General features: G+C 37.5%; 233 protein-coding genes, 1 tRNA gene, 1 other RNA gene and 1 other annotated feature (2 of these 236 cut by a window edge). Of the genes, 162 read left to right on the top strand and 73 right to left on the bottom strand.

From position 1 onward, the window contains the following. From QBK89_RS03475 to QBK89_RS03445, 7 genes are all read left to right on the top strand, one after another. Window positions 1-430, top strand: partial view of a solute symporter family protein gene (locus QBK89_RS03475; RefSeq protein WP_284139611.1) — the 3' end only. Its footprint begins 1,115 nt before the window's first position; 430 of the gene's 1,545 nt are visible here — the last part of the coding sequence; the start codon falls outside the window, past its left edge; the stop codon is at window positions 428-430. Next, window positions 427-2,181 (top strand): LytS/YhcK type 5TM receptor domain-containing protein, encoded by a 1,755-nt coding sequence (locus tag QBK89_RS03470; RefSeq protein ID WP_284139610.1) that lies wholly within the window; start codon window positions 427-429, stop codon window positions 2,179-2,181. Before QBK89_RS03475 ends, QBK89_RS03470 begins: the two co-directional genes overlap by 4 nt. Further along, on the top strand, window positions 2,178-2,948 hold the full coding sequence (locus tag QBK89_RS03465; RefSeq protein ID WP_284139609.1) for a LytR/AlgR family response regulator transcription factor: 771 nt from the start codon (window positions 2,178-2,180) through the stop codon (window positions 2,946-2,948). Before QBK89_RS03470 ends, QBK89_RS03465 begins: the two co-directional genes overlap by 4 nt. A gap of 169 nt (window positions 2,949-3,117) precedes the next feature. Next, window positions 3,118-3,477 carry a DUF485 domain-containing protein gene (locus QBK89_RS03460; RefSeq protein WP_443089787.1) on the top strand — a complete coding sequence of 120 codons (360 nt, stop codon included), beginning with the start codon at window positions 3,118-3,120 and terminating at the stop codon, window positions 3,475-3,477. Between the two features lie 2 nt (window positions 3,478-3,479). After that, window positions 3,480-5,012: a solute symporter family protein gene (locus QBK89_RS03455; protein WP_284139652.1), complete on the top strand. Its 1,533-nt coding sequence runs from the start codon at window positions 3,480-3,482 to the stop codon at window positions 5,010-5,012. 101 nt (window positions 5,013-5,113) lie between these two features. Then, on the top strand, window positions 5,114-6,838 hold the full coding sequence (gene acsA, locus QBK89_RS03450) for an acetate--CoA ligase (protein WP_284139608.1): 1,725 nt from the start codon (window positions 5,114-5,116) through the stop codon (window positions 6,836-6,838). A gap of 106 nt (window positions 6,839-6,944) precedes the next feature. Continuing rightward, entirely contained in the window at window positions 6,945-8,300 is a 1,356-nt protein-coding gene (locus tag QBK89_RS03445) for a dihydrolipoyl dehydrogenase family protein (protein ID WP_284139607.1), read from the top strand. Window positions 8,301-8,413: 113 nt separating this feature from the next. Here the strand turns inward: QBK89_RS03445 and QBK89_RS03440 are convergent, their stop codons facing one another. After that, complete coding sequence (locus QBK89_RS03440; RefSeq protein WP_284139606.1) at window positions 8,414-10,144, bottom strand: SulP family inorganic anion transporter; 1,731 nt, start codon at window positions 10,142-10,144, stop codon at window positions 8,414-8,416. 200 nt (window positions 10,145-10,344) lie between these two features. On the opposite strand from QBK89_RS03440, the gene QBK89_RS03435 reads away from it, so the two are divergent. Together QBK89_RS03435 and mscL are read left to right on the top strand one after the other, a co-directional pair. After that, window positions 10,345-10,497 (top strand): small acid-soluble spore protein P, encoded by a 153-nt coding sequence (locus QBK89_RS03435; protein WP_284139605.1) that lies wholly within the window; start codon window positions 10,345-10,347, stop codon window positions 10,495-10,497. A 104-nt stretch (window positions 10,498-10,601) separates the two neighbouring features. Then, on the top strand, window positions 10,602-11,024 hold the full coding sequence (gene mscL / locus QBK89_RS03430; protein ID WP_284139604.1) for a large conductance mechanosensitive channel protein MscL: 423 nt from the start codon (window positions 10,602-10,604) through the stop codon (window positions 11,022-11,024). A 33-nt stretch (window positions 11,025-11,057) separates the two neighbouring features. On the opposite strand, the gene yidC is transcribed toward mscL, so the two are convergent. Beyond that, the gene (gene yidC / locus QBK89_RS03425; RefSeq protein WP_284139603.1) at window positions 11,058-11,867 is read right to left on the bottom strand and encodes a membrane protein insertase YidC; all 810 of its coding nucleotides are present in this window, start codon (window positions 11,865-11,867) and stop codon (window positions 11,058-11,060) included. Further along, the gene (locus tag QBK89_RS03420) at window positions 11,819-12,199 is read right to left on the bottom strand and encodes a hypothetical protein (RefSeq protein WP_284139602.1); all 381 of its coding nucleotides are present in this window, start codon (window positions 12,197-12,199) and stop codon (window positions 11,819-11,821) included. Before QBK89_RS03420 ends, yidC begins: the two co-directional genes overlap by 49 nt. A 290-nt stretch (window positions 12,200-12,489) precedes the next feature. Between QBK89_RS03420 and QBK89_RS03415 the strand changes: the two genes are divergently transcribed. From QBK89_RS03415 to QBK89_RS03380, 8 genes are all read left to right on the top strand, one after another. Then, a complete protein-coding gene (locus QBK89_RS03415; protein ID WP_284139651.1) occupies window positions 12,490-13,473 on the top strand; it encodes an ABC transporter ATP-binding protein in 984 nt (327 codons plus the stop codon). Beyond that, a complete protein-coding gene (locus tag QBK89_RS03410) occupies window positions 13,451-14,224 on the top strand; it encodes an ABC transporter permease (RefSeq protein WP_284139601.1) in 774 nt (257 codons plus the stop codon). The genes QBK89_RS03415 and QBK89_RS03410 overlap by 23 nt, the downstream gene beginning before the upstream one ends. A 178-nt stretch (window positions 14,225-14,402) precedes the next feature. Then, window positions 14,403-14,798 (top strand): hypothetical protein, encoded by a 396-nt coding sequence (locus QBK89_RS03405; protein ID WP_284139600.1) that lies wholly within the window; start codon window positions 14,403-14,405, stop codon window positions 14,796-14,798. A gap of 141 nt (window positions 14,799-14,939) precedes the next feature. Then, complete coding sequence (locus QBK89_RS03400; protein ID WP_284139599.1) at window positions 14,940-15,815, top strand: hypothetical protein; 876 nt, start codon at window positions 14,940-14,942, stop codon at window positions 15,813-15,815. A gap of 637 nt (window positions 15,816-16,452) precedes the next feature. Then, window positions 16,453-17,133 (top strand): hypothetical protein, encoded by a 681-nt coding sequence (locus QBK89_RS03395; protein WP_284139598.1) that lies wholly within the window; start codon window positions 16,453-16,455, stop codon window positions 17,131-17,133. Continuing rightward, a complete protein-coding gene (locus QBK89_RS03390) occupies window positions 17,130-17,741 on the top strand; it encodes an ATP-binding cassette domain-containing protein (RefSeq protein WP_284139597.1) in 612 nt (203 codons plus the stop codon). Before QBK89_RS03395 ends, QBK89_RS03390 begins: the two co-directional genes overlap by 4 nt. A gap of 666 nt (window positions 17,742-18,407) precedes the next feature. Next, entirely contained in the window at window positions 18,408-18,827 is a 420-nt protein-coding gene (locus QBK89_RS03385) for a CotD family spore coat protein (protein WP_284139596.1), read from the top strand. Window positions 18,828-18,897: 70 nt separating this feature from the next. Then, window positions 18,898-19,479 (top strand): SLOG family protein, encoded by a 582-nt coding sequence (locus QBK89_RS03380; protein ID WP_330949614.1) that lies wholly within the window; start codon window positions 18,898-18,900, stop codon window positions 19,477-19,479. Between the two features lie 17 nt (window positions 19,480-19,496). On the opposite strand, the gene QBK89_RS03375 is transcribed toward QBK89_RS03380, so the two are convergent. After that, complete coding sequence (locus QBK89_RS03375; RefSeq protein ID WP_284139595.1) at window positions 19,497-19,766, bottom strand: hypothetical protein; 270 nt, start codon at window positions 19,764-19,766, stop codon at window positions 19,497-19,499. A gap of 191 nt (window positions 19,767-19,957) precedes the next feature. Between QBK89_RS03375 and QBK89_RS15095 the strand changes: the two genes are divergently transcribed. The 9 genes from QBK89_RS15095 to QBK89_RS03325 all read left to right on the top strand — a co-directional run bounded on the left by QBK89_RS15095 (window position 19,958) and on the right by QBK89_RS03325 (window position 25,372). Then, the gene (locus QBK89_RS15095) at window positions 19,958-20,857 is read left to right on the top strand and encodes a GNAT family N-acetyltransferase (protein ID WP_349774618.1); all 900 of its coding nucleotides are present in this window, start codon (window positions 19,958-19,960) and stop codon (window positions 20,855-20,857) included. A 136-nt stretch (window positions 20,858-20,993) separates the two neighbouring features. Continuing rightward, window positions 20,994-21,638, top strand: a complete 645-nt coding sequence (locus tag QBK89_RS03360) for an SIMPL domain-containing protein (RefSeq protein ID WP_284139594.1) — start codon at window positions 20,994-20,996, stop codon at window positions 21,636-21,638. 23 nt (window positions 21,639-21,661) lie between these two features. After that, window positions 21,662-22,057 (top strand): VOC family protein, encoded by a 396-nt coding sequence (locus QBK89_RS03355; RefSeq protein ID WP_284139593.1) that lies wholly within the window; start codon window positions 21,662-21,664, stop codon window positions 22,055-22,057. A 53-nt stretch (window positions 22,058-22,110) separates the two neighbouring features. Next, on the top strand, window positions 22,111-22,593 hold the full coding sequence (locus tag QBK89_RS03350; protein ID WP_284139592.1) for a GNAT family N-acetyltransferase: 483 nt from the start codon (window positions 22,111-22,113) through the stop codon (window positions 22,591-22,593). A gap of 27 nt (window positions 22,594-22,620) precedes the next feature. Next, entirely contained in the window at window positions 22,621-22,974 is a 354-nt protein-coding gene (locus QBK89_RS03345; RefSeq protein ID WP_284139591.1) for a cupin domain-containing protein, read from the top strand. Between the two features lie 54 nt (window positions 22,975-23,028). Beyond that, window positions 23,029-23,463 (top strand): NUDIX hydrolase, encoded by a 435-nt coding sequence (locus tag QBK89_RS03340; RefSeq protein WP_284139590.1) that lies wholly within the window; start codon window positions 23,029-23,031, stop codon window positions 23,461-23,463. A 63-nt stretch (window positions 23,464-23,526) separates the two neighbouring features. After that, on the top strand, window positions 23,527-23,991 hold the full coding sequence (locus tag QBK89_RS03335) for a DinB family protein (RefSeq protein ID WP_284139589.1): 465 nt from the start codon (window positions 23,527-23,529) through the stop codon (window positions 23,989-23,991). A 48-nt stretch (window positions 23,992-24,039) separates the two neighbouring features. After that, window positions 24,040-25,056, top strand: a complete 1,017-nt coding sequence (locus QBK89_RS03330; RefSeq protein ID WP_284139588.1) for an HD domain-containing protein — start codon at window positions 24,040-24,042, stop codon at window positions 25,054-25,056. Further along, window positions 25,031-25,372 (top strand): ASCH domain-containing protein, encoded by a 342-nt coding sequence (locus QBK89_RS03325; protein ID WP_284139587.1) that lies wholly within the window; start codon window positions 25,031-25,033, stop codon window positions 25,370-25,372. Before QBK89_RS03330 ends, QBK89_RS03325 begins: the two co-directional genes overlap by 26 nt. Before the next feature lie 153 nt (window positions 25,373-25,525). On the opposite strand, the gene QBK89_RS03320 is transcribed toward QBK89_RS03325, so the two are convergent. Further along, on the bottom strand, window positions 25,526-27,073 hold the full coding sequence (locus QBK89_RS03320; protein ID WP_284139586.1) for a DHA2 family efflux MFS transporter permease subunit: 1,548 nt from the start codon (window positions 27,071-27,073) through the stop codon (window positions 25,526-25,528). A 166-nt stretch (window positions 27,074-27,239) separates the two neighbouring features. Here QBK89_RS03320 and QBK89_RS03315 point away from each other — a divergent pair, with 166 nt between their 5' ends. The 4 genes from QBK89_RS03315 to QBK89_RS03300 all read left to right on the top strand — a co-directional run bounded on the left by QBK89_RS03315 (window position 27,240) and on the right by QBK89_RS03300 (window position 29,737). Beyond that, window positions 27,240-28,133 (top strand): TetR/AcrR family transcriptional regulator, encoded by an 894-nt coding sequence (locus QBK89_RS03315; RefSeq protein ID WP_284139585.1) that lies wholly within the window; start codon window positions 27,240-27,242, stop codon window positions 28,131-28,133. Between the two features lie 2 nt (window positions 28,134-28,135). After that, window positions 28,136-28,606 (top strand): tetratricopeptide repeat protein, encoded by a 471-nt coding sequence (locus QBK89_RS03310; RefSeq protein ID WP_284139584.1) that lies wholly within the window; start codon window positions 28,136-28,138, stop codon window positions 28,604-28,606. A gap of 295 nt (window positions 28,607-28,901) precedes the next feature. Then, a complete protein-coding gene (gene fosB, locus QBK89_RS03305) occupies window positions 28,902-29,336 on the top strand; it encodes a metallothiol transferase FosB (protein ID WP_284139583.1) in 435 nt (144 codons plus the stop codon). A gap of 2 nt (window positions 29,337-29,338) precedes the next feature. Continuing rightward, a complete protein-coding gene (locus QBK89_RS03300; RefSeq protein WP_284139582.1) occupies window positions 29,339-29,737 on the top strand; it encodes a VOC family protein in 399 nt (132 codons plus the stop codon). Between the two features lie 54 nt (window positions 29,738-29,791). Here QBK89_RS03300 and QBK89_RS03295 read toward each other — a convergent pair whose 3' ends face one another. Continuing rightward, window positions 29,792-31,450, bottom strand: coding sequence for a CoA-disulfide reductase (locus QBK89_RS03295; protein WP_284139581.1), 1,659 nt, complete (start codon window positions 31,448-31,450; stop codon window positions 29,792-29,794). Between the two features lie 413 nt (window positions 31,451-31,863). Between QBK89_RS03295 and QBK89_RS03290 the strand changes: the two genes are divergently transcribed. Continuing rightward, entirely contained in the window at window positions 31,864-33,093 is a 1,230-nt protein-coding gene (locus QBK89_RS03290) for a dicarboxylate/amino acid:cation symporter (protein ID WP_284139580.1), read from the top strand. 264 nt (window positions 33,094-33,357) lie between these two features. On the opposite strand, the gene QBK89_RS03285 is transcribed toward QBK89_RS03290, so the two are convergent. The 3 genes from QBK89_RS03285 to QBK89_RS03275 form a co-directional block, all read right to left on the bottom strand. Next, entirely contained in the window at window positions 33,358-33,930 is a 573-nt protein-coding gene (locus QBK89_RS03285) for a sigma-70 family RNA polymerase sigma factor (protein ID WP_284139579.1), read from the bottom strand. A gap of 15 nt (window positions 33,931-33,945) precedes the next feature. Next, window positions 33,946-34,101, bottom strand: coding sequence for a hypothetical protein (locus QBK89_RS03280; protein ID WP_284139578.1), 156 nt, complete (start codon window positions 34,099-34,101; stop codon window positions 33,946-33,948). Window positions 34,102-34,302: 201 nt separating this feature from the next. Next, on the bottom strand, window positions 34,303-35,091 hold the full coding sequence (locus QBK89_RS03275; protein ID WP_284139577.1) for an ABC transporter substrate-binding protein: 789 nt from the start codon (window positions 35,089-35,091) through the stop codon (window positions 34,303-34,305). Window positions 35,092-35,316: 225 nt separating this feature from the next. On the opposite strand from QBK89_RS03275, the gene QBK89_RS03270 reads away from it, so the two are divergent. Together QBK89_RS03270 and QBK89_RS03265 are read left to right on the top strand one after the other, a co-directional pair. Further along, window positions 35,317-36,513 carry an exonuclease SbcCD subunit D gene (locus tag QBK89_RS03270; protein WP_284139576.1) on the top strand — a complete coding sequence of 399 codons (1,197 nt, stop codon included), beginning with the start codon at window positions 35,317-35,319 and terminating at the stop codon, window positions 36,511-36,513. Between the two features lie 16 nt (window positions 36,514-36,529). Further along, window positions 36,530-39,622, top strand: a complete 3,093-nt coding sequence (locus QBK89_RS03265) for an AAA family ATPase (RefSeq protein WP_284139575.1) — start codon at window positions 36,530-36,532, stop codon at window positions 39,620-39,622. 49 nt (window positions 39,623-39,671) lie between these two features. On the opposite strand, the gene QBK89_RS03260 is transcribed toward QBK89_RS03265, so the two are convergent. Both QBK89_RS03260 and QBK89_RS03255 read right to left on the bottom strand, forming a co-directional pair. Further along, the gene (locus tag QBK89_RS03260; protein WP_284139574.1) at window positions 39,672-40,076 is read right to left on the bottom strand and encodes a hypothetical protein; all 405 of its coding nucleotides are present in this window, start codon (window positions 40,074-40,076) and stop codon (window positions 39,672-39,674) included. Between the two features lie 195 nt (window positions 40,077-40,271). Beyond that, a complete protein-coding gene (locus QBK89_RS03255; protein WP_284139573.1) occupies window positions 40,272-40,424 on the bottom strand; it encodes a hypothetical protein in 153 nt (50 codons plus the stop codon). A gap of 357 nt (window positions 40,425-40,781) precedes the next feature. On the opposite strand from QBK89_RS03255, the gene QBK89_RS03250 reads away from it, so the two are divergent. From QBK89_RS03250 to QBK89_RS03240, 3 genes are all read left to right on the top strand, one after another. Then, window positions 40,782-41,522, top strand: a complete 741-nt coding sequence (locus QBK89_RS03250) for a GntR family transcriptional regulator (RefSeq protein WP_284139572.1) — start codon at window positions 40,782-40,784, stop codon at window positions 41,520-41,522. Window positions 41,523-41,788: 266 nt separating this feature from the next. Then, on the top strand, window positions 41,789-42,508 hold the full coding sequence (gene deoD / locus QBK89_RS03245; protein ID WP_284139571.1) for a purine-nucleoside phosphorylase: 720 nt from the start codon (window positions 41,789-41,791) through the stop codon (window positions 42,506-42,508). Window positions 42,509-42,635: 127 nt separating this feature from the next. After that, window positions 42,636-43,337, top strand: a complete 702-nt coding sequence (locus QBK89_RS03240; protein WP_284139570.1) for a CBS domain-containing protein — start codon at window positions 42,636-42,638, stop codon at window positions 43,335-43,337. Between the two features lie 118 nt (window positions 43,338-43,455). Here QBK89_RS03240 and cydS read toward each other — a convergent pair whose 3' ends face one another. Genes cydS through QBK89_RS03225 form a run of 3 tightly spaced genes read right to left on the bottom strand, consistent with a single transcriptional unit; the run spans window position 43,456 to window position 45,967 of the window. After that, on the bottom strand, window positions 43,456-43,584 hold the full coding sequence (gene cydS / locus QBK89_RS03235) for a cytochrome bd oxidase small subunit CydS family protein (RefSeq protein WP_284139569.1): 129 nt from the start codon (window positions 43,582-43,584) through the stop codon (window positions 43,456-43,458). 17 nt (window positions 43,585-43,601) lie between these two features. Next, the gene (locus tag QBK89_RS03230) at window positions 43,602-44,624 is read right to left on the bottom strand and encodes a cytochrome d ubiquinol oxidase subunit II (RefSeq protein WP_284139648.1); all 1,023 of its coding nucleotides are present in this window, start codon (window positions 44,622-44,624) and stop codon (window positions 43,602-43,604) included. 2 nt (window positions 44,625-44,626) lie between these two features. After that, window positions 44,627-45,967: a cytochrome ubiquinol oxidase subunit I gene (locus tag QBK89_RS03225; RefSeq protein ID WP_284139568.1), complete on the bottom strand. Its 1,341-nt coding sequence runs from the start codon at window positions 45,965-45,967 to the stop codon at window positions 44,627-44,629. Window positions 45,968-46,703: 736 nt separating this feature from the next. Between QBK89_RS03225 and QBK89_RS03220 the strand changes: the two genes are divergently transcribed. The 11 genes from QBK89_RS03220 (at window position 46,704) to QBK89_RS03170 (ending at window position 54,106) form a co-directional block, all read left to right on the top strand. Further along, window positions 46,704-46,868, top strand: coding sequence for a hypothetical protein (locus QBK89_RS03220; RefSeq protein ID WP_284139567.1), 165 nt, complete (start codon window positions 46,704-46,706; stop codon window positions 46,866-46,868). Between the two features lie 188 nt (window positions 46,869-47,056). Then, window positions 47,057-48,052 carry a signal peptide peptidase SppA gene (gene sppA / locus QBK89_RS03215; RefSeq protein ID WP_284139566.1) on the top strand — a complete coding sequence of 332 codons (996 nt, stop codon included), beginning with the start codon at window positions 47,057-47,059 and terminating at the stop codon, window positions 48,050-48,052. A 95-nt stretch (window positions 48,053-48,147) separates the two neighbouring features. Continuing rightward, window positions 48,148-48,624 (top strand): RDD family protein, encoded by a 477-nt coding sequence (locus QBK89_RS03210; protein ID WP_284139565.1) that lies wholly within the window; start codon window positions 48,148-48,150, stop codon window positions 48,622-48,624. A gap of 31 nt (window positions 48,625-48,655) precedes the next feature. Next, window positions 48,656-48,961 (top strand): rhodanese-like domain-containing protein, encoded by a 306-nt coding sequence (locus QBK89_RS03205; RefSeq protein ID WP_284139564.1) that lies wholly within the window; start codon window positions 48,656-48,658, stop codon window positions 48,959-48,961. A gap of 151 nt (window positions 48,962-49,112) precedes the next feature. After that, a complete protein-coding gene (gene sspL, locus QBK89_RS03200) occupies window positions 49,113-49,253 on the top strand; it encodes a small, acid-soluble spore protein L (RefSeq protein WP_284139563.1) in 141 nt (46 codons plus the stop codon). Window positions 49,254-49,438: 185 nt separating this feature from the next. Continuing rightward, window positions 49,439-49,624, top strand: a non-coding RNA gene (gene ssrS / locus QBK89_RS03195) — 6S RNA. Window positions 49,625-49,782: 158 nt separating this feature from the next. Next, on the top strand, window positions 49,783-50,163 hold the full coding sequence (locus QBK89_RS03190; RefSeq protein WP_284139562.1) for a VOC family protein: 381 nt from the start codon (window positions 49,783-49,785) through the stop codon (window positions 50,161-50,163). 109 nt (window positions 50,164-50,272) lie between these two features. Further along, window positions 50,273-51,679, top strand: coding sequence for an MDR family MFS transporter (locus QBK89_RS03185; protein WP_284139561.1), 1,407 nt, complete (start codon window positions 50,273-50,275; stop codon window positions 51,677-51,679). Window positions 51,680-51,866: 187 nt separating this feature from the next. Then, window positions 51,867-52,460: a lysophospholipid acyltransferase family protein gene (locus QBK89_RS03180; protein ID WP_284139560.1), complete on the top strand. Its 594-nt coding sequence runs from the start codon at window positions 51,867-51,869 to the stop codon at window positions 52,458-52,460. A 166-nt stretch (window positions 52,461-52,626) separates the two neighbouring features. Beyond that, on the top strand, window positions 52,627-53,556 hold the full coding sequence (locus QBK89_RS03175) for a c-type cytochrome (RefSeq protein ID WP_284139559.1): 930 nt from the start codon (window positions 52,627-52,629) through the stop codon (window positions 53,554-53,556). A 136-nt stretch (window positions 53,557-53,692) separates the two neighbouring features. Then, on the top strand, window positions 53,693-54,106 hold the full coding sequence (locus QBK89_RS03170; RefSeq protein WP_284139558.1) for an HIT family protein: 414 nt from the start codon (window positions 53,693-53,695) through the stop codon (window positions 54,104-54,106). A gap of 593 nt (window positions 54,107-54,699) precedes the next feature. Here QBK89_RS03170 and QBK89_RS03165 read toward each other — a convergent pair. After that, window positions 54,700-55,800, bottom strand: a complete 1,101-nt coding sequence (locus QBK89_RS03165) for an SDR family oxidoreductase (protein WP_284139557.1) — start codon at window positions 55,798-55,800, stop codon at window positions 54,700-54,702. A 135-nt stretch (window positions 55,801-55,935) separates the two neighbouring features. Between QBK89_RS03165 and QBK89_RS03160 the strand changes: the two genes are divergently transcribed. From QBK89_RS03160 to QBK89_RS03150, 3 genes are all read left to right on the top strand, one after another. After that, window positions 55,936-57,015, top strand: a complete 1,080-nt coding sequence (locus tag QBK89_RS03160) for a sensor histidine kinase (RefSeq protein ID WP_284139556.1) — start codon at window positions 55,936-55,938, stop codon at window positions 57,013-57,015. A 14-nt stretch (window positions 57,016-57,029) separates the two neighbouring features. Further along, window positions 57,030-57,668 carry a response regulator transcription factor gene (locus QBK89_RS03155; RefSeq protein WP_284139555.1) on the top strand — a complete coding sequence of 213 codons (639 nt, stop codon included), beginning with the start codon at window positions 57,030-57,032 and terminating at the stop codon, window positions 57,666-57,668. An 86-nt stretch (window positions 57,669-57,754) separates the two neighbouring features. Then, window positions 57,755-58,573, top strand: a complete 819-nt coding sequence (locus QBK89_RS03150; protein WP_284139554.1) for a cytochrome c oxidase assembly protein — start codon at window positions 57,755-57,757, stop codon at window positions 58,571-58,573. A 155-nt stretch (window positions 58,574-58,728) separates the two neighbouring features. On the opposite strand, the gene QBK89_RS03145 is transcribed toward QBK89_RS03150, so the two are convergent. Beyond that, the gene (locus tag QBK89_RS03145; RefSeq protein ID WP_284139553.1) at window positions 58,729-59,283 is read right to left on the bottom strand and encodes a nucleoside/nucleotide kinase family protein; all 555 of its coding nucleotides are present in this window, start codon (window positions 59,281-59,283) and stop codon (window positions 58,729-58,731) included. A 232-nt stretch (window positions 59,284-59,515) separates the two neighbouring features. Here QBK89_RS03145 and QBK89_RS03140 point away from each other — a divergent pair, with 232 nt between their 5' ends. From QBK89_RS03140 to QBK89_RS03125, 4 genes are all read left to right on the top strand, one after another. Further along, window positions 59,516-60,448 carry an ABC transporter ATP-binding protein gene (locus QBK89_RS03140; RefSeq protein WP_284139552.1) on the top strand — a complete coding sequence of 311 codons (933 nt, stop codon included), beginning with the start codon at window positions 59,516-59,518 and terminating at the stop codon, window positions 60,446-60,448. A gap of 11 nt (window positions 60,449-60,459) precedes the next feature. Next, the gene (locus QBK89_RS03135) at window positions 60,460-61,710 is read left to right on the top strand and encodes an ABC transporter permease (protein ID WP_284139551.1); all 1,251 of its coding nucleotides are present in this window, start codon (window positions 60,460-60,462) and stop codon (window positions 61,708-61,710) included. Beyond that, window positions 61,707-62,813, top strand: a complete 1,107-nt coding sequence (locus tag QBK89_RS03130) for an ABC transporter permease (protein WP_284139550.1) — start codon at window positions 61,707-61,709, stop codon at window positions 62,811-62,813. The genes QBK89_RS03135 and QBK89_RS03130 overlap by 4 nt, the downstream gene beginning before the upstream one ends. Before the next feature lie 136 nt (window positions 62,814-62,949). After that, window positions 62,950-63,909, top strand: a complete 960-nt coding sequence (locus tag QBK89_RS03125) for an alpha/beta hydrolase (protein WP_284139549.1) — start codon at window positions 62,950-62,952, stop codon at window positions 63,907-63,909. A gap of 173 nt (window positions 63,910-64,082) precedes the next feature. Here QBK89_RS03125 and QBK89_RS03120 read toward each other — a convergent pair whose 3' ends face one another. The 3 genes from QBK89_RS03120 to dat form a co-directional block, all read right to left on the bottom strand. Next, window positions 64,083-64,667, bottom strand: coding sequence for a YdcF family protein (locus QBK89_RS03120; RefSeq protein ID WP_284139548.1), 585 nt, complete (start codon window positions 64,665-64,667; stop codon window positions 64,083-64,085). A gap of 151 nt (window positions 64,668-64,818) precedes the next feature. Continuing rightward, on the bottom strand, window positions 64,819-66,822 hold the full coding sequence (locus tag QBK89_RS03115; protein ID WP_284139547.1) for a S9 family peptidase: 2,004 nt from the start codon (window positions 66,820-66,822) through the stop codon (window positions 64,819-64,821). A 299-nt stretch (window positions 66,823-67,121) separates the two neighbouring features. Then, window positions 67,122-67,997 carry a D-amino-acid transaminase gene (gene dat / locus QBK89_RS03110; protein ID WP_284139546.1) on the bottom strand — a complete coding sequence of 292 codons (876 nt, stop codon included), beginning with the start codon at window positions 67,995-67,997 and terminating at the stop codon, window positions 67,122-67,124. 551 nt (window positions 67,998-68,548) lie between these two features. Here dat and QBK89_RS03105 point away from each other — a divergent pair. From QBK89_RS03105 to QBK89_RS03065, 9 genes are all read left to right on the top strand, one after another. Continuing rightward, window positions 68,549-68,622, top strand: a tRNA-Gly gene (locus QBK89_RS03105). A gap of 175 nt (window positions 68,623-68,797) precedes the next feature. Further along, complete coding sequence (locus tag QBK89_RS03100) at window positions 68,798-70,489, top strand: ABC-ATPase domain-containing protein (RefSeq protein ID WP_284139545.1); 1,692 nt, start codon at window positions 68,798-68,800, stop codon at window positions 70,487-70,489. Between the two features lie 61 nt (window positions 70,490-70,550). Then, entirely contained in the window at window positions 70,551-71,699 is a 1,149-nt protein-coding gene (queG, locus tag QBK89_RS03095) for a tRNA epoxyqueuosine(34) reductase QueG (RefSeq protein ID WP_284139544.1), read from the top strand. Between the two features lie 109 nt (window positions 71,700-71,808). Continuing rightward, on the top strand, window positions 71,809-72,663 hold the full coding sequence (locus QBK89_RS03090; RefSeq protein WP_284139543.1) for an amidase domain-containing protein: 855 nt from the start codon (window positions 71,809-71,811) through the stop codon (window positions 72,661-72,663). 60 nt (window positions 72,664-72,723) lie between these two features. Then, window positions 72,724-73,197 carry a tRNA (uridine(34)/cytosine(34)/5-carboxymethylaminomethyluridine(34)-2'-O)-methyltransferase TrmL gene (gene trmL / locus QBK89_RS03085; RefSeq protein WP_284139542.1) on the top strand — a complete coding sequence of 158 codons (474 nt, stop codon included), beginning with the start codon at window positions 72,724-72,726 and terminating at the stop codon, window positions 73,195-73,197. Window positions 73,198-73,745: 548 nt separating this feature from the next. Further along, window positions 73,746-76,610: a 2-oxoglutarate dehydrogenase E1 component gene (locus QBK89_RS03080; protein ID WP_284139541.1), complete on the top strand. Its 2,865-nt coding sequence runs from the start codon at window positions 73,746-73,748 to the stop codon at window positions 76,608-76,610. Continuing rightward, window positions 76,597-77,859 (top strand): 2-oxoglutarate dehydrogenase complex dihydrolipoyllysine-residue succinyltransferase, encoded by a 1,263-nt coding sequence (gene odhB, locus QBK89_RS03075; protein ID WP_284139540.1) that lies wholly within the window; start codon window positions 76,597-76,599, stop codon window positions 77,857-77,859. The genes QBK89_RS03080 and odhB overlap by 14 nt, the downstream gene beginning before the upstream one ends. Before the next feature lie 197 nt (window positions 77,860-78,056). After that, window positions 78,057-79,346 (top strand): NCS2 family permease, encoded by a 1,290-nt coding sequence (locus QBK89_RS03070; protein WP_284139539.1) that lies wholly within the window; start codon window positions 78,057-78,059, stop codon window positions 79,344-79,346. A 234-nt stretch (window positions 79,347-79,580) separates the two neighbouring features. Beyond that, window positions 79,581-80,771 carry a NupC/NupG family nucleoside CNT transporter gene (locus QBK89_RS03065; protein WP_284139538.1) on the top strand — a complete coding sequence of 397 codons (1,191 nt, stop codon included), beginning with the start codon at window positions 79,581-79,583 and terminating at the stop codon, window positions 80,769-80,771. A 190-nt stretch (window positions 80,772-80,961) separates the two neighbouring features. Here QBK89_RS03065 and QBK89_RS03060 read toward each other — a convergent pair whose 3' ends face one another. Then, a complete protein-coding gene (locus tag QBK89_RS03060) occupies window positions 80,962-82,305 on the bottom strand; it encodes an MATE family efflux transporter (RefSeq protein WP_284139537.1) in 1,344 nt (447 codons plus the stop codon). Window positions 82,306-82,492: 187 nt separating this feature from the next. Here QBK89_RS03060 and QBK89_RS03055 point away from each other — a divergent pair, with 187 nt between their 5' ends. From QBK89_RS03055 to QBK89_RS03040, 4 genes are all read left to right on the top strand, one after another. Next, entirely contained in the window at window positions 82,493-83,572 is a 1,080-nt protein-coding gene (locus QBK89_RS03055; protein WP_284139536.1) for an undecaprenyldiphospho-muramoylpentapeptide beta-N-acetylglucosaminyltransferase, read from the top strand. A 453-nt stretch (window positions 83,573-84,025) separates the two neighbouring features. Beyond that, window positions 84,026-85,024, top strand: a complete 999-nt coding sequence (locus QBK89_RS03050; protein WP_284139535.1) for an ABC transporter substrate-binding protein — start codon at window positions 84,026-84,028, stop codon at window positions 85,022-85,024. A gap of 91 nt (window positions 85,025-85,115) precedes the next feature. Then, window positions 85,116-85,973, top strand: coding sequence for an ABC transporter permease (locus QBK89_RS03045; RefSeq protein ID WP_284139534.1), 858 nt, complete (start codon window positions 85,116-85,118; stop codon window positions 85,971-85,973). Then, entirely contained in the window at window positions 85,973-87,181 is a 1,209-nt protein-coding gene (locus tag QBK89_RS03040; protein ID WP_284139533.1) for a quaternary amine ABC transporter ATP-binding protein, read from the top strand. Before QBK89_RS03045 ends, QBK89_RS03040 begins: the two co-directional genes overlap by 1 nt. Before the next feature lie 66 nt (window positions 87,182-87,247). Here QBK89_RS03040 and QBK89_RS03035 read toward each other — a convergent pair whose 3' ends face one another. The 4 genes from QBK89_RS03035 to QBK89_RS03020 all read right to left on the bottom strand — a co-directional run bounded on the left by QBK89_RS03035 (window position 87,248) and on the right by QBK89_RS03020 (window position 91,742). Continuing rightward, window positions 87,248-88,381, bottom strand: a complete 1,134-nt coding sequence (locus QBK89_RS03035) for a Ger(x)C family spore germination protein (RefSeq protein ID WP_284139532.1) — start codon at window positions 88,379-88,381, stop codon at window positions 87,248-87,250. 1 nt (window position 88,382) lies between these two features. After that, a complete protein-coding gene (locus QBK89_RS03030) occupies window positions 88,383-89,492 on the bottom strand; it encodes a GerAB/ArcD/ProY family transporter (RefSeq protein ID WP_284139531.1) in 1,110 nt (369 codons plus the stop codon). A gap of 8 nt (window positions 89,493-89,500) precedes the next feature. Further along, window positions 89,501-90,994, bottom strand: coding sequence for a spore germination protein (locus QBK89_RS03025; protein WP_284139530.1), 1,494 nt, complete (start codon window positions 90,992-90,994; stop codon window positions 89,501-89,503). A 190-nt stretch (window positions 90,995-91,184) separates the two neighbouring features. Beyond that, window positions 91,185-91,742 carry a beta-class carbonic anhydrase gene (locus tag QBK89_RS03020; protein WP_284139647.1) on the bottom strand — a complete coding sequence of 186 codons (558 nt, stop codon included), beginning with the start codon at window positions 91,740-91,742 and terminating at the stop codon, window positions 91,185-91,187. Window positions 91,743-92,313: 571 nt separating this feature from the next. On the opposite strand from QBK89_RS03020, the gene QBK89_RS03015 reads away from it, so the two are divergent. From QBK89_RS03015 to QBK89_RS02995, 5 genes are all read left to right on the top strand, one after another. Continuing rightward, window positions 92,314-94,062, top strand: coding sequence for an ABC transporter ATP-binding protein (locus QBK89_RS03015; RefSeq protein ID WP_284139529.1), 1,749 nt, complete (start codon window positions 92,314-92,316; stop codon window positions 94,060-94,062). Next, window positions 94,062-96,089: an ABC transporter ATP-binding protein gene (locus tag QBK89_RS03010; protein WP_284139528.1), complete on the top strand. Its 2,028-nt coding sequence runs from the start codon at window positions 94,062-94,064 to the stop codon at window positions 96,087-96,089. Before QBK89_RS03015 ends, QBK89_RS03010 begins: the two co-directional genes overlap by 1 nt. Before the next feature lie 21 nt (window positions 96,090-96,110). After that, a complete protein-coding gene (locus QBK89_RS03005) occupies window positions 96,111-96,965 on the top strand; it encodes a S1C family serine protease (RefSeq protein ID WP_284139527.1) in 855 nt (284 codons plus the stop codon). Between the two features lie 261 nt (window positions 96,966-97,226). Further along, complete coding sequence (sigI, locus tag QBK89_RS03000; RefSeq protein ID WP_443089743.1) at window positions 97,227-97,958, top strand: RNA polymerase sigma-I factor; 732 nt, start codon at window positions 97,227-97,229, stop codon at window positions 97,956-97,958. Then, a complete protein-coding gene (locus tag QBK89_RS02995) occupies window positions 97,955-99,088 on the top strand; it encodes an anti-sigma-I factor RsgI family protein (protein WP_284139526.1) in 1,134 nt (377 codons plus the stop codon). The genes sigI and QBK89_RS02995 overlap by 4 nt, the downstream gene beginning before the upstream one ends. A gap of 172 nt (window positions 99,089-99,260) precedes the next feature. Here the strand turns inward: QBK89_RS02995 and QBK89_RS02990 are convergent, their stop codons facing one another. Further along, on the bottom strand, window positions 99,261-99,497 hold the full coding sequence (locus QBK89_RS02990; protein WP_284139525.1) for a YhdB family protein: 237 nt from the start codon (window positions 99,495-99,497) through the stop codon (window positions 99,261-99,263). Between the two features lie 167 nt (window positions 99,498-99,664). On the opposite strand from QBK89_RS02990, the gene QBK89_RS02985 reads away from it, so the two are divergent. From QBK89_RS02985 to map, 4 genes are all read left to right on the top strand, one after another. Then, entirely contained in the window at window positions 99,665-100,270 is a 606-nt protein-coding gene (locus tag QBK89_RS02985; protein ID WP_284139524.1) for a YhcN/YlaJ family sporulation lipoprotein, read from the top strand. A gap of 146 nt (window positions 100,271-100,416) precedes the next feature. Then, window positions 100,417-101,784: a dipeptidase gene (locus QBK89_RS02980; RefSeq protein WP_284139523.1), complete on the top strand. Its 1,368-nt coding sequence runs from the start codon at window positions 100,417-100,419 to the stop codon at window positions 101,782-101,784. A gap of 32 nt (window positions 101,785-101,816) precedes the next feature. Next, entirely contained in the window at window positions 101,817-102,566 is a 750-nt protein-coding gene (locus QBK89_RS02975; RefSeq protein ID WP_284139522.1) for a (S)-benzoin forming benzil reductase, read from the top strand. Window positions 102,567-102,800: 234 nt separating this feature from the next. After that, complete coding sequence (gene map / locus QBK89_RS02970; RefSeq protein WP_284139521.1) at window positions 102,801-103,559, top strand: type I methionyl aminopeptidase; 759 nt, start codon at window positions 102,801-102,803, stop codon at window positions 103,557-103,559. 227 nt (window positions 103,560-103,786) lie between these two features. Here map and nhaC read toward each other — a convergent pair whose 3' ends face one another. Continuing rightward, window positions 103,787-105,163 (bottom strand): Na+/H+ antiporter NhaC, encoded by a 1,377-nt coding sequence (gene nhaC / locus QBK89_RS02965; RefSeq protein ID WP_284139520.1) that lies wholly within the window; start codon window positions 105,161-105,163, stop codon window positions 103,787-103,789. A 380-nt stretch (window positions 105,164-105,543) separates the two neighbouring features. Here nhaC and QBK89_RS02960 point away from each other — a divergent pair, with 380 nt between their 5' ends. Together QBK89_RS02960 and QBK89_RS02955 are read left to right on the top strand one after the other, a co-directional pair. Beyond that, on the top strand, window positions 105,544-106,278 hold the full coding sequence (locus QBK89_RS02960) for an AzlC family ABC transporter permease (protein ID WP_284139519.1): 735 nt from the start codon (window positions 105,544-105,546) through the stop codon (window positions 106,276-106,278). Continuing rightward, window positions 106,275-106,568, top strand: coding sequence for an AzlD domain-containing protein (locus tag QBK89_RS02955; protein ID WP_284139518.1), 294 nt, complete (start codon window positions 106,275-106,277; stop codon window positions 106,566-106,568). Before QBK89_RS02960 ends, QBK89_RS02955 begins: the two co-directional genes overlap by 4 nt. A 65-nt stretch (window positions 106,569-106,633) precedes the next feature. Here the strand turns inward: QBK89_RS02955 and QBK89_RS02950 are convergent, their stop codons facing one another. Continuing rightward, entirely contained in the window at window positions 106,634-107,521 is an 888-nt protein-coding gene (locus tag QBK89_RS02950) for a cation diffusion facilitator family transporter (RefSeq protein ID WP_284139517.1), read from the bottom strand. Window positions 107,522-107,775: 254 nt separating this feature from the next. On the opposite strand from QBK89_RS02950, the gene QBK89_RS02945 reads away from it, so the two are divergent. Next, a complete protein-coding gene (locus tag QBK89_RS02945; protein ID WP_284139516.1) occupies window positions 107,776-108,009 on the top strand; it encodes an IDEAL domain-containing protein in 234 nt (77 codons plus the stop codon). 213 nt (window positions 108,010-108,222) lie between these two features. Beyond that, window positions 108,223-109,527, top strand: a complete 1,305-nt coding sequence (locus QBK89_RS02940) for an MFS transporter (protein ID WP_284139515.1) — start codon at window positions 108,223-108,225, stop codon at window positions 109,525-109,527. A 51-nt stretch (window positions 109,528-109,578) separates the two neighbouring features. On the opposite strand, the gene QBK89_RS02935 is transcribed toward QBK89_RS02940, so the two are convergent. Beyond that, entirely contained in the window at window positions 109,579-110,496 is a 918-nt protein-coding gene (locus QBK89_RS02935) for a zinc dependent phospholipase C family protein (protein ID WP_284139514.1), read from the bottom strand. A 293-nt stretch (window positions 110,497-110,789) separates the two neighbouring features. Between QBK89_RS02935 and fumC the strand changes: the two genes are divergently transcribed. Beyond that, the gene (gene fumC / locus QBK89_RS02930) at window positions 110,790-112,175 is read left to right on the top strand and encodes a class II fumarate hydratase (protein WP_284139513.1); all 1,386 of its coding nucleotides are present in this window, start codon (window positions 110,790-110,792) and stop codon (window positions 112,173-112,175) included. 163 nt (window positions 112,176-112,338) lie between these two features. Continuing rightward, entirely contained in the window at window positions 112,339-112,542 is a 204-nt protein-coding gene (locus QBK89_RS02925) for an alpha/beta-type small acid-soluble spore protein (protein WP_284139512.1), read from the top strand. Between the two features lie 83 nt (window positions 112,543-112,625). Here the strand turns inward: QBK89_RS02925 and QBK89_RS02920 are convergent, their stop codons facing one another. Together QBK89_RS02920 and QBK89_RS02915 are read right to left on the bottom strand one after the other, a co-directional pair. After that, on the bottom strand, window positions 112,626-113,723 hold the full coding sequence (locus QBK89_RS02920) for an ABC transporter ATP-binding protein (protein WP_284139511.1): 1,098 nt from the start codon (window positions 113,721-113,723) through the stop codon (window positions 112,626-112,628). 124 nt (window positions 113,724-113,847) lie between these two features. Continuing rightward, window positions 113,848-114,744: a PucR family transcriptional regulator gene (locus tag QBK89_RS02915; RefSeq protein ID WP_284139510.1), complete on the bottom strand. Its 897-nt coding sequence runs from the start codon at window positions 114,742-114,744 to the stop codon at window positions 113,848-113,850. Window positions 114,745-115,007: 263 nt separating this feature from the next. Here QBK89_RS02915 and QBK89_RS02910 point away from each other — a divergent pair, with 263 nt between their 5' ends. Both QBK89_RS02910 and QBK89_RS02905 read left to right on the top strand, forming a co-directional pair. Then, complete coding sequence (locus QBK89_RS02910) at window positions 115,008-115,364, top strand: YlbF/YmcA family competence regulator (RefSeq protein WP_284139509.1); 357 nt, start codon at window positions 115,008-115,010, stop codon at window positions 115,362-115,364. Window positions 115,365-115,522: 158 nt separating this feature from the next. Then, complete coding sequence (locus QBK89_RS02905; RefSeq protein WP_284139508.1) at window positions 115,523-116,293, top strand: enoyl-CoA hydratase; 771 nt, start codon at window positions 115,523-115,525, stop codon at window positions 116,291-116,293. A gap of 72 nt (window positions 116,294-116,365) precedes the next feature. On the opposite strand, the gene QBK89_RS02900 is transcribed toward QBK89_RS02905, so the two are convergent. Continuing rightward, window positions 116,366-116,551, bottom strand: coding sequence for a YhzD family protein (locus QBK89_RS02900; RefSeq protein ID WP_284139507.1), 186 nt, complete (start codon window positions 116,549-116,551; stop codon window positions 116,366-116,368). A gap of 633 nt (window positions 116,552-117,184) precedes the next feature. Here QBK89_RS02900 and QBK89_RS02895 point away from each other — a divergent pair. The 5 genes from QBK89_RS02895 (at window position 117,185) to QBK89_RS02875 (ending at window position 123,425) form a co-directional block, all read left to right on the top strand. After that, entirely contained in the window at window positions 117,185-118,402 is a 1,218-nt protein-coding gene (locus tag QBK89_RS02895; protein ID WP_284139506.1) for a metallophosphoesterase family protein, read from the top strand. A 16-nt stretch (window positions 118,403-118,418) separates the two neighbouring features. Continuing rightward, window positions 118,419-121,415 (top strand): ATP-binding protein, encoded by a 2,997-nt coding sequence (locus QBK89_RS02890; RefSeq protein ID WP_284139505.1) that lies wholly within the window; start codon window positions 118,419-118,421, stop codon window positions 121,413-121,415. Window positions 121,416-121,553: 138 nt separating this feature from the next. Next, window positions 121,554-122,096, top strand: a complete 543-nt coding sequence (locus tag QBK89_RS02885; RefSeq protein WP_284139504.1) for a GbsR/MarR family transcriptional regulator — start codon at window positions 121,554-121,556, stop codon at window positions 122,094-122,096. Window positions 122,097-122,197: 101 nt separating this feature from the next. Beyond that, window positions 122,198-123,157, top strand: coding sequence for a 3'-5' exoribonuclease YhaM (gene yhaM, locus QBK89_RS02880; protein ID WP_284139503.1), 960 nt, complete (start codon window positions 122,198-122,200; stop codon window positions 123,155-123,157). A gap of 70 nt (window positions 123,158-123,227) precedes the next feature. Beyond that, complete coding sequence (locus QBK89_RS02875; RefSeq protein WP_284139502.1) at window positions 123,228-123,425, top strand: sporulation YhaL family protein; 198 nt, start codon at window positions 123,228-123,230, stop codon at window positions 123,423-123,425. 71 nt (window positions 123,426-123,496) lie between these two features. Here the strand turns inward: QBK89_RS02875 and QBK89_RS02870 are convergent, their stop codons facing one another. The 3 genes from QBK89_RS02870 to QBK89_RS02860 all read right to left on the bottom strand — a co-directional run bounded on the left by QBK89_RS02870 (window position 123,497) and on the right by QBK89_RS02860 (window position 125,841). After that, window positions 123,497-124,384 carry a peptidylprolyl isomerase gene (locus QBK89_RS02870; RefSeq protein WP_284139501.1) on the bottom strand — a complete coding sequence of 296 codons (888 nt, stop codon included), beginning with the start codon at window positions 124,382-124,384 and terminating at the stop codon, window positions 123,497-123,499. Window positions 124,385-124,548: 164 nt separating this feature from the next. After that, window positions 124,549-124,734, bottom strand: a complete 186-nt coding sequence (locus QBK89_RS02865) for a hypothetical protein (RefSeq protein WP_284139500.1) — start codon at window positions 124,732-124,734, stop codon at window positions 124,549-124,551. Between the two features lie 225 nt (window positions 124,735-124,959). Then, window positions 124,960-125,841: a LysR family transcriptional regulator gene (locus QBK89_RS02860; RefSeq protein WP_284139499.1), complete on the bottom strand. Its 882-nt coding sequence runs from the start codon at window positions 125,839-125,841 to the stop codon at window positions 124,960-124,962. Between the two features lie 119 nt (window positions 125,842-125,960). Here QBK89_RS02860 and QBK89_RS02855 point away from each other — a divergent pair, with 119 nt between their 5' ends. After that, complete coding sequence (locus QBK89_RS02855) at window positions 125,961-127,151, top strand: MFS transporter (RefSeq protein ID WP_284139498.1); 1,191 nt, start codon at window positions 125,961-125,963, stop codon at window positions 127,149-127,151. 106 nt (window positions 127,152-127,257) lie between these two features. Here the strand turns inward: QBK89_RS02855 and QBK89_RS02850 are convergent, their stop codons facing one another. Then, the gene (locus tag QBK89_RS02850; protein ID WP_284139497.1) at window positions 127,258-127,839 is read right to left on the bottom strand and encodes a DUF3267 domain-containing protein; all 582 of its coding nucleotides are present in this window, start codon (window positions 127,837-127,839) and stop codon (window positions 127,258-127,260) included. 277 nt (window positions 127,840-128,116) lie between these two features. Here QBK89_RS02850 and QBK89_RS02845 point away from each other — a divergent pair, with 277 nt between their 5' ends. Next, window positions 128,117-128,458: a DUF1878 family protein gene (locus tag QBK89_RS02845; protein ID WP_284139496.1), complete on the top strand. Its 342-nt coding sequence runs from the start codon at window positions 128,117-128,119 to the stop codon at window positions 128,456-128,458. A gap of 22 nt (window positions 128,459-128,480) precedes the next feature. Then, complete coding sequence (locus QBK89_RS02840; protein ID WP_284139495.1) at window positions 128,481-128,816, top strand: hypothetical protein; 336 nt, start codon at window positions 128,481-128,483, stop codon at window positions 128,814-128,816. A gap of 69 nt (window positions 128,817-128,885) precedes the next feature. Here the strand turns inward: QBK89_RS02840 and QBK89_RS02835 are convergent, their stop codons facing one another. Next, window positions 128,886-129,365: a GbsR/MarR family transcriptional regulator gene (locus QBK89_RS02835; RefSeq protein ID WP_284139494.1), complete on the bottom strand. Its 480-nt coding sequence runs from the start codon at window positions 129,363-129,365 to the stop codon at window positions 128,886-128,888. Between the two features lie 345 nt (window positions 129,366-129,710). On the opposite strand from QBK89_RS02835, the gene QBK89_RS02830 reads away from it, so the two are divergent. From QBK89_RS02830 to QBK89_RS02815, 4 genes are all read left to right on the top strand, one after another. Further along, window positions 129,711-130,910: a quaternary amine ABC transporter ATP-binding protein gene (locus QBK89_RS02830; protein WP_284139493.1), complete on the top strand. Its 1,200-nt coding sequence runs from the start codon at window positions 129,711-129,713 to the stop codon at window positions 130,908-130,910. Next, complete coding sequence (locus QBK89_RS02825; RefSeq protein ID WP_284139492.1) at window positions 130,903-131,760, top strand: ABC transporter permease; 858 nt, start codon at window positions 130,903-130,905, stop codon at window positions 131,758-131,760. The genes QBK89_RS02830 and QBK89_RS02825 overlap by 8 nt, the downstream gene beginning before the upstream one ends. A 70-nt stretch (window positions 131,761-131,830) precedes the next feature. Next, window positions 131,831-132,751 (top strand): glycine betaine ABC transporter substrate-binding protein, encoded by a 921-nt coding sequence (locus QBK89_RS02820; RefSeq protein ID WP_284139645.1) that lies wholly within the window; start codon window positions 131,831-131,833, stop codon window positions 132,749-132,751. Between the two features lie 68 nt (window positions 132,752-132,819). Further along, window positions 132,820-133,752: a glycine betaine ABC transporter substrate-binding protein gene (locus QBK89_RS02815; RefSeq protein ID WP_284139491.1), complete on the top strand. Its 933-nt coding sequence runs from the start codon at window positions 132,820-132,822 to the stop codon at window positions 133,750-133,752. Between the two features lie 101 nt (window positions 133,753-133,853). Here the strand turns inward: QBK89_RS02815 and QBK89_RS02810 are convergent, their stop codons facing one another. From QBK89_RS02810 to QBK89_RS02800, 3 genes are all read right to left on the bottom strand, one after another. Then, window positions 133,854-134,213, bottom strand: coding sequence for a YtxH domain-containing protein (locus QBK89_RS02810; RefSeq protein ID WP_284139490.1), 360 nt, complete (start codon window positions 134,211-134,213; stop codon window positions 133,854-133,856). A gap of 225 nt (window positions 134,214-134,438) precedes the next feature. Further along, window positions 134,439-134,960 (bottom strand): tryptophan transporter, encoded by a 522-nt coding sequence (locus QBK89_RS02805; RefSeq protein WP_284139489.1) that lies wholly within the window; start codon window positions 134,958-134,960, stop codon window positions 134,439-134,441. Between the two features lie 234 nt (window positions 134,961-135,194). Beyond that, a complete protein-coding gene (locus QBK89_RS02800; protein WP_284139488.1) occupies window positions 135,195-135,626 on the bottom strand; it encodes an HIT family protein in 432 nt (143 codons plus the stop codon). A 569-nt stretch (window positions 135,627-136,195) separates the two neighbouring features. Between QBK89_RS02800 and QBK89_RS02795 the strand changes: the two genes are divergently transcribed. Both QBK89_RS02795 and QBK89_RS02790 read left to right on the top strand, forming a co-directional pair. Then, a complete protein-coding gene (locus tag QBK89_RS02795) occupies window positions 136,196-136,939 on the top strand; it encodes an ABC transporter ATP-binding protein (protein ID WP_284139487.1) in 744 nt (247 codons plus the stop codon). Beyond that, window positions 136,932-138,146, top strand: coding sequence for an ABC transporter permease (locus QBK89_RS02790; RefSeq protein WP_284139486.1), 1,215 nt, complete (start codon window positions 136,932-136,934; stop codon window positions 138,144-138,146). The genes QBK89_RS02795 and QBK89_RS02790 overlap by 8 nt, the downstream gene beginning before the upstream one ends. A gap of 166 nt (window positions 138,147-138,312) precedes the next feature. On the opposite strand, the gene QBK89_RS02785 is transcribed toward QBK89_RS02790, so the two are convergent. Both QBK89_RS02785 and QBK89_RS02780 read right to left on the bottom strand, forming a co-directional pair. Continuing rightward, complete coding sequence (locus QBK89_RS02785) at window positions 138,313-139,491, bottom strand: M20 family metallopeptidase (RefSeq protein ID WP_284139485.1); 1,179 nt, start codon at window positions 139,489-139,491, stop codon at window positions 138,313-138,315. Between the two features lie 169 nt (window positions 139,492-139,660). Beyond that, window positions 139,661-140,095, bottom strand: a complete 435-nt coding sequence (locus QBK89_RS02780; RefSeq protein WP_284139484.1) for a ferritin-like domain-containing protein — start codon at window positions 140,093-140,095, stop codon at window positions 139,661-139,663. A gap of 99 nt (window positions 140,096-140,194) precedes the next feature. On the opposite strand from QBK89_RS02780, the gene QBK89_RS02775 reads away from it, so the two are divergent. The 7 genes from QBK89_RS02775 (at window position 140,195) to QBK89_RS02745 (ending at window position 145,640) form a co-directional block, all read left to right on the top strand. Next, window positions 140,195-140,836, top strand: coding sequence for a phosphatase PAP2 family protein (locus QBK89_RS02775; protein WP_284139483.1), 642 nt, complete (start codon window positions 140,195-140,197; stop codon window positions 140,834-140,836). 88 nt (window positions 140,837-140,924) lie between these two features. Continuing rightward, on the top strand, window positions 140,925-142,160 hold the full coding sequence (locus tag QBK89_RS02770) for an MFS transporter (RefSeq protein WP_284139482.1): 1,236 nt from the start codon (window positions 140,925-140,927) through the stop codon (window positions 142,158-142,160). A gap of 13 nt (window positions 142,161-142,173) precedes the next feature. Beyond that, window positions 142,174-142,929: a cell wall-active antibiotics response protein LiaF gene (gene liaF, locus QBK89_RS02765; RefSeq protein ID WP_284139481.1), complete on the top strand. Its 756-nt coding sequence runs from the start codon at window positions 142,174-142,176 to the stop codon at window positions 142,927-142,929. A 12-nt stretch (window positions 142,930-142,941) separates the two neighbouring features. Beyond that, window positions 142,942-143,979 (top strand): sensor histidine kinase, encoded by a 1,038-nt coding sequence (locus tag QBK89_RS02760; protein ID WP_284139480.1) that lies wholly within the window; start codon window positions 142,942-142,944, stop codon window positions 143,977-143,979. A gap of 40 nt (window positions 143,980-144,019) precedes the next feature. Further along, window positions 144,020-144,658, top strand: a complete 639-nt coding sequence (locus QBK89_RS02755) for a response regulator (RefSeq protein WP_284139479.1) — start codon at window positions 144,020-144,022, stop codon at window positions 144,656-144,658. A 73-nt stretch (window positions 144,659-144,731) separates the two neighbouring features. After that, window positions 144,732-145,145 (top strand): disulfide oxidoreductase, encoded by a 414-nt coding sequence (locus QBK89_RS02750; RefSeq protein ID WP_284139478.1) that lies wholly within the window; start codon window positions 144,732-144,734, stop codon window positions 145,143-145,145. Between the two features lie 15 nt (window positions 145,146-145,160). After that, window positions 145,161-145,640 carry a thioredoxin family protein gene (locus tag QBK89_RS02745; protein WP_284139477.1) on the top strand — a complete coding sequence of 160 codons (480 nt, stop codon included), beginning with the start codon at window positions 145,161-145,163 and terminating at the stop codon, window positions 145,638-145,640. 221 nt (window positions 145,641-145,861) lie between these two features. On the opposite strand, the gene QBK89_RS02740 is transcribed toward QBK89_RS02745, so the two are convergent. Then, complete coding sequence (locus tag QBK89_RS02740; protein WP_284139476.1) at window positions 145,862-146,347, bottom strand: antibiotic biosynthesis monooxygenase family protein; 486 nt, start codon at window positions 146,345-146,347, stop codon at window positions 145,862-145,864. Window positions 146,348-146,534: 187 nt separating this feature from the next. Between QBK89_RS02740 and QBK89_RS02735 the strand changes: the two genes are divergently transcribed. The 4 genes from QBK89_RS02735 to hemY all read left to right on the top strand — a co-directional run bounded on the left by QBK89_RS02735 (window position 146,535) and on the right by hemY (window position 152,248). Beyond that, on the top strand, window positions 146,535-148,709 hold the full coding sequence (locus QBK89_RS02735) for a transglycosylase domain-containing protein (protein WP_284139475.1): 2,175 nt from the start codon (window positions 146,535-146,537) through the stop codon (window positions 148,707-148,709). A 140-nt stretch (window positions 148,710-148,849) separates the two neighbouring features. Next, on the top strand, window positions 148,850-149,884 hold the full coding sequence (gene hemE, locus QBK89_RS02730) for a uroporphyrinogen decarboxylase (protein ID WP_284139474.1): 1,035 nt from the start codon (window positions 148,850-148,852) through the stop codon (window positions 149,882-149,884). Between the two features lie 31 nt (window positions 149,885-149,915). Further along, complete coding sequence (gene hemH, locus QBK89_RS02725) at window positions 149,916-150,851, top strand: ferrochelatase (protein WP_284139473.1); 936 nt, start codon at window positions 149,916-149,918, stop codon at window positions 150,849-150,851. Then, on the top strand, window positions 150,851-152,248 hold the full coding sequence (hemY, locus tag QBK89_RS02720) for a protoporphyrinogen oxidase (RefSeq protein WP_284139472.1): 1,398 nt from the start codon (window positions 150,851-150,853) through the stop codon (window positions 152,246-152,248). The genes hemH and hemY overlap by 1 nt, the downstream gene beginning before the upstream one ends. A 76-nt stretch (window positions 152,249-152,324) precedes the next feature. Here hemY and pepF (QBK89_RS02715) read toward each other — a convergent pair whose 3' ends face one another. Together pepF (QBK89_RS02715) and yhfH are read right to left on the bottom strand one after the other, a co-directional pair. Then, the gene (gene pepF, locus QBK89_RS02715) at window positions 152,325-154,136 is read right to left on the bottom strand and encodes an oligoendopeptidase F (protein ID WP_284139471.1); all 1,812 of its coding nucleotides are present in this window, start codon (window positions 154,134-154,136) and stop codon (window positions 152,325-152,327) included. A gap of 214 nt (window positions 154,137-154,350) precedes the next feature. Then, window positions 154,351-154,476 carry a protein YhfH gene (gene yhfH / locus QBK89_RS02710; protein WP_443089746.1) on the bottom strand — a complete coding sequence of 42 codons (126 nt, stop codon included), beginning with the start codon at window positions 154,474-154,476 and terminating at the stop codon, window positions 154,351-154,353. Between the two features lie 151 nt (window positions 154,477-154,627). Here yhfH and QBK89_RS02705 point away from each other — a divergent pair, with 151 nt between their 5' ends. The 5 genes from QBK89_RS02705 to QBK89_RS02685 all read left to right on the top strand — a co-directional run bounded on the left by QBK89_RS02705 (window position 154,628) and on the right by QBK89_RS02685 (window position 159,207). Continuing rightward, on the top strand, window positions 154,628-155,359 hold the full coding sequence (locus tag QBK89_RS02705) for an MBL fold metallo-hydrolase (protein WP_284139469.1): 732 nt from the start codon (window positions 154,628-154,630) through the stop codon (window positions 155,357-155,359). 124 nt (window positions 155,360-155,483) lie between these two features. Next, a complete protein-coding gene (gene lplA, locus QBK89_RS02700; RefSeq protein ID WP_284139644.1) occupies window positions 155,484-156,479 on the top strand; it encodes a lipoate--protein ligase in 996 nt (331 codons plus the stop codon). Window positions 156,480-156,726: 247 nt separating this feature from the next. Continuing rightward, window positions 156,727-158,268, top strand: coding sequence for a fatty acid--CoA ligase family protein (locus QBK89_RS02695; protein WP_284139468.1), 1,542 nt, complete (start codon window positions 156,727-156,729; stop codon window positions 158,266-158,268). A gap of 153 nt (window positions 158,269-158,421) precedes the next feature. Then, window positions 158,422-158,553, top strand: coding sequence for a hypothetical protein (locus QBK89_RS02690; protein ID WP_284139467.1), 132 nt, complete (start codon window positions 158,422-158,424; stop codon window positions 158,551-158,553). A 132-nt stretch (window positions 158,554-158,685) separates the two neighbouring features. Continuing rightward, window positions 158,686-159,207 (top strand): competence protein ComK, encoded by a 522-nt coding sequence (locus QBK89_RS02685; RefSeq protein WP_284139466.1) that lies wholly within the window; start codon window positions 158,686-158,688, stop codon window positions 159,205-159,207. On the opposite strand, the gene QBK89_RS02680 is transcribed toward QBK89_RS02685, so the two are convergent. Next, window positions 159,155-159,544 carry a YhjD family protein gene (locus QBK89_RS02680; RefSeq protein WP_284139465.1) on the bottom strand — a complete coding sequence of 130 codons (390 nt, stop codon included), beginning with the start codon at window positions 159,542-159,544 and terminating at the stop codon, window positions 159,155-159,157. The two genes, QBK89_RS02685 and QBK89_RS02680, sit on opposite strands and share 53 nt — an antisense overlap. A gap of 256 nt (window positions 159,545-159,800) precedes the next feature. Here QBK89_RS02680 and QBK89_RS02675 point away from each other — a divergent pair, with 256 nt between their 5' ends. The 3 genes from QBK89_RS02675 to addA all read left to right on the top strand — a co-directional run bounded on the left by QBK89_RS02675 (window position 159,801) and on the right by addA (window position 167,811). Beyond that, on the top strand, window positions 159,801-160,442 hold the full coding sequence (locus QBK89_RS02675; protein WP_284139464.1) for a TVP38/TMEM64 family protein: 642 nt from the start codon (window positions 159,801-159,803) through the stop codon (window positions 160,440-160,442). Window positions 160,443-160,588: 146 nt separating this feature from the next. Further along, on the top strand, window positions 160,589-164,089 hold the full coding sequence (gene addB, locus QBK89_RS02670) for a helicase-exonuclease AddAB subunit AddB (protein ID WP_284139463.1): 3,501 nt from the start codon (window positions 160,589-160,591) through the stop codon (window positions 164,087-164,089). Further along, window positions 164,083-167,811, top strand: coding sequence for a helicase-exonuclease AddAB subunit AddA (gene addA, locus QBK89_RS02665; RefSeq protein WP_284139462.1), 3,729 nt, complete (start codon window positions 164,083-164,085; stop codon window positions 167,809-167,811). The genes addB and addA overlap by 7 nt, the downstream gene beginning before the upstream one ends. A gap of 495 nt (window positions 167,812-168,306) precedes the next feature. Here addA and QBK89_RS02660 read toward each other — a convergent pair whose 3' ends face one another. The 8 genes from QBK89_RS02660 to QBK89_RS02625 form a co-directional block, all read right to left on the bottom strand. Then, window positions 168,307-168,513: a DUF1657 domain-containing protein gene (locus QBK89_RS02660; protein ID WP_284139461.1), complete on the bottom strand. Its 207-nt coding sequence runs from the start codon at window positions 168,511-168,513 to the stop codon at window positions 168,307-168,309. Between the two features lie 101 nt (window positions 168,514-168,614). After that, on the bottom strand, window positions 168,615-168,833 hold the full coding sequence (locus QBK89_RS02655; RefSeq protein ID WP_284139460.1) for a spore germination protein: 219 nt from the start codon (window positions 168,831-168,833) through the stop codon (window positions 168,615-168,617). 68 nt (window positions 168,834-168,901) lie between these two features. After that, window positions 168,902-169,282, bottom strand: a complete 381-nt coding sequence (locus QBK89_RS02650; protein WP_284139459.1) for a spore germination protein GerPE — start codon at window positions 169,280-169,282, stop codon at window positions 168,902-168,904. A gap of 11 nt (window positions 169,283-169,293) precedes the next feature. Then, on the bottom strand, window positions 169,294-169,470 hold the full coding sequence (locus QBK89_RS02645) for a spore gernimation protein GerPD (RefSeq protein WP_284139458.1): 177 nt from the start codon (window positions 169,468-169,470) through the stop codon (window positions 169,294-169,296). Continuing rightward, window positions 169,467-170,042 (bottom strand): spore germination protein GerPC, encoded by a 576-nt coding sequence (gene gerPC, locus QBK89_RS02640; protein ID WP_284139457.1) that lies wholly within the window; start codon window positions 170,040-170,042, stop codon window positions 169,467-169,469. The genes QBK89_RS02645 and gerPC overlap by 4 nt, the downstream gene beginning before the upstream one ends. Window positions 170,043-170,110: 68 nt before the next feature. Continuing rightward, window positions 170,111-170,320: a spore germination protein GerPB gene (locus QBK89_RS02635; RefSeq protein ID WP_284139456.1), complete on the bottom strand. Its 210-nt coding sequence runs from the start codon at window positions 170,318-170,320 to the stop codon at window positions 170,111-170,113. A 5-nt stretch (window positions 170,321-170,325) separates the two neighbouring features. After that, window positions 170,326-170,547 carry a spore germination protein gene (locus QBK89_RS02630; RefSeq protein ID WP_284139455.1) on the bottom strand — a complete coding sequence of 74 codons (222 nt, stop codon included), beginning with the start codon at window positions 170,545-170,547 and terminating at the stop codon, window positions 170,326-170,328. Window positions 170,548-170,694: 147 nt separating this feature from the next. Continuing rightward, complete coding sequence (locus tag QBK89_RS02625) at window positions 170,695-171,891, bottom strand: ornithine--oxo-acid transaminase (RefSeq protein ID WP_284139454.1); 1,197 nt, start codon at window positions 171,889-171,891, stop codon at window positions 170,695-170,697. 187 nt (window positions 171,892-172,078) lie between these two features. Between QBK89_RS02625 and QBK89_RS02620 the strand changes: the two genes are divergently transcribed. Together QBK89_RS02620 and QBK89_RS02615 are read left to right on the top strand one after the other, a co-directional pair. Further along, a complete protein-coding gene (locus tag QBK89_RS02620; protein ID WP_284139453.1) occupies window positions 172,079-172,450 on the top strand; it encodes a YisL family protein in 372 nt (123 codons plus the stop codon). Between the two features lie 147 nt (window positions 172,451-172,597). Further along, complete coding sequence (locus tag QBK89_RS02615; protein WP_284139452.1) at window positions 172,598-174,121, top strand: alpha-amylase family glycosyl hydrolase; 1,524 nt, start codon at window positions 172,598-172,600, stop codon at window positions 174,119-174,121. Window positions 174,122-174,171: 50 nt separating this feature from the next. Here the strand turns inward: QBK89_RS02615 and yppF are convergent, their stop codons facing one another. The 3 genes from yppF to QBK89_RS02600 all read right to left on the bottom strand — a co-directional run bounded on the left by yppF (window position 174,172) and on the right by QBK89_RS02600 (window position 177,695). Further along, window positions 174,172-174,366: a YppF family protein gene (gene yppF, locus QBK89_RS02610; protein WP_284139451.1), complete on the bottom strand. Its 195-nt coding sequence runs from the start codon at window positions 174,364-174,366 to the stop codon at window positions 174,172-174,174. A gap of 86 nt (window positions 174,367-174,452) precedes the next feature. Then, window positions 174,453-176,666, bottom strand: coding sequence for a beta-propeller domain-containing protein (locus QBK89_RS02605; RefSeq protein WP_284139450.1), 2,214 nt, complete (start codon window positions 176,664-176,666; stop codon window positions 174,453-174,455). A gap of 168 nt (window positions 176,667-176,834) precedes the next feature. Then, window positions 176,835-177,695 carry a DegV family protein gene (locus QBK89_RS02600; protein ID WP_284139449.1) on the bottom strand — a complete coding sequence of 287 codons (861 nt, stop codon included), beginning with the start codon at window positions 177,693-177,695 and terminating at the stop codon, window positions 176,835-176,837. 135 nt (window positions 177,696-177,830) lie between these two features. Between QBK89_RS02600 and QBK89_RS02595 the strand changes: the two genes are divergently transcribed. Beyond that, a complete protein-coding gene (locus tag QBK89_RS02595) occupies window positions 177,831-178,676 on the top strand; it encodes a YitT family protein (RefSeq protein WP_284139448.1) in 846 nt (281 codons plus the stop codon). A 26-nt stretch (window positions 178,677-178,702) separates the two neighbouring features. Then, on the top strand, window positions 178,703-179,134 hold the full coding sequence (locus tag QBK89_RS02590; RefSeq protein ID WP_284139447.1) for a hypothetical protein: 432 nt from the start codon (window positions 178,703-178,705) through the stop codon (window positions 179,132-179,134). 86 nt (window positions 179,135-179,220) lie between these two features. Here the strand turns inward: QBK89_RS02590 and QBK89_RS02585 are convergent, their stop codons facing one another. From QBK89_RS02585 to QBK89_RS02570, 4 genes are all read right to left on the bottom strand, one after another. Next, window positions 179,221-179,484: a NifU N-terminal domain-containing protein gene (locus QBK89_RS02585; RefSeq protein ID WP_284139446.1), complete on the bottom strand. Its 264-nt coding sequence runs from the start codon at window positions 179,482-179,484 to the stop codon at window positions 179,221-179,223. Window positions 179,485-179,707: 223 nt separating this feature from the next. Further along, the gene (locus tag QBK89_RS02580) at window positions 179,708-179,902 is read right to left on the bottom strand and encodes a DUF3813 domain-containing protein (protein ID WP_284139445.1); all 195 of its coding nucleotides are present in this window, start codon (window positions 179,900-179,902) and stop codon (window positions 179,708-179,710) included. 1 nt (window position 179,903) lies between these two features. Then, window positions 179,904-180,056 (bottom strand): hypothetical protein, encoded by a 153-nt coding sequence (locus tag QBK89_RS02575; RefSeq protein ID WP_284139654.1) that lies wholly within the window; start codon window positions 180,054-180,056, stop codon window positions 179,904-179,906. A gap of 135 nt (window positions 180,057-180,191) precedes the next feature. Beyond that, window positions 180,192-181,028: a Cof-type HAD-IIB family hydrolase gene (locus QBK89_RS02570; protein ID WP_284139444.1), complete on the bottom strand. Its 837-nt coding sequence runs from the start codon at window positions 181,026-181,028 to the stop codon at window positions 180,192-180,194. Between the two features lie 129 nt (window positions 181,029-181,157). Between QBK89_RS02570 and QBK89_RS02565 the strand changes: the two genes are divergently transcribed. Genes QBK89_RS02565 through moaD form a run of 5 tightly spaced genes read left to right on the top strand, consistent with a single transcriptional unit; the run spans window position 181,158 to window position 183,625 of the window. Further along, window positions 181,158-181,955 (top strand): prolyl oligopeptidase family serine peptidase, encoded by a 798-nt coding sequence (locus QBK89_RS02565; protein WP_284139443.1) that lies wholly within the window; start codon window positions 181,158-181,160, stop codon window positions 181,953-181,955. Between the two features lie 44 nt (window positions 181,956-181,999). Then, entirely contained in the window at window positions 182,000-182,311 is a 312-nt protein-coding gene (locus QBK89_RS02560; protein ID WP_284139442.1) for a metal-sulfur cluster assembly factor, read from the top strand. Window positions 182,312-182,359: 48 nt separating this feature from the next. Further along, window positions 182,360-182,923 (top strand): molybdopterin-guanine dinucleotide biosynthesis protein B, encoded by a 564-nt coding sequence (mobB, locus tag QBK89_RS02555; protein WP_284139441.1) that lies wholly within the window; start codon window positions 182,360-182,362, stop codon window positions 182,921-182,923. A 2-nt stretch (window positions 182,924-182,925) separates the two neighbouring features. After that, window positions 182,926-183,399, top strand: coding sequence for a molybdenum cofactor biosynthesis protein MoaE (locus QBK89_RS02550; protein WP_284139440.1), 474 nt, complete (start codon window positions 182,926-182,928; stop codon window positions 183,397-183,399). After that, window positions 183,392-183,625: a molybdopterin converting factor subunit 1 gene (gene moaD, locus QBK89_RS02545; RefSeq protein WP_284139439.1), complete on the top strand. Its 234-nt coding sequence runs from the start codon at window positions 183,392-183,394 to the stop codon at window positions 183,623-183,625. Before QBK89_RS02550 ends, moaD begins: the two co-directional genes overlap by 8 nt. Window positions 183,626-183,698: 73 nt before the next feature. Here the strand turns inward: moaD and QBK89_RS02540 are convergent, their stop codons facing one another. Further along, window positions 183,699-183,992, bottom strand: coding sequence for a hypothetical protein (locus tag QBK89_RS02540; RefSeq protein ID WP_284139438.1), 294 nt, complete (start codon window positions 183,990-183,992; stop codon window positions 183,699-183,701). Window positions 183,993-184,181: 189 nt separating this feature from the next. Next, window positions 184,182-185,000 carry an undecaprenyl-diphosphate phosphatase gene (locus tag QBK89_RS02535; protein WP_284139437.1) on the bottom strand — a complete coding sequence of 273 codons (819 nt, stop codon included), beginning with the start codon at window positions 184,998-185,000 and terminating at the stop codon, window positions 184,182-184,184. Between the two features lie 158 nt (window positions 185,001-185,158). On the opposite strand from QBK89_RS02535, the gene QBK89_RS02530 reads away from it, so the two are divergent. Then, entirely contained in the window at window positions 185,159-185,506 is a 348-nt protein-coding gene (locus QBK89_RS02530) for a hypothetical protein (RefSeq protein ID WP_284139436.1), read from the top strand. Between the two features lie 162 nt (window positions 185,507-185,668). Here QBK89_RS02530 and QBK89_RS02525 read toward each other — a convergent pair whose 3' ends face one another. Beyond that, entirely contained in the window at window positions 185,669-185,848 is a 180-nt protein-coding gene (locus QBK89_RS02525) for a YjzD family protein (RefSeq protein WP_284139435.1), read from the bottom strand. A 156-nt stretch (window positions 185,849-186,004) separates the two neighbouring features. Between QBK89_RS02525 and QBK89_RS02520 the strand changes: the two genes are divergently transcribed. The 6 genes from QBK89_RS02520 to QBK89_RS02495 all read left to right on the top strand — a co-directional run bounded on the left by QBK89_RS02520 (window position 186,005) and on the right by QBK89_RS02495 (window position 191,310). Continuing rightward, on the top strand, window positions 186,005-186,619 hold the full coding sequence (locus tag QBK89_RS02520; RefSeq protein ID WP_284139434.1) for a hypothetical protein: 615 nt from the start codon (window positions 186,005-186,007) through the stop codon (window positions 186,617-186,619). 76 nt (window positions 186,620-186,695) lie between these two features. Continuing rightward, window positions 186,696-187,676, top strand: a complete 981-nt coding sequence (locus tag QBK89_RS02515) for a BMP family ABC transporter substrate-binding protein (protein WP_443089745.1) — start codon at window positions 186,696-186,698, stop codon at window positions 187,674-187,676. Between the two features lie 108 nt (window positions 187,677-187,784). Then, window positions 187,785-188,723, top strand: a complete 939-nt coding sequence (locus QBK89_RS02510; protein WP_284139432.1) for a beta-ketoacyl-ACP synthase III — start codon at window positions 187,785-187,787, stop codon at window positions 188,721-188,723. Between the two features lie 44 nt (window positions 188,724-188,767). After that, window positions 188,768-190,006, top strand: a complete 1,239-nt coding sequence (gene fabF, locus QBK89_RS02505; RefSeq protein ID WP_284139431.1) for a beta-ketoacyl-ACP synthase II — start codon at window positions 188,768-188,770, stop codon at window positions 190,004-190,006. Between the two features lie 181 nt (window positions 190,007-190,187). After that, window positions 190,188-190,397 (top strand): YuzI family membrane protein, encoded by a 210-nt coding sequence (locus QBK89_RS02500; RefSeq protein WP_443089742.1) that lies wholly within the window; start codon window positions 190,188-190,190, stop codon window positions 190,395-190,397. Between the two features lie 145 nt (window positions 190,398-190,542). Beyond that, window positions 190,543-191,310 (top strand): YjbA family protein, encoded by a 768-nt coding sequence (locus QBK89_RS02495; RefSeq protein WP_284139430.1) that lies wholly within the window; start codon window positions 190,543-190,545, stop codon window positions 191,308-191,310. A gap of 56 nt (window positions 191,311-191,366) precedes the next feature. Here the strand turns inward: QBK89_RS02495 and trpS are convergent, their stop codons facing one another. Further along, complete coding sequence (gene trpS, locus QBK89_RS02490; RefSeq protein ID WP_284139429.1) at window positions 191,367-192,359, bottom strand: tryptophan--tRNA ligase; 993 nt, start codon at window positions 192,357-192,359, stop codon at window positions 191,367-191,369. Between the two features lie 55 nt (window positions 192,360-192,414). After that, window positions 192,415-192,589: a binding site (T-box leader), on the bottom strand. A 271-nt stretch (window positions 192,590-192,860) separates the two neighbouring features. Here trpS and QBK89_RS02485 point away from each other — a divergent pair. Beyond that, window positions 192,861-193,157 carry an ArsR/SmtB family transcription factor gene (locus tag QBK89_RS02485; protein ID WP_443089744.1) on the top strand — a complete coding sequence of 99 codons (297 nt, stop codon included), beginning with the start codon at window positions 192,861-192,863 and terminating at the stop codon, window positions 193,155-193,157. 11 nt (window positions 193,158-193,168) lie between these two features. Beyond that, a complete protein-coding gene (locus QBK89_RS02480; protein WP_284139428.1) occupies window positions 193,169-195,613 on the top strand; it encodes a heavy metal translocating P-type ATPase in 2,445 nt (814 codons plus the stop codon). A gap of 93 nt (window positions 195,614-195,706) precedes the next feature. Here the strand turns inward: QBK89_RS02480 and QBK89_RS02475 are convergent, their stop codons facing one another. Further along, on the bottom strand, window positions 195,707-196,135 hold the full coding sequence (locus tag QBK89_RS02475) for a hypothetical protein (RefSeq protein WP_284139427.1): 429 nt from the start codon (window positions 196,133-196,135) through the stop codon (window positions 195,707-195,709). A 92-nt stretch (window positions 196,136-196,227) separates the two neighbouring features. On the opposite strand from QBK89_RS02475, the gene QBK89_RS02470 reads away from it, so the two are divergent. After that, window positions 196,228-196,449 (top strand): hypothetical protein, encoded by a 222-nt coding sequence (locus tag QBK89_RS02470; protein ID WP_284139426.1) that lies wholly within the window; start codon window positions 196,228-196,230, stop codon window positions 196,447-196,449. On the opposite strand, the gene QBK89_RS02465 is transcribed toward QBK89_RS02470, so the two are convergent. Beyond that, window positions 196,446-196,925 (bottom strand): Hsp20/alpha crystallin family protein, encoded by a 480-nt coding sequence (locus QBK89_RS02465; protein WP_284139425.1) that lies wholly within the window; start codon window positions 196,923-196,925, stop codon window positions 196,446-196,448. The genes QBK89_RS02470 and QBK89_RS02465 overlap by 4 nt on opposite strands. 75 nt (window positions 196,926-197,000) lie before the next feature. On the opposite strand from QBK89_RS02465, the gene QBK89_RS02460 reads away from it, so the two are divergent. The 11 genes from QBK89_RS02460 (at window position 197,001) to QBK89_RS02410 (ending at window position 208,409) form a co-directional block, all read left to right on the top strand. Continuing rightward, window positions 197,001-197,288, top strand: a complete 288-nt coding sequence (locus QBK89_RS02460) for a hypothetical protein (RefSeq protein ID WP_284139424.1) — start codon at window positions 197,001-197,003, stop codon at window positions 197,286-197,288. Further along, window positions 197,263-197,493, top strand: a complete 231-nt coding sequence (locus QBK89_RS02455) for a spore germination protein (RefSeq protein WP_284139423.1) — start codon at window positions 197,263-197,265, stop codon at window positions 197,491-197,493. Before QBK89_RS02460 ends, QBK89_RS02455 begins: the two co-directional genes overlap by 26 nt. Window positions 197,494-197,699: 206 nt before the next feature. After that, entirely contained in the window at window positions 197,700-198,107 is a 408-nt protein-coding gene (locus tag QBK89_RS02450) for a DUF1259 domain-containing protein (protein WP_284139422.1), read from the top strand. 95 nt (window positions 198,108-198,202) lie between these two features. Beyond that, complete coding sequence (locus QBK89_RS02445; RefSeq protein WP_284139421.1) at window positions 198,203-199,420, top strand: putative glycoside hydrolase; 1,218 nt, start codon at window positions 198,203-198,205, stop codon at window positions 199,418-199,420. Window positions 199,421-199,687: 267 nt separating this feature from the next. Next, entirely contained in the window at window positions 199,688-200,926 is a 1,239-nt protein-coding gene (gene allC / locus QBK89_RS02440) for an allantoate deiminase (RefSeq protein ID WP_284139420.1), read from the top strand. A gap of 87 nt (window positions 200,927-201,013) precedes the next feature. After that, a complete protein-coding gene (gene allE, locus QBK89_RS02435; protein ID WP_284139419.1) occupies window positions 201,014-201,778 on the top strand; it encodes a (S)-ureidoglycine aminohydrolase in 765 nt (254 codons plus the stop codon). 260 nt (window positions 201,779-202,038) lie between these two features. Continuing rightward, window positions 202,039-203,088 (top strand): ureidoglycolate dehydrogenase, encoded by a 1,050-nt coding sequence (gene allD, locus QBK89_RS02430; protein WP_284139418.1) that lies wholly within the window; start codon window positions 202,039-202,041, stop codon window positions 203,086-203,088. A 672-nt stretch (window positions 203,089-203,760) separates the two neighbouring features. Continuing rightward, a complete protein-coding gene (locus QBK89_RS02425) occupies window positions 203,761-205,152 on the top strand; it encodes an NCS1 family transporter (protein WP_284139417.1) in 1,392 nt (463 codons plus the stop codon). Window positions 205,153-205,288: 136 nt separating this feature from the next. Further along, window positions 205,289-206,647, top strand: a complete 1,359-nt coding sequence (gene allB / locus QBK89_RS02420) for an allantoinase AllB (protein ID WP_284139641.1) — start codon at window positions 205,289-205,291, stop codon at window positions 206,645-206,647. 29 nt (window positions 206,648-206,676) lie between these two features. Continuing rightward, the gene (locus QBK89_RS02415; RefSeq protein WP_284139416.1) at window positions 206,677-208,005 is read left to right on the top strand and encodes an allantoinase; all 1,329 of its coding nucleotides are present in this window, start codon (window positions 206,677-206,679) and stop codon (window positions 208,003-208,005) included. 29 nt (window positions 208,006-208,034) lie between these two features. After that, window positions 208,035-208,409, top strand: coding sequence for a RidA family protein (locus tag QBK89_RS02410; RefSeq protein ID WP_284139415.1), 375 nt, complete (start codon window positions 208,035-208,037; stop codon window positions 208,407-208,409). 146 nt (window positions 208,410-208,555) lie between these two features. Here QBK89_RS02410 and QBK89_RS02405 read toward each other — a convergent pair whose 3' ends face one another. Beyond that, complete coding sequence (locus tag QBK89_RS02405; protein WP_284139414.1) at window positions 208,556-210,229, bottom strand: PucR family transcriptional regulator; 1,674 nt, start codon at window positions 210,227-210,229, stop codon at window positions 208,556-208,558. A 279-nt stretch (window positions 210,230-210,508) separates the two neighbouring features. Between QBK89_RS02405 and QBK89_RS02400 the strand changes: the two genes are divergently transcribed. The 8 genes from QBK89_RS02400 (at window position 210,509) to pepF (QBK89_RS02365) (ending at window position 220,910) form a co-directional block, all read left to right on the top strand. Beyond that, the gene (locus QBK89_RS02400; protein ID WP_284139413.1) at window positions 210,509-211,729 is read left to right on the top strand and encodes a pyridoxal-phosphate-dependent aminotransferase family protein; all 1,221 of its coding nucleotides are present in this window, start codon (window positions 210,509-210,511) and stop codon (window positions 211,727-211,729) included. 240 nt (window positions 211,730-211,969) lie between these two features. Further along, window positions 211,970-213,337, top strand: coding sequence for a uracil/xanthine transporter (locus tag QBK89_RS02395; RefSeq protein ID WP_284139412.1), 1,368 nt, complete (start codon window positions 211,970-211,972; stop codon window positions 213,335-213,337). 364 nt (window positions 213,338-213,701) lie between these two features. Further along, on the top strand, window positions 213,702-214,952 hold the full coding sequence (locus QBK89_RS02390) for an MFS transporter (RefSeq protein WP_284139411.1): 1,251 nt from the start codon (window positions 213,702-213,704) through the stop codon (window positions 214,950-214,952). Window positions 214,953-215,185: 233 nt separating this feature from the next. Then, window positions 215,186-215,779, top strand: a complete 594-nt coding sequence (locus QBK89_RS02385; RefSeq protein WP_284139410.1) for a GNAT family N-acetyltransferase — start codon at window positions 215,186-215,188, stop codon at window positions 215,777-215,779. A gap of 373 nt (window positions 215,780-216,152) precedes the next feature. Continuing rightward, a complete protein-coding gene (gene spxA / locus QBK89_RS02380; RefSeq protein ID WP_284139409.1) occupies window positions 216,153-216,548 on the top strand; it encodes a transcriptional regulator SpxA in 396 nt (131 codons plus the stop codon). 323 nt (window positions 216,549-216,871) lie between these two features. Beyond that, a complete protein-coding gene (gene mecA, locus QBK89_RS02375) occupies window positions 216,872-217,561 on the top strand; it encodes an adaptor protein MecA (RefSeq protein ID WP_284139408.1) in 690 nt (229 codons plus the stop codon). A gap of 131 nt (window positions 217,562-217,692) precedes the next feature. Further along, window positions 217,693-218,883, top strand: coding sequence for a competence protein CoiA (locus QBK89_RS02370; protein ID WP_284139407.1), 1,191 nt, complete (start codon window positions 217,693-217,695; stop codon window positions 218,881-218,883). Between the two features lie 212 nt (window positions 218,884-219,095). Beyond that, entirely contained in the window at window positions 219,096-220,910 is a 1,815-nt protein-coding gene (gene pepF, locus QBK89_RS02365; protein WP_284139406.1) for an oligoendopeptidase F, read from the top strand. A 103-nt stretch (window positions 220,911-221,013) separates the two neighbouring features. Here the strand turns inward: pepF (QBK89_RS02365) and QBK89_RS02360 are convergent, their stop codons facing one another. The 4 genes from QBK89_RS02360 to QBK89_RS02345 all read right to left on the bottom strand — a co-directional run bounded on the left by QBK89_RS02360 (window position 221,014) and on the right by QBK89_RS02345 (window position 223,436). Then, on the bottom strand, window positions 221,014-221,193 hold the full coding sequence (locus QBK89_RS02360) for a hypothetical protein (RefSeq protein ID WP_443089741.1): 180 nt from the start codon (window positions 221,191-221,193) through the stop codon (window positions 221,014-221,016). 294 nt (window positions 221,194-221,487) lie between these two features. Continuing rightward, window positions 221,488-222,381 carry a ClpXP adapter SpxH family protein gene (locus tag QBK89_RS02355; RefSeq protein WP_284139405.1) on the bottom strand — a complete coding sequence of 298 codons (894 nt, stop codon included), beginning with the start codon at window positions 222,379-222,381 and terminating at the stop codon, window positions 221,488-221,490. Window positions 222,382-222,399: 18 nt separating this feature from the next. After that, window positions 222,400-222,780, bottom strand: coding sequence for a globin domain-containing protein (locus QBK89_RS02350; protein WP_284139404.1), 381 nt, complete (start codon window positions 222,778-222,780; stop codon window positions 222,400-222,402). A gap of 83 nt (window positions 222,781-222,863) precedes the next feature. Then, window positions 222,864-223,436: a CYTH domain-containing protein gene (locus tag QBK89_RS02345; protein WP_284139403.1), complete on the bottom strand. Its 573-nt coding sequence runs from the start codon at window positions 223,434-223,436 to the stop codon at window positions 222,864-222,866. A 141-nt stretch (window positions 223,437-223,577) separates the two neighbouring features. Between QBK89_RS02345 and yjbM the strand changes: the two genes are divergently transcribed. The 5 genes from yjbM to QBK89_RS15085 all read left to right on the top strand — a co-directional run bounded on the left by yjbM (window position 223,578) and on the right by QBK89_RS15085 (window position 226,579). Beyond that, a complete protein-coding gene (gene yjbM / locus QBK89_RS02340; protein WP_284139402.1) occupies window positions 223,578-224,192 on the top strand; it encodes a GTP diphosphokinase in 615 nt (204 codons plus the stop codon). Window positions 224,193-224,266: 74 nt separating this feature from the next. Further along, window positions 224,267-225,070 carry an NAD kinase gene (locus QBK89_RS02335; RefSeq protein ID WP_284139401.1) on the top strand — a complete coding sequence of 268 codons (804 nt, stop codon included), beginning with the start codon at window positions 224,267-224,269 and terminating at the stop codon, window positions 225,068-225,070. 64 nt (window positions 225,071-225,134) lie between these two features. Then, window positions 225,135-226,019, top strand: a complete 885-nt coding sequence (locus QBK89_RS02330; protein WP_284139400.1) for an RluA family pseudouridine synthase — start codon at window positions 225,135-225,137, stop codon at window positions 226,017-226,019. A gap of 39 nt (window positions 226,020-226,058) precedes the next feature. Next, on the top strand, window positions 226,059-226,406 hold the full coding sequence (locus QBK89_RS15090) for a GrpB family protein (RefSeq protein ID WP_349774617.1): 348 nt from the start codon (window positions 226,059-226,061) through the stop codon (window positions 226,404-226,406). Beyond that, a complete protein-coding gene (locus tag QBK89_RS15085; RefSeq protein WP_349774619.1) occupies window positions 226,307-226,579 on the top strand; it encodes a GrpB family protein in 273 nt (90 codons plus the stop codon). Before QBK89_RS15090 ends, QBK89_RS15085 begins: the two co-directional genes overlap by 100 nt. Before the next feature lie 58 nt (window positions 226,580-226,637). Here QBK89_RS15085 and prpE read toward each other — a convergent pair whose 3' ends face one another. Further along, window positions 226,638-227,384 carry a bis(5'-nucleosyl)-tetraphosphatase PrpE gene (gene prpE, locus QBK89_RS02320; protein ID WP_284139639.1) on the bottom strand — a complete coding sequence of 249 codons (747 nt, stop codon included), beginning with the start codon at window positions 227,382-227,384 and terminating at the stop codon, window positions 226,638-226,640. 134 nt (window positions 227,385-227,518) lie between these two features. Continuing rightward, the gene (locus tag QBK89_RS02315) at window positions 227,519-228,697 is read right to left on the bottom strand and encodes an FtsW/RodA/SpoVE family cell cycle protein (protein WP_284139399.1); all 1,179 of its coding nucleotides are present in this window, start codon (window positions 228,695-228,697) and stop codon (window positions 227,519-227,521) included. Between the two features lie 217 nt (window positions 228,698-228,914). Here QBK89_RS02315 and mgtE point away from each other — a divergent pair, with 217 nt between their 5' ends. Continuing rightward, window positions 228,915-230,273, top strand: a complete 1,359-nt coding sequence (mgtE, locus tag QBK89_RS02310; protein WP_284139398.1) for a magnesium transporter — start codon at window positions 228,915-228,917, stop codon at window positions 230,271-230,273. Between the two features lie 172 nt (window positions 230,274-230,445). Further along, on the top strand, window positions 230,446-230,686 hold the start of the coding sequence (locus tag QBK89_RS02305) for a CotO family spore coat protein (RefSeq protein WP_284139397.1). It continues 323 nt past the right edge of the window; the window shows 241 of its 564 coding nt (coding positions 1-241); it begins with the start codon at window positions 230,446-230,448; the stop codon falls past the right edge of the window.

Raw genomic sequence — 230,686 nt, 5'->3', positions numbered from 1 at the left:
GTGGACTGCACTAGGGATTGGTTTTATATCAACGCTCTTTGCATTACGACTTGAAAATATGAATGTGACGTTTTTAGTTTCCTTAACCTTTATTGTGGCGGCTTCAAGTAATTTTCCTGTGCTGTTGTTAACGATTTATTGGAAGCGCTTTAATAAAGTTGGGGCAATGACGGGGATGATTAGTGGGCTTATTGCTTCTTTTGTTTTTGTTGTGCTTGGACCACATATTATGAACTTGGATGGTGGATGGATTTCAAGGGAGCCGATATTCCAGCTTTCTAATCCAGGTATTGTTGTGATTCCGATCGGATTTCTAGGTGCGATTATTGGTAGTTATTTATCGCCAGAAAGTAAGCAGCTTCATGTAGAGGAAAAGGAGTTTTTCATAAAAGCACATACAGGTATTGCTACAAGGAGAGAAGGCGCTTGAAGGAATTAACGATGATCTTATTTGAGCGACTAGGATTGTTGCTTGTTATTGCCTTTGTTTTAACACGTACCCCTGGATTTCGTTCGTTACTATATCGCGAATATAGCTTGAAAATGTCTATCGTACATGCCTTTGTGTTCGGCTTGTTTGGGGTTGCTAGCACGATAACGGGGATTATGATGGATGGAGAAACGATCATACGCAGTTTTATTTGGACAGTGGAAGCGGATCAGCTAGTTGTCAGTTCAAGCTTAGTTGCAATTGTAATGGCAGGACTTCTCGGCGGTCCGTTTGTCGGGTTTGGTGCTGGTAGTATAGCAGGTGCGCATCTGCTGTTCCTTGGAGGGATTGGTGCGGTTGCCAATGGAATAGTGAATCCTTTGACAGGGTTATTAGCAGGATTAACGGCACGTTTTTTCTCAAATGAACGGGTTATTTCACCAATGAAGGCGCTTTTTATTGGCATCTTTCCTCCTGTATTACATATGCAATTATTATTAATAATCAATCCAGGAGCAAATGGAACGGTTGCGATTGTTAATCAAATTGGGTTGCCTTTAGTATTATCCAACTCTATTGCCATCGCTATTTTTACTGCCATGATTGGCATTGTTTTACGAGAGCAAGAAAATGAAGCAGCACTTGCCGCTAAACAGGCGCTTTCCATTGCAGAGGAGGCACTTCCCTTTTTGAAAAAGGATTACCCGCAGCAGATGGCCGCTGGTATTGCCGACCTATTGCATGAAAGGCTCCGACTTGCTGCGGTTTCTGTTACGAGTGGGACGGAGGTGCTTGCACATGTAGGCATTGCTGATGATCATCATCGGGCTGGAGATCAAATCATTACGGCGATATCGCGGGAAGCGATGCGTACAAAGGAAATGAAAATTGCCTATTCCCGTTCGGAAATTCAATGTGGAAGACAAGATTGTCCGCTTGATGCGGCAATTATCATTCCAGTAGTAGAGGCGGATGAAGCTACCTGGCTAATCAAATTTTATTTTCGCAAGGCACAGCATATTCGTCCTGTTGAAATCATGCTTGCGAAGGGCTTAGGTCAATTGATGTCAAAACAGCTCAATACAATTGCCGCTGAGAAGCTGAAATCACATATTCGTGATGCGGAGCTGCGTAATTTGCAAGCGCAGATTAATCCACACTTTCTGTTTAATACGCTCCATTTAATTAGTTCCTTATTCCGCGAAGATTCGGAAAGAGCAAGATATATTACGGTACAGCTTGCCAACTATATGCGGTTTAACCTGAAGCTTGTATCTAATCCATTAGTAAAATTAGAAAAAGAATGTGCACATGTTGCAGCGTATATTGATATTATTCAAGCTCGGTTTGCAAGTCAAATGGCTATTCACTTTTCACGACCAGATCATTTGCCAGAGGTTTATATTCCCCCCTCAACGATTCAGCCGCTTGTTGAAAATGCGGTACAGCATGGCTTACGAAACGTGACACATAATGGACGGATTGATGTTCGAATCAAAGAAGAAACGGATACATGGTGTATCTCGGTAACAGATAATGGCATTGGTTTTTCACGAGAGCGTTTGCTTGCAATGAGAGAAAAGCAGGCAGAGGATGCAGATAGAACAGGCTTGAACAACGTGAATCAAAGGCTTATCCAATTGGTAGGAGAAACTGCACAGCTGCAATTTGAGAATTTAGATGAAGGGGGCTGTAAAGTGCTATTTCGAATTCCGAAAACAATGCAGCAAAGAAAGGAGGAGATCTCATGAGTATTCGTGTGTTAATCGCGGAAGATGAGCATATGGCACGAAAGGAGCTGGCTTTTTTACTCGCGCAAGAAAGCGATGTGCATGTTTGTTCGGAAGCGGAAACAGGCGAGCAGCTTGTTGAGCATTATTTTATGCATGAACCAGATGTTATATTTCTTGATGTGCAAATGCCAGGCATGTCTGGTGTAGACGCGGCTAAACAAATTTGTCAAGCTTGCGAGCAGCAGCCCCCGTTATTTATTTTCACGACCGCATATGATGATTATGCGATGGATGCCTTTGAAATAGAAGCGATTGATTATTTATTAAAGCCCTATGATGACCAGCGATTTCGAACAGCGATGACCCGCGTGCGAAAACGGTGCTTGCAAATAGAGGAGGAAGGAAAGCGAGCGAAAAAAAAGCGGCAATCACCTGTTTCTGCCTCGCCGAAGCTATTACTAGATGATGGGGAACGAATGGTTGTTATTGCCCCAGAATCGATTTATTATGCGGTGCCCGATAATCGCATGCTGGAGATTCATACCGCAGATAAAGTTATTCGTAGTCGCATGACACTACAGGAGCTAGAGGAGAAGCTGGCAGGCTATGCATTTTTTCGAACACATCGCAGTTATTTAGTTAACCTTGATCAAATCGAAGAAATTACTCCTTGGTTTAACGGCACGAGCAATATTACCTTAAAGGACAAACAACAAACAACGATTCCTGTAAGTCGAGCAGCAAGAAAAGCATTATTTACGATTTTTCAAGCGAACCATTCATGAAATGATTCAAACCATTTAATCCATCATTTCTACCATTCATACAAAATACCCCACTCACTTAGCGGTGCTCTCTATACTAATAGTAAGCGCTTTCAAAATAAAAGAAAAGGGTACGGCAATCCTTCACTTCTATTTTGGAGGAGCATTTTTCAAGGGGAATGAAAGGGAGATGATAGCATTGAGTGGTCAGTTGGATAAGCAAGAACGGACAATGCCAAAGGTAGATTATGTAAAGGTAGCGAAAAGTCCACAATTTAAAAAGCTAATGCAAGATCGAAAAAGGTTTATTTTGCCGCTAACCATTTTCTTTTTTGTGTTTTATTTTATGCTGCCGATCTTAACCTCTTATACGACCTTTTTGAATACACCGGTATTTGGTGATATTTCTTGGGTATGGATCTTTGCGTTTTCGCAATTTGTGATGACATGGGTTTTATGTACCATTTATGTGAAAAAAGCTTCTTCCTTTGACGAGCAAGCAGATCAAATTATTGCAGATCAAATCGAAAAAGGAGGGAAAGCCTCATGAAGATGGATATGACCGTTGTTATTCTCTTTTTGCTCATTGTGATATTAACACTAGTTATTACGTATTTTGCTGCTAAGCGAACGCAAACAACTGGGGATTTTTATACTGCTGGTGGTGGTCTAACAGGCTGGCAAAATGGACTCGCGATTGCTGGTGACTATTTGTCGGCTGCATCCTTCTTAGGAATTGCTGGAGCCATTGCGCTCAATGGATTTGACGGATTCTTTTATAGTATTGGCTTTCTCATTGCTTATTTAGTCGTGTTATTTCTCGTTGCAGAGCCATTACGAAATCTCGGAAAATATACGTTAGCCGATATGATCAACGCGCGCTTTGATGCAAAGAAGGTTCGTGGTGCCGCAGCGTTAAGCACCATTACTATCGTTTTATTTTATATGATTGCCCAGCTTGTTGGAGCAGGAGCACTTATCCAATTATTATTTGGGATTGATTATTGGATTGCAGTGTTAATTGTTGGTGTGATGATGACGATCTACGTCTTGTTTGGTGGCATGATTGCTACAAGCTGGGTGCAGATCACAAAGGCCGTCTTGTTAATGGCGGGAATGGTCATTATTTCATTTCTTGTTCTATTAAAGTATAACTTTAATATTTCGACGATGTTTACCGAGGTAAAAACAGTGACAAGTCATGGAGCTGACTTTTTAAAGCCAGGCTTAAAGTACACTGAGCCACTTGGAACGATTTCGCTTATGATTGCACTCGTGCTCGGAACAGCAGGACTACCACATATTTTGATGCGCTTTTTTACGGTAAAGGATGCGCGAACAGCAAGAAGCTCGGTCATTACAGCAACATGGACAATCGGCATATTTTATATATTAACGCTCTTTTTAGGCTTTGGCGCTGCTGCGTTCGTTGGCCATAGTGATATTTTAGCAGCGAATCCAGGTGGGAACATGGCTGCTCCATTGTTAGCAAAAGCAATTGGTGGGGATATTTTATTTGCCTTTATTTCAGCCGTTGCATTTGCAACCATTCTCGCTGTTGTAGCGGGGCTAGTGCTGTCGGGGGCTTCTGCCTTTGCCCATGATTTATATGGTCAAATTATGAAAAAAGGCAAGGCGACAGATAGGCAGCAAATGCTAGCTGCGCGCTATGCTGCGTTAGCTGTCTCCATTTTCTCGATTATACTCGCCTTATTTGCTCAAACGTTGAATGTTGCATTTCTTGTTTCACTTGCTTTTTGTATTGCAGCAAGTGCGAACTTACCCATCATTTTATACACAGTTTATTGGAAAAAGTTCAATACAGCTGGCGCTATTACGGCCATGCTTTCTGGATTGCTTTCCGCTTTAATTCTTGTTTCGATTAGCCCAAGCGTATTTTCTCCGGTAGAAGGTGCTGCATTGTTTGTTGGAGATCCTTTGTTCCCATTAGCTAATCCAGCCCTTGTATCCGTTCCATTAGGCTTTCTTGGCGGATATATCGGAACGATCTTATCCAAGGAACAAGATCCTGTACGATATGCAGAAGTAAAGGTAAAAGCGAATACAGGCTATCGGGAATCGTAAGGAACGTGGGAAAGGTGTATGTAAGCACATAACGGTTGGTCATAGTGCCGATAGCTTTTCCATAGAATAAATTAAATATAGTATTTGGGGAGGAAATAAACATGAGTAAAACAGCTGCATCCATACAAGGACAGCCAAATATGCCAAACTATGAGGAAGCCTATGCAAGCTTTTCCTGGAAAGACGTAGAAAAGGAATTTTCCTGGTATGAGACAGGAAAGGTGAACATGGCGTATGAAGCGATTGATCGACATGCAGAATCATGGCGAAAAAACAAGGTGGCTTTATATTACAGTGATTTAAAACGGGATGAAAAATATACATTTCAGGATTTAAAGTACTTGTCGAATAAGTTTGGAAATGTTCTACGGAAAACAGATGTGCAAAAGGGAGACCGCGTATTTTTATTTTTACCGCGTCAGCCTGAAACCTATGTTAGTTTGATGGGAATTTTAAAGGTCGGTGCGATCGCTGGTCCTTTATTTGAAGCTTTTATGGAGCAAGCGGTACGTGATCGATTAGAAAATAGCGAGGCTTCTACGCTAGTTACGACAGGCGCGTTATTGCCACGCGTTCCGTACGAAGAGCTCCCACACTTAAAGGATATAATTTTAGTCGGTGATGGAGATATTCCAGAAGATACGCCAAATACACGGTTTCACCATTATGAAACAGAAATGAAGCAAGCAAGTAGAGAACTTGATTTAGAATGGATGGATCGTGAGGATGGCATGATTTTGCACTACACCTCTGGCTCAACAGGTAAGCCAAAAGGAGTACTACATGTTCATAATGCGATGATTCAGCATTATCAAACGGCAAAATGGATAATCGATTTAAAGGAGGATGACATTTATTGGTGTACGGCTGACCCTGGCTGGGTAACAGGTACTTCCTATGGCGTATTCGGACCATGGTTAAATGGGGCCTCGAATGTGATTCGGGGCGGTCGGTTTACCCCTGAGGATTGGTATGCCACGATTGAAAAATATCGAGTAACAATTTGGTATAGTGCGCCGACCGCTTTTCGTCGACTAATGGCTGTTGGCGACGACCTCATTAAAAACTATGATTTAAGCTCCTTAAGGCATATTTTGAGTGTTGGTGAGCCATTGAATGCGGAGGTTGTGCATTGGGGAAGAAAGGTGTATGGGTTGAGCATCCATGATCATTGGTGGATGACAGAAACAGGAGGCGTTTTGATTTCCAATTATCCTGCGATGGAAATTAAGCCTGGCTCCATGGGAAGACCGTTTCCGGGAATCGAAGCAACTATATTAGATGGTGAGGGAAATGAAGTCCCGAGGGGGCAAATGGGGCGTCTATGTATAAGAGCAGGATGGCCATCAATGATGCGACATATTTGGAAAAATGAAGCGAAGATGAAGGAGTATTTTGAATTAGAAGGCTGGTATATCTCGGGAGACCTCGCTACAATGGATGAGGACGGCTATATATGGTTCCAAGGACGAGATGATGATGTCATTATGACGTCAGGTGAACGGGTAGGTCCATTTGAAGTCGAAAGTAAGCTTGTCGAGCATCCAGCAGTAGCAGAAGCGGCAGTTATCGGAAAACCAGATCCAGTTCGTGGGGAAATTGTAAAAGCCTTTGTTGCCCTTCGAGATGGTTATGAAAAAAGCGATACTCTAGAACAAGAGCTGCGCCAATTTGTAAAGGAAGGACTTGCGGCACATGCAGCGCCAAGAGAAATCGAAATTCGAGATTTTCTACCAAAAACGAGAAGTGGTAAAATAATGCGCCGTGTATTAAAAGCGTGGGAGCTTGATTTACCAGCTGGAGATTTATCAACTATGGAAAAATAAGTGATATAACGGACGGTTCACGATTATCGTGAGCCGTTTTTTCGTTTTTAAATCATCGGAAGAGGGAAGGGTATTATAAAAAAGCGATTCAAGGGAGAAGATACCGATGGCTAAAACGTATGACGTCATAATTGTTGGAGCAGGTCCTGCGGGGTTAAATATTGCCAAGGCATGTAATGAAAATGGCCTTACTGTAGCTGTCATTGAATCACGTGGCTTTGGAGGAACTTGTCCATTACGAGGCTGTAATCCGAAAAAAGTACTTGCTCATGCTGCCAATTTGATTGCACAAATGGACCGGTTGGATGGAAAAGGAATTCGAGGAACATATCAATTGGATTGGCAGGATCTGATGGCATTTAAACGAACATTCACGGAACCTGTTTCCAAAAATACAGAAGCAAAGTTAAATAAAAGAGGAATAGCAACCTATTGTGGAAAGGCTTCTTTTATCAGCAAGAACGAAATACAAGTACATCATGAAATACTAAAAGGAAAACACATCGTTATCGCAACTGGTGCAAAGCCAGCACCATTACCAATTGATGGAGCGGAGCATCTGCTTTATAGTGACGATTTTTTAGAGCTGGAACAATTACCAAAAAAGCTCATCTTTGTTGGCGGAGGCTATATTGCTTTTGAATTTGCACATATTGCTGCTCGAGCTGGAAGTGAGGTGCATATTATCCAGCGTGGAAACCATGTGCTAAAGCAATTTGATAAGGGTTTAACGACAATGCTTGTGGAAGCATCTGAGAAGCTTGGCATCCAAGTTCATGTAAATACCGAGGTTATACAAATTGAAAAACAAGCTGAAGGGTTTATAGTTAAAGGAAAACAGGAGGACGAGGAGGTTGCGTGGCAAGCAGAATGTGTGATTCATGGTGCTGGGCGGGTTCCAGCAATTGATACGTTCGCATTGGAAAAAGCAAATGTTGCCTTTGATAAAAAGGGAATCGATGTAAATGAAGCATTGCAAAGCACTTCGAATCCGTCTGTTTTTGCAGCCGGAGATGTGACAAATACAGAAGGACTTCCTTTAACACCAGTTGCGCAGCTTGAGGCAAGGATCGTTAGTGATGCGATTTTAAATAAGCGTAGCCCAGCAAGAAGTTATTTCGGAAGTCCAGCAGTCGTGTTTACAACGCCTAAACTAGCGATGGCGGGAATAAGTGTCGAAGCAGCAGAAAAAGAGGAACGGTATTCACTTGAGACCTTTGATTTATCAAATTGGTTTACGTATCGCTATCAAAATGAGGAAACTGCTTTTGCCAAAGTGGTTCAGGACAAAGAAACAGGTGTGATTGTTGGTGCACATTTATTAAGTAACCAAGCAGATGAATTAATTAACTATTTTGCAATGGCGATTCAATTAAAGCTACCAATTAAGGATTTGCAGCAGGTTATGTATGTATATCCAACAGCGACAGCTGATCTTTCTTCCATGCTCAAATTATCTTAGGATAATGACGGTTATTTAACTCTATAATCCTAAAAAAAGTGCGACACCGCTTCAAGCAAAATTTTCGCGGTGTCTTCTGTCGCGGACACGACCTCATGGACTGAAAAAGCCTATTATGAGGATATCTGCTTTATTTTGTTACTAGGAACGAAAACCTGACAGGCATTATCACTACAGCGATTACAGCGAGAACATTTTTTTATATTGATGCGTTGTAAAGCATAATCTACGGCATCTGTGGAACGTTGAAAAAAATGCTCCTCACCGATAAGCGAGTATATCCCGCTCGTTTTTAATATTGGTAGTACATTTTCATTTACTTCTGAAATGAGAATTGTTCCACCTATTTGTTTGAAATCTTTTACTAAGGCGCTTAGATTCGTTGCGCCTGTAGCATCCAACAATGAAACATATTTCATTTTTAAAATAAGTACTTGTGGACGCTTGTTGATTGACCGAGTAATTATCGATTCAAATTTATCCGCAGCCCCAAAGAATAACGGCCCAGCCACAGTATAAAAGGATAGCTGTGAGCAGTTACCACTATTTTCAACCGCCTCTTCCCCGATATTATTTTCCTTTGTGAGCGAAGGAATAACTTCTTTTACAGCGAGTACCTCACTCATTCGTTTAATAAATAATATGGCTGCCATCAACAATCCAAATTGCACAGCAACAGTTAGATTAATGAATACGGTAAGCAAAAAGGTCGTAACTAAAACGAGCGAATCACTGTTCTTTAATTTTATAATGTGTAAGAAGGATTTCATTTCACTCATGTTATAGGAAACTACCATTAGAATAGGAGCCATACTTGCCAAAGGTATACTTGCAGCATAAGGTGCTAAAAGCAATATGGTAAGAAAAACAAATCCTCCTTGTACAAGTCCAGATACGGGACTTACGGCGCCAGCTTTTATATTTGTAGCGGTTCTTGCAATCGCTCCTGTAGCAGGTATACCACCAAAAAATGGCGTTACTACATTCGCTATCCCCTGACCGACTAGTTCACGATTAGAATGATGACGTTTACCAGTCATCCCATCAGAAACGACAGCAGAAAGTAAGGATTCAATCCCACCAAGCATTGCAATGACAAATGCTGGCTGCCATAGCTGTATGATTTTATCAAACGTGATGGCTGGAAGCTGAAAACTAGGTAATGCTTGCGGAATTCCTCCAAAAGCACTGCCGATTGTAGCGACTTTCTCAGGAAAAAATATGGTTGCTATAATTGTCGGTACGAGTAAGGCAAAAAGCAATACTGGTATGCGAGGGAAAATTTTTGGAATAATGATTAATACAAGCAATCCAATACTTGCGGTCAGCATGCTATACATATTTATCGTTGGCAGCTGATTTCCTAGCTCTAGCATATTTTCATGGAAATATTGCTTTTTTTCTAGCCCTTCAAGACCTAGAAAGTCCCCAATTTGTCCACTAAAGATAATGACTGCAATACCTGATGTGAAACCGATAGTTACTGGTCTTGGAATAAATTTAATAAGTCCGCCAAGTTTGAATAAGCCCATCATAATTAGCATGATTCCTGCAAGAAGACCGGCAATTAACAAATCTTCGTAGCCGTATTCTAATACTATTGCTAGTAAAATCGGAATAAATGCGCCAGTAGGTCCAGCTATTTGATAACGTGAACCACCAAAAAGCGCAACCATAATTCCAGCAATAACAGTTGTATAAAGACCGTATTCTGGTTTTACTCCAGATGCAATAGCAAAAGCCATCCCTAGAGGTATGGCCACAATTCCTACGGTTATTCCAGAAATAAAATCACGCTTCAAGCTTTCCGTAGTTAATCCTTTAAAACGCTCATCCTTGAACAATCTAACTGGTCACTCCTCTTCTTATAATGAAAATAGAAATGAGGAAAGCAACAACCCTCATTTGCGCAAAAAAAATAGATAAATTATACCATGCCTATTCAAGTATAGCATATAAACCTAAATGGAGAGGGATTCCTATTCTTTCCACATGCATAATTTCTTTCTGCTTTCTGAAACTAATAGGGAAAGGAGGGGATAGGATGGCTTCTCGTCCAAAAGGTCCGAAACAACAAGAGAGAGTAAATCTTCCAAAAAGCCCACAGCAGCCGTATGGTGAGCCATTAAGCGGTTCAAAAAAAGTTAAAAATGCGAACCATTCGAGACAAAAGCAGAAATCAGATCATGATTTATAAGCCTTTGGCAAGATAGGGTTTCTTTTATCTATCTATTGGTTTTTCTTGTTTTTTCTCATCCAGAAATAGTATGATCGTATCGTAGTGGATGAGGAGGGACAACGATGTGGAAGGATTTTAAGGAATTTGCATTTAAGGGAAATGTGCTTGATTTGGCAGTAGCTGTGGTTATTGGGACAGCCTTTGGAAAGATCGTATCATCACTTGTTGACAATATTATTATGCCAGTCGTGAGTATTTTGCTACAGGGAATAAAATTTTCCAATTTATCCAAACAGGTGAAGGGAATCGAAATACAATACGGAGAATTTATCCAATCGATTGTTGATTTCTTTATTATTGCATTCTCGATATTTTTGTTTGTTCGATTATTAATGAAATTTAAGCGGAAAAAAGAAGAAGAGAAGGTCGTGGAAGAAGTTAAAGTTGATCCAAAGGAAGCCTTGCTAACGGAAATTCGTGATCTTTTAAAAGAACAACAAAATGGTGTCCAAGTAAACATAAACAAAAACCGTGAAGATCGATAATTCTTCACGGTTTCTTCATGCTTCGTTTCTTTGTTATGCGGATGTATTTCTTTTTTTATGGGCTAAATAGATCCGCTTAGATATTAATGTTTGTCCAATAATAAACAGTCCACCAATGGTCCAATAAAGCGGTAATGCTGCAGGCGCATTTAATGAAATAAAGCCGATCATTACTGGTGACACCCAGCCGATCATTGCCATTTGCTTTCGTTGTTGCTCCGCAAGACCAATTTGTGAAACTTTAAATTGAATAAAATATACAATGACAGCAATTGCTGTCAATACAATATCTGTTTGACCGAGATCAAACCACAAAAACGTATGTGTAGCAATTTCAGGTGTTCGCCGTATTGCATAGTAAAAGCCAAGCAAGATAGGGAATTGAATTAGCATTGGTAAACAACCAGCGAACGATGCGAGCGGATTAAATTGATGTTTTTGATATAAAGCCATCATTTCTTGCTGCATTTTCATTTGCGATTCGCGATCTTTCTTGTCTTTATATTTCTTTTGTATCGCATTGATATCTGGCTTTAATTCCTGCATTTTATCTTGTATTTCTAGACTGTTTTTTGTTTGCTTTAGCATAAAAGGCATCACGGCAAGGCGAATCGCAAGTGTTATGACGATAATGGAAAGTCCATAGCTCCCGTGAAAAATAGATGCCAATGCCTTGATTAATAACGAAAAATTATAAACGAAATAATGATTAAACCATCCTGTCGTGTTTGCATCGATGGGATCATTAACTGCTCCAGCACATCCTGATAATAATAGGATGCTGATGAGAATTCCTATGAATAAATAACCTCGTTTGAATGTGAATACAGATTTTTTTGCCACTGTAATTGTGATCCTCCTTGTTTTTTCTTTAGTTGGTTGAAAAAACAAAAGGAATTACCATCTGTATCATCATCAGGTCCATCCATTCGCATGGCTTTTTGGAAAATCCAGTGCTGCACTTCGGAAATCTCTCCTAATGGCTTTCTTTCTCTTGCAGGCTGACAATCAACCAGACTTGCTTTTTTAGTATAGAACTTGTTGTGCTCTGTAACGAAGCGATGCATATCTAAATGGATGAAATGCATTGAGCTAATCGCTGAAAGCATAATACTCAAATAAAAGTAAAATGGAGAGGTTTCATTAATCAGTTCTGTTAGTAACTCCATAAACATCTGTATTCACCTCCTTAAAACATATTTTCCATCTATACGATATTCAATAAAAAAAGTTTCATACTAACAAATCATAACGCAATTTAGTGTAAATAGTAAGGGGGTTTAATTGGGAAAATCGATTAGAATTGGCATCATCCACACAGGTGCCAAAATGTTTCTGGATACTTTTTTAATAAATATTCGATTATCAGTCTCTAGACGGAGCATATTTCAACCCTTGGATTGTCGTTTGTTCGCTTTAGAATGTATATGCTAAAACTAGACTAAAGGAAGAAGGGATGAAAAGCGTGGAAACAATTATTGAAGTAAAGCATTTAAAAAAGGCTTATAAAAAAAGAAAATCGAAGGAATATGTACACGCAGTAAATGATGTTTCCTTTCAAGTAAAAAAAGGAGAAATTGTTGGATTGTTAGGACCAAATGGAGCAGGAAAAACGACGACGATAAAAATGATTTGTGGACTATTAATTCCTGACTCAGGCGAAATTTATGTAAATGGTGTCGATAATCAGAAAAAACGATTGGAAGCATTAAAGCATATTAGTGCGGTCTTAGAAGGGAATCGCAATTTATATTGGCGCTTAACCGTCCGAGAGAATTTAAATTACTTTGCAGGAAATAGAGGTGTTTCTAAAAAAGAAGCAGCAGAAAGGATTGAAGATTTATTAGAAAAATTTAATCTAAAGGAAAAAGAAAATGAACTTGTTAATCGACTGTCACGTGGAATGCAACAAAAGCTCGCAATCATGGTTGCAATGCTTGCTGATTCTGAGATTATCTTACTTGACGAACCGACCCTTGGATTAGATGTTGAGACTGGCTATGAGGTAAGAGAATTGCTGCGGGATTTTGTTTCTAATTATAATCGCACGATCATTATTAGTTCACATGATATGGATGTTATCCAAGACTTATGTGATCGTACGGTAATTATCAATGAAGGAAAAGTAGTTACGAATGATAAAATAGAAAACCTGCTGCAATTGTTTCAAGTACGTGCATACACAATAACACTTGGAGGACTCCTTTCTGATGAACAACAAAGACAATTACTTCAGAAGTTCCCACAGTTTGAATATACACCAGATACCGTAGAATCTACATTAAAAGTAAACCTCCTTAGAAGTGAAGAAATTTATGATTTATTTGATGTCCTTAAAAAAGAAAATACACCTGTAGAGGCGATTGATCGGGCTACCGTTAATTTTGAGAACGTATTTATGAAAATCGTAAAGGGGGAGTTTAATCATGCAATGGGTCCATCTTCTTAATGCAAATGTACAAAAGGAATATTTAGAAATGAAACGGTATTTACCAAATACGATAGCACTTATCGTTACCTTTTATGCGATTTTTTTAGGAATGTTTGCTGGCATTCAAATTATCGGTGACCCAGCTTCACAGGATGTGAATACACAGTATGCGATCGTAAACTATATTTTTTGGTTTTTAAGCATTATGATCATGCAAAATATTGGCTGGGAAATTACAAACGAAGCGATGCGTGGTACGCTTGAACAGCTTTGTATGTCACCAATGGGGCTATGGAGAATTCTTTCCGCTCGTCTGTTTTCATCTACATTTTTGTATTTGATTATTATTGTTGTATTGTTAGTTGGGACGATGCTAACAACTGGGCAATGGCTCAATATTGATGTTGTAACGATTCTTCCTATTATGCTTCTCACACTTGTAAGTATGATTGGAGTCGGATTTATGATTGCTGGTATTTCAATAATTTGGAAGCAGGTGCAAGCTTTTTTACAAATTTTACAGTTTATTTTAGCAGGATTAACCTTTATTCCGTTATCGGTTGCACCACTTATGGTTTTTCTTCCATTTGTTAAAGGGGTAGATCTCGTGCGCAATGTAATGATTAAAGGATGGTCATTTCAAGAAATTAGTGGTGTTGACTTTTTGATTCTTGGTTTCAATGCGATCTTTTATTTTATCCTTGGGCTCGGTGTTTTTCTCTTTTGTGAACGGATCGCAATGCGCAAAGGATTGCTTGCCCATTATTAAAGGTACAGGTGAATAATTCACAAAATTTATTGACATTTCATAATTATATACTAAAATGGAAATTAATAGGTTTGGAGGTGGTTTATGTATCTATCAATTAAGATAATGACCCACATTTTAAATCTCAGCAAGAGTGAAAATCGAGCAATGAAGAAATTAACCAAAGGAGAGGATTATAATGAATCTAAAAAAAATTATCACACTCACCTTAGTATTTTCTTTATGTTTCACTGTATTAGTAAATGCTAGTAGCTGGGGGAACCTGGCAACTATAAGTCTAAAATGGAATGATAGTTGGAAAACCTCAGACGCTAGATCTTATAAAATGAAAAATAATGATAGCAATTTTGACGTTTTAGCAACTTCAAAAACTATGACTTCAAATCCTAGTGTTAGATTGGCTAATTCAAATGGAGAAAAAAGAAGCAGTTCAGTAAGTGTTAAAGGAATAGATACAGTATATACAGGTAGTAATAATACCGGGACTAATGGGTATTATTACTACGGACAAGCAAAGCCTGCATGGAACCAAGTTGGAACCGATAGTATGAAATTTCAAGTCAACGCTAGATAGCAAGTAACACACTTAAATATAGTTCAAACTGTGAATGTGAAATGGTGTTTTTGTTTGAGATTATATCGAAATTACAATTAACACCATTATCACATTCACAGCATCAAGCTTTAATAATGCCTAGAAAGGAAAAGATTCCGAATGGTTAAACAAGAATATTTGCGCTATATTAAGTCAAAAGTAAATCTACTGCTTTTATTTTTAATTACGATTCCCGTTCTCATGAGTTACTTTACAACTTATTTGGATAAGCAAGAGTGGATAAATTTATTACACTCTCCTGCACCGGATCTTAATATAGAAAAAGTGAATGAGATTGTCAATGGATACAATGGTATGTCGTATATTGACACGTTTATTTTTTCAAATGATTTTTATCTTATTTTTGTTATCATTTTATTATTTGGATTTGGTATACATATTGGACCTGTTACATTTAAACATCTAGAATCTGGTTATGGCTCGTTAATTGTTACAAAGTTAGGTTATCAAAAATATATGATGAATGTGATATTTGCTCAAAGTATGTATATTGTAACATTTGTTATATCCTATTTCTTTTTGTTATTTGTCATAACGTATATCTTTGGTGGAGGTGATTTCTCAATTAAGACAAATCTACATTTGATAGATGTTCAGGGAGGGAGGTATTTCCTTGCTCTAATCTCACATATTGTTTTATTAATCATCTATCTGATTTTTGTGAGTATTGTTACTTCGTTGAGCACCCCATACTTGAAAAACCAATATATATTGCAAATAATACCACTATGCATATATTTTTTACCATTATTAATTGCTTCAACCATTGGGAATATAACCGAATTTTTGGGTAAAAGCACAGGGTTTTTGGTATCAGATGATTATTTGTTAAGTTTATATTTTTATTACAATTCTTCTATACCCATATTAGAAAAAGTCTTATCCATCGTAGCATTACCATCTATTTTATTGTTAATGATTTTGTTTTTAACGCATGTAAATATAAAATTATACAAGAGGGATTATATTAAATGATTGTAAAAAAAAACAAGCTAATTTGGACGTTAATGTATACCATATTATTACTATATATGATTCAGCAATACGCTACTATTCATCAGTATGGAGTGTTTAATAGTCAAATGATTTATGATTTAGTAGAAAACCCACAAAAGTTACTATTTAATACAACCATTGTATTTATACTATATCTTTATATTTCAAGAGTTAACTTTGTACAGCCTGAACTATTAATTCGTTACAATAAAAGATTTTCCATGATATTAATCAAACATGGAGTATACTCAAGCGTTGTTTATACCTTGTTAACATTTATAATCATGATACTAGGTTCTGCTATTGTTGGAATATCCATACAGATTGGAAGCTATTTACTTTTACATATATTAAAATTATTTATATTCTGCTCATATATTTATTTTGTATATCTATTGATTTATATTATTTCATACAAACATATCCTCGCATTTTTTACGATTATTTCAGTCAATTTCTTGTTACTAGTTTCTTATATAGGAATGAATTACTATGGAGGAATAACAAATATGATCGTTATACAAAACAATCATTTAAATTGGTTTCTTTTTGGTATTATCACTATGGTTATCGTGACCTATTTGTATACGACAAGTAATAAAAAGGAATTTATTAAATGAAAAATAAAAAAAACGCCTATATTTTCTTATATCTTTTCTTAATAAATTGTGTTGTGATGTATCATTATACAGATGTTTGGGGATATCGTGGTGTTGAGCAATTAGTCACATCATTTGACAAGGAAGCGAATCATTTTTCTTTATTTCTTTTAGTATTATACATGAGTATTGCTGTTATGTTTATTTATACCATAATAAAAAAAACGAACGATATATTTATTATGGCTAAATACATTTTACCTAGAAGTTCTAAAAAAAAATTTATGAATTTACTTTTGCATGAAGTAGGAAGGTCTACAATCAAATTAGCTGGTATCAAGTTGATTGTAGATATACTTTTTTGTATCTGGATAGATTCAAACCAATTACAATGGCTCTTATTTTTATTTTTTTTATATGTGACCACGTTTTTTATGTGGGGCCTTATCATTATATTATTAGCTCTTTTTAAAATTGACAAAGGAGTCACGCAGTTTATAGCTATAACATTTGTAATGATTCTTCAATTATTATCTTATGATAATAAATTCATATCTATATTTGTAGTTGCTTCTATAAATTATAGGGAAGATGTTCTTTTTTTAATTGCCAGCAAAATATTACTTTTGTTAATACTCTTCTGGTATTTAAGAAAAACAGTGTATAAGTATGAAATTTATGGAGGGGAAAAAGTTTGATAGAATTAGCGTCTGTTTGCAAAAGCTTAAAAGGAAGAAATATACTACAGGATATCAGTTTAGAATTTATTGAAGGAAAAGCATATTTAATCAAAGGGCATAATGGTAGCGGAAAAACTATGCTCCTTAGAATGCTGTGTGACTTATTAAAGCCTTCGAGTGGAGAAATAATGAGAAATCAAGATTACACTTATGGTGTTATGATAGAAAATCCTTCCTTTTTAGAAAATGAAACGGCTCTATACAATCTTAAATATCTAGCGGCTATCAATAACGTAATTGACGAGAACAAGATAATAGAATCTTTAAAACAAGTCAATTTATACGATGAAAGGAATTACAAGGTTAAAACATTCTCTTTGGGAATGAAACAAAGACTTGGATTATGTCAAGCTATTATGGAGGAACCAGATATATTAATATTAGATGAACCTTTTAATGCTCTTGACGAAGAGAATTATAAAATGGCAATTGATTTACTGATTCAACTAAAAGAAAAAGGTAAAATGATTGTTGTTGCCTCTCATGGATTTTCGTCTGATGATAATATGTTGTTCGACCAGACGATTACATTGAGTGATGGTAAAGTAATAAATACAGCTATATAAGGTGCTCTTTGTCGTATATGTAATTTAAAATGAATCACAAAGTAGGTAGACGATTTAAATTTTCTGGCCACTATCCGCTTGTGTTTGATTATTAAGTAATCCATGAACTCGATTTTTATTAAACCAATGTTCATAATAAAAATATCAAGAGTAATTGTTGGCCAGAAACTTATCAGTTAATCTTTCATGTACACGTTATTTCAATACACTCAATTTTCGATGTGTTTTAAAGATTTCAGGAAAAGTAAAAAACACATTTGTTCTTCTTTAATATCCGGTAAACCAACAATGATAACAAGTAATTTAAAAAGTGTACCTTAATGGAAATCTTAAACGCATTGTACGCTTTACATTACCACATGTTTACGTTGTAGGTTTATTTTCTCAACTGCATATATAGAACTTTATAAGGTTGTACATAGTACATAATATCTGTCTTACTTTAATAAAGCCATCTGCAATCTGATGCGGTCCTTGGGCTCGGTGTTTTTCTCTTTTGTGAACGGATCGCAATGCGCAAAGGATTGCTTGCCCATTATTAAAGGTACAGGTGAAAAGGGCAGGCTGTTGTACAATATAATTTTGAAAAATAGGTACGTGTCTTATACAAACCTCGGTCAACTGTCATAGGTTAATAGTGACCTATCACAAGAAAGGGGATTTTATATGAGACACCATCATGGCTGTCCGAAGCAAATTGTATATCCTGTAAAGCAATATTGTGTCCAGCATTGTACGGAAAGTGAAGTAGAGCATGTTCATCCATCGCATACAACGGTTATGAATCATCATCTTATAAAGAATAAACATGTTTTCCCTTACTCTACTTCTGTTCAAAATACAGTGGACAGTGTCGATATTTATGGCGGAACTTTCCCTGTACCTTATCCACCTAGACCGACACCAGGCGTAACGCCAAGTCAGGTAGCAGGTGCAATGCAACCAGGCATGGGTCCAGGCATGCCACCCGGTCAGGTAGCAGGAGTAATGCAACCAGGCATGGGCCCAGGAATGCCGCCCGGTCAGGTAGCGGGAGTAATGCAACCAGGCATGCCGCACTGGAAACAAAAGAACAAATGGTGTTAAGCTTAAGGAACTGGCAAGCATAAATTGCCAGTTCTTTACTTGTCATAAATGGACAATCTAGGAAGCAAGTATGAATAGAAAGGGTGCAGGTATGATGAAGGTATTGGCAGTTACAGGGTATAAGTCCTTTGAATTAAATATTTTTAAAGCGGATGACAAACGAATTGACGTAATAAAATATGCGCTTCGGAAACATATTGTTCGATTTATTGAAGAAGGATTAGAGTGGGTGATTGTTTCTGGGCAAATCGGTGTTGAAATGTGGGCAGCTGAGATTGTGATGGAATTACAGGAAGAATATCCGATTCGTTTAGGCTTCTTTCCTCCTTTTGAAAATCAAGAAAGCCGTTGGCCAGAGCCTATCCAGCAAGTATATCAGGAGTTAATGTTTGGTGCGGATTTCTTTGAACCGATCTACAAGGGAGATTATAAGGCGCCTTATCAATTTAGAGCGAAAAATATGTGGTTTGTTGACAAGAGTGATGGTTGTTTAATGCTGATGGACGAGGAATTTCCAGGAAGTACGCGTTTTTTTTATGAACAAGCGAAAAAGCATGCAAGCTATCTGGTATTTATTATTCGGCCTGAAGATTTGGAGGATGCCGCCTTAGAACTGCAAATGCAAGATCCTGCTTATTGGGACAATCTATAATGGGAGAATTACTGCTCTTATTTATTTCTTACATGTTGGATTGCTAGCCAAATGAGAAAGGTTAAAATTGCAAGTATTGATCCAACAAAGATGAAAACCCCGAACAATCCAATGATCATTCCTTCCCAGCTACCGATACTAAATGAAATTCCGAAAAGAACGAGACTAAAGAAAACACCAATTAATGGTAGGATGAAGGTGAAAATCGCACGTTTTTTCCTTAAAATTATGCCAATCCCAATCAAACCAAGATAAACGATGACACTTGTTAGGATGAATATTTCCACGAAAATCTCTCCTCACTTCTTATGTGTATGCTCTCTATGAAAGGGAGCATCGCTCATTCAAGTCTCCAACTCATTGAAACTGCACTTTTTATTATCTTAGCATATGCTTATGCGTTATTTTGAACATTTTGCAGGATTTTTTCTTTCGCTGCCGAAATAAGTTTAATAGAGAAGACGAAGGTGGGATGACAGTGAACGGTTTTCCGACAATCACAACAAAGCGATTGCAACTTAGGAAGTTAAGTGAAAGGGATGTAGAAAAATATTATGATGTCATGTCTCGTGAAGAAGTGATGCAGTATTATGGGATGGATCGCTTAGAGACATTGGAGGAAGCAAGACAAATCATTACCTCCTTTCAACAGGCTTATGAAATGGGCCGTGGACTGCGATGGGGAATCTTTCTTAAAGATACGGAACAATTTATCGGTACGATCGGTTTAAATCATTTAAATAAGGCTGCAAAAAGAACAGAAATTGGTTACGAGCTACACCCAGATCATTGGAAGCAAGGCTTTATGACAGAAGCGGTTGAAGCCATACTATCTTATAATTTTCTCGAACTAAAGCTATTTCGAATCGGTGCGATTACCTTTCCTGATAATGAGTCATCTAATCGTCTACTACGACGGCTAGGCTTTCAACGGGAAGGTCTGCTAAGAGGCTATTTATTCCAAAACGGAAAATCTCATGATGCCTTCGTTTACGCGTTGCTTAAATCAGACTGGGATGCTTTAAAAGAGGAACAAGAAGTGGATGAGCGTTTAAGCTATACCGATCACTTAACCGAAATTATAAAAAAAGCAGAACGCGAAGGACAGTTTGATGATTTACCTGGCAAAGGTAAACCATTACATATTGGCAATTCGTATGGCAATTCCTATGAAAGCCAGATGTATAAAACGATGAAAGATAATCACGTTCTACCAAGATGGGTTGAATTAGGAAAAGAAATAGATCAGCTAAAGGAAGCATTGCAACAAACAACTGGAAAAGAGAAACAGCGAAAGATAAAGGAAATTAATAAAAAAATTAAAACATACAATTATGCATGTCCACCGACATTACAACGAAATAAAGTAACCGAGTAATTGCTTGTAAATTAGTGTTTAGCAGATAAAAAGCTTCACATTAATTTTTTAAGAAGCCCATTCTCTCTTATTCTATTTTATCCACTGTTCTGCATATGCTTTAGTACGACTTATGCTGATGGAGAGGTGGATAAGCATGCAATATCCATATAATAGAGAAAGGCAAAAGCAAGTAATGACAGTTATTGGGCAAGGAAGTATAGAGGTTACACCAGATCAATTTCAAATTCAGATGGAGGTTATTACAGAGGATGAGTCCTTGCAAAGCGCGCAGCAGCAAAATGCGCAAAAAATGAATCAAGTCATTCAGTCGATCGTGCAATGGCATATTCCAAAAGAAAACATTCAAACTACCGCATATACGATTACACCGCGCTATGATTATGTGGAAGGAAAGCAAGTGTTTCGAGGGTATGAAGTAGTAAATGCCATACGGGTTATTTTAGAGGATGCTAGTCAGGCAGGAGGGCTGATTGACCAAGCGGTAGCTAGTGGAATTAATCATATTTCTTCGTTGCAATTTACTGTTCAGAATCACCATGTGTTTTATCAGCAAGCATTAAGCAATGCCATTGTTAATGCGATTGGAAATGCGCAGACGATTGCAGAAACCTTACAGCTTCATTTACATCCAGAGCCAGTAAAAATAAAAGAGCTTGTATCAGAAGGACAAATTCATCCAATGGCCTTTTCACTTGCGGAGAAAAGTGTAACCACACCGATTATTTCCGGGCAAGTTAACATAACGGCAAGGGTGGAAGTGCAATTTTCATATGAATAAACGGTTATGAAAGGATGTTCAATATGCATGAGGAGCAAGCAAACAGTAGACCAATTCAAAGTAGAATTCCAGGTATCTTTGTTCATGTCCGCGATTTAAAGGAATCTGTTGCATGGTATAGCCGACTATTAGGATTTTCCGTTGACCTGAATAAAGTAGAATCTCCAGTATATAACATTCCGATTCAAGGCAGTACAGGACTGACCTTAGATGATCATACATTTGATAAGGGCTTTACACATCAGCCCAGTCCAAATCCACTCTTTAATTTTCTAGTTGAAGATATTGACGAAGCGTACCAGTTTGTTCAAAGTCTTGGCATTCCTATTGTTAGAGAGATAGAACGTATTGGAGAGCATTTTGCATGGTTTAATTTTAAAGACCCAGACGGGAATGTCATCATGGCGTGTACATGCTAAACAATTCAATTCATATTGCTAATGGACAATGAAGAAGGAAAGGATCAAATAACATGCAAGCAATTATTAGACAAGCAACAGAAAGAGATATTTTAGCGATTCAGCATGTGGCACGAACAAGCTGGAAATCAACTTATGAAGGAATCATTCCAGAGGAAGTGCAGAATAGGTTTTTAGCAGAAGCTTATAGTGATCAGAACATGGAGAAAAGACTTGCGCATTCGGTCGTTTTTGTCGCAGAGCAGAAAGGTCAAGTAGTAGGCTTTGCTAACTTTTCACCAAATCACAACGGGAAGCGAGAGCTAGGAGCTATTTATTTATTACCTGCTTATCAGGGAAAAGGAATTGGAACTTTATTGCTTGAAAAAGGCTTACAGGAGTTTCAAGAGCTGCAGGAATTATATATTAACGTTGAAAAGGATAATGAAATAGGGATGCATTTTTATCAAGCGAAAGGCTTTGAAGTCTCTTCTCAATTCGACGATGATTTTGATGGTCATATATTAAAAACAGTGCGTATGGTGTTAAAGAGGTAGACATTATTGGCTTGGAGGGGAAGAGTAATGCAACGCTTTTCAGTTTCAAAGGAAAAGAAGATTACCCAATATGACTCAGATTTCTACTTGAGTAAAATTGTAAATAAAGCATCCCAGCTTCATATTGCTTGGATGCGTATAGAAGCTGGTGGAAGCGTAGGGTATCATGAAGAAGTAGCTCCCCAGCTCCTTCTTATTGTAGAGGGAAAAGGAACTGTATTAGGAAAGGAAAATATTAAGTACGAGGTGACACAAGGGGATGCTGTATTGTGGGAAAAAGGGGAAGGTCATGAGACGGTGTCAGAACATGGGCTAACGGCAATTGTAATAGAAGGTGAGCATATCGATCTAACCACAATATCCATGTTGAATAAGGATTGAAGAAATGCCGTTCCCTGCTACGGAGTGGTCGAATAAACAGATGAGGTGGAAGCGATGGGGAAATGGGTTGGAGCTGCAGCTGTTTGTGTAAATAGCCAAAACGAACTCTTAATGATAAAGCAAGGAAAACAAAAAGAAACGTATTCCTGGTCTGTTCCTTCTGGTGGACTAGAGAGGAATGAAACATTTAAAGAATGTTGTATTCGTGAGCTATATGAAGAAACAGGTTATATCGGTCATATCAAAAAGCCACTCTTCGTGAAGGAAGCCAATTTTCGGGGGATAGATGTAGTTGTACACTATTATTTGGTGGATATTATTGGTGGCAAAATGACTATCCAAGATCCGGATCAATTAATTCATGCGATTGCATGGCAGTCGAGAAAAGATATAGAAGCGTTGTACTTGTCGTTTCCGGAAGATCGAGAATTTCTTTTCCATATGCTTCAGCAGCCGGCGCATACCTATAATAAAAAGAAAGCATGGTAGTAAAAGGAGGGGGATTATTTCTACACTTTTACTTGTAAAACTGATAAACCGGGGAGAGGAAATATGGACAGTCAGAAGAAACAAATTATAGAGCACTATAAGCAAACGATGATGTGGGTAAGAGGTTTAGAATCATTAACAGAAAAAGAGTGGAGAACGCAAACCTCAAGAGGAAAGTGGACTATTGCGGAGGTAATCGGTCACCTTACTCCGTGGGACGAGTTTATTATAACAAAGCGAATCCCTTATTTGTTTAAAACAGAAATGCTTCCTGCTGGTCCAAATGTAGAGATTATGAACCAGGCAGCTGCAAAAGCGAGTAGAGAAAGTAGGAAAGAGGAAACGATTCAAACGTTTTTACATGTGCGTGAGAGACTTTTAGAAGAAATAATGAATCTTTCTAATGATCAATGGAAGCAAACGATAAGAATTGGCAAAAATGAATTGACCCTATTTGAATATTTCAATGGTTTAACAGAGCATGATAACCATCATTTTAACCAAATTAAATCCGCTTTACTAGTGTGAATTTACTGTAAAAATTTGTTTCTGATATATTGTGAAAAGAGTGATGGAGTGAAAATTACTGATATATTATACGGAGCGTATCTCGTTGATGATGTTATTGATGCATTAATTCAAAGTAAACCAATACAGCGTCTAAAAGGGATTCATCAAGGAGGGGCAAGCTATTTAGTAAATGCAAGCTGGAATAATACCCGCTATGATCATTCTGTCGGAGTGATGCTTTTAATTAAAAGGTTAGGTGGTTCGGTTGAAGAGCAAGTTGCCGGATTACTACATGACGTTTCTCATACAGCTTTTTCCCATGTTATTGATTATGCAGTTGAGAACCGTTCGGAAAATGTACATGAATTGATTTTCGATGAGATTGTCAATCAATCGGAGATTCCAAGCATACTAGAGTTATATGGATATTCACCTAAAGAAATCCTTTCTTCCTTTGGCAAATGGAGGTTGTTAGAGCAACCGGCACCACTTTTATGTGCGGATCGAATCGACTATACATTACGTGATATGTATACATATGGGCAAATAAGTTTGACTGAGGTTAATGATTTTCTCGATAGCTTGATCATTCAGGATGGCATGATTTGCTTACAATCACTTTCTGCCGCAGAGTGGTTTGTGAAGACATATTATAAAGAAGTAATTGATTTTTTTATGGACCCACGGAATGTATATGCAAATGAAATGATGGCAAAAACGATACAGCTTTCATTAGAAAATGGCGTGCTTCAATTTGCAGATCTATTAGAAACAGATGCAAAGGTGTTAGAACGCTTACGCACATCAACGAATGAAAAGGTTCAAAACATGATAGCACAGATAACACCTAGCGTGCAGGTGGTGGAACAAGCAAAAAACTATGATCTATATCAGCAACCTAAAACACGTTTAATCGATCCAATAATCTACCAGAATGAAAGAACCATTCGTGCTTCTAAATTATCTGCGAGCATTAAAGAAATGAACGAACAGGCATATAAACGTGCTAAACGTGGTGTATATCTAAAAATAATGAACGAAGAAAGTGGGTGGAGCGATGCTTTATCAAATGGGACTCTATGACGAGCCATATAACAAGATTGCGACGGGATTGAAAACGATAGAGGTTCGTTTATATGATGAAAAACGGCGCAAGCTTCGAGTAAATGATCGAATTGAATTTACGAAGCTCTCTGATGAAAGTGAAAAGCTTCAAGTAGAAATCGTAGAATTACACATGTTTCCAACCTTTCGAGAAATGTATGAACAGATTCCTGCGGCGGCATTTGGCGCAACAGATGCCTCGATAGATAGAATGGTTGAAAGTACATACCGCATTTATACCCCTGAACAGGAGAAAAAGTGGGGAACGATCGCCATAAAAATAAAAAAACTATAACGAACGATATCCACACATCATATAGAAAAAGCTCATCGAATAATAATTATTCAATGAGCTTTTTTATAGTTGATCCTGTTGGTAAGGAGTTTCTGCTCAGCTCTAGTACCAATCCCTCAAAGGTGAGTACATATGGCGATTACTCTTTGGTTCTTAATGGGCCGGAGCTTCAACAGGATCAATTGGTAGCTTGTCTTTAGGATCTGCTTTTTTCGTAAAATCCGCTCCAGGAGATGTTACCCGACGGATGAAAAAGGTTAAAAACAATGCTAAGGCGACAATAATGGTTGAAATAAAGAACGAGAAATTGATGCCGTTTAACATTGCTTCATGTAAAATTTGTTGTTCCATTTCCGCAGCTGCTTGGGCAGAAATCGTTGTACCTTCATCCATTTTTGCCATTGCTTGTGTTGCGAGATCTGCTGCTTTGGACTCTGTACGACTATTCATTACCGTAATTAATAATGCAGAACCAATTGCACCAGAAATCTGTTGCAGCGTATTATTCATCGCTGTACCATGCGGATAATACTTTTGCGGCAGTTGGTTAAGTCCATTCGTCATAATGGGCATCATTACCATCGACATGCCGAAGCTGCGAAGCGTAAATAATAGAACAAGCTGACTATACGCGATTTCCATATCTAGCTTACTAAAATAAAAGGTTGTAATAACGGTTATGGATAAACCAAGCAATGCTAATGTCTTTGGACCATACTTGTCAAATAGACGTCCAGTAACTGGTGACATGATTCCCATGATAACTGCTCCTGGTAGCATTAAAAGACCAGCATCCATCGGTGAAAATCCGCGGATGGTTTGCAAATAAATAGGAACAAGAATCATCCCGGAAAACAGTGCGATGGATAGCACAATTGAAATAGTTGATGCAAGAGCATACATTGGATATTTGAAGATCCGAAATTCGAGCATCGGGTCATGCATTCGAAGCTGTCGAAGAATCATCGACAATAATGATATTGCACCAATGAGAATGGTTCCATATACGAAAGGACTGTCCCACCCCTTATCTCCAGCAGAACTAAAACCGTACAATAAGCCACCAAAACCAATACTTGATAAAATGATAGATAAAACATCTAACTTAATATCGCGCTGTGGTGTAAGGTTTTTTAATTTGAAAATAGCATACAGCAAGGTTAATACTGCAAATGGGATGATGATGTCAAATAAAGCTCTCCAGCTATAATGTTCTACAATCCAGCCAGATAGTGTTGGTCCAAGCGCTGGTGCAACAAATATAACTAAACCAAATGTCCCCATTGCCGCTCCTCTTTTTTCAATTGGAAAAGAGACGAGCATAACATTCATCAATAAAGGCATCATTACTGCAGATCCAGATGCTTGAATCATTCGTGCGATCAACAGTATGTTAAATGTAGGGGATAAACTAGCTACGATCGTTCCCGCTGTAAACAATCCCATTGCTGTAATAAATAAGGAACGGTTAGAAAAACGTTGAATAAAAAAAGCACTTGCTGGAATGAGGATACCATTGATAAGCATGTAGCCTGTAGAAAGCCATTGAACTGACGTTGCTTTCACGTCAAACTCATTCATAATAGATGGCAGTGCTACGTTTAACAATGTTTCATTCAAGATTGCAACAAATGCTCCGATGAATAGAACTATAATAATGCCATACGGCGGATTTTTATGGTTCACTTGCATGTCGGTCATTGCATGAATCACTTCCTTTAATATAAGTTGTTATTTACTCATAGTATTTTATACCGATAGTTCAATAAAATCAATATTAATGATTTAAAATATTAATAAATGTTGATTTGGTAATGTTTTGAAAGTAGAATGATAGTATAAAACACCTAGAAAGGTGGCAAAATTAGTGAACTCCAAGAAAATGCAAATTATTGAAGCGGCATTGAAGTTATTTGTTGAAAAAGGATTTGCTTTAACTTCTATTCAGGATATTTTAAAGGAAGCAGATATATCCAAAGGAACATTTTATAACTATTTTGCATCTAAAAATGAATGTCTTATGGCGATCTTGGATTATGTGAAACAACAAGGAGATCAAAAGCGTCGCGAGCTTGAATATGGTCGAGATAAACGAGAGGAAAAATTGCTTGTGGAGCAGCTTGCTATTCGGATGAACATGAACCGTGATCATAACTTAATTGCTCTTTTTGAAGCAGCATCTTTTTCAGATGATAAAGTACTTCTAAATTTTATTAAAAAAATGCACATTGAAGAGATCGAGTGGATCTCTGGTAGAATCGCAGAGGTTTTTACACCAGAGACGAACAAATATGCGCTTGACCATGGTGCTTTACTACTTGGAATGATTCATCATCTTATGCAATTATGGAGACTCGGAACAAAGAAGGAAATTGCCTCAGAAAAAGTGGTTCAGTTTGCCTTAAATCGGTTAAAGCCGATGATAAATGATCAATTAGCCTCTAAGGAAGTATTTTTTCCTGTTAATTGGCTTGCAACTGCATTAAATGAGCGTTCAGTTTCAGAGTTGAATCATGTTATTCTTTCAGATTTAGAGGATTTAGAGGACCAACTTGTTGCGAACGGAAGTTCAAAAAAACAGATCGAGCTTGTGCGATTTTTACGAGAAGAGATTTCAACCGAACAGCCAAGAGTTCATCTTGTAGAAAGTGTTTTAGTATCGCTTGCCGATGCTGTAAAAGACTCTAAACATGAACACGATATCCGAAAAATTACACAAGTTACCTGGCAGCTGCTTTGTGAATTAAGAGAGGAGAAGTAACTTTGAAGGATAAAGTAGAACAGCTAATCCGAAATAAGCAGTATGATGAAGCGAGAAATATACTCTTTAATAATGGTAATAATTTAGAGGGTGCTGAAAAAAATTATTATATTGCTGTTACTTTTGATGCGCAAGGTGCTGAGAGAAAAGCAATCCCTTATTATGAACAAGTAATTGAAGAAGGAATAGATGAGGAGCGACTGATTGCGGCGTATTGTCAGTTAGGAAGCAGTTACCGAAGTATCGGTCAATATGAAGAGGCAGAACGTTTACTGAAGGCCGGTTTACAGCGATATCCAACCAATGAAGCTTTGAATGTTTTTTATGCCATGGTATTATATAATCAAAATAAAGCAAAGCAAGGGATGGAAATCTTATTACATTTAGTAGCACAGTGTTCCTCGATAGAATGGATTAAGAAATATGAAAATGCTATTTCTTTTTACGCAAAACAATTGGACAAAACATGGTAAGTTATAAAGTAGCTTTGGGGATGGGAAGAAAGCTATTTTAGCTTGCTAATGCTGGAGGGGATTTGGTGAAGCGATTTATTAAACTACTTATTAAATACGGACCTATCTTGCTACCATTTATTAAAAGATTCTTAAGTAGTAGAACAAATAGAAAAAGCAGACCAAAGTATGATAATAATTAATGTTGTGTAGAACGAAGCAAACATTGCTTCGTTCTTTGTATGCTTTCTTATCGGAATAAAAAAGGGAACAGGTCATTTTTGTCGAAGTAAGTAGAGATTAGGAGGAGCAAAACATGGATATAAAAGGAATTAATCATTTGTTGTTTTCTGTATCAAATCTAGATCAATCGATTTCATTTTACGAAAATGTTTTTCATGCAAAGCTACTAGTGAAAGGTAAAACAACGGCATATTTGGACTTGAATAATTTATGGATTGCTTTAAATGAAGAAAAAGATATTCCTCGAAATGAGATAAATGAATCATACACTCATATAGCATTTTCAATTAATGAAGCTGATTACGATGGAATTTATCAACGACTTCAGCGTCTACAAGTTCCGATTTTACCAGGTCGTAAGCGTGAGCAAAGGGATAAGCAATCCATTTACTTTACCGATCCAGATGGCCATAAATTTGAATTTCATACAGGTACATTAAAGGAACGCTTAGATTATTATAAGGATGCAAAAAAGCATATGGAATTTTTTGAAGGAGAGGAGAAATAAGCATGAACATGACCCATATCCGTCTTTTAGTTGATGATTATAAAGCATGTTTCTTATTTTATCGTGATGTTTTAGGATTTACTGTAGGGTGGGGAGATGAGAATTCTTTATATGGAGATTTTCTCGTGAATAATCATTTCAAATTAGCGATATTTGAACGCAAACAAATGCTTCAAGCAATAGGGGAGGTACCAATTGAAAGTTCCAAAAAGCAGGAACAAGTAATGTTAATTTTTCGTGTTGAAAATGTTGATCAATTTTACTCCAGCTGGCAGGAAAAAGTAGACTTTGTGACAGCGCCGATGAATCGTTCAGATTGGGGAATCCGTGTTGCTCATTTTAGAGATCCTGAGGGAAACTTAATTGAGATCAATGAATATATTGGAATGGAAAATAAGTAAGTAGACTCAAAGAAAAACCCAAACAACAATTAAAGCTGTTTAGGTTTAAGGGTGTTATGCTTGATTGCCAAACATTGCAGCATACGTTAACCAAGCACCATCTAAATTTTTCACATCAAAGCCATTAGCAAGTAATATCCGCGTTGCTAAATATCCACGTTGGCCAGAGCGACATGTAACATGAATTGTTTTATCCTTCGGTAGTTCATGCATTCGATCACGAACATCATTTAGCGGAATGTTGATGGAGCCTGGAATCATTCCATCTTTTGCGACCTCTTTTTCTTCACGTACGTCAACAAGGATACCTCCATTGTTCACTATTTCATCAATTTCATGCCATTGGACTGTTTGGATTCCATCTTCTTTCATGTTCGATGCGACATATCCTGCCATATTTACTGGATCCTTAGCCGATGAAAATGGTGGAGCATAGGAAAGCTCGATATCTGTTAAATCAAATACAGATATATTTCCTTTTATTGCTGTTGCGATGACATCGATTCTTTTTTCAACGCCGTCTTTACCTACAGCTTGTGCGCCAAATATTTTTCCAGTTTCTTTATCGAAGATCACTTTTAAAGCAATTGGAGAGGCACCAGGATAATAACCCGCATGGGAAACAGGATGAATGTGAAGTGCTTCATAGGCTGTTTTGTTTCGTTTTAATACCTTTTCGTTGTTTCCTGTTGTTGCAACGGTTAGATCAAATATTTTAGCGACCGATGTTCCTAATGTACCTTGATACACTTCGTTTCGATTGTAAATATTATTTGCAACAATACGTGCTTGGCGATTTGCTGGTCCTGCAAGTGGTATCATTGCTGGATGATCAGAAACAAAATCCTTTACTTCTATCGCATCACCAAGTGCATAAATAACAGGATCATTCGTTTGTAGATGGTCATTTACTTGAATGCCACCACGTTCACCAATGTTTAGCCCTGCATCCATTGCAAGCTTATTCTCTGGTTTCACTCCAATGGATAGAATAATGAGTTCTGTATCAATTTCCTTACCACTTGAAAGGATCACCTTTGCCCCATTATTTTCAAAGGATTTGACACCATCTTCTAAAATCAGCTCAACCCCATGCTCCTTGAGTTGATTATGAACGATTGCTGCCATTTCAATGTCAAGTGGTGCCATGACTTGATTTGCCATCTCAATAACGGTTACTTGAATACCACGTTCTACGAGGTTTTCTGCCATTTCTAGACCGATAAATCCACCACCGACTACAACAGCATGCTTTGGATGTTGATGATCTACATAATCTTTAATCTGATCTGTGTCCGGGATATTACGCAATGTAAAAATGTTTGTTGCTTCCTTTAATCCTGGAATTGGCGGTGCGATTGGTTGTGCTCCAGGAGAAAGAATGAGTACGTCATAGGTTTCTTCATATGTTTCCTGTGTAACTACGTTTTTAGCGCTCACTGTTTTCGTTTCACGGTTGATTTGCGTTACTTCTGTTAAATTACGAATATCTAAATTATAACGTTTGCTCATCCCTTCAACTGTCTGTACCATAAGCTTATTTCGATCTTGAATCACTTCACCAATGTAATAAGGTAATCCGCAATTCGCGAAAGAAATATGCTCCCCACGTTCAAACAAAACAATGTGTGACGTTTCATCTAATCTTCTTAAACGAGCTGCAGCTGTTGCACCACCAGCAACTCCACCTACAATAACAATTTTTTTAGACATTATTACTCCCCCAATTCATAAAATAAAATATACCTATGAGGGTATTATAAAGGAAAGGGAAAAATATTACTGTGATTTTGCTCACAGTTGAACAAAAACTACGTATGGTATGATATTTTTATGTTTTTTATTTTGCACTTAACTGGCATTAAGCCCGCTAAATCTAGCATGTGAGGCGATAATGAAGCGGTTAGTTGGGTGAACGTTAAATGTGCGATTCTATTCACAATTAAGCAATAAGGAATAAAAGAAAAACCACATGTTAAAAGTTTCACTTAATCGGTGAAGTAAAATTGGTGAATATTACCATAAATCGAAATTATATTGATATTATGATGAGTTTAAAATAAACTATTTTATAACAGTTTGTTTATAAATGGATCTTTACATAATAAATAGGAAAGGGGATTACGATGAAAAAAGGCTTAATGTGGCAAATAATTGGAGCGTTTATATTAGCTATTATTGCTGGTTTATTATTCGGTGAAAAAATAGAAGTAGTAAAGCCACTTGGTGATTTGTTTTTACGATTAATTAAATTCATTATTGTTCCTTTAATTCTATCAACAATTATTGTAGGCGTAACGAGTACGAATGATGTGAAAAAACTTGGCCGTTTGGGAGGAAAGACAATTTCGTTTTATCTATTAACGAGTCTCGTTGCCATTTCTCTTGGACTCCTTGCTGGTTATGTTTTCTCACCTGGAATTGGAACGGATATCGAGCTTACCGGTCAAGAGGAAGTGAGTGTAAACGAAACAGAAGGTGTCGTACAAACGATTCTAAATATCATTCCGACCAATCCATTTGAAGCGCTTGCTACTGGTAATGTGCTGCAAATTATTTTCTTTGCTATCTTTTTAGGAGTCGGAATTACAATTGCTGGTGAAAAGGCGAAACCTGTTCAACGTTTTTTTGATGGGCTAGCCGAGGTTATGTATAAAATAACGAGCATTGTCATGATGGTCGTTCCTATTGGGATATTTGGATTGCTTGCACCAATTGTCGGAGCGTATGGTGCAGCGGTATTGCTTCCTTTAATCAAGTTAATCATAGCAATGTTTGTAGCAAGTATTATCCACGTAACCGTCTTATATTCTATTGCAGTGAAAACGTTAGGGAAAATGAACCCTATTACCTTTTTAAAAGGGATTTTCCCAGCAGCTGTTGTTGCATTTAGCACGAGTAGTAGTTCTGGAACGTTACCTGTAACGATGAAATGTGCAGAAGAAAACCTAAAGGTATCAAAGGAAACGAGTAGCTTTGTGTTACCATTAGGCGCAACTATTAATATGGATGGAACTGCTATTTATCAAGGGTTAGCAGTTGTGTTTATTGCCCAGTATTTTGGAGTCGATTTAACATTTTCCCAGCTCGTAACCGTCGCTTTAATTGGTACGTTAGCTTCAATCGGGACAGCAGGCGTTCCAGGAGCAGGTATGATTATGCTGACAATGGTAATGGCGGCAATCAACTTGCCATTAGAAGGGCTAGCACTTGTAGCTGGTATTGATCGGATACTTGATATGATGCGTACATCTGTTAATGTCATTGGTGATGCTTCAGCAAGTGTTATTGTTGATGCGTCGGAACGAAAACGAAAAAAGAAGACAGTTGCTCCCGTAAATAATGCAAGTATGTAAGAGAAAGCACTGGAACAAAACAATCTGTTTAATTAAATGAAATTATTGAACACTTGAATTGGGGGGACTCCCTCGGGAACAGCAACAGGGGAACGCAGACTAAAACCGCTACGTTCTGTACGTCGAAAAACCACTCGGAAAAGCAGACTTTCTTTTCCGAGTTAGTTGAGGCCGCTCCCGGGGAAAGCGAACCCATTTTCAAACTGCTAGGGAATTGTTCAGATTTTTAATAAAAATGCTCTTGTTTTGTCGACTAGAAAAGGCTTAATCAGTTACATCAAGCTTTATTTTTTTTCGAAAGTCGTCATTTCGTAATTTTTTTCGTACTTGTTTTCCCCAGCTTTTCACAGCCTCCTCTGTCTTTCCTTCTTTCGCAGCAATTTCTTTGATAGACATGTTTTCGATTATAAAAAGAGAAACCCATTTCCATTGATTATCGGTTAACTGCTCTTTTAATCGATCCCAAAGTTCTGGATTGTTTACGGTGATACCGTTATTTTCAATCATTGGATAAGAGACTTCTGTTCGGCGATGACGATTTCCATTATCATACTGCTTCCGATTTTCCTCACAAACGATGGACTCTTTTTCCATTCGTCTACTTTCCTTGCGAATTTGATCGATGAGCCGATTGCGAATGGTGTAATTAAAATAAGTAGCAAGTGGTCCTTTATCAGGTTCGTACTTTTCATAGGCGTTCCAAAGTGCAAACAGTCCTTCTTGGAAATACTCTTCATGAGGGTCGTGAATGTTCAAGCGGTTAATGTGATAGTGAATTCTATTTTTGTTTTGCTTGAAAACTTCTTCAAAAGTAAATTTTTCTTGGTTTGTACGCAACGAAATCCCTCCTAATTATTCCTTTAAAATAATAATCGTAAAATACACTGCTGTCGGGTCACTGAAAATCGCAACTGTTTTCATCGAGTGATGTGCAAGTTGTCCAAAGCGTAATTCCGCCCTATTTGCGTAAGTTGTTTTCATTATATACGAACGTATGTTCTGTTTCAAGCATAAAAAAACCCCTCTTTTTCGTAAATTTTAAAAAAGTGTCGTGCTAATAGCTCTCCAAGCTATATTTATAGGATGTCCAACAAGGTATACATTTTTTTGTAGTCCTTATCTGCTTATTTTTGAATCAGTGGGGAAAAGTATGTCCCACTGATTCAAGTGATGTGTAAAAAGCCATATGTGCTCGTATTCGTTCGATGGTTAGGATGATTGCATAGTGGAAAGGTGTTTTTGAAAATAAGGTGCAGCTTCAAGCATTTTAGCACCATACCAAAACATTTCCCCAGCTACGATCATTGGTTTCGTGTTAGGAAGCATCGATGCAAATTCACTTTTATGCTTATCCTGAAAAGGAAATGGTTCGGTTGACAGAAAGATATAATCAAGGGCAGCTTGTTCAAAATCTTTTTCTGTGATGACAGGATATCTTCCTTCATACGAAGTAAATGGGTTAATGAATCCCATTTTTTCTAAAAGTGAATGAATATATGTGTTTTTCCCAACAACCATGTATGGTTTTTTCCAGATAACGTAGGCAACACGTTTATTCATTATTTGGGGGATGGAGTCAAATTGTATTTGAATGCGTTGCAGGAGCTTTGCTGCTTCATTATCTCGATTCGTAAGTGCTCCAAGATCTGTTATCATGCGTAATGCACTTTCATAATTAGTCACCTCAAATACGTGAACAGGATAGTCTTTCTCTAATTGTTCGACCATCTCTTTTGTATTTTCTTCTTTTTCTGCAATAATGAGATCTGGTTGTAATGCATGAATTCGTTCGATTTTTAAATCTTTTGTTCCCCCAACAGGTGGGATTTTTTTTACCTTGCTTTTTGGATGAATGCAAAATCTAGTTCTGCCAATGATTTCATCATCTAGCTGTAAATAGTACATTGTATCTGTGATAGCAGGGCATAACGAAATAATTCGTTTCGGTGGATAACGATATGCTAGCGAACGACCTAGGTGATCAGTTGTTTTTTCCATGCAACGATATCTCCCTTCTCGTATTCTTATACTTAGTGTAGCGTATGTGAAAAAGACTGTCATATTGGAATGAACAACAATGACAAGATATTGTGAAATTTTATTCGGTGGGGCGCAAATAAATGAGTACCTTATGAATCGTGTATCTAGTAAAATAGATATATTAGCTTACTAGAACATAATGTTATCGATTATATATTTATTCTATTGGAAGGGGCGAATATAATGAAATTCTTTCACACTGCTGATTGGCACTTAGGAAAATTAGTACAAGGTGTATACATGACAGAGGATCAAGACGATATCCTTAAGCAATTTGTGCAAGCAATCGAGGAAGAAAAGCCAGATGCTGTTATAATTGCTGGCGATCTCTATGATCGGGCGGTTCCTCCAACAGAGGCAGTCTATTTATTAAATGATGTGTTCGATAAAATTGTGATGGACTTAAAAGTTCCTGTTCTTGCGATAGCAGGGAACCATGATAGTCCTAGTCGGGTTCATTTCGGTAGTAAGATAATGAAAAAAAATGGCTTGCATATTGCTGGACATATAACCGAAAATCCAGAGCCGATTAAACTGAGTGATGAAGCAGGGGAAGTACATTTCCATCTTGTACCATATACAGATCCAAGCATCGTTCGCAATGTATTAGAGGCTGAGTCTATTCGAACCCACAATGATGCTGCTGAAAAAATAATCGAACAAATACAAAAGAGGATGGATCCGAATGCTCGTCACGTTTTGGTTGGACATGCATTTGTTACACCATATGGTGAAGTGGAAGCAAATACAAGCGATTCCGAACGCCCTTTATCTATTGGCGGATCAGAATATGTTGATGCAAGGAATTTCACCCCTTTTCATTACACAGCACTTGGCCATTTACATCAAGCGCATTACGTAGGAAATGAGACAATTCGCTATGCAGGCTCTATCCTAAAGTATTCTATCTCAGAGGAACATCATAAAAAGGGCTATCTTGTAGTTGAAATGGATGCAAACGGAGAAGTAAAGGTAGAAAAGCGTCTATTAACGCCAAAAAGGGATATGCGTACGGTTGAAGGAGAAATAGAAGAACTGCTAAAACATCCTGTAAATGAAGACTATGTATTTATTAAACTAACCGATGAGGCACCAGTCCTTTCTCCGATGGAAAAAGTACGTTCCGTATATCCAAATGCCATGCATGTAGAACGTGCAAGCAGAAGGGAAATTGAAGGCGCGGCTTCCGGTGAGGATAAAATAGAACGAACAAGTTTGAGTGATATGGAGTTATTTCAAGCGTTTTACAAAGAAGTGAAAGGAATCGAGCCTTCAGAAGAAATACAAGGAATTTTCAAAGAGGTGCTAGAGGATTTATTAAAGGAAAATAATGAAACAATTTCTCAAGGTGAGAAGAAACCATACGCGATAAAAGGATGAAAGGAGGAAAAGAGAAGTGAGACCAATAAAATTAACGATGACCGCATTTGGACCTTATAAAAATACCGAGATAATTGATTTTAGAGATTTACAAGGAAATAGTCTATTTGTTATCTCTGGAAATACGGGTGCAGGAAAAACAACGATTTTTGATGGGATTTGCTTTGCACTTTATGGTGCGGCAAGTGGTCAAGATCGGGAAAATACGATGATGCTTCGAAGTGACTTTGCTTCCGATGAAGTACATACAGCTGTGGAGTTGGAATTTGAATTAAAGGGTCGTCGTTATAAAATATTACGTCAATTAGGGCATGTGAAAAAAGGAAATAAATCAAAAACTGGGGAAAAGTATGCGTTCTTCGAACTAAAGAATGGACGTGAAATTTCATGTGTAGACAGGCAAATCGTATCTGAAATCGATAAAAAGGTAGAAGCACTTATGGGGCTAACCCAGGATCAGTTTAAGCAAATTGTTATGCTGCCGCAAGGGGAATTTCGGAAGCTTCTAACCTCGCAAACCGAAAATAAAGAGGAGATTTTACGTAGGCTGTTTAAAACAGAGCCCTATAAACGAATTAGTGAACGTTTAAAGGAACGAAAAAGTAGTATGGAAGAAAAGTATCGTGAGGCGAAGCAAATGTTGGATACGTATGTGCAACATATTCAAGCGGTACTTCCTGAACGAGCAGATTCACCTTTGTTCCACTTGCTGCAGGAGGAGTATACGAATGTTCATCAAATTGTGCAGGCTTTGGAAACAGAATGTCTTTATTATGAGGCCAAGATAGAAACGGATAAAAAGCAGTATCGATCAGCATCCAATGCGCACGACGCGAAACAGAAAGCCTATACAGAAGCAGAATTTATTAATAAGCAATTTAATAATCTAGAACAAAAAGAACAATTGCTAACACGCTTAATGGAGCAAGGGAAAGAAATACAGGCGTTTGAACAGAAGTTAAAAAGTGCAGAACAAGCGAACGGACTTCAGTATTTTGAAAAACAAATCGATGAGTGGAAGCATGAAAAGCAGGGACGAGAAGAACAGTTACAAGCGGCAACTTCGAGCCATGCATCAGCAGAAAAAGCGCTACAACATGCACAGCAAGTCTATGTGCAGGAAGAAGGAAAAAAAGCAGAACGAGAAAAAACGGGCTTGCAGCTTAATCGTTTTTACGATTATTTACCAATTGTTAAGGATATCGCTACACAAAAGGAACAGCTTGTAAAAGTAAAAAAAGAAGAAACAGAGAAAAAAGAGACCTACGATAAAACGGAAGAAAAGGTTAAGCAAAAAAGAGAGGAACTCGAAAAATTACATCAACAAATTGAAAAGCTTAATCAAGGAATTGCTCAATTACCAGATAAACAAGAAGCGCTACATAAAATGCGCGAGCAAGTAAAGGTATTAATGGATTATTTAAAGCTTGTAAAGAAACAGAAGGGTTTTGAAAAGGATGTAAAAGAGAAAGAGGCTGACTTTTACAAACAAAAGACCGACTATGAAAAATTAGAGTCGGCCTGGTTAAATAATCAAGCTAGCCGCTTAGCAAGTCACCTACATGATGGAACCCCATGTCCTGTTTGTGGGAGCTTAGATCATCCTGCATTAGCTACTGAAAAAACAGCTCTCGTTGACGAGAATGAAATGGAATCAGCTAAGAAAAGCTTGGATGAAAAGGACAATGCCTATCGAACTGTTCAAGCAAACCTAAGTGTTAATGCGACTGCTTTAATGGAGAAGGAAAAGGAAGTAATTGCGCATTCATTTCAGCCTATAGATGCAGAAGGGATTCAAGAACAGCTTGTCTTAAAAGGGAAGAAGTTAAAAGAAGAAGTGGATGAGCTAGAAAAAGGCAAACAACAGCTAGTGGAATTAAAGTCTACACAAGAAAAAGCTCAAGCAGCATTAAAACAACTGGAAGCAGCAAAAGAAGAACAGCTCACTTTTTATCACCAGTTAACAAAAAAATATGAGACAGCGTATGCTGTTTATGAAGAACGCTTAAAACCGATTCCAGAAGAATATCAGAATCTGTCTATTTTACAGGAGCGGATTCGTGAAACAGAAATGAAACAAGCACAATTGGAAGTAGCTTGGACAAAAGCTCAGGAGCAATTAAACTATGCTAACAATGAGCTAACGAAAGCAAAAACGAATCTCTCGAATGCAGAAAAACAGCTTGAGGAGACAAAAATAAAGCATCGGCAAGTCGTTCTTCAATTCACGCAAGAAATTGAAAAATCCGGCTTTCCATCAGAGGAAGCGTATTTTGAGGCAAAGCTGGATGAGGCAACTCGCCAGCATTTAAAGGAACAGATTGAGATGTACAAGCAGCAGCTTGCAACAGTGAAGGAACAAGTTCAAGAGCTGCAAGCAGAGCTGAAGGATAAACAACGTGTAGATTTGTCTGCGTTAGAGCTGCAAGTAGAACAGCTGAAAAAGGCCTTTGAAACCGCCTTGAATCAATGGAATCAAAGTGAAGATCATTTACAAGAAGCAAAACGCTTAATAACAATGATCTGCGAAGCGGATGAAGCGGTAAATAAACAAGAAAAAGAATTGAGCCTTGTTATTGACTTATATGACATGATTCGAGGACAAAATTCACAGAAGGTATCCTTTGAAAGGTATTTACAAATTGAATATTTAGAGCAAATTGTTTCTGCCGCTAATCAACGATTAAAGGGTTTATCGAATGGACAATATGCTTTAACGCGAAGTGATCGTCAGGAGTCCCATGGTCGCCAAAGTGGTCTCGCGTTAGATGTTTATGATGGATATACTGGCCAAACAAGAGATGTGAAGACATTATCTGGTGGTGAGAAATTTAATGCCTCTCTTTGTTTAGCATTAGGGATGGCTGATGTTATTCAAAGCTTTCAAGGAAGTATTTCTATTGAAACGATGTTTATTGATGAAGGCTTTGGTACATTGGATGAGGAATCGTTAAATAAAGCAATCGATACATTAGTTGATTTGCAGCAGTCGGGACGTATGATTGGGGTTATTTCTCACGTACAAGAGTTAAAAACCATCTTCCCAGCTGTGTTAGAGGTGAAAAAATTAAAAGAAGGTGCAAGCGAAACGCGTTTTCTTGTTAAATAGTAAAGAAAGATCTGTGCAGGCATTACTCGTAGCACAGATCTTTTGATTCTTAATTCAGTAAATCCTTATACGCTTCTACATCATCAAAATCTGTTGATGAATAGGTTGGTGTATCATCAATGTTTATTAATTGGATTGGGTTTCCGTTATTAAGTTGATTTATTATTATTTCAAAGGCGTTTTTATTATTTAATGTGATTTCAAAATTTTGTTTATCGCTTTTTAATTTATAAACATTCGCTTGCTTTTGTTCATATGTTCCTCTATCAACCTCCCGATTATCAATATATTCAACAAAGCTGTTATCATCTGTTTGAATCGCAAATTGAACAATATATCCATCTTTATCAAAATCACTTTGGTAAGTGCCTTGTAAGATAGGTTGTATATTAGAGGAACATCCAACTATCAGGAAACTGATTATTAATAAAAGCATAATCGCAATTTTTTTCATTTATTCATCCCCTATTATTCAATCAGGTTTATATTGTGGATATGTTTTCCATTATAATACAAAATGTAAAAAGAGTCGATTAGAGTCCAAGTGTAAAGAGCTCGCCCTTTTCCATGCAAAACACCTCTACGTTGAGATATTGGTGTTCTATCCAATATTCAACGAAAGGTGTTTTTAATAACAACTCTTATTGGCTTATTTTCGTTTGCGTTTGTTCTTTTTGTTATCTAAATTTAGAAACTCACTGTCACTAGAAAATTCCACATCATGACCTAGCTGTTTGTTATGCTTGTTTTTATTATTTTGTTTGTTTTTATCCTTGTTGCGATTTTTGTTTTCTTCCGACAATCTCTTTCCCTCCTCGTTTTATAGTTAGCACTATTTTGCATGGTTGTGTAAAAAATTATTCATTGAATGCCACATGTTTCAACACAACTAGCGAACAATATGAAAAAAGGAGGGATGGTCAGTGAGTAAAGGAAAGAAGAAGAAAAACAAAAGTAAAGAAGAGTTGAATGCGATGAAAGATGATAAAAAATATCGGCAAAACCGTCCACCCAGATAAGTTGATGAAAAGGAGTCGAGTGATGTTCTCGATTCCTTTTTTAAAGCGCCCTATACCTCCAAAATCAAGGTTAGCGATAGAACATGGTATAATGGGATGAAGTGATGAAGATTAGCTGACAGGAAATTGGAAGTGAGAAAATGAAATTTAATTTAGATGCGGTACATCAATCAAAGAAACCGTTATATACAAAAATATATGATAAGCTTTATAAGCTCATTATGGATGGTACATTTCCTCCTGAAAGTAGACTTCCATCTGAGCCTGATTTAGCTAAGATGTTTGGTGTTAGTCGTATGACATTAAGGCAGGCGCTTGCTTTGCTACAGGATGATGGTCTAATTAAGAACATCCATGGTAAAGGTAATTTCATCATGAAAACGCATTGTAATCGTCAAGCCATTGGTCTCGAAAAGGTCGGTAATCCTGTCTATAAATGCTGTACAGAAGAAATTACTGCAATAGAATTGAACTTTAGAATTGAAATGGCGAGTGATTATGCGCTAGAAGTGTTGCAACGAGAGACTGCAGCTGTTGTATATTGTGATCGTTGGTATAAAAGTGGGAATAATGTAATTGGTTATGCGCTTTCTATGTTGCCAATTGAAGCTGTAACTGAGCTCCAAATTGACTTACAGGATAATACGCAATTAAAAAACATGCTCGAGCAAAAAATATATGACTATGCAAATTCATCGACGATAACGATAAAGCATTCTGTTGCAGGTAATTCAACTACACAAAAATATAATTTATTTAAAGGCGAACAATGTGATCTATTCATAGAGAGTGTATATATAAGTGATAAATATCCAGCGATGTATAGTAAATATTATATCCCGACAGTGTTTAGTCAAATTCAAATTAATGCCTCAAAGTAATCATAGATTTCGCTAAAACAATGTAGCTCTTAGCTAGATTGTTTTTTCATTGTCTAAATTCAAAGACTCTGTATATAGGATTTGTTATAAGGGAACGTTATGAAAGGGATATTTGTTTGAAATGATTTCGTTGCTATGCTACAATTTACTTGTACATATATACAACTTATTAGACAAGTATACAATATAAAATATGAGCGCAGCTAAAAGCATTATTCCATCGTTCTCAGAAGGTTGCAGTTCATATAAACAAAGGAGAAAACTAAATGAGCAAAGCTAACGTAAAAGAAACGCCGCACATTAAGCCACAAGGAGCAGAAATTGCTAAAACTATTTTATTGCCAGGTGATCCATTACGTGCCAAGTTTATTGCTGAAACCTTTTTAGAGGATATCGTTCAATTTAACGAAGTGCGAGGGATGCTTGGATATACTGGAACATACAAAGGTAAAAGGATTTCCGTAATGGGAACTGGAATGGGAACACCAAGTATGGCACTTTATTCATGGGAACTCATTCATGTTTTCGGTGTAAAAAACTTAATTCGTATTGGTTCCTGTGGGGCGATTCAAGATAATATGAACTTATATGACATTGTTTTAGCGATGGGAGCTTCTACTGATTCCGAGTATGTTCGTCAATTTCATTTACCAGGTCACTATGCTGCAATTGCTTCCTATGATTTGTTGGAAAAAGCAAAGCGCGCAGCGGATGAAAGAGACCTTCCTGTCCATGTTGGTAATGTCCTTTCGAGTGATGTATTTTATAATGCGGATGAAACAGCATTAAAAAAATGGAGTGAGATGGGAATTCTTTGCGCAGAAATGGAGACAACCGGTCTTTATCTAAATGCTGCTTATGCCGGAGTAAATGCACTTACAATCATGACAGTAAGTGACCATATTTTTCGTCACGAACAAACGACTCCAGAAGAACGGCAAACGGCATTTACAAATATGATGGAAATAGCGCTCGAGATTGGCTAAAAAATAATATTAATCGTACGCCTAGGGTTAATTACCTTAGGCGTTTTTACATGGGCATTTTCACTATGTGTTAAACTTAGTATAATAGATTCATAGGATGGCTTTAGGGCGTGCTGGGGGGACAGAAATGAATAATCAGAATGCAGAACGATTTTTAATCGCTTTTAATCGAATCGAAAAGGCATTGAAAGCGTGGATGATTCATAAAAAAGATTTAGGGTTTACACGCAGTGTGAAAATTTTAAGTAAATCAAATGCGGTAATTAATCGATACCAAGAAGATTTATTGGAATATGCTGCTTTGCGAAATGCGATTGTTCATAATAGGCTCGATATGACGTATGTAATTGCTGAGCCGCATTTGTCTGTTGTGGAGCGAATAGAACGAATTGAAAAGGAAATAACAGAACCAAAGCGCGTTTATCCGATGTTTGCACGGAAAGTAACTATATTTCATGAAGATGATAAGCTATCCGCATTGCTCCAAGTTATTAAAACGAAGGATATTTCCAAGTTTCCTATCTACAGTGGAAAGGATCTAATAGGCTTGCTTTCTGAAAAGGGAATTACCCAATGGATGGCAAAAAACGCGAAAGATAACCAGTTACCTTCGATTTTAACTTGTTTAAGAGAAGTGTTATCGTGCCAAAAAAATAATAACTATCGTTTTATTACGAAGGATACGACGATTTACGAGGCTCAGGATATTTTTAAAAATCAAATTGGACAAGGCAATCGCTTAGATGTGTTGCTCATTACAGATGATGGCAAGCCATCTAAAAACTTGAAAGGCATTATTACACCGCGAGATATTATTGATATCCCATAAAAGAGCCATCTTGGAAAAGAGACTCATTTTTTGTGAAACAAACAGCCCAACGATCGCAGCAACTTGCTTTGTTCGTTGGACTGTTCTTTTTTATCTGAATCAAACTTAGCTTGTGGTGTTATTGTTCTGATTCTGAATTTGAAGCAGCTGCAGTTACTGCTCCATCTCGCAGTGCAATCCAAAATGCAAGCACAATGGAAATAATTAAGATGATAAACGGAGCAACAAAGATAAGAAAACTTTCCATGCTTTTCACCTCACCAATTAATAATGATCAGAGCTACCACTTACATAATCCTTATTAAATAGAAAGAGACGTAGCAATAAATATAAGGATGGAATAAGTAGTAACAGTCCTGCGATAAACGCCACAACTAGCGAAATAGCCATTGCCTCATTTGTAAAGCTATCATAAATCGTTAAGTACGGATAAAGGAGATATGGATAATGCGAAATTCCATACCCGTAAAATGCAAAGGCAAACTGTCCTACGAGCAGCCCGAATGCAAGTCCATACTTTTTGCGCCGCCAAATAAGCCATACTGTTCCTAAAAAGAAAATAGCGGAAATACCAAACATCCACCAAAGGTCTAATATCCGTTCATAGTGAGCGGGGTTGTGGAAGCGGAGTTCGTAAATAATACCACCGGCTGTAATGATCGTTGGAAATGCCCATATTAACGCATATCTTCGCAGCAAATTTGTCGCTTCAATATCTTTGGCTTTGTTGGCATACCACGTTAGAAAAACTGCTGAAATATAGAGAACGGCAGCTAAACTTAGAACAACAATGCTCCACGTTAAGGGACTTGTAAAAAGTGCCCAATAATCTAAATCAGGATTTCCGTTGACAATGGATACAAAGCCACCTTCGGAAATGGTTAAAACAATAGACAATGCTGCCGGAAGAAAAAGGCCGGATACACCATACATAAATGCGTAGCCTTTGTGTTCTCGAGATCCATACGTTTCAAATGCATAGTATGAACCGCGAATTCCTAATAGAACAATGGCGATACTCGCAGGAACGAGTAGAACGGTACCATAGTAGAAGGCGGTTTTTGGAAAGAAACCGACAACCCCTACGAAAAAGAAAACTAGAAAGACATTCGTCACTTCCCATACAGGAGACAAGTACCGTTGAATAATTTTCGTTAGAATATGTTGTTTATTCACAAATTCACTGTATGCATTGAAAAATCCCGCACCAAAGTCTATCGATGCAACAATGACATATCCGAATAAAAATGTCCAAAGCACGAGAATCCCGATAATTTCTAAGTTAATGGTCATGTGTGCGCAGCTCCTTTCCGTTCCTCTAATTCGCGTTCAACTGGATTCTTTCGAAACATCCGCGATAAAACAACAACGGAGCCAATCCCGAGGATTAAATAGAGACCGCAAAAGAGAAGGAGCATTATATCTACATGTTCACTCGTTGTAGCTGCTTCTGCTGTTTTCATTAGTCCACGTAAAATCCATGGCTGTCTGCCAACCTCTGCTAACCACCAGCCGGTTTCAATCGCAATCATCGATAATGGTCCACCAGCGACGATTAACCAACGGAAGGCTCGGGTTTGAATAAAGGGCCAGCGACGTCGAATACCAAGCCAATACATAAAGGAAACGACAATCATGAGCATTCCGATTCCTACCATGATATTAAATAAGTAGTGTATATATAGAGGAGGAATCTCATCTTTTGGGAACTGATCAAGACCGATTACCTCGGCTGAAGGCCATCCATGTGCAAGCATACTGAGCGCATATGGGATTTCAATTGCATATTTCACATTTTCTTCTTCATCTAACCAGCCTAAAAGGATTAATGGTGCATAATCCTCTGTTTCAAAATGCCACTCTGCTGCTGCTAATTTTTCTGGCTGATAGGAAGCTAAATATTTTCCAGAGAGATCGCCAATTAATAGCGTTGCAATCGAAAAGACAAAGCCAATCTTCATCATGAGATAAAGTGCTTTTTTATGATAAATATGTGTTGATCCTCTGAGTAAACGAAACGCTGCGATGGCTGCAAGTATAAATGCGGATGTCATATAAGCTGTCACTACTACATGCGCTACCTTTGTCGGCATCGCAGGATTGAACATGGCGACAAGCGGATTGACATTAACTAGTTCTCCATTTACTACATCAAACCCTTGTGGTGCGTTCATAAAAGCATTCACCATTGTAATAAATACTGCTGAAAAAGAAGCACCAATCGCAACGGGTATCAGTAAAAGTAAATGCTTTCGCTGATCTTTAAAGCGATCCCATGTATACAGGTAAATTCCAAGGAAAATTGCTTCAAAGAAAAACGCAAAGGTTTCCATGAATAAAGGCAATGCGATAACATTTCCTGCTAATTCCATAAAATTTGGCCAGAGTAATGATAATTGCAATCCAATCGCTGTTCCAGTAACAACCCCTACAGCTACTGTGATGACGAACCCGCGTGTCCAACGTCTAGCGAGTAAAATATAATGTTCATCATTTTTTTTAATTCCAACCCAGTGGGCGATCATAATCATTAATGGGACACCAACACCTAGTGTGGCGTAAATAATATGGAACGAAAGTGTAAGCTCTGTGAGAACTCTACTAGCGTAAACGGCGTTATCATTAATCAATGTTCATCCTCCTCATCCACTGAATAATCGTCCAACAATTGATAGAAGCATAATGGCTGCCACTATAAAGGCGAGCCATATGAGCTTTCGTTCATGATTTTTGTACATTTTATTCGCTCCTTTATACAGGTAGTGTACCCAAAATATGAGATTTGAAAGCGTACCTTTTCATTTTTTGGTTTAGCTTTGGAATGGAAATGAGGCTTCATTTTCTAAAAAAGAGTAATTGTATAAAAAAAGTATCGTAGTTTGAAAATGGGATCGCTTTCACCACAGGCATAAGCGCGACATCTACTCAAAATGACTTCGCAGTGTCTTCTTTTCTGTGGCACAGCCTCAACTAACACGGAAAAGAAAATGCTCTTTTTCCGTGTGGATTTTTCGACGTACAGGACGTATTAGCGCAGCCGTTGCAACAGGACATGACGGTTATAGTTTGCGTTCCCTGTTGCTTCCCGCTGGATAAGAAACGCTTCGGCAGTGACACACCGCACGCAGAAAAAGCGCTTTCCTTTTTCAAGGAGTCTCACCCACTTCAACTACTCGATGTTTTTATCTAATAAAACGTAAATTCTAGTCGTCCATATTTCGTCCGAATTTTTTGGGGGAAGTTTTTTTGTTTCAGTGCATTTTATCGCTCTGTTCTGAATTCTGAATAGGGATAGAGGTGTATATGCAAGTCTTAAATATAGAAGAAACATCTATCTTAATGATGTTCTTCACGGAGGGAATAAAGATGAATCGCGTAATTGTCATGGAGTTCATCCTTATCGTCGTTGTAGGAATAGGAATTTGGATGAGTCGAACGAAGATATCACATTTATTTTTGCTGTGCGTTTGGAACTGTGTACAGTCTTTTATTTCCAGACCTGCAGAAACGAGTGTGATTGGTAGAGATTAAAATTCTAATTTAGAAATAGAAGCAAGTTTTGCTATAATGAAGGGGAATATGAATAATTGTATGTATGTAAAGGTAATAAATGAAGTTGATGAATAAATATCATTTGCAATTTGTGAGTAGCAAATGATTTTTCTTTTTGAATGCAATCAAATGAATGATTAAAGTAAATATTGAATGGAGGATAAAGTGTGAGTAAAAAACGATGGATAGCATTAGGGATAGCGATTGGACTATTGTTTTTGTCAATTTTTTCGCAAATAACAGCAACAGTAGCAACGACTGATTTTAAAACGATGTTTCGTTCCTTTGTGACGGATTATGAAGAGCGGGTAGTTGAAGAAGGAAGCGGATTTGGAAAAATTGCCATCCTTCATTTAGAAGGCATTATCCAAAGTAGTGGAGCGGGTGGGATTGTAACGACAAATACATATAATCATAAGCGCTTTGTTGACATGCTTGATCAAGCAGCAGATGATCCCAATGTCGAAGGGATAATTTTACGTGTGAACACGCCTGGTGGTGGAGTTGTCGAAAGTGCAGAAATTCATGAAAAAGTGGTTGAAATTCAAGCAGAGAATGAAAAGCCTGTCTATGTTTCAATGGGAAATACAGCCGCATCAGGTGGGTACTACATTGCTGCGCCTGCTGAAAAAATTATTGCCCATCCAGCAACGCTCACTGGTTCAATTGGCGTTATTATGGAGTCGCTCAACTATGCAGAGCTAGCAAAAAAACTCGGTATTGATGTGAATACGATAAAAAGCGGTGAATATAAGGATATTATGTCTTCTTCTCGGCCAATGACAGAAGAGGAACGGGCTATTTTACAAGCAATGATTGATGAACTTTATGATGAATTTGTCCAAGTGATTGTGGATGGACGTGAAATGCCAGAGGAAAAGGTACGAAAGCTTGGAGATGGCCGTGTTTATACAGGAACACAAGCGCAAGAAAATGGACTTGTTGATGAATTAGGTACGTTAGATGATACGATTGCATTGATGAAGGCGGATCATAACCTTGGGGATGCAACTGTTGTGGAATATAGTGATGGCTTAGGAATTAATCAATTTATTAGTGGTAGCCTGCAGCAATTTTTTGATTCAAAGCTTGATGCAGCTAGTTTTGAAGACCTGCTTCGAAGAGCAAATACACCAAGTGCGATGTATTTATATACGAAATAAGACTTCTGAGGCTATAGCAGTAGAAAAAGGATATAAGGCTCCAATTTAATAGGAACATCTCATGGCCTGAACATATTATGTTAGGAGGGATTCGGATGAAGGAAGAAATAAATGCTACTTATGAAATAGAGGATACTCTACCAGTTCATCTTCGTTACGCAGGTTTTTGGATGCGCTTTTGGGCATATATGGCGGATTTGATTATCGTATTTAGTATAACCGGAATAGTGCTTCTTCCATTGCATTTTATCGGTACGGGAGGCAGTCCGATCTCTATCGGATATTGGACAGTAAATGGCATCATAAGCATCGGTGTACTTTATTTATATTTTTTGCTCATGACGAAGTATTTTAGCCAAACATTAGGTAAAATGATTTTTGGCATAAAGGTAATTCGAAAGGATTTAGAGCCACTTACATGGAGTGACTTGATTTTTCGTGAAATTATTGGCAGATTTTTTTATCGTGTTTTTACCATTGCTGGATTGTTATATATCGTTGTTGCCTTTGATGATCGAAAAAGAGGAATTCACGATATGATAGGAGATACGAGTGTAATTCATGAGCGATAAGAATAAGTAAAATTAAACTGGAGGGATATGGATGAAAGAAATATCAACATCAGAACTTGCAGAAAGACTAAAAACTGGCGCTAACCTGAGCATTATAGATGTTCGCGAGGATGATGAAGTGGCCCAAGGGAAAGTTCCAGGTGCCTACCATATACGTCTAAGTGAAATACCGGAGAGGCTTGATGAAATAGATAAGCAGACTGTCCATTATCTCGTTTGCCGTTCTGGTGGAAGAAGTGGGCGTGCATGTGAATTTTTGCAGGCTAATGGTTATCAGGTGATAAATGTAAAAGGTGGCATGCTAGCTTGGGATGAAGCAGTCGAAAAAACAGATTAGATTAAATTTTAGAATGAAGGACGTCAGAGGGTGAGAACAATTTTCTCACCTCTGGCGTTTCTTTATGTTTGGATGCAAGTGATCTTTAGTGGTTTATGGATTTGGATAAAGCATGGAGCAATATTCCATACTAATAGCAGGAGGTGTGATTATGAGTGAAAAGAAAAACAATTGGAGTAAAAAACGACCGATATCTAGCTTGAATCCACAGGGATATACAGAGGATGAGGCAGAACAGCAACCAAGATCACAACTAGAGCAAAGAGCGAAAAAGAAAAACACTAAAATATAGATTAGCGGAGCGCTTGAATATTAGCTTCAATGAAAATCCATTAGCCAAATAGAAATTAAACGATACAGGACAAAAGAATGACATATATGCATGAATATTGTGACAAATTCGGGATAATTGACTCATTTTCGTAATGTGGCAGGTTTTTCCATTGATTTTTACAGCAGAAAATAGTAGTATAAAGCTACAGGCTACGATGTACGTATTTTCTTAAGTTTTAACCTCTAATTAGTGAATAGGGAGTTTTAAATTAAAGCTCTAATGCCGTGCCGTTATTGTGCGGAAGGCAGGAAAGCTTTTGCGAACACCCACTTTGTAGAAGTGGTGGTTTAAAACTTTTTATTGCAAAATACGGCAATTGTGGCTCTTTATAAAAATTATGGTTTAAGGCTAGCTCTTTTTAGGGCTAGTCTTTTTGTTGTACATATCTATGTATAATGTTTTCCTATCAGGAGGTATTGCTTATTTGTATTCGTTTTCCCCTCTTTAATAAGGTATCATCAAAGTAGAAGTGAATAGGGGGGATTGGATGATGTTTCAATATGAAGGACTGGATCATGTTCAATTGGCAGCACCGAAGAATTATGAAGCTAGAGCACGAGCATTTTATCAAGATGTTTTAGGTTTTGTTGAAAAAGAAAAACCGGTGCCATTAAAAGCACGTGGCGGTGTTTGGTTCCAGGCAGGTATAGTACAAATCCATATTGGTGTAGAAGAAGGCTTTATTCCTGCTCGAAAAGCACATCCAGCAATACGCGTACGTTATATTGATCGCTTGAAGGAGCGACTAGACAATAATCATATAGTGTACATAGAAGATGAACATCTACCTGGAGCAAATCGGTTTTATACCGAGGACCCTTTCGGCAATAGACTTGAATTTATTGAGTGGGAAAATAAAAATGGATAAAAGAAACAACGGATCATTTGTTTTTTTATAAGAGAAAAATAACTTTCGCAAAACGCGTATTCTCTGGTATGGTTATCTTATAAAGTTGGCAAAAAAGGGGGAATGCGAATTGAATCAGAGTGCACAGATACATATTGAAAAAACAAATCGATTATTAATTATTGCTGTTTTACTACCGGGTGCATTTTTAGCGATTTTAAATCAAACATTGCTTGCGACAGCAATTCCACATGTCATGGCTGATCTACAAATTACGGAAAATACAGCACAATGGGTTATGACGATATTCATGCTAGTGAACGGCATTATGATCCCGATCACCGCATTTTTAACAGAGACCTTCACAACCCGAAGGCTGTTTTTGTTTGCAATGACGACTTTTGCTGTTGGAACGATGATCTGCGCTATTTCTCCTAATTTTGCTATATTAATGGTCGGTCGAATTATTCAGGCTGCAGGAGCAGGGATTATGATGCCGCTCATGATGACCGTGTTTCTATTAATTTTTCCTATTGAAAAAAGAGGTGTCGCAATGGGAACAGTGGGCCTTGTCATTTCCTTTGCTCCTGCGTTGGGGCCTGCGATATCTGGTTGGTTATTAGAAAGCTATCCATGGCGTTCGTTATTTTATGTTGTCCTTCCATTTGCAATTATCGATATCATTATTGCTTACTTTTTTATGAAAAACGTGACGAAACGAACGTTTCCAAAGGTTGATATCCAATCGATTATGTTATCAACCGTTGGATTTGGTGGGTTATTGTATGGGTTTAGTGCGGCTGGAAATGTTGGCTGGTCGAGTATGATTGTGATTAGCTCCATTATTATTGGTATTGTTGCATTAACTGTTTTTATTAGAAGGCAATTTAAATTAGAACAGCCAATATTAGAATTTCGGGTGTTTGCGAACAAGATTTTTACGATAACAACGATCATAGGTATGATTGCATTCACAAGCTTGATCGCCGCTGAAGCACTACTTCCAATCTACATGCAAAATATGGCGGGGTATACGGCATTGGATTCAGGGTTAGTTATTTTACCGGGAGCTTTACTCATGGGGCTCATGTCACCAATCAATGGTCGAATATTTGACAAGATTGGGGCACGTTGGCTTGTCATAACGGGATCGACTATTTTAGCGATTACAACATTTCTATATACACGTTTAACTGTGGATACGTCTATAGCATACTTGACAATTGTGTTTGCCATTCGTATGTTTGGGATTTCCATGATTATGATGCCGTCCACTACTGCAGGCTTAAATCAGCTTTCTAATCGTCTAATTCCACATGGGTCAGCAATGAATAATACGATGCGACAAGTTGCAGCATCTATTGGTACTGCAGTTCTTATTACGGTTATGACGCAATCTGCTCAGGGTAGCAATGCCTCGATTCCACAAATGATTCAAGGTGTAAATACGGCCTTCTATGTCGTAACCTTCCTTTCATTAATAGCACTTATTTTAGCGTTCTTCATTAAAGGAAATAAACCTTATACAGAGCGATAAATTACTGGAAATCAGGGTATGTATGATGAGGTCATCAGTGGTTGTATTTGCGATTTGATTAATAATGGAAACAATTTTGAAAGGTGTTTAAGCAGAGGCTTACGCCTTTTTTTATATTATTTATTAGTACCAGATAATATAATCTTGTGTTAATATAAGGTTATAAAAGCAGAAAGAAGGGAACATCATGTATTATTTTGCAACGTATGCACTAAAGTTTTTATTAAGCCTATTTGGAAGGATAAAAATATATGATAAGTCGAATTTGCCAAAGCGAGAAGGTTATATTATTGCGTGCACACATACAGGATGGGTAGATATATTATGGCTTGGTGTGGCGGTACTCCCAACTAAAATTCACTATATGGCCAAAAAGGAGCTGTTTCAAACGGCTTTTACAAAGACTTTAATGAAGCAATTACACGCATTTCCAGTTGATCGAGCTAATCCTGGTCCGAGTACGATAAAAATACCACGAAAGCTCTTAGCAGAAGGAAAGGTTGTCGGAATTTTTCCAAGTGGAACGCGAACAACGGAAAATGTACCATTAAAAAAAGGGGCAGTAACTATTGCGAGCTCTGCAAATGCGCCAATCGTTCCAGCTGCTTATAAGGGTCCAACAAATTTTAAAGATTTATTTCAACGAAAAAAGCCACGGATTATTTTTGGCACACCGATTGCTCCTAATAATGCACTTAGCAAAAAAGAAAGTATTGAAGCGATGATGAAAGAGCTGGAAGCCCAATTTAATGCATTACAAATGAAAATAGCTGATAAATAATCGTCTTACAAGCATTGAGAATAACAACGCATGACTTTGGCAAATTCTCGACGAATAATCGTCCAAATCATGACAACTAATAGAAACTTAGATTAATCTGCTTTCTTACTTGGAAGTTTGTGGTAAAGTTAAAGTGTAGAAACGTTACAGGTAGGGAGGAATGAGGATGTTTAAGAAAAAGTGGTTTTGGATTTCTATTATAATTGTTGTATTTGCGATTACAGCGTGTTCGAACGATGATTCACCAGGGGATAATGGCGCCGCAAAAAACGATGCAACAGAAAAAACCGGTGAGGTTGTGTATAATCCCCCTTCCCTGGATGACCTTGATCCTAATGATCCAATGACGGAGTATGTTCAGTATGGTCAAGAGGTTTTTAATGAAACGAATACTGTTTTAGCAGAAGAAGTTGGCAATGAATTATCCTGCCAAAGCTGTCATGCGGATGGTGGACTATCTCAATCATCGTCAATGGTAGGTGTAACAACACAATTTCCGCAATATCGTCCACGTGAAGGAACGGTATTTACGATTGAAGATCGTATTAATGGTTGTATGTCTCGGAGTATGAATGGAAAGCCTATTCCTTTAGACAGTAAAGAGATGAAGGCGATGGTCGCGTATTTGACGCATATTAGTAAAGGGATTGAAACGGGCGAAGATATTCCTTGGCGAATGAAAAACACGATGAAAGAAATTCCTGAGCCAAATGTAACACGTGGTGAAGAGTTATATGAGGAGAAGAATTGCTTAGCTTGTCATGCTACGGACGGATCTGGCACAGGTACAAATACGGGTCCAGCGCTTTGGGGAGAAAACTCCTTTAATGATGGTGCAGGGATGAGTAGGCTATCGAAAATGGCAGGCTATATAAAAAATAATATGCCACCTAATGGAGAAGAAATGAGTGATCAGGAAGCTGCCGACTTGGCGGCATACCTTCTTTCACATGAACGGCCAGAATGGAAAGGGCATGATAGGGATTGGCCGAAGGGTGGACGTCCAACTGACATTATTACAAAGGACCGAAGAGAAAAAATTCGTGAGGGTACATTCGATTGGTCTGAAATAGAAAATGTCATTCCAGCAAAGTAAATGCTTAGGGGAGTATATCAACTTGGTATACTCTCTTTCCGATTTTTGAAGGAATTTACAGATTAATGGCGAAATATTAATATAAATGTCAATTTAGCTTGGAAACACCAGGAAAGTGAACAGGGGGAGGATAGAAGTGAGGGCCTGTGTTTTTTGTCAAATTATATGTAAGGAAATAAATGCATCAATTATATTTGAGAATGAGGATGTATGCTGTTTTTTAGATCGACAGCCAATTAATCCAGGTCATCTCCTTGTTGTTCCCAAAAAACATGAGGCTATGATTTTTGAAGCAGAAGAAAGATACTTACATGCGTTGATTTCTACAGCTCAAAAAGCGGCACGCGTGCTCAAAAAGCATTTTAACCCAGATGGAGTAATCATTTTGCAGGAAAATGGAATTGATACAGACGTCGATCATATTCACATGCACGTTTTTCCACGCTTTGAGAATGATGGCTTTAGGATTGTTGAACCTATGATAAACAAAGAAACGTTAAATTTTCACAGTCTCCAGCGCTCTTTAAAAGAGGTTTGGAAAACAGCATAAGAAGGAATAAGAGATTAAGGTCGATCAGTTTTGTTTTTGAATAAATTAGTAATTTTTCCAATTTTCCCTTGTTATTTAAGTGCTTCTTTTTGTATAATAAAAATTGTGAGTGTAACAATTTTAAATTCAGATGTGAACGTTAATCGAGTCGTAAGCGGCAACTTACGACCCGGACAGTTTATTTGCAAGATGGATAGTGCGACTATATAGCGATAGAGAGTGAAAAAGTAATTATCCCGGACACTTAGATTGACGGGTGATTACTTTTTTTCACGGCTGCTCGTAATCAACAACACGAGTGTTGAGAACATGATCATCAATTCAATCGTCTTATCAATTGGTATCACACACTTCAGCCCCTTTCTTTTCAGGGTTTGAAGTCGCCGATTCCAGCCACGCATGAATGATGCGTGGTTTTCTTGCATCACCTGTCCTTTTTAGTATACTACAAATATGCAAACAATTGGTCTAATTGTAAGAAAATGGTACAATCTTCTCATAAGTCAGTAAATTCGGCCAAATGTCCTAAGTACTCCCCATTCAAAATCACCACGCTTATCGACAGCTTTTGCACGATAATGAATAACATCTGTTTACTTGATGTCGAGCTGCTTTGTATAATCGTGTTTATACTTTCGGTAATAATCAATCATTGGCTGTAATGTATTCTTTAAATCTGGACATTGTATGCCAGACCCCTCTAAATCAGCAAGTGTCTGTGAGCAGTCATAAGAAGAATGAATAAGAAAATAATCCATTGCTTCAGGCTCGGCTTTGAGCCATTTTCTTATTGGAGACAAAAGTAATGGCGCTTTTACTAATTGAACAGGAAGCTGTCCCTTTGGTAATTTTCCTAAATAGAATAGTGAAACCATTGACTGTATTTCACGCATCGAGTATGGATTTGGGTCTGTTAGATGATAGGTTTTTCCAGCTCCAATATCGTTCCATGAAAGGTAGCTCGTCGCTTCCAATACATAGTCGTAAGGAACAAAGTTTCCTTCTGGTGCTCCATCGCCAATAAAAGGAATGAAAGGCATTTTTTCCAGTTTATCTAATAAGTTCAGCATAAAGTATAACCCGTCAAACTTAATTGTTTTTCCAGTTTTTGCATGCCCTTTTACAATACCTGGCCGAATAATGGTAGTAGGGATATGTTGCATTACTTGACGTACAATCTTTTCTGCTTGGAATTTTGTATGCTCATAGTGATTCCGAAAAGACTGTCCCATATCAAGCTCGTGCTCGAAGATCTTTCCTTCACGCATCCCTGATACATAAGCGGTACTAAAGTAAACGTATCGTTTTATTTTTGGTAACGATTTGACCCATGCTGTAACATGTGCTGTACCATTGACATTTACTTGATAAGCTTGAGTCTTTGGAACAGCAAGATCATAGATGGCAGCTAAATGGAAAACATGAGTGACAGATTGTTCGATCTGCTGTTTCACTTGATGATCCATTGCTAAATCAGGCTCCGTAATATCCCCTTTCAATATCGTGATAAGGTCTTGAGGAAGTGCCGATGCTTGAAGCATATGGTTTATTTCTTTTTTAGCCACTGCTTCAAGATGAGGTAAGGAGAGAACATATATTTTTTCAATGTCCTCCTTATGATCGTTTAGTAACTGACGAATAAGACTAGAAGCTAAAAATCCTGGATAGCCGGTGATAAATACTGTGTTTTGCAAGTGAACGCCCCCTATTCTTAAAGACTTACTTGTAGTATACTATTTCATGGAAAATTAAGAAAATATTGATATGTGGTAGAGTAGTATATAACCAGTGGAAAATGATTAAACATTATTAATTAAAGGGTGCGTGAGATGAAAATATTTTGGCTGCGATTTATGACGTTTTTTTCTTTATGGATCTGGGTGATTGTGCAAGCAACTCCCCCAAAGTCACTTAGTATTTTTGTTTTCTCAGCTGTTCTCGCGTTATATTTTTTTCTTTCTATGAAAAAGAATTCCTTTCTTATTCTCTTCGTGATGACCGTACTCGTATTCATTTATGGACTATTGATAGAACAAGCTTCGATTCATGCTATAATTCTATTACTCTATATCTTACTTGAAGCAGTATTTCAACTAAACACAAAAGAAAACAACAGCTTAATCTTAGTAATTAGTTTGTTTTCTGTCGTTCTCTTAATCATGAGCCAGGGGGATATAGTCGAACAATTGCTTTTCGTCGCTTTTTATTGTTTTCTAGTTTATAAACTTAATCATATGACTATGGAACGTTCTGGGCAGAGAGAGTTATATGACCAATTGTTAGTTGAATATAGGAAGCTAAAACGTATGCAGCTTGCTGCAACTCAGGATGCTCGTTTAGAAGAGCGTACGAAAATCGCGCGAGATATTCATGATTCTGTAGGGCATAAGCTGACAGCTATGATGATGAAACTAGAAATGCTTGCAATCGAAAGTGGTGATTCGAAGTTTAGAGAATTAAAAGAAATGGCACAGGATAGTCTAGATGAAACAAGAACGGCTGTAAAAGCATTGCAAGTTGAAGAAAATGAAGGGATAGCGTCTGTGGTACACTTAATACGCAAGCTTGAGTCGGAAAGTCATATTGTCGTGCACTTTACAATGAAGCAGGGAGTGTTATCTGTTTCACTAACAAATGAAAAAAGTGTAGTACTTTATCGTGTTATTCAAGAGGCATTAACAAATGCCATGCGTCATGCCCAAGCAAGAGAGATCCATGTTATTCTTGGTAGAGCAGCCAATGGAGATCTATCCTTTGTTATTAAAAATGCGGTTTTTGAAGCAAAGCCATTTGTACTTGGATTTGGTTTAACAACGATGAAGCAACGAGTGGAACACATTGCTGGTATGGTCACTATCCAGCAATCGGATCATGAATTTCAAATTATCGGTACACTTCCGATAACATAGGAGGGTTATCTATCATGTGGAAGGTTTTGCTTGTAGAGGACCAAGCGATTGTGAGGCAAGGATTAAAGGCAATCTTAAAGCAAGATGCGAATATCTCCGCAATACACGAAGCTACGAATGGCGTAGAAGCGATTGAAAAGATGAATGAGCATATCATCGATTTAATTATGATGGATATTCGCATGCCTTTTATGAATGGAATCGAAGCAACAATTAAAATCAAAGAAAAGTGGCCAAATGTTAAAATCCTCATTCTAACAACCTTTAATGATGAAGACTATGCCATGCAAGCTTTACAAAAAGGAGCAAACGGATTTTTACTAAAGACGTCTGATGCGAAAAAACTAACCGAATCAGTGCATAGCTGTATGAATGGGGGGCTACTGATGGATGCGGATGTAGCTGCAAAAATCGTTCCTCGCTTATTGAAAAGAAAACCTGAAAGCGTAGAATCTCTCGTTGAACTTACACCACGCGAACAAGCTATCTTACAATTAATTGGAGCAGGGATGACAAATAGGGAAATATCAGATGAATTGTTTTTATCAGTAGGAACGATTAAAAATCATATCACACAGATATTACAAAAGACTAATTTACGAGATCGAACACAACTAGCACTATACGCAGTAAAGCACGGTATGATTGAATAGCTACTAATTATATGCAAAATAAGTTAGTAGATTGATAAGAAAAAAACTGCATTAATCAATTATTCAACGAAATAGGTGGTCATAAAATGCTAGAAATTATGTTAGATGAGTTTCATTTTTCATCCTTATGGAATGGTGGAATATTACTGTTCACTTTGTTTGGTGCTATCATTTATTTATTTATGTTACCTAATGGAAAACATCATTCTATTTGGAAAACGATTGCTTTTTTAGGGGGACTCCTTATTTCGTTTTTAGCGATAGGAAGTCCATTAAATATCATTGCTAGAATTCAATTTAGTGCACATGTTTTTCAAATTGCGTTGTTATTTTTTATTGCCCCGCCATTGCTAGTTATCGGATTTAAGACAGAAATATTAAAACGGCTTTTTTCAATTGGAATCATCGCAAAAATAGCTAGATTTATCACACATCCTGTTGTTACAATCGGCGTGTTTTATTTATTGTTTTATGGATATCATCATCCACCGATCTTTGATTTCGCTAGAATGGATCTTTACTTAAACTACTTTTATTTGCTTGGCTTGTTTATAACGGCGATTTTACTATGGATACCGATTATCTATCCAAAACAGATGTCGATTCTGCAAAGAAGAATGTATCTTGTCGGTAATATTGCAGTTGTATTACCGTTAGCGGTGATTTTAATAACGGCTAAAGAAAGCTTATATACCATTTATTCAGACCTTGGCTTTTTTATCAAATCGCTTGAGGCATGTTTTCCAGCAGGGGAATCATTACCACCAGAGTATTTCCAAATGCTATTGCCATTTAATCCAGTAGAAGAACAATTTAAAGGTGGAATTGTGTTAATGGCAATTCAGTTTTTTATATTTGGGATGTTACTTGTTATATCTTTTGTACGTAACCGGAAGCAAATATAATGAATAATGATTAGAGTTGTGATTTAAAAATATAATGTTCATCTTTTTCAGGGGTTGTTCTATTTTAGGACAAGCCCTTTTTACATTAATCGCTGAAGCGCAGCTTATAGGATTTGCGGATGTGTTTCTTTTAAATGTTATGAAACCGAGAGCTTCTAATTATGAAGTTCATTCCTATGAACGTTTCTCATGATTTCTTTGGCAATCTGAGATATGGATAACCTGCCATCGACGATGAAATCAGAATTTGGTTTGACTGATTGCAGCATTTCAAGATACCCGCGTCTTCCTTGTGTTATGTAGTTATTGATTTCAATCAAGATATCTGATTTTGAACAATCGGTAAAGTCTCTCGAAATTCTTCTTGCTAAGGCAATATCCAAAGGGGTATCGACAAATATAGCATAGTCGATTAGCTTACGGAACTGCGCATTTTTATAAGCAAAGGGGTAATCCAGTATGATGTAATGGAGCGGTTCTTTTTGTAATCTTTTTAAATCATAGATGAAAGGAGACAAGTCCCAATCATTATAATTTGCTCCATCGTTTAACCAAGTGATAATATCTTTCGGACCTGTGAAATCATAATCATCAAAAAATAGTGCTTTCGTGTATGGTAATTGTTCCATTAAATAATTTACAGTAGCTGTTTTTCCTCCACCAGAAACGGCAGCTATCGCTATAACAATGGGTTTAATCGTTTCTTCCATTTGATCCTATCCTTCCTTTAAGCAGACATGCTCACATTGCTATACGATCATATGCATAGAAAAGATTCAGGAGTAAAGTAGATTGCCCGATTTATACGGTCGATTACCTCTTGGTAGTAAAAAGTGACGAAGGTCATTCGTGCAGCAAGTTTATTTATGACTACAGATAGTAGTGGTGTTTTTTTATGAATCGTAAAATAGAACTAGAACGAAGAAAGTGAGGAGGGAAAATATGCTTGAGCTCGCGCGTTTAACAAAAAGATACAAGCAACTTTACGCAGTAAAAGGATTGAATATGTTTATTGAAAAAGGGGAGATTGTTGGATTGCTTGGTCCTAATGGTGCTGGAAAGTCAACCGCCATTTCTATGCTTTCATCACTTATTGAGCCAACCGAGGGAGATGTGCGTTTTCATGGGAAAAGCATTTTAAAAAGCCCAGGGGAATTACGAAAAGTAACAGGAATAGTTCCGCAAGAAATTGCATTATACCCGGAATTATCTGCGGAAGAAAACTTACAATTTTTTGGAAGAATATATCAATTAAAAGGGAAGCAGTTAAAACAAAGAATAGAAGAAGTATTAGAGCTAATTGGCCTGCAGGAAAAAAGAAAAGAAGTGGTGAAAAAATTCTCTGGTGGCATGAAACGTCGTCTTAATATTGGTGTTGCGTTATTGCATCAACCATCACTTTTAATTATGGATGAGCCAACTGTAGGCATTGATCCACAATCGCGAAGCTATATTTTAGAAACGGTAAAGCGATTAAACGAGGAAAAGGGGATGACCGTATTATATACAAGTCATTATATGGAAGAAGTAGAATTCCTTTGTGATCGTATTTACATTATGGATAAAGGAAATTTAATTGCGGCAGGTACGAAAGAAGAAATTAAACAGATTCTTACTTCTGAAACAACGGTTCTTATTAAAGTAGAGCAGCTAAATGAAAAATTTGTGCAACGCTTGCAAGCAGAGCCTTCCATTCACCAGGTTAGCACGGGTGAAAATGAAGTAACGGTAATCGTGCCAAAAGAAATACCAGTGTTTAAGCTGATTTTGAATATAGCAGAGCATACAGATATTGAATTATTGTCGATAGAAATGAAGGCAACGACATTGGAAGATGTTTTCTTGCATTTAACAGGAAGAGCATTAAGGGATTAGGACGTGATCAGATGATTTGGCGAATAATTATTAAACAATGTCAGGTGTTGCTTCGTAATCCAATGCACTTGCTTCTTCTGTTCGGTCTACCATTGTTGCTTATTGTAATATTAGGAACTGCATTAAGTGGCGCGATGGGAGAAGATGTGAAGGATGTTCAAGTAAAGGTTGCCATGATAAATAATGATTCACCAGGGCTTGGATTACAGCAGCTTGTAGAAGAAAAAGATGTCTCTGCTCAAGAATTTGCTAAACTTCAAACAGCTGTGAAGCAGTATGCTATTCCGTCGCTATTGGATCATGCTGGAAAAGCGAATGCAACGTTGCTTACGAAAATAGATGATCGTGCGCCACAGAATAAACAAGCTATTCTTCAAGATGATAGCTATAGTGCATTAATTGAGATTCCGAAAAACTTCACCTATGATTTACTATCTTACATTTATTTTGATAAAGGATTACCTCCAGGATTGCAAGTATACATTAACGAAGGCTTGCAATTTGAGGCGAATACTATCTTGAACTTGTTAAATCAAATACAGGAAAGATGGACAGAGGAAAAGCTCTTTTTAAACAAAAATATCCAGCTTGAGCCGCAATATTATAAAGAGATGGAATCCATCGGACAGATTGAAAGTATGAACCAACGCGTTGTTACATCAAAAGGGTATTACACCATTGGAATGGCAGTATTAAATGTACTATTTATTGCAACAACAATCGGATTTTATGCATTTCAAGAAAAGCGAACCCATGTGTTTAACCGAATTATCTTAGCAAATGTTTCGAGGTGGACTTATTTTTCTGCTGTTTTTATTAGTGGAACATTGCTTGGATTTATCCAATTAGTCGTTATCTTTGGATTCTCCTGGATCGTCTATGGTGTATCCTGGCCAAACATTAGCGCTTTTTTAATCGTAACGTTGTTGTTAAGTCTAGCAGTTGGTGGCCTAGGAATGTTATTGACGGCAATTAGCTATCGCAATAATTCAGAAACAATTACGAGCTTTTTCTCATCCGTTGTTATTTACGTTATAAGTTTACTTGGAGGAAGTTTTTATCCTATCGGAGATTTTTCTCCATTGATCGAAAAAATTGGGGATTTTACTCCCAATGGTGCGGGAATGTCGGTTTATTTAGCGTTGCTACGGGGAGAAAGTCTCTCATCGGTTGCTAATAATTTGTTATTTTTAGTGCTCTTTATTATCGTGACGTGGTTTATTGCTGTAATAAGCTTTCCGAAAAGGGGGGAAGTGCTATGAATGGGGTTTTATTTGCAAAGATAAAGCTTTTTATCCGGACACCTTGGACGTTTGTTATTATGACAGCGATGACAATCTTGTTTACATTAATATTAGGAACAAGTAATCCAGCTACATTTCAAGTGCCAGTATATTCATTAGATAATTCGCTTGAAGACTCCTTGATTTATAAAGCGTTACAGGATAATAAATTTATTCAATTCCAATGGAGATCAATGGAGAGCACAAAACAAAAAGTAAAGAAAGGGAAAGCGGAGTTAGGTGTAGAATTAAGCGCGAATGATTTTAAAATCTTAGTCGGAGTAAACTCACCCAAGGTTTCTATTGTTGAGCATACCTTGCAAGAGATTTACATGGATAAGCTGAAGCAGGAAAAAATGCTTAAAGGAATAAAGGATAAGAAAACGCGCATAGAACTAAAAGAGCAGTTGGAAGATATTGCAGCGCATGCGGTATTTCACATTCAAACAATGGAATTTAAAGGTGAAGAAGATTTTATTTACAATAATCTGTTTCAACGCGTTTTTGGATTTACATTATTTTTTGTCATTTATACGATTGCTTATAATGTATTCCATATATTAATTGAAAAGCGAGATGGGATATGGGATCGCATTATTTTATCACCGATTAAAAGGTGGGAGATGTATACAGGGAATTTGGTGTACAGCTTCGTTGCTGGTTATCTTCAGATAATAATTGTTTTCTTGATTTTTCATTTTATCGTAGGAATAGAATTTAATGCGAGTCTATGGAAACTGTTACTTGTGATGATTCCATATGTTTTTGCTATCGTAGCATTAACCATATTGATTACAGCCCTTGTAAAAACTGTACAGCAATTTAATGCGATTATCCCAATGCTTTCTGTTAGTATGGCGATGGTTGGAGGGGCCTTTTGGCCGATTGAACTAGTGCAATCAAAGCCATTATTAATGATTGCCGACCTTATCCCAATTACGTATGGAATGGAATTATTAAACGGGATAGCGATCTATAATTATTCGCTGGAACAATTATTTTCCCCTTTGAGCATATTATTGTTAATGGGTGTAGGAATGACTGGGATTGCCATTCATTTTATGGAGAGACGGTATATATGATTCTATTAAATGGCGAACCTTTCCACAGGTTCGTTCTTCCTACCATTTCAAATAACTACCATAGGAATGCATTGCATTTTTTTATATACTAGTATCATAGTATGCGGATATTTGGTTCCGAAAAGGGGAAACCAGTATGAAAAGAAAAAGAATATTTAAAATAATAGTAGGGTTATTAATCCTGCTATTCATAATAAATGTGGTAGCGAGCTTGTTTTTTTATAATCTAGCAATCAAGCGCGGGCCAAAGGATTTTTTATCGGATAATAAAGATTTAGAAGTTTCTGCTCAAGCAATGGAGACGTTTTTAGCGGGAGATTGGCGCGACTGGGTTCGTGAACAGCCTTTTAAGGAAATGGAACTAACCTCGTATGACGGATTAAAGCTAGAGGGCTATTTCTTAAAGGCAAAACAGCCGACGAATAAACTAGTTATCTTTACACATGGGTATTTAGGAAATGCAAAGCAAATGGGGTTATACGGGCAATATTATTATGAGCAATTAGGATACGATATTTTTATGGCGGATGCTCGAGGTCATGGTCAGAGTGAAGGAGACTACTACGGCTTTGGATGGCATGACCGTCTCGATTTAATCGACTGGACGAATAAACTCGTTGATCAGTTTGGAAAGGACACAGAAATTGTTTGGCATGGCTTATCAATGGGAGCAGCCACTGTGTTAATGGCGAGTGGAGAAGATACTCCTAGTAATCTGAAAGCAATTATTGCAGACAGTCCATATTCCAGTGTTCATGATTTATTTGCATATCAAATGAAGCGGATGTTCCATTTGCCTGCCTTTCCATTTTTGAATAGCACAAGTGTTGTTGCAAAGCTGCTTGCAGGTTATTCATTAGAGGAAGCATCTGCTTTAAAGCAAGTAAAGCAGGCGAACGTGCCAATCCTTTATATTCATGGAAATGCGGATACGTTTGTACCAACGAGCATGACAGAGAAGCTTTACCAACAAACAAAAAGTCCTGCTACGCTATTAAAAGTAGATGGGGCGAATCATGGTGAAGCATTTGTAATCGCGAAGGAAGATTATATTAACGCATTACAGCGTTTTTTAGAAACCTATGTAGACCGTTGAAGCGCTAAAGACCTAACAAAATACGTCCGTTATGAAAAACTTCCGCGTTTTTCGTATGATAATTCGTCACAAGAAGAAATCCGAACGATGATTCTGATTAATACTGAATCATCGTTCGGATTTTTATATGTTTATTTTGTCACAGTCTCTTCTTAATGTATTCTAGTAAACGTTTAATCACCGGTTAGCTTTAGTTTTAAAATGGCCGCATATTCACGTATATATAGCTTCCACTTAACAATATTCGGCGTTTTTGCTGCTAATGGATAGCCTTTTATGCCAACATCCTTTGCGTTTTCAATTGCGCGATATAGATGAAAGTCATTACTCGTAATAACAGCTTCTTCTATCCCATATAATTCCTTTACAAATGCTAGATTTTCATATGTGGATGTAGATTGATCCTCTACTAATATACGTTCTTCATCAATTCCTTTTTCAATAAAATATTGCTTTAAAGCTGCTGCTTCACTAATGTCCTCACCAGCTCCTTGCCCACCAGATGCAATGACCTTCGTTTGTGGGTTATCCTGTAAATAGGTTAGTGCTTTTTTTGCACGATACAAAAGGCTTAATGACATTTCATCGCCATTCACCTTCGCTCCTAACACAATGATATAGGGCATATCTTGTGGCGTAGTTCTATTGGCAGTTTTTTTGATTTGGACGTGTGCATATAAACAAAAAAGAAGCAGCGCAATTCCTACAATAATAATTATAATTGTCATTTTCTTTATCAAAGCTCCCATTGTTTTCATCGCCAGCCGATCCTAATCTGATTTTTATTTTAGCTTTATGCCATCTCGAACGAATAAGTAGTATTTCAATGGTTAGTGAGGTTTTAAGTCTCTTAGTTTTAAATAAACAACAGGAGGCAAAAATGCTGCCTTTCCTGTTGTTATATTTTGCTTAAAGGTAGGTTTCAAACCAACGGCAAATGTGCTGTAATCGTTCTATTCTTAATGCCGGTTTACCACTGCGACTAAGCTCATGATTCGCACCTGGAAAACGAACAAATTCTACTTCCTTTTTTAAATGCTTTAGTGTAATAAACAATTGTTCCCCTTGCTCAATTGGACAACGAAAGTCTAACTCGCCATGAAGAATTAACAACGGTGTCTCAACATTTTCCGCGTACTTTAAAGGAGAAAACTCCCATAGCTTTTTTGGATCGTCTAATAAATTATGTCCTAGCTCCCATTTCGTGAAAAAGAAACCAATATCACTAACACCGTAGAAGCTAAGCCAGTTACTGATTGATCGCTGTGTAACGGCAGCCTTGAACCGATTTGTATGTCCAACAATCCAGTTGGTCATAAAGCCACCATAGCTACCGCCTGTTACCCCAAGACGCTCTTTATCAATAAAGGAATATTTCTCAAGTACATAATCAACTGCACTCATCAGATCCGTGTAGTCTTTTCCACCGTAATCGGCACGACAGGCATCGACGAATTTTTGGCCATAGCCATGACTTCCGCGTGGGTTTGTATAAAGAACCACATAGCCCTTGGCAGCTAGTAGCTGGAGTTCATGAAAGAAGGTTTGACCGTACATTGCGTGTGGGCCCCCATGAATTTCTAGAACGAATGGATATTTCTTTTCTGCTTGGAATCCGTATGGTCGCAGCAGCCAGCCTTGAATTTCCCACCCGTCCTTTGCAGTGATCGTCATAGCTTCTGGCTCACTTAATGCCACTTCCTTTAGAAGAAGTTTATTCGCATCCGTAATTTGTTTTAGTTGCTTTTCCTTTGATAAATAATAAAAGTTACACGGGTCAGTTGGCGTACTAACACCTAGAATAAACCCTTCACTTTCTTCATGGTATGAAAATCCAAATACGTGATTGTTCTCGTTATAAAGTACATTTATTTCACCTTGAAGGTTCGTTTGGTAAAGACCAGTTGCCCCATAATATGTTGCAATAAAATAGAGTTGCTTTTCATCGGTTGACCAGATTGGTCCTGTTTCTGAGTCACCAAGACGTGTATCGCCAATCATTAAGTCGCCAAGCTGCATGTCCCAATGCTCGCTTAATGTTAGACGATTTCCAGATTGTCTATCAAAAATATATAGTTCACTTTGCGTTGCACCAGCATATGCTTGTTCGTGTCCAAAGCAAGCAATCTTTGTTCCACTAGGAGAAAAGCGCGCCTGAAAGTAAGAGCCATTTCCATCGGTTAATTTATTAACCTTTTTTGATTCTACATTCACAATATAAAGGTCATTCGTTAATTCATAATCTGCTTCCGAATTCAGGTTAGCGGTAAACAGAATATGCTTTCCATCTGGAGAAATATCTTGATAGGTATGATCTGCATCCGCAGTCGTTAATTGGATAAAAGCCTTTGTATCTATATCATATAAAACGATTTGACTTCTTTTTTCATCATGAAAACCTTGTGCGTCCGATTTATAACGTAATCGCTTAATAAGCAGTGGTTTTTTGGAAGTTTCTTCTTTTTCCTGTTTTCGTTCTTCTTCTGATTGCTCTTTCTGTTGCTGAACATCGTCATCTTTATCCAAGCTAGCCGTGAATATAATATACCTTCCATCCTTTGACCATTCTGGGTTAACCGCACCATTTTTAAAGGTTGTGATTTGTTGTGCTTCTCCTCCATCTATTGAAAGTAACCAAAGCTGAGGAATACCGCTTTTATTAGATTGATAAACGATTTTTGTTCCATCTGGGGAAATACGTGGATGTATATTTTTATTGCTTGTGAATGTCCACTGTTTTTTGACGGTTTTTTTTAATGCTTGGGAATAAATTTGTGCTTCATATTCCTGTTCATCGTTTATTGTTGTGGACACATATAAAAAGCCATTCCCACTAGGTAAAAATTGAGGATCACTATATACCTCTATTTTTGTTAAATCTTCCGCTTGGATAGCACGTTTTGATTCTATCATCTGAATTCCCTCCAATTATTAAGAATTAATGCGAAGCGTTTAACTGATTTCAAGTGATGAAGCAATAGTTGTGAATGTTTGACCAGTTTGTCCTATCAAATGTTTTAGCCTCTAACACGCCCCGATGTGCTTGTTTTTACTTGTATTTATTATAATTATTTCGTTAGGAATCGTAATATTCCTTCTTCTTATCGCTGGTTTTACAATGAATAGGTATAATAAACCCCCAAAAGAAAGCTTCTTATCGCTAACTTTTGGGGGACATTCAATATGCTAGTTCTAGATTAGCCGTTTATTTCTTAATTGTGTGCAGAAACGGTTTGTTTTGTAAGATTTGCATCTTTTTCATAAGCTTGCTGTAAAAGGCGAGTAATCTTTCCAGGCTTTCCGTCCTGAACGAAATCCTGATTAACTTTTATAATCGGAAGTACTTCTGATGTACTACTTGTTAAAAATAATTCGTCTGCATCCGCGATATCTTCAAGTGTAAATGCTTCTTCAATAAGTGGAATATCTAGTTCTTTCGTAAAACGTTCTACAGCCATTCTTACACAGCCATGTAAGATATTTTTAGTGGCAGGATGGGTATAAATGGTTCCATCCTTTACAAGATAAACATTGGAGGAGCTACCTTCTGTAACTAGACCATTCTTATGAAGGATTGCTTCATAACAGCCGTTTTCTTTTGCTTCTTGCTTAGCCAGTACGTTTGGTAATAGGTTCAGGCTTTTAATAAAGCAGTAATCCCAACGAATATCTTGTAGTGTAATGACGGATACACCGTTTTCGAGCTTAGCAAGGTTACGTGGTAAGTCTTGCACATAAGCGTAAATATTCGCATCGACATTTTCAGGGAATACATGATCTCGTGGAGCAGAGCCACGGGTTACCTGTAAATAGACTTTCCCATCTCCGTCCATACTATTTTTTTCTAATAACTCAAGTAATTGTTCTGTTAATTCCTTCTTTGTAAGCGGAAGTTTAATTTTTATCGCTTCAATGGAACGGAACAGTCTGTCTACATGCTCTTCTAATAAATAATATTTTCCTGCATAAATTCGGATTACCTCATATATTCCATCACCGAATTGCAGTCCTCGTTCCTCGAAAGGAAACTTTAAACTATCACGGTGGAGAAATTTAGATTGAGTTAAAATAACTGGATGTACGGACAAGCTTTTCGCCCCCTCAAGAATTTTAAATCTATTCTATACCTATCTATAGAGATTGTAAATATGATGCATGCCTTTAATTTATCGTATTCTTTATAATTTTGCATGTTCATTTTGTTTTTATGGGTAATTTGAATAAGTGTAGAAGTTTGTAAAAAAATGCGGAAATCCTATTGAAATATGAAATTTATTTTGCTATAATAAATTTTGTCGTTAAAAAACAAATTAAAAACCAATGCGGGTGTAGTTTAGTGGTAAAACCTCAGCCACGAGCAAATCTTCCGCTGAATAAACGACGAGTTGTCCCGAAGCATTCACATCACTGAGTAGGCAAGTAGATGCAGGGACATGTATTTGCGGGATTCCAATATAATTTTAAAGCTTATCTAACCAATGCGGGTGTAGTTTAGTGGTAAAACCTCAGCCACGAGCAAATCTTCCGCCGAGTAAGCGACGAGTTGTCCCGAAGCATACCCATCACTGAGTAGGCAAGCAGATGCAGGGACATGTAAGTGCGGGATTCAAAATACAATTTCAAAGCCTATATAATCAATGCGGGTGTAGTTTAGTGGTAAAACCTCAGCCTTCCAAGCTGATGTCGAGGGTTCGATTCCCTTCACCCGCTCCATACATATGTCTTAACGCAGTGTTCTGTAACAAAACTTACGGGGCGTTGCGTTTTTAATTTTCCCCTTTTTTATAGATGTTTATATAAACTTTAGATATTTGTAATTCCTTTACTTGAATTACGCGATTTTCACATAGTATGCTAAGTCTACAATGTAACAAACGAGGTGAGCGGATTGAAAGAATTATGGAATAAGCTACAACAGTTAGATGGCAAAGGCTACAAAGCGTATAAAAGCATGCAAGGAAGCTATCGCTTTTCAAACTATGAGCTATGGATTGATCATGTTCAAGGTGATCCATTTGCAACTCCTTCTAAAATTCGTATCGTTATTTCAACTATTCAACGACATATTAAAGAAGAATGGCTACAAACCAAGTCTAGAAAAATAGCTGTTGAAGACGCCATTGCTAGAAGTGTTGGGCGGGCAGTTACAAGCATGGCTTATTCTGGAAAAGGATCAGGTAAGAGTGGTGCCATTTTCTTTGATACGCCTGGGCAGGAGGTAATCGAACGGACCTCAGTACAGCTCATGCCTGCTAAAACCACCATCTGTTTTTCAGTTAGTTTACCAGCAAATGGTCGAAGAATAAACGGAAAAGAAGCACGTAAACTGTTTGGCGATGCTATTCCTGAAATTTTGCAAAGCTCCTTTTTTACGATAACGGATCAACAATTAACAGAAGCTATGCAGCTTGCAGATCAGCAGGAAGCAATTCGCAATGAAATGCGCCAGCATAATTGGGTTGCCTTTATAGCAAATGGCTCGATGCTTCCACGTGAAAGCGGAATTAGTAGTCGACCGTTAAAATCGGGAGTGCCATTTCAAAGTCCGCAAGAAAGCGAAGTATCTTTTTCAATTCCGCATCAGGAGGAAAAAATTACGGGTATGGCCATCCCACAAGGCATTACACTGATCGTTGGGGGAGGCTATCATGGAAAAAGCACGATACTCAAAGCAATGGAACGCGGGGTTTACAATCATGTGCAAGGTGATGGAAGAGAATTTGTTTTAACGGATCCGAATGCAGTGAAAATACGAGCTGAGGATGGCAGACAAATATCGAACGTAGATATCTCGCCATTTATTAATAACTTACCAGGGAAACAAGACACGGAGCATTTTTCTACGTTAAATGCGAGTGGAAGTACTTCTCAGGCTGCGAGTGTAATAGAAGCTCTAGAGGCTGGAGCAACGACATTATTATTTGATGAAGACACGAGTGCAACAAACTTTATGATTCGTGACTTTCGGATGCAGCAGCTTGTAGCGAGAGAAAAAGAGCCAATAACTCCGTTTATCGATAAAATAAAACAGTTACAAGAGCTAGGTGTTTCTACGATACTTGTTATGGGTGGCTCTGGGGATTATTTTGCAGTAGCGGATCATGTCGTTTTGATGGATGAATATATTCCATATGATGCTACGGCAAATGTAAAGGAAATAATCAATACCTACCCACTACAACGTGAGGAGCAAGCGGATGAGAAATTTGGAAGAATTGCCAGTCGGCATTTTTCACAGTCATCGTTGCAAACGCGAAAAGGAAAGCGTTCAAAGATTCAAGCGAAAGGATTACACAGTATATTAATGGGAACAGGCTTTATCGAGTTTTCAGGAGTAGAGCAAATTGTTGATCGTTCCCAAACAAGAATGATTGCAGAAATCATTAGTTATTTGGATCGCACGAATGAACTTAATCAATCTCTTGCTAACCTACTAGATAGAATTGAAAAGCAACTAGATGAAAACGGTTTGGCATCTTTTACGGTATATGGAAATAAGCATCCTGGTGACCTCGCACGTCCTCGTCGACATGAGATTGCAGCTGTGTTCAATCGCATGCGAACTGCTCTTGTCATCTAAAGCTAGGAAAAGAACTAACCAATAAATAATCATACTTGGCATAAGAAAGGAGGGTTCTCAAGTGGATATCGATCAATTAAAAGAAGATATTATCGCCTATAGCAAAGAGCTTGGGATTGATAAAATTGGATTCACGACCGCTGATGTATTCGGTGAGCTGAAAGAACGCTTGCGAAGACAGCAAGAGCTTGGCTTCCAATCTGGATTTGAGAAAGGAACAATTGAGGAAAGAACAGAGCCGCAGCGGTTATTGCCAGAAGCACAGTCCATCATTGCAATTGCAATGGCATATCCGTCGCGCATCAAAAATGCTCCTAAAGGGACAAAAGCAGATCGAAGAGGAATTTTTTGCCGAGCATCCTGGGGTGTGGATTATCACATTGTCTTAAAAGATCGCCTAGAAAAACTGGCAGCCTTTATCCACGAGAAGGTTCCAGAAGTACAAACAAAGCTCATGGTTGATACTGGAGAACTCTCTGATCGTGCCGTTGCTGAGCGTGCTGGTATTGGATTTAATGGAAAAAACTGTTCTATTATTACACCTGAATTCGGATCTTTTGTTTATTTAGGAGAAATGATCACGAATCTTCCTTTTCCACCAGATCAGCCAATAGAAGATAGCTGTGGTGACTGTCGGAAATGTATCGACGCTTGTCCAACCGGTGCGCTCGTTCAAGGTGGTCAGTTAAATGCGCAACGTTGTATTGCATATTTAACACAAACAAAAGACTTTTTACCGGATGAATTTCGTGTGGAGATTGGAAATCGAATTTATGGCTGTGATACATGTCAGCAAGTTTGTCCACGTAATAAGCAGATCGATATGCATGTGCACAAGGAATTTGAGCCTGAGCCGGAGATCGCAAAACCAAAGCTAAAACCAATGCTGACAATATCGAATAAAGCGTTTAAAGAAAGGTTTGGTCATATTTCTGGCTCGTGGAGAGGAAAGAAACCGCTCCAACGAAATGCAATCATCGCGCTTGCTCACTTTAAGGATGAAACAGCCATCGAAGATTTAATTCAATTAATGGAAAAAGATCCTCGACCAGTGATTCGTGGTACTGCAGCATGGACACTAGGTAAGATCGGAACTGAGCGCGCATTTCAAGCGATTCAGACTGCAATGGAAAAAGAAACAGAAGATGCCGTGCTGTTCGAAATGGAAAAAGGACTGGAGTTTAAAACGCAGCATATAGGAAGTAATTAATTTAAGCAGGGTGCAAATAATAAAGCATTTTTTAATTGAATTGGTATGAAAATAGTTGCATGGAATACTGTCCCCTCTCCATATAGTAGAATTATGGAGGGGATTTTTAATGGAACAAATCAAACAAATATGGCTTGATATGTTTGCGAATAACGAGACACGGATGGAATGGTGGGAGAAGAAGCAGAAACTATTCGAGAAGCGAGAGGCCCGAATTGTAAGAATCCGAGGAAGCGGGCAAGTCTTTCATACGGTGAAACAAAAAAAACGAGAAGATATTTCTTATCTTTTTCATGTTGTTTATTTGATTAAACAAGGAGATTTTTTTTACCTGGAAGAGCAAATCACACCATACCGTGCGATTTTAGAAGATGGTGCATTGCTGCATCATATGGAAATAACAGAGGATAGGAAACAAACGGCTAAAGTTGATTTAAATGCAGAGAAACTATTGCGTTCAGATAAAGATGAACAGTCACGTTTTGCTTATAATAGACTTGCTGCAGTACAATATGCGGAGCGTTGGTGGAATAGCTATAACCCAGAATATCGGAGTTTTGATGTTGATTGTACGAACTATGTTTCGCAATGCTTAGCTGCAGGAGGAGCACCAATGTGGGGAGCACCCAACCGAGGGACAGGATGGTGGTACAACAATAATAGCTGGAGTTATAGCTGGGCGGTGGCACATTCATTAAGATGGTATTTAAGTGGTGCCAAAAAAGGTTTAAAAGGAACAGCAGTTGATCGGCCGGAAGAATTAATACCTGGTGATGTAATTTGCTATGATTTTCAAGGTGATGATCAGTGGGAACATAATACGATTGTCGTTGCAAAGGATGCGAATGGCATGCCACTTGTGAATGCGCATACGAATAATAGTCGACAACGTTATTGGGCTTATGAAGATTCGGCAGCTTGGACACCGAATATTAAATACAAGTTTTTTAGAATTGGCGAATAGTGCTATAATAAGAACATTGTAATGAGAAAAGTACTAGATATACAGCAAGGAGAATGAATGGTGAGTTTACACATTGTATTATATCAACCAGAAATACCTGCAAACACCGGAAATATTGCGAGAACTTGTTTAGCAACAGATACTACGCTGCATCTTGTGCATCCACTTGGATTTTCAACGGATGATAAAATGCTGCGTCGAGCAGGGTTAGATTATTGGAAGCATGTGGATATACAAGAGCATGATTCGTTAGAAGAGGTATACACTAAATTTCCACAAGGTGTATTTTATTATATTGAAAACTTTGGAGAAAAGCATTATACGGATTTTGATTTCAGCAATACAGATCACGATATCTTCTTTGTCTTTGGAAGAGAAACAGATGGAATTCCGCAGCGACTTTTAGAAGGAAAAGAAGAAAATGTCCTACGCATTCATATGACAGATAAGGTACGCTCGCTTAATTTGTCGAATACGGCTGCGATTATTATTTATGAGGCATTACGGCAGCAAGGCTTCCCTAGCTTAACTTAATCATTCTATTATAAGCCATAAAAAATAGCAGGCATCAATAGGTGCCTGCTATTTTTTATTGGTTATTTTTTGGTACACCAGGCTTTGCTTCATATCCTGATGTAAAGCAAGCAGTGATAAATACGATAGTCACTCCAATAATCAGTGCGAGTTTCATTTCCATATCCCCCTTTACGGATAAATGAAAAGGTATGTAGAATCACATTGCTTTCCGATATTCTTTTCCTATTATACAAAAAAAATACATCAATGTGAACCTTTCAGCAAATTTTGAACACGATTCTTGTGTAATGAATAAAAAAAACGCTTCATACTTTGGCTGTTAGCAACAAAAATCCTATTTCATGTAAAGTGTTTATTGCGATCATAAAATCTTTTCAATAAACGATGCAGGAATTATTGTTTCCCCTATTAAAATAGGGTATATTAGTTGATGAAGTCGTGCTCGAATTCTATAATGGAACTTGAGTGTGAACAGCCGTTTCATAAGACGATTTAAATGTCATTTTTAAAACGGAGAAAGTTAACTTCTGATGGGGGTATTAGACGTGACACAGACGGAAGAATCTATTGAAAGATTCTGGGGAGAATTTCATGGCCCAAACGTAGGGTATGTTGAGGAACAATTTGAGTTGTATAAGGAGGATCCAGAAGCAGTTGATCCTTCACTCAAAGAGGTGTTTGATCAATATGGGGCTCCCGATTGGTTGTATCGTGGAGAAGTATCTATTAAAGGGGAAACGAAAGGTCCGTCCGTAAATGATGTAAAGAAGTTAACCTCAGCAATGAAACTTGTTGAGGCTATTCGTCGTTTCGGAAATCTAGAGGCTGATATTTACCCAGTAGGTCTTAAGAAAAATCGAAAATCGAAGCTTGTCGATCCAAGTTCATATGGGCTTTCGGACAGCGATTTACGACAAATTCCGGCTTCCTGGATATGGGAAAAGGCACCAAGCCATGTTACAAATGGGTTGGATGTAGTAAAAGAATTAAAAAAATATTACACTGGAACAATTACCTATGAGTATGATCACGTGAATAATGATGAAGAACGTACTTGGTTATTGGATCGAATTGAGACTGGAAATGCGCGGCTGTCTTTATCAGATGAAGAGAAAAAGCAGTTGCTCGAAAGGTTAGCGAATGTAGAAGGATTTGAAGCCTTTTTGCAGAAAACCTTTGTCGGTCAAAAGCGTTTTTCCATTGAAGGTTTAGAATCAATGGTACCGATGCTTGATCATATCGTGAAATATGCATCAGAGGATAATATTGAAAATATTATGATGGGAATGGCGCATCGTGGACGTTTAAGTGTGCTGGCCCATGTGTTAGGCAAGCCAATTGATAAAATTTTCTCCGAGTTTCATCATTCTCCTAACAAGGAGCTGATTCCATCAGAAGGTTCAACAGGAATCAATTATGGCTGGACTGGAGATGTGAAATATCATTTTGGAGCAGTGAAAGAAGTAAAAGGCGGAGACGAAAGCACAACCCGCGTTACATTAGCTCATAATCCTTCTCATCTTGAATTTGTTAATCCAGTAGTGGAAGGATTTGCTCGTGCAGCACAAGATGAACGATCTGAAGCAGGCTATCCGAAACAAGATTACCAAAAAGCTGTCCCTGTCTTAATTCATGGCGATGCCGCTTTTATAGGTGAAGGTGTTGTAGCTGAAACATTAAACTTATGTGGATTAAAAGGGTATTCAACAGGTGGAACGCTGCATATTATTGCGAATAACCTTGTTGGGTATACAACAGATCAGGAGGATGGACGCTCCACGCGTTATGCAAGTGATCTGGCAAAAGGATTTGAAATTCCAATTATTCATGTAAATGCAGATGATCCTGTTGCATGTGTGTCTGCAGTAAAACTTGCGTATGATTACCGTCAAACGTTTAACAAAGACTTTTTAATAGATTTAGTAGGTTACCGTCGTTATGGCCATAATGAGATGGATGAGCCAAGAGCGACACAGCCACAGCTGTACAAGGATATAGACGAGCATCCAACTGCTGGAAATGTATTTGCATTGAATTTAGTAGATAAAGGCATTGTTTTAAAGGATGCGTATGGAAAGATGCTTGAAGAAAGAGAAGCGCAATTGCGTTCCATTTATAATGGGATGAAAGAAGATGATGTTAAAAAAGCAGAAATGCGTGTAATGCCAGAGGTGCTTAAAAATGGCTTAGATCAATTTGAAACAGCGGTACCGCTCGCTACATTAAAAGCTTTAAATAAGGATTTACTGAAGCGACCAGAAGGCTTTAATGGATTTAAAAAGCTGGAAAAAATATTAAAGCGTAGAGAAAATGTTTTGGATAAAGGAAATAAAGCAGACTGGGGTGCAGGAGAGGCATTAACGTATGCTTCTATTTTACACGATGGTATCCCGATTCGGATTACAGGACAGGATGCAGAACGTGGTACATTTGCGCATCGTCATCTTGTATTACATGATGTAGAAAAACGTGAGTCCTATTGTCCATTACATGGATTGACGGGTGTGAAAGCATCGTTTGATATTCGAAATAGCCCTCTGTCTGAGGCTGGGGTTTTAGGTTTTGAATATGGATATAGTGTGCATTCTCCTAAAACATTAGTAATTTGGGAAGCACAATTTGGTGATTTTGCGAATGCTGCCCAAGTCATCTTTGACCAATTTATTGCTGCAGCGCGTGCAAAGTGGGGAGATAAATCCAACATGGTAATGCTTCTTCCACATGGCTATGAAGGGCAAGGTCCAGAGCATTCTAGTGCAAGACTCGAGCGATTCTTACAGCTAGCAGCTGAAAACAATTGGATTGTCGCAAATGTAACCTCTTCAGCACAGTTCTTCCATCTCATTCGTCGTCAAGCGGCAATGCGCGGAAGAGAAGAGGCCCGACCATTAGTATTGATGACACCGAAAAGCTTATTACGTAATCAACGAGTTGCTTCTAGTCCAGAAGAATTTTCGGAAGGTAATTTCCTTCCATTACGTAATCAACCTAACCTTAAAGTAAGCAACAAGCATGCGAAACGTCTCTTGATTGGTTCAGGAAAGGTAATGGTTGATATTGAAGAAGTACTTGAAGCATCAAATGAAAAGTATGATTGGTTACGCGTGTTACGACTAGAGCAAATTTATCCATTCCCTAGGAAAGCATTAGAAAAGGTAATTCGTGAGCTTCCAAACCTTGCAGAAATTGTTTGGGTACAAGAAGAACCAAAGAACATGGGGGCTTGGAATTTTGTTGATGATTATCTAAGAGATTTGTTGAAGGAAGGTCAACAGTTACGTTATATTGGCCGTCCAGATCGTTCATCACCAGCTGTTGGGGAACCAAATGTTCATAAGATGGAGCAACGTCAAGTAATACAACAAGCGATTAATCCGACAATAGGAGGAGATTCCAGTGAAAGAAATTAAGATACCAGAACTTGCAGAATCGATCACAGAGGGTACCATTGCGGAATGGTTAGTTAAAAAAGGAGATAAGGTAGCAAAAGGGGATCCAATTGTTGAATTGGAAACAGACAAAGTCAATGTAGAAGTAAACTCGGATTATGAAGGTGTGATTACAGAAATTATTGCTAGCGAAGGGGAAGATGTTCAGGTTGGGGACATCATCGCGAAAATTGATGAAAACGGCGTTGCTGGAGAAACGGCACCAGTAAAGGAAGCGCCAGCGGAAGCAGCAAAAGAAAAAGAAGCAACTACAAAGGAAGCGCCGAAAGAGCAAGCTCCTGTGAAGGAAGAGGAAAAGGAAGCAGGCAATAAACTCGATGTTATCGCTTCTCCAGCAGCTCGGAAACGCGCACGTGAATTAAATATCGATTTGCGTAATGTGCCATCCCGCGACCCTCTAGGTCGTATACGTCCCGAGGATGTAGAAGCAGCTGCAAAGCAAACCGATAACAAAGCTTCAAAGCAAGCAGCTCCAAAGGCGGAAGCAGCAGAGAAAACCACTTTCGACAAGCCTGTTGAGCGTGTAAAAATGTCTCGTCGCCGCATGACGATTGCGAATCGCCTCGTTGAAGCACAGCAAACAGCTGCGATGCTTACAACTTTTAACGAAGTTGACTTAACAAATGTGATGCAGCTTCGCAATGAGCGTAAAGAAAAATTCATGAACAAACATGGTGTAAAGCTAGGCTTTATGTCATTTTTCACAAAAGCGGTAGTAGGAGCATTAAAGGACTTCCCTCTATTAAATGCGGAAATACAAGGCAATGAATTAGTTCTTAAGAAGTTCTATGATATTGGAATCGCTGTTTCCACAGATGAAGGCTTAGTTGTTCCAGTAGTTCGTGATGCAGATCGGTTGGATTTCGCTGGTGTCGAACGTGAAATTAAAGAGCTTGGAACAAAGGCTCGTGACAAAAAACTAGGCTTGAGTGACTTGCAAGGTGGTACGTTTACGATTACCAATGGAGGAACATTTGGTTCCATGCTATCTACGCCAATTCTAAATGCACCTCAGGTAGGAATATTGGGAATGCACAATATTCAAAAACGTGCGGTTGTCATGCCAGATGATTCGATCGAGGTCAGACCAATGATGTACCTTGCTCTTTCATATGATCACCGTATTGTTGACGGAAAAGAAGCTGTTCAATTCTTAGTACGTGTAAAACAATTACTTGAAGATCCTTATGATTTATTATTAGAAGGTTAATCGAAAGAATAAGAAAAATCGTGCTGTTCGTTGGAATAGCGCGATTTTTTTATTCTTATAGAATATTACTCCTATTTTATCTCATGTTATTGGTAAGTATTTCTTTTTTCGAAATTTAGCTTCACCTATTGAAAAATGCCCTAAAAACGAATATTATATAATATGTTGGTTTAAACATACGGAAATAGGTGATAAAAGTGAATGACTTTTTTAAATTAAAACAAAACAACACAAATATCCGAACGGAAATGGTTGCGGGACTTACCACATTTTTAACAATGGTTTATATCGTTATCGTTAATCCTGCGATTCTCACCTCAGCTGGTGTTCCATTTGAACAAGTATTCATGGCAACAATAATCTCTGCTGTAACAGGGACGTTGATAATGGCATTCGCTGCGAATTATCCTATCGCGATTGCGCCTGGAATGGGATTAAATGCCTATTTCGCAAGTGTCGTTGCTTCACAGGGTTTATCCTACCAGGTAGTATTTGGTACCGTTTTTTTAGCTGGACTTTTATTTATTATTTTAAGCTTTACTCAGCTTCGTGAAACATTAATACGTGCAATACCAGCATCCTTGAAGTTTGGAATCACCTCTGGAATTGGATTATTCATTGCTTTTCTAGGTTTGAAGATGTCAGGTATTGTTGTGCCAAATGAGGCAAATATGGTTGGTTTTGGTGATCTGCATCAGCCACATACCTTGTTGGCATTAGCGGGGTTATTTATTACCTTAGTTCTGATGGCCCGACAAATAAAAGGGGCGTTATTTTTAGGAATGCTTGCGACAGGATTGATAGCTTTCTTTACAGAACAGCTTCAATTTGAAAAAGTAACTTCTATGCCACCATTACCTGTATTTTTTGACTTGGATATTGCTGGTGTTTTTAGTAATGGACTTTACACAGTCGTATTTGCATTTTTACTTGTAACGATTTTTGATACTACTGGAACGATTATAGGAGTTGCCGAACAGGCTGGTTTGATGAAGGATGGCAATTTACCTCGAGCAAAAGCAGCTTTATTCGCCGATGCAACGGCAACCACGGTTGGTTCTATGTTTGGAACAAGTCCATCCACTGCATATGTAGAATCCACTTCAGGTGTAGCAGCAGGTGGAAGAACGGGACTAACGGCACTCGTTGTAGCAGTCTTATTTATTGTATCGATATTCTTTACCCCAGTTATTAGTGCTATTTCTAATCTATCGGCGATTACAGCACCCGTGTTAATCATTGTTGGTTGTTTTATGATGGAGGGATTAGCAAGAATTAATTGGAAATCCTTTGATGAAGCATTCCCGGCATTTGCGATTATTCTGACTATGCCTTTAACATCAAGTATCTCAACAGGTATAGCAATTGGCTTTATTACGTATCCTTTACTAAAGCTTGTCAGTGGTAAGGGGAAAGACGTACATTGGATTATATATATTTTTGGCGTAATCTTTTTATTGCAGATGATCTTTTTCCCTGCCCACTAATTGGTAATTGATATCAAGCAGTCCTGATAAGCTCAGGGCTGTTTTTTGTTTGAAATAATAAAAAGTTGGGTACTTGGTTTTAAGTTTAAAGTAAAAAGAATTTAAATTGGGAAAGCTAAATGCATGTAAAACTTGGTAGGTATTTTTCAATTGCATGACGTCTGACAACCTGTTATAGTAAAAATTGTGTTTGTAAGCATTTGCAGAGTAAAAAATAATAAGGAGGCTACATCCGTGGATATTCTTCTTGGGATAACAGCAATAATTGTTGTCCTCGGACTAGCTTATTTGATGTCGAATGAGAAGCGAAATATTAATTTAACAGGCATCGGAATTATGCTGGTTGCACAACTATTAACAACGTGGTTCATGTTTTCAACCGAAATTGGAAAGACAATTATTAATGGTGTTTCCGCAGTGTTTAATAAGCTTATCGAGTTTGGAACAACAGGGGTAGACTTTATCGTAGGTGGAGTTGCTCGAACGGAAAGTAACAGTATTTTCTTTTTTGACGTTTTATTGCTTATTATCTTTTTCTCCACCATTTTATCTGTACTGACTTACTTGAAAATCTTACCACTTATTATCAAGTATCTGGGAAGTTTAATTTCTAAAATTACCGGTTTGCCTAAAGTGGAATCCTTTAATGCGGTGAATAGTATTTTCTTTGGACAGTCAGAAGCATTAATTGCGATTAAAACGCAATTTCATCATTTAAATAAAAATCGGCTATACATTGTTAGTGCGTCAGCGATGGGCTCTGTATCAGCATCAATAGTTGGTGCATATTTACAAATATTGCCTCCGCAATTTGTGTTGGTCGCATTGCCATTGAATATGTTTAGTGCACTTATCGTTGCATCGGTCATTGCTCCTGTCCGTGTTCCAAAAGAAGAAGACCGTGTGGACATTAAGGACGTATCTGGGGCAAAGAGTATTTTTGAAGCGATGAGTAATGGTGCATTAGACGGTGGTAAAATTGCATTAATTGTTGGCGCAATGCTTGTTGCCTTTATTGCCTCGTTGGAGCTTATAAATTGGATAATCCAATTTGCTTTTTCAGGTGTAACGCTTCAAACAATTTTAGGGTATGTATTAGCCCCAATTGGTGTACTGATGGGAATTTCTCCAAGTGAAGTAATTCAGGCAGGCGGAATCATGGGAACAAAAATTGTGACAAATGAATTTGTTGCTATGCTTGAATTCCAAAAAATTCTTGGTGGCATGTCAGAAAAAACAGTAGGGATTGTGTCTGTATTCCTAACGAGCTTTGCTAACTTCTCATCAATTGGAATTATTGCAGGTACTGTACAAGCTATCGATAGTAAGAAGGCAATTGAGGTTTCTGGCTTTGGATTGAAGCTACTAGTTGGTGCAACACTTGCATCAATATTATCTGCAACTATTGCTGGGCTTTTTCTTTAAAAGAAAAGCATGGACGAAACGTTTATAAAAAGAATCTGAATGAAATCGTTGAGTCTTTGCGTATAGGATAGGCTTTGAAAAAGAAGGATCGCTTTTTCTGGGTGCGATATGTCGCATTTGTGCCCAGGGAAAGCGATCCTATTTTTAAACTGCGAAGCTTTTATTCGGAATTCGAGAAACTCGAATTATTCTATACATGCTTCTTTTGTAAATGAAATAAGCGAAAGAGTAAAGTAACAGCGCCCACACTAAGTCCAATAATGATTCCTACCCAATATCCGAATGGTTCAAGAGCAGTATAATTTGCTAACAGCCAGCCACTTGGTAAGCCAATGAACCAGTAGGAAATAAGCGCCATCATCAATGTTATGTTGACATCCTTATAACCACGAAGCGCTCCTTGTATCGGTGCTCCAAACGCATCAGCAAGCTGGAAAAAGATTGCATAAAAGATAAACTGTTTCGTTAATGCTACTACCTCTGGATTTGAGTTATAAAGACTCGCTACTACATCATTGAATAGATATAAGATGAGTCCAGCAAATAATGCGATAAATAAACCGCCACTAATACCGATATAGCTATAGGTTTTCGCATGATTATATCGTTTTGCGCCTACTTCAAAACCAACAGCAATTGTTAAGGCCATCCCAACACTTAAAGGAATCATGTATAGAAGCGAAGCAAAATTTATCGCCGCCTGATGCGCAGCAATTGTGTAAGTGCTATATACGCTCATGAGCAATGTAACCGCTGAGAAAATACTTGTTTCAAAGAAAATAGCAAAGCCAATCGGTACCCCAATTTTTAATTGTTCTATCCATGCTTTTATAGTAGGCTTTGTCCAATTAGAAAAGATATGATCGTTCTGGAAAGGACGAACGGAATATACGATCCAAATGGCAAGGAAGCATACGAGCCAATACGTTAGAGCGGTGGCAATTCCTGCGCCAATTCCTCCATATGCCGGAAGTCCAAGCTTACCGAAAATAAAAATATAATTAAATACAAGATTAAGTGGTAACGAAATTAAAATGATTACCATTGATATTCTTGTTTGTCCTAATGCATCGATATAACAGCGAAGTGTATTAAAAATAAATAACGGGACAATACCTGTTACTAATGTTAATAAATAATATTTTGCGGTATGCTGAACACCAGATTCTAAATCCATAGCTTCTAAAATTGGATCAAGTGCAAATGCGATAACAATGAGAACGATGATAGCTAGTGCAATGGATAAATACATTGCTTGTTGTACTTTTCCTGCTACTTTATCGGTTGCCTTCGCCCCTATTAAATGCGCTATAATAGGAGTTATGGCCAAGAGAATTCCGTTAACACCTGTAAATATAGGAACCCAAAGGCTAGAACCAATTGCTACGCCTGCAAGATCGACAGCTCCTGCTTGCCCAGACATGATTGTATCGAAGACGTTCATTAAATACATACTTACTTGGGTAATAAGTATAGGAAATAAAATATATGAAAATAGCTTTAATTTTTCTTTTAACGTGCCTGTTTCGTGCATATAAACGCTTCCTTTTTAACTGATTTTCGAATAGGATAAAGAAGAGAAAGCATGTAATTTTTTTTGAAAATACATATTTAGGCAAAAAAATTAGCTATAGAAATAGCGGATGTTTCTCTAATCGGGATTTATCCATATCTGTATATTATACTGTTTTAATGTATTTAGCGAAAGAGAGGAATTATTTATGGAGAAAAAGAAACGAATTCTTTTTACTGGTGGTGGTACTGCTGGTCATGTCATCGTGAACTTAGCATTAATTCCAGTATTCCAGCGAGAAGGATGGGAAATAGATTACATAGGATCACATCAAGGAATTGAACGAAAGTTAATTGAGCAGTTGGACAATGTGACATACTTTCCAATTTCTACTGGGAAATTAAGAAGATACATGTCGTTAGAAAATATAAAGGATCCTTTTAAAGTGCTAAAAGGAGTTGGTCAAGCATGGCGTATCATTGGAAAAAGAAACCCATCCATCGTTTTCTCAAAAGGTGGATTTGTTTCTGTTCCTGTTATTTTGGCAGCGAAGCTACGCGGTGTGCCAGCTGTTATCCATGAATCAGATTTTACCCCTGGCCTTGCGAATAAACTATCGATTCCCTTCGCCAAAAAAGTGCTAGCAACCTTCTCTGAAACATTAGAATACTTGCCAAAGGAGAAGGCAGAATACGTTGGTGCTGTAATTCGAGAAGAGTTATTCCAAGGGAACCGAGCAAAAGGATTAGCCCTATGTGGATTTACAAATGAAAAGCCAGTGCTGTTAGTCATGGGAGGAAGCGGTGGCTCTGAACGTATAAACAGTGCGTTAAGGGATAGCTTGGACTCCTTGCTAGATAGCTTCCAAATTATTCATATTTGCGGCTATGGAAAAACGGATGAACAGATCGAGCTGTCAGGCTACAAGCAATTTGAATATGTAGGCGATGAATTAACAGATATTTTTGCAGCAACAGATTTCGTGCTTTCACGTGCTGGAGCGAATGCGATTTATGAATTTCTTGCCTTACGAATTCCGATGCTACTCATTCCGTTGTCAAAGGAAGCGAGTAGGGGAGATCAAATTATTAATGCTAAATCCTTTTCTGATAAAGGATATGCCAATGTACTTGAAGAAGCAGATTTAACGAATGAACGCTTGGTAAAAGAATTATTAACCTTGAAGAAGCAAGGCCCTTTGATACAAGATAAAATGAAAGCATATAAAAGTGAGCAAGCGCGTGATAAGGTTGTTTCTATAATTAAAACCTATGCTAAAAAGAAATAAAGTGCTATCGAGTATGAAATCAAATCGATTTTATACTCGATTTTTTATAAGAACAGCTTAAATGCTTCTTGTTTAACAGAAAAATCAGTAAAAAACGCTTATATATGCATGTAATACTGCGTATTATTGGTCATATTGGCAATAGAGTAGGTTATATGAAGATAATGCCGAATAACAATGAATTTTCAAGAAAAATCGGTCAATATTCAATTTGTGTTAGACGAGCAAGTTCGGTAATCTTAATATGTTGGCACCATAAAGATTTACTTTCTACGAACTATTCCTCCTTTCTTCAATTATTTCTATTCATAATGGGAAATAAGTAAACGATTGAAATAAAAGTCGTTCAAAAGATAATTGGGTGTGAAGTTTTTTGATTATTCAAAATACTAATGCGAAATAGGAATACATACTGCTGCCAACATATAAAATTCAGTAAAAAGGAGAAAAAGAATGAAAAAGATTGGATTATTATTACTTATAACATTATTAACTGTGCTGTCAGCATGTAGCTCTGATTCGGCTAGTGATGGAAAAATTGACAAAATTGTTTTTGCCGATGCTGGATGGGATAGTATTCGTGTGCATAATAGTATTGCACAAATGATTGTGGAAGAAGGATTAGGGTATAAAACAGACGTTACATCTGGTTCTACTGCTGCAACCGTTCAAGGGCTTCGCGAAGGGGATATTAATGTTTATATGGAAGTATGGACAGACAATATAAAAGAAGTATATGAAGAAGCGATTGACGCAGGGGATATCGAAAAGCTGTCTGTCAATTTTGATGATAATAACCAAGGATTATATGTTCCAACCTATGTGATTGAGGGAGATGAAGAAAGAGGCATTGAACCAATGGCTCCTGATTTACGTACGGTAGAGGATTTGAAAAAGTATCCTGAAGTATTTGAAGATCCAGAAGATCCTGGTCGTGGACGAATTATAAATGGTCCAAGTGGCTGGGCGGTTGAAAAATCAATCACACAAAAATTTGAAACATATGGATTAGATGAAACAATGAATAATTTCATCCCCGGATCCGATTCTGCGGCTGTTGCTGATTTAGTTTCTGCCTATGAATCTGGTAAAGCGTGGGTAGGCTATTATTGGTCACCAACATGGGTAACAGCTAAGTATGATTTAACGCTTTTAGAGGAGCCGGAGTTTGATCCTGAAACATGGGAGAAAACGAAAGGAACTGCATTTCCACCAAATGATGTTGTTGTAGCAGTTCATAAAGATATGCCTAATCAAGCACCTGAAGTTGTAGACTTTTTAAAAAACTATGAAACAAGCAGTGAGCTTACAGAGGATGCATTAAATTATATGGAAGCAAACGATGCGTCGGCAGAAGAGGCTGCTGCATGGTGGATGAAGGAATATGAAGATATATGGACAGCTTGGGTATCTGATGAAGTTGCTGAGAAAGTAAAAGATGCTCTAAATTAAGGCAGAAGGCAGCTAATCGGCCAATGCGGTTAGCTGCCTTCCATTTTGATAAATAAAGAGAGGTGAGAAGGCTGCATCATGCAGTCGGTCTATGGGGAGTTTTCCAGAAATTGAAATGCATTTAGGAGATTATGTGGATCGTTTTGTCACATTTTTGGACAGCACGCTAGAAGGTTTTTTTGATTTTATTTATTTTGTTTCTTCAAGGTCTATTAATGGAATTGACGACTTTTTAACATGGTTACCGTGGTGGTCGTTTATTTTGATTATATTTTTACTCGGTTGGTATTTTAAATCTGTTTTTTCCGGCGTGCTTTATGCCTTTTTCATATTTTTAATCGGATCGTTTGGATTATGGGAAGATATGATGACAACGATAGCCATTATACTTGCTGCTGTAATGATTTGTTTGGTATTGGGAATACCACTTGGTGTTTGGATGGCCTTTAGCAAAGGATTTTCAAATGTGATGCGTCCCTTATTAGATGCGATGCAGACGATGCCAAGCTTTGTTTATTTAATTCCTGCTATATTCTTTTTTGGACTTGGAAATGTATCGGCGATTTTTGCAACATTAATTTATGCATTGCCACCAGTTATTCGTTTAACAGAACTAGCAATACGAAATGTAGATAAAGAAGTGATTGAATCGGCATTATCCTTCGGTTCTTCTAAAACGCAGATGCTGAGAAAAGTCCAACTGCCACAAGCAATGCCAACGATAATGGCAGGAGTCAACCAAACGACAATGATGGCTCTTGCGATGGTTGTTATTGCTTCAATGGTTGGGGCAAAAGGGCTTGGAGAGCAAGTGTTAATATCCATTAATCGGATAGATATTGCCTTGGGCTTTGAAGCTGGAATTAGTATTGTCTTTTTAGCTATTATCATTGACCGTATTACAAATGGGATTGCTGGAAAGCTTCAAAAGCATAAGGAGGTGGCATAATGTCAACAAAAGTAAGGCTTGAGCATGTGTCGAAAATATTTGGACCTAAGCCAAAATCCATTATTCCACTCATTAAACAAGGTAAAACAAAGGATGAGATATTAACCGAAACAGATCATACGGTTGGCGTATATGACGTATCCCTAGATATTAAAAAAGGGGAAGTTTTTGTTATTATGGGGCTGTCTGGTAGTGGGAAATCCACACTCATTCGTTGCTTTAACCTTTTAAATAAGCCAACAGATGGATCAATTTATATTGATGATGTGGATATCGTTTCTGCCAATAAATCGCAGCTGAAAAAAATGCGCCAGGAAAAAATTGCAATGGTGTTTCAGCATTTTGGACTATTTAGTCATCGAACGATTTTAGGCAATGTTGAGTATGGGCTTGAAGTAAAAAATGTATCAAAAGAAGAACGACAGCAAATTGCCCTAAAAAATATTGAAATAGTTGGATTGAAAGGATATGAAGATAAATACCCTGACGAATTATCAGGTGGGATGCAGCAACGCGTAGGCTTAGCGCGTGCACTTGCGAATGACCCAGATATTTTGTTAATGGATGAGCCATTTAGTGCCTTGGATCCGTTAATTCGCAGAGAAATGCAGCTAGAGCTACTCGATATTCAAGAGCGCTTGCAAAAAACAATAATTTTTATTACACATGATGTAAACGAAGCCTTTAAGCTTGGTGATCGTGTTGCTGTTATGAAGGATGGTCGTGTTGTTCAAGTAGGAACACCAGAAGAAATTATCGAACAACCGGCAAATCAATACATTTCGGAATTCATTAAAGATATTGATCGCTCGAAGGTGTTTCAAGCAGAGCATATTATGATAAAGCCAAATGCACTTGTTTCCATGAAGGATGGGATCAATGTAGCGATTAAAGAAATGAAGGAGAATGGGATTTCTAGTGTGTTTGTTGTAGATCGGCAGCGACACGTTAAAGGGATTGTGACAATTGATGATGCTGTAAAGGGAATCAAGGATAAGAAAACGCTTGAGGATATTTTATGCCAAGATTTTATGGTTGTAGAAAAAGAAGCATATATTAATGATATTATTCCAAAAGCGTTAGAATCAAAATATCCACTTGCCGTTGTAAATGAGGAAAATAAATTAGTAGGCTTTATTTTACGCGTCCATGTGTTGTCAGGACTTGTATCTGAGGAAGTGAATGAAAGCCTCGAGTACCATGGCTGATGTAAAAATACTAAGAGGTTGGTGTAGAAACCAGCCTCTTTTGAATTTGCTTTAAAGTCGCTTCTTTTAATCAATTTCACCATGGTAAATAATATTTGCATCGACGGAAAAATCCACCTTAATTTTTGGATATAATTTATGCCACTCCTTCTTTGTTAGCTTTTTTCCTTTTTGGTGAATACGATAGGTTTTTCCATAGCCAAATGAATCTGCATTTAATTGTTGTAAATCTGCTAGGATACTTTTATACTTAGAAGCCAGTTTCTTTTCTACTGCTTGCTCCAGCTTTCTTATCACTTGTTCATCTTTGAAATTTAACTCATGAGAAGTTTCATTGAGTTCAAGCTCAAGCTTTATATTTGTTTGAAAAGAAAGATCCTTTTTATCTTTTAGCCTGGTTTTGCTACTTCCAGAAAGAATGTTGAATGATGTAGATAGGTTTTCTTCGTTCTGCGTGATTTTTCGATGCACATCTTTTTGAAAAGAAGAAAAAGGTAATGTCACTACGAGTGTTTCTTGTTTGATTTTTTTATGCATTAAATTGTATAATATCCGGTCTTCAATGGATTTCTCTCCAACAAGTTTATCCTCTTTGAAAATACCGATTTTGGTAATTTTAGGTATCCCGTTTTCTAGCTCAAACATTGGTAAAATTGGGTCGATACCAACATCATAAAGTGAGGTTAGAAAGGTACTAAGTGGTATCTTTGGAAACAAATGATCTGGGGCGTTTTTATCAATAACCCCATGCAAATATTGTCCAATATTCATTGCAATGCCACTTTCTTGGATGAGCATGATCTCCTTCGCAGTAGAGTTGCTAAGCGATAAATACATTGTATTTGGTGAATTTGCCTCACGAGCTAGAGTATCAACGAAGCGATGAATTCCGCGTTCAGCAGCTTCGCGGCCAAACAGCTCTAATTGGAGCTTTTCAGAGCTAAGCTCGAAATTGGTTTCATAGTTCGCATTTTGAGTTGCACCTTGAATGGTTTTTCCTTTTCCTGAAACGATTTTTGTATTGTTGGTGGATTGCGCTTCAAATTGAAATAATACAATTGATAATTCAATGTCTCCATTTTCACTTGCATCCGTACCTTTTGCAGTGATGACCCCCATCTTTTCAAGCTGTCTTGATTGCAGGCACCCAGTTAGAAATAAAAGGCAAAGAAGGATAAAACAAATATATTGATACCTCATGTTAACGACTTCCTTTTTGCTTTTGATGCTTTCTTTTCAGCCAAACAATTGGTACGAGAACTAACGGATAGATAAAAACAATCCAAAATCCTGCCTCTGAGACAGTTCCCGTAAGTTTACTAATATGCGCATCATCTTTTATAATGCTTGATGCAAGTAACAGTAAGGCAGAGATAAAAAAGATTGAATGCTTACTAGGTATGGAATACAATCGTTTAATGCCATGTGTAATGCCCCATAAAAGCATAATTGTATTAGGGATAATGACCATCATCCATTCAACGACTACAACATAGTCAAGTCGCTCAATGAAAGTGTATTTAATGCCTTTAAATAAAGTCAGAACAGACCATTCAATATTTTCAAGATCCTCTAAGCTATAATACCCAATACTAATGATTGTTAGGATAAACAAGATAAAAGCTGCAAATGAGATGCCGAAAAAGATTGGTTTTTTTATCTGGTCCTTATTATGAACAAATGGATAAAGTAAAAAAACAATCTCGAAGCCAGAAAGTGTGAAGGTAGTTTCTTTTGCTCCTTTTAAAAGCTCAGAGGTTGGTGTTTGAAACATCGGTAAGAAGTGTTCCCATTCCATCCTTGAAACCGGGTCATATAAAAGCAGTAAAACCCATTGTGATAACAAAAAGAAGAGAAATGTAACCCCGACTGTAACTCGAATTCCTCCATAAACTGCGTAAATTGCGAGACTAAGTAACAAGAACGCGATTACGAAGGGAGAAAGAGTCGGATAAAGGAATAAGCGTACTGCTTCAATATAAGTTAGTAATACGGTCATTAATCCCATTAGAAAATAGACAATATATACCGTTCCTAAAATTTTGCCAATAATGGAACCGAATAGATCGACCTGAATACCAAAGATATCTGCACTACCGTAACTTCTTAATATATAAAGCATTGCAAACATGACAACGATCATGAATAAAAAGGAAATAAGGATGGATATCCAAGAATCCTGTTTTGCATATTGAAAGATATAGCGAGGTGCACCCATTATTCCTACTCCGATTTGTGTAGAAGCAAGAATAAAAAATAAATAGCTGGCACGAAATTGAATGTTTTTTTTAACTTTTAGTTGTATATCCATGGAATCACCTATTCATCAATATCCCTCTTTTTAGCTGCTTCTTTTTTGTTAAAACGAAATAAAAATTTTGGGCGATAAGATATCGCACGGTTATGCTCATAGGGTAAAGGGGCTCGAAAAAAAGATTTGTTAAAATCCTTTAATTTCAAGGGATAAAGCGGGAGAAGATATGGGCGTCCTAAGGATTTTAAGCGTAGTAAATGAATGACTAATAGGCTTATCCCAAATACAATACCGAATAGACCAAATAAACCAGCTAAAAAAATTAATGGAAACCTTAGTAGACGAACCGTTGTCCCGAGCAAATAATTTGGACTTGTAAAGGAAGCGAGAGCACTCATTGCTACAACGATGATTAATATATTACTCGTTAATCCTGCTTGTACAGCAGCTTGTCCAATCACAATTCCACCTACAATGCCCATTGTTTGCCCAACCTTTGTGGGTAACCTTGCCCCCGCCTCTCTTAGCAGTTCAATTAAAAATTCAAGAAGAATTGCTTCTAAAAAGGGAGGAAAAGGAACGGCAGCGCGAGATTTCCCTAACGAGATAAGTAGTTGAGTCGGAATAATGCCAAACTGGTACGTTACAATTGCTACATAAGCAGGAGTCAAAAAAAATGAAATAAAAACAGCTATAAAGCGAATGAATCGAAATATGGTACCTTCGTTCCAACGCATATAAATATCTTCTGTTGATTGCAAAAAACTGAACAATGTTGCTGGTGCAATAATCCCAGTAGAGCTATTATCGACGAGAACGCCAACTTTCCCTCGAGTAATCGCATATGTAAATCGATCTGGAAGCTCTGTTGAATCAAATTGGGGAAAGAAGGATAATTGGGAGTCTTCGATATATTGTTTTAATATGATGCTGTCTTCTACTTCATCGATATCTAGATCTTGGATACGTTGTTTTATCGTTTGCACGTCTTCATCATTTGCTATCGATTTCATATAGACAATACGAACTTCACGAGAGTTCGTTTTTCCGATATGAAGCGGCTCCATGATAAGATCAGAAGATTGAACTCTAGAACGGATGATGTTCATATTCGTTGTAATTGATTCATTAAATGCGATTTTAGGTCCAACGACTAGCGATTCTGTCTCTGCTTTGTCTGGTGATCTCTTTTCTACGTGTGCAAGCTTGTAGGAGAGCGCTTCTTTTTCATTTTCTAGGTAAATAAAAACTGTTCCACTCAATAGCTTTTCAATAATTAATTCAAGGGATTGAATGGTTTCTCCACCTTGAAGTGGAATATGATTCATTATCGCGCTATTAGTTAATTGATTTGGTATAGCTAGCAACGGCTTTAGCAATGAGGCTTGGGCCTTATTCGTATCTGTTAGATAGTCAATAAAAAAGACAGCAACCTTTTGCTCGTGGAGATCATATGTAGAAAAGCTAATATCTAAATTCTGTTGTTGTAGAATCTGTTCGAGCGTAGGCAAACTTGAAGGGAAGATGTCTTTATTACTTCCTTTTTGTCTCTTTCGCATACGATTCCCTCCAAATTAAAAGATGTTGTAGCATAGTATGACCAGAAAAAGGAAAGTTATGAAGAAGAGTATTGAATTTCTACGGTTAAGGGGGAAGACAAAGAGAAAAAGTAATAACTACAACCAAAAAGAAAGAAGCTATTCTAGAGCGGCCATTTTAGACCGGTCAGAATAGCTTTAAATCAACGAGTTAATCTTGTTTTGTTACGACATCCACCTTACCTGTTGCGGGATCAATTACTAATCCATGAACCTTAATGTGGGAAGGTAATAAAGGATGATTTCTTATAATAGAAACGCTTTGTTGAACTGATTCTTCTACTGTGTCAAAGCCATGAAATTCATCATGAAAATCAATCCCAGCATTCTCTAATGTTTGAATAGTTGCTTCAGGAATCCCTTTGTCCATCATTTTTTTAGTTAAGTTTCCAGGCTGAATATGAGACATGCCGCAATCATAATGGCCGATAACAGTAACTTCTTCTGCTTGAAGCTCGTAAATAGCAACTAAAATGCTTTTCATGATGCTGTCGAAAGGCTTTCTAATGATAGCACCAGCATTTTTAAGCATTTTTACATCTCCGTTTTGTATATTTAATGCTTTCGGCAATAGCTCTACTAGACGTGATTCCATACAGGTGAAAATAACCATCCGTTTGTTTGGAATACTGTCTGTTTGATATGGCTCATATTTTTTTCCTTCAACAAATTGTTTGTTAAATGCAAGCATTTCTTCTAAATGCAATATCCATCTCTCCCTTCGACTTTGCATTGCTTGGAACAAACATATTTTATCATAAAAACCGATACATATTGTAATTATAAGGTTATCTAAGGTTCTTATAATAAGAAAGAGAACATCTTAAGCTTGCATAAAAATTCCCTTTAAAGTGTATAAGGATAGCATGAGCATGAAAGAAGATTTTCGCAATTTCGAAATAGAAGGTTTTTTCTTTTTTAATAAAATTTTCCGAAAAAGTATTGACTTAAAATTTTCCAGCAACTATAATTATGATTATCAAAAATAAGAGGGGAGGTTACTACCATGGAAAAAAGAATGATACAACAACAGAGAATTAATTTCATATGGAATATAGTGACCTTCTGCGGATATAAATAATTGTTCATATAGTATGTGTTAAATCATCTATATGGGTTTTATTTAGGAAAGGTCACACTATCTGTGACCTTTTTGTAATGTTGGAGAAGTATGTCTTTTTAAAAGCAACTTTTCAACCGTTTGCATACGTCATAGACGTGTGCTTTTTTTATTCCCAGAAGGTTAACGAAATTAAAGAGAGAGAAAAGAAGGTGAAAACATGTTTCAGGTTTTTAAGAAACTAGATTGGTTTTTCAAGCATTACTGGAAGCGTTACACATTTGCTATTATCGCATTAATCATTGCTAGTGCATTGGGGTTGATTCCTCCAAAGCTGGTCGGGTTTGCGATTGATCATATACAATTTGAAACACTAACATTCCAATTATTGTGGTTCATTGTGATCGGTTATGTTGTATTGACTTTTGTACATTATGGTATTTCGTTTTTATGGGATTATACACTTTTTGGTGGAGCGGTTATGCTTGAACGATGGACGCGAAGTCGATTAATGGGACATTTTTTAAAAATGACGCCCACCTTTTTTGGGAAGTTTAAAACCGGGGATTTAATGGCAAGAAGTACTAATGATTTAAAAGCAATTGCCTTAACAGCTGGCTTTGGAGTTTTAACGCTTGTTGATTCCAGTATATTCATGCTTATGATTATTGCAGTTATGGGCTTGACGATTAGCTGGAAGCTTACCTTTGCTGCACTTATTCCATTACCAATAATGGCAATTGTGATGAACAAATATGGTGCAGCGATTCATGCAAGATTTACAAAAGCACAGGCAGCATTCGGGGATATGAATAATGAAGTACTTGAATCGATTCGGGGAGTAAGAGTTATTCGTGCTTTTGTGCAAGAACAACAGGATAAAAGTCGATTTGCCAAAATGACTGAAGATGTTTATGAAAAAAATATCGAAGTAGCTAAAATAGACGCTTTGTTTGAGCCCACGATGAAAATACTAGTAGGGCTATCATATACGATTGGACTTGGATATGGTGCATTACTCGTTTTTAGAAACGCGATAACGTTAGGAGATTTGGTAGCGTTTAACGTTTATCTGGGAATGTTGATTTGGCCTATGTTTGCTGTTGGTGAGCTCATCAATATTTTACAACGCGGAAATGCTTCATTAGATCGCGTGAACAACATTTTAGATTACGAAGCAGATGTAGAAGATTGTATAACGCCAAAGAAAGTAGCAACCGTCGATACGATTTCCTTCAAGGATGTTTCCTTTGCTTATCCAGAGACAGAGATGAATCGTTTAGAGCATATTTCCTTACATGTAAAGCAGGGGCAAACGATAGGTGTTGTTGGTAAGACAGGTGCAGGGAAGACAACGCTATTTAAGCTAATGCTGCGCCAATATCCAGGTATCAAAGGTGAGATTCGTATCTCTGGTACACGACTTGAAGCTATTTCGCTTGAACAAATCCGTTCTTGGATTGGATACGTGCCCCAGGACCAGATGATGTTTTCAAAAACGATTCGGGAGAACATTCAGTTTGGAAAAGCAGATGCAACGGATAAAGAAATATTTCGTGTAATGGATCTTGCTCATTTTCTAGAAGATATCAAGCAGCTACCAAAAGGATTAGATACACAGGTTGGAGAAAGTGGCGTTACTTTGTCAGGCGGACAAAAGCAGCGTGTTGCTTTAGCAAGAGCATTTATTAAGAATCCTGAAATATTAATTCTTGATGATTCCATGTCAGCAGTAGATGGAAAAACAGAAGCGAAGATTATTGAACATTTACGAAAAGAACGAAAAAATAAAACAACATTTATTGCAGCACATCGCTTGTCAGCAGTTGCTCATGCAGATCATATCATTGTGCTTGAAGATGGTAAAATTGTGGAAGAAGGCACACATGAGGAACTAATTCAGCAAGCAGGCTGGTATAAAGCACAGTATGAATTGCAACAAATGGGAAATGGGGAGGTGACTTCCTAATGAAGAAGGCATCAACTGAGAAAAGATTATTTGCATATGCCCTTCAGTTTAAACGCGGCATTATTATTGGGATTATTTGTTTAATCATTGCAACTACACTTGAATTAGCTGGTCCTTTAATCGCTAAACAGGTGATTGATGAGCATATTCTTGGAATTGAAGGTGCATGGCATGAGGTTACGAACGAAGATAAAAACACCGTTAATTATGACGGAAAGCAGTTAAAACGTGCGGATCGCCTAACAGATGGCGAACAAACATTAGGAGCGCACACGGTATTACAGGTTGGAAAGAGCTATTATTTTGTTGAGGAAAAGGTTCCATTGCAAGGAAAGCGAACAATTGAAGACGGAACACTACAAATTAAGAGTGCAGATGGAACAGAGCGTTTTCAAGCAGAAAAAATGAAGATGTCAGAGATCTATTCGTTTTTTAAGCCAGAACAACGTGCTATCTTCTTTTTGCTTGGATTGTATATGGTCTTGCTCGTAATTGCAGGGTTCTTTCAATTTTATCAAACCTTTTTACTGCAAAAATCGTCAAATCAAATTGTTCAAAAGATGCGAAATGATATTTTTGCGCACACACAACGAATACCTATCACCTATTTTGTGGATCAGCCAGCCGGAAAAATTGTTGCACGCATTACAAATGATACAGAAGCGATTCGCGATTTGTATGAACGCGTGCTTTCGATTGTTTTAACAAGTGCTATTTATATGGCAGGAATTTTTGTTGCATTGTTTATTCTTGATGCGAAGCTCGCACTAATTTGTTTACTCGTTATTCCATTGATTATTGGCTGGATGAAGGTTTATAAGTTTTTTGGAACAAAATACAACAAGGTAATCCGTTCAACGGTTAGTGAAATTAATGGAAATATTAATGAAGCAATTCAAGGAATGCCAATTATACAGGCATTTCGCAGAGAAGCGAAAACAAAGGAAGAGTTTGAAGTTCTAAATGAACGACACTTTACATTTCAACGCAAGCTAGTAAAACTTAGTGCGCTTACTTCATACAACCTTGTTACGGTTTTTAGAAACCTTGCTTTTGTCGCATTTATTTGGTACTTTGGTTCATCATCATTAGAGCTAAGCAGTGTAATTTCAATTGGTATGCTTTATGCAATCGTTGATTATTTAACAAGACTATTTGAGCCTGTAACCGATATTGTTAATCAGCTTCCATTGATTGAACAAGCACGAGTAGCAGGAAGTCGTGTTTTTGAATTAATGGATCGAGATGGCGAAGCGGTAGAGAACGAGGAAATAAACAAGTATCGCGGAAACATTAAATTTGATCATGTGTCGTTTGCGTATAATGATGAAGACTATGTATTGAACGATATTTCATTTGAAGTAAAGGCAGGGCAAACCGCAGCCTTTGCAGGGCATACAGGTTCTGGAAAAAGCTCGATCATGAATTTACTGTTTCGTTTTTATGATCCCCAAAAAGGATCAATCACGATTGATGGTTATCCGACAGAAGAGTGGTCACGACAACAGGTTCGTAGTCATATGGGGATTGTACTTCAGGATCCATTCTTGTTTTCTGGCACGATTGTATCCAATGTGACAATGAATGATCCATCGATTGATCGAGAAAGAGCGATTCAAGCATTAAAGGCCGTAGGTGCGGATCGATTTATTGAAAAGCTGCCTAACAAGTATGATGAAAAAGTAACAGAGGGTGGATCAACTTTTTCACTTGGAGAACGACAGCTCATTTCTTTTGCTCGTGCACTTGCTTTTGATCCAGCAATCCTCATATTAGATGAAGCGACTGCAAATATTGATACGGAAACAGAGGCAATTATTCAACGTGCATTAGAGGTACTAAAAAAGGGGAGAACGACCTTAGTAATTGCCCATCGATTATCAACGATTCAGCAGGCGGACGTTATTTTTGTTCTTGAGCATGGTACAATAAAAGAACGTGGAAACCATGTTCAATTGTTAGAAGAAAAAGGAATGTACTATCAAATGTATCAAATGCAACAGGGAAAAGCTCAACGCGCAGTATAAGTTAGTGTACGAGGTGACCCAATGAAAAATAAGGATGATAACAAAGAAATAGATATTATTGATACGGACTTATATGAAGAATTCGAGGATGAGGAATTATATCATCTTGTCCAGGAAGCAAAAAAAGAAGCGCTAGCAAGGCAAAAAGCGGATGAAGAAGAAAATAAAAAGCAAACAAGACGTCCATTTCCAAGATGGGCGTTTTGGCTCATTGCTTTTATGCTCTTATTTCAAGTTATCGCTGTGTTACCACAAACCTTTTCTATTCCAGCTATAAATTTTTTAATTACATCTTCAAAGCTTTCCACACAGGATCATATTAAACAAGAGAAAAAGGCAGTTGTTGGGATTGAAACAGAAGACGCAAGAGGGACAGGGTTCTCAATTTCAGAGGATGGTACTATTTTAACAAATTATCATGTAGTGGAGGAAGAAAAGACGGTAACTGTTGCGTACCCAGACGATGGATTGTATACAGCAGAGGTTGTGCATACATATCCAGAGGTGGATCTTGCTGAGTTGAAAGTAACAAATGGTGGAAAGGGGCTTCCGTATCTTGAATTAGCTACTAGCGCTACTGTGAAAGGTGGGGCAGCCATTCATTTTATTGGGAATCCATTACGGTTTCAAGGAATTGCGAATCAAGGAAGCATTATTGACTATACAGCTCTGGAGGATTGGGATGAAGAGGTAGTAATGATTGATGCGCCAATTTATCGAGGCAATAGTGGAAGTCCGATAATCGGTGAGGATGACAAGGTTATTGGGGTTGTTTTTGCCACATTAGATCATGAAGAATATGGAAGGGTAGGTTTGTTTATCCCCATTGAAATGTATTTACAACGAGAAATGGAGAGGAAAAAGACAGAACAGTAACTTGCATGATTATCATTTTTTGCCCGCCTTAATAATACAGTAATGGATATTTAAATAAACTGTAATTGTTTTGAGATAGCTTCACAAATATGGATAAGGTATGATGGAGTATATTAAATAAATTTTAATAAAAGATGGTGGGCGCATCATGCGTATTAATAATAAATTAATGTTCAAAAAATATACATATGTTTTACAAACGTTTACACCCAAAAACAAGTTTAAAAAGACGAATACTATGATAACTGGAGGTGCTTCCAGTTGTTAATGCAAAAAACGCTACAGGATATTCCATTAGAAGAAATGGTGGCGATGGCACAAGCGGGGAATGATGCGGTATTAAATGATTTGTTACGAACGTATCAGCCTTTTATTGCGAAATGTGTATCTGAGGTATGCAAACGCTATATTGATCCAGAGAGAGATGATGAATTTAGTGTTGGTCTATCTGCATTTCATGATGCCATTCAAACGTACAAGCCTGATCGAGGAAGTTCATTTTTATCCTTTGCAAAGCTAGTTATAACAAGAAAAGTAATTGATTATATCCGGTACATGCAAAAGCATCCTGCTGCTGTTTCATTGGATGAGACATATGATGAGGACCAGATGGAAAATCCAATGGAAATTATTGCAGTAAAAGAGAGATATCAATTAGAGCAGGATGCATGGCATCGGCGACAGGAAATTCTTGATTTTAAAACGAAGCTTGCAGTATACCATTTATCATTACAGGAGCTGACAGAAATATCGCCAAAGCACCGCGATGCACGTGAATCAGCAATCCGTATTGCGAGAATGTTGTACCGCAATCCCGAACTGAATCATTATGTTCAAGTGAAAAAAAAGCTCCCGATAAAAGAATTAGTGAAGATGGTAGAGGTTAGTAAAAAAACGTTAGAGCGGAATCGAAAGTACATTTTAGCAATTTTTATTGTGCTTAGTGAAAATTATGTGTTTCTTCAAGATTATTTGAAGGGGGTAGGTCAGTGAAAAAGGGCATCATCATGGAACAGCACCGGAAATACACCATTATGCTTACTGAGGATGGGTTATTTGAAAAAGCCAAGCGGATAGCAAATGGACCAATCGGTGTTGAATCTATATATGAACCTCTTATGGAAAGAAAAGGAACCATTCTTTCTCGTTCTATCATGAATAAAAAGCCGGTTCGAATTTTAGCGATGGCATGTATTTTAATGCTGCTTGTTTTTCCGATTCTCTTTATTGTAGATAATGAAAAAACGTATGCATACGTCAATATCGACATTAATCCAAGTATGGAACTAGAAGTGGATAAAGATATGAAAGTGCATGCGATTCATCCATTAAATGAGGATGCGTCACTTCTCTTAGATGAATTAGAGGAAGTGAAAGGTAAAAAGCTGGAAACAATTATAACGATAATTATGCAAAAAAGTGAATCAAAAGGGTTAATTAAACACGGAAAAAATATGGTAGTCGGTATTAATTATGTTCAAGCAGATAAAATATCAAATCCAAATGCTATTGATCAATATTTCACAGCGGTCGATAATGAATGGAATATTGTAACATTAAACATACCAGAGGAAGTACGAGAGACAGCAAAAGCTGAGCAAAAGTCGATGAATGAGATTATGGCTGCAAAATTGATTGGAAATGATGATGGGTTAAATGGAGTTACGAAAGAAACAATTGCTGTGAATGATGAGGAAAAAGCTATTATTAAATCTTTTTATATGAAAAAAAATGAAGCAAACGACCCAAACACAGATAAAACAGATAAGCAAATCAATAAAAAGCCAGTCAAGGAAAAGAAAGACGTTACAGTTAAAGAAAAACAGCAAAATAAACCAGCAGAGCAAAGCAAAGTACATCAAACAGAAAAAGAAACAAATCGAAAGAAGCAGGAAAATGCTGAGAAGTCTAACCAGCATGCAAAAGAGGAGCAAAAAATCAAAAAGGATATTAATAAATATATATCAGAAGAAAAGCAAGAATGGCTAGAAAAAAAACTAGAAAAAAAGCGTGAAAAGTTCCGTGAAACAGAAGAGGATTATCGTGAACGTAAGGATTATAACGATTATAAAAAGTACTTTGATGAAGATGACGATGAAAATGACGATGAGGATGAAGATTAAAGGGATGTATATAGTGCATCCCTTTTTTGTTTCGTAATTATAAGCGATGCGTTTGATTCCCGTCTGTGTTCATCTTTACTGTAAATGGGCAGGCATTTCTTGCCTGCCCATCTTGCTTGTATTTCTATTTTGCTAAGCATTCTTTAGAGGGAGCTTTCAGTGAATGGTGAGGCTATATTTTCATGGCGGCTGAGGGGACATGCTTCATCGCATGATCTACATAATAAAGCAAATTATCATGAGATTCAATGATCTTCTTTTCGTCGAGAGAATGGTGAAAGGCATGCAAAAAATGTTGTATTCGTTTAGACAGAATATCATCCTGTGTCCTTACCATTAGTACAAGTAAATCATCCCATTGTCCCCAGAGCGTATAGTATAACGCTTTGTCGTAATCTGGAACATCCATATTTTCCCCTCCTTAAAATGTCAGGGTAAATTTAGTTTCCCCGTATTATATATATATTTTCGAAAACAAAAATGGTGTGGTTTCCAAATAAAGGTTTTAACGGTGACGGCATAAACTTCCTTTGTCGTTACATACTAAACTTAAAATAGTAAAGGAGGAAAGATAAAATGAAATGGAAATTCTTTAGTATCCTTACAGTGCTAATGATTGCTCTATTAGTAGCATGTCAAGGAAATACAAATACAAATGATCAAGGAGCAAATGATAATCCAAATGTCGACCCAACTCGCTATAATGCGAATGATGGGAACAAAAATTACACGATGGACGGTGAAACTGGTAACCGAAACCGCGCAGATAATCGTAATAACATGACGCATTATGAGGTAGCAAAAGAAGCAGCAGATCGAATTACTAATGAGGTTCCTGAAATCGATCATGCATATGTTTTAACAACAAATAACAATGCTTATGTTGCCGCAACAATGGATGATAATCGGAACAATAAAAATGGGAATAACAACGGGAATATGAATAATCGAGCTGGAATGGATAACGGCGGAGAATTGACGGATAAGGTTAAGAAAAAAGTTGCGGATATCGTTCAATCTGTAGACAACGATATTGACAATGTATATGTATCCACTAATCCAGACTTTGTAGATTTAACGAATAATTATGTGGATGATATGAATAATGGTCGTCCAGTGGAAGGATTTTTTGATCAGATGGGTAATATGATTGAAAGGATTTTTCCACAGAATAAACGATAAAATGATGGAAAATGAGCGTGTATGGATAAATATATCCCGCGCTCTTTTTTTATTCAAATAAGCTATAACACTTTATTTAATGAACATTACGATATCCGCTTTAATTTGAATATGATAAAATAGGGAAAAAGCTTGGAGGAGTTTTCATGAGTGAAAAAGTATTGCAGTATTTAAAAGATAACCGAGAAAGAAATTTAAAGAAACTAAATGAATTTCTGTCTATTCCGAGTGTAAGTACTGATAGTGTACATAAAACACATGTTGAAGAAGCGGCAGCTTTTTTAATTTCCTATTTAAATGATATTGGCTTTTCAAATGTGGAAACGGTTGAGACTGACGGGCATCCGCTCGTTTATGCAGTGTACGATCAAGCTGGAGAAGACGCTCCTACGGTTTTGTTCTATGGCCATTATGATGTACAACCAGTCGATCCAATCGAGCAATGGGAAAGCGATCCTTTTCAACCAGTGGTCCGTGATGGGCGCCTGTTTGCACGAGGTTCCAGTGATGATAAGGGGCAAGTTTTTATGCAATTAGCTGTTTTTGAAGCATTTATGAAAACAGAAGGAAAACTTCCTGTTAATGTAAAGGTTTGTATTGAAGGAGAAGAGGAAATCGGTAGTGAAAACCTATATACCATTCTTCATGATAAAAAAGAGCTTTTCGCTGCTGATTTTGCTGTTATTTCTGATTCAGGTATGGTTGCAAAAAATCAGCCAACCATCTTATACGGATTAAAAGGGTTTACTGGAATCGAGCTAATCGTGCATGGTCCAGATCATGATCTTCATTCAGGAATGTACGGTGGAGCAGCTAAAAATCCGATTATGGCACTTTCGCATATTTTAGCTTCGATGAAAAATAACGAAGAAGTAATTACAGTAGAAGGTTTTTATGATGGCGTGGAACCCCTATCTGCTGAAGAAAGAGAATTAATTAAACAGGTACCTGGAGAAGATTATGTTCAATCAACCGGTATTCCTGAAACTGTTTCTGAAAAAGGGTATACAGCGAAAGAACATACGATGGCACGACCTACTTTTGAAGTGAATGGGATATATGGCGGTTATCAAGGAGAAGGGACGAAAACGATTATTCCTGCTAGTGCAACAGCAAAAATCACTTGTCGTTTAGTGCCTGGCCAGGATCCGGAAACAATTCAAGACCTATTAGAATCACATATTAAAAAGGTTTCCCCAGCTGGTGTAACCGTAGAAGTGAAAAAGGAAAAGCTTTCTGCAAAAGCGTACAAAGTAGAACCAAATCACCCACTAATTAAAAAAGCTGCAGAAAGCTATACCCAGGCGTTTGGGAAAGAAACAGTTTACGTACGAATGGGAGGCTCTATTCCAGTTGTAGAGTGGATTGAAGCCATTTATCAAATTCCTATCGTGTTGTTAGGGTTTGGAACTCCAGACGACAGACTTCATTCTCCAAATGAAAGCTTTCCATTAGATAGCTTTGATAAAGGAATGGAGACACTCGTTTATTATTGGAATGCTGTGCATGCATAACATGATAGGATCTTAAAGGGGGGGTACTTGAAGTGGAATTGGCGATTATTACGGGTACTTCAAAAGGACTTGGAGAAGCAGTGGCTACGTTGTTTATTGAAAATGGTATTCATGTTATCGGGATTGCGCGCAATGCAAATGTTCGTTTGCAGCAGCTAGCAGTTCAGCATGACGTCTCATACACCCACCTTACTTGTGATTTAGGCGAAGGTGAGCAATTGAAACAAGCGGTCGCTGCTATCAGAGAAGAAGTAAAGCATATGGATTTAAATACAATTTTCTTAATCAATAATGCAGCAGTAGTTGGTCCTGTGAATCAAGCGATGTATGTCGAGCATGAACGGTTAAGTAACCATGTGCATGTTAATTTAGTCGCACCGATGTCTTTGACGAATGCTTGTTTGGAGTTGGCGACGACGCAAGGAATTCCGTTGTATGCTTCTATTGTTACATCGGGTGCAGCAGAACGTCCAGTCTATGGTTGGAGTGCCTATTGTAGTACAAAGGCAGCTGTAAATATGTTTGTTCAAACCGTTGGACTGGAACAAGCTGAACAGGATAGTCATCATCGTGTTATCGCATTTAACCCCGGAATTATGGATACGGAAATGCAAGTAACAATTCGCGATAGTAGCTCTGAGGAGTTTATCGATATTGAGAAATTTAAGAATTACAAAAAGCAAAACTTATTACAGGACCCTTTAACTGTAGCAGACGCATTATTTAATGTAATGAAGAACCGAAGCATGCTTGAAAACGGAAAAATATATGCTGCTAAATAACAGAGATAAAGGCTGCCACACAAATGTTAATTAAGAAACATATGGCAGTCTTTCTTGTTTATTAGCGTATCAGTAGGAAATGCCTATTCAGTTGATATTATGATTTAGTCTGCAAGAATAGGCGCTAATATGTTACACTTTAAATTGGATTAAACGGGTTCCTAATAACAAACGATTGCATATTGTTTGTAATATAAGATGATTTGTATTGATATGAAAAGGAGTAAAAAAGGAATGATTACTAGAAAAAGCAGACGAGAAATTGAGCAAATGCAGAAAGCAGCTGATTTGCTTGTAAAAACACATAAGGAAATTGCCAACATGATTCGACCAGGAATTACGACGATGGAAATCGAATCCTTTGTCGATAAATTTTTAGCGGACCATGGTGCTACCCCAGAGCAAAAGGGCTATAATGGCTATCAATTTGCTACTTGTGCATCCATTAACGATGAAATTTGTCATGGCTTCCCACGTAATGAAACACTTAAGGATGGGGATATTGTTACGATAGATATGGTTGTTAATTTAAACGGTGGTCTTGCAGATTCGGCATGGACTTATGGGGTTGGAAATGTCGATGAAAAAGGGATTCGCTTAATGGACGTAACAAAAACAGCACTGTACAAAGGTATTGAACAGGCGAAAGCTGGAAATCGCTTAGGTGATATTGGGCATGCAATTCAATCCTATGCGGAAGCAGAAGGTTTTTCCGTTGTTCGTGATTTCACTGGTCATGGGATTGGTCCAACAATCCATGAGGACCCTCATGTTCCTCACTTTGGCTTGCCAAATAAAGGGTTACGACTTAAAGAGGGAATGGTAATTACGATTGAGCCAATGATCAATGAAGGAAGCTGGAAGAGTAAAATGGATGATAATGGTTGGACTGCTCGTACGATTGATAAAGGGCGTTCTGCGCAATACGAGCATACGATTGTCATTACGAAAGACGCACCAATTATTTTAACAGAGCAAGATCCAAAACAATAATATTAGAGAAAAAAGCTAGGACAGAACCCACGAAGTCAGATCGTTCATGATTCAGGGTACTGTCTGCTTTTTTTTATGAATAAGATAATGCTATCTTATTCACTAGCCTGAATGTGGCTGCTTTACGCTGGTACAGCCACAGTCTCTACGGAAGAAAACCACTTCCCGCGGGAGTCAGTCTCCTTTCATTAGGCTATCCCTTTGCAGAGGAGTAAAAAATCTAAATCTTATACTTTTGCTTCAATGGCTGCCTTTTTGCTGCCAAAAAGAATCGTAATGATTGGACTCAGTAAGCAGAAAAAGGCAAATGGAACATATGCTAAAACAGATACACCCAACACATCAGCAATAAATACACCACAGACGCTCCAAGGGACTAAAGGATTAATTACTGTCCCAGCATCCTCTAACGTTCGTGATAATGCTTTATTGGATAAGCCGGCTTTTTGATATATTCCTTTATACGTTTCACCTGTAAGCATAATGGACAAGTATTGCTCTCCGATTAAAACATTAATTCCTATCGCTGTTGCAGCAGTGGAAACAATTATGGAACGAGCCCGCTTTAGCCTTTCTTGGAATGAAAGAAGTAATGATGGAATAATACCAGTAACAAACAATAATCCGCCAAATCCTAATGCTACTAAAACGAGTGAAATAGTAAATAGCATGCTTTGAATGCCACCTTTTGTAAGGAGACTATCTACAGGTTCAAAGCCAGTTACGCCTGTATACCCTTCAAACCAAATCATCCATATATCAGACCAAGCTATCCCATTAACAAAAAATGCGAGAAATGTTGCAGTAATAATACTGAGTGAAATAGAAATGAATGCTGGCCATTTTAAAATCGTACACGTTACTAATAGCAGGATTGGAATCCATGCCGTCCAATGGAGTAAGCCTGTTGCAGCTAATGCTTGCTGATACTGACTTGCTACGTCTATCGAAATCGTTTGATTTGGAGAAAGGACGTAGTAGATGACAAAAGAAATAAGGAATGCCGGGATGGTTGTAAGGCTTAAGTGCTTTATATGATCAAATAAATCAACATTTACGATTGTTGATGCTAAATTTGTTGTATCAGATAATGGGGACATTTTGTCTCCAAAAAATGCACCAGACACAATAGCACCAGCAGTAATCGCTAAGGAAGCATCCATAGCACTTCCAATTCCGATAAACGCAACACCAATTGTTGCTGTTGTTGTAAGTGAGCTTCCAAGTGAAACCCCAATTAAAGCAGTAATCGAAAATACAATTGCATAAAATCCTGTACCACCGATAAGCGTGAAACCAGTATCAATCAGCATTGGAATAGTTCCACTAATCATCCAGCTACTAATGAGAACACCAATGAGAAAAAATAAAAATACGGCGGCAATTCCCGTTTTCGCTCCATCAATTAGTCCATTATGAAGATCCTGAAAAGGAATCTTTCGTAAGCTTCCATATGCTACCAGAACCAATATCGAAAGTAATATAGGGATATGAGGAACTGTTCCAAGACGAATGATGAAATAACTGATTAACCCAATGAGTATGATAAAAATGCTTAAAGCTTCGATAAGCTTTGGTGAATATTTTGGTTTAATTGGAAACATCGAACTACCTCCTCTTTTTTTAAAAAACAAAAAACTCCGCCCCCTATAATAGGGACGAAGTTAGCTCCGCGTTACCACCCTGATTGATGCTTTGTAAGTGTTCATTACAAAACATCCACTCATCATGATTAAATCCAAAGGCTGAAATGTGTAATTCAATCAACTCTCCGCCAAAGCTTTCACCAAACGCTTTGTCTCTACATGCTGCACCAGAGTAATCTACTATTCATTTCTGGATTATTTCCATTCATTTTTAAATATTAATTAAGAATATACCGTGAGATGAAAGTAAATGTCAATAGGCAATTTATAAAAACAGCTTTTTAATTTTTCGTAATTGCGTTATAATAGATGAAATTTTGGTTGAGGGGGGAGAAAAAATGGATGCTGCTAAAAGAGAAAAAGCCACTTATTCTCTAGCGGGAAATATGTTTAAAAGAGGCATTACAGTAGGTCTTCCCATTATGCTCGGTTATTTGCCGATTGCAATTACATACGGTGTTTTAGCTAAGCAATCGGGCATGTCTCTGCTTGAGCTAACCTCGATGAGTGTGCTCGTTTTTGCTGGTGCTAGTCAATTTATGGGAGCGGGGATGATTGCGGTTGGAGCGAGTGCAGCAGAAATTATTATCGCGACCTTTGTCCTTAATTTTCGCCATTTTGTCATGAGCTTATCATTTATGAATCGATTACGCAGTATGGATTTAAAATGGAAGCTTCCACTATCTTTAGGGTTAACAGATGAAACATTTGCGGTTTCTGCACTCCATACAACGGAAGCAAAAGAAGAAAAAGGTGCATTTTTTTATGCTGGTTTGTTTTTAACTGCTTATGTAGCTTGGGTTGGCGGATCTTTTTTAGGTGGTGTTCTTGGAGAAATAATTCCAGAGAAATTAAGTCAAAGTATGGGCGTCGCATTATATGCGATGTTTATCGGATTATTAGTACCATCGGTAAAAAAAGAAAAAAGAGTTGGGCTTATCGCCTTGCAGGCAATGGTCATTAATGTATTTTGTCTTTATGTTCTTCAGATGAGTACTGGGTGGTCTATTGTTTGTGGAACAGTAATAGCAGGCGGAAGTGGGATCTTTTTGTTAAAGGAGGAGCAGGCATGATTTTTCTTATTATTATCGGAATGTCCCTTGTAACGATGATTCCAAGAATGGTGCCTGCATTTATCGTTGATCGATTACAATTTCGGGATTGGATTAATCGTTGGCTTGCGGCTATACCATTTGCAGCATTAGGTGCATTAATTTTTCCAGGAATTATGGCAGTAAAGCCAAATGAACCGCATATTGGTCTATTAGGTGGACTGGTAGCCGTGGGATTGTCGTTGCTCGGATTAAATATCATTTTTGTAGTTCTAGGAGCGATTGCTGCAGTATTCTTTTTATCAATTTAATCCCTTTAACATCATTCAATGAATAAAGAAGAATAGAAAAAGTTCGAGCGAAGGAAGATTTTATCCTATTTGCTCGAACTTTTTTGTCCATTAAAGGGCTCAATATGAATATGGGTATACGTTATATTATGCTTTTCAGCTAATAGCTTTTCGATACGTACGGTAATATTATGGCTTTCTTCGACATTTAATTCTGGATCGACTAGTATGGTTATGTCTATTAACGCTTGATTGCCATGAATACGGCCTTTTACATCCTCTACCTTTTTTACTCCTGTTACTTTAGCGATACTTCGTCCTATTTTTTCAAGCTGTTTTTCATCAAAGCCATCTGTTAATGCGTGGCTAGAGTCTTTGAAAATATCCCAGGCAGTTTTACAAATAATAATTCCAACAATAAATCCTGCAAACGGATCTAGCCAATAAAGTCCAAATTGTGCTCCAATAATACCGATAAAAGCCCCAATACTAACAAGTGCGTCTGATCGATTATCTTGGGCTGCGGCATAGAGTGCACCACTTTTAATCTTGCGTGCCAATGTTAGATTATACCAATAAACGATAAACATGATGGCAGCTGCACCAAGAGCAACCCAAGCAGTTAACATATCTGGTTGGACCGTTTCATTTTGCATCACTTTCTTAAATGTGTTGACAACAACTTGTAGACCCACAGCCATCATGACAAATGCGGCAAATAGAGAGGCAATTGTTTCTGCACGGTAGTGTCCATAACGGTGGTCTTGATCTGGAGGCTTTCTAGAGATGCGCAATCCTACTAAAATCGCAACAGATGCAATCACATCTGTTGAATTATTTAAGCCATCAGCACGTAATGCTTCTGAGTTTCCTGCGTAGGCGATAACTAATTTTGTAATGGCTAAAACGAAGTATGCTAGGATACTTACCCAAGCTCCTTTTTCCCCTTGCTTTAAATCATCGATTGAATTCATGGAATTCCTCCAATATGTATATGTACCATATATTATTTCAATAGCTATAACATTTTATCAAAGCAGTAGCTAGTGGGTCTAGAGAAACATTCAAGCGTGAAGGTATATGTATTGACAAGCTGAAATTAAGTTTCATACGGTAAAAAAAGCAAACATTAACAATTAAATGGTAAATTTGCATAATTTTAAATTTTTTATTGCATTTATACGCAAAGTTTAGGATAATAGAATAAAGGAATAGGAGGCGTGACCCCATGAAAAAGGAAAAGGTCATTTATCGTGTCAATCGATATGCTGGAAGGGTACTGCACGCTAAAAGGGAAATTCCGTTTGAAATAAAGCTGACATCCCGACTTATTCTGGATGAATTATGCTTTAATTGGAATAAAAAAAGATTAGAACAACAAATAAATACAAGCATTGATAATGGCGACCAAGAACAATTCAATCGTCTAGGTGAAGTGTACAAACAGTATATATGGGAATAAATTTTATAATTTAAATCCTTGCCTTATTTGGTAAGGGTTTTTTTGCGTAATAAGCAGGTATTATGTCCTGATAGTCTTGTGAAGATTAGGTCTAAAAGGGTGTCCTCTAGAAGAAGCAAAGAATGCAGTTGTTTGGATTAAATATAAAGTTTTCATAAAAAAGTGCTATTCAAGTCGAAATTTTGATAAGCTTACGTAGAAGGGGGAGTGTATGTGAAAAAAAGAAACAAATCAACCTTTAGCTGGGTGTTATATGACTTTGGAAATTCTGCATTTGCTACAACAATTATGGCAGCTGTGCTTCCGACATTTTACTATGATGTTGCAGCAAGCGGTCTGCAAGAAAATTTAGCTACAAGCTATTGGGGTTATTCCCAATCAATCGCCGCATTGATTGTAGCAGTTCTAGCGCCAATATTAGGAGCGATTAGCGACTTTTCGGCTGCAAAGAAGAAATTTCTCCGTTTTTTTGCGTATATGGGAATAATTGCAAGTGTATTGTTAGCTTTTGTAAATGAAGGAGATTATATTTTTGCTTCCATTCTGTTAATAATTGGTACAATCGGTTTCTCTGGTGGAAATGTGTTCTATGATGCGTTTTTACCGGAAATTGCGAAGGAAGAAGAAATCGATAAAGTATCAGCAGCAGGCTTTGCTTGGGGATATATTGGTGGAGGTATTCTACTTGCTATTAATATTTTACTTATTTTAAAGCATGATTGGTTCGGCATACCCAATGCAACCGTAGCGAGCCAGCTTTCTTTTGCTTCAGTAGGACTATGGTGGTTTATTTTTTCAATTCCTTTGTTCAAGCATATTAAAGAAGAGAAAAAGATTAACGTAAAACGAGAAAAGTCCTATATTTCTATTGGTTTTTCAAGAGTAGGGAGTACGTTTAAAGAGCTTAAGCAATACAAACAATTACTTATATTTTTACTTGCTTTTTGGATGTATAATGATGGTATTTCCACGATAATAAAAATGGCTACTATTTATGGTAGAGATATTGGAATAGAGCAAAATGACTTAATTGCAGCCTTATTAATCACGCAATTTGTCGGGATACCATGCACGTTTTTCTTTGGATGGTTAGCAAAGAAGATCACCGCGAAACGTGCTTTAACAATATCATTATACGTTTATATGGCAATTGTATTATTCGGATATTTCATGAACACTGCAATCCATTTTTACATTTTGGCTATTTGTGTAGGTTTTGTTCAAGGTGGAGCACAATCAATGAGTAGATCTATTTTTGGTAGGATGGTTCCAGACAACAAGCATGCAGAATTTTTTGGGTTTTATGGCATATCATCCAAATTTGCAGCGATTTTTGGACCGTTTATTTTCGCACTCGTTGGGCAGCTTACTGGTTCCAGTAGACTAGGCATTGTTTCGCTCATGTTTTTCTTTATAGTTGGTATTATTTTATTAAAATTTGTAAATGTCGAGCAGGGGATAAAGGATGCACAGCGGTTAACTAAGCCAAGTGAAGTTGTAGAGATCAAGGTTAAATAACGGCTAGAGTGTCTAATGCAAAAACCGCAGTTAAGCTGCGGTTTTGTTCTGTTAGACAATTGGTTCGCTATATTTATTTTCTAGCGCTAATTCAATCGGTTTACCAGTATCATATGAAATATTTCCTATTAATGCTTTTATTTTGTCTAGCTCAATATCTTTTTCCGAATCCCAATAAAGAAGGACAGCTGTCATAATTTCAATGGCTTCTGCTCTTCCTTTTTCATATAAATCAATAAAGCTTTCAGTCGATATTTCCCCAGTTGCTGGATGCTTCCAAGCTGTATGCGCTAAGTTTAAATAATCCACTTGATTTTTTACAGGTTGATGGGAGTATGCAGAAACAAGGGATTTTAGCAGGGCATTTTTCCAACCGTATGGATCTGAAAGAAGCTTCAAAGCTAGCTTCATATCACGATAAGCTTTTTGAATATAGGAAGATGATGATTTCGCAATGTCTGGATAATGCTTCTGAATGGTTTCGTGAAGCAATTCTACAATGCTGGCATTTAAACGTGTTCCAACATTAATTTCTTTGTAGACAGGTGTTTTCCATGTTTTTAAATTATGGTATTTTTCCATCATAATTGTATCAATGATAACCTCAAGTCTTTGGTGATTATTGCTATTATATCCTGCGCGATAATTGATATATGGATGTGTATTGCGATCCAAAATATGGTGTGTAATAAAACCAAACACATAGGCCCGAACTTCTTTATCCATTGCTTTAGCAGAGGTTATTAAATCAAGCAGAAATGGGCCACAATGGTTTGAGTGTAGCTGCATCCCAATTTCATGAACAGGTTCATTTTGTATCCATGGCCAAAAATTATAATAAAAAAATGGATCTGGCCCTTGTGCACCGAGTTTTAACATCGAATCATATTTAAAGTATGGATCTGGAGAATTGCCAATTGTATCAATTACATCTTCACAGAAAAGCATATGTGTCCAAATATTTGGCACTCGTAAAACCTCCTATCGTACCTTTCTGTTGAAAAATCGTATATCCAAACAGTTATTATAGTAGTAAATGCAAAAAGAGTAAACGATTAAAACAACTTCTAACAGTATAAATGATAAAAACGCTCATTTGTGTCACTAAAGTAGACAAATTTATGACTTTCCGTTGTTTCTATGGAAAAGTTTCAGATGGTTACCTATACATAAAAATTTGATACAATAGAAGCGGATGAGGAAGGATATGCATACATATTGTATGTTATGCGAATTTTAGAGAACATAGGGAGGAAATGAGGATGGATTATCGAATCGAACAGGATACGTTAGGGGAAGTGAAGGTACCCGCAGATAAGTACTGGGGAGCACAAACACAGCGAAGTAAGCAAAACTTTCCAATCGGAAATGAAAAAATGCCCAAAGAGATTATTCAGTCATTTGCAATTTTAAAACAAAGTGCAGCACAAGCGAATCATGAACTTGGTCTATTATCAGAAAATAAAGCAGCAGCGATTGCTCATGCAGCAGGATTAATTGTTGCTGGGGAATTAGATGATCACTTTCCATTAGTTGTTTGGCAAACTGGGAGTGGTACGCAATCCAATATGAATGTTAACGAAGTGATTGCTTATGCAGGAAATAAGTGGCTAGAGGCGCAAGGAAGTGAAGAAAGACTTCATCCGAATGATGATGTTAATAAGTCACAAAGCTCTAATGATACATATCCTACTTCGTTACATGTTGCAGCGGCCTTAAAGCTTGAAGAAGCAGTACTACCAGCGCTACAAGCATTAAAAGCAACCTTCAAGGAAAAGATGGATGCTTTTGAACATATCGTAAAAATTGGTCGAACGCATTTACAGGATGCAACGCCATTGACTTTAGGACAGGAAATAAGTGGTTGGCATCGGATGCTTGAGCGAAGTGAAATGATGATTTCTGAAAGTGCACAGCATTTAAAAGAGCTTGCAATAGGTGGAACGGCAGTTGGTACAGGATTAAATGCCCATCCAGAATTTTCCGAGCGCGTATGTGCCGCAATAAGTGATGTAACGAAAAATGAATTTCGTTCTGCTCCAAATAAATTTCATTCATTAACAAGCTATGATGAGCTTGTTTATGCGCATGGGGCATTAAAAGCACTTGCTGCCGATATGATGAAAATAGCAAATGATGTTCGTTGGCTTTCTAGTGGTCCGCGCTGTGGAATTGGAGAAATAACCATTCCATCAAATGAACCTGGCAGCTCTATTATGCCTGGAAAGGTCAATCCAACACAATCCGAAGCGGTGACAATGGTAGTTGCACAGGTGATGGGCAATGATGCGACAATTGGTTTTGCTGCTAGCCAAGGGAATTTTGAATTGAATGTCTTTAAGCCTGTAATGGCATATAATTTCTTGCAATCCTGTCAGTTGCTCGCAGATAGTATGCTGTCGTTTGATGTGCGCTGTGCACAGGGGATTGAACCGAATTATGATCAAATCGAACGGTATTTAAATGATTCGTTAATGCTTGTAACTGCATTAAATCCACATATCGGCTATGAAAATGCTGCGAAAATTGCCAAGAAAGCATTTGCCGATCAGTCTACCTTAAAAGAAGCAGCTGTTGCATTAGGGCTGTTAACATCAGAACAATTTGATAAGTTTGTTAAACCGAAAGAAATGACATATCCTAAATAATGAACAAGGCAAGCCGAATTCCGGCTTGCCTTTTCATTTCCTGTACAAAAAAGTGGCTCCCTATTCTAAATAATTAGTAGTAATTCAAGCACAAATTACCAAGCAATTTTTGTGATATTAATTCTGAAACTGCCAACAATACTTAGTACAGGAGGTGATACACATGGCAAACAACAACAGCTCAAATCAAATTTTAGTTTATGGTGCTCAGCAAGCAATCGACCAAATGAAGCAAGAAATCGCACAAGAATTTGGCGTAACGCTTGGTGCTGATACAACATCTCGTGCTAACGGTTCTGTAGGTGGAGAAATCACAAAACGTCTTGTTGCAACTGCACAACAGCAACTTGGTGGACAACAATATTAATAACGATGGCCTAAAGGGATAATCCCCCTTATAGACTATAAAAGGGAAAGCCAACTGGCTTTCCCTTTTTGTTTGAGTGAATTTTAATGGATACGTAGTTCTGTTTCTGTATCGAAGAAATGTGCGCTATTCATATCAAGTGCAAGTTCGATACTTTGTCCACCTTGGATATCTGTACGAGAATCTACTCGAGCAATAAAATCCTGGTTATTTATTTTGGAATAAAGGAAGGTTTCTGCTCCCATTAATTCTGCAACATCAACATGCGCTGTAATTTTTGTTTCCGGAGTGGAATCAATGAAAACAGGCTCGTCATGAATGTCTTCTGGTCGAATGCCAAGTACAATATCTTTATCAACATAGCCTTGGTCGCGAAGCACTTTCATTTTACCTTCTGGTACTTTAATCTTTATTTCATCCATTACAAAATAGCCTTCTGTTAATTTTCCGTTTAAGAAGTTCATGGATGGAGATCCAATAAAGCCACCTACAAAGATGTTTTCAGGGAAGTCATACACTTCTTTTGGAGCACCAACCTGTTGAATCACGCCATCCTTCATAACAACCAGTCGTGTAGCCATTGTCATTGCTTCTGTCTGATCATGTGTTACATAAATGGTTGTCGTTTGCAGACGTTGATGAAGCTTTTGAATTTCTGCACGCATTTGTACGCGAAGCTTTGCATCCAAGTTTGATAGTGGTTCATCCATTAGGAAAACCTTTGCGTCTCTAACAATTGCTCGTCCAAGTGCTACACGCTGTCTTTGTCCACCCGACAATGCTTTTGGTTTTCGATCTAAATAGTTTTCCAAGCCAAGAATTTTAGCAGCGTTTTTAACACGCTTATCAATTTCTTCTTTTTTGAATTTCCGTAGTTTTAGACCGAATGCCATATTATCATACACATTCATATGTGGATAAAGTGCATAGTTTTGGAACACCATTGCGATATCGCGATCTTTTGGAGCTACATCGTTCATCTTTTTGTCGTCAATATAAAATTCACCATCGGTTATTTCCTCAAGGCCTGCAATCATCCGTAGTGTCGTTGATTTCCCACAACCAGATGGTCCAACAAAAACGATAAATTCTTTATCTTTAATATGTAAATTAAAATCATCTACTGCAACTACTTTTTTATCGTACATTTTTTGAATATGCTCTAAGCGTAATTCTGCCATGTGTTTCCCCTCCAATAAATAATGTAAACGCATTCTTTCTTTAACTATAGTATAAAGAATGAAGTGGATTCATGTAATAGGAAACATGCACAAAGATTTTCAATCATTTTGTGCATGTTTACGGCTAAGCATTTTGTTTTTGGTTGTTTTTATGAGATAATATCGCAAAATATACGGTAACGGCTTGACGAAAATCGCGGATATCAAACCCTGTTTTATCGATAAATTTATCAATGCGATATTGCAAACTGTTTCGATGCATGTACAATCGCTTTGCTGTAACTGACAGATTTAAATTACAGGCAATAAACATTTCGACGGTTTGCAGTAGTTCTGTATCATACAAACACTCTTTTAAAACGAGTGTCGGCAATTCGTTTATAAAGGACGGCTCTGCATGATCCATAATTATGTAAGGAATGGCATCCGTGTATGTAATTACATGCATATCCGTTAATGAAAAGGCAGTTTTTGCCTGCGATGTAATCGTTTGATGGTAGTGTGGTAATTGCTGTAAATCTTGCTGATAATGACCAACATAAAATCGAATATTTACATACATATCACTCATCAGTACATCAATAATTTCTTCATAGGAAATGGCATCATCAGTTGTCGATTTTTCTTCAATAAGAATTCCTTCACGTGTAGTCTTCCAGAGAATAGGTACATCTTTATTAAAAAGGGCGCAAATAGCATCCTTGAATGTGGCTGGGTCCATTTCTTTTGATTCTATTGAGAAGTACACAAAGCGAAAAGGAAAAGCTTGTTTATTCGATCCGTTTTCAGCATGTTTTATTCGATCGTTCCATAGCCGTTCCTTTTCTGTCCAAACGGGAAAAACGGCATGATATGGATCGAAAAATGTATGAAGAATGGATATATCTCTATCAGTTAATTCCGATTTATGAATACCGATTACTTTTCGGTCTTCTGTTAAAAACCATTCATAATCCATACTTATTGGTTGTTCTACATCTACGACTAACGTAGAAAAAACGTTTTTCAATTGTTTTAACATGATAAAAAACCTCTTTTCACAGGGCTTTCATTCATTATAGCAATGTTAAGTGAAGAGAAAAACAATTTTCATTCAACGCTATTTTTTTCGAAACGCTATACATGCGTGTACACGTTTGTTATAGTGGTTCTAGATAGAAACCAAAAGCAGAAGATGCTGTGGAGGACGAAACTACATAGAATAAGGCAGTGTCAATGCTGTGACAAGATATGAAGCAGCCTTTTGGAATTCGTATTCTATGATGATGGGAAGGGTGAAAAAATATGCCTAATATGTATGATAGTGCTTATGACTTGGAAAAAGCAATACGAGAAAGCGTGGAATTTCAGGAGCTTAAGCAGGCATTTGAAACAGTAATGAACGATTCAGCTGCTAAAAAAATGTTCGAAGATTTTCGCGATACGCAAATGCAGCTTCAAGAAAAGCAAATGCAAGGCTTAGAAATTTCCGAAGAAGAGGTAGAAAAGGCAAAAAGCATTGTTGAGCTTGTTCAACAACATGAAGCTATTTCTCGTTTGATGGAGAAAGAACAACGTTTAAATATTGTGATTAATGAGATTAGCAGGATTATTACAAAGCCTTTAGAAGAGCTTTATGGCGCAGAGGAAGCAAAGCATTAAATCTATGTACATGTATCCAAATAGACCCAAATGTGTGGGTCTATTTTTTTATCCCTATTTTTGTGGGAATTTAGAAAAATCTGCTTTCGGAATAAAGGGTTTTTCTCCTTCTAGTCGAAATAGTGTTATATAGGTTGTCATTAGAAGGAGGAAGAAGTATGAATACCGTTTTATATCAAAGTATCGATCACATATCATATATTAAATTAAATCGGCCTGATCGATACAATGCATTAAACTTAGAAATGCTTGATGAACTTTTACAGGCAATCGAACAAGCCGAAAAAAACGAGGATCGTGTCCTTATTCTTACTGGTGAAGGAAAGGCTTTTTCTGCTGGTGGAGACATAAGCATGATGAGTGACTGGAGTAACAAGCAGTTTTTCGATGATGTCATGCAAACAATCGAAAAAATTGTTTCGAAGCTCTTTTTGATGCCTAAGCTAGTTATTTCCGCAGTAAATGGTTCCACAGCTGGTTTAGGTCTAAGCTTGGCATTAACAGCTGATTATATTATTGCAGAGAAAGAAGCACAGCTTGGTATGCTGTTCCTTGGCGTTGGTCTTGCTCCGGATGGAGGAGGCCATTATTGGGTGGAAAAACGGCTAGGTACCCATCAAGCAAAGCAGTTTATTTGGAGTATGAAACAGGTCAATGGCTTAAAAGCAAAAGAAATGGGGCTTGTTGATATTTTAGTGGAGGAAGCTGTGCTGGATGCTGCAACGATGCACGGTAAAAAGCTTTTAGCAGCTCCTCTCGAAGCAATGATAAAAACAAAAATGCTCTACCATACAGAACAAAGGAATACATTAAAGCGATATTTAGAGAAAGAGCGGGAAAATCAATGGTCGCTTCGACTAACGGAAGATCATAAAGAAGGGGTTAGTGCTTTTTTAGAAAAGCGTCAACCAATGTTTACAGGTAAATAATCAAACCCGACTTCTGTACTGGCTTAAGGCTAGTTCATGAAGTCGGGTTTTGTTTAGAGACGGGAATTACGATCAGCGGTGAAATAAGACTAGTTTTGCATCGGGCGAAACACAGCGATGTGTATGTTCACTGTATCCTTTTTCTTCTAGCTTTGCTTTTCCAATTTGTTGTGCTTCTTCATTATTCGTTGCTTCAAAGCTTTCTTCGAATAAAAGCTCTCCAGCTTTATCAAAAACGGTTAATACATAGGTTTTCATAAATGTCCCCTCCAGTTGCTTCGTTTCTATATAATATATTCTCTCTAAAGTTTGAAAATCCTGCATATTATTTCGTAAAAGTAATCTTGTATTATTTTATTGCATTGCACTGCAAGCGGACGCTTTCCGCGAGGCATGGCTTGAGCCTCCTCGCTCACAAAAACGTTTCGCTGTGGGGTCTCAAGACACATGCTTTTCTCGCAGGAGTCGCCGCCTTTCGTTTCAAGCAAGTCGTTTTCAGGTTCTCTTATTTCTTTTTTAAAAATGGTTCCTTGATTATTAATATTTCGTAAAAGCTATTATATTAAATCTGTTGCATTGCACTGCAAGCGGACGCTTTCCGCGAGGCATGGCTTGAGCCTCCTCGCTCACAAAAACGTTTCGCTGTAGGGTCTCAAGACGCATGCTTTTCCCGCAGGAGTCGTCGCCTTTCGTTTCAAGCAAGTCGTTTTCAGGTTCTCTAATTGCTTTTTAAAGCAATGGGTTCTTTTAATACAGTTTTCGGTTCTCTTTAGGAAGCACATAGGCGAGAGGAAGTCACGTTCCTTTCCATATTTATGTCTTTATGTCGAACGTGCATTCGCACCTTCGTTTTGATAAAATGAACATAATGATTGTGAAAGGACGGTAGAGATGAACAAGGAAATTACATTTATTCATGCAGCAGACCTGCATTTAGATAGTCCGTTTAGAGGGATGGCAAATCTTCCTGAAAAGATATTTAATGAAATACGTGAAAGTACGTTTGCTGCTTTAGATCGGCTTGTGCGTGTTGCCATTGAAAAAAGGGTCGATTTTATTCTTTTGGTTGGGGATTTGTTTGATAATGAAAGGCAGAGTTTAAAGGCGCAAATCCGCTTGCGACAAGCATTCGAGGAACTCAATAAACATCATATTCAAGTTTTCCTATCCTATGGGAATCATGATTATGTAAATGGGAATAGCTATCCGATTACGTATCCAGCTAATGTTTTTGTTTTTCCGGATGAAACAGTGCGTCAAGCGACGTATCGTAAAAATGGACAAGCACTAGCTTCTATTTATGGGTTTAGCTATGAAAACCAAGCAGTACTGCAAAATAAAGTAGCAGAATACCATGTTTCTGAGCGAAATATGCCCTTTCAGATTGCGATGCTCCATGGAAGTATTCATACGAATACGACCCATGATCGTTATGCACCTTTCCAGCTTTCGGAGCTGACAAAATTGCCGTTTGATTATTGGGCACTAGGTCATATTCATAAACGCGAGATTTTAACAGCATCCCCTCCAGTCGTTTATCCAGGGAATGTTCAAGGAAGAAGCAGAAAGGAAGATGGTGAAAAAGGCTGCTACATCGTAACCTTGACCGAAACGAAGCATGAGATGACGTTCGTTCCGTTGCAAGCAGTAGCATTTACACCATTAGCCATCGATGTATCAGATGTAGAGGACTTATCAGAGCTCGAGAAGATCCTTCGAAACGAGATAACACAATTAGCAAGCTCAAGCCCTCAGCTTATTCATTTATCGTTAACGAGTCAAATGGACTTACTCTTAGATTGGGAACAAGAAGGGCATCTAGATGATCTAGTGGAATATATAAACGAACAATTCGGTGTGACAACGCAGTGGTATTATATTTATAAATTTACGACGGAAATAACGCATGAAAAGAGCTTTCCAGAAGGAGCTCATTTTATTAGTGAGCTAGAGCATACACAGCAAGAGGCGCCGGTAAAGGACTATCTCAGCGAGCTGTATCGTCATAAGCAAGCACGAAAATATGTGCCGCCTTTAACGAATAATGAGGAAGAAGAAATAAAGCAAAAGGCAATGGCAATTTTAAAGCGGGAGCTATTGAAGGGATAGGAAGGGAGGAAAAACCATGAAGTTCATCGAAGCAACAATTTATGGGTTTGGAAAATGGATTGATGAAACCATTGATTTTTCCAATCAACCATTTATATGTATTTATGGGGAAAATGAATCAGGAAAGTCGACTTTACAGCATTTTATTTTGTTTATGCTTTTTGGCCTTCCTCCAAAGCAGCGAACGCTGTATCAACCAAAAACAAGTAGTAAGCTTGGAGGCAGATTGACAGTTGTTGATGATAACGTCGGAACTTTTGTGATTGAGCGCGTAGGGGATGTTCGAAATGGAGCTGCTGTTTGTTATACAGAGGATGGCCAGACATTTGATGAGCAGTGGTTGCAGGAACGATTGCATGGAATGAACGCAAAAATATATAAATCCATTTATGCTTTTTCTGCACTTGATTTAACGGCGATTCGACAAATGAAGGAGCAGGATATTGGAGAGGTATTGCTAGGGATAGGAACATCAGGTGCTAGCCATTTATATGCCATCGAAAAAAAGCTAGAACAGCAAATTGGGGAGTTGTTTAAACCGAATGGAAAAATACCTGCGATAAATAAACAACTGGAAAAATTAGAGCAGCTGCAGTTCGAGCTGGCGAGCATGAAAGCAGAGGAAGGAACGTATCAAAAACGAACGGATGAAGCGAAAAAGCTAGGGGAAAAGCTAGAAAAATTACGTGTAGAGATACAACATGAAAATCAGCAGCTTATACAACTGGATAAGACGATACAGTTTCTACCAAGCCTTCAGGAGCTGCATACATGCGTGAAGCGGCTTGCAGAGCTTCCGGAGGATATTCGATTTCCTGAACAAGGCGTTGAACGGTTACGGCAGTTAAAGGAAAAGTTATTACCGATAAAAAGCGAGCTCGCTATTTTAAAATCCAATGCATCTGACTTTAAACAGAATATACAACGTTTAGAAGCGACGCTAAAGGAACGATTACCTCTCAAGGAAGCGGAGTCTATCTTGCAGGAAAAGCAATTTTATATTGACAACGAAAGAGAAATCCAGCATCTTACGGATTCGATTGAACGATTGGACGTACAAATGATTTCCGAATTGAAAAAGCTCCATCTTCCTATTAATAGAGCAAATTTAAAGGACGTTCATTTCCCATTTCAATTAGAAAAAACGTGGAATACGTTAAAAAATCGTCAACAATCGCTTGAGTTGGAACAAGAGCAATTAACGAAGGAAAAGCGGCTGTTAGACAATAAAGAGAGCTATGTAGAGGCACAATTAAAAGAGCTTGAAGAACAGCTGCTGCCACAGGAAAAGCGTGATGAATTAGAGCAGCTTATAAATGAACATAAAGAATATGCGCTTCTTCAACAATTAAAGCAGGAGGATAAGAATAAGAAAGCAGCTTGGAAGCAAACGAAACTTAAAAAACAACGCAGAAGTCAAAGGATTCTCATAGCTTCTTTGTTCCTGGCGAGTTTTGTTGGAGTAATCGCATTTATGGTAGATACGCCACTCCGTTATTATTTATTAAATATCATGGCGATTGGATTGGTTGGTGGTTTTGGCCAGCACTTATGGGGGAAGAATGCAATTAGAACAATGGAGAAAATGATCAATTCTGTTGCTACTGATGAAGAGTTAGACAAGCAAGATTCTGAAAATCGAAAGGAAGCAGAGAAACGATTAACGATTGACCAAGATTATCGGACAGAACAAAAAAGCGCATTAGAACAGTTACAACAATTGAGTGTACAACAGCTGCAATGGGCAGAAAAGGAACAAATTTACCTCCAAAAGAAAAATAAGCTTATGAACGACGTGGATGCGGAGAAGAACACATATCCATTTTTAGAAGGTGTAGACGTTCAATATTGGCCAGAGCTTTTTCATTCGTTAAAAAACCTTCTCCAAGCTAATCAAGAGCAACAACAATTAATGGAGGAACGACAAAAGAAGATAGAGACGCATGAAGAATTTACTAGTAAGGTTGATAAGTTTTTACAAGCGCATTTGCAGGATTTTATTCCAAAGCATTGGTTATTACAGCTAGAGAAGATAGAAGAAGATGTCCAGGCGTATCGACAAGTAAAAGAGCAGAAACAGTATTTCGAAGAACAATTACAAGTTAATGCGAAGCTACAACAAGACATGGATAAGAAATTAGGTACGTATAATTTGGAACTTGAAAGTCTGTTAAATCATGCAGAAGTAGAGGATGAAAATGCTTTTTATGAAAAAGCAGCTCTTCAAGAGGAACAGATGGATAGAACAAAACGTAAAAATCATTATCATAACCAGCTTACAACTGCCTTTTCAGCGGAAGCACTGCAACCCTTGCTTAAGCACATGCCTAACTTAAGTGAATTGGAACTTTCCAAACAAACGGTAAAAGACACGATTCAATCCCTTGAAACAGAGCTTGAGGATGCTCGACAAGAACTGGCAGCTACTAAGGCAAAACTCGATCAAATGGAATCATCCGAAAGCTATTCAAAGGAAATGCATCGACTGCAAAATGAAGTGGATCAGCTTCAAAGTTTGACGAAGGAATGGGCCATTTTAAAAACAGCGAAAGAACTGCTTCGTGATACGAAAAAGAGCTATCAAGATAAGCATTTAGGGAAGGTACTAGAACGGACAGCACGTTACTTTAATGTTCTGACAGGTGGGGCTTATATCCGAGTAATCCTTCCTGAAGAAAACGAACCACTTTATGTCGAAACAAGGAATCAGCAACGGTTTGATGTAAATGAACTATCACAAGGAACTATTGATCAGCTTTATGTTTCCTTGCGCATCGCAATTAGTGAAGTTATGAGTGAAGGAAAACAGCTCCCGTTTATTATTGACGATGCATTTGTTCATTTTGATTCGATTCGCAGAAAACGGATGCTTCAGCTTTTGGAGGAGCTATCCAGCCTACATCAAGTACTCTTGTTCACTTGTAATAAAGATGTTTTAAAAGCCGTACAGCATGTAAAAACAATTCATCTCGCTGCAGATAAATCGTATGGTCAAATAGAAGCTCGTGCATAATTATAAAGAAAGAAAATCGTTTTCTTCATTCTTAAAGTGCATAAAAGTGCAATCCATGATAAACTATTTTCAGGAAATTGATCATGGAGAGAAAATCCTTGGAAGATTTATTGATTAAAGCAGTTGGAGGGGCTTTTGATGCCTGAGCAAAATGATTGGGAAATTTATGAAGAAACAATAGAAAAATTTATCCAAGTAATTGCCAAAAACATGAATCTTTATGGCATTACTTCATCCATAGGTAGATTATATGGGGTTTTGTATTTTTCAGAGGAGCCAATGACGTTAGATGATATGCGTGATGCTTTAGTGATGAGCAAAACAAGTATGTCAACAGGCGTTCGAACTTTATCTGATATGAAAATGGTTGAATCAACCTTTAAAAAAGGAATACGAAAGGATTTATATCAATCAGAGGAGGATTGGTATAAATCATTTACTTCGTTGTTTGGTAATCGTTGGCGTCAGCATACAGAAACGAATATGGAAGAAGCAGACGAAGCGATGGAAAAGCTAGAGCAACTTTTACAACAAACAAAAGACCCAGCATTACAAGAAAAAATAAAGCACGATATCGATCGACTTCATTATGCGAAAAACTATTATTTATGGCTAATGAAATTTATCCGTGTGATCGAATCTGGAAAAATATTTGAATACATTCCAAAAATAGATGAATAAAACAATGGAGAAGATTGACATAAAAAACAGTGGTGAACAGAAAGCTGCAAGCCTCTTTACATTGTCAATCTTTTTCATTGGGTGGGGAAGGAGTAAGTAAAATGAAACAGGAAACAAGAAAAGGGTTATTAGACTACCAAGTAGGAGAGGGATTTCAAGATTTTGTATTAATAAAGGAAGTATCAAAAGGAGTTACAAGCAGTGGAAAACCGTTTTTAACATTAATTTTACGTGATGCAAGTGGAGAAATGGAAGCAAAGCTGTGGGACGCTTCAAAGGAAGATGAATCAACTTTTATCCAAGAGCAAATTGTGTGGATTAATGGTGAAGTAAATCAGTTTCGGGGGAAGTCACAAATGAAGATTCTTTCTATTCGTCCTGCACAGCCTACGGATGGGGTAAAAATTTCGGATTTTGTTGAAAAGGCCCCAGTTGATAAAGAAGTGTTGATGGAAAAATTAACAGAAGCTGTTTTCGAGATGGAAAACCCTGCGATTCAGCGAATTGTTCGTGCTTTTATAAAAAAGTATCAAGATGCCCTTTTAACATATCCTGCTGCTTCGAAAAATCATCATGAATATGCTTCAGGTTTGGCACATCACATTGTAAGTATGCTTTCGATTGGGAGAGAGCTCTATAAGTTATATCCAGAAGTAAACAAAGATCTATTGTATGCGGGTATTATATTACATGATCTCGGAAAACTACGTGAGCTATCAGGAGTGGTAACTACATCCTATACGATTGAAGGAAAGCTTTTAGGACATATTCCAATAATGGTTGAAGAGATTAAAGGGATGGCACAAGAGTTGCAAATTGAAGGGGAGGAAGTAATGATTCTGCAGCATCTTGTATTAAGTCATCATGGCAAAGCAGAATGGGGAAGTCCAAAGCCTCCTTTAGTACGAGAAGCAGAATTACTTCACTTGATTGATTTAATTGATGCAAAAATGAATATGCTGAACAGGGCATTAGAACGAGTGAAGCCTGGGGAATTTACTGAACGTTTGTTTGCGATGGATAATCGTGCATTCTATAAGCCGCTTTTTGAACAAAGCTAGTCATTGTAATTTTTTTCAACTTGTCCTCATATACATGGGAATAAACGAAGAAGGACAAGGGGGTTAAAATGTGATTTTAGGAGTTCCTTGGTGGGTATTCATGATGGTTTTATTTATCTTTCTTAGTGGATATATGGCGTTTCGTGCAATGCGAGCGGAAAAAGAATTGGAGCACAAATTTATTGAGCAAGAGGGTAATATTTATATGGAACGGTTGGAAAAAGAAAGACTTGAAAAGAGACAACAAAAGCAGCATGCTTCAGATTAACCGATTTTCTTTTATAGAATAAGACAAGAGACTATTCTCAAAATACCGAGGAATAGTCTCTTTATTACTAGTTATTTTTCTTCTTTATCTGCTGCTTTAGGCTCTTCTACGTTAAAAAGATCCTTGAATTCATCAATTTTAATATCGATTTTTGCATTTTTAATAATTTTATCGATTTTTGCCTGTTGTTCTTGAGGCGTTACTTTTTTATTGCGTAAGTCATTACGAATGGCTTCTTTATTATCATCAAAAGAACCAATATCTTCTTCTTTCTTACGCTTGTCCTCTAGCTTGATAATGTGATAGCCAAACTGTGATTTTACGAGGTCACTAACTTCGCCAACCTTCATGCTATAAGCAGCGTCCTCAAATTCGGGTACCATTTTTCCAGCAGAGAAATAGCCTAGATCTCCACCTTGTTCAGCGGAAGAATCCGTTGAATATTCTTTCGCTAGCTTAGCAAAGTCGCCACCTTCATCTAATTTCTTTTTAACTTCTTTTGCTGTTTTTTCATCGTCAACTAAAATATGGCTTGCCTTTAGCTCCGTTTTCATTCGATCGTATTGCTGCTTTAATTCTTCATCTTTTAATTTTACATCCTCGTAAACTGCTTTTTCGTATAGAAGTGAGTTTTTAACGAGACCGCGGAAAGTTTCTTCATCACCATATCCTTGCTGCTGCAACCACATTTCAAACTGGTCGCCTAGTTGATCCTTTGTTTTCTTTACTTCGGCATCAATTTCTTTTTTGTCGACTTCAAACTTATCTTCAAGAACTTTTACAAGTACCATTTCCTGTAAAACGCTCTCGCCATAACGGTCTTTTAATTCATTGTAATATTCATCTTTTGTAATATTTCCGGCTTTTGATTCAACCACTACATCTGTGTCATCTGAATTACATGCAGATAATGCTAATACGCCGGCAGTTAGTGTTACAGCAAGTACTAATTTTTTCATCTTAACACTCCTAAATAGTTTATTGCCAAGAATTTTCGCTAAGGACAAATATACCACAATTCGAAGCTAAAAAAAACTCTCCGCCTTAAAAACTTTGCGATTGCTACAAATGCTAAAGGTCGCTTATATAAAAACAAAGCTATGTGAAGCTTTTATAGTTGCCCTTACACCATTGCATTTAACACTTCAACATAAGAAGTAACTAATAAAATAAAAATTAGTATATTGATTGTTCGAAAGACTTTTTCTTGTTTGCTTTGATTCATTTCCATTTTAATACAAAATCTATGTGTCAGTGAATTAAAAATTAACAGAATAAAGAGTGCGTAAATAAGAAAAAAAATACTCATACAAAACCTCCTTGCACGATAACTCAAAAAGCCATATTTATTAATGTATCAAATTATGACCAAACTGAACAGAGAAGAATGTCCTTTTTAGGATGGAATTATGATTTTATCTTGAAATGAAGCTTTTGTAAAAAAAATTCTCCTACTAAAAATGAGTGGGGTTGAAAGAAATCCCCACCGTTTAAAGTTTCGCTTTATATAGGGAAAGTTTCAGTGAGAAAATATTTATACCGATGTTTGAAAATACTTTTCTAGTCGCTCCATAAATGCTTTTGCTGCATTACTTAAATATTTATCCCGTCGATAAATTATTTCTAGATCTCGAATTGGTGCATCCTTTAATGGAATAGCCTGAATGCCTAAAGATTCGAAGCGCTCAATTAGTCGACTTGGTTGGATCGTTGCCCCTACACCTTCTTGCACTAGCTGAAATAGGGAGGTTGCTGATCCGGTTTCCATGATGGTATGGATGGTTAGGTTCTGATTTTCACACCAATCATCAATCATATCGCGACCGTAAAAGCCTTTTGGATACAATACAAGTGGCAGCTTCTTTAATTCTTTTGGAGTAATCACATTTCGCGCTGTTAATGGATGTTTATTATGAACATAAAGGCTATAAGATTCTGTGTAAAAAGAAGTACATTGAATACGTTTATCAGGCTTTGTAGCTAAGCCAACACCAAAATCAACTTCGTTTTCTAATACCATATTTAATATTTCTACAGATGGGATGACTTGCACCTTTGTTCGTGGAAATTCTTTATGAAAATCGATTAATAGTTTGGATAAGCGGTAATCTAAATCAGAAGGTAAGACAGCAATACGTAAATGTCCGGTATTTAATTGGGTAAGATCGGCAATGGCTTCTTTTGCATTGTCGAGCTTTTGAACTACTTCGTGTGCGTAATGCTCTAGTATCGTCCCTGCTTCTGTTTTAACGGTTTTTTTTCCAATTCTATCAAAGAGTGGGGTTCCTAATTCATCTTCTAATACACGTATTTGCTGGCTCAACGTTGGCTGAGATATCCCTAGTTTAAATGCAGCTTCAGAAAAATGAAGCTCTTTACATAAAGTTAAAAAGTATTGAAGCTGTCGGATTTCCATGTGATCTACTCCTTAATGATAGTTTTTATCTATTGTTATCATAGAAAATATAGTATTGAACTATTATAGCATTCGGATTACACTTAAATCAAGGAGTAACAAGGAAGGAGAGAGTGTACGTGAATTATTTTTATTTTGTACTCGTGTTATTTTTTATTTCTATAAATTTGCGACCAGCTATAACTTCTGTTGGTCCGTTACTTGATATTATTAAAGTGGATTTAGGCATGTCAGGGGTTGCCGTTAGTTTATTAACGACACTTCCCGTATTTGTAATGGGGTTGTTTGCATTAATCGCCGTTAAGCTTGGCAAACGATTAGGAACGGAACGAGCATTGTTTGTCGCGATGATATTTATCTTTGTTTCTACTTTTTTGCGTGCTTTTACAGCGAATGGAGGTATACTAATAGCCACTTCATTTGTCGCTGGTATTGGGATTGCGATTGCAGGTCCGCTAGTTTCCGGATTCATTAAGAAATATTTTCCCGGAAATAGTACAGTTACGGGTATTTATTCTGTTTCTATTGTCATTGGAGCGTCTATTGGCTCAAGCTTTACCGCTCCGCTTTTTGAACGGATTGATCATTCGTGGCAAGCGGCATTAAGCTTTTGGAGTATACTCGGACTGATTGCAACACTTTTACTTATTCCTATATTGAAAAAGCGCGCACAGGATACAACAGTTGCTTCTACGACTGTTCCACCAATGAAAAAACCGAATAAACATGTATATTTATCGATGTTTTTCTTTGGATGTATGGCTGCAATTTTCTTTTCGATTACTGCTTGGTTGGCACCAATAATCAAGGCAATGGGTTATAGCCATACCTTTTCAGGTTGGGTGCTTACCTTGTTTGCAATTATTCAGGTTCCGGTAAGCTTTATTATTCCAACAATCGTAAGTAAACGAGGAAATCGAAAAAAATGGTTGCTTTTTTGTGGCTTTTCAGAATTAATCGGGGTTGTTTTGCTACTACTTCATTTTTCTCCGTGGGTTGCCACAGTGTTTATTGGAGTAGGTGCCGGTGGACTGTTTCCACTTGCGCTCCTTATCCCAATTGAAGAATCAAAGTCGGTAGAAGAAGCAACCTCATGGTCAGCAATGATGCAATTTGGTGGCTTCATGATTGGCGCACTCGGACCAGTGTTTATCGGGTTTACAGTGGATCATTTTCATCCATATAAAGGACCATTATTTGTGTTATTATTGCTCATCATTGCTATGCTCGTGATTGTATCCATGATTCCAGGCAATAAGAAAGAACAGGAAAAAATAGAACATTGCTTTTCAAGACAAGCCCATGCTTAAAAATTACGGTACAAATGAAACAATAAAAATACGGACCCTAAAAAGGTGTCCGTATTTTTGATTTTTATTTATTTTTAATCCAGTGCTTCCCCTTCTAATAGATTCGTTAATCGAGTTCATATGAAGGAGAGGGAGTATGTGGACTATTATTTGCTTCCAGTAATATATCAAATCCATCGTTTCCACTTTCAATAAATGACTTTTTAGGAGCTCTAATAATATGACTTACATAGAGAAAGTCAACAAAAGAAATACCGATATTAGTACATGTGAAAAGTAAAATGTATGCGTAATAGTTTGGAAATATATAGCTTGCAAAAATACCAGGCATCGTTATAAAAAAAGTGGGTGCCAAAGCAACAATCAAGGATACTTTCTTTGTTAAGTGTGAATCAGTATAATAAGTAAATATAGGAAAAAGCTTGCTTCTTGTTTTGTATTTTAATCTTGCGCGTTTGTTTATTGCAAGAATCGGTATTACATGCATAAAGGAATGAAGCGATGGTAGCATAACCAATGCAACCATAAAAGCAAACATACCAGACTCTTTTGCATGATGACCATCATGAGCAATGGATGCTGGAACATATAAGAGGATAAATGCAATAAGCCCGATTAAAAATGACATAAAATAAAGTCGCTTCATACCAAATTCTTTATTAAAATTGATTGATTTCCAGCAATTCATACTAGGTCACCCCTTATTTTTAATGGATGGAAATACTTAACGATAATAGTATGTTTAAGCATAAAAATCAATACCTTTTTTATAGTTTTTTTCCGTTGATAAATCGCGTCGTTGTTTTCTTTTTTTAGCTACATGTAAAAAAACGGCTGTTTGCCTAGAAAAGACGCGGATATGCGGATGTTTTTGATAGTCAAAAATTTGACAAAAAATAGGTTTTTTAAAAGCGGAATTCTTCACATTATCGTATGAAACAAAAGAAGCATTGGGAGGGCTATTAATGGAGGAAGATAATAAAGAAATAACTACCGCTTTTCAATTGCAGTTAATTTCCCAAATAATCGACATAAATAAATATCCTTTTACGAAAATGATTATTGATATGAATATAACAAAAGAAGCGTATGATGATGTTTTTCTATTGTTAGAGAAGCTAAATCAGCAGTTTGAAATACAGAAAGAGGAAGGGTTGTTAGATTACACCTCACTGCTTATTCACTTTGCGGGAATGTTACAGCCGCCGTTTGAACCAACAGCAACGATTTATGCTTTAAAGAAAGAAGGTTACTTCCCACAATTAATGACTACTTTTATACATATATTAGAGTCAGAGTCTGAATGAAGCTTTTCCAGAAGATGGGTATATGAAGAATGAAACTGGACAAAAGTATTTTGTGCATAGTAAAATCCGAACGATTCACTCGAATCAGTTCGGATTATTTGTATCAAAAACAGCCTTTATCATCGCTTCGTCAAAATACTCCCTATCACCACAGGCACAAGCGCGACTTCTGCTCAAAATAACTTTCGTAATGTCTTCTTTTCCGCAGCACGGCCTCAGCCAACTTGGTAAAGAAAAAGCCTTTACCAAGTGGATCTTTCGACGTACAGGAAGTACTAGTGCAGACGTTGCTACAGGATGTAGCGGTTTTAGTCTGCGTTCCCCTGTTGCTGTTCCCGCAGGAGTCTCTGTATTTTGACTACACTTAGATTACCTTCGTATCTTATTGTTCGTCTTTTAAGTAACTTGTTTTAGAATTGTCTCAGCCTCATTTTTTATTTCGAAAAAACGCTACAACCTCTTCATGAAAGACTAAAATGCTAGATAACTGTTCTTCTAGTTTTTTTAGTTCTCGGTCATTCGGCGTCTCATCTAGTTGTTTTATCGCTTCATTTTCTATTTCTTTTATTGTATCTCGTTGATGGGCTGCGGCATCTATCCATTTATTCATATAGGAGGTAGTAAATAGCTTAAACAGCTGTCTATTTGCCTGATATAAATCCTTGCGAACGCCTTTTTTCCAGACTCTTGTAACAAGGTTTAGCTCAGACAAGCTTCGTATGTTTGTACTCATTGCCGTTTTGCTTTTACCAAGTGCTTCACTCATTTCGTCAAGTGTCATTGGTTTTTCTGCTAAATATAAATGTGCAAATAGCCGTGCCTCTAATGGATTTAAATCAAACATTTCGATTGTCTTCGAAAACTCGATCATAATTCGACGTATGATTGCTTCCTTGTTGTCAGCCATAAAATCCTCCTAAAACATTGCTATATAAAGGTTACACTAAATTGAAATTAATTGGAAACATACATTTACTATGTATTTTAAAGTAAATGAGAGTATTTAAAAGAAAAGCACTGTTTAAGTTCGTACAGAATAAACTGTACAAAAAATACAAACAAAATTAACGAAATATAAAGTTTGTGTTGTGTGTGGGAAACCATATATAGTTATAGAGGTAAGCTAACCGACGTTCGACCAAAAATCTATCAAACTTTTATCCTAGTAAAGAGGAATTATATTTCTGTTGAACGAAGATCGGAAATTACAACGATAATAATTATTAGAAGAATATGAGTAAGGAGTGAAAACGTGCCGATTATAGAAGCGAAAAACTTATCGAAGGTTTTTGGGAAAAATCCGAAGCAAGCATTAAAGCTGCTTGATCAGGGTTTATCCAAAAATGAAATATTAAAACAAACCGGAAACACGGTTGGTGTCAATCGTGCCTCTTTTTCTGTTGAAGCAGGAGAAATATTTGTTATTATGGGGCTTTCTGGAAGTGGGAAATCCACGTTGGTACGATTGCTGAATCGTTTAATTGAGCCAACAGAGGGAAGCATTCTTATTGATGGTGAAGACTTATCAAATATGGATAAGAAAGATTTGCGCAATGTTCGCCGTAAAAAAATGAGCATGGTGTTTCAACGCTTTGCATTATTCCCACATCGTTCGATTCTAGAGAATGCAGAATTTGGACTTGAGATTCAAAATGTGCCGAAGGAAGAAAGACAAGAAAAGGCAACAGAAGCATTGCAAATGGTTGGACTTGGGGGATATCTTGAGCAAAAGCCGGATCAGCTATCTGGTGGTATGCAACAGCGTGTTGGTCTCGCTCGTGCATTAGCAAATGATCCCGAAGTATTGTTAATGGATGAAGCATTTTCAGCATTAGATCCACTAATACGGAAGGAAATGCAGGATGAACTGATTGATTTGCAAGCAACGATGAAGAAAACGATTATTTTTATTACACATGATTTAGACGAAGCATTGCGTCTTGGAGATCGTATTGCATTAATGAAGGATGGCTCGATCGTGCAAATTGGAACACCAGAAGAAATTCTCGTGAACCCTGCAAATGACTATGTAGAAAAATTTGTAGAGGATGTAGATCGATCTAAGATTTTAACAGCATCCCATATTATGAAGCGTCCAGAAACAATTAATATTGAAAGACATGGTCCTAGAGTTGCTTTAGAAAGAATGCGCGAAGAAGGGATTTCTAGCATTCTTGTAGTCGATAGTAAACGTAATTTAAAAGGATATGTTACGGCAGATGATGCATCATCTGCAAAAAAAGAAGATACACGTGATTTACATGCTATATTACGAACAGATATTAAGCGTGTTGAAAAAGATACATCTATGAATGAAATCTTCAATATTATTAATGGTTCACCGATTCCGGTAGCTGTTGTAGAAGATGAAAAACTGGCGGGAATTATTGTCCGTGGGGCGGTAATTGCTGCACTTGCCGGAGATAGTGAGGTGAATTTGGACAATGCTTGATAAATTACTTGATTTTATTCCCGAAATACCAATAGCAGATTGGACAAAAGAATTTACAAAAGATATTACCGATACATTTGCATTTTTATTCGAACCAATTAAGGAACACTTTGGAAACTTCATGGAGTTTGTATCAGACAATTTGATGCTTGTGCCACCACTGATCATTATGCTTGTCGTTGCATTAATTGCATTTTTTATAACAGGAAAAAAACTTGGATTAGCAGTATTTTCCTTTGTTGGACTATGGCTTGTATACAATCAAGGACTTTGGGAGCACTTAATGGATACCTTCACGCTCGTATTGCTTGCAAGTTTACTTTCTGTCATTATCGGTGTTCCAGTAGGGATACTAATGTCGAAAAGTAGAATTGCAGAAGCGATTATAAAGCCAATACTTGATTTTATGCAGACGATGCCTGCATTTGTCTATTTGATTCCAGCAGTAGCATTTTTCGGGATTGGCATGGTTCCAGGTGTATTCGCTTCACTTATTTTTGCAACACCACCAACAGTTCGTTTTACGAATTTAGGAATCCGCCAAGTATCAAAAGAATTAGTAGAAGCATCCGAAGCATTTGGTAGCACAGGTATGCAAAAATTATTTAAAGTAGAGCTTCCAATGGCGAAATCAACGATAATGGCTGGAATTAACCAAACCGTTATGCTTGCACTATCAATGGTAGTTATTGCATCAATGATTGGAGCTCCAGGACTAGGCCGTGAAGTATTATCTGCTTTACAACGTGCAGAGGTTGGTACTGGATTTGTAGCAGGAATTGGAATTGTTATTTTAGCGATTATTATTGATCGCTTTACACAAAGTGCAAATGAAAAGAAAGACGAATAATTGTTGGTATCTTTTCATAAGAAAAGTTTCCATATAAATAAAAAAATTTAAAGGGGAGTTATTTTACATGATGTTTAAACAGAATTGGAAACGTCTCGGAATTGCTTTGGGACTTTCGTTAACATTAGTTGCTGCAGGTTGTGGATCGGATGATTCAAAAGAAGGTTCGTCTGACAATAGCGGTGACGTAAATTATGGCGAAGAAATGAACTATTCTATTACAGGTATTGAAGCAGGTGCTGGTGTATTTAAAGCGGCTGAGAACGCAACAGAAGAATATGATAACCTTAAAGGCTGGGAAGTTCAAGCATCCTCAAGTGGTGCGATGGCAACAGCATTAGGTGAAGCTATTTCGAAGGAAGAACCAATTGTTGTTACTGGTTGGACACCACATTGGAAATTCGCAAAATATGATCTTAAATATCTAGAAGATCCTAAGGGTGTATTTGGAGAAGCCGAAACAATCAATACGATGGTTCGTGAAGGATTTGAAAAAGACATGCCAAATGCCTATAAGCTGCTTGACCAATTTAATTGGACAACAGAAGACATGGAAACGGTTATGCTTGAAATTCAAGATGGAGCTAAGCCTGCAGAAGCAGCAGCAGCTTGGGTAAAGGATAATGCCGATAAAGTTGCAGAATGGACTGAGGGCGTAGAAGAAGTAGATGGTAAAGAAATTGAGCTTGTATATGTTGAGTGGGATTCTGAAATCTCTTCTACTCATGTTGTAGGGAAGGTGTTAGAAGATCTCGGTTATAACGTTACATTAACTCCACTAGATAATGCGATTATGTGGCAGGCGGTAGCTAATAGCGAGGCAGATGGTATGGTAGCTGCCTGGCTTCCAGCTACACATGGTGACCTATATGAAGAATATAAGGATCAGCTTGTTAACCTTGGAGAAAATCTAGAAGGTGCAAAGATTGGACTTGTTGTTCCTTCCTATATGGATATTGATTCTATAGAGGATTTGGAACCAGCGAAGTAAAGTTATATGAAAAGGCTGGTAATCTTCGGATGCTAGCCTTTTCTTTCATTCATTTATAAAAAGGAGCGATGTTAAACACTATGATTGCTAAAAAGAGGTTACGCGCGATATTTTACTTATTACTTGGGATCGTTTTCACGCTAATGATTACTGGGTGCGGCTCAGAAGACGAAGCGGGATCGAATGAAGAACAAAGCATTAGTGATGCAGTGGATTACACCATTACAGGAATTGAACCAGGGGCAGGGATTACAGCTACAACAGAAACAGCGATTAAGGAATATGATGCATTAAAAGGGTGGACATTAGAGCAGTCCTCAACAGCGGCCATGGCAGCTGAATTAGATAAGGCAATTGCTAAAGAGGAGCCAATTATCATCACTGGCTGGAATCCACATTGGACATTTGCAAAATATCCCGATATGAAATATCTTGAGGATCCAAAGGAAATTTATGGTGGCGAGGAAATAATTGCATCTCTCGCAAGAAAAGGTTTAAAGGAAGATAAACCGAACGCTTATAAGCTCATCGATCAATTTCATTGGGATGTAGAAGACATGGAAAGTATCATGTATGAATCAAAGGATACAGGGGATGACATTGCTGAAGTAGCAAAGCGTTGGGTAGCCGACAATCCTGAAAAAGTAGCAGCCTGGGTAGAAGGTGTAGAGGACGTTGATGGTGTTAAGGTAACGCTTGTGTCTACCCCTTGGGATTCTGAACGATCATCTTCTAATGTGCTAAAACATGTGATGGAGCAAAAAGGTTTTGAAGTAGAAATTACCCCAGTTGATGTAGCGGTTGTCTTTGAATCAATTGCAAATGGAGACGGAGATGCAACATTGGCAGCCTGGCTTCCTGTTACACATAAGAAATTTTATGATCAGTATCAAGATAAATTTGATGACCTAGGTGAGAATCTGAAGGGTGCTAAAATCGGATTAGTTGTTCCAGCTTACATGGATATTGATTCCATCGAAGATTTAGAGGCTAAAAAATAAGCGGATTGAAGCTAGTTGATCTACAGATTTACTAATAATTTTCCGAATAAAATCTTTATTCCAAGAAAAAAAGCAGACATGAATTGTCTGCTTTTTTTCTTCTATTTAGATTTCACTTTTTCTTCTAAATCTTTTAAGCTGGATTCAATTTGCTCCAGATATTCATGGATTTTTGCTTGGTGCGGCTCCACAGAAGCCTTCCATTCTTCAACAGAAGTTTTCATTTCCTTTGTTAAATCTTTAATTAGTGCTGCACCTTCTTTAGAGGTTTCCGTGATTTGTTTTTTTAAACGTAGTCCATCTCGTTTTAAGTTATCGAGTAGTTCCATTAAATCCTGTCCTTGCTGCTTTACATTGTGTCGTAATTCTCTTCCGGATGTAGGTGTACTCAAAAGAGTCGCCGTCGCACTAACTGCGCCTCCAACAAAGAATCCTAGCAATAATGATTTTCCTTTAGACATAAAACCGCTCCTTTCCCGTTCTTTTATCTTTACCTTTATTTCCTGGTCTATGAAACCTGTTTTAAAAAAAACGTTAGAAATTAAGGGGCGCATATAGATGTATGCTTTTAATATTTTTAAATTATAAGTATGCGCACAGGCTCTACTTCCATTATATATTGTTTGGAGAAAAAAATCCCCGGACAAATAGTTCTGCCAGAGGATATGTGAAATATTTAAATGGATTTAGGATGTCGTGATCGGCTGTGTTCTTTTTAGAATACTAGTAACAATTGGATAAATGACAATCATAACAAGCGTATTTACCAATGCAGCTGGTAGAACAATCCCGATAAAGAGGGCAAGAAACCCGCCTTCCATTAATCCAACAATATACAGTGCGACACTTAAGAATACAGTCCCACTTATAATCGTTCCGATGGCAGTTAGTATTGGAACACTAATATTTTCATTGAATCGTTTGCCGAAAATTAAATAAACTGCTAAAAATAAGAATGCTGTAACAGGCTTATCAATGACATTTGCTATTTGTCCACCTGGTACGCTAGTTGTTAATGCTGACATGATTCCAGTAACGGTTGCAAGCAGAATAACATATTTCGGTTTCGGGAATAGAATAATCCCTAAAAACATCATTGAAAGGAGCATATCCGGCTTCATCCCAAATAAAATAGGTGGTACGACAGCATGTAATACGGCTCCAATCCCTACAAGCAACGATAAAATCACCAATACTCTAGTCTTCATTTCTCCTCATCTCTCCTCAGCTATTCTAAATTTGCTCTCCAGAAGTGGAAAGCTTCGTTCCCAACTGTACACTCATTGTCAGCTGCGGAACTTATGTAATATTATAGCAAATAACCCGGTAAATAAAAAGTATTAATTTTCTGATACTGATATTACGTTCACTTTATTTATTCACCATGTAATTTAGTGGTTGCATGTATGTTTATTTACCGATAGATATACCGCTTCAGGTACTTAATCTTGTATTTGGAGATGGATATCGTTGGCAATTTGCTGTAAATCTTCGCTGGAATAATCGCTTTGATGGACAGTCCAATTTGCAGAATAACCATCTCCTTCTCCATAACGAGGGATGAGGTGCAAATGTAAGTGGAAAACCGATTGGTCGGCAGGCTTTTCATTGTTGTTTAGTAAATTCATGCCGATTGGCTGATAAGCTTTTTTAATCGCATTGGCGATTTTTGGTACGCGTGTAAATAGCTCCCGAGCAATTTCTTCGGAAGTTTCATAAATATTTTTGACATGTGTTTTTGGAATAACGAGTGTATGTCCCTTTGTTACTTGGCTAATGTCTAGAAACGCATACACAAATTCATCTTCATACACTTTAGCAGATGGAATATCACCTTGAATAATTTTACAAAAAATACAATCATCATGCGCCATATTACTCGCTCCTTTTTTATTTGTTTCTTCTATTGTAATGAGATTAGCATCATGATGTAAAGGATAGTGTTAATACTTTCCAAGATAAAAGATTTTTACAGAGCAACAGACTGGCCCAAAAGGACCAGTCTGCTTTATGAAGAAAGAGGAGGTGGTTGAATAAACTAATGTTTGGGGACTTGCAACAGGCTAATTTGCGTATGCTCCTTAGCATTGGTTACAAAAACCATTTTGTCAGTATCTCATTGCCCTAGAGATAATGTCTGACAAAAAAGTTTTATCGCATTAGATTTCCGTTCACTAACACCTCATTTGTGTTTGACACGAATTTTTACTGTAGTGAAGCATATTCATACGCCAACACTAACACCTCATTTGTGTTTACACGTTTCTGGTAAGTGAATCACCTTCCTCGATCTTCATTAGGTAGTTTGAGCATTGCGTATAATTTTATGCACGCTTTTTTTAAAAAAATTTGAACCTGTCGATTTTTGTAAGATGGATTCTTTTGGATTTTTTGATTAGTAATGATAAAATTTGATACAAGTGAATAGCTAGGGGGAAACAAAGTGGAACCATTATTACAAGTTGAAAACCTTGTTGGAGGTTATACACATAAAAACGTACTACATGGCATTTCATTTCAAGTGAATCCGAACGAGATTGTCGGATTAATTGGACTAAATGGTGCTGGAAAAAGTACAACAATCAAACATATTATTGGTCTGATGCAGGCGAAAAAAGGTACCATTTCTGTAAATGGGAAGACATTTCAAGAAAATGCCGCTAGTTACCGAAATCAAATAGCTTACATACCAGAAATGCCGATTCTCTATGATGAATTAACCTTACATGAGCACTTGAAATTAACAGCGATGGCGTATAATATCCCAGAGGATGTCTTTGAAAAACGATTACCACCACTGCTAAAAGAGTTTCGCTTGGAAAAAAAGCTTAATTGGTTTCCGGTTCATTTTTCCAAAGGAATGCGACAAAAGGTCATGATTATGTGTGCATTTTTAATTGAGCCACCACTTTATATTGTGGACGAGCCGTTTGTGGGATTAGATCCGCTTGGAATCCAGTCCTATTTGAAGCTAATGGATGATATGAAGCAAAAAGGATCTGGTGTGCTAATGTCTACGCATATTTTGGCAACAGCTGAACGTTATTGTGATCGCTTCGTCATCTTACACGATGGCGAAATTCGAGCTTATGGCACGTTACAAGAGTTAAGAGAACAATTTCAAATGCCTCAAGCAACGCTTGATGATTTATATGTACAATTGACAAAGGAAGATGGCAATGTTTGATTCACAAGCTTTTTTTAAACGACGTTTTTCCGCACATATGAAAGAAACGAGTCGTTATCTACGCTATATTTTTAATGGACATATTGCGGTTGCCATGTTATTTTTCATCTCAGCAGCGGCATATTATTATCAACAATGGCTTGCTGTGCTTCCAGAGGATTTTCCAGCGGCATGGATTATTGGTATCGCTTTTGGTTTGATTGCAAGCTATAGTCCAGTTCGCACATTGTTAAAAGAGCCAGATTTAGTATTTCTTATCGCGGCTGAGCATCGCATGGGACTATACTTCCGTAATGTGCTTCTGTATAGCTTTATTATTCAGCTTTACATTGTTTTGTTTGTAAGTGCTGCTTTAGGTCCGTTATATTTTGCAGCTTATCCGGAGCGAAGTGGCAGCATGTATTTAATGACGATTCTTGTTTTGTTAGTATTTAAAGGGTGGAATTTACTGGCAAACTGGTGGATGCTACGAATTCGAGATAAAAGCATTCGTACGATAGATACGATTACTCGCTTTATGTTGAATGGTGCCACCTTTTATTTTCTTATTATCGGAAATATGCCATTAGCTACGATTTCCACTGTTTTATTTGTTGCCGTGTTTTTATATGATTTATCCCTTGCTCGAAAGCAAGCTGGATTGGCATGGGATTTTCTCATTGAGAAAGAACAAAGTCGCATGCAAGCTTTTTATCGGCTTGCGAATATGTTTACAGATGTTCCGCATTTGAAAAATCGAGTTCGGAAGCGAAGTTGGCTCGTTCGTCTAATCGCAAATGTTCCTTTTGAAAAAGCTTCTACCTATGATTATTTATATCGGCTTACCTTTGTACGAAGTGGCGATTATTTAGGAATGTATATCCGATTAGTTGTTATTGGTGCGCTCATTATCTTTTATGTGCCTAATCTTTGGATGCAGGTGTTACTTGCATTATTATTTATTTATATGAGTAGCTTTCAAATGATGACATTATATCAGCATCATCGAACGATTATGTGGTTAGATCTTTACCCACTTGATCAAAGCGTTCGGCAACATGCATTAAAAAAGTGGATTTTGCTTTTAGCTACAGTCCAAACGGTTTTGTTTAGTCTCGCTTTTGTCCTCGTGCAAGCTTATGCTGGAAGTGTCATAATATTTGTTTCCGGAATGGCATTTAATTTTACCTTCATTCCTACTTATATAAGAAGAAAGCTGGCAGCATGAGCTGGAAAAATCACCGATAAAGAAAAAAGTCAGGCATATCGATGGATAGGGACTGCCCCCAAAGATAAGCATGGAAAATCGTATGGGGTCACTGTCCAATTTAGATAAACGTCCTGACTTCTTTCATTTTATTATATTCGAAAAGCATTGATTTTTAAGATGATTGTTATTCGCTTTTATACTGCTGATAAGAAAAGTATGCTTGAATTAATGCTTTGGCAGCAATCGGTATTGCGCGTTCATCAAAATCAAAGCGCGGGTGATGGTGAGGGTATTCGTTTCCTTCTTTTAATGCCCCTGTAAAAAAATATGCTCCTGGTCTTTCCATTAAATAATAGGCGAAATCTTCTCCACCCATGACCGGAATTACTTCTTCTATTTGATTAATCTCCGTTACTTCTTTTGCTGCTTTCATGACAAGTTCTGCCTCACTTGCATGGTTTGTTAGTGGGGGATAGCCTTTTTCATAATGAAAGCTATAAGATGCTTCATGTGCAAGACAGGTACCTGAAACAATTTGCTCGATCATCACAATGATCTTTTCTTGTACTTCTTTTGTTAAATAGCGGACCGTTCCTACGAGCTTTGCTTTGTCTGCAATAATATTAAACGTATTCCCAGCTTCAAAAACACCAATCGTAACAACAGCAGTGTCCAACGGATCGATTTTTCTACTAACTATCTGTTGTAATTGAGTGACAAGCTGCGCGCCAATAACGACCGCATCCTTTGTTTCGTGTGGGTAACCACCATGTCCACCTTGTCCCTGAATCGTTATTTCAAATCGATCTGCTCCTGCCATGAGGATATTTTTAGCAGTTTGAAGGGTGCCTAGTGGGACAGTTGCCCATAGATGTGTACCAAAAACTGCATCTACCTCTTGCAGTGCTCCTGCGGCAATCATTGGCTTTGCTCCTCCTGGCGCATATTCCTCAGCATGCTGATGGAGAAATACGATCGTCCCAGGCAGCTGATCTTGAAACTTTTTCATAACCGTTGCTAATGTTAATAAAATCGCGGTGTGGCCATCATGTCCACATGCGTGCATCACACCTGGAACCGTTGATTTATAGGGAACGTCTTTTTCATCTTGAATGGGAAGTGCATCAAAGTCAGCTCTGAGCGCAATCGTCTTTCCAGGCTTTCCTCCTGTTAGCTTTGCAATAACTCCATTGCCACCTACCTTTGTTTCATAAGGTATTCCAAGCTGTTCGTAAAATTCAGCGATGTAGGCAGCTGTTTTGAATTCTTTAAAAGAAAGCTCAGGGTGTTGGTGTAAATATCTGCGGATGCTGACCATATCTGGAAAAGCTTGATCAATAGCTTGATGGATAGCGTGTAGCATAAAATTCCTCCCCGTTGTTAAATTCTAATTATTATAGCATGGTTAAAACAATAAAGGGAGCAATTTTTAGAGTTGTATGAAGGTTGAAATAAAAGTAAAGGGGCTACGACAAAATACTACTGAATTGTCGCAGCCTCTTTAAATAAAGAATAAATAATTTATTTTTGATTTAAGAAAACCTAGGGTCTGCAAGTAAGCGTTCAATTTCTTCTTTATGATGGGTTTCATCTGAAATAAGGTCCTCTAGTTTCACAACTAGTTCTGTGTAGCCTAGCTTTTCTGCTTGTTTTTTCCGTGCCTCATAACGTTCAATTGTTGCAACCTCTGATTGAAGGGAAGCTTCTAGTAACTCTTTCACATCGGTAGGTTGAGGAACAGAAGCTGCCTTTGTCGTTGGTGTACCACCTAATGATTTGATTTTCTCGGATAAATAAAGCGCGTGCTCTAACTCATCCGTAATTTCGGCTTCAAAGAAAGGCTTCAGTGCCGACCGATACAATCCAGATACAACAGATGCACTGTACGTATATTGAATCGCTGCAGCATACTCATTCGATAGATCTTCATTTAATCCGTCAATTAAGTTCTTTAATTCTTTGTCCATAGTTTATTCCACCTTTACTTTATAGTTCTATATAACCATTCCCACTATTGTTTTTTTCAAACATGAAATAAGGTATAGTTGTAATGGAGGAGGAATGAGATGATGATTCGCAAGCGACAAATGATCTATATTTTACTTGGATTTTCTTTATTCATGGTTGGTATTTGGATTGTGAAAATTATCAATGGTGAACTACCATTACTTGATCAATGGTCACGCTCCTTTGTTGTTCAAATGGAGAATACGTCGATCTATACGTTTTTTCGTATTATGACTGAATTTGGATCAAGACCGTTTATTCTTCCATTTACAATCGGTGTTGCCCTCCTTTTAATGGGAGTGAATCGTGATTGGTTACCTTCTCTTGTTTTTGCAGGAGGAACATTGCTCAGCCACTTCCTTAATAATGTAATAAAATTCCTCGTACAGCGAGAAAGACCTACCATCCTAGTTGAAGCAAATGCTGAAGGGTTCAGCTTTCCTTCTGGTCATGCAATGACTTCCATGGTATGTTATGGACTTCTTTCTTATTTTATTGTTAAAAAAATAAAATCAGCTAAAATTGCTTTTGGCGTACAATTCTTTTTTGCCTTACTTATTTTTCTAATTGGAATTAGCCGTTATGTGATTAATGTCCATTATTTAACAGATGTAGCGGCAGGCTTTTTATTTGGATTTTTATTGTTCTACGGGCTCATTCAACTATATGAATATGTAAATCGACTTCGATCTCCGTCTTAAGGCGGAGAAAAAAGCCTTCTAAGGATGGTTTTGCGATGGTGGACCTCACTGTATGATAAAGGTAGTTAATGAAAAAGGAGTGTCTACCATGACTGCAATAAAGGAGAATGCAAAGGAAAATAAACACGTTTTATTTCGAAATAGAAATTTTTCACTATTATTTATTGGCGGACTTTTATCTTCACCTGGTTATTATGTCTATTTAATTGGGGTGGAGTGGCTCATGCTAACGTTGAATGATAATCGGTTTTACTTTGGCATGTTGTTTTTTGCAGCTTCGATTCCTAGGCTGTTGTTTTTGACAGTTGGTGGAATCATTGCCGATCGATTTAATCAACGAACAGTGCTGTTTCTTTCGGATCTTTCAAGAGCAATCCTAATTGCAGTACTGTTAGCATTTATTTGGTTAGACACTGTGACAGCTATACACTTAATTGTTTTAGCGGCCTTGTTTGGGATTTCAGATGCATTTAGCTACCCAGCGCTAAATTCGTTAACCCCGAGAATTTTAGAAAAAGAGCAGCTACAACGTGGAAATTCCTTTATTCAAATGACAATGCAAATAAGTCCCATTTTAGGACCTGCAATTGGAGGAAGTTTAATTGCACTGTTAGGATTTAAAGGCGTATTTTCTGTAGCATTCGTCATGCTTTTACTCGCCTCAATGTCTGTACTAGCTATCCGAGTGAAAAAAGAAGAAAAAGAAGAAGCACAGGCGTCTCCGTGGCAGGATTTAAAAGCAGGCTTTCAATACGCAAGAAAAAATGAATTGGTTATTGCCATCGTTACAATGGCCTTTTTCTTAAACTTTTTCTTTGCAGGACCACTTTCTATTGGCCTTCCTGTTATTGTAAAGGATGTTTTTGAAGGAAGTGCTGTTAGTCTGGCGATTGTCGAAATTTCAATGGGGATTGGAGCAATGATTGGAGCAATCTTGCTAGCAGCAATCACCTTGAAACAGCCAGGGAAAGCGATGGTTGGTAGTTTAATTGTTTTAGGCGTTTTATTTACAGCTACGGGGATTTCTACGGGTCTGATATGGACAGCAGCAATTGTACTATTGATGTCGATTGCTACCCAAATTGTGAATATCCCTTTAATTACAATGCTTCAACAAACAACAGATAAAAAGATGCTTGGTAGGATGATGAGCTTTTTAATGACGGTCTCTACTGGGCTTGTACCGGTATCCTATGTTTGTACATCGTTTCTACTCGCTTTAGGATTAAGTATTCAACTCATTATTATCGTTAGTGGAATTATTGTAACGATATTGGCACTCTATATGCTAAAAAACAAAAAAATTATCTCATTCACATCCTGAGAGGAGGAGCGACATGCGGAAAGGGTTCTTTCGTTATTTGATAGCTTTGATATTAATCATTGCAGGAATAATGCTTGTTTTAGAGAATATCGGTATCACAACATTTAATATGAAGCAGATATGGCTGTATTTATATCCAATACTTTTCATCCTATTTGGAATAAAGTGGATGTTTGAAAGCATTGTATATAAAGGTGGAAGTATGATTGGTGGATCCTTTCTCTTCATATTCGGTACGTTACTTTTTTTAGACCGTTTTGGAGTTATTGAATTTATTTTTAAAGATGTTTTCAAGCTTTGGCCATTATTAATTGTTTATTTTGGCTTTCTGTTTATAAAAGGAAAAAATAATCCACATTTCTATATTGGAACGAACAAAAGTGAAAATGAAGACAAACATGAAAAATACACTTCTTTTTCATTTGGAGACTATGAATTTAATAAACCAAATTGGAAGGCGGAACCGATGGCATTAAAATCAATGGCTGGAGATTTTTATTTAGACTTTTCCAAAGCATTTATTCCAGAAAAAAAGATTCCGATTAATATCCGTGCACTTGCAGGGGATATCCATATTTTGATTCCAGAAAACGTTGAATTTCGAGTGGTTGCTGATGTAAAAGCAGGAGATATTGATGTTGTCGGAAATCAAGTTGATGGAATAAACCGATCACTTGTATTTGAAACGACCCATTATGAAGGTGCGACACAAAAATTAGAATTCACCCTAAAGCTGAAGGCTGGGTCCATTCGCGTTGATTATGTGTAGGGGGAAATGGATATGATTAAACGACTTAATAGTATACGTTATAGCTATATTCGTTCTCATTTATATGGATTGTTTTTAATTACAGTTACCTTGTTATCGGTGCTGCTAACCATATACGTTTTAATTGAACCTTCTTGGTTGAATAAAACCAGTATCTTTGTGTTTATTGCTGTTTTAATCTTACTCGGTCTGTTCCTATCTTTTTACGTTGGCTTTCTATCAAGTGGTAATATGAAAGCACGACTAGATTCTATTTCCGTTTTAATAACCCAGTTTGCAAACGGAAACTACCAATCAAGCATTCATTTTAATGAGGATGATGAGATAACAAGAATTGGGAATGAATTAAACGAGCTTGGTATGAAATTGCAAAATCAAGTAAAGTCTTTACAGCGAATGGCAGATGAAAAATCAGAATTTGCAAAGTCAGCACACAAAACGGCTGTCATTGAAGAAAGACAAAGGCTGGCACGTGATTTGCACGATGCAGTTAGTCAACAGCTCTTCGCGTTAACAATGATGTCTGAAGCAGCGGTTAAACAATTTGATAAACGTCCCGAATTAGCAAAAAATCAAATGGAAGAAGTAGCAGCTACCGCTCTGCAGGCACAAACGGAAATGCGTGCATTATTGCTTCATTTACGCCCAGTTCATTTGTCAGGCGATCCATTAGATATAGGTGTTCACAAGCTAATTGATGAATTAAAGCGAAAATGTCAAATCGCTTTTTACGTTTCGATTGAGGAAAATCTAATGTTAAATCCAACGACAGAGGAACATGTATTTCGCATCATACAGGAATCGTTATCCAATATTCTTCGTCATGCACAGGCAGCGAATGTAAAAATAGACGTAGCTAAGCGTTCGAATGAATTGTTTATTCATATTCGAGACGATGGAAAAGGCTTTGATATTCGTTTGGATGCGGATAAAAAAACGTCGTATGGATTGAAAACAATGCGGGAACGAAGTGAAGAACTAGGAGGAACTTTTGTAGTTAAATCGAATATTGATGAAGGAACCTATATAGATATTCGAATTCCATGTTAAAGAGGAGTAAGTGTACACGAAAGCAGGGGAGGAAAAGCACATGATTCGAGTAATGGTTGTTGATGATCACGAGGTAGTTAGAAAAGGGATTATTGCATACTTATCTCTAGATGAGGAAATTGATGTGATAGGACAGGCGACAAGCGGGGAAGAAGGGGCAGCATTAATTTTACGGGAAAAGCCTGATGTCGTATTGATGGATTTAATTATGGAGAATGGAACAGGAATTGATGCGACAAAGAAAGTAATAGAATCCTTCCCAGAGTGCAAAATAATTATTTTAACGAGCTATTATGATGCCGAACAGGTTTTTCCAGCTCTTGAAGCAGGTGCGTTTAGCTACATATTAAAAACTTCCTCAGCTGATGAAATTGTCACTGCAATTAAAAAGGCTGCAAATGGAGAAAATGTTATCGAGCCTAAGGTGGCAAGTAAGATGATGACGAGCTTTCGTGCAGAAAAGAAAAAACTTCATGACGCGCTAACAGACCGGGAAATGGAAGTGCTTTTATGTATCGGAAATGGGATGACAAATCAAGAAATTAGCGAACAGCTTTATATTGGAATAAAAACGGTGAAAACGCATGTAAGTAATATTCTTTCGAAGCTAGAGGTACATGATCGAACGCAGGCAGCCGTATATGTACATCGAAATCGTTTGCTTGAAAAAGAGGAATAGTTTCCTCTTTTTTGTTTTTTTTGCAATCGGCTTGTATAATTTAAATGAGAAAAAAAGGTAAGGGGAAAAGTGGATGATTTCAAAACAGAAGGAAAACCTACTTTTAATTATGTGGATAACAGCATTGTTAGCGACAACAGGTAGCTTGTACTTCTCTGAAATTGCTGGTTTTATTCCGTGTGAGCTATGCTGGGTTCAGCGTGTTTTTATGTATCCATTAGTCATTATTTATGGTGTTGCATTGTGGAAGAAAAAGCAGATTATCGCTTTGCCAGGTATACTGCTAAGTGGACTAGGGCTACTCATTTCAATCTATCATTACTTGATACAAAAATTACCAGCATTACAAGAAGCAAGTGATTCATGTGGCTTGATTCCATGTAATGTGCAATACGTGAATTATTTAGGATTTATAACGATTCCCTTTTTAGCGGGAACTGCATTCTTGATTATTTTCATTACCCATATTTTACTTAAGAAGAACTAGAAGGAGGCACTATTTATGCAAAAGAAAATGCTCATGATTGTTGGAGTTATTGTTATCTTGTTTGCAGCACTATACTTTGTTAATGATTATAAAACAAATAAGACGATGGACGACAATGAAAATCCTTACGGGAAGGAAGGTCTGGATCAGGCAACTGTAAATCAATTGGACGACCCTAACTACCAGAATCAGATTACACCAGATGCGCTAAAAGAGAAGCTGGATAATAAAGAGGATGTGACAGTTTATTTTTATAGTCCAACATGTAGCTATTGTCAAAATACGACTCCTGTCCTTGTTCCATTAGCAGAGGAAATGAATGTCGATATAAAAAAGATGAACTTATTAGAATTTAAGACATTGTGGGATTTGTACGAAATAGAAGGAGTTCCCACACTTGTCCATTATGAAAACGGAAAAGAAGTTGCGAGAATAAGCGGTGAGCAACCCGAAGAATCATTTCGAGCATTCCTAACCGAAAATATCATAGAGTAGAATCAAAAGTGTAGGTGCCTGCACTGCGACGAACGGACTGGAACGAGCCGTCGGAGATAAAGGAAACACGAAGAACGAAGAGAAGCGATGTTGACTTATCGTACAGAGGAGAGTGAAGTACGCAAGTCGCAAGGCACAGAAACTAGTCGGATCAAAAGTGTAGGTGCCTGCACTGCGACGAACGGACTGGAACGATCAAAGAATGAGGTGGAGACAAAGCCTCATTCTTCTTTTATCATATGATAGTTTGTCAGGAAGGGGCGATCAGCAAAATAGGCTGGCTTCCTTCCTTGATGCGCTTCTTGAAATTGCTCAGAGTTCTTCCAATTTTCAAAGTCATTTTCAGAAGCCCACTGAGTTAACACGACATACGTATTTCCTTTAACGGGCTTTAAGAGTCGAAAGGCTTGAAATCCTGGGAAAGCGATTATATCATGTTGCCGCTTTTTAAAACGATTCTCAAAAACGGGCTGTCCGTCCTCTGTCACAGGTATATTGTTCATTACAATATACCCTTTTTCGTTTAGCGTTCCTACTGAAAGTAAGATGTCGTAGGCTCTCCCAGCGGCAAATAGTTGTTTGTTGTCTGCTTCATAGTACGCTAACGTACTTGAATCATTACGCATGAAATAAAGGTGAAAATGCGGATGGTTATCTTGTAGCTTTTTAAGAAAGTGATAGGTTCCATTTGTCATAAAAGCTTTCATTTTGATCCCCTCCTCTTCTTATCATCATACCCTAATTTTACTAACATTAGTATACATTGTAACCTGCAATAAGCATTCACTTTCAATTTTATAATTATTATTATTTGATAAACCCTATTGCTTTATGGATGTTGAAATTTGTCGTATAATAACAGATGGTGATCTGAAATTGTCCAGAGGTGAATGGATGAAAAAGTGGTTTGAAAGCATAAAAAAACTTATAAAGAATACGCCTGCAAAAGTAAAAATTCCGATTGCGCTCCTTAGCATGATCATTATCCTTAGTTTAGCTGGATACCTTTTTATTTTATTCGGCGGTAAGCTTGTGGTAGACGAAGAAGCAATGATTCAAGATGCGGTAACGACAATAGAATCAGAAGATGGCGAGATAATCGGCAAGCTTTATGAAGAAAATCGAATACCAATCCATATCGAAACGCTCCCTGATCATGTAAAAAAAGCATTTATTGCGATCGAAGACCGTCGTTTCTATGAGCATGCAGGTGTCGATATGAAATCAGTAGCTCGCGCTGTCTACAGAGATATACTTGCTGGGAGTAAGGTAGAAGGGGCGAGTACGATTACACAACAACTCGCTAAAAACGTATTTTTACACCATGATAAAACGTGGATGCGTAAAACAAAAGAAGTAATGGCGGCGATTTATTTAGAGCGTCATTTGTCGAAAGAACATATTTTAGAATTATATATAAATCAGATTTATTTCGGTCATGGTGTGTATGGTATTGAAGCAGCTTCACAGAAATTTTTTTCAAAAACAGCTAAAGAACTAGAAATTAGCGAAGCGGCGTTAATAGCTGGACTCGCTAAAGCACCAAATGGGTATTCTCCGATCAACCATCCGGATAAGGCGTTAAAAAGAAGAAATATCGTATTGCGGGCAATGGAAGATATGGAGATGCTTTCAACGGAAGACCGTCTCAAGGAACAAGGAAAAACGCTCGGCTTAAAAGTTCAATCTACGAAAGAAAAACCGTGGATGGCTAGCTATATCGACATAGTGACGAAGGAAGCTGCTGCATCCTATAAGCTATCCATCAACGAGCTTCGCCGCGGGGGATATCGAATTATAGTAAATGTGGACGATAGCCTACAACAAATTGCTTATAAGCGTATGCAGGAAGGGGATTATTTCCCAGGCAATAGCAAAGGGGTTGAAGGTGCTTTTGTCATGACAGAAGCTGAGACGGGAAGCATTGTTGCTGCAATAGGTGGAAGGAACTATCAAGCTGGAGATCTCAATCGACTATTCGTTAAACGGCAGCCAGGTTCTACCTTAAAGCCAATTGCTGTTTATGGACCTGCAATGATGCGTGGGGAATATGGTCCTTATTCTTTGTTAACCGACCAAAAGATGGAAATTGAAGATTATGCTGTCCGTAATAGTGATGGGAAATATGAAGGTATTGTATCGATGTATAACGCGATAAAAGACTCTAAAAACATTGCAGCGGTATGGCTTTTAAATCAAATTGGTATTCCGTATAGTAAAGATTACTTGGAAAAAATGAATATTTCTATTCCTGATGAAGGCTTAGCAATTGCGCTTGGAGGCTTGCGTGATGGAGTAACCCCATTACAAATGGTAGAGGCGTATGGTACATTTGCAAGCAATGGAACCTTTGTTCAAGCAAAAGCAATCGATCAGATTTATGATAAGAACAATACATTAGTTAAACGAACTGATGTAAAGAAAAAGAAGGTGTTTTCTCCACAGGTTGCTTGGAATATGACGAGAATGCTTGAAGCGGTGGTTCAGAATGGCACAGGTCAAAGCGGTTCCTATCATAAGGCATTAGCAGGAAAAACTGGATCAACAGGGCATCCGTTAGCAAAAGGAAAAACAAAGGATGCATGGTTTGTCGGCTATACCCCCGAGTACGTGACAGCGCTTTGGATGGGCTATGATCAATCCGATGAGCATCACTATTTAACTGGTGGTAGTTCGTTTCCGACTACATTAACGAAAGCGATGCTGACAGAAATGGATAAGACCCACCCGCAGAAAGCTGCATTTGCACAACCAGCAGATGTGGAGGAGGTAGAAGATCCCATTATACTTCCGGAAATAAAACACGTTAAAGCGGAGCATGTTTTTGGAGGATTCGCTTTATTAAAAGCAAAGCTTACTTGGGAAGGATCTGAGGACGAAAGGGTCATTTACCGTATATATAGAAAGCAAGAAGGAATCGATAAAAAGGTTGGCGAAGTAGAAGGGAAGCATATGTTCACATTAACTGGATTATCTGCTTGGAAAAAGAACGCGTATTATGTCGTTCCATATGATCCATTAACAAAACTTGAAGGAGCCCATTCTCAAACGGTTGAACTAGCTTTATGATTTGACAAATTCATGACAAAAAACAGCGTTTACTATACACATATGGTTTGAATAGCTATAGTTAATAATTAGGTAAAGAAAAATACGCTTTTAATCTTTTGATAGAAGCTAAATAAAGCGTTAAAAAAAGGGTGGATGGCATGTCAAGGAAGATAAACGATACAATTATTAGAGCGTACAAAGGGGAAATAACTGATTATACACCAGCATGGTTTATGCGCCAGGCTGGACGGTCTCAAAAGGAATATCGTGAGCTTAAAAAGAAGTATTCCTTATTTGAAATTACACATCAACCAGAGCTTTGTGCTTATGTAACACGACTACCAGTTGAACATTATAATGTAGATGCAGCTATCTTATACAAGGATATTATGTCTCCGTTACCAGCCTTAGGTGTTGACGTAGAAATTAAATCTGGAATTGGTCCAGTCATTCATAATCCAATCAGTAGTTTAGAGGATATAGAAAAATTAGGGACAATCAATCCGAAAGCGGATGTTCCCTATGTACTAGAAACCATTCGAATCTTAACGAATGAACAATTGAATGTGCCATTAATAGGGTTTAGTGGTGCTCCGTTTACATTAGCTAGCTATATGATTGAAGGCGGACCATCAAAAAATTATGCGAAAACAAAAGCGTTTATGTACAAAAATCCAGAAGCGTGGTTTGCGCTAATGGATAAGTTAGCAGATATGGTAATTACATATGTGGAAGCACAAGTTGAAGCAGGAGCGAAGGCAATTCAAATATTTGATTCTTGGGTTGGTGCTTTGAATGCAAGTGATTATCGAAGCTATATAAAACCTGTTATGACACGCATTTTTGCGGAGCTACAAAAGCAAGATGTACCATTAATCATGTTTGGCATCGGTGCGAGTCACTTATTACTAGAATGGAATGATTTGTCGGTAGATGTCATTGGATTAGATTGGCGTACTTCTATCGAAGAAGCCCGGGCATTAGGTGTGACAAAGGTGCTGCAAGGGAACTTAGATCCGGCAATTTTACTTTCTGATTGGGAAACGATTGAGAGTCGAACAAAGAAAATCTTGGATCAGTCGATCAAGGATGGCCATCATGTATTTAATTTAGGACATGGTGTAACACCTGATATTGATCCAAGGACATTGAAGAAGCTTACCGATCTAGTGCATGCATATTCTGCTAGATAACCTTAAAAACGAGAGAGTAGAGGTGTAGAAAATGGAAAAAAAGAAAATGGGATTACTTGTCATGGCTTATGGAACGCCATATAAAGAAGAAGACATAGAACCATATTACACACATATTCGTCACGGAAGAAAGCCATCCGAAGAAGCGTTGCAAGATTTGAAAGATCGCTACAAGGCAATTGGGGGGATTTCTCCATTAGCGCGAATCACGGAAAATCAAGCAGGTGCATTAGAAGCGGAATTAAATGCGATACAGGATACGTATGAATTTACCGTATATATTGGATTAAAGCATATCCACCCATTTATCGAAGATACCGTAGAAAGAATGGCTCATGATGGTGTAAAAGAAGCTGTTTCAATTGTGCTTGCACCACATTATTCTACGTTTAGTGTGAAAAGCTATAATACACGTGCGAAGGAAGAAGCAGAAAAGCATGGCATTACATTGCAATCTGTAGAAAGCTGGTATGCTGCTACTGGATTCATTCAATATTGGGCAGATAACATTCAGAAGCAATACGCGAAAATGACGGAAGCAGAACAGGAAAAAGCGGTGCTCATCGTTTCTGCACATAGCTTGCCTGAGAAAATTTTGCAATATGGAGACCCATATCCAGAGCAGCTAAAAGAAACAGCCAAATTAATTGCAGAAAAAGCAGACATTAAACACTATGAAATTGGCTGGCAAAGTGAAGGAAATACACCTGATCCATGGCTTGGACCAGACGTACAGGATTTAACACGGGAATTGTATGAACAAAAAGGGTACGAGTCCTTTGTTTATGCGCCAGTTGGTTTCGTCGCTGATCACTTGGAAGTACTATACGATAATGATTATGAATGTAAGGTTGTTTGTGATGAAATAGGTGCAAATTATTATCGCCCGGAAATGCCCAATGTAAAGCCCGAATTCATCGCTACATTAGCGAATGTTGTGTTAGATAAAGTAAGAAGTGAAGCATAATGGAGAAGAAAAAAATCTTAATCACTGGTGGCGGTATTACAGGATTAACGGCAGCTTTTTATTTGCAGCAAGAAATTCAGGAAAAGCAGCTTCCATATGAAGTGAAATTAGTGGAAGCTAGTAATCGTCTTGGTGGTAAAGTGAAAACAACTCGGAAGGACGGCTTTATCATTGAACAAGGTCCCGACTCTTTTTTAGAACGTAAAACACCTGCAGTAAAGCTAGTAAAGGCATTAGGAATGGAAGAAGAGCTTGTTCGTAATGGTACAGGGCAATCCTATATATTAGTGAATGGAAAGCTTCATAAAATGCCAAGTGGTGCATTTATGGGGGTGCCTACCCAAGTAAAGCCGTTCTTGTTTTCCGGTATTTTCTCACCAATTGGGAAGCTTCGAGCCGGTATGGATTTTTTACTTCCAAAAGGTAAGGAAGTGGAGGATCAATCTTTGGGTGGATTTTTTCGGCATCGGTTTGGTGATGAACTGGTCGAAAACTTAATTGAGCCATTGCTGTCGGGAATTTATGCTGGAGATATTGATGAAATGAGTTTGATGGCAACTTTTCCAAACTTTTACCATTTAGAGCAAAAGCATCGTAGCTTGATTCGTGGCTTGCAGAAAACGATGCCAAAGCCGACAAAACCAAAAGGAAAAAAACCTGGCATGTTTTTATCGTTAAAAAACGGTTTAGAATCGATTGTGGAGCAGTTAGAAAAGCAGTTAGATCAAGTAGATATTATACAAGGGGTAGCTGTTAACCATATCGAGAAAAAAGAACAAGGCTATGGCGTCTTATTAAGTGATGGTGAGGTATATAACGCAGATGCAATCATTATGACAACTCCTCATCACAGCTTGCCTACTATTTTTAGTCAATATGATTTCTTTCAAGCATTTCATGAAATGCCAGCAACGTCTGTTGCAAATGTTGCAATCGCATTTGATCAATCTGCCATTACCCAAGATATTGATGGCACAGGGTTTGTTGTTTCAAGAAACAGTGATTTTCGAATTACTGCATGTACGTGGACACATAAGAAATGGCCAAATTCAACCCCAGAAGGAAAGGCGTTAGTGCGTTGCTATGTCGGTCGTCCGAATGATCCAGAAGCAGTGGATCTTTCTGATGAGGAAATGGTGGAAATCGTGTTGAATGATTTACGTAAAACGATGAACATCCAAAAAGCTCCAGAGTTTTATGTTGTAACACGGTGGAAAAATGCAATGCCACAATATAACGTGGGGCATTTAGCACGGATATCCGAGATACGAAATCAAGCGAAAAAACAGCTGCCAGGCGTGTTTTTAACAGGAAGCTCGTATGAAGGAATTGGCTTACCAGATTGTATGGAGCAAGGAGAAGAAGCAGTAAAGGCTGTATTAGGTTTTCTAGAATAATCCTTTTATATTTTCAAAAAAAGAAGTCAGGCAGTTCATCAACCATCGATGATCTGCCTGACTTCTTTTTAAATGGTTAGTAGCTTTCTTCTAATTGGTCAATCAGGGAGCCAACATATGCGACTGCTTCTTGAATCGGAGCAGGCTTTGACATATCAACGCCTGCTTTTTTAATTAAGTCAAACGGCTTCATTGTACCACCAGCTTTTAATACTTGAAGCCAACGATCTACGGCAGGCTGTCCTTCTTGCTGGATTTGTTTGGCAACATTTGTAGAAACGGTTAGTCCAGCAGAGTACGTATATGGATATAAGCCCATGTAGTAGTGAGGCTGTCGCATCCATATAAGACCAGCTCCGGCATCTAATGTAACACTGTCTCCCCAGAATGCTTGCAGTGTATCGTATTTTTGCGTAGAAAGAACATCAGCAGTTAACGGTGTGCCAGCTTCCGCAAGCTGGTAGACACGACGCTGAAATTCAGCTTCTAGTAAATGGGTAACAAAGTTATGGTAATACGTTCCTAATAGCTGTGTGATGACCCAACGCTTCATCTGCTTATCCTCTGTTTTTGCAAGTAAATGATTTGCTAATAATAGCTCATTTAAGGTAGAAGGAGCTTCGACAAAGTAAGTAGATGGGCGTGTATTACTTAGAGATTGGTTTTTCCCTGCAAGATAGAAATGACCTGCGTGTCCGAGCTCATGAGCAAGGACGAAAGCACCTCGCATTGTATCGGTCCATGTGATAAGAATATACGGATGAACGCCATACGGGCTTGAACAAAAAGCACCAGTAGCTTTTCCAATATTATCGCAATAATCAACCCAGCGTTCGCTAAGGCCTTTATGAATCATGTCACTATATTCCGTCCCCATTACTGCTAATGCTTCTTTAATCGTTGTCGTAGCTTCCTGATACGTTGTTTTAGGATTAAAAGCTGGATCTAGTGGTGCTTTTAAATCACAGTAATGCATGTCATCAAGCTCGAGCTTTTCCTTTTTTAATTTCGCATATCGACGCATATGTGGTGCAAGTTCCTTTAGAATCACATCTAGCTGCTGCTCATACATTTCTTTTGATACTTGCTGTGAATGCAACAACATGTCTGTAACGGAAGGATAGTTTCGCAATTTAGCTAGGGTTACCTGCTTTGATACCTCTGTTGCATAAGTTGCTGCAAAGGTGTGCTTATAGCTATTCAATGTTTTGGTAAAAGATTGATAAGCAGCACGGCGAATGTGCGTGTTTGCTTCAAATTCATAGCGATCCTCGTAAAGTGCTGCGGACATCGGTAACGTTTTTCCATCGGTAGATTTAATCGCGTCAAATTCCATGTCAGCAGATTTGCTTCTTCCATAAATCATATATGGTGCATCATGCACCTGACTTAAAGCTGCGAGGGTTTCTTCTATTTCTGGACTTAGGGTGTGCGGTTTTTTTTCAAGTGTATCTAGCAGTGTCTTTTGGAAGAGCTTTAGCTTTGGTTCTTCTTGTAAATATTGGATTATTTTTTGCTCTGAAAGAGTAAGAAGCTCAGCCTCTACAAACGAAAGCGCTGCACTGATTTGAGCCATTGCTGTAGCAACTTTTGCGGAATCACGTTGATTATTTGCATCACTACCGTCTGCACTAGCTCGTAAACTTGCATATGTAGCAACGCGAATCAAGCGTTCTTGATAATTCTCTAGCGCCTGGAGACAGCTTAACAAGGCTTGTGCATTTTTTGTTACGTTTTCTTTATACGCGGTGATTGATGTAACCTCTTCCTGAATCGCTTTTAATTCCTGCTCCCATGCTTCATGAGAAGGAAATAAGTCTGATAAATCCCATGTTTGTGCTTGTGCTACTTCCTTTCGATTCTTTCTTTTTGAAGCTAAATCGCTCATATCTATTCTCCTCTCCAAAATTAAAAATATTTCGTTACTCTAAATATTATCATATGTTAAAGGTTGTGAATATTGTTTTTTTCATCTATAGCTTTTAAAAGGGAGAGGGTGTTTAATGATAGTCTTAATAAAAAAACAGCTATTTTAGAATAGCTGTTTCATAACAGATAGATAGTATACATGGTATGATTTAGATATAGGGGAATGATACAGGCTAGCGAGCTGGGTGGTCGCATTCACAACAAATATTTCCATAGCAGTCAGCTTGTTCATGCATCTCATTACCGCATTGTTGACACTTTTTCTTTGGGAGATTCCTGAAAAATTCAATAACGTTCATCATGTTACACGCCTCCTTATTCGTAAGATTGTATCATAACAATAAACTTTATGTTTTTCTGTATTATAACAAATGTTAATTGTATTGTATTATAACAATATGCGATGTGTCAATACTGTGTTACAACAAATTTTAAAAAAGGAATGATTAGATGAAATTAACCGTTGTCGGCCATTGGGGTGGCTATCCTGCAAAAAACAATGCAACGTCCTGTTATTTATTAGAAAAAGATTCATTTAGTTTATTAATCGATGTAGGTAGTGGAGCATTATCTTGTCTACAGGATTATAAAGAAATCATGGAGATTGATGCAGTGCTCCTCTCCCATTATCATCAGGATCATATAGCAGATATTGGTGTGCTACAATATGCATGGCTCGTAAATTCCTATTTAACAGAAGATAAGCGTGTACTTCCAATCTATGGTCATAGGGAGGATGCTGCGGCGTTTTCCGTTTTGACACACGAATGCACAAAAGGAATTGCATATGATCCTACCCGTGTTTTAGAAATTGGTCCATTTTCAATAACTTTTTTACAGACGGTTCACCCAGTCCCATGTTATGGAATGCGAATATCAGATGGCGAGAGAACAATTGTTTATACAGCAGATACAAGCTATCAGAAGGAATGGATTCCGTTTTCAAAAGGAGCAGACTTATTAATTACCGATTGTAATTTCTATGCGGAACAGGATGGTTCCAAAGCTGGCCATATGAACAGTAAAGAAGGAGCAATGATTGCACAAGCGTCTGGTGTACACGAGCTTTTACTCAGTCATCTGCCACAGTATGGTGAACAAACGCAGCTCGCGCAAGAAGCGAAGCGTGATTATAATGGTAGAGTGCATCTCGCCTGTAAAGGGTTTACTTGGCAAAAGTAGGATGTAGAATTGGTTTCGCATAAAAGTATGGTATATTTTGTATGGAGAAAATGAGAATTCTTTGATTGCGTCGCTACTTTCTATTAAACTGAATAAAGAAGAGAAAAGATAAGGGGGTAAAATGATGAAGTTTATTGATAACAAGGGGATTACAGACCCTACAATCAATCTTGCATTAGAGGAATATGTACTTCAAAATTTTGGTGAAAAGGATACATATCTTTTATTTTATATTAATGAACCGTCGATTATTGTTGGGAGAAATCAAAATACGGTTGAGGAAATTAATACCGAATATGTAGACAGCAATGGGATAAAGGTTGTCCGTCGTTTATCAGGTGGTGGAGCGGTATATCATGATGAAGGAAATCTTAATTTTAGCTTTATAACAAAAGACGATGGTGAAAGCTTTCATAACTTCGAAAAGTTTACAAAGCCAGTTGTTGAAGCATTAAACAAATTAGGCGTTCCAGCAGAATTAAAAGGCCGCAATGATCTCGTAGCAGATGGAAGAAAAATATCTGGAAATGCCCAATTCTCTACAAAGGGGCGCATGTTTAGTCACGGAACATTAATGTTTGATTCAGAAATTGAACATGTGGTGGCTGCCTTGAACGTAAATAAAGCAAAAATCGAATCAAAGGGGATTAAATCAATTCGTAGCCGTGTTACGAATATTTCTGAATTCCTTGATGAAAAAATTACAATGGACGAATTTAAGGCACTTATCTTGCGTTCGATTTTTGATGTAGCAGATGTAGCGGATGTTCCTCGTTATGAATTAACAGAGAACGATTGGGAAAATGTTCGACAAATAGCAGAAGAACGCTATCGTAATTGGGATTGGAATTACGGTAAGTCACCGACATTTAACATTCAGGAGTCCCACAAATTTGATGCTGGTCTTGTAGATGTTCGTTTGGATGTTTCAAAAGGAAAGATAAAAAATTGCAAAATTTATGGCGACTTTTTTGGGGTAGGAGATGTACGTGTAATTGAAGAGAAGCTACAAGGGGTTCGTCATGAGCGAAAAGCGATTGAAGAAGCTTTAGAGGGAATAGATATTCCGCACTATTTAGGAAGAATTACAAAAGAACAATTTATCCAATTAATTTACTAATCATTTACGTAAAAACCGGAGGACTGCCTTCGGTTTTTTTGCTATATGTAAGCAGGAAAGTAATTACGTCACAATTTTGGTAGCGGTTTCACTTGAATTGCAGCAGCCGCTATTTTATAATTTAAATTAGATTAATATTCACAATTTATAGAAGAAGGGGTTGGGATCAAGAAGGATATGTGCGTCTAAATAATGAATGACTATTCATTCATTATTGATTGAGGATTTGAACAAAGGGGGAGAAAAAATGAATTTAAGTCTACAGCTGGAGCGTACCGCGCATAGTATGCCAACGAAGTCTGCTTTCATTTTTCAATCGCAACAAACAAGTTACCAGGAATTAAACGGTGCGGTAACAAAGCTAGCTTCACAACTCGAAGCATTAGGCTGTAAAAAAGGGGATCATATCGCACTTATAACTGGAAATAGCCCTCATTTCATTATCGGGCTATATGCAGCATTGCGGATAGGGGCGGTCGTAGTACCTATAAATCCAATGTATACGATTCCTGAAATGCTGTATATTTTGAAAAATGGTCATGTAAAGACTGTTATTATGCTGGATGTACTTATTCCAAAGTTCGTTGAAATGGAAAAAGATCTTCCAGCTATTACGAACTATATTGCATGTGAATCTGGAAAGATGGGACAGTTTGATAGCAACCTATTATCAGGAAAAATAAAATCGTTTGCAACACTTGTTTCGAACGGCAATTTGGACTACAAGCCACCTATTATTAATGAAGGGGATACAGCGCTCATTTTATATACTTCGGGAACGACTGGACATCCAAAGGGCGCAATGCTTTCTCATAAAAATCTCTATTCCAATGCAAAGGATGTTGCTGATTATTTACAAATGAATGAAGATGATCGAGTGGTTGCAGCATTACCAATGTTCCATGTGTTCTGTCTGACGGTTTCATTAAATGCACCATTGATGAATGGTGGAACAGTATTAATCGTACCGAAATTTTCACCGCATGCTGTATTTGAATTAACAAAAACGTATGAGGCAACAATATTTGCTGGTGTACCAACAATGTATAATTACTTATTACAGGCAGGTATACCAGACCACAAGGCTGATTTTTCTTCTGTACGACTTTGTATTTCAGGCGGTGCATCGATGCCTGTAGCCTTGTTGAAGAACTTTGAAAAGACATTTGGTGTAATTATTTCAGAAGGATATGGTTTATCAGAAGCGTCACCAGTAACGTGCTTTAATCCGTTAGATCGACCTCGCAAGCCTGGCTCTATTGGTACAAGCATAAAAAATGTAGAAAACAAAGTAGTCGATGAATTTGGCGAAGTGCTGCCACCTGGTGAAGTTGGCGAGCTTATTGTTCGAGGGCCGAATGTGATGAAGGAGTATTACCAAATGCCCGAAGAAACTGCAGTGACACTGAAGGACGGGTGGCTATATACGGGTGATATGGCTAGAATGGATGATGAAGGTTATTTTTATATTGTTGATCGAAAAAAAGATATGATACTTGTTGGTGGATATAATGTATATCCACGTGAAGTTGAAGAGGTGTTGTATGCGCATCCGCTTGTTGCAGAAACCGCAGTCATCGGTGTGCCTGATCCTGAAGCAGGAGAAGCGGTTGTTAGCTTTGTCGTTGCGAAGGATGCTTCTCTGACAGAAGAAATGTTAAGGGATTTTTGTAAAGAGCAACTCGCACCGTATAAAATCCCTTCAAAATTTGAATTCATAGAAGAATTACCAAAGAATACAACAGGAAAAATCATGCGCCGAAGCTTGCGCGATCATGTAAAGCTATAAGGATTCACTATAATAACGATTAATAATTCCTATTCCTGATATGTGGGTAGGAATTATTTTTATTCCAGTTATAAATTGTCTGTACCTTGCGCTAATTAGGAATAAATGGAAGGAATTTAAGCCATACTAAAAAAAAGTGAAAGGACGGATTGAATGAAAAAGCAGGAAGAACAATTGGAATTATCAACCTTTACAGTACTTAATCCGCATTTTTATCCAGAACTGGAAGTACATGCTGTAACAGAAAGCAAAATGGAAGATGAGCAAGAAGGGAAAACTGAATAGTTAGTGATATTTCATTTCCATATACATCATTTTTTGTGAAAATTGTAATTTTATGTATACTTTTATAAAAATATCTGATAAATTAGAATATAAGCCTCTTTCGATTCATTTGATATGGAAAGGATGAATGTTATGTTGGATGATCTTTATACCTCATCTCATGAGGTGACTCCTGTTACATTGGCCATCATTGCTGGGGAAGAAGCAAATGAGAATGCAAGGGCAATCATCCTAGAAGAAAAAAAGGAATACCCTGTAAGTATTCCTCCAAGCAGGATTATTGATCAAGCCTGTAAATTCTACGGATCTAGTCTTAGAGGTAGGCAAGAAGGGACAAAAGAGATCTGTGGAATCACCCACAAGGCGCCCATCTCCATTGATCCGACAAGCGGCATGTATTTTTTCCCCACGAATTCACCCACGAATCCGAAATGCTCCTGGATTGCTCATTCACACATAGATCAAGTCAACCGATCCAAAAATCAATGTACGGAAATCGTTTTTAAAAATGGTCGAAGTATCGTACTAGATGTTTCTTTTGGATCGATGCTCAATCAGGTGCAACGAACAGCGCAATTCCGTTATTTATTGGATAACCGTATCAAGTATTTGCAAAAGCATATGATTGATCTGGTTGCAGAGCCTTACGCATAAGCTCCAGTATTATCGTTTCTACTTTTTTCTGAATGGTTGGATTAAAGTAGTTGCGTTTTTCCTCTCGTCCATTGCAAAGAAAGAGATAGGAGGAAAACGTGTTGTTTTTCTCCAAAGGAATTACTTGTAGCTTATGCTTCTGCATTTGTTTCCTTAATCGTTTTCGCTCATTTAATGCTTTTGAAGCCATTCTTTTCAACAGTTCCACATATGGTGCTTTTATTTTAAAGGCTCCCGTTTGGATCAGATGAATATCCTGTTGAATAACGATAATGGCCATCGAAAGAAAAAGAAACTTCGTTGCAATGTTTACTTCTTCTTCTGTAAGATAGCGCAAAGCAAATCCCTCCAATAAGAGAACGTTTGTTCTATTATATGCGTTTGCAAAGAAAAAATATACAAAAAAATATTGGAAATGAAGTCGAAAGAGGCAATTGATATATTTTAACTTTGCAGATTGCATCGTTTCTATTAAAATAAAAGGGTATCGGAAAATACTGCTAATGTGCTCGAAGCATAATGCGACTCTTTTATCACACATTAACGCTGGTATGGATTAAAGGTTCTTTTAATGGATGAGGAGATTATACGTCATGTATTTACATAACATCTTGACTGATTGGAAAATAATGGCTGAAAATGATACGTTAGATGAATATATTATGCAATTGCTAGAGGATTATAGTAATCTTGGGCCATTACCAGGTATATTACTGCCTTTTATTGAGGCTTTTCTTCCCTTTCTACCACTGTTTGTATTTGTATTCGCCAATGCTGCAGCATATGGTTTGCTGAAGGGTTTTTTACTTTCATGGGCTGGTTCTAGTCTAGGTGCAATTGTTGTATTTCTCATAATTCGTCAATTACAAGATAAACGAATTATGGTTGCGATACGCAAAAATAAGCAAGTAAAAAAAGTGACGAATTGGCTTGACCGTCATGGGTTTGGTCCGTTGTTTTTATTGCTTTGTTTCCCTTTTTCACCGTCGTCTGTCATTAATGTTGTAGCTGGCTTATCAAGGATTAGTCTACAGCAATTTATTTTGGCAGTCTTATTAGGCAAATCCGTGATGATTTTTTCAATTGCTTATGTCGGATCAAGTATCGTCTCTTTTGCCAAAAATCCAGTGAAAACAATTGTAGTAGGCGTTTGCATTGTTTTATTTTGGGTGCTTGGGAAGTATTTAGAAAATCGATTGCAAAAAAAGGCCGCACAGAAAGATGCTGAAGAGTAGCAATCAATGGTATAGAAAGAATGCAGATCAACGTACAATGGTGTCTACATACAAATGAAAATAACTATAATAAAGCTTCTGTCTCTGATAAAATAAGAGGATAGAAGCTTTTGCTATATAGCATGTTGTTTAAGGAGGGAATAACAATGGGACTCCGTTTTATTATAGGACGGGCCGGTTCTGGAATAAGTGAGCAGTGTATGCAAGAAATAAAGCAGGAATCACGTCACAATCCTCAAGGTCCTCCTATTTTTTATATCGTGCCGGATCAGATGACGTTTCAACAGGAATATGCTTTGTTTCAAGATGCTGATTTTCAAGGAAGTATTCGCGCACAGGTTGTTAGCTTCTCCCGTCTAGCATGGCGTGTTCTCCAGGAAACAGGAGGGGGGACAAGGCAGTTTATTAGCTCTATTGGTATTCAAATGATGCTTCGAAAAATCATTGAAGAAAAGCAAGGCGACTGGCAAGTATTTCAGAAGGCATTGGAAAAGCAAGGCTTTTTGAGCCAAATGGAGAAAATGATTACCGAATTCAAGCGGTATCAAGTTACCCCAGAGCTTATTCAACAGCAAATGGAGCAAATTAATCGCTTTACCCATAAAGAGCCAGGCGAAGAAGCGTTAGCAAAAAAACTAGCTGATTTGCTTTATATATATGAAAAGCTTGCCATTGCTTTGCAAGACACGTATATCGATAGTGAAGACCAGCTGCAATTATTAGCGGAAAAAATAACGGAAGCACGTTTTTTAGAAGGAGCAACAATTTATTTGGATGGCTTCCATCGATTTACTCCTACAGAGCTTTATGTTGTAGAAGCTTTGTTGAAGAAATGCAGCAATGTAACGATGACGCTTGTAGTCGATGATCCAGAAAATGAAACATCATCAGATCTTGATTTGTTTTATCAAACAACGGAAACGTATCATACATTAAAGGCACTTGCACAAGAACTCGCCATTGAAATCGAAGAAACAATGGAATTAACTCCCCAAGAAGCGAGGTTTCAAGACCGCCCTGCTTTTGCTCATTTAGAGGCGCATTTTGATACACGACCTGCACCAGAGTTTAGTCAGGAAGCGCCGATTAACATTGCAGAAGCAGTACATCCGCGAGCAGAAGTAGAGGGAGTTGCACAAGAAATTCTCCAGCTTGTCCGTGAAGAAGGCTATCGTTATCGCGACATTGCCGTGTTTATAAGACAAACGGATACATATCACGATCTCATTGCAACGATATTTAGTGATTACGATATTCCTGTTTTTATCGATGAGAAGCGTTCGATGTTAAATCACTCCCTTATCGAATTAATTCGATCGGTGCTAGAGGTTGTGGAAGGAAATTGGCGCTATGATTCCGTATTTCGTGTGTTGAAAACAGGATATATCCCAGCGGCAGATACAGAGTATCCATTAACCAATGATGCGATTGATGAGCTCGAAAACTATGTATTGGAATATGGAATTCGTTCTCGTAATCAATGGTATGCCAAGGAAGGGTGGATTTTTCAACGCTTTCGAGGCTTTGACAAGGCAGCGCAAACCAATGCAGAAAAGGAAATGGAATTAAAGCTAAATAAATATCGGGAGCAGGTTATCGATGCACTCCAAGCTTTTGATGAACAAATAAGGAAAGCAAAAACGATTCGCGCACGTTGTGAGGCCATTTTTGGATTGTTAGAACGGATGGATGTGTCGCAAACATTAGAGAAAATGCGGACCCATTATGATGAAAGTGGTCAGCTTGAAAAAGGAAGAGAGCAGGAGCAGGTTTGGAATGCTATTATGCAGCTTTTTGATGAAATTGTTGAGATCGCTGGGGAAGAAGAGATGGATTTATTAACATTTCGTTCCATGCTTGAAGCCGGTTTTGAATCATTAACATTTGCGCACGTCCCACCAAGCATAGACCATGTTATTGTAGGTACAGTAGATCGATCAAGAGTAAGTGATATTAAATGCTCATTTTTGCTTGGTGTGAATGATGGCGTATGGCCACTAAAGCCACCATCAGATAGTGTAATTAATGAACAAGAGCGCGAATTGCTAGCGATTCATGGGTTAAAGCTTGCTGATACAAGCAAGCGACAATTATTGGATGATTGGTTTTATATGTATCTCGTATTCACAGCTGCGCAGGACAAGCTTTGGATTAGTTATCCTTTAAGTGATGAAGAAGGAAAAGCAAAAATGCCCTCACAGCTTATTCATCGAATGGAGGATTTGTTTCCACATGCACGAATGCATTCATTATTACAAGAGCCTGATGAGTTGTATGAAGCAGAACGGTTTATTACAACACCAGTAAAAACACGTGCAGCACTGACTGCTCAATTGGCAAGAAACCAAAAAGGGTATCCAATGAAGCCAATTTGGCTAAATGTATTAAATTGGTATATCGAAAATCATGACCGCAATGGAACGACCCACACCATTTTGCAAAGTCTTTTTTATGACAATAAACCTATTAACCTATCAACACAAACGGTAGAAAAATTATATCCTAAACAAGTAAAGGCAAGTGTATCTCGCTTAGAGACCTATTATCGCTGTTCTTATCAGCATTTTGCCAAATATAGCTTAGGATTAAACGAACGCAAGACGTATAAGTTAGATGCACCAGATATCGGACAATTATTTCATGAAGCATTAAAGCTTATTACAGAATGGGTGAATAAAGATGGAGGAGATTATGCGCAGCTAACAAAGCAGGATGCAGGTGGATACGCTCAAAAAGCAGTCCGACAGCTAGCACCTGTTCTTCAGCATCAGATTTTGCATAGCTCTAATCGCTACCAGTATATTCAGGAAAAGCTACAGGAAGTAATTGCACGCGCTGCATTTGTACTAAGTGAACAAGCAAGACAAAGTCACTTTTCACCAGTAGGATTAGAGCTTGGCTTTGGTACGAAGGACACGGATTTATCGCCAATGACCTTACAGCTACCAAATGGATTTGAATTGATGTTACGTGGACGTATCGATCGCGTTGATAAAGCGCTCGAAGGAGAAGAGCTCTACTTACGAATTATTGATTATAAATCAAGTGCAAAGGGATTAAATCTGTTAGAGGTTTATTATGGCTTAGCATTACAAATGCTCGCTTATCTTGATGTTGTATTAACGAATTCCGAGAAATGGCTCGGAGCAAAGGCAAGCCCAGCTGGCGTGCTTTATTTTCATGTTCATAATCCATTTATTAATGGATCAAGAGACTTGTCAGAGGATCAAATAGATCGGGAAATATTTAAAAAGTATAAAATGCAAGGGCTGCTAATGGCTGACGAACAAATGGTACGATCAATGGATACGTCGCTTGAATCAGGAATGAGTACGATTATTCCTGCAGGTGTAAAAAAGAATGGTGGATTTTACAGTAGCTCGAGGGTAGCAGACGAGCAAACATTTACGATGCTACAGCAGCATATTCATCATTTGATGGTACAGGCAGGAATCGATATGACTTCTGGCGGTGTAGCACTCAATCCATATCAGCATAAGCAAAAGACAGCATGTACGTTTTGTCCATTTTTATCTGTTTGTCAATTTGATCCAATGCTTCCGAATAACAACTACCGAAAATTGCAGGACATGAAGGATGACGATGTACTTGAGCGGATTAGCAGAGAGGAGGATGGAGCATGGTAAAGTGGACACCAGAGCAGGAAAAAGCGATATATACAGAAGGAAGTGATGTGTTAGTCGCAGCAGCAGCAGGCTCTGGAAAAACAGCTGTACTTGTAGAGCGAATCATTCAAAAGCTGTTAAATAAGCAGAACCCTGTCGACATTGATGCATTATTAGTCGTTACATTTACGAATGCCGCCGCACAAGAAATGCGGACACGTGTTGGTTTGGCACTAGAAAAAGCATTAGCAGAAGACCCTACATCGATCCATTTGAAAAAACAGCTTTCTTTGCTTCAGCGGGCATCAATATCAACCTTACATTCCTTTTGTTTAGATATTGTTCGCCAGTATGCATATTTGCTTGATATCGATCCTGGCTTTCGAATTGCGAATGATATGGAAGCAGATTTAATGCAGCAGGAAGTTCTCGATGAATTATTTGAAGCATGGTATGGAGGAGAAGACGTTAATCAAGCACAATTCTTTTCTGTTGTAGACCGCTTTTCTAGTGATCGTAGTGATGCAGATGTAGAGGATTTAATACTGAAATTGTACACGTTTGCGATGCAAAATCCTTCTCCTGAAAAATGGTTAGACGAGCTTGGGAACATGTACCAAATTCCAGCAGAGTGGAAGGAAAGTGACCTCGCTTGGTTGGAAATCATGAAACGGGAAGTGGTTAATCAGCTAGAAGCGATGGAACAGGAGATGCAGCTTGCAAGGTCAATTGTGCTTGCAAGTGATGGTCCATATCAATACGGGGATACCATTGATGCAGATATGGCGATGCTAGAACAGGCATTTCATTCCACTACATCCTGGGAAGCGATGCAAGCATTCTTTTCTAGTACTAGCTTTACAAAGCTTTCCAGTAAAAAGGCAGATTGTGATGAAGAAAAAAAAGAAAAAGTAAAAACAATTCGAAATAGCTATAAAAAGCGTTGGAATGATATGAAGCAGGACTGGTTTAGTCGAAATCTTGAGAGTCATGTAGCAGATATGCGTGAGCTTGCGCCTGTTATCAATCAATTGACCGCTTTAGTAAAAGCATTTAAAAACCGTTTTACAGAACGTAAAAAAGAAAATGCTGTGGTTGATTTTTCTGATTTAGAGCACTACTGCTTACAGCTGCTTATTGATGAAACATCAACAGACGAGCAGTTTTTCGCCTCTTCTGTTGCGAAAAGCTTGCAAAGTCAATACAGTGAGTTATTGGTAGATGAATACCAGGACACTAATTTAGTTCAAGAGACGATTTTAAAGCTAATTAGTGATCAGGTAGGAGCAGGCAACATGTTTATGGTAGGAGACGTAAAGCAGAGTATTTACAGGTTCCGCCATGCTGATCCATCTTTGTTTATTCATAAATATAAACAATTCGCCAAGTCGAATACTTCAGGCAGACGAATTGATCTCGCAAGTAATTTTCGAAGCAGGGAGCATGTATTAGTAGGTGCAAATTATATTTTTAGACAAATTTTTGATGAAAAACTTGGTGACATTGAATATGACGAAGCAGCAGAACTAATTTACGCAAATAAAATGTATGATTCGCTTGAAGCGACAGAACCGAATCCAGAGCTTATTATAATTGATCGTGAACAAGCAGAAGAAAGTGATGAGCAGACAGAAGGTTCGGAGGATTATGCTGATTTGGCTAAAGCGGAGTTGGAAGCCCGTGTATATGCACAAAAGATAAAAAAATGGATCGGACAAGATGAGGAGAAAAGCTTGCAAATTGTCGATAAAGCTACCCAAGCAAAGCGTGATGTTCAATACCGTGATATTGTTATTTTGCTTCGTTCCATGACATGGGCACCAATTATCACGGATGAACTAAAGAAGCAGGGCATTCCTGTATATGCAGAATTGTCAACTGGCTACTTTGAAGCGATAGAAATCAAGGTAATGATTAGCCTGCTGAAGGTCATCGATAATCCACGTCAAGATATTCCCTTAGCCTCTATTCTAAAGTCGCCGATTGTTCGCATGGATGAAGAGGAAATGGCTGCAATTAGACTAGCAAATCAACGTGAAGCTTATTATGATGCGTTATTGGCGTATTCAAAGCAGAACAATAATGAAACAGCAGCAAAGGCTAATGAGTTTTTAACGCAGTTAGCGCATTTTCGATTAGAAGCAAGACAAGGTGCTTTGTCTGAATTAATTTGGAGAATTTATCGTGAAACAGGCTATTATGATTTTGTTGGTGGTATGCCTGGTGGTAGACAGCGGCAAGCAAATTTGCGTGCACTTTATGATCGAGCACGGAGCTATGAAACAACTTCGTTTCGTGGGTTGTTCCGCTTCCTTCGATTTATTGAGCGAATGGAGGAAAGAGGAGATGACCTTGGAGCTGCTCGCGCATTAAGTGAGCAAGAGGATGTCGTACGAATTATGACCATCCATAAAAGTAAAGGGCTTGAGTTTCCAATTGTTATTTTAGGTGCAATGGATAAACAATTTAATTTGCAGGATTTAAGAGCACGATATATGCTGCATAAGGATCTTGGATTTGCTAGTAAATATATTGATCCAGTTAAGCGGATCACATATCCTACCTTGTTTTATCATGCGATGCAAAAAGAACAGCTTCGAGAGCTGCTTGCAGAAGAAATGCGCGTTCTATATGTTGCGCTAACTCGGGCAAAAGAAAAACTCGTGATGGTAGGTAATGTTGCTTCCTTTGAAAAGAAACAGGAAAAGTGGCAAAAGGTTCTTGACCATGCAGAGTGGGTATTACCTGCCCATTACCGTCTTGATTCGAAGACATATTTAGACTGGGTTGGTCCTGCACTTATTCGGCATGAAAATACATCTTCTTTGCGCACTGAAGTACTAGGGGATGCGGTACTAGAGGAAATTAAAGTAGATCCTTCGAATTGGGATATTACGGTAATCCATGGAAGCGAGCTCGTTAACGTTAAAAATACGATTGGTAAAGAGGATGCGTTGTTAAAAGAGCGTATTATCGAATGGAAACCGCAGGACTCGGAGGACGAGGAAAGAAAAGCTTTCGTAAATAAACGTCTTTCTTTTCACTATCCGTTTGAAGAAGCAGCGCGCTCACGAGCAAAGCAAACCGTGACTGAGATTAAAAGACAACGGCAATTAAAGGATGATTATAGTGCGGATCAACTTGTACAGCCTTATAAAGCGCCGATTGTACGTAGGCCAGCGTTTATGAAAAAGGAAAAAACGATGTCAGCTGCTGAAAAAGGAACTGCAATGCATGCAGTTATGCAGCATATTCCATTTGAACATGAAATGACAGCAGCTGAAATTGAACTATTTATTGAACGTTTAGTAGAGCGGGAAATTCTCAGGAAAGAAGAAGCGGAAGTTGTAGATATTGCAGCAATCGGGCGATTTTTCAAAACAGAAATTGCTGCTTATATGATAAAGCAAAAGAAGCTATATCGAGAGGTTCCGTTTAGCCTGACGCTTCCTGCAAAAGAAGTGTATGCATCGTGGGATAGTAATATAGAGGAGCAGGTTCTTCTACAAGGGGTGCTTGATTGTGTTATTCCCAAAGAGGATGGCTGGATAATTTTAGACTATAAAACGGATACCATTAATGGGGAAATTACAGAACAGGTCGTTCATGAGCTTACAAAACGCTATGCCGTGCAAATGGAGCTTTATCGAACGGCGATTGAACGAATTTGGAGGCAACCAGTAAAGGAAACTTATTTATACTTTTTTTCTAAAGAATTACTTGTAAACGTACCAAAAGAATAAGGCCAAGACAAGTTTAGCATTTGTATCAATTAGGGCCACCGCAATTTAGGAATGGGTTAGCTTATGCGGGTCCGACCTCAACTAACATGGGAAAGATAATACGCTTTATCGTGTGGATCTTTCGACGTACAGGACGTAGCGATTTTAGTCTGCGTTCCCCTGTTGCTGTTCCCACAGGACAAGGAACGCTTCGGCAGCGATACATCACACGCAGAAAAAGCGTTTTTCCTTTTCAAGGAGTCTCTGTACATCTGGCTTTCACGCGAATGATATTCTGCATGCTAGGTTTTCGTATAAAGGTTATAAAAAGCACTCCTCTAAGCTTTTGGTAGTCTAGATTAGCTACCAATATGCAAGATTTGAGGAGTGCTTCTTTTTTGTGTTTTGAAACCTTTGCTCTATAAGGAATAGGTTTTACGAATTTCACTAAATAAAAAGGTTTTTTGTTTCAGCCCGTCTCTATAAAGCTAGACAGGTTGTCCTACGTCTTCATTGCTATTGCTGTTTAAATTGGGGTTCCTCGGATTGAATGTATTGTAGTCTGGCATTAAGATTATCTAGTATCGTTTGTTGTTGCTGTGCCATGTTTTGAAACATTTGCTTTGCATTTTGATCTTCCGTTTCTAAAGAAAAGCTATTCAAGCTAGCTAGCACACTTTGGCAGCTTGATATCGCTTGTTGCATTTGTGTACCTACTGTCATATTATCACCTCCATATTTTATGTTTTCCCATTAACATCGAAATATGATAGATATTTCAAATGCAAACAGAGTGTTTCCATGTTGAAAGGGAAAACACTCTGTTATGCATTTGCGGTTACATTTTGATCTGTTGCATCAGGATCAAATGGATTTGTGGAGCTTACTCCAGTGTTAGTACAAATAAAATCCCCGGTGTTTAGTGAACCAGAACCTGTATTTGTTTTGGAATTGCTTTTTGGAGATAAATAAAAGGAATCCCCAAAATTTACTACCCCTCCGCCAACACTATTTATTTTAACGGGTCCAACAATAGATGGCATGGAAAACACCTTCTAATGGTAAGTTTAGTTCATAATATGACTAGTACATGCTACTTGTGTAGGTCAACTTATCGGTTTGTTCCTGGAAGTTTACGAATGTGCTTTATTCTCGATTCGGAGTCAATGATATCTAAATTTCCGATTTGGGTAATTCCAGACTGACTTATCCCGGTAATATTTATATCCTGTACATTGATCGTGTTTTTATGGTTTGTCGTTTTAAGATGAACTTCTTTCGGATTGGATAGATTCCATCGTGGTTTCATGCGGAAAAGTGGGAATTGGGCAAAGGTTTCATCCGTCTTATTAGAAAAAACGGCAAAGGGCTGTTGTATAGCAATTGCCTTTGATCGTGGTTGTGCAATTCCGGAGTCGCCAATATTAAACATGCCGGAAAAAATGATAGATGTAATTTCAATATGTTTCACTCGTGACGTGCGTATTCCCATATAACCCCTCCTTATACAGCAGCCAGAGGAACGACAGAGCCAATAATATAGGATTCAGGTGGAGTATCAAAAAAAGATGAAAGTGTAATTTCTTCGTTATCTCCAATTAAAAAGACAGAAGAGGAGGTAACTACTTTAACCTGCACATTCTGTACATTAAGATCCCAATTGTGTACTTCTAGATTCATTTTTCTTCTCCCTCACTATTCGTTGATTGCATATGCTTTCTTAATGAATTTAAAATTTCTTGCTTGATTTTTTCACAGGTGAAGTCGTAATCATCCAGTTCTTGCCCTGCGAGGTGTTTCTTTTTCGCTTCTGATTCGTAAAATTCAATTCGTTGAGGAAGCTGTTTTTCAATGTCTTGTAAGATAAGCGTTAAATAAGCCTCATCAATGGGCTTTTGATATTCGTCTGCAAGACTACGAATTAAATTTGGACAGCTGTGATGTAAGTAATTGGTGAGATCGGCTAGCGCTCTTCGTTTCCATTCGTCCTCCTGGTTTGCTTCTGGAATATTCAATTCGTCTATATTTGCAAGATCATTTGGGGATAAACCAATATGCAATGTTCCATCTAGCTTTTCTATTTTCAGCTGATCAAAGTGATATTCAATTTTTTCAACGTTATTTCTATTTTTCATTTTTAAGCTAGTGGATAATTGATCGACACGTTCCTCTAACGCTTGCATACGTTCATTTTGCGCTTGATAAGCTTGCTGTAATTGGTATAAATAATTGTTCCAATCATGATAGTTCATAAAAGCTCCCCCTTCATAATTCATAGGCGAATGTCTACTTTAGCGTATGCATAAGCAGGAAAAATGTGCTATTGCCCTGTAGGAGAGAGAGGGATGACAGGGGATACGCCCTCTACGTATGGGACAGGTTCTGCCAATTCGGTATACCCGCCTGTATTATAAGTGTCTGATCTTGATTGAATGCTTCCAGAGGTGCCAATTTGAAAAACAGACGAGTTCATAACAGCTCCAACTTTTATGGTATTAATAGTAATGGATTGATAAATGGTTAAATCCATGTGATTCACCTCGTTGATGTAATCGTTTGATCCAGTTGATCTGGATCATTCACCTGCGTATAGGAGTTAGCAAGATTAATATGTGTTCCATCTCCTGTATTGAAAGAGCCTCCACCAGCGTATGTTTTGGCAGTGCTTTCTGGCGCCATGGAATATACATCACCAATATTAAAAATACTTGATCCGGATACATTGATTACTTTAACTGCACCTACAATCGCTGGCATATGGAACCCTCCTCATCATTATTTTATGTTAATCATTTATATTGTTGATTATTTCAAGGAGAAGAAACATAATGATTCGGTGAATGAAAAGGGAAAGAGAAAAGGCTGAATATGAGAATTCACCTCTCGTTATTCAGCCTTTACGTATTATCCTCCTAGGATTGCTTTAATGTGATCTAACGCCCAATCTAAATCATTTTTTTCAATGGTTAAAGGTGGAGCAAAGCGAATGACATTTTCATGGGTTTCTTTACATAGAAGTCCTCTTTCTTTTAATCGTTCACAGTAAGGACGTGCCGATTCTGTTAATTCCACGCCAATGAATAGTCCTTTTCCTCTTACTTCTTTGATGGTCGGATTAGATATTTTTCTTAATTCTTCCATCATGTATTGGCCGAGCTCTAACGAACGATCTGCCAAATTTTCATAAAGCAATACATCAATCGCTGCAATGGAGACAGCACATGCTAACGGATTTCCGCCAAACGTAGAGCCATGTGATCCTGGATTAAATACGCCCAAAATGTCTCTGTTGGCGACAATACAAGATATCGGCATGACTCCACCGCCAAGCGCTTTTCCGAGGATTAATATATCAGGTGATACATCTTCCCAATCACAGGCAAACATTTTTCCACTTCGACAAAGTCCGGCCTGAATCTCATCAGCGATATAAAGGACATTATTTTGTTGACAAACGTCAAACGCTTCTTTTAAGAAACCTTCAGGTGGCAGCACAATTCCTGCTTCTCCTTGTATAGGTTCAAATAGAAAACCAGCCGTATTTTCATTAATAGCAGCCTTTAATGCTTCAATATCTCCATAAGGAATTAGCTTTATTCCAGGAAGCATTGGACCGAATCCGCGTTTGTACTCTTTTTCAGAGGATAATGACACAGCGGTCATTGTGCGCCCATGGAAGTTGCCTTCACATGCAATGATTTCTGCTTTATTCTCGGTAATACCTTTGACATCATAGCCCCATCGACGAGCAGCCTTGATAGCAGTTTCCACTGCTTCGGCTCCTGTGTTCATTGGTAAAGCCATTTCCTTATTTGTTAATTTGCAAATTTTTTCATACCACGGACCGAGTTGATCGTTATGAAATGCACGGGAAGTTAGTGTAACACGGTCAGCTTGTTTTTTTAATGCCTCAATTATTTTTGGGTGCCGATGTCCCTGGTTTACAGCTGAATATGCGCTTAGCATATCCATATAGCGATTTCCCTCAGGATCCTCTACCCAAACGCCATCTGCTTTTGCAACAACAATCGGCAATGGGTGATAATTTTTTGCGCCAAATGCTTCTGTTTGATGAATGACTTCTTGACTTGTTTGTCTCATTTTACCCCTCCCATATCTATGAAACCCTTTGAATCATTAAAATATTCTATAAAATGATTATAACAGTAATTCAATTTTCTTTAAATGCTCGATAGCTAATGGTAGGAATTTAGATGAAATACGTGGTATGATTATTACTATGAAGATAGGAAATACTTAATAGGTTAGGAAATAGGAGGAAATTTTGATGAATACGCATTTACATGTAACAGCTTGGGTGCTTGCGTTTATTTTGTTTATTGTTACAATTGTGCTTCGCAAGCAGGGGAAAGCGAAGGGCGCTAAAATTGTGCAAATGATTCTACGACTAGATTATTTATTAATTTTATATTCTGGTGGAGATCTTCTTGCAGGGTATTTCAGTGCAAAAGGTGCAATATTAGGGGAAGCAATTGTAAAAGGCTTAGCAGGTGTATGGATTATAGCAGCGATGGAAATGGTCAGTATGAAGCTAGCAAAAGGAAAGTCTACCAAAGGAGCATGGATACAGCTTATCATTGCTACAATAATTACATTAATACTTGGCTTTGGCCGTCTTCCTTTTGGATTCCTGCCATAAGAAACAACTTCACTATCAGAAGTGAATAAAAAAGGATAAGGGTCTGGCTATTTTTTGCCAGACCCTTTCCTGTGTACTGGTGTTCCTATTGACGAATCAAGCTTAATAAGAGAACCACTTGTCGTAATTATTATTGGGGGTATAAGAATGAAAAAGCATTTTATATATATTCTGTTAGTGCCATTACTTTTTTATTGTCTTCCTCTTGGTCATGCGAGTGCGGCTGATGACGTATCAAATCAAGTTATTTATGATATTTTAGTTGATCGTTTTAATAATGCAGATCAATCAAATCATGAACAAGTAAACCTTGAAAATCCGTTGGCCTATCATGGTGGAGATATTGAAGGGATTACACAAAAGCTGGATGAAATTAAAGAGTTAGGCTTTACAATGCTTTCCTTGTCACCGATTATGGCAAACACTCAAAATGGCTACCATGGCTATTGGATCGAAAATTTTTATGAAGTGGAAGAGCAGTTCGGTACAATGGATGACTTGCGGCAGCTTGTGGATGAAGCACATAAACGAGAAATGAAGGTTTTACTCGAATTTGTACCAAATTATGTTTCAAAACAAAGTCCACTTGCTACAGATTCCGCAAAGGCAGATTGGATTGTTCCTAATGAAACGGTAACTGTGGATGCTGCACCATGGCTTTCGGAAGTAGCTGTATTAAATCAGCAGAACGAAGCGGTCCAAGCTTACTTATTGGATGCTGCACAATATTGGATGGATGAAGCAAATGTGGATGGTTTAAGACTTTATGGAGTAGATGAGGCACAGCCTGCTTTTTTGGAAAGATTTACTGCAGAGCTCAAAGAAAAAAATCCAGCAATGCTTTTAACTGCAACAGTGCTTGGAGATAATTCACCAGCGTATTTACTCGAGAATGATGCCATAGATCTTTTAGAAAATCGTGCATACAATCGTACAATCACCAATATTTTTTCAAACTCAGATCAGCCCGTAAAGGATACATACGAAGCATGGAATTCTAGCGGATCGAAAGCAACAGGACTTCTTCAGATAGATACACCGTTTACACCGAGATTCACGCAACAATTTGCAGAGCAAGGAAGAAATTCTGTAACAGCCTGGAAGCTAGCATTAACGTATTTATATACTACTCCTGGTGTGCCGAGTATGTATCAAGGCTCGGAAATTCCGATGTATGGGGGAGCATATCCGGATAATCAACGACTTGTTGATTTTAATAGTGGTGATTCAGAATTAAAGGAGTTTTATACTCGAATTTCCGCACTAAGAAATGAATTTCCTGCTTTAAGAAAAGGAGATTATAAGCTAGTGGGATCTGATAAGGGAATGAGTGTCTTCTCACGTTCCTACGAAAATGAAACCATTTATATTGCCATTAACAATGATAGTGAATCACGGGTTGTTTCGATTGATGGAGTCACTTCAGGAAAGCAGCTTCGAGGCTTGCTTGGAGATAATATTACGCGTGAAGGGGATAATGGCGCATATAAAATTGGGTTGGATCGTGAAACAGCTGAAGTGTATACGATAGAAGAGGATAAAGGGCTTAATTGGCTATTTATCGCACCAATTCTGCTTGTGTTTTTCCTTTTTATAGGAGCTGTACTTTATTTAAGTAAAAAACAGAAAAAGCGTTCCATGGAGCAAGCCTGGAACAATAATAAGGCATAAACAATAAGCATACCACTAAATACGGTGGTATGCTTATTTTCACTCGACTTTTAAGAAGAATATTCGTATTCGTGTGCGGAAATAGCACCTCGCCCAGCTAAGTATCCATAAAGCCTGCGATACTCACTAATATCAATTTCACCAAAAATATACTTTTTTTGATAGAAGTCTAATAAATCATTCATGCTTTCAGGCAGTTGGTTGCGTTCAGCTTCAAAAGTAGTGATTAATTTGTTAATTAACATAGAATTCTCCTTCATCGTGTAGTGGGATAATCGACTCACTAAAATATATGAAGGAGAATAACGGTTCATGCTATTTTCTTTTTACATCAAAATCCAGATTGCTCTGGGAATGTTACTTTTGCAGTTGTTTTTTCCTTTTTTAAATTATATATCTGCATACCATCCATGGAAAACGTATAAAGCATATCTCCAATCGAAACGGCACGTTGAATTTGGGATTCCCACTGTTCATGAGCATTATTTTTGGGCTGGTGGGATATCGATCCCTTTAAGACAATACCTTTCGTTGGTGAAATCTCATAGAGAAATAATCCTTGATATAAAAATTGTTGTTCTTCATAGACTGCTTCTCCTTTTTGAACCCGTTTCGTTTCAAAAAGCGTTGCAGGAATGCCGAACAAATCTTTTGTAGGATGTTTAAATAAGGCATTATGATCCGTATTTATTTCCGAATAAGAATGGCCTTGCCCTAATATTTCATTTGATTGCTCTACTGGTTTCGCAGGATTAGTTATATCGAATAGAGATATTTTTAACCCATCTATCCGAACCTGTGGATCACCATTTCCTTCTTTAACAAGCTTTGTTTGCTGTCCAAAGCCAATAAGATGCTGCTTGCCTAATGGGTGTAAATAATCACTAAAACCTGGGATTTTAAGTTCTCCTAATACGGTCGGTTTTTTCGGGTTTTTAAGGTCTATGACAAATAGTGGATCCACTTGTTTAAAAGTTACCATATAAGCAACATCCTCCATGAAGCGCACACTATATATACGTTCTCCTTTCGCAAGGCCTTTGATAGAACCAAGCGGTTGTAATTGAAGGTCAAACGTATACATATTATTAGTAGAAGGTTTTTCCCCAGCTCCTATCGCGTTTTCTGTCGTTGCCACGCGAAATGTTTTATTCCGTTCATCCATAGAAAAGGAGTTAATTAGACTACCTGGAACGGTAGTAGAAGCATTATAGTGTATGCCTTTTTTTTGGATTTTAAATTGGACAATCTCTGTTTGGCTGACAGTGGAGGGGAGAGCTGCTTTTTCGTTTGATGAAGCAGCTGCTTCGGGCTGTTCATACTTGTTGACAGTCGTATATAAATGTTTTTTTGACATGTATATATGATCAGAAGAACCAAGGTAACTTTCTATGACAGCTTCCTTTGTAAGATCATTTAAGTTAATCGCTGCAATGACCATAAAGTTATCATCCTTGCTATCCGGAAAAAAGTACATGTTCTCAAAATCAAGTGGCCCGCTATCCTCTCCTTTTGCACTATCTTTTATAAATGGTCGTGGATCGATCGTTTCATTTTCCATTATGTGAAAGGGAGGTCGTTCATTGGCAATGATATAAAGCTGATCATCCATTTTTCGGGAAGCGGAAATAGTGCCTTCAAGGGATACTTCACGTATTCGCTTTGGCTTTGATGCATGAGATAAGTCGTATAAATAGATCGTTGTTTGGCTTGAATAAGTCGGATAGATGGCAATATCCCTTTTAGCTTCTGAGGAAGAAGCTTCTTTTTCCTCTTGGATAACTTCTCTCATAGGTTCATGCTTATAGCCGATACTAATTAAGAGGTTGTCATGGAGATAGATTTCCTCAGGTGTAAAGTTCTTTTCGGAAATCGTTGTCACTTGCTGCTCATTTGAGGCTGAAGCAATTACAATATCTCTTTCACGCGAAAAATAAATATATTCTCCATCTGTTTTTATGCGATCGCCTTCATCGATGCCAGCGACCTGTACATTGGTAGATGAAACTGCTGCTTCTTCTCCGGCACTTTCATTGACAGCTTTACTATCCTCCATCTCCATACTGAATAATTCATTTTCTCCTGTCTGATTCATGCGTTCCTTTAGCAATGTCATTAGCTGTGCTTTATCCTTAATTTTTTGGAGAGATTCCCCGGCTTGAAAAGTGTGTGAAAAGGCTCGTGCAAGCGTTTTTCCAGCTGTGGTTTGCACATCTTCTGTAATTTCAATGGAATAATTCGTATTAAGTTCATATCCGTTTTTTGGAGCGACAATTGTGACTGTTGTATAGTCATGGTTCCATTTGAGAGATATATCAATTTTTTCTCCTTGCTCATTTTTTACAAAAAGATTGTCTTTTGTAAATGAAGCAGGATCCATCTTTTGATTAAAGTGAATCTGCCAATTTTTATCCTGTAACACATAGCTAGAAGGAGATGCTAGTTCTGCTATTGGCTGGATAAAAAATGTTCTATATAAGAAAATTCCCGTAGCAATAAGTGCCATACAAATTGGTATCACAATAAAAAGTGTTCGTTTCATCATTTACCCACCTTGTTTGTTTTTTATTAGTAAGACGACGAATGTGAATGTATTGTTTCATTTTGAAGGGATATAACCTATTGCAGAAGGGAAGAAGTCGTTTTACAATGCAGTATTTTCTCAAGCAAAAAACGGAACAGGCAAACTTGTGCTTGTTCCGCTTTACTCGTATTATTTAGAATTTGAATTAAGAAAAAAGAGTGCGAGTGTTCCTGGTCCTGAATGAGCACCAACGGCAGAACCAACCATTTCGATGACAAAATCTTTACAACCGAATTTATCCTGAATCATGCTTGCTAATTGCTCTGCTCTATCAAGGTCATCACCGTGACTTATTCCGATTGTCTGTTCTTTCAGATTAACCCCACGTTCCTCCATAATCTCAAGCATTCGTCCAAGAAGCTTTTTGGAGCCACGAATTTTTTCAAGTGGAATTAATTTTCCTTCTTCTACATGAAGAATCGGTTTGATCTTTAACAAGGAGCCTACAAATGCTGCTGTTTTACTAACACGTCCACCACGATATAAATATTCAAGATCATCGACAGTAAAAATATGCTCCATGTGTGTTGCATGAAAAGCTGCCCTTGTTAATACTTCATCAAGACTTGCTCCGCCTTGTGCGAGCTTTGCGGCTTCTAATACTACTAAGCCGTACCCAATTGATGCACATTTTGTATCGACTACATGGATTGGAGCGTCTGGATATGTTTCTTTTACTTCCTGTTCCATCATTTTTGCTGTTTGGTATGTACCTGATAACTCAGATGAAAAGGCCAAATACACTAAGACTTGATTTGTTTTGGCATAAGATGTAAAAATAGTCTTAAACGTTTGTGGAGATACTTGGGAAGTTTTTGCGCTTTTTCCTTCGCGCATCGCATCATATACCTTCTTAGGTGAAATGGTTTTTCCATCCTCATAATCGTTTTCATCCAAATGCACGGTAAGTGGTACCATTTCAATGTTATATTCGTTATACTGTTTTTCTGTTAAGTCACAGGCAGAATCAGCAAGAATCTTTATTGCCATACTTTCACCTTCATTTCATATATCATATTACTAACAGTTTATAGCTTGATTGCTGTTTAGTCAAAGTGTAATTAATAATATTTTCAAAAATGGAAAAATAAACTTAGGAATTTGATTCCAACAGAGGAGGCTGTCATGTTTTTAGTTGAAGCCAAGCGAATGGTTATTGTAATTTTCGGTGCCTTTTTAAATTCAATTGCCTTGAACTTCTTTTTAATTGGTGCAAATGTTTATGCAAGCGGGTTTACTGGAGCGGCACAGCTTGTTTCCAGTGTGTTTAAAGATTTTCTTGGGGTTGGAATAAGTACAGGTATTTTATTACTTTTGTTTAACATCCCAGTCGCGATTCTCGGCTGGTTGAAGGTAGGTAGAGGCTTTACGATTTACAGTGTTGTGTCTGTTATTTTTACGTCGATTTTTTTAGCGATATTACCGGTATTAACGATATCAGATGACATTTTACTTAATGCTGTATTTGGCGGTGTGATTGCTGGAACTGGTGTTGGGATAACGTTAAAGCTAGGTGCATCAACTGGTGGAATGGATATCGTAGCAATGGTCCTATCGAGAATGAAGGATAGGCCGATTGGTATCTATTTTCTTTCCTTAAATGCAATTATTATAGCATTAGCTGGAATATTGTACGAGCCTGAAAATGCATTATATACACTCGTTGCACTCTATGTTACAACACGTGTAATCGATGCAATTCATACGCGTCATGAAAAAGTTACGGCAATGATTATTACACGAAAAGCAGAAGAGTTACAGCTTGCGATTCATAAAAAAATGGTTCGTGGGATTACCATCGTTCCTGCTAAAGGAGCGTACTCTAATGAAAATAAAAATATGCTCTACTTAGTCATAACCCGTTATGAATTATATGATTTAGAAAAAATTATTAAAGAAATTGATCCGAATGCATTTACAAATATCGTCGAAACAGCAGGAATATTTGGCTTTTTTAGAAGGGAAGCATAACTATAGAAGATAGGGGAAGAGCGTATATGAGATATATTGTATTTTTACTTCTTGCTTTTAGTTTAATCGCATGTAGTAATAGTGAAAACCCGAAGAATAACGAGCAAGAATCAAATATAAAGACAGCTTCTGAAGCACAAGAACAAGAGGTTGCCGCTAATTTCCGTAATGTAGAGGTGCGGATTACGGGTGGAAAAATTGAAATGGTAGGGGAAGCTAAAGGAAAAAACATTGATTTTTTTTATGAAATGAAGCAAGGAAAAGCGGTAGTGAAAAAGGAATCACGTATTCCGTTCGATACGGAAGAGGGATGGAAGAAGTTTACAATACAACAGGATATTACGGAAGATATGAAAGAAAATGAAGATCCAGTTGTGATTATTACTGCCTATGGAAAGACGAGCTCAGGTGAAAAAGTAAATCCGAATTATATTCCAGTTGACCTGTCCTATCGATAACGGTATAAAACAACAACGTTCCGTGTCTTTCCTTCTAAGAAGGATTCCACGGAACGTTGTTTAAGCGTACAGCTTTATGTAAAGTATTAATAGCCGTGTTTTTCGAAAACTTCCATTACATTAGGAGTAAGCGTCTCCCATGCAGCATCCATATCTTTGTTTACGGTAATAAAATTTTGATAGCCAAATACATTGGCAACCCCGTCAAGCTTCATTAAGTCATTCATAATTTCATGTTCACTTGTATCACCAGGCATTACTGAAATACTATTCGTTCCTTCAAAAATTAATGTATCCGTCGTAAATTTTAGTGCATTCGGATTTGGTGTGGATTCCGCACGTACACTCATTTTTATTCCTCCTCATCTTTCATATGTACTTACATAGTAGCAGAAATTAAGGAAAGAAAAAAGGATAAGCATGAAACAAAGGATGCTCTATCTTAGAGCATCCTTTGTATGTTAGCTGCTTGCAGCAATCCCTTTTCATCCTGTATAAATGAATTGGTAATTGCCATCACAGACGGAGTGCGTTCGGGAAATTCCCAAAGGACTTACGGCAATGTGATGGAGGTTAGCTTAGTTGTTGTTGCTCAAGCTGCTGTTCTAGTTGCTGCAAATGTTGTTTTTCTTCTGGTGTACAATCATTGTACGCTGCTTGGATTGCGTTTTTAGCTGCTTGTTTATCCTGTTCATTCGCATTTCCTTGCATATTCATCATTTGCTGAACAGCATTTTTAGCTTGTTGGAATAAGTTATTGTTTTCCAATTTAAAACCCTCCTACATGATGGTCTTCTGCTTCCTCGTGCTTGCGCTCGACATCAGAAAAACGGGAACGGTAAGGAAATCGTTCTGCATGCTTTTTAACAGAATCAGATCCGTATTGAACAAATCGTCTTGATTTACTCTTTTTTCCCATCATAATCCCCCCCAGCAAAATGAACGTATTCAACGTTCTTTACTAGTATGATACGGAATAACTGGAATATTGCAGGTAAAATGAGGGAAGGGAAGCAATTAAAAATGGACTCCATTTTGTGGAAGTCCATTTTAAGAATTATATCGCTTTTTCTACATTGATTTTTAAGTATTCTTCTAGAAATTGACCGATACCATCCTGCTCATTCGTGTTTGTCACGTGCTTGGCAACCTTTTTTAGTTCATCAATGGCGTTCCCCATTGCAACACCAACACCAGCATAATCAATCATTTCTAAATCATTATCTTCATCCCCAAAAGCGATAATGCGTTCTTGAGGAATGTTATAATAATGTGCCACTTTTTTTAATCCAACTGATTTATTCATTCCTTTTTTGACGATTTCAATGATGTTCCATGGTGCTCCCCATTTACGATGCTCAATCATTTCAGCGTGATAGTCGTCTAAATGATTGCGAAGCTCAATAATATGTGATTCCTTCGGGTGAATAAGGAGAGATGTCGGATCATCATTTAGTTTGGTTTTTAAATTTCCTACCGTAAAGTTCGTGTTTGCTGATGCTTGATTAAAGATGCTAATGATTTCGTCATCATATTTGTCTATGTAAACATTATCCTGAACTTCAGCTAGAATATTTTTAACGGATAATTGATGACAGGCATCAACAATACCAAGTGCTGTTCGTTTTGGCATTGGATTATGAAGCGCGTCCCACTTTTTATCTAATGGGTGGTGGATTAATGCGCCATTAAAATTCACCATTGGTGTTTGGAGTCCGAGCTCATGATAGTAACCAATACTTGCGCGATGTGGTCTGCCAGTTGCGATAACAACGACATGTCCTTCTTTCATAGCCTGTAATACAATCTTTTTCGTGCGATCGCTTATTTGTTTTTTGTCTGTTAGAAGTGTTCCATCTAAATCTAATGCAATTAAATGTTTGTTATTTTTCATTTGTTTCACCTCGTATTATTTTAGTGTATTAGTCTTCTCTAAATAAGTAAAGAGCGAATTACTTTGATGTTTATAAAAAAAGATATTAAGATGAATAGTAGAGAGAAACTTAATGAGGAGTTGTGGCGAATGATCGGTATACAAAAATTAAACATCGGTAGCATACCTACCCTTATCATTCAGGATTATACAATGGAAGCAAATCCACTTCCTATTGTTACATACTTTCACGGTTTTACAAGTGCGAAGGAGCAAAATTTACCTTTAGCTTACATGCTTGCAGAAAAAGGATTTCGCGTCCTACTTCCAGATAGTATTCATCACGGCGAGCGTGACAATACATTATCTTCTCAACAAAGACAGCTCGCTTTTTGGAATATTGTGCTTCAAAATCTGCAGGATTTATTGCATATCAAAACATATCTCTCCAGGGAAGGACTTCTATTAGACGAGCGTTTTGGAGTAGCTGGTACGAGCATGGGAGGAATTACGACCTCGGCGGCAATGACACAGTTTCCGTGGATTAAAGCAGCAGCAGTTCTCATGGGAACCCCCCGTATTACAGCTTATGCAAAACAGCTTATGAACCACTTTACGAGCGAAGGTCCATTGCCTATGTCCGAAGAAGCAATCCAACAATTATTTAGAGAATTGGAGCGAATCGATTTATCGCTACAACAAGAAACGCTAGCAAATCGTCCGCTCTTATTTTGGCATGGTGATGCAGATAAGGTTGTTCCTTTTGATCAATCTTATAGTTTTTATCAAGAGGTAAGAGAGCAATATCCGGATCGAAAAAATGTCCGCTTTATAAAAGAAGTGAATCGAGATCATAAAGTTAGTCGTTTTGCAATGCAGGAAACAACTAAATGGTTTGAACATTTTCTGCTCCAAGATAGTAAAGCAAATCATTTAAAAAAAGCATGAAATATGTTTAAATAAGAATATATCGCGTTAGAGGAGGGAAATGCATGGAGGAAGCATTAAAAGAAAATTTAATGGGTGCGCTTGAGAACGTAATTGACCCCGAGCTTGGAATAGATATTGTTAATCTCGGTTTAATATATGATGTAGAATTGGATGCGGCCGGACTCTGTACAGTTACAATGACATTAACCGCAATGGGGTGCCCATTAGCAGGGCATATTGAATCAGATGTTAAACGAGCGCTTTCTGATATTCCAGAAGTAAAGGAAGTAGAAGTTAAAATTGTTTGGAACCCGCCATGGGGGAAAGAAAGAATGTCACGCTACGCAAAAATTGCGCTTGGAATTCCAGACTGATTTTGAAACGAACACGTATTGTTATGAAAAAGAGGGTTGGTTCATCGAATGGATCGGCCTTTTCTTTGTAAAAAAGCAGATAGAGGTAAAGAGATGGGAATGTCGCAAAATACTCTAATAAGTCAAATTGTAGGCTATAAAAACGCAGGAAAAACAACCGTCATGGTGAAATTAATCGAATATCTCTCAAAAAATCAAATAAAAATAGGGACAATTAAGCATCATGGACATGGTGGTAATCCAACACATGTATCGGGGACAGATAGCCATTCACATATGCTTGCAGGAGCTAAGGTGAGTACAGTGCAAGGAGAAAGCCTTTTGCAATTAAACGCTGAGGCTTCCTTTTCTTTGGAAGAGATTATTGCTTTATATCGTTCCTTTTCATTCGATTTATTGTTAGTGGAAGGCTATAAACAAGCGCATTATCCTAAAATCGTTTTAATTCGAAATGAGGAAGATTTAGAATTGCTAAGCACACTATCAAATATCGTTGCTGTTGGCTTGCATGCTAACGTCGTTTGTCAGGAACATGACTATTATACATTTGCCTTATCAGAATTAGACGATCACATCCCAATATTGGCAGAATTATGTTTGAGAAAGAGGTAGCTATGGACAAAAATTATTGGATTACAACGGACCCAATTGATGTACAGGCAGCAATAAATCAAGTAGTTCGTCCTGAAGCAGGAGCGATTAGTACATTTATCGGTACAGTAAGAGAATTTACGAAAGATAAGCGAACTTTATACTTAGAATATCAAGCATATGCATCAATGGCAGAAAAAAAGATGCTGCAAATTGGTACCGAAATTGAAGCAAAGTGGAAAGATACACAAACAGCTATTGTTCATCGCATTGGTCGATTAGATATTTCAGATGTAGCTGTTGTTATTGCTGTTTCTACACCGCATCGTAATGATGCATTCGAAGCAAGTCGATATGCTATCGAACGGATCAAAGAAATTGTCCCAATTTGGAAAAAAGAGCATTGGGAGGACGGTACTTCATGGATAGGAGATCAGAAAGAACAAATATCTTATGAGAAGAAGATACCTTCTAAGGAGGAAATGAACAATGGTTGATCTATTATTTTTTGCGGAGCTTCAAGAATCTGTCGGAAAAGAGAAAATCTCGGTAGAAGCAGCGGGGATGACTGTTCAAGAATTGAAAAATACATATCTAAGGAAGTATGATATTCAAAACACGGAAAATGTCATGGTCGCGATCAATGAAGAATATGTGACAGACAATTCCATCTTAGTAGATGGGGATGTTGTCGCATTTATTCCTCCAGTGAGTGGTGGCTAATGGCATCTATTTAACGGTGTATTTAACATAATAAAAACTCTAACTTTGGTACCAGCAAAGTTAGAGTTTTTAGTTAGCTTTCTGTTGAAGTATTTGTATTTCCGTAGCCTAAAAATGCTTTTCCAAGCACAAGCATACTTCCAAATGCAAATATCGTTATCCATAAGGACGGTGTTACGATATGCTGCCCTGCTGTGGCTTGAACGCCAAAATACGTTAATGCTATGATGCTCGTTAGCCAAAAAGCAAAGGATAAGATTGCATCAAAACGTTTTACTCCACTCCACTTTTTCGTTACAAAGTAAAGACATGCCATTAAAAAGTATGAGAATAACGATATAATTGTAATTGATCCAAGAAGTCCCATCTTCCATACCCCCATGTTTATGTTTAAAAAGTGATTAAAAAACTCTAGAAATAATAGTGCTAATAATTGATTCATCTTTATTATAAGAAATGTTCACAAATCTGTAAAGAAATATTAACGATTTAGACACAATTTAAGAAGGAAAAGAAAATCCACCCACTAGGATAGGGGTGGAAAAGCTTAAAAGCATTACATGAAAAGTAGTACCAGCACACCGACAATGAAACAATAAAAAGCAAAATATTTAAGGTTTCCTTTTGCCATGATATTTATAAACCATTTTAACGCAAAGTAAGAAGCGATGATGGAAGCAATGAATGCAAGTAAATAAGGAATCATTAGTGCATCAATGTTCGGATCGTTCACAATATCTCCGATTGATAAAATACCAACACCTAAGCTTACTGGAATATATAATAAAAACGAGAAACGGAGAGCTGTTTCTTGCTTCATTCCAAGCAACATCGCCGCTACGATAGTTGCACCAGATCGACTTATACCTGGAATTAATGCAACAGATTGAGCCAACCCAACTATGAGAGCATCTTTAATGGTAATGTCACCATCATTTTTTCTACCACGTAAATTACGAATAATCCACAAAGCAAGTCCTGTAATGAGTAATGTAATACCAACAGTAGATGCTTTACTAAGATCGCCTATTTTATCCTCAAATAAAATACCAATAATGCCTGTCGGTATCGTTGCTATTACTAATAATAGGATAAAATGAAAATCTCCTTTTGCTTGTTCTTCTCTTGATATAAGATACCTAAACCCATTTTGTATTAATCGGATAATATCGTTCCGATAGATGAGCAGAACAGCAATTAGCGAACCAAAATTAACTAGAATCTCAAAGGAAAGTCCTTTAATATCGAGCATGAATAACTCACGCAAAATAACGAGATGTCCACTTGATGAAATCGGGATTGGTTCGGTAAAACCTTGGATAAGTCCGAGTACAACATATTTAATTATCAACCATAATTCATTTGCTATTTCCATAAAAAAGTAACCTCCTGTTTACATTCTAAAAAGAAAAGATTGAAATATGCGTGCAAGCAGTATTTTGAACAATGTATAAATTGATCACAGCTTCCTCATTTCATCCGTCACCACCATTTGGGCGTTTGAATATCCTAAATGGTGAGGAGGGGTATCATATGAGACATGATCAAAAAAATATATATAAATTGTGTAAGGAGCATATGCATTCCTACGTACTTGTCGAACTGCATGATGGATCGACGTTTGACGGAATAGTAACTGGCTTGGACGAAGAGTATGCTTACTTTGCTGTGCCAATTTCGTATAATGAAACCGATTCACCAATGGTCTCAGCTGAAGAAAGTCGTTTTCTCGGCTATGGCTATCCTGGATTTGGTTTTGGGTACCCAGGCTTTTATGGTCCATTCGGTTATGGAGGCTATGGCTTTTACCCACGGCGTTTTAGACGATTAATATTACCACTCGCAGCAATCGTAGCGCTTAGTGCATTACCTTGGTATTAACGGAAAAGTAGCTCGTTATGTTATTTCTACGGGAAACCGAACATGCCAAGTAAAAAGGAATGCCAGTATGAATGAAAAACCCTTGCCGTTCATCCCAAGAAGGCAAGGGTTTTCCGTGCATACTTTATGTAAAGCGGTAAAACCGATAGCATATCGGTTCTATTAGTTGCTCTTTTCTTCGCGTAGTACACCTTCACCAAGAATAAAAATGAAGATCGCGAAAATTGCGCCTAAAATAAGCGTGTCTTTTAAAACAAATGGGTTTGCAGCCATACTGGAAAGTACATAGGATAACACGCCACTAATTAACATTGCCCAAATTATTGTCCATATATAACGCATAGGATACACCTCGATTTTCATATTAAAATAATTTAATGAAACGTATATATTCATTTATGCACATGATTCTCATTAATTTTATCAAATGAGTGGAGAAATGAAAAGCATTTCTTCTGAATAAAATTGTTATATGACTTTAAAATAAGGGGGATTTTCATGACAACCTTGGTTATGAATTGCTTTCATTGGATAGGATATCACATTGTAGATCATTTACTCCAACAAGGTGAAAAAGTGTATGGATTCGACCATGTTGATACGGATCAAAAAGATCATTTATCAATGTTTTTTGGTAGAAATGATCAATTTACGTTTTGCAAAACGATAGATGAAAAGCGATATGATGATATTTTTATCATTGAACAACAAAATGAACATCCATTACCAAGTTCGCATAGAGCCGTACGCATTGGAACTAGGGAAATGAAGCAGCTAGATGATCAAATGATAGATATTCATATTCCGTATCTTGTTGGAGAATGGATGCCAATGGCAAATGATGGTGTACGTATAGGAGGAGAATGGATACCCTTCAAGTCCAACCTTTTCATTCAAGAAGCAATATATGTTAAGGATTTCATTCCGATTATGTTACAATGGAAAAATCATACGTTTTTGGAACCAGCACTAACTGTAAGATCTCAACATAGTAAGGATCAAAATAAAAAGCTTGAAAATTCTATCAGTATTCGTGACAATAGACCTAATAATACCATCGTGCGTATTTTAAAGGAGCATTATGAACGTCATTCATGGTATTATCTTCTTTAAGAAGAGATAAGAAAGGCAGCAGTGGAGCCTTATCATGACAAATGACCTGACCTCAAAGAATAGCTAAATGATTGGAGTGCCTACATTGAAACGATTTATTCTCATTCAATTAATTATGATTTCACTTTTAATAGTAGCTGGCTGTGGCGATATGGCACACCAAGGCAATCTAGAGAAAGTCGGGATGCTAGTGGAAGGAACGATTAAGGAGAAATCATGGGATACAAAGGGCTATGAAGGACTGCAACATATTAAGGACTCCTTTGATGTAGACGTTTTTTATAAAGAAAATGTAAAAACGGAGCAAGATGTGCTTGATGCGGTAGATGAATTCGCACACAAAGGAGTCAACTTAATTTTTGGTCATAGTAGCAGCTTTGGTAAATATTTCGTTGATATTTCAGAGCTCTATCCAGATGTTCACTTTGTGTATTTTAATGGTTCTTATTCGAGTAACAATGTAACAAGCTTTAATTTTAACGGACATGTCATGGGTTTTTTTGCTGGGATGGTTGCTGGAAAAATGACCCTAACCGATCAAGTCGGTATTATTGCAGCATATGAGTGGCAGCCTGAAGTAGAGGGGTTTTATGAAGGGGTAAAATTTCAAAATCCATCAGCTAATGTGTTAATTGATTATGTTCATGATTGGAATGAAACAGAAAAGGCTGTTGATATGTATGAAGAGATGAAAAAGAAACGAGCCGACGTTTTTTATCCAGTTGGAGATGCGTTCAGTAAAAAAATACTGGAGCTTGCAGCTAATGATTATTTATATGCGATTGGATATGTGATGGATCAATCCAATGTTGATCCTGATGCGGTATTGACAAGTACGGTACAGCATGTGGATATGTTGTATAGCTTAGCAGCTGAAAAATTTAATAAGAGTAAGCTAAAGGGAAAGGTTTATTCCTTTGATTTTAAAAACAATATTATCTCACTCTCTCCATTTAGCCGAATTGTTCCCGAGTCTTTTCAGTTAACGTTAAACAAGGCAATTGACGAATATAAGGAAACGGGACTTTTACCAAATCAATACGCGGATCAGCAATAAGGAAAAAAGCGTTTTTAGCGAACTACTTGCTAGAAAATCTTTTTTGCATTAAAATTAGTACCAAGTCATAACATTTGATAATAACATTATGTGTAAGGGGATGGATTTATGGGCGTTGGCGTAATTGGAACAGGTCATTATGCTCCACCAAAAATCGTTACAAATAAAGATTTGGAAAAAATAGTAGATACAAGCGATGAGTGGATTCGCACGCGTACTGGAATAGAGGAAAGAAGAATTGCTGCTGATGATGTTGATACATCGGATATGGCGTATTTTGCAGCGCAAAAAGCGCTGGAGGATGCGAATATCCAGGCAGAGGATATTGATTTAATTTTAGTAGCGACTGTTACACCTGATACACCATTTCCATCTGTTGCTTGTGTGCTGCAAGAAAAGCTTGGTGCAGTAAAAGCGGCAGGAATGGATGTAAGTGCTGCTTGTGCAGGCTTTATGTATGGAATGATTACTGGAAAGCAATTTATTGAAACCGGAACGTATAAGCATATATTGGTAGTGGGTGTTGAGAAGCTATCGAAAATTACTGATTGGACGGATCGTAACACGTGTGTATTATTTGGTGACGGCGCCGGTGCTGTCGTGCTAGGTGAAGTATCAGAAGGTAAAGGTATACTATCCTTTGAGCTAGGAGCAGATGGTACTGGTGGAAAGCATTTGTATGAGGATGATCAAAAGCATATTATTATGAATGGTAGAGAAGTATTTAAGTTCGCTGTTCGACAAATGCCAGAGTCCTCGGTTAATGTCATTGAGAAGATAGGTTATAATAAAGAAGATGTAGATTATTTGATTCCGCACCAAGCAAATATTCGAATTATGAATGCTGCACGCGAGCGATTAGGGATTGCAGAGGATAAGATGGCAACAACAATTAAAAAGTATGGAAATAATTCTTCAGCGTCCATTCCTATGGCTTTATCAGAAAGCGTTCAGAACGGTAAAATAAAAGACAATGACCTCATCGTCCTCGTAGGCTTTGGCGGCGGATTAACGTGGGGTGCAGTTGCAATTCGCTGGGGACGATAATAGCGATAATAGAAAAAGAACCATGCATGATAGGAGGGTAAAAATTGGAGAATAGAAGGGTAGTCATCACAGGGGTTGGAGCGATTACTCCACTTGGTAATGATGTACAAACGATGTGGGATAGCTTGATAGCAGGCAAGTCAGGGGTTGACTTTGTCACACATGTGAATAAGGATGAATTTCCTGCAAAAGTAGCTGCAGAGGTAAAGGATTTTGATGCAGCAAAATATATGGATAAAAAAGATGCACGTAAAATGGACCTATTTACACAGTTTGCTGTTGCTGCAGCAAAAATGGCTGTTGAGGATGCAAAGCTTGTTATTGATGAAAGCAATGCAGAACGAGTTGGAGTTTGGATCGGTTCAGGAATTGGTGGTATGCAAACGTATGAAGATCAATTTCGAAAGTTTTTAGAGAAGGGGCATCGTCGTGTGAGCCCGTTCTTTGTGCCTATGATGATTCCAGATATGGCGGCAGGTCAAGTTTCGATTCAATTAGGAGCTAAAGGAATTAATTCTTGTTCAGTAACAGCTTGTGCTTCTGGAGCGAACTCTATTGGTGACGCATTTAAAGCTGTGCAACGTGGACAGGTCGATTATATGATTGCTGGTGGAGCAGAAGCACCAATTACAAATATGTCGTTTGCTGGCTTCTCATCCATGAAGGCTCTGACATTTAACGAGGACCCAACAAAAGCAAGTCGTCCTTTTGATAAGCATCGAGACGGGTTTGTAATGGGGGAAGGTGCTGGTCTTCTGGTACTAGAAACATTAGATTCTGCTTTAGCGCGTGGGGCTAACATTTATGCTGAAATTGTAGGCTATGGTGCTACAGGGGATGCATATCATATTACTGCTCCTGCAGAAAGTGGAGAAGGCGCAGCAAGAGCGATGAAGCAAGCACTGGAGGACGCACAAGTTAATCCAGAAAGTGTGGACTACGTTAATGCGCATGGGACAAGTACAGATTTGAATGATAAGTATGAAACAGCAGCAATACGCGATGTTTTTAAAGATCATGCAGATCAATTAGCTGTTTCTTCTACGAAGTCAATGACAGGGCATTTGCTAGGAGCTGCTGGTGGGGTGGAAGCAGTAATCTCTGTTAAAACAATTGAAAATGGAATGATTCCACCGACAATTAATTATGAGACACCTGACCCTGAATGTGATTTAGATTATGTTCCAAATGAAGCAAGAAAGCAAGCTGTTCGCTTTGTAATGAGTAACTCATTAGGGTTTGGCGGTCACAATGTTTCCTTATTGTTTAAGAAATATGAATAATAGTGTTTTATTATGTTGAAAAGGGCTGTTCCATAAGTCATAAAAGATTTATGGACGCCTTTTTTTCGTGTGAAAAATAGTGCTTTCCTATCGAGTTGCTTTCTATAAAGGATTGCCTTGCATGAATGCTTGTTCGCTTGCATAAAATGGTATAAAGCATTGGACAAGCGTGGGCGGTGGTATGGTGGGAATAATTTTTATTTTTTTACTCGGATTTGGGCTCGCTGTTTCTGGCGGTGTAACCTTAATTGCCTATATGAATTTCTTGCCAGCAGGCGTGTCATGGACCGAATATTTTATTTATATAAGCGGTCAGTTGGAATGTTATTTTCTTCCCATTGGTATCGTAATTATGACAATTGCTATCTTTCAATTTCCGACCAAACCTTAACATCCAATCGAATATTTTTTGTTTTAGTTGGTCATAATGATGGTAAGGTACACGTTCAAAATGTACCAGTTTTGGAAAAACTCATGTAGCTGCTTCGCCATTATGACTGTCTCTGAAACAATTTTGATTGAAGTGAGGGTTGACTATGTTATATTTGCATGATGTTTGGGTGAATTGGTTTGAGGGAGAAGAAAATGGATATAGTGTTTGCTATTTTCACGAATGGCGAAAAGAAGATAAAATTGAGTTGTTAGACCAGGTTCCGCTCGTATACATAAGTAAACCACTGTTTCATTTTATTGAAAATGATATGCATGATCTGCCTAAAGCATTGCTTGATATGATTTATAAGCGTGCATATATGCGTAAAGGGCATGAACGATCTGTATTAGATTATGCATGTGTCGTAACAGACGGCACTGATATGCTTGCTTTTGATACAATTGGTTATCAAATTCCAATCCGGAAAAGTAGGTTGATACCAAGACAGGAACAGCTTGTATACGATATGATTGAAAATACTAAACCACAGCATTTTAGTTTTGATGAGACGGCATACAAAAAAGAATACCATATGCTATCGATGCCACCTGAGCTTGTATATGGATTGACGAGGCGGGAAAGACAGCTTAAGCAGCTTTTAATGATGGCGTTGGATCAGCTACATACATCAAATAACATTAATGAGCTTCGTTATTGGTTAACCGAATGGGACCCAAAGCAATATCCGGCCATTCGTTATATGAACGAGGAAAAGGTATGGGAAGCGCTATATGAAGGAGTGAATTATGGTTGGACAGACGCCCATGAGGATTTATGTGAAAAGCTGATAAAAGGTCAGCCTTTCCTTGAAAAACTGTGGGAGTTCGAGCATGCATATCATCCATCAAAGCAAAAATCAAAAAACCAGTGAAGGATATTTATCCTTCGCTGGTTTTTTTCGGGGCCGATATCTAACCGACTCCATGACTATTTTTTACGAACTCTTCCAAGTCCCATTGCCTTTTTCGCTTTTTGTAGCATTTTGTTCGCTGTAAACGATGCTTTTTCTGCGCCTTGATCAAGAATCAAATCTAATTCATCCGAATCGATAAGCTGATGGTATCGTTGTTGAATTGGTTCAAGCAACTGAATAACAGCATTTGCCACATCCTGTTTAAATTGACCGTAGCCAACACCTGTATATTTCTTTTCTAATGCTTCGATTGATTCTCCTGTGCAGCTTGAATAAATGGTTAACAGGTTAGAAATACCCGGTTTGTTTTCTTTATCAAATGCGACGATGCCTTCTGAATCGGTGACTGCACTTTTTATTTTCTTTTCAATTTTCTTCGGCTCATCCAGCATCGAAATAAATCCCTTTTCATTTTCATCGGATTTACTCATTTTTTTCGTAGGCTCTTGAAGTGACATGATACGAGCGCCGACCTTTGGAATCTTTATTTCAGGAATGGTGAATATATCATTGTATCGATTATTGAAGCGTTGTGCTACATCACGTGTTAATTCAAGATGCTGCGTTTGATCTTCGCCTACTGGAACGATATCTGTTTGATATAACAAAATATCTGCCGCCATAAGGGATGGGTACGTGAATAAAGCTGCAGATACAGCCGCTTTTCCATCTGATTTTTCCTTGAATTGTGTCATGCGTTCCAATTCGCCGATATAGCTCTGCGATTGCAAGATCCAACCGAGCTGCGTATGAGCAGAAACTTCCGATTGAATAAATAAAGTAGATTTGTGTGGATCAATGCCTGCTGCTAAATAAAGCGCGGCTAAAGAACGAATATTATTTCTAAGCTTTAGTCGATCTTGTGGTACTGTAATTGCGTGCTCATCAACGATGCAGAAATAGCATTGGTGATCATCCTGTAGCGTTACAAATTGTTTCATTGCACCTAAGTAGTTACCAAGTGTAAGTGTACCACTAGGTTGAATTCCAGAAAAAATCGTCTTCACTAGATATCACTCCCATATTTTTTTAAGCATAAAAAAATCCATTCTTCCCCTAAAAAGAAGGGACGAATGAACCGCGGTGCCACCCTATTTATTTTGCATATGCAAAATCACTTAATCCGTTCGATAGCTCGAAAGTCCAATTCCAATTCACCTTGATGCTTGTTTTCACCAGCCACAAGCTCTCTAAAAATCAGGGGGTAATTGTACTCTACCTTTGTCATCGCTAGAAATATGAATTTTAAAATATTATATATATGTTTTAGTTAAAATGCAAGTGAGGTATTTTTGCTTTACTCGTTTTCTGACATAATACGCTCAACAACACGATGCTTATCCCTAATTTTTATGTGATAACTTGGATATGAGAAAAACCATCTTTATAACGAACCTAAATGATTTTTGACACACATATTAGTGATTGCTAATATATTGTTAACATATTCGTTTCGAGTAATATAAGGAGCGTGTCGTTTGGTGGAAAAAGTTGATATCGATATTAAAATGAAATTTTTGCACGGGTTTTCAAATAAAACCAGAATTCAAATCCTTGAAAGTATTAAAACGGAAGAAAAAACAGTTACTCAAATTGTTGATGATTTAAATGGAAATCAGTCCAATATCTCGCAACATTTAGCTTGCTTAAAAGGGTGTAGGCTTATTGTCGGAAGGCAGGATGGAAAATATGTATATTACCGTGTACGTAATCAACTCGTACGTGATTTGTTAACTAATTTTGATGTAGTGCTTGAAGATATTCAAAATGATATTGCTTGTTGTAATAGCCATATCTATCAATAGAGGTGAAAAGAATGAATTCTGATCCAAAAGAAGTGCAGGCAAATGTAAAAGATAACTGCTGTAATCGAAATGCTTCAGAAGAAAAAATGGTTCGTTGTTGTAGCGAGGTTGAGGAAACGCCTCCTATTCATTTCAATCCAGTTAAGGGAGAAAAACTCGAATTTTTGATCCACGGAATGGATTGTCCTTCTTGTGCATTAACGATAGAAAAAGGACTGGTTAGGTTAGATGCCATTCACGAGGTAAAGGTGAATTACAATACTGCAAAATTGCAGGTAATTGGGGACGACACTGTATCCTTTGACATTGTAGAAAGGACAATTCAAAAACTCGGCTTTACGGCAGAACCATTAAAACAAAACAAAAGTGTAAGAACTTACGCTGTTGTAGGAATGGACTGTAGCAGTTGTGCGAAAAGCATTGAAAATCATTTAAATGCGATTCCAACTGTTCATACAGTTACTGTCAATTTTTCAACTGGCAAAATGAAAATAGCACATGAAAATAGTGTTGAGGATATTGTTACGGAAGTATCGAAGCTTGGATATAAAGCTTCACTAATTACAAAACGTAATAAAACTATAGTTACACCCCAAAATAAAGAAGGATATGGAGGCATTACCTTCTCTGGTATCTTAATAGCACTAGGATTTGTTGGCTCCTATACTGGTGTATCGCATTTAATGACCACTTTTCTATATGCTATTTCTATTGTTATTAGTGGTCATAAACCAGTGAAAGGTGCCTACTATTCGATAAAAAGCCGTTCCCTTGATATGAATGTTTTAATGTCTGTTGCAGTAATAGGAGCAGCTTTAATTGGAGAATGGTTTGAAGGTGCAACTGTCGTATGGTTATTTGCTTTAGGGAATGCCTTGCAAAATAGATCGATGGAGCAAACGAGAAAATCAATTCGCAATTTAATGGATTTGGCACCATCAGAGGCATGGATTAAAGTTGGCACAGATTTAGTTAAAAAGCCTGTAGAGGAAGTTTCAGTTGGGCAGGTTGTAGTTATTAAACCCGGTGATCGAATTCCGTTAGATGGTGAAATTATTCAAGGTGAGACGAGTGTGAATCAGGCAGCTATCACCGGTGAGTCTATCCCAGTGGATAAATTGACTGGAGATATGGTATATGCAGGTACCATTAATGAAAGTGGCTCGATCGAAGTCAAAGTCACCAAACTAGTCGAGGATACTACGATATCAAAAATCATTCATTTAGTTGAAGAAGCACAGGAGCAAAAAGCCCCTACCCAAGCATTTATTGATAAGTTTGCCAGTATCTATACACCTATTGTTTTTGCTTTGGCATTAGTAGTAATCGTGATACCACCCCTATTCGGCTTTGGTGCTATAGAAGAGTGGGTGTATAAAGGGCTTGCATTATTAGTAGTTGCCTGTCCTTGTGCATTGGTTATATCTACTCCTGTTGCCATTGTTTCTGCAATCGGTAACGCCGCAAAGAATGGTGTCTTAATAAAAGGTGGAACGTTCCTAGAGAAAGCTGGAGCCATTGATGCGATAGCGTTTGATAAAACAGGAACATTAACAGAAGGAAAGCCAAAAGTAACTGAAATTGATGCATTAACTACCACAGAAGAAGAATTAGTATCATTAGCATTTACGTTGGAAGATTACTCCACACATCCAATAGCAAGAACAATTGTTGAATATGCGAAGGATAAGGGAGTTAAGGTTAAGAGCGGAACGTTATTTAAAAATATTGTCGGGAAAGGTGTTCAAGCAACAATCAATGGAGAAGTTCATTATGCCGGTAATCTAAAACTGTTTGAAGATCTAGAAATATATTTAGATGATGTTAGGGCCAAAGTAGAAAAGATACAAAGTTATGGGGAAACTGTCGTGATAATCGGTACACAAACAGAAATAATGGGGATTATCTCTGTTTCTGATACGATTCGCTTATCTACTGTTAAAGCATTAAATGGTTTGAAAGAAGTTGGCGTTAATCAACTGGTCATGCTAACTGGTGATAATGAAGGTGCAGCTAAGAGGATTTCAAGCGAAGCACGTGTCAATCGTTATTTTGCAGAGCTGTTACCGGCCGATAAAGTAGATGCGATAAAACAATTACAACAAGAGGGCTATAAAGTTGCGATGGTTGGTGACGGGATAAACGACGCACCTGCACTTGCTACTGCAGACTTAGGAATTGCGATGGGGGGAGCGGGAACAGATACCGCTATGGAAACGGCGGATATTGTTTTAATGGCAGATAATCTAGAAAAATTACCACATACCGTTAAGCTAAGTAGAAAAGCATTAGCGATTATTAAACAAAATATTTGGTTTTCGTTAGTGGTAAAATTTATAGCATTCGTTCTTATATTTCCGGGCTGGCTTACACTTTGGATGGCCGTACTTAGCGATACAGGGGCTGCCGTCATCGTGATTTTAAATGCGCTAAGACTTTTAAAAGTTAAAGGATAAAGTTTGGGGCGAGCTATTCAATCTCTAATTGAATAGCTTTCCTATTAATAACGCAATTTCAGCTAAGAGTTCTATGGTATAAAAATAATTTCTTTATTTCTTCCCCCTAATATTAATCGTCGGTTCAGAAGGCGGAGGAGATTCAATATTCACTTTTTGCATTGTATTTTCATCCATTTCTTTTTTAGAATGTTTAGGTATAGGGGGAGGACTCATGCCTTGTCCATAATTTGCCCCAATATTTAATCTACCCCCTAGCTCTTTAATTCCTAACGCCCCAATATTATTATTTGTCTCGTATTTATCAATATAAATGCGATCCACGTCAATTTTCTTAATATGAATTGGCTGCATTCTTTCATCCGTAATGAACTGATCTAATTTTTCCTGCAGCATACGTAATTCATCTAGAACGTGTTCCTCCGCGGCTTGCTGCTTGAGTCGCAGAAGCTCGGCTTCTAGAGTTGTTATTCGTTCTTTTATGGATGGATCTAGAAACAAATTAATAAGGTTTCTAAGCATGTAATCCCACTTTTCCTTCAAATAGTAATTATTTCGTAAAGCAATGCATACTTTTTCATAACGACACTCTATTTATAAAGAGAGGGAAGAAGATGAAAAAAAGAAATATTAATATTCCTTTTGTAAAAGTAAACTCAGTTGACTATGCATCACAGGCATCGGTTGGTATAAATAAAAAGCGCTCCTATCAAACAGGAATAAAAAGATCGATGATGATGCGACAATTTAGTGATGGAACACACTTAGTAGATACACAGCTATTTATCAATGATGCGGATTTCTCAGACAGTGTCTCCTATAAAAGTGAGGACTAATCAATGATAATTTTACGACTTTGAGAAGGCTTAAGTGAAAACTTAATAATTAACAGTCCTTGATCCATGAAGGAAGAGACTTTACTGGGGTCAACTCGATTAGGAAGTCCGATGATTCGGCGAAATGGTGCTAAACTTCTTTCTTGCTTTATGTAAGCGTATTGATGATAAAGCGCACTCGGATTTCCTCTTATCATTAATTGATGTCCTTCGATAAATACTTCCACCTCTTCTTTAGTTAGACCTGGAATCTCTACAATGATTAATAATTCCGTTTCATTACGGAGGATATCAATAGGAGGGTGTTCTTTTCCATCGTGTTGTTGTTCCGGTTGTTCAGAAGAATTCGTAGATGTATTTTTAGAATGATTGGAGGTAAAAGCTTCCATTTGCTCATTAAAAACATTATCCCAAAAGTCTTTTCCATGGAATTGTTGAGCTACCTCATACCATTTTTTAAATTTATCGATATCCATTCAATGTCCCGCCTTTCTTTAACTATACATATTCAAAAATTAATGACATATACATTTTAAAAAGGGGGATACGGGATGAATGACAGACATTCCATTGTGACGAATAATATCTTTATATTGAAGATAAATTCTGTTGAAAACGCCTCTGCTGTAAATATAGGAGAAAATTATTTGTATGATTGGAATAACTCGGCAAAATATACACAAGGATTCGGCTCCAATTATGGAGATGCCTGTGATTTCCTCGGATTAAAATCGGCTATTGATGATCGAGACTTAATTGATTCACCATCAACCTATCGAAAAAGCTATGAATCAATTCCCAGGGAGGGATTAAATGAACTTCATGCCGATGTATATTAATTTGTTTGCTTTTAAAACGAATACGGTTGATAGAGCTTCTGCTGTTGGATTTGGACCAAACCAGCAGCTTGATTTATTTGTTTCAACGAAACGAAATCAAGGCATTGAATCGATGGGGGACTGGTCACCAAATACTTCGACAATGACAAATATAATGGATTCCGATTTAATGGATGCACTTGCATCAAAGGGGAGTGTCGTGTAGCTTGTTTCCCCCCACTTTAACTATTAGTTCAAGAGAGTAAGTGGGGGAAAGTACTTTGTTACAAAAGGAAGAATAAGGCCTTGTTATACTTGTATATTTCTATATTTCGAAACAAAAAGCAGCAGATATCGTCAAAGCGCCTTTCTTTTAAAGTGAGCGCGCTTTTTTTTGTTTTGAAGAAAAATGCAAATAAAGGAGGAAAATCTGTGTCCCAATTGCAGGCTACTGGAAATCGATTTGCAAGCATCCTCAATGGGGAGTGTACCATTAACAAATATGGCTGTATGGTGTCGCTCACACGTGATTTTGGTGTGTATATTCAAGGGAAAATGAGTAATAAAGCAACATCTGTTGGTGTTACCTTTGAAGCATTAGATGATTATGGAAACGCCTTAAATTTAGCTGAAATCGCAATTTTACAGGATGAAGTTTTTCCATTTGTTTTTGCTGCAAGCTATTATGGACTGCATGTTAGTGCTTTACATAATCATTGGATTTTTACCGAACCAACGATATTTCATATCCATTTGCAATCTATTGAATCTCCCCTTTCTTTTGCTCTAAAGCTAAAGCACTCCTTTTCAGCGTTACAAAGCGAACCAATTTCAGGATAATCAATTAAAGGTCGACAAAAACTTTGGAAATTCGTTTAATTTGTTTATATTTTTCTATATAATAAAGTTAAACAGAAATTAGGAGATTGATAGGGATGCGTAAAAATCGTTCGAGAATCTACATATTTATTGGCATTCTTCTATTTATTGTATTGGCCTTCACGATACCAATAAAAAGTAATGGGGATAAGCTAATGGAAGTCACACTACATAAAGAACGGAAAACAACGATCAAGCTGTTACCGACGAATGAGAAGTTTACCCGGTTTACGTTTGATTCAGGCTTTCATTTTGAATACCCAGATGCAGTAAGGGGAATCTATGTAACTGGTAATTCAGCTGGAGGTAGTCGATTTGACACACTATTAAACCTTGTAGAAACCACTGATTTGAATGCAATGGTTATTGATATTAAGGATGATCATGGAAATCTCACGTTTACACCCGAAGAAGGCTCTCCATACGCCTCCATCGCGCAAAATTATATCCATGATCCAAAGGAAATGATGCAAGTCTTAGAAGAAAAAGGGATATATCCAATCGCACGGGTTGTTGTTTTTAAAGATACAAATCTTGCAAAAGCAAAGCCGGATTTATCATTTAAAGAAAAAAACGGAAAAGTATGGGTGAATGGTAGAGGTGAAGCATTCGTAAATCCGTTTTTGAAGGAAGTATGGGAATATAATGTTGCAATTGCTAAAATAGCTGCAGAGATGGGATTTCAAGAGATTCAATTTGATTATGTTCGATTTCCAGAAGGCTTTGAGCGTCGTGACGGTGAGCTTGAATATAAGCAGGGAGATTATATGAATTCCAAGCTTGATAATGTAAAACGCCGGGTAGAAGCAGTTACGGATTTTGTCGCTTTTGCCAAAAAGGAATTGGAATATTATGATGTTGATGTTTCCGTAGATATATTTGGATACGCTGCGACGATTCCAGAGACACCTGGAATTGGTCAAAATTTCTCGCGGATTTCAGAAAATGTAGATGTTATTTCTTCGATGATCTATCCAAGCCATTGGACGAATAATTATTTCGGAATCCCCATGCCAGATAAAGAACCATATCGCTTAGTTTCGGAATATGCAAAGGTAGAAAATGAAGTGCTTGGGGAGCTAAAGAATCCGCCAACCTCTAGACCATGGATTCAAGATTTCGAAGCTCCATGGCTATACAAAGGTGCTGCGATGCAGTACGGTAAAAAAGAAGTCGAGGCACAAATTAAAGCACTAAAGGATAATGGAATAAATGAATATTTAATTTGGAATGCTGGAAACGTGTATTCACCAAATGTGGATTATACACCTTAAGTGAAAAGAAGCAAAAGCAGGAGAGCCTGCTTTTGCTTCTTTATTTTTATGTGCCTTGTATAGTTTTTATCTAAAATGGCCATAGATAAACAAATTATTTGTTTAAAGAAGACAATTACTTTACATCATGAATGGGATATAATAATTTATGGAAGATTAACAGGGGAAATCTTGTTTTAAACAAGATCAATTATTTAATCTAGTTTGCATTTATAACCCCATATTTACATTAATACTCATGAATGACATGTAGAGAGGCGGTATAGCATGAATAATGCATATTCAGGAAAAGAAGTGGAAGACAAGCTTGTCTGGCTAGGCAAATTCGGTGGGAACCCTGATGGCGGCGTTTCAAGACTTTTGTATTCAAAAGAATGGGTAGATGCCCAAAACGCCTTGAAAAAGCTACTGGAAGAAGAAGGCCTTGCAGCACAATTTGATGAAGTTGGAAACCTATTTGGCCGTTTAGAGGGGACTACTTTTAAAGATGAGACTATTCTAACAGGCTCTCATGTTGATACGGTTAAAAATGGTGGGATTTATGATGGACAATATGGAATTATCGCAGGATTTCTTGCGCTAAAATACTTAAAAGACACGTATGGCCCGCCGTTGCGAAATTTAGAAGTTGTCTCGATGGCAGAAGAAGAAGGAAGTCGTTTTCCATTTTCTTTCTGGGGATCCAAAAACATTGTGGGACACCCAAGTGTTGAAGAAGTAAAGCACATGGAGGATTTTGATGGTATTCCTTTTGAAGAAGCGATGCATAAAGCAGGATTTGATTACAAAAAAGATCCACAGCAAGTGCGTCAAGATTTGAAAGCGTTTGTTGAGCTCCACGTAGAGCAAGGAAACGTATTAGAAAAAGAAGGCAAGTCGGTTGGGATTGTTCAGCATATTGTTGGACAACGTCGCTTTACTATTACGCTTGATGGGGAAGCAAACCATGCAGGAACAACGCCGATGGGATATCGTAAAGATGCCATGAATGCTGCATCACGAATGATTTGTGCAATTAACGATATGGCTTTAGAACATGGTGATCCATTAGTTGCGACAGTTGGGAAGCTAATTCTTGAACCAAACACCGTAAACGTTGTACCAGGAAAAGCTACGTTTACATTAGATATTCGTCATACACATAAAGATGCTTTGCATCAATTTACGGATGAAGTAACAGCAAAAATGAATGAAGTTGCTTCACAACTTGGAGTAAGAATCGATATCGATATGTGGATGGATGCAGATCCGGTTCCAATGGACCCAAATGTTGTTAAAGCGATACAAACACAATGTGAGCTTAATAAACTGGATTATAAGATGATGCACAGTGGTGCGGGACATGATTCACAGTTAATGGCACCAGCAATGCCTACTGCGATGATTTTTGTTCCGAGTCGAAATGGAATTAGCCATTCTCCACATGAATATACCAAACCAGAACAGCTTGCTGTAGGTGTTAATGCTTTAATTGGTGCATTATATGAGTTAGGGTATAAGGAATAATTTAGATATTTTACTTTTCTGGAGCATGGGAAAGATTTATTACTTCAGAGAGGTAGATGAATAATATGAAATAAGGAGTGTTTATAGATGGGTTATCCAAAAGATATTTTAACGAGTAGAGCAGTTATCAAACCAGGAATGTATGCAATTATTCCACCTGAAGGTCTAGTAAATAATGTTGTGCCAGGATTTGAAAATGTAACGATGAGTATTTTATCTTCTCCAAAAATCGGTGCAAGCTTTGTTGATTACATTGTTACATTCCATGAAGGTGGAAAAAACGAAAAAGGTTTTGGTGGACAAGAAGATATTGAAACATTTGTTTATGTGCTAGAAGGCAAAATTCAAGCAAAAGCAGATGATGAAACGTTTGTACTTGAACAAGGCGGTTACTTATACTGCCCACCATCCGTAAAAATGTATTTCGAAAACCTAGAGGCTGGAGATTCCAAGGTGTTTCTTTATAAGCAGAAGCACATTCCATTAGAAGGCCATAAGCCATGGGTATATGCTGGAAACTCAAATGATATCGAAGAAGTGATTTATGATGACATGGAAAATGTACACATCCAAGACTTACTTCCAACAGATATCGCTTTCGATATGAATTTTCATATTTTAACGTTTGACCCAGCAGCTAGTCACCCATTCGTTGAAACACACTATCAACAGCATGGTGCATATTTGTTATCTGGTGAAGGGATGTACAATTTGGACAATGAGTGGATTCCAGTGAAGAAAGATGACTATATCTTTATGGGACCATACTGCTTACAAGCAGCGTATGCAGTTGGTAGAGAAAAATTATCTTATGTATATTCAAAAGACTGTAATCGTGATGTAACACTTTAAGATTTGTGTGAATGGTAAAGAGTAGGATTGCTTTTTACCATTCTTCCTTAATAGGGATGTTTAGTGATTTTAGCCCTTATGTATGCCATCATGCTTGGATGCTGCATAGGTCGTTAACCATTTTAACCATCTATGCAGCATCCAAGAGGTTACGAACGCATACAACCTTGAACGAACAGTGCAACTTATTATTTTTTTACAGAAAACAAAGAAATAATTACCTATTACTACTGTGTAAATCATACTAGAGGTGAGCTTAAATGAGATTATCCAAACAGGATTTGAGCAATCTATTTAAAACGAAGCTGATGAAAGCTGGATTAACGGAAGAGCATGCAGCTATTGTCGCTGATGTACTCGTGTTTGCAGATGCAAAAGGAATTCATTCGCATGGTGCAGTTCGTGTGGAATACTATGCAGAGAGAATTGCTAAAAATGGGATTAATCGAAATCCAGATTTCAGATTAGAAAAAACAGGTCCTTGTACAGCGATTTATCATGGAGATAATGGTGCAGGACATGTGGCAGCAAAATATGCGATGGATGAAGCGATTAAAATCGCAAAAGAAAATGGTATTGCTGTAGTAGGTGTAAGAGAAATGAGCCATAGTGGTGCAATTTCTTACTTCACGGAAGAAGCAGCAAAACAAGATTTGATCGGTATTTCAATGTGTCAATCAGATCCGATGGTTGTCCCTTTTGGTGGAGCTGAACCATATTATGGAACAAATCCACTCGCATTTGCAGCGCCTGGAACAGACGGAAGAATTATTAGCTTTGATATGGCAACTACTGTACAAGCTTGGGGAAAAGTTCTTCATGCCCGTTCTAAAAATACCGCCATTCCAGATACATGGGCTGTAGATGGCAATGGAGAACCGACTACGGATCCATCCAAGGTAAGAGCATTATTGCCAATAGCTGGACCAAAAGGGTATGGATTAGCCATGATGATTGATGTTTTGTCAGGGATTTTATTAGGGCTTCCATTTGGAAATAAAGTTTCTTCTATGTATCATGATTTAAGTGAAGGAAGAAATCTAGGACAGCTTCATATTGTTATTAATCCAAGTGCATTTACTTCAATTGAATTATTTAAAGAAAACATTGGACAAACAATGGATGATTTGAATGCAATTAAGCCTGCAAAAGGGTTTGATAAAGTTTATTATCCAGGGCAAAACTATGAAAAAATTGAAAAAGATTATGCTGAAAATGGCATTGAAATAGTTGACGACATTTACGAATACCTTGTATCCGATGTTGTTCATAATAATGCATATGATCATCAAGGAACATTTGTTGAATAATCATCCATGCTGCTTCTTCAAGGATTTACTTTAATAGAAAAATAAGCATTTAATGAAACCAAAAGCATTACAATCCTCTTTCTAACAAGAATGATTGTAGTGCTTTTTGATTTTATACACATTTATATGGTGTATCTTGACATGGAAGTTAATGTAATATGTATGTTTCATTTAATTAGGAAAATCCTATATATAGTTGAAAAGCTTTTTAATCAAATATGTGTATAAAGTGTGAAGTGAGCGGTAAGATACATTAAATTTAATACCAATAACCCATTAGCACTATGTACGTGTTGTAAATTATAACCCAGCAGAAGGTAAAATTGGAAGGTTATTCAATAAAAAAGCATACTTTATTGTGCAAAGTAAACAATAAATAGTGCAAAAAGGTATATTTTCTAAATATATTATGCATGCTATACAACTTATCCTATATATTTTGTCCAATAGGTATGATGACCCTCTATTTTAATTATTATATAATGTGAACAAGGAAGTTGAAAGCGGTTAAAATCGGTATTCACTCCCTTGAATAGCAGTTATTTTATATCATATTTTTGGAAAGGGATAGACGAGTGTGCTTTTGGATCCGTAGCTTATCACGCGTAGCATTCAAAGTTATTCCGAAATGATGCATCAAAAATATTAGAACCGCAGAAGGAGTCGAACACAATGACGAATGATCTCAATGGAACAAAAGAGGTGGAAGTGCACGCTATTAATGAAGATAGTTCATTAAAGCCGAATGGCGCAAAAGATAGAACCGTTGGTAAAGTCCCGTATATTTTTATGTGGATTGGTGACGGCGTTAACATGGGTAACATGACGCTAGGAATGAGTATTGTTGTAGCGGGTATTGCGACGCTCAACATTTGGCAGACAATCGCTGCTGCATTCATTGCAATTTTAATTATTTCCGGTATTTTTGCTTTAAATGACCGTGCTGGATATCGTGAAGGTATTCCGTACGTTGTTCAATTAAGAATGTCTTTCGGATTTAAAGGTACAATTATTTCCTCACTCATGAGAGGTGTACCGGCCATTATCTGGTATGGTATTCAAAGTTGGATTGGTGGTACGGCACTGAATGAAATTATGAAGATTTTAACAGATGGTGCATTTGACAGCATCGCAATCTGTTTCGTCGTTCTACAAGTTGTACAAATTGTGCTTTCCCTATATGGCTTTACAGCTATTAAGTGGGTAGAAACACTTGCATCAGTTGTGATCATGGGTGCTATGCTTTACGTATTTATTATCTTAATGTCAGATTACAGAGGCGAATTATACGACAGCTGGGTCTCTACTGAAGGTACTTGGGGCTTACCGTTCTTCGCATATATCATGGTATTCTTGGGTAACTATGCTGCTATTTTCCTTAACGCAAGTGACTACTCAAGAGAGCTTGAAACAGGTATTAGTGATACAAAACGTGGTTTAATGTATTTCTCACCAATTATGATTTCATACGGTTTTGTTTTGATCGTCGGTGCAATGGTTGCTACTGTAACAGGTGTTAACAACCCTCCTACAGCATTGGCTATCGTTATTGACAATCCATATGTAACAGTCGGTGTATCAGCATTTATCGTAATGGCTACAATTGCTACTAACATGGTTGCTAACATTATTCCACCAACCTATGTTATTCAGTTGATTACAAAAGTACGTTACAAAGTTGCTGTAACAATTACTGGTTTACTTGCTATCGGTTCATTCCCTTGGTTGTTAGTTAAAGACGACAGCTCAAAAGGTTTAGACATGTTCATCTTGATTTACTCAGCATTCTTAGGACCGATTGTAGCAATCTTGTTAATTGAATATTACGTTTTAAGAAAACAAAAAGTAAATCTAAAAGAGTTATACAATGAAAAAGGTATATATGCTGGCTATAACCCTGCGGCTATGCTTGCTCTATTTATCGGTGCGGGTGCTGCATTTGTCGAAGTTGACCTTGCTTGGTTAGTTGGATTCATCGTTGCAGGTATTTCTTATCTGTTATTGTCCAAGTATGCATTCAAAGGGTCTAAGTTTAAAGAAGGTACAATTTATGAAAATGAATAGGATAAAAAGTTAGAAAATGGATGTTTGTAAAGAAACACAAGCATAAAGCTTCATTCTCTTACTAAAAACCTCGCTCAAGGCACTCGTGATTTCAAATGACTGGTGCCTTGAGTCATATGAAAGGAATGACATAGTGATGAAATATGACTTAATTATTAAAGGTGGAGACGTTGTTTTTCATGATGGTGTTCGAAAATGTGAGCTAGGAATAAAAGACGAAAAAATCGTCTGTATTGCTGATCAAATTGAAGCAGATGCAAAAGAGATTGTAGATGCAACAGGACAATATGTTATGCCGGGAATGATTGATACACACGTGCATATTAGTGAACCAGGGCGTACAGAATGGGAAGGCTTTGAAACAGGCTCAAAATCCTTAGCAGCCGGTGGAACAACAAGCTATGTGGAAATGCCACTTAACGCATTACCAGCTACAACGAATAAAGCTGCACTTGATCTTAAATTAGAAGCAGCTAAAAATCAAAATTATGTTGATTATGCTTTCTACGGTGGACTAGTTCCTGATAATTTGGATAATTTAAAGGAGCTAGCAGATGCGGGTGTGCTTGCATTTAAGTGCTTCATCTCGAATTGTGGAAGTGATATTCCAGATGACTTTACGAATGTAGATGATTATACACTATATAAAGGAATGCAACGTCTAGCTGAACTAGATCAGTTACTATGTATTCATGCAGAAAATCCAACGATTACGAGCATGCTTGCAGAGGAAATGGTAAGAGAAGGTAAAACAACGGCAATGGATTATGTGGACTCTCGCCCAGTATTTACAGAAGTAGAAGCGGTACAACGTGCTTTGCTTTTTGCGAAAGAAACTGGTTGTAAGCTGCATTTTGTCCATATTAGTACTTCTGAAGCAGTTCAAGCTATTTTACAAGCACGGGCAGAAGGCGTAGATGTAACGGTTGAGTCTTGTACACATTATTTTGCACTGACTGCTGAAGATGTAGAAGAAATTGGACCAAGAGCGAAATGTCAGCCTCCTTTACGTAAAAAGGCAGACCAAGCAAAGCTATGGGACGAGCTGATGGCAGGCAATATTGATTGGCTCACATCTGATCATTCTCCATGTACAGAGGATTTAAAAGAAGGTAATATTTTTGAAGCATGGGGCGGTATCAGTGGTGCTCAAAACAATGTGGATATCATGTTTGATCTCGCAGTTAAACAACGTGGACTTCCACTTGAGAAGTTTGTTGATTTAATTGCTGCTACGCCATCTAAAAGGTTTAACTTGCCAAATAAAGGCGAAATCGGCATTGATAAGGATGCGGACATTATTCTCGTCGATCCAAATCAATCCTATGTGTTAAAAAGAGAAGACTTGTACTACAAAAACAAACACAGTGCCTATGAAGGTAGAAAAATCGATTGCCGTGTAACAAAGACAATTGTTCGTGGAAATATTGTTTTTGATTTGGATAAAGGCATCGTAGGAGAACCAAAAGGTAAGCTAATGTCTGCAACCAACTAAACATGAATAACATAAATGGAGGGACAATCATGGCTACTTATGATCTACTAATAAAAAATGGAACTATTGTTACTGATCAAAAAACAATGCAAGGGGATATTGCCATAAAGGATGGAAAGATTATGGAAGTATCCACTAACATAAATGCAGATGCAACGCAGGAGATTGATGCAGAAGGACTTCATATCTTCCCAGGTCTGATAGATTCTCATGTGCATTTCAATGAGCCTGGAAGAGCAGAATGGGAAGGACTTGAAACAGGAAGTAAAAGTCTTGCTGCTGGAGGAGCTACGACCTTTTTCGATATGCCATTAAATAGTACACCACCAGTAGTGGATAAAGAAAATCTGCTAAAGAAAAAAGCATGTGCAGATGAAAAATCAGTTGTGAATCCAAGGTTCTGGGGAGGACTTGTTCCTGAAAATATCGATAAGCTAAAAGAGCTTCACGACAATGGAGTAATTGGATTTAAAGCGTTTATGTCTCCTAGTGGGATTGACGATTTCCACCATGCTGATGATGAGACTTTATTTAAAGGAATGAAGGAAATTGCATCCTTAGAATCATTGTTAGCTGTGCATGCAGAAAGTACCGTAATATGTGAGCAGCTTGCTGCAGAAAAACAGCGCAATGGACAAACAACAGCAAGAGATTTTGTTGAGTCTCGACCAATTATTTCTGAAATAGAGGCAGTTAAACGTGTTATTTCCTATGCTGAAGCAACAGGATGTAAGCTGCATATTGTTCATGCGAGCAGTCGTAAAGTAGTGGAAGTGATTGAAGAAGCTAAAAAACGTGGTGTTGATGTAACGGTTGAAACGTGTCCACATTATTTATCATTAACTGTAAAAGACTTAGAAGAACAAGGTGGATTGGCAAAATGTATGCCACCATTACGTGATGAAGATGAAGTTGATGAATTATGGAATGCAGTGAAAAATGGAGAAATTAATGTAATCGGTTCTGATCATTCACCAGCTCCTGCGTCTATGAAGACAATTACAGATAATTTCTTTGAAGGGTGGGGCGGTATTTCTGGCGCACAAAGTACTTTAAACATCCTATTAACAGAAGGTTATTTTAAGCGTAATGTACCGCTAGAAACAATCGTTAAGTTAACCGCTACTAACCCGGCGGAAATATTTAATCTTACTACAAAAGGAAAGCTAGCTGCTGGCTTTGATGCAGATATTACACTTGTAAATTTAAATGAAGACTTTGTTTTAAATAAAGAAGATCTAATGTATCGTCATCAGCACTCACCTTATGTGGGAAGAACATACAAAGGAAAAGTGAAAAAGACAATTGTTGGTGGGAACGTCGTTTTTGATAATGGCGAAATCATCGAGAATAAATAATAGAGAACAACTGGAGGAGAATTAATAACATGAGAAAAGCCTTTAATGCAAAAAGTGTTTCTGCATCTGGTCCGTATTCCCATGCCATTGATTCCGGAGAGTATGTATATTTATCTGGACAGACTGCAAAGAACGCTCTGAATACGGAAAGTGATGGAGATATTGCAGCACAAACAAAGCAATGCTTTATCAATTTGTATGAAGTGCTTGCAGAGGTTGGTTTAGATGAATCACATGTTGTGAAGGCAAATGTGTATTTGACTGATATGAAGCATTTTGAAGCGATGAATGAAGTATATAAGACGAAGTTTTCTGAGCCTTATCCAGCAAGAACATGTGTAGCAGTTAAACAGCTTCCTCTAGGTGCTGACGTTGAAATCGAAGTTGTGGCAAAGCGCCCTTAACATGCGCATTTAAAGCGATGAATTATTTAGTTAGATATTAAAAGCGAGTATGAGCAAGATGATGCTAGAATGCATTCTTGCTTATACTCGCTTTTTTAGTTTAAGCTACATTTGGTTCAGTTTTTTATGTCCCAGGTCCTTAATGATTATAGTTGAAGCAGATTGCGACGTTCCTCCGTTTCGCTTTCTTCAATGATATGACCAATTACTAAGGCTACTCGTATTCGTAAAGAATCAATCGGATCGTGGAAGGAGCAATTCAATACTTCTTCTGCTTTCTTGATTCGATATTTCACTGTATTCCGGTGAATATATAGCTTACGAGAAGTCTCTGAAATTTCACATTGGCAATTTAGATATACTTCAATCGTTTTTAAGAGCTCTTGATCTTCTTTTGTTTTTGGATAAGCAAATGATTTTAATGTGCTTTCATACAATGCTTTTAAATCTTGTTTTGGAATCGTGCTAAGCAGCTCTTTTACTTCTTTTGGTTTATAAAAATTAATAAAGCCTTTTAAATGTAAGCTATATCCGTACGTAATCGCTTCTACTGCTTCACGATAAGCGACAGACATATCGGAAAGCTTTTGGAATGGATAGCTTACACCAAAGGAAATCGATTGATCCTCTCCAAGAGTTTGTTGAAAATGATCAATAAACCGTGTTACAACTTCAATTTCGTTGTCTGTATACTTGGAAAACTGAAGAATTAATACAAAATATTTTTCTTTTGTAAATAGTGTTGCTTCTATGTTGCTCCCAGCAATTTCATCTTCCAACTGATCATAAATATAATTGTGTAACTCGCCTAATTTTTTTTCATAAAGCTGGTGTGCATCATAGCTGTCTGACTCTGGATCCATTGTACAAACAGCACATACACTATATTTATTTTCAAATAGCCCATAATAATTCGCACGACTTACAATCTCTTCCTCTGAGTTGATTCGATCATCAATTAAGTCAGCGAAGAAATTATTTTTAATTAAGCGTGCATTTTCGTTTATTGCTTGTTCTTTGATTAATGTAAACGAGAGTACATTTCCTGCTTGCTCAATTGCCATTTGGGACGACGGATACGGCAAGGTTAAGGAATCTAATATAACAAGGATGCTAGAATACCGTCGTTTTGTTTGAATCGGAAATGTCGTAAATGCTTGATCATCCGTTCCTGGACTACTAAACGTACTTCCACTTCGAGCAGCTTCAATATTTTCTTTTACCTTATGAATTACCTTGCGATTTAAATCCTTCATCGAATCTGTCCGAAAGTGATGACTTTGTGCAATTTTTTCACCAAGGTGATTGAGCAAAATCGTTGGACGAGCTAAAAAATGCCCTAAATGCTCGACAAGCTGTTTAATACTATATTCTTTCAGCATCATATCTGAAAACTCTTTTTGCACATGCAGTGCATAGTATAACTGCTCTGCTTCATGATCATTTAAATAATTTAAAATATGGCGGGATAGATCCCCTAGCGTTCGTTCAGTCGGTAAATCAATAATTGGAAAAGCTAAATCATCAGCAAGCAATTTTACTTCATCAGGTAATTCCTTCAGAAAACGATTCTTTTTAATAATAAGTCCTGAGCAATTAAGGTCATGCATTTGTCGAACTAAATCAATCATTTTTTCAGTGTCATTTGCAAATCCATAACATGTAGTAAGTAATAAATGATTTTTATCTAAAAAATTGATGACATCCGGTGTGTCCGAAATATTGACAAATTGTACATTCTTCGTCAATCCTCGATGACCCGCGAGTACAACACATTCCTTCATCCCATCAAGTATGAATAAATCGTTTAATGTTTTCATAAGCAGCCTCTTTTCTTCTACCTATAGACTATTCATATATTTATATAAAAAGGAGATGCTAAAGGGGATTATCCACCTATATTATACATTAATTATAGACAAAAAACAAAACATTATTTAGTCATTTTGAACAATGACTGTATCGAGTATATGGATTATAATTTATATAGGAAAAAAGGGGATTATGCAAGGATTTTCAGCCGTTTTTTACACGGGAAAGTATGTACAATATCGTGTCTGTTTTATAGAGAAACAAGAAAAACTGGGAGGAATTAGAAAATGAGTTATACTGATCTGAACATCCCGACTCGAACAATTATGACACCTGGTCCAGTTGAAGTAGATCCAAGAGTTCTCAGAGCGTTATCTACACCGATTATTGGCCAATTCGATCCATCCTTTCTAGCACTTATGGATGAAACGATGGAGCTGCTACGTTCTGTTTTTCAAACGAGCAATAAGCAAGCTTTTCCAGTTGATGGGACATCGAGATCTGGAATCGAAGCTGTATTAGCAAGTGTTATTGAGCCTGGCGATAAAGTGCTTATTCCAATTTTTGGGCGGTTTGGTCATCTGTTAGTTGAGATCGCGAATCGCTGTGGCGCAGAAGTGTATGCGTTAGAAAAAGAATGGGGACAAGTCTTTGATCCAGAAGAAATAATAAAAGAAATTAAAAAAGTAAATCCTAAGTTAGTAGCGATTGTCCATGGGGAAACATCTACCGGGCGTATGCAACCATTAGAAGAAATCGGCCATTTTTGTCGAGAAAATGATGTGCTCCTTATTGTTGATGCAGTAGCTACACTTGGTGGGGTGCCGTTTAAAACCGATGAATGGAATGTTGATGCGGTAATTGCTGGTACACAAAAATGTATTGGTGCACCTACAGGGATGGCACCGGTAACGTATAACGAGCGCATCGAAAAAATCCTACAACAACGGAAAAAAATTGAGCAGGGATTATCTTTAGATTCCATTAACCCGAGAAGAATCCAAAGTAACTACATGGATTTGAGCCAGATTCAAGATTACTGGTCTCCAAACAGACTGAACCATCATACAGAAGCTACAACGATGCTGTATGCGCTTCGTGAAGCGCTTCGTTTGATTGAGGAAGAAGGATTAGAAGCGCGATTTGAGCGGCATAAGATACATGAAAAAGCATTGGTACTAGGACTTCAAGAGATGGGACTTGAATTGTTTGGAGATGAAAAAAACAAAATGCCAGTCGTTACGGTCGTAAAGGTCCCTGGTGAAATAAACGAAGCGCAAGTGAGAGCAACAATGATTAATGAGTTTGGAATCGAAATTGCTGGGGCGTTTGGTTCATTAAAGGGACATGTATGGCGAATTGGGGCGATGGGATATAGCAGTAGAAAAAGCAATATTCTTAGTGTCCTAAGTGCGCTAGAAGCAACGCTAATATATTACGGGGCGAAGGTTAATCGTGGGGAAGCCTTACAAGCAGTGCTCGCTTTTTATCAAAGCATCGAGAAATAGCGTTAAAAGATTTTAGAATAGAGCAGTTAAATAGGTGATGATTATGCCATTATGGAATAGCATATTTCTTGCTTAATTGTTATTTCATGTGGCATCAGCCTAGTATAGGTATGGTTTAAAGGAACTGATTAGTCTCATTAGCCACGACACCATAAGAAAATATAGCGTTGTAGCTAGTTGAACATCATGAACTTATTAATTTTTTAAAACGAATACAACATAGGGGAAGTGAACAACGAAATGAAGAAGGAAATATTAGACTCATCAAATTGGCTTGGTGGCGTACAGTGGCTAATGTATATGTTCGTAAATACGGTTGTTGTACCGATTACTATTGGCGCAGCATATAAGTTGCCACAAAGTGATATTGTTAGTATTATGCAGTTTTCATTTATTTTAGGGGCTATAGCTAGTATATTGCAAGCAGTGATTGGACATCGTAGGCCTATAATGTCAGGCCCATCAGGATTATGGTGGGGAGTTATTTTAGCACTTACATCTATCTCTGCAGCACAAGGGGTTCCTTTAGATGTTATTGGAGGAAGCTTAACAGTAGGTGTTATTATATCAGGTATCTTAACGATTCTTGTAGGAGTTACTGGTTTTGGTTATTATTTAGAAAAGTTATTCAATCCTAGCGTTATGGGCGTATTTATGTTTCTATTTGGCGTCTCTCTCTGTATCACTTTCTTTAAAGGAATGCTAGGAATTTCTGGTGGAGAAGCGACAATCAATATTGGAGTTGGATTATTAGCAATTTTTATTGCGGCATTTGTATTAATTATTACAATTAAAGCGCCAACGAATATTGCTCAATATTCGATGCTTATCGGGATTGTTATCGGATGGCCTTTATTTACAGTTCTTTTCGGTAATGAAAGTCAGCTTGGTGGGGGAACCGTATCCATTCAATTGCCTGTTTTCCCATTAGGAGAGCCAGCATGGAACATTGGAATTATTATTACAGCTGTTGTGACTGGTATACTCAATTTGTCTAAACAATATGGTTCCATTAAGGGAAGTAATTTTATCTATGAAAATGATGAGCCTACAAGTGGAGACTATCGCAATTCCTTTGTAATCACTGGGGTAATGAGTATCATTTCTGGTTTTCTAGGCTTAGTACCATATTCTCCGTTTGTATCATCAATTGGATTTTTACAACAAACAGGGATGATTAGACGTATGCCGTATATTTTCGGCTCTGTCATGTTTTTATTTATGGGTATTATTCCACAGGTTGGATATTTCTTTACGTTATTACCTTTAAGTATTGGTAGTGCGGTATTGTTTGTATCATATGTTCAGTTGTTTGGATCGTCAATGGATTGGTTCGTAAAGGTGAAATTTACGACATCCAATTTATATCGAGCGGGTATTCCGTTGTTTTTAGGAATCATCTTGATGACTCTTCCTGCTGAAGTATTTGAATCACTACCTGGATATCTTCGTCCTTTACTTTCAAATGGCTTATTAATGGGAACGATTGTCGCAATTATGATGGAAAACATGGTGAATTGGGATCATGCGCCTGCAACTGCAAAGGAAAAGGATAAGGAAAGCGTAGGGAATATCACACAAGAAATTAGTAATGAGGGAGCTCATTAAATAATAACATCGTGTCTCGGGATTTTGACATAGTCATTGTCCTTGGGGCACGATTTTTTATTTGTATAAAAGCTCTAAACTTTCTATTCCGAGTAGTGGTGGCCGTGCCCGGGGAAAGCGAACCTTTTTTAATTGCTTTGGTGTTGTTCAGATATTGATACAAATATACATATTTTTACTCATCCACTTTTTGTCGTTTTTTCATGTAGGATTTTTTTAGATTAATAATTATTTTTAATGTTTTTGTAATGTAAGTAAATCTTATTTTATTCGCCTGTAATGTTGATTAGCGTATGCTTTTATTGAGGTTAGGAATCATTTTATTTGCTATCTATCACAACAATACGGTTAGGAGGAAATAAAGATGGCAGAACAAAATGTAGTAAACGAATCAAAAACATTAGTACCATATTGGGTGAAAGTTGTTATTGTATTTACATTAGGGTGGGTTGCGTTGTATGCAACGCGAACGATTTTAAATCCACTAATGGACAACATTCAAGTAGACTTTGGGCTAACAAATGCGCAGCTTGGATTAATTATGAGTATTTTCTTTTTAGGATATGCAGGGATGAATGTTCCATCTGGAATATTAGGAGATAAGTTAGGGAAAAAACGTGTCCTTATTCCTGGGGTTATTCTATTCGGTGGATTTGCAATTATTACAGGAATGATGCCTACTTTCTTTTACTTTATGGCAGCATGGTTAATGGTTGGTATTTTTCAAGGGTTCTATTATGGACCGCAATACGGACTTTCTTCTGAAGCAATTCCTACAAAGCGAATAACATTAGGTAGTGCAATTATAAATAGTGGGATGGCTTTTGGTACATCGATTGGGTATTACATTTCAACCTATACAGTAGATGTTTGGGGCATGGACTGGAGAACACCATTTTACATTATTGGTGTACTCGTTATCTTGATTGGCCTTGCAATGTGGTGGGTCATTAAAGATAAGCCAAAAACAAAAGATGAACGAGCTGCTGATAAGGTAGCTGAAAATAAAGTTAAACTTGGAGACTTATTTAAAAATAGAAACTTAATTATGGCTTACATTACAATATTCTGTGCGATTTATGGCTTTTTTGTAATCATTACATGGCTTCCATATTACCTTGAGCATGCACGTGGCATTACAGGTGGATCTGTTGCATTTGTTTCTTCGCTTGTACCATGGGCTGCAATTCCAGGTTCTATCTTATTTAGTTGGATTGCTGACAAAATGGGAAAACGCCGTCCAGTATTACTCGTAATGCTTCCACTTTCCATATTGGCTGTTATATCTATCGTTGCATTTGATAGCATGACAGTACTTTATATCGCATTAATCGGGTACGGTATTTTCGGTAAAATTAGTACAAACCCAGTACTAGTTGCTGTAGTTGCTGATAATGCACCAAAGCACGCTTATAGTACATCCTTTGGCGTATACAACTTTATTGGTATGTGTGGATCTATCTTAGCCCCATACATTACTGGCTTCCTTACTGATATTACTGGTAGCTTAAACACAGGCTTTTATTTCGCAGCGGGACTTCTTGTAATTGGTACGATTGCTAGTATCTTTATCAATGAAGATAACCGACCAAATGTAGAGCAGGCTCAAGCTTAACACTGAGACCTTGAAGTACTAACAAGCGAGTAAGTGGACATATTGTTCATTCACTCGCTTTTTCGTTGTTTTCCAATTTGAGGGTTATTTCTTTAGATTGTACATAGGTTATAAGTATGAATTATTTATTCGAGTCGAAATGTAGGTGTTTGGATTATTTTTACACATTCATTTAACAAAGTGACTATCTTTCGTTATAATAAAAACCGACTACAAATATAAGGAGTAGATCAATGAATTGGTATGAAAAGTTAAATCAGTATTTTCCTGTGGAAGAAATGAAATCAAGAGAACACATGGAACTCCTCTTGGATGAAAAAGGAGACGTTTATTATAAGGATGAAGGGAAATATCATGTCCTTATGTATGCAGAATTTGAAACGTTTCTGTTTATTGACTATTTATGGGTATCTTCACAAGCAAGAGGACAAGGTATTGGTCATAAACTAATTGAAAAGCTAAAAAAGAAAGAGAAGCCCATTATTTTAGAAGTTGAACCGATTGATTACGAGGATTCAGATACTGAAAAACGGCTTCGTTTTTATAAAAGAGAAGATTTTTCTCATGCGCAATCAATTGGGTATAATCGACGTTCTTTAGCAACCAATGAAGAAACACCCATGGAGATTTTATATTGGTCTCCAAATGATGAATCAGAAGAAATGATATTTGAACAAATGAAAAAAATGTATGAAGCCATTCATACGTATAAAGATAAAGAAATATATGGAAAATCTTATCAGCATGTGGATGAAGTGTTAAGCTATGATGAAAATAGAGATACAGACGATTTATTAGAAAACTTAAATGTGCCAGAAAAAGCGTAAAGAGAGGAATTATAGACTTGTCCTATTGAGAATAGGATAGGTCTTTTTTCAATTTACATTGGAGTTCTAAATTATGTTTTGCCTCCCCTTACAAAAAGAAGTGCTGATTTTAAACTTTATCTAAAATATCTGGTGAAAATATTTTCAAAGGAGGTGTTTATTCTTTCTTTATTTGGGGAATGTTACAATTAAGTGAAAATCAAATGTAACGTTTAGAAAATTATCGATTTTTATTTGAAATCCCCTACCTTTTACTTGACAAATATAGTATACTTACAATAAGAGTTATTTAAAGTAATTATTATTTAGAAAAATGAACAAATGTGAGTATTTATGAAAGTAAATATAGACATAGAATGAGGAGTGAAGTTTCATGGTAACACTTTATACCTCACCAAGTTGCACATCTTGCAGGAAAGCAAAGGCGTGGTTGGAAGAGCATGACATACCGTTCAAAGAACGTAATATTTTCTCCGAACCTTTAACATTGAATGAAATAAAGGAAATATTGCGCATGACTGAAGATGGAACTGATGAGATCATATCAACAAGGTCCAAGGTATTTCAAAAGTTGGATGTGAATATTGATCAATTGCCATTAAAGCAGTTGTTCGACTTAATCCAACAAAATCCTGGTTTGTTAAGAAGACCAATCATCCTTGATGAGAAGCGATTGCAGGTTGGATATAATGAAGATGAAATTCGTCGTTTCCTTCCAAGAACAGTTCGCACATTTCAGTTACGAGAAGCACAGCGCATGGTCAACTAATTGTCAGCTATCTTGGACAATGTTAAAATAAAAAGCGGAGATCACAGTTGGTAGATCTGCGCTTTTATTTTCGTTTACAAATTTATCATATCTTTTTTGGCTTCTTTTGATGACAAATTACGTTTATTCCTTTAAAATTATTATTTAAATCTATATAAATTAGGCGTATACATTTTCCTAGTATGGTTTTGAAACATACAATAATGGAAATAGTTAATTACAATACTAGGAACTAATCAGGGATATAGATAAAAATGACATCCTCAAAAAATAAAGGGTGAAGAAACTCCCACCTGAATGAAGTGATGAAGGGAGAGAAGAAGATGGAGATAGAAAGAATTAATGAAAATACGATCAAGTTTTATATATCTTATATGGATATTGAAGATCGCGGCTTTAATCGAGAAGAGATTTGGTACAATCGTGAGCGAAGTGAACAGTTATTCTGGCAAATGATGGAAGAACTGAATTATAAAGAGGATTTCAATGTAGAAGGTCCATTATGGATACAAGTACAAGCAATGGAAAAGGGACTTGAAATCATTGTAACAAAAGCACAGATGTCTAAAAATGGAGAAAACCTTGAGATTCCTACCGATGATGGAAATATGATTGATATTTCTATTCATGAGAAGGTAGAGAGTTTATTAGAGGAAAAGTTAGATAATAAGAATGTGACAGAAGATAATGACACAGAAGAGGATACGGGAAATTTTTGGCTTATCGTTGATTTTGCTAGCTTTGAAGACGTCATTCAATTAAGTCATTCCTTTGAAGATGTAAAAGATGATATGAAATCAGTTCTCTACCACTATGAGAATAAATACTTTTTGTATATAGAATTTGCTGAAGAAGTGGAAGATGAGGATCGTCAAGAAGACTTAATCAGTAGAGTACTGGAGTTTGCGGATGACGCAGACACGACAATTCATATGTTAGATGAGTATGGAACTTTAATATTTGCAGAAGATACATTTGCACAAGTCAGGAATTATTTTCCGGTACAGCCATAGATACCTAATAGAGAGGTATCTATTTTTTTTGTCTATAAAATGGACAAGACGAATTTCTAATGGGTGTAAATGAAAAGAAGGAAAAGCAGTAAAAGGTGTCGAATAGATTAAGGCAGGAGGTGGTTTCCCCAATGCTACAAGCTTTGTCAGAACACGGGAAGGAAGTTATTTTAGCTACTCTTGCTAAGAATGACATTAATCAGCTTCGCAAGACGACCCGCTTTTATTGTCCAGCTTGTAAACAAGAAGTGCTTATTAAAGCAGGCTCTCACGTGATTCCTCATTTTGCACACCAATCCACAAAACGTTGTCACACTCACCATATTGGAGAGGGTTATTACCATGAACAGGGCAAGCTTCAGCTTTACCAATGGCTACAATCATTAGGATACAAGCCCAATCTTGAAGTTTACCTTCGTGAAATATCACAGCGCCCAGATATTTTCCTATCCATTAACAAAAAGCATATTGCGCTTGAATATCAATGTGCAACCATTTCCTCCGAAGAATTTAGACATCGAAATCTTGGTTACCAGCGAATTGGAATTACGCCTATATGGATATTAGGAGGAAATCGATTACAAAGGAAAAGGAATCAACAACTGAAGATTAATGCAAATACTCGATTGTTTATTCATCAATTTAAGCAGGAGCATCCTACGAAGCTATTTTTTTATTGTTCGAATTCAAAACAATTTCTACGTGTAAATGATCTCTATTTTTCTAATCAAACAAGTGCATTTGCCCATTTTCAATTTTCTAGTTTAGATAAGCTGTCATTGCAATCGATGTTATTAAACACATTTGTAGACAAGCAAGAATTGTACAGGAAATGGGAAAAAGAAAAATATCGCTTTCGTTTATATGGTGGTAGAGGTGTGGGAAAACAGGCTGGTCAATGGCTAACATGGCTGTATAAACACCAAACGTCGATAGAACATTTACCTTCTGTTGTTTTTCTACCTGTTCCACATGCACATGTGATCAATCGGCCACTTTGGGACTGGCAAAGCAGAATTTGCTTATCGATTATAGAACCACTTCCAATAGGAGCTTGCTTCTCCCTTACTGCTTGTAAAAACCTCTTAAACCCTCATGAAATACTTTCTGGAGCTTCTCCTATCTATGCATACCTTCAGATATTAATCACTCTCGGCCTCCTACAGGAAAAGACACATGGAATATACGAAAAAATCAAACCGCTGCAATTTCATCAACATGTTGAACAGGCAGTCTATGCTGATCGTTCTTTAATGCACTATTTACGAACGCTAGAACGAAATACTAAGCATGATTCTCAAGAAAACAGTCATACTATATAAAGATGCTGACATTTTTGAGAAGGTAAAAACTATATTCATGAATATTATTTCGAGATCCGAAGTGTTATATTTTGAAAGAATAGAATGGATAAAGTAAAATTACCTCTATAAGGTTTTCATATGTGGATCTGTAAGGGATATGAAGTGATGAAAGGTAGAAATGATGTTAGACAAAAATGAAGTCTAACAATCGTATAAGAGGAGGAATGAATATGAGTAAATCAACGAATGAACTTCAAAAGAGAAGTGATGTACCAGAAGAACTGACATGGAGATTGGAAGATATTTATGCAACAGACGAACATTGGGAAACTGAATTCGCAAGCTTAAAACAAGACTTTCCAAAGATAGAAAAGTTTAAAGGAAAGCTCGCACAATCTGCTGAAACGGTATATGAAGCATTTAAGCTTCAGGATGAATTATCGGAGCGGCTAGGAAAGCTCTATACATATGCACATATGCGTTATGATCAAGATACAACCAACTCTTTTTATCAAGCAATGAATGCAAAGGCAGATAATTTATTGACGCTCGCATCTAGTGCAATGAGCTTTTTCGTCCCGGAATTATTAAGTATTGAAGAAGATAAACTCCAAGGGTTTTTAAAGGAAAATAAGGAATTACAGCGTTATGAGCATACGATTAAAGAAATTACCAGACAGCGCGAACATGTGCTTAGTGAGCGGGAAGAAGCAATTTTGGCAGAAGCGTCGGATGCGTTATCTACTCCATCACAAACCTTTAGTATGCTGAATAATGCTGATCTATCTTTTCCAACCATTAAAAATGCAGATGGAGAAGAGGTTGAGCTTACACACGGTCGTTTTATTACGTTCCTAGAGTCGAAGGATCGTAACGTCCGTGAAGCAGCATTTAAAGCAATGTATCAAACATATGGAAGCTTTAAAAATACATTTGCATCCACACTTTCTGGAAATGTGAAAACCCATAATTTTAGTGCTAAGGTACGGAATTATGATTCTGCTCGTCAAGCAGCTTTAGATGATAATAACATCCCCGAGGAAGTGTATGATAATTTGGTAGCCGCAGTTAACGAGAAGCTCCCCTTGCTTCATCGGTATGCGAAACTACGTAAGCAAGTATTAGAAGTTGATGAGCTTCATATGTATGATATGTATACACCGCTCGTAAAGGATGTTGACATGAAGATATCTTACGAGGAAGCACAGCAATATGTAATCGATAGCCTAGAACCGCTTGGACAGGAATATACGGATATCGTAAAAGAAGGCTATGCAAATCGTTGGATTGATGTAGAAGAAAATAAAGGAAAGCGGAGTGGCGCGTATTCATCTGGTGCATATGGTACAAATCCATACATTTTGCTTAATTGGCAGGATAATGTGAATGATTTATTTACATTAATTCATGAATTAGGGCATTCTGTACACAGTTATTATACGCGAAAATTCCAGCCTTATCGTTATGGAAACTATTCTATTTTCGTAGCTGAAGTAGCTTCAACCTGTAATGAAGCATTACTAAATGATTATATGCTGAAGCATGTGGACGATGAAAAACAAAAGCTATATTTATTGAACCACTTTTTAGAAGGATTTCGAGGCACTGTATTTCGTCAAACAATGTTTGCAGAATTTGAGCATGAAATTCATAAGCATGCTCAAAGTGGAGAAGCGTTAACCGCTGGCAAATTAACGGAGATTTATTACAACTTAAATAAGAAATACTTTGGCGATGGGGTTGTTTCTGATGAAGAAATTGGGTTAGAATGGGCACGCATTCCGCACTTCTATTACAATTATTATGTTTATCAGTATGCTACTGGTTATTCGGCAGCAACAGCGCTGGCAAGCAAAATTTTAACAAAAGAAGAAGGTGCGGTTGATCGTTATCTCGACTTCTTGAAGTCTGGAAGCAGTGATTATCCAATCGAAGTATTGAAAAAAGCTGGTGTGGATATGACTTCCAAACAACCTATTCTAGATGCACTCGCTGTTTTTGAAGAAAAATTAGATGAGATGGAGAAACTCCTTTTAAAAGGATAAATTCCTAATTGAGTATACAATAACTGAGAAAGCAAGCCTATTAAAAAAAAGAATGACTGTGTTGCAGCAGTCATTCTTTTTTATCGATATATATCAAGTTGTTTTAGCGCATTCTTCCACGATATGCATTTTTATGTGTAAAGGTATAAATGGTGAAATAAATCGAAAAGAACAAAAGTGGGAGTGTAATATAGAGTGGAATTAATCGCATTAATCCGAGTATGTTAAGAAAGAAGGCAATGATTGTTAACGTAAGAAAGAGAAAAGGCATAAGTTCGCGCATAAAACATCCTCCTCATTTAACCAGTTCTATGAATATCCTATGCATGTACGAAAGAAAATAGAAGGATTGTGACTAAGTGAACAAAAAAAGTGACATTTTTGTGAATACATGAGCAAAGCTATTGAAAGTAATGCTAGGACTTGTTATTATATAAATGTGAGATGAATCACAAACAAAACCCCTTTGTTTGATCATGAATCTTTCTCCCATCCCCCTTTGTTTAAATACAAAGAAGTGAGAAACGAAGGATATACGTGAAAACGTATATCCTTCATTTTTTTTGATTTTATATCTTCATTTAATAAAACGCCAAAATGTCCCGTGTTTTACTGGAATCTTGTTCACGATTTGCTTTAATTGAAGTTTTTTCATTTCGCGCTCGGCTTTTGCAAGCGACCAGTCATAAACAACAGCGATTTCTTTTGTTGCGACCATATGATAAAAGGCTACAAAATCTTCTAAAGGTGGTTTTTCAGATGGAATTGGACGTTTTTGCAAGATTTCATTTAAAACACGTACATAGATTTCATATGGATAAAGACCAGAAACTTTAATGCCTTGTTCATCGATCCGTTGATTAAAGAATACCATTGTAGGAATATAATCAACTTCCATTTCATTAGTCAGTTTAATATCACATTGAAGTGCTTTTCTGGCAGAAGTAGAATGAAGATCATTTCTAAATTCATGAATGTCTAGCCTTGCCTCACGTGCACAATCAATTAAAACACGTTCATCTGATATATTCTGTTTTTTTAAAAATAGGCTTTCTTGAACCTTTCTTAGAAAAACGCGCCCTGCCTTTTTTCCTTGTAGTTCAGCCGCTTTTATTGCTATGGCAGCAATTCGAGGAGATGAAATCGGATTTTCCAGCCATAGATCGCCATCACAGCTCATTCCAGTCCGTTTTGCAGTACGCTCCCAAATTTCTTTTAATTTTTTGGGTTGTTGAAAATGGTCTTTATTTAGTGGATTTGCATAGCTGCTTAGAATAGGCCGAATCGTAAAAAAGCGCCCATATTCGATAGAAAGTTTTTTGAGATATGGTTCCAATGACCAGCATTCTGGACACAAAGGGTCAATAAATACATAAATTTCAATTGGTTTTTGAACAAAATCAAAATAGCTATATTGAGGCGATGTGTTTGTTTTTGTTGAGCTATTTAGCTCAGTCTGCTTCCAACTCACATCGATTCTCCTTTCTGATTATTCTGGTGTGTTCATCATATGGTTAGCAGTCATGCTTAATTTTTCAAAGATTGCGGTACGGTATGGTTCTTCAATTTCTACTTCCGCAAGTGCTGCTTCCATACAGGCTAACCATGCATTTCTTCTAGAAGGAGTAATTGCAAATGGCAGGTGTCTCCTTCGCATCATTGGATGACCACGTTCTTCGGTATACCACTTCGGACCACCGAAAAATTGTGTTAAGAATAATCGTTGCTTTCGTGCTGTTTCAGTTAAATCGTTTGGAAAAATAGGTATTAATTGTGGATGATTTCCTACACGTTTATAAAAGGCAGTAACGAGTCTTCCAACCGTCTCCCAACCACCTATTGCTTCATATATTGTGCCAGCTTCTTTCATTCATATGGCTCCTTAACTAGTTTGTATATATTGTAGCAACGTAACTTGTCATGGGCAACTTATCTGATTAGCGTCCATGAATATTAGGAACGAAGCGTAGAAAAAAAGCGCTGAATTTTATTTGGTGTTGTTCGATGTTCGATATTCAAATGTGTGAGGATTTGATCGAATGCTTGTTGTCCTATTTGTGCGTTAGGGGCTTCGAGTTCAAATTCATAATCGGAAGTTCCATGATACGTACTAAAATCAAGAACGAGTAAAACATCTTTATACTTACATTCACGACGTGCTGTCACGAGGCTACCATGATAAACAAGCTCATCGATGGATATTCCTAGCTTGACGAGCTGCTTTGCGGTATGATGTTGACCTCGGATGTTTCCTTTAAGCCAATCCTCTGCTTCTTCTTTTGTTAACGAATCATGCGTTTCAAGAAGCCCTTCTGCAGCAGGTTCCTTTAATGTTAGCTGATATTTACCATTTTTTTCACGAATACGCAGTGCGCTTTGTCTATCTTTTAAAGCAAAGTTCCTTGTTTCAAAATAATGATTCGTTTGGATAATGGGCTGTTCTGGAAAAGGGAAGGCGAATAATAATCGATCGAACTCCTCTTTTGTAAGTAAGTTTTTATATTCAATTTCAATTTCTTGTGCCATACGTTTGCCTCCACATGCTTGGACTACTGAATTAATATTGATTATGGCGAATCTGAAAGAAATATGCAAAGATTATCCTTTTCAGATCATTATGGTAAAATAAGGACGATACTTGAAATCCGATATTAGGTGGTGTGTAATATGAATTGGGAAGCAATACTTGCTCCTTACGCACAGGTCGTGGAAGAATTAAAGGTAAAGCTGAAAGGAATGCGTGCACAATTTGAATATGAATCACGGCATTCTCCAATTGAGTTTATAACTGGAAGGGTAAAGCCAATTCAAAGTATTTTGGAAAAGGCCGAAAAAAAGCAAATCCCATTAAATCGAATTGAAAAAGATATTCAGGATATTGCAGGTGTACGTGTTGTCTGTCAGTTTGTTGATGATATATATACGATTGTCAATATGCTCCGTTCTAGAGGAGATCTTATTATTATCGAAGAAAAAGATTATGTGACAGAAAAGAAGGATAGTGGATACCGATCTTTTCACATGGTGATTGAATATCCGGTTGAAACGATTCATGGTAGAAAAAATGTGATTGCCGAAATACAAATTCGTACATTAGCAATGAACTTTTGGGCAACGAATGAGCATTCATTGAATTATAAATATAAGGGAAGAATTCCGGAGCAAATTAAACTCCGCTTGAAGCTTGCGGCAGAAGCTGCATTTAAGCTTGACGAAGAAATGTCTAAAATTAAAAATGAAGTACAGGAAGCACAACGCATTTTTCATCGAAAACGGAATTAAGATTCAACAAGAAAACAGGATGGATACATAAAAGATTACATACTAGTAGCATGGTGACAAAAGGGGATGACAGAATGAAATTTAAAATCGTATCAAAAGGCGATCGCCGTTCGAATCAAATTAAGGCAACAATAAAGCAATATTTAACGGATTTTGACCTCGTATATGATGTAAATGAACCAGATCTCGTCATTTCTGTTGGAGGCGATGGCACTTTACTTGAGGCATTTCATCGCTATATTCACCGCCTCGAAGAAACAGCTTTTATTGGAGTGCATACCGGGCACCTTGGTTTTTATGCAGACTGGTTACCTGATGAGGTTGAACGCTTAATTATTGAAATCGCAAAAACGCCTTTTCAAATCGTAGAATATCCATTACTTGAGGTGATTATTCGTTCGCACGCTGGTGGAAAAGAAGATAGGCACCTTGCATTAAATGAGGCAACGATAAAAACATCAGAAGGTTCTGTTGTATTTGACGTGGAAATTAAAGGCGAGCATTTTGAAACGTTTCGCGGGGATGGACTATGTGTTTCAACTCCATCTGGAAGTACTGCTTATAACAAAGCACTTGGAGGCGGAATTATTCATCCCTCCATCGAGGCAATCCAGTTAACAGAAATGGCATCGATTAATAATCGCGTATTCCGTACGATAGGATCTCCGTTAATATTGCCAAAGCATCATACATGTTTATTAAAGCCGATGGTGGAACGAAGCTTTTTAATGACAATCGATCATATCACATTAAATTATACGAATGTAAAATCAATTCAATGTCGCGTAGCAAAGGAAAAAATTCGGTTTGCTCGCTTCCGTCCATTCCCATTTTGGAACAGAGTTCGTGATTCCTTTGTAACAGAAGATAAAATCTAAGCGGAAGTTTATAGAAATATTCAAGTAATATTGGGAAATTTCTCATAATCGCAGGTGACTAAGGTTGAAATGGATAATTCATAAAAAACAAGGTGGCATGCTTATTCGTGATTATTTACGAATAGAGCATGCATTTTCGAGGCGAATTATAAAAGCAATTAAGTTTGAAGGTGGGGAGATACGTGTTAATGGAGAAATCAAGAAAGTGAATGAGCCTCTCGCAGAAGGGGATGAGCTTTCAATCCGTTTTCCAATTGAAAAAAAAGCTGCATATATGAATCCAGCAGCTATCCCATTGGATATCGTGTATGAGGATGAAGCGATTTTGGTCATTAATAAGCAAGCAGGAATCGCTACCATTCCATCGCTAAATCAAAATGAGCTAACGATTGCTAATGGAGTATTAGCCTATTATGAGCAGAAAAATATCCCTTATACCATTCATATTGTTACGAGACTAGATCGAAATACATCTGGATTGTTACTTATTGCCAAGCATCGCTATGCGCACTCGCTTCTTAGTAATTCGCAAATTGCTGGACATATACATAGAAAATATCGAGCTATTGCAGAAGGCGTTTTACAAAGTAAATCAGGCAGTATCCGTACGAAAATCGGAAGAAAAGAAGGTTCCATTATCGAACGAGAGGTGCGAGAAGATGGGAAGGAGGCTGCTACAAATTACACGGTGATAGCCGAAAAAGATACGCATTCGCTTCTTGATATCGTGCTGGAAACGGGGAGAACCCATCAAATTCGTGTGCATTTTTCCTCTATCGGACATCCACTTGCTGGTGATGATCTATATGGTGGAAGTACCTTACGAATAAAACGCCAAGCCTTACATTGCCGAGAGCTTGCTTTTGAACATCCTTTTACAAAAAAAGAGCTTACCTTTCAAGCAGCTATGCCAACAGATATGGAAGCGTTATTGAAAAATAGCCCTTGAAGTTAATTGTAAGTTCTTGATATGAATGGGGGAATAAAGTTGCGGTTTATTTCGGTTGTAGAATATGATTCAAGCTGGAGAGGTACGTATAGAGAAGAAGAAGCACTTGTAAAGAAGATTCTTCAAAAAGAATTGATACGCAGTGTTCACATCGGTAGTACGTCGGTACCTGGACTCAAAGCAAAACCTATCATTGATATGCTGCTTGTCGTTCAAAGCATTGAAAGGCTAGATACGTTTTCCAAGGATTTTTCAGATGCCGGCTATGCGGTTATGGGGAACATGGCATTCGTGGAAGAAGATTTTTTTACAAGGGGAATCAAGAACGCACGCACCATATTCATGCCTATAAGTATACCAATATCGGAGAAATCGAACGACATGTAGCTTTTAGAGATTTCCTTTGTGAACATAAAAAGATAGCTGAACAATATGGAGAATTAAAGCACCAGCTTGCAATGCAATACCCATTTGACTCAGAACAATATTGTAATGGAAAAGACTCTTTAGTAAAGAAAATCGAAGACGAAGCACTAAAATGGTATTGGACAGTACGTTGAGCAGTATGAAATAGCATAATATGTAAGCCTGTTTCTCTAAGAAACAGGCTTTTTTTTGTTAATGGTTTGGAAATGACCGAAATTTTTCTGGAACAAAAGGAAGGGAAGAAGGTACGGAAACGATTGATTCTTCAGGTAAACGAAAGGCGGTTAGCGCATTTCCAAAAACACAGCCTGTATCTATATTTACTGTTTGATTGATAAATCGAGGTTCAAGTACAGGCGTATGACCATATACAATCCAGTCTGCTCCATGATAATGCTTGGCCCAGTCACGACGTATTGGTTTACCAGCTTCATCGAACTTCCCGGTAATATCTCCATAAAGTACAAACGTCTCTGTTTTCTTATCTTTTTTTCCTATGAGGCTTTCTTTAATACCAGCATGTGCAATTATTGCGTTCACCTTTGGCAATTGAAGATAAAGGTCTGCCTGCTCATATAGCTCCATAAATTGCGTGCGAATAGTATGTTGCACATCCGGTGATAGTGCTTTGAATTCAGCAACTGTCGTTTCTAAGCCATGCTGAATCTTTACATTGTTTCCAAGAAAGTAGCGATAAAGCTTATTGCAATGATTCCCAGGAACATAAGCTGCTACCTGATGAATGTGGACTAACGCATAGACGAGTTGAATGACTTTCATCGATTCTGGTCCCCGATCTGTAATATCACCTAAAAAGATCGGGATTCTTCCATCAGGGTGAACAAATATTTTCTTTTGCTTCTGATAGCCGAGTTTTTCAAACAGCTGACAAAGCGTGTTATAGCAACCATGGACATCACCAATTACATCAACTTTTATTTTCAACTCCTCCTATCGAAATGGCCTGCTCCTAGGAAGAGGAACAGGCCAATAAGTTAACATTTTTAAAACGGGTTGTTAAGTAAACAGAGCTGAGTATTACTAATCCTGCTATTAGTATGCCAAATTCCGAATTAATCAAACATAAATGTTCGGGTACGGGAATGCACATTTAAGACAATACCAATCGCAATTAAATACGTTAATGTTGAGGTTCCTCCATAGCTAAGGAACGGAAGCGGCAACCCTGTAATCGGAAGCAACTGGATGGACATGCCGATGTTTTGAACAATTTGATACGTAAACATACCAATAAGTCCGGTAACTAAATAACTCCCATAGCTATCATTACTTTGGATACCAATATGAATCATACGGTAAATTAATAGGAAAAACAGTGTAATGACAACACTTGCTCCGATAAAGCCAAATTGTTCAGCAATTGCTGTAAAAATCATATCCGTATGTCGTTCAGGAATATAGACTTCGAATGTGTGCAAGCCTTTGCCGAAAAGCTGTCCTGAGCCAATAGCGAGCATTGCATAAACAAGCTGGAAGCCTGAATCAGGATATTTTTCGGGGTCAATCCACCCATAAAAACGACTTGCGACATGATTAAAAACGGATTCATCTAGAAATGTCCCTATAGATCCAGGGAACAGCTTATAAGCAACAAATAAAACGGCTAAACTGCCTATACCAACTCCAATTATAGAAAAAATAACTCGCCAGCGAATACCTGAAACGAGAATCATTGCACTAGCAATAGCTGCTAACACGAGAAACCCGCCCAAATCTGGCTGTACTGCAATTAACCCCATTGGTGGCAGGGAAACTATCGCAATTTTAACGAGTAGGCCTAGATCACTATGCACTGTTCGATTCACGTATTTATGATTATGGCGGGTAATGACGTCAGCAATTGCAAGTACTAAAAAGATTTTCATAATCTCTGCTGGCTGGATTGTTCCGAGAACAGGAAACTTTATCCAGCTGACAGCGTTGTTTGCTTCATAAACAATGGATGAAGGAAAGTTGAAAAATAGAATGAGCAAAAGGACCATGCCAAGCCCGTATAGCCACCAGGTTATTTGTCTAAAACGGTCATAGTCAATAAGCATGACGAAAATCACCGCAATTCCGCCCAACACATACCATACCGCTTGCTTTATTGGAAAATGGTAGCCTTCATATTTAGCTGGTAAGGTTGGTTCAATGCTATATATCGTAAAAACACTAATTACACCTAACAATATAACAATGAAAATTAGTGTGCTATCTAAATTTAATTTTGTATGATTTGATTGGTTCATTTTTTAACCTTGCTTTCTCTAATTGATGGATTTTTTTAGAACCCTCCATGCTTTAGTTTACACGATTTCCAACATTATTTTAAGTGTCTTTTTAAAAAGAGTACGAATTCAGTAGAAAATACCGCTTTCAATTTAAAAATTTTGTATGACAACATATTTAATGTATGGTATAACTAATAGGTGTTTTAGCATAAACGCTTGAAAGGATGTGTATAGAATGGAAAACAATGATAGATTAAATCAAAGTCTAGAAAATCTCGATTATGCCTTAGTGAATGATGACATTGGTGTTTTTCGACAGGATTTTTTAGATTTACATCCCTATGATCAAGCGATGTACTTTATGGAACAAATAGAAAGCTATCGAATGAAAATATATGCCTATTTATCTCCGCTAGAGGTAGCAGGATTGATGGAGCATATTGAATTAGATGATACAACATCGTTTTTTACGGAAATGGATCCTCGATTTGCTTCAGCAGTGTTAGCGGAAATGGCTACAGATGATGCTGTAGATATCCTTAATGAAATGGAAAAGGATAAAGTAGCAAGCTTTCTAACCATCATGGATAAACAAGCAGCAGAGGAAATCAAACAGCTTCTCCACTATGAAGAAAAAACTGCCGGAAGTATTATGACGACAGAATTTGTCGCAATCGATAAAACGAAAACCGTACAGGAGACGATGCTCCAGCTTAAAAAAGAAGCGCCAGAAGCAGAAACGATTTATTATTTGTATGTCGTTGATGAAGATAAACGGTTAGCTGGAGTAATCTCTCTTCGTGATCTGATTATTGCGGATGATCATGCGATAATTGGAGATTTAATGAGCGAGAAGGTTGTTTATGTATCTGTTGGCAAGGATCAGGAAGATGTTGCGCAAATGATCCGTGATTACGACTTTTTAGCGTTACCTGTCGTCGATTTTCAAAATCATTTACTCGGTATTATTACTGTTGATGATATTTTAGACGTTATGGAAGAAGAAGCAAGTGATGATTACTCGAAATTCGCAGCGGTATCAGATGTAGATCGCCCAGATGAGAATGCATTTATTGCAGCGAAAAAAAGGCTCCCATGGTTAATTATTCTGTTGTTTCTTGGAATGCTAACCGCAAGCTTAATTAGTCAATTTGAAGATACACTGCAAAAGGTAGCTGTATTGGCTATTTTTATCCCAGTCATTGCTGGGATGGCAGGAAATACAGGAACACAGGCACTTGCTGTTGCTGTACGAGGGCTTGCTACTGGTGAATATGGAAAAGGTGGAAAGCTAAAGTTAATTCTTCGAGAAGGGGCTACCGGCCTTATTACTGGCTCTGTATCTGGTATAGTCATCGCCCTCGTTATCTTTCTATGGAAGGATCAATTGTTTTTAGGCTTACTTGTCGGCTTCTCTATTATGGTGACACTGATCGTAGCGACCTTAACCGGTTCATTAATTCCCATTTTAATGGATCGTTTGAAAATAGACCCTGCTGTAGCCTCAGGTCCATTTATTACAACCATTAATGATATTATTTCCGTGTTAATTTATTTCGGAATGGCTACATTGTTTATGAATCTGTTAATATAATAAGCTCATTCTATTGATGATTTGCTCCATTGCCATAGCTTTTAGCTAAGGTGGTGGAGCTTTTTTCATTGTACAGAATTGTATTCATAAGGATTGTAAATAGGCAGGAACACAATTTTAAAAATTGCTACATATACTAGAGTGTCAACTTTAAACAAAGGGAGAGAGAAGAATGGGCGAAGAACGTTACGCTAAAAACCCGTTATTGTATATTAATCAGCCAAAGGTTGTAAAGCCAGAGGCGCGTATGCAACATCAATATGTAACACCAAAAAAGGAAAGAAAAACCGTACAACCGATTTCTATACCATCCAGTCCTAATACAAAGGAAATAGAAAAACAAAGGAATACGGAGCCAAAGCCAGTCCGTAAAAGACCTGCTTTAGGAAACGTTACAAAACCACAGCAAACAG

It is taken from the genome of Virgibacillus sp. LDC-1, from assembly GCF_030137545.1.
GTDB lineage: Bacteria > Bacillota > Bacilli > Bacillales > Amphibacillaceae > LDC-1.
The sequence above is the reverse complement of the archived record's forward strand: the minus strand, read 5'-3'. Positions and strand labels throughout refer to the sequence as shown.

What these genes read in the sequence shown, in the direction of transcription:
- QBK89_RS03465 (WP_284139609.1), top strand. Translation starts at nt 2,178, where the DNA reads ATGAGTATTCGTGTGTTAATCGCGGAAGATGAGCATATGGCACGAAAG.
- QBK89_RS03460 (WP_443089787.1), top strand. Translation starts at nt 3,118, where the DNA reads ATGATAGCATTGAGTGGTCAGTTGGATAAGCAAGAACGGACAATGCCA.
- QBK89_RS03455 (WP_284139652.1), top strand. Translation starts at nt 3,480, where the DNA reads ATGGATATGACCGTTGTTATTCTCTTTTTGCTCATTGTGATATTAACA.
- acsA (WP_284139608.1), top strand. Translation starts at nt 5,114, where the DNA reads ATGAGTAAAACAGCTGCATCCATACAAGGACAGCCAAATATGCCAAAC.
- QBK89_RS03445 (WP_284139607.1), top strand. Translation starts at nt 6,945, where the DNA reads ATGGCTAAAACGTATGACGTCATAATTGTTGGAGCAGGTCCTGCGGGG.
- QBK89_RS03435 (WP_284139605.1), top strand. Translation starts at nt 10,345, where the DNA reads ATGGCTTCTCGTCCAAAAGGTCCGAAACAACAAGAGAGAGTAAATCTT.
- mscL (WP_284139604.1), top strand. Translation starts at nt 10,602, where the DNA reads ATGTGGAAGGATTTTAAGGAATTTGCATTTAAGGGAAATGTGCTTGAT.
- QBK89_RS03420 (WP_284139602.1), bottom strand. Translation starts at nt 12,199, where the DNA reads ATGTTTATGGAGTTACTAACAGAACTGATTAATGAAACCTCTCCATTT.
- QBK89_RS03410 (WP_284139601.1), top strand. Translation starts at nt 13,451, where the DNA reads ATGCAATGGGTCCATCTTCTTAATGCAAATGTACAAAAGGAATATTTA.
- QBK89_RS03405 (WP_284139600.1), top strand. Translation starts at nt 14,403, where the DNA reads ATGAATCTAAAAAAAATTATCACACTCACCTTAGTATTTTCTTTATGT.
- QBK89_RS03400 (WP_284139599.1), top strand. Translation starts at nt 14,940, where the DNA reads ATGGTTAAACAAGAATATTTGCGCTATATTAAGTCAAAAGTAAATCTA.
- QBK89_RS03395 (WP_284139598.1), top strand. Translation starts at nt 16,453, where the DNA reads ATGAAAAATAAAAAAAACGCCTATATTTTCTTATATCTTTTCTTAATA.
- QBK89_RS03385 (WP_284139596.1), top strand. Translation starts at nt 18,408, where the DNA reads ATGAGACACCATCATGGCTGTCCGAAGCAAATTGTATATCCTGTAAAG.
- QBK89_RS03380 (WP_330949614.1), top strand. Translation starts at nt 18,898, where the DNA reads ATGAATAGAAAGGGTGCAGGTATGATGAAGGTATTGGCAGTTACAGGG.
- QBK89_RS03360 (WP_284139594.1), top strand. Translation starts at nt 20,994, where the DNA reads ATGCAATATCCATATAATAGAGAAAGGCAAAAGCAAGTAATGACAGTT.
- QBK89_RS03355 (WP_284139593.1), top strand. Translation starts at nt 21,662, where the DNA reads ATGCATGAGGAGCAAGCAAACAGTAGACCAATTCAAAGTAGAATTCCA.
- QBK89_RS03350 (WP_284139592.1), top strand. Translation starts at nt 22,111, where the DNA reads ATGCAAGCAATTATTAGACAAGCAACAGAAAGAGATATTTTAGCGATT.
- QBK89_RS03345 (WP_284139591.1), top strand. Translation starts at nt 22,621, where the DNA reads ATGCAACGCTTTTCAGTTTCAAAGGAAAAGAAGATTACCCAATATGAC.
- QBK89_RS03340 (WP_284139590.1), top strand. Translation starts at nt 23,029, where the DNA reads ATGGGGAAATGGGTTGGAGCTGCAGCTGTTTGTGTAAATAGCCAAAAC.
- QBK89_RS03335 (WP_284139589.1), top strand. Translation starts at nt 23,527, where the DNA reads ATGGACAGTCAGAAGAAACAAATTATAGAGCACTATAAGCAAACGATG.
- QBK89_RS03325 (WP_284139587.1), top strand. Translation starts at nt 25,031, where the DNA reads ATGCTTTATCAAATGGGACTCTATGACGAGCCATATAACAAGATTGCG.
- QBK89_RS03320 (WP_284139586.1), bottom strand. Translation starts at nt 27,073, where the DNA reads ATGACCGACATGCAAGTGAACCATAAAAATCCGCCGTATGGCATTATT.
- fosB (WP_284139583.1), top strand. Translation starts at nt 28,902, where the DNA reads ATGGATATAAAAGGAATTAATCATTTGTTGTTTTCTGTATCAAATCTA.
- QBK89_RS03300 (WP_284139582.1), top strand. Translation starts at nt 29,339, where the DNA reads ATGAACATGACCCATATCCGTCTTTTAGTTGATGATTATAAAGCATGT.
- QBK89_RS03295 (WP_284139581.1), bottom strand. Translation starts at nt 31,450, where the DNA reads ATGTCTAAAAAAATTGTTATTGTAGGTGGAGTTGCTGGTGGTGCAACA.
- QBK89_RS03290 (WP_284139580.1), top strand. Translation starts at nt 31,864, where the DNA reads ATGAAAAAAGGCTTAATGTGGCAAATAATTGGAGCGTTTATATTAGCT.
- QBK89_RS03275 (WP_284139577.1), bottom strand. Translation starts at nt 35,091, where the DNA reads ATGGAAAAAACAACTGATCACCTAGGTCGTTCGCTAGCATATCGTTAT.
- QBK89_RS03270 (WP_284139576.1), top strand. Translation starts at nt 35,317, where the DNA reads ATGAAATTCTTTCACACTGCTGATTGGCACTTAGGAAAATTAGTACAA.
- QBK89_RS03260 (WP_284139574.1), bottom strand. Translation starts at nt 40,076, where the DNA reads ATGAAAAAAATTGCGATTATGCTTTTATTAATAATCAGTTTCCTGATA.
- QBK89_RS03250 (WP_284139572.1), top strand. Translation starts at nt 40,782, where the DNA reads ATGAAATTTAATTTAGATGCGGTACATCAATCAAAGAAACCGTTATAT.
- deoD (WP_284139571.1), top strand. Translation starts at nt 41,789, where the DNA reads ATGAGCAAAGCTAACGTAAAAGAAACGCCGCACATTAAGCCACAAGGA.
- QBK89_RS03240 (WP_284139570.1), top strand. Translation starts at nt 42,636, where the DNA reads ATGAATAATCAGAATGCAGAACGATTTTTAATCGCTTTTAATCGAATC.
- cydS (WP_284139569.1), bottom strand. Translation starts at nt 43,584, where the DNA reads ATGGAAAGTTTTCTTATCTTTGTTGCTCCGTTTATCATCTTAATTATT.
- QBK89_RS03220 (WP_284139567.1), top strand. Translation starts at nt 46,704, where the DNA reads ATGAATCGCGTAATTGTCATGGAGTTCATCCTTATCGTCGTTGTAGGA.
- QBK89_RS03210 (WP_284139565.1), top strand. Translation starts at nt 48,148, where the DNA reads ATGAAGGAAGAAATAAATGCTACTTATGAAATAGAGGATACTCTACCA.
- QBK89_RS03205 (WP_284139564.1), top strand. Translation starts at nt 48,656, where the DNA reads ATGAAAGAAATATCAACATCAGAACTTGCAGAAAGACTAAAAACTGGC.
- sspL (WP_284139563.1), top strand. Translation starts at nt 49,113, where the DNA reads ATGAGTGAAAAGAAAAACAATTGGAGTAAAAAACGACCGATATCTAGC.
- QBK89_RS03190 (WP_284139562.1), top strand. Translation starts at nt 49,783, where the DNA reads ATGATGTTTCAATATGAAGGACTGGATCATGTTCAATTGGCAGCACCG.
- QBK89_RS03180 (WP_284139560.1), top strand. Translation starts at nt 51,867, where the DNA reads ATGTATTATTTTGCAACGTATGCACTAAAGTTTTTATTAAGCCTATTT.
- QBK89_RS03175 (WP_284139559.1), top strand. Translation starts at nt 52,627, where the DNA reads ATGTTTAAGAAAAAGTGGTTTTGGATTTCTATTATAATTGTTGTATTT.
- QBK89_RS03160 (WP_284139556.1), top strand. Translation starts at nt 55,936, where the DNA reads ATGAAAATATTTTGGCTGCGATTTATGACGTTTTTTTCTTTATGGATC.
- QBK89_RS03155 (WP_284139555.1), top strand. Translation starts at nt 57,030, where the DNA reads ATGTGGAAGGTTTTGCTTGTAGAGGACCAAGCGATTGTGAGGCAAGGA.
- QBK89_RS03150 (WP_284139554.1), top strand. Translation starts at nt 57,755, where the DNA reads ATGCTAGAAATTATGTTAGATGAGTTTCATTTTTCATCCTTATGGAAT.
- QBK89_RS03145 (WP_284139553.1), bottom strand. Translation starts at nt 59,283, where the DNA reads ATGGAAGAAACGATTAAACCCATTGTTATAGCGATAGCTGCCGTTTCT.
- QBK89_RS03140 (WP_284139552.1), top strand. Translation starts at nt 59,516, where the DNA reads ATGCTTGAGCTCGCGCGTTTAACAAAAAGATACAAGCAACTTTACGCA.
- QBK89_RS03135 (WP_284139551.1), top strand. Translation starts at nt 60,460, where the DNA reads ATGATTTGGCGAATAATTATTAAACAATGTCAGGTGTTGCTTCGTAAT.
- QBK89_RS03130 (WP_284139550.1), top strand. Translation starts at nt 61,707, where the DNA reads ATGAATGGGGTTTTATTTGCAAAGATAAAGCTTTTTATCCGGACACCT.
- QBK89_RS03125 (WP_284139549.1), top strand. Translation starts at nt 62,950, where the DNA reads ATGAAAAGAAAAAGAATATTTAAAATAATAGTAGGGTTATTAATCCTG.
- QBK89_RS03120 (WP_284139548.1), bottom strand. Translation starts at nt 64,667, where the DNA reads ATGAAAACAATGGGAGCTTTGATAAAGAAAATGACAATTATAATTATT.
- QBK89_RS03115 (WP_284139547.1), bottom strand. Translation starts at nt 66,822, where the DNA reads ATGATAGAATCAAAACGTGCTATCCAAGCGGAAGATTTAACAAAAATA.
- QBK89_RS03090 (WP_284139543.1), top strand. Translation starts at nt 71,809, where the DNA reads ATGGAACAAATCAAACAAATATGGCTTGATATGTTTGCGAATAACGAG.
- QBK89_RS03060 (WP_284139537.1), bottom strand. Translation starts at nt 82,305, where the DNA reads ATGCACGAAACAGGCACGTTAAAAGAAAAATTAAAGCTATTTTCATAT.
- QBK89_RS03055 (WP_284139536.1), top strand. Translation starts at nt 82,493, where the DNA reads ATGGAGAAAAAGAAACGAATTCTTTTTACTGGTGGTGGTACTGCTGGT.
- QBK89_RS03050 (WP_284139535.1), top strand. Translation starts at nt 84,026, where the DNA reads ATGAAAAAGATTGGATTATTATTACTTATAACATTATTAACTGTGCTG.
- QBK89_RS03045 (WP_284139534.1), top strand. Translation starts at nt 85,116, where the DNA reads ATGGGGAGTTTTCCAGAAATTGAAATGCATTTAGGAGATTATGTGGAT.
- QBK89_RS03040 (WP_284139533.1), top strand. Translation starts at nt 85,973, where the DNA reads ATGTCAACAAAAGTAAGGCTTGAGCATGTGTCGAAAATATTTGGACCT.
- QBK89_RS03035 (WP_284139532.1), bottom strand. Translation starts at nt 88,381, where the DNA reads ATGAGGTATCAATATATTTGTTTTATCCTTCTTTGCCTTTTATTTCTA.
- QBK89_RS03030 (WP_284139531.1), bottom strand. Translation starts at nt 89,492, where the DNA reads ATGGATATACAACTAAAAGTTAAAAAAAACATTCAATTTCGTGCCAGC.
- QBK89_RS03025 (WP_284139530.1), bottom strand. Translation starts at nt 90,994, where the DNA reads ATGCGAAAGAGACAAAAAGGAAGTAATAAAGACATCTTCCCTTCAAGT.
- QBK89_RS03015 (WP_284139529.1), top strand. Translation starts at nt 92,314, where the DNA reads ATGTTTCAGGTTTTTAAGAAACTAGATTGGTTTTTCAAGCATTACTGG.
- QBK89_RS03010 (WP_284139528.1), top strand. Translation starts at nt 94,062, where the DNA reads ATGAAGAAGGCATCAACTGAGAAAAGATTATTTGCATATGCCCTTCAG.
- QBK89_RS03005 (WP_284139527.1), top strand. Translation starts at nt 96,111, where the DNA reads ATGAAAAATAAGGATGATAACAAAGAAATAGATATTATTGATACGGAC.
- QBK89_RS02990 (WP_284139525.1), bottom strand. Translation starts at nt 99,497, where the DNA reads ATGGATGTTCCAGATTACGACAAAGCGTTATACTATACGCTCTGGGGA.
- QBK89_RS02985 (WP_284139524.1), top strand. Translation starts at nt 99,665, where the DNA reads ATGAAATGGAAATTCTTTAGTATCCTTACAGTGCTAATGATTGCTCTA.
- QBK89_RS02980 (WP_284139523.1), top strand. Translation starts at nt 100,417, where the DNA reads ATGAGTGAAAAAGTATTGCAGTATTTAAAAGATAACCGAGAAAGAAAT.
- map (WP_284139521.1), top strand. Translation starts at nt 102,801, where the DNA reads ATGATTACTAGAAAAAGCAGACGAGAAATTGAGCAAATGCAGAAAGCA.
- nhaC (WP_284139520.1), bottom strand. Translation starts at nt 105,163, where the DNA reads ATGTTTCCAATTAAACCAAAATATTCACCAAAGCTTATCGAAGCTTTA.
- QBK89_RS02960 (WP_284139519.1), top strand. Translation starts at nt 105,544, where the DNA reads ATGGATGCTGCTAAAAGAGAAAAAGCCACTTATTCTCTAGCGGGAAAT.
- QBK89_RS02955 (WP_284139518.1), top strand. Translation starts at nt 106,275, where the DNA reads ATGATTTTTCTTATTATTATCGGAATGTCCCTTGTAACGATGATTCCA.
- QBK89_RS02950 (WP_284139517.1), bottom strand. Translation starts at nt 107,521, where the DNA reads ATGAATTCAATCGATGATTTAAAGCAAGGGGAAAAAGGAGCTTGGGTA.
- QBK89_RS02945 (WP_284139516.1), top strand. Translation starts at nt 107,776, where the DNA reads ATGAAAAAGGAAAAGGTCATTTATCGTGTCAATCGATATGCTGGAAGG.
- fumC (WP_284139513.1), top strand. Translation starts at nt 110,790, where the DNA reads ATGGATTATCGAATCGAACAGGATACGTTAGGGGAAGTGAAGGTACCC.
- QBK89_RS02925 (WP_284139512.1), top strand. Translation starts at nt 112,339, where the DNA reads ATGGCAAACAACAACAGCTCAAATCAAATTTTAGTTTATGGTGCTCAG.
- QBK89_RS02920 (WP_284139511.1), bottom strand. Translation starts at nt 113,723, where the DNA reads ATGGCAGAATTACGCTTAGAGCATATTCAAAAAATGTACGATAAAAAA.
- QBK89_RS02915 (WP_284139510.1), bottom strand. Translation starts at nt 114,744, where the DNA reads ATGTTAAAACAATTGAAAAACGTTTTTTCTACGTTAGTCGTAGATGTA.
- QBK89_RS02910 (WP_284139509.1), top strand. Translation starts at nt 115,008, where the DNA reads ATGCCTAATATGTATGATAGTGCTTATGACTTGGAAAAAGCAATACGA.
- QBK89_RS02905 (WP_284139508.1), top strand. Translation starts at nt 115,523, where the DNA reads ATGAATACCGTTTTATATCAAAGTATCGATCACATATCATATATTAAA.
- QBK89_RS02900 (WP_284139507.1), bottom strand. Translation starts at nt 116,551, where the DNA reads ATGAAAACCTATGTATTAACCGTTTTTGATAAAGCTGGAGAGCTTTTA.
- QBK89_RS02895 (WP_284139506.1), top strand. Translation starts at nt 117,185, where the DNA reads ATGAACAAGGAAATTACATTTATTCATGCAGCAGACCTGCATTTAGAT.
- QBK89_RS02890 (WP_284139505.1), top strand. Translation starts at nt 118,419, where the DNA reads ATGAAGTTCATCGAAGCAACAATTTATGGGTTTGGAAAATGGATTGAT.
- QBK89_RS02885 (WP_284139504.1), top strand. Translation starts at nt 121,554, where the DNA reads ATGCCTGAGCAAAATGATTGGGAAATTTATGAAGAAACAATAGAAAAA.
- yhaM (WP_284139503.1), top strand. Translation starts at nt 122,198, where the DNA reads ATGAAACAGGAAACAAGAAAAGGGTTATTAGACTACCAAGTAGGAGAG.
- QBK89_RS02870 (WP_284139501.1), bottom strand. Translation starts at nt 124,384, where the DNA reads ATGAAAAAATTAGTACTTGCTGTAACACTAACTGCCGGCGTATTAGCA.
- QBK89_RS02865 (WP_284139500.1), bottom strand. Translation starts at nt 124,734, where the DNA reads ATGAGTATTTTTTTTCTTATTTACGCACTCTTTATTCTGTTAATTTTT.
- QBK89_RS02860 (WP_284139499.1), bottom strand. Translation starts at nt 125,841, where the DNA reads ATGGAAATCCGACAGCTTCAATACTTTTTAACTTTATGTAAAGAGCTT.
- QBK89_RS02850 (WP_284139497.1), bottom strand. Translation starts at nt 127,839, where the DNA reads ATGAATTGCTGGAAATCAATCAATTTTAATAAAGAATTTGGTATGAAG.
- QBK89_RS02845 (WP_284139496.1), top strand. Translation starts at nt 128,117, where the DNA reads ATGGAGGAAGATAATAAAGAAATAACTACCGCTTTTCAATTGCAGTTA.
- QBK89_RS02840 (WP_284139495.1), top strand. Translation starts at nt 128,481, where the DNA reads ATGAAGAATGAAACTGGACAAAAGTATTTTGTGCATAGTAAAATCCGA.
- QBK89_RS02835 (WP_284139494.1), bottom strand. Translation starts at nt 129,365, where the DNA reads ATGGCTGACAACAAGGAAGCAATCATACGTCGAATTATGATCGAGTTT.
- QBK89_RS02825 (WP_284139492.1), top strand. Translation starts at nt 130,903, where the DNA reads ATGCTTGATAAATTACTTGATTTTATTCCCGAAATACCAATAGCAGAT.
- QBK89_RS02820 (WP_284139645.1), top strand. Translation starts at nt 131,831, where the DNA reads ATGTTTAAACAGAATTGGAAACGTCTCGGAATTGCTTTGGGACTTTCG.
- QBK89_RS02815 (WP_284139491.1), top strand. Translation starts at nt 132,820, where the DNA reads ATGTTAAACACTATGATTGCTAAAAAGAGGTTACGCGCGATATTTTAC.
- QBK89_RS02810 (WP_284139490.1), bottom strand. Translation starts at nt 134,213, where the DNA reads ATGTCTAAAGGAAAATCATTATTGCTAGGATTCTTTGTTGGAGGCGCA.
- QBK89_RS02805 (WP_284139489.1), bottom strand. Translation starts at nt 134,960, where the DNA reads ATGAAGACTAGAGTATTGGTGATTTTATCGTTGCTTGTAGGGATTGGA.
- QBK89_RS02800 (WP_284139488.1), bottom strand. Translation starts at nt 135,626, where the DNA reads ATGGCGCATGATGATTGTATTTTTTGTAAAATTATTCAAGGTGATATT.
- QBK89_RS02790 (WP_284139486.1), top strand. Translation starts at nt 136,932, where the DNA reads ATGTTTGATTCACAAGCTTTTTTTAAACGACGTTTTTCCGCACATATG.
- QBK89_RS02785 (WP_284139485.1), bottom strand. Translation starts at nt 139,491, where the DNA reads ATGCTACACGCTATCCATCAAGCTATTGATCAAGCTTTTCCAGATATG.
- QBK89_RS02780 (WP_284139484.1), bottom strand. Translation starts at nt 140,095, where the DNA reads ATGGACAAAGAATTAAAGAACTTAATTGACGGATTAAATGAAGATCTA.
- QBK89_RS02775 (WP_284139483.1), top strand. Translation starts at nt 140,195, where the DNA reads ATGATGATTCGCAAGCGACAAATGATCTATATTTTACTTGGATTTTCT.
- QBK89_RS02770 (WP_284139482.1), top strand. Translation starts at nt 140,925, where the DNA reads ATGACTGCAATAAAGGAGAATGCAAAGGAAAATAAACACGTTTTATTT.
- liaF (WP_284139481.1), top strand. Translation starts at nt 142,174, where the DNA reads ATGCGGAAAGGGTTCTTTCGTTATTTGATAGCTTTGATATTAATCATT.
- QBK89_RS02760 (WP_284139480.1), top strand. Translation starts at nt 142,942, where the DNA reads ATGATTAAACGACTTAATAGTATACGTTATAGCTATATTCGTTCTCAT.
- QBK89_RS02755 (WP_284139479.1), top strand. Translation starts at nt 144,020, where the DNA reads ATGATTCGAGTAATGGTTGTTGATGATCACGAGGTAGTTAGAAAAGGG.
- QBK89_RS02750 (WP_284139478.1), top strand. Translation starts at nt 144,732, where the DNA reads ATGATTTCAAAACAGAAGGAAAACCTACTTTTAATTATGTGGATAACA.
- QBK89_RS02745 (WP_284139477.1), top strand. Translation starts at nt 145,161, where the DNA reads ATGCAAAAGAAAATGCTCATGATTGTTGGAGTTATTGTTATCTTGTTT.
- QBK89_RS02740 (WP_284139476.1), bottom strand. Translation starts at nt 146,347, where the DNA reads ATGAAAGCTTTTATGACAAATGGAACCTATCACTTTCTTAAAAAGCTA.
- QBK89_RS02735 (WP_284139475.1), top strand. Translation starts at nt 146,535, where the DNA reads ATGAAAAAGTGGTTTGAAAGCATAAAAAAACTTATAAAGAATACGCCT.
- hemE (WP_284139474.1), top strand. Translation starts at nt 148,850, where the DNA reads ATGTCAAGGAAGATAAACGATACAATTATTAGAGCGTACAAAGGGGAA.
- hemH (WP_284139473.1), top strand. Translation starts at nt 149,916, where the DNA reads ATGGAAAAAAAGAAAATGGGATTACTTGTCATGGCTTATGGAACGCCA.
- hemY (WP_284139472.1), top strand. Translation starts at nt 150,851, where the DNA reads ATGGAGAAGAAAAAAATCTTAATCACTGGTGGCGGTATTACAGGATTA.
- pepF (WP_284139471.1), bottom strand. Translation starts at nt 154,136, where the DNA reads ATGAGCGATTTAGCTTCAAAAAGAAAGAATCGAAAGGAAGTAGCACAA.
- yhfH (WP_443089746.1), bottom strand. Translation starts at nt 154,476, where the DNA reads ATGAACGTTATTGAATTTTTCAGGAATCTCCCAAAGAAAAAGTGTCAA.
- QBK89_RS02705 (WP_284139469.1), top strand. Translation starts at nt 154,628, where the DNA reads ATGAAATTAACCGTTGTCGGCCATTGGGGTGGCTATCCTGCAAAAAAC.
- lplA (WP_284139644.1), top strand. Translation starts at nt 155,484, where the DNA reads ATGAAGTTTATTGATAACAAGGGGATTACAGACCCTACAATCAATCTT.
- QBK89_RS02695 (WP_284139468.1), top strand. Translation starts at nt 156,727, where the DNA reads ATGAATTTAAGTCTACAGCTGGAGCGTACCGCGCATAGTATGCCAACG.
- QBK89_RS02690 (WP_284139467.1), top strand. Translation starts at nt 158,422, where the DNA reads ATGAAAAAGCAGGAAGAACAATTGGAATTATCAACCTTTACAGTACTT.
- QBK89_RS02685 (WP_284139466.1), top strand. Translation starts at nt 158,686, where the DNA reads ATGTTGGATGATCTTTATACCTCATCTCATGAGGTGACTCCTGTTACA.
- QBK89_RS02675 (WP_284139464.1), top strand. Translation starts at nt 159,801, where the DNA reads ATGTATTTACATAACATCTTGACTGATTGGAAAATAATGGCTGAAAAT.
- addB (WP_284139463.1), top strand. Translation starts at nt 160,589, where the DNA reads ATGGGACTCCGTTTTATTATAGGACGGGCCGGTTCTGGAATAAGTGAG.
- addA (WP_284139462.1), top strand. Translation starts at nt 164,083, where the DNA reads ATGGTAAAGTGGACACCAGAGCAGGAAAAAGCGATATATACAGAAGGA.
- QBK89_RS02660 (WP_284139461.1), bottom strand. Translation starts at nt 168,513, where the DNA reads ATGACAGTAGGTACACAAATGCAACAAGCGATATCAAGCTGCCAAAGT.
- QBK89_RS02655 (WP_284139460.1), bottom strand. Translation starts at nt 168,833, where the DNA reads ATGCCATCTATTGTTGGACCCGTTAAAATAAATAGTGTTGGCGGAGGG.
- QBK89_RS02650 (WP_284139459.1), bottom strand. Translation starts at nt 169,282, where the DNA reads ATGGGAATACGCACGTCACGAGTGAAACATATTGAAATTACATCTATC.
- QBK89_RS02645 (WP_284139458.1), bottom strand. Translation starts at nt 169,470, where the DNA reads ATGAATCTAGAAGTACACAATTGGGATCTTAATGTACAGAATGTGCAG.
- gerPC (WP_284139457.1), bottom strand. Translation starts at nt 170,042, where the DNA reads ATGAACTATCATGATTGGAACAATTATTTATACCAATTACAGCAAGCT.
- QBK89_RS02635 (WP_284139456.1), bottom strand. Translation starts at nt 170,320, where the DNA reads ATGGATTTAACCATTTATCAATCCATTACTATTAATACCATAAAAGTT.
- QBK89_RS02630 (WP_284139455.1), bottom strand. Translation starts at nt 170,547, where the DNA reads ATGCCAGCGATTGTAGGTGCAGTTAAAGTAATCAATGTATCCGGATCA.
- QBK89_RS02625 (WP_284139454.1), bottom strand. Translation starts at nt 171,891, where the DNA reads ATGAGACAAACAAGTCAAGAAGTCATTCATCAAACAGAAGCATTTGGC.
- QBK89_RS02620 (WP_284139453.1), top strand. Translation starts at nt 172,079, where the DNA reads ATGAATACGCATTTACATGTAACAGCTTGGGTGCTTGCGTTTATTTTG.
- QBK89_RS02615 (WP_284139452.1), top strand. Translation starts at nt 172,598, where the DNA reads ATGAAAAAGCATTTTATATATATTCTGTTAGTGCCATTACTTTTTTAT.
- yppF (WP_284139451.1), bottom strand. Translation starts at nt 174,366, where the DNA reads ATGTTAATTAACAAATTAATCACTACTTTTGAAGCTGAACGCAACCAA.
- QBK89_RS02605 (WP_284139450.1), bottom strand. Translation starts at nt 176,666, where the DNA reads ATGATGAAACGAACACTTTTTATTGTGATACCAATTTGTATGGCACTT.
- QBK89_RS02600 (WP_284139449.1), bottom strand. Translation starts at nt 177,695, where the DNA reads ATGGCAATAAAGATTCTTGCTGATTCTGCCTGTGACTTAACAGAAAAA.
- QBK89_RS02595 (WP_284139448.1), top strand. Translation starts at nt 177,831, where the DNA reads ATGTTTTTAGTTGAAGCCAAGCGAATGGTTATTGTAATTTTCGGTGCC.
- QBK89_RS02590 (WP_284139447.1), top strand. Translation starts at nt 178,703, where the DNA reads ATGAGATATATTGTATTTTTACTTCTTGCTTTTAGTTTAATCGCATGT.
- QBK89_RS02585 (WP_284139446.1), bottom strand. Translation starts at nt 179,484, where the DNA reads ATGAGTGTACGTGCGGAATCCACACCAAATCCGAATGCACTAAAATTT.
- QBK89_RS02575 (WP_284139654.1), bottom strand. Translation starts at nt 180,056, where the DNA reads ATGATGGGAAAAAAGAGTAAATCAAGACGATTTGTTCAATACGGATCT.
- QBK89_RS02570 (WP_284139444.1), bottom strand. Translation starts at nt 181,028, where the DNA reads ATGAAAAATAACAAACATTTAATTGCATTAGATTTAGATGGAACACTT.
- QBK89_RS02565 (WP_284139443.1), top strand. Translation starts at nt 181,158, where the DNA reads ATGATCGGTATACAAAAATTAAACATCGGTAGCATACCTACCCTTATC.
- QBK89_RS02560 (WP_284139442.1), top strand. Translation starts at nt 182,000, where the DNA reads ATGGAGGAAGCATTAAAAGAAAATTTAATGGGTGCGCTTGAGAACGTA.
- mobB (WP_284139441.1), top strand. Translation starts at nt 182,360, where the DNA reads ATGGATCGGCCTTTTCTTTGTAAAAAAGCAGATAGAGGTAAAGAGATG.
- QBK89_RS02550 (WP_284139440.1), top strand. Translation starts at nt 182,926, where the DNA reads ATGGACAAAAATTATTGGATTACAACGGACCCAATTGATGTACAGGCA.
- moaD (WP_284139439.1), top strand. Translation starts at nt 183,392, where the DNA reads ATGGTTGATCTATTATTTTTTGCGGAGCTTCAAGAATCTGTCGGAAAA.
- QBK89_RS02540 (WP_284139438.1), bottom strand. Translation starts at nt 183,992, where the DNA reads ATGGGACTTCTTGGATCAATTACAATTATATCGTTATTCTCATACTTT.
- QBK89_RS02535 (WP_284139437.1), bottom strand. Translation starts at nt 185,000, where the DNA reads ATGGAAATAGCAAATGAATTATGGTTGATAATTAAATATGTTGTACTC.
- QBK89_RS02530 (WP_284139436.1), top strand. Translation starts at nt 185,159, where the DNA reads ATGAGACATGATCAAAAAAATATATATAAATTGTGTAAGGAGCATATG.
- QBK89_RS02525 (WP_284139435.1), bottom strand. Translation starts at nt 185,848, where the DNA reads ATGCGTTATATATGGACAATAATTTGGGCAATGTTAATTAGTGGCGTG.
- QBK89_RS02520 (WP_284139434.1), top strand. Translation starts at nt 186,005, where the DNA reads ATGACAACCTTGGTTATGAATTGCTTTCATTGGATAGGATATCACATT.
- QBK89_RS02510 (WP_284139432.1), top strand. Translation starts at nt 187,785, where the DNA reads ATGGGCGTTGGCGTAATTGGAACAGGTCATTATGCTCCACCAAAAATC.
- QBK89_RS02500 (WP_443089742.1), top strand. Translation starts at nt 190,188, where the DNA reads ATGGTGGGAATAATTTTTATTTTTTTACTCGGATTTGGGCTCGCTGTT.
- QBK89_RS02495 (WP_284139430.1), top strand. Translation starts at nt 190,543, where the DNA reads ATGTTATATTTGCATGATGTTTGGGTGAATTGGTTTGAGGGAGAAGAA.
- QBK89_RS02485 (WP_443089744.1), top strand. Translation starts at nt 192,861, where the DNA reads ATGAAATTTTTGCACGGGTTTTCAAATAAAACCAGAATTCAAATCCTT.
- QBK89_RS02480 (WP_284139428.1), top strand. Translation starts at nt 193,169, where the DNA reads ATGAATTCTGATCCAAAAGAAGTGCAGGCAAATGTAAAAGATAACTGC.
- QBK89_RS02475 (WP_284139427.1), bottom strand. Translation starts at nt 196,135, where the DNA reads ATGCTTAGAAACCTTATTAATTTGTTTCTAGATCCATCCATAAAAGAA.
- QBK89_RS02470 (WP_284139426.1), top strand. Translation starts at nt 196,228, where the DNA reads ATGAAAAAAAGAAATATTAATATTCCTTTTGTAAAAGTAAACTCAGTT.
- QBK89_RS02465 (WP_284139425.1), bottom strand. Translation starts at nt 196,925, where the DNA reads ATGGATATCGATAAATTTAAAAAATGGTATGAGGTAGCTCAACAATTC.
- QBK89_RS02460 (WP_284139424.1), top strand. Translation starts at nt 197,001, where the DNA reads ATGAATGACAGACATTCCATTGTGACGAATAATATCTTTATATTGAAG.
- QBK89_RS02455 (WP_284139423.1), top strand. Translation starts at nt 197,263, where the DNA reads ATGAACTTCATGCCGATGTATATTAATTTGTTTGCTTTTAAAACGAAT.
- QBK89_RS02445 (WP_284139421.1), top strand. Translation starts at nt 198,203, where the DNA reads ATGCGTAAAAATCGTTCGAGAATCTACATATTTATTGGCATTCTTCTA.
- allC (WP_284139420.1), top strand. Translation starts at nt 199,688, where the DNA reads ATGAATAATGCATATTCAGGAAAAGAAGTGGAAGACAAGCTTGTCTGG.
- allE (WP_284139419.1), top strand. Translation starts at nt 201,014, where the DNA reads ATGGGTTATCCAAAAGATATTTTAACGAGTAGAGCAGTTATCAAACCA.
- allD (WP_284139418.1), top strand. Translation starts at nt 202,039, where the DNA reads ATGAGATTATCCAAACAGGATTTGAGCAATCTATTTAAAACGAAGCTG.
- QBK89_RS02425 (WP_284139417.1), top strand. Translation starts at nt 203,761, where the DNA reads ATGACGAATGATCTCAATGGAACAAAAGAGGTGGAAGTGCACGCTATT.
- allB (WP_284139641.1), top strand. Translation starts at nt 205,289, where the DNA reads ATGAAATATGACTTAATTATTAAAGGTGGAGACGTTGTTTTTCATGAT.
- QBK89_RS02415 (WP_284139416.1), top strand. Translation starts at nt 206,677, where the DNA reads ATGGCTACTTATGATCTACTAATAAAAAATGGAACTATTGTTACTGAT.
- QBK89_RS02410 (WP_284139415.1), top strand. Translation starts at nt 208,035, where the DNA reads ATGAGAAAAGCCTTTAATGCAAAAAGTGTTTCTGCATCTGGTCCGTAT.
- QBK89_RS02405 (WP_284139414.1), bottom strand. Translation starts at nt 210,229, where the DNA reads ATGAAAACATTAAACGATTTATTCATACTTGATGGGATGAAGGAATGT.
- QBK89_RS02400 (WP_284139413.1), top strand. Translation starts at nt 210,509, where the DNA reads ATGAGTTATACTGATCTGAACATCCCGACTCGAACAATTATGACACCT.
- QBK89_RS02395 (WP_284139412.1), top strand. Translation starts at nt 211,970, where the DNA reads ATGAAGAAGGAAATATTAGACTCATCAAATTGGCTTGGTGGCGTACAG.
- QBK89_RS02390 (WP_284139411.1), top strand. Translation starts at nt 213,702, where the DNA reads ATGGCAGAACAAAATGTAGTAAACGAATCAAAAACATTAGTACCATAT.
- QBK89_RS02385 (WP_284139410.1), top strand. Translation starts at nt 215,186, where the DNA reads ATGAATTGGTATGAAAAGTTAAATCAGTATTTTCCTGTGGAAGAAATG.
- spxA (WP_284139409.1), top strand. Translation starts at nt 216,153, where the DNA reads ATGGTAACACTTTATACCTCACCAAGTTGCACATCTTGCAGGAAAGCA.
- mecA (WP_284139408.1), top strand. Translation starts at nt 216,872, where the DNA reads ATGGAGATAGAAAGAATTAATGAAAATACGATCAAGTTTTATATATCT.
- QBK89_RS02370 (WP_284139407.1), top strand. Translation starts at nt 217,693, where the DNA reads ATGCTACAAGCTTTGTCAGAACACGGGAAGGAAGTTATTTTAGCTACT.
- pepF (WP_284139406.1), top strand. Translation starts at nt 219,096, where the DNA reads ATGAGTAAATCAACGAATGAACTTCAAAAGAGAAGTGATGTACCAGAA.
- QBK89_RS02360 (WP_443089741.1), bottom strand. Translation starts at nt 221,193, where the DNA reads ATGCGCGAACTTATGCCTTTTCTCTTTCTTACGTTAACAATCATTGCC.
- QBK89_RS02350 (WP_284139404.1), bottom strand. Translation starts at nt 222,780, where the DNA reads ATGAAAGAAGCTGGCACAATATATGAAGCAATAGGTGGTTGGGAGACG.
- QBK89_RS02345 (WP_284139403.1), bottom strand. Translation starts at nt 223,436, where the DNA reads ATGGCACAAGAAATTGAAATTGAATATAAAAACTTACTTACAAAAGAG.
- yjbM (WP_284139402.1), top strand. Translation starts at nt 223,578, where the DNA reads ATGAATTGGGAAGCAATACTTGCTCCTTACGCACAGGTCGTGGAAGAA.
- QBK89_RS02335 (WP_284139401.1), top strand. Translation starts at nt 224,267, where the DNA reads ATGAAATTTAAAATCGTATCAAAAGGCGATCGCCGTTCGAATCAAATT.
- QBK89_RS02315 (WP_284139399.1), bottom strand. Translation starts at nt 228,697, where the DNA reads ATGAACCAATCAAATCATACAAAATTAAATTTAGATAGCACACTAATT.
- mgtE (WP_284139398.1), top strand. Translation starts at nt 228,915, where the DNA reads ATGGAAAACAATGATAGATTAAATCAAAGTCTAGAAAATCTCGATTAT.